Below are 230,686 nucleotides of genomic sequence, written 5' to 3' on the forward strand. Positions count from 1 at the left end.
AACCGCACGAACAGCCGCGTTCATCCCTTGTGAATCACCACCGCTCGTTAAAACTGCGATTTTCTTTACTGCTGTCATGATGTTTCTTCCTCCTCTAGTTTCACTTCAGGCTCCCACCACAATACGCCTGACTTACATATGCTTACGAATCCAGCGGCTAAAGATAAAGAAAAATACTCTTGTCATCGGACTATTCTTCATCAAACGCTTGGAAACGACGCGAACTTCCTGTTGTTCGCTGACTTTGGGATCAGACAGGTAAATGGCAAGCAGTCCTTCGATAATCATCCGGTGAAACGCACTCCCCGGAATTTTCTGCACATCACTGCGGGCCATCTCCACAATAAAAGCAATTCGGTCCAGCATTGTCTCCACATTCTCATAATAATTGCAGAAGTTGAGATCTCCTCCGATACGATCTTCATCCTGATCGATTAAATAATCAAGCATAATGTGCAGTGCGCATACATGAGGAAAATAGGCAGTGTGGATCGAAGCCGCCTGCTCTTCTGTCAGCTGATCATCACTCGCAGCCAGAAACAGCATGAATACGCCCAGCGTAGAGCCGGTAGCGGCGGCAAATTCGTTCCAACGGAACTGAGGTGTACGGTGGCGATGTTCAGACCACCATTCCAGCAATGCTGTTTCTCTCAGTTCCGGCTTGATGTGCTTATATACCTGCAGGTCCGTGTATAGGCCTGCCAGATCCTGAATTTGAGGCTTGGCGGATGCATATCCTGGCAGCTGACGAGTCAGCTCCTGACATGAGGTCACCAGATTCCTTAGGTATCCACCATCATCCTGCTCCTCGCGGAGCGCATAATAATTGACAGGGGTTGCTTCGGGATCTACCGCATCAAGCATAGATTGATGGAGAAGCCGAAAGTCATTCGGGTCCATCGATGTACTGCGATCACAAAGATTGTCCAAATAATCACTAATAGTCTGATATGAAACGATCAGTGGAATCAGAATGTGCCTGTTCGGCAAATCAGGTAAAGCATAAACGGTCCCGCCTTCACAGTGGAACTGCTTGTCCCTGAGACTGGCCAGTGCCTGATTGCGCAATTCCTCATTCGGAATTTTCTCAGCTTGGGCACGCCATCCATCCAATTCCTTTCGCGTTTCCGGAATGGTGTATTTGTACACCCCTCTCATCAATGCCAACGGTCCACGCGGATATTGATGACGATTTCGATTTGATTGGCTCAAAATAAATGTGCCTCCACTTGGTTGAATACGTATTAGAGCGATTTTTAACCAATCCTATTATAATATGATCCCCTTAATTGTACAAATGATCTCCCGCATAATCACGGCAAAAAATCACACCTACGAATGACTTGTTGCAAAATACCCCTTCCATTCACACCACACGTCATTCTATTTTACCAAATCAACAATAAACCTCCATGACTTCGATAAGCACTGTAAAAAAATACAATCGATAATCATGTAAGACCTGGGGATATTAAATTATGCAATGCAAATTACCCACTAGGAGGAATTCAAGTATGAATAAAGCAACCATTGTTTCTCTGTCTGCTTGCCTAATGCTGGCTGTATCCGGTGCTTCTGCATCCGCATCCGCTGCAACTGAACCGATGCACAAAATGGAGAAATCCATGCACAAAGCAGAGCATAAAGCAGAGCACAAAATGCACACGAAATCGCATAAAGGCAAGGAACACAAGCTTCATCAGAAATCCGTCAACAAAGAGCATAAAATCCATGCAAAAAGCGTTACACCAAAAGCCCTTCCTAAAACAGGATATGGCGGCGTAAGCGAGTAAAAAAGTAACAAGAGAAAAGAAAAAGCTTTTTCTTTTCTCTTGTTCTTCAATTTATCATTAAGGATGAGAAACGTATGAAAAACAACACTTCATTCGCCGCAATTGTAATTTTTTTAATCATTGCATGCCTTATCTTATCTCCAGCAAATAGCATGAAGGAACAGACCGCTTTCCAAACATCCGCTCCTAAAGATCAGACTAGTGTTGATCCCGAGATACAGACAAGGATTCCGCAATCCATAGTCATGAAGAAGCCGGTTCGTTTGTGTATTCCATCGGTTCATTTGAGTACTTCAATCATTCCTATTCATCTGTCAGCAGATGGACAATTGCAAGTACCCAAGTCCAGTGAGGTGGCCGGTTTATATGTAGATGGAGTTTTGCCTGGAGAAAACGGAAATGCAATTGTTGCCGGTCATGTAGACAACTATACAGGTCCAGCCATATTTTACCCTCTCAAGCATCTGAAACCGGGTTCTTTTGTTTTGCTGTTTGACCAGAATAACCAATATCTCAAATATGAGGTTCTGGCGGTTCAATCCTATTACACGCAGGAAGCACCTTTAGATAAAATATTCGGTGATACCCCTGAAAAGCAGCTGAATCTGATCACATGCACAGGAAAATACGATCGCAAAAAAAAGGAACACGAAAAACGCCTGATCGTGTATACCCGATTGGTTGAATAACTTTCAAGAGGAGAAGTCATGTATAAGTGGATAACTATGCTCCTGATATGCAGTTTGTTTGTAACTATACATCAAGTGAGCCCAGCAGAAGCATCTTCCATAACAGAATACGAGGTCAAGAAAAATCTGGAAGACCTTTTTTCAGAAAGATCAAATTACTTAGCAGAACGCAATCATCACATGGAACAGTATTATGATATGAAATCTCCTTTGAGCCGTCAGGCTTACACATTGGAAGTCAAACGCAAAACGTATCTTCATACATGGGCCAAATATCGAAACATGAAGATTACCGACTGTAAGTCGAAAATCCATATCTCCAAAATCCATATCAAGGATCAGACAGCCACCGTTTCTTTGGGTCATTCGCAGCAGATCACATACGCCTATAATGATCAAATGTCAGCCAGTCATTCGTTCGGGCTCGGAACATGGCATGCTGTCACGCTGAAAAAAGTCCATGATCAATGGATCGTCTCGAAGGAATGGTACCTGGACCCGCTGGAAGAGAATCCTCGTCTGATTGCCGAAGGAATTCCCTCTCCGCCGCCCGATCGACCGGTGCTGAAGGATGGCAAGAAGTACAAAAGAAAGCAAGCGGTAGCTTATGCAAACAAATATGCCGGAATCGCTTGGAGAACCAATGACAAGGTCAGGTATAATGCCAAATACAAAAATTACAATAATCTCGGGGGCGACTGTACCAATTTTGCTTCCCAGGCGCTTGGCGACCGGGAGGAAGGCGGCGGATTGCCCATGAGCGGTCCGTGGAGATATCATTTCCCCAAGGGCGGCACCAAAACGTGGGTACAGACGGACGCATTCAAAAATTTCCTGATATATTCCGGGTATGGCAAAAGAATCGCCACGGACTCGTTCTCGAAACTGGTCGAAAAAACGGCCGCTCACCCTTATGGGGCGATAGGCAAATTGGAGGCTGGCGATCTGATCGCCCATGTCATGCATAATGATGTGGATCACTTTTCCATCGTGACCGGATTCGATCAACGCGGCTACCCCCTTGTCAATTCTCACACAGCTGACCGCTTTCAGGCTCCGTTTGATCTGGGATGGGACAACAAAACGTCGTATATTCTTATCCATATTCAGGACTGATTACGCCACAACACACATACTTGACACCCTTGGTTCATATAAATGATGGACAAGATGTTTGTGTTGGATGGAGTGAAATGGATGAATATCCCTCCCGGTCTCAAGCAGACGGGTATCCGCATCGGTGCTGTCTCTCTGGTCAAAGCGATGGGTCTGACTGGACGTGTCATACTTACCCGTATGGCGGGCCCTGAAGGTATAGGTTTATTTCAGATCGCCTATTCCTATTTCGGTTTTATGCTTATGTTAATTACGGGAGGGCTCCCTACCTCCCTTGCCATGTATACAGCTAGGAGACCAGCGCTTGGCTGGGTCTGGTTCAAGCGCTTATCTACCTTGCTGATGCTCATTGGCGGAACGATCTGTTTATTTACACTCGCCTACTCTTCAACCATTTCCAAGTGGCTGGGCAACCCTGTTCTGGAGCCATTTATACGCTCTCTGTCCCTGGCCATATTCGTCGTGCCTCTGTTAAGCCTGCTGCGAGGCTATTTGCAAGGTCTTGAACATTATGGTGCAATTGCTATCTCAGAGATAATGGAACAAGCGGTTCGTGTCGGGCTGATGTTAGGCATTACCTGGCTGTGGCTGCCTCAAGGTGTAATGGCGGCGGTCGGAAGAAGTTTGATTGGAACGGCGATGGGCGGAATTGCAGCTTTTGTGATCCTGCTTCTTTTTTTGCGTCATGCCGGGCAACAGAATGAAATACATACTTGTGTCCCCACAGGGAGGGCTGACGGCTTTTGGTTTATCAAAAGCTCCCTGGTTATTTCCCTCACACGGCTGCTGATTCCATTTTCCGATATGCTGGATGCGGTCATTATCCCGTCAAGACTGCAAACGGCAGGTTACACCTCCACACAAGCGACTGCAATGTACGGCCTGCTTATGGGTATGGCCATGCTAGTTGTTTATATGCCAACCATTGTAACTGCGGCCATATCACATACTCTGACCATGAAGCTTGTTCTCTCCTGGCAGGAACAGGCTTATGATTATTTTGCAAAGAAAAGCAGGAAAACCATGGAGATGGTGTGGATTTTGGGAATCGCCTCCAGCTCCTTTTTATGGATTTTCAACCGCGACCTGGCACAGCTCTTTTTCAATTCTGCAGCAACCGCAGAGCTGATTCGCTGGTTAAGCATCATACCGCTGCTTGTCGGCCTGCGTGAGGTATCCACCAGTATATTGTGGTCACAGGATAACAAAAAAATCAGTTTGATCGGAACGGCAATCGGCATTACTGCGGCTACCCTCTGCCATTACTTCCTGATCCCTCTTGATGGATTTCATCTTAAAGGTGCAGTGGCGGGTGTAGTGCTGATGGAATTCATCATCATGTCTGGAAATCTGATTGGATTGAGAAGCTTGCTTAAAGAGATTCGCATCGGCAATCTGACTGTTCATGTCCTGATGGTCGGGGCGATCTCGGCATTTGTGATTTGGGTGAGCGAGTGGAGCAGCCTGACCGTGAACTGGGGAAGCTATGCCATTCTTCCAAACATTTTGCTGTTTTTCTTCTTGAATGGCATTTATCTGATGATCCATTATCGCTTGAGAAGTTGACATTTAATTGTCGATTATCACAATGCCATCTATTTACATCAACTCCCTACAAGAATATAATGTCTTTAATCTTTCAAAAGTATCGGAACCTTTTTGACCCGCTGGCATTCAATTGCTGGCGGGCATCTGTTTTATGTAAGCATTATGTGATACTCACTTTATTTCATCCATTTATTTCATCCATCAAAGGAGTCGTTGACATGACGTCAAGTGAACCACTTTCGTGGAGACGGTTATTTGCATTTTTTGTGCCGCTGGGTATATCCGCCTCTCTCGTTACCATTTCGCACGTAATCATTAACAGCACACTCGCACGTTCCGCTCATCCCGAGACGGTCATTGCCAGCTACGCCATCGCCGGTAGCCTGCTGACCCTCACCGAGCGCCCTTCAACCCTGCTGCGTCAAACCTGTTCAGCGCTGGTTCGGGACCGCCTTTCCTTTCAGGCCCTCACGTTTGTGACCAAAATATTTCTCGCTTGTGTGCTTCTGATCGGATTTCTCATCGTATATTCTCCCATTGGTACAGGTGTATTCAAATATCTGTTTGGCGTAAGCCCGGATCTGTTATCCAAAGTAATTGACGTCTACGAGATTCTTATGTATGTCAGCATCTTTTCGGTCATCCGCAATATCTATCAGGGCATCATTATTACGAATAACCGTACGAAATGGCTGACGATCGGCATGTTATTCCGCCTTGCCGGCATGTATGGCCTTTCCTTGTATTTCATATATACAGACAGCATTGACAGCGGACGTGTAGGCGCTATCATTTTTGCCGCGGGTATGATGATTGAGGCTTTGGTCAGTTTTCTCGAAGGCAACAGCATCAAGCGCAAGATGCCAGCCAAGCTGGAAGATCATCCTGTTGAAAACAAGGCAGACGTCTTTCGCTTTTACAAGCCGCTGTTATTATCCAGTTTCGTGGCCCTCTTTATCGGACCCGTCATTAATATCGTACTTGGCAAAACGACCGGGATTGCTCTGGCCATCTCTTCCTTTGCCGTTGCGAGCAGCCTGATGCAGCTGATGCTAAGCTTCTTTACATACATCCACCAAATCGTACTGAATTTCTATCTTGTTGATGCCAAACTGGTGAAGAAGTTCGCACTGGTCACCGGATTTGTTCCTTTTGCCATGACTGTATCGATTGCCTACACCCCGCTTGGACCGTGGGTATTGGAAAATGTCATGAGCGTTCAGGGTAATCTGCTGCAGCAAAGTTTGTGGACGCTGCGTGCGTTTGTACTGTTTCCGCTGATTTCACCTTTTCTCGACTTCAGCAATGGTTTGATTCTGCTGCGCGGACAGACCAAAACGATGTTTCGCTCCCAGACAGCCAATGCCATATGTACGGTGATCGTCCTGCTCATACTGGTCAGCATATTCCCTGCGTGGAACGGCATGATCGGCGCAGTAGCTCAATCCCTTGGCCTGCTTGCCGAGCTTGTCATTGTCTGGCTTGTCATCCGGCGTACACAGAAGGAACCTACCATGTCTGTACCCTCATCCGGGAAATCAACTTCCCTCAAGGGATAATAAATTTGAACTGTAATTAAGAATGGAGCCTTTCATCATGAAATCAAGTCATACCGCCCGGCCAGATCAAAACTGGCTGCGGGCACTCATGTTCACCATCTTCGGTTCCACCGTTCTGGTGGTATCGTATTTCCAGCTTTATTTCAGTCATCTGGGGTTCAGTCGGGCCGAAATCGGTTATCTGTACGGAATCGGTCCTCTCGTCTCTGTATTCTCCAACATGTTCTGGAGTATGGCGAGTGACCGCTACAAAACGGTACGCAAAGTGATGATCATCCTGCTTGCCGGGCAACTGATCACCGGTGTCATGCTTGCCAATGCCACAACCTTTGGTCAGGTGTTTGTACTGGTCACCCTGTTTTACTTTTTCTACTACCCGGTTTATCCACTTTCGGATACGATGGCGATTACAACCGCGAGCAAGTATGGACGAAATTTCACTTCTATTCGTGTATTTGGCTCGATCGGATATGCGTTCTTTGCGTTAAGTATCGGATATTTTCTCGGATCTTTCGGACCGGGATGGACGATGTGGGTATGTATCGCGCTGGCCGCGACTACACTCCTGATCGGTTTTCGATTAAAAGATCAGCCTTCGGGCAGCAGCACTAAAATGGATCTTTCGGGACTGTGGTCCATCTTGAAACGAAGGGATGTTCTCACCTTTTTCGGCTGCGTTTTCCTGCTCGCTCTGGGTCACCGGATGAATGAAGCTTTTCTTACGATTACGCTGAAAGATCTAGGTGCCAGTGAAGGGCTGATCGGCTGGTCCCTGTTGATCTCTTCGGTCAGTGAGATTCCGGTGTTTCTGCTGTTAAGCAGATATGGCAATCGCTACAAAGAACTTCCTTTGCTCACGCTCGCTGCGCTGATGTATACGATTCGCTTATTTCTGATGTCCATCTCGGATACACCCGCAGCGGTCGTTGCCATTCAGACGATGCACAGCGTAACCTTTGGCATCTTCTACGTGACTGCGGTCCGTTATATCACCCGCCTTGTTCCGGATGGCTATCGCGCCACGGGTATGGCCCTGTTCACCATTGTGTGGTCCAGCGCTTCCGGTCTGCTCAGCGGAACACTGGGAGGATTGCTGCTCGAGCATACCAACAGAAGCACCTTTTATCTCACTGCAATGGCATTCTCCCTGGCCGCACTTGTAGGATTTTGCATGAAGCTTTGGTCAAGCATGACGAGCCGCGCATAAGCGTCCAAAAAGGATTTCCCATATGGAACTCCACTTATCAAATATATCAAAAAAAGCACAGCCTCCCATGGGGGACTGTGCTTGGGTTCTTATATTCAGCTAGAAGCCAATCATTTATAAGAAATCCGTATGACCGGAAATATTCTTACAATTTGTTTACGTTAGCTGCTTGAGGACCACGGTTTCCATCAGTGATTTCGAATTCTACCGCTTGACCTTCTTCCAATGTTTTAAAGCCGTCGCCTTGGATTGCGGAGAAATGTACGAATACGTCCTCGCCGCCTTCAACTGAAATAAAGCCATAGCCTTTTTCTGCGTTAAACCATTTAACTGTACCTTTCAAATGAACAACCTCCTAAAAATATCGCCATCTATGGCGAATACCCTTATTATACTGTATGACCTTCTACATTGCAATTTATCTTTTCCATAAAAGTCGAAAAAATTTGCTTTGAATCCAAGGGTACGGTATCATTTTACCAAAACCGTTAGTTTGGAGACTACCTATGATAAAAAAACATGAAATATACAAAACAGACAAGTGGAATATGATGACCGTAGAAGTTCAAGGCAAATATCTGGTGCTTCGTGAAATCTCGGAAGAATGGGGCGAAGAATGCCATACCTTCCTCAGCCGTCCTGCGTTGATGCACTGGGCTGAACGCCGCTTCCCAAAAGAAGATTTCGAGAACCGCGAGGACGAATGGCGTCAACTGATGGCTGCCTTCAAAGGGGTCTAGCCTATGCAGCTTGACTCAAGCAATGTCGTCATCTTTATTATTCTTGCTTTTTCCCTAGGAATCGTGCTGATTCTGGGACGCAATTCCATCCCGGATCGTCTAAGACGGGGCATGGCACTGATAGCCACCCTTCTGATTTGCTTCGCATTTTTCCTGATCGTTTACTTTTTGGTCAATATGGGAGCCTAGTTTTTTCAAATATTTCAATGCCCCTCAGGTCATACTATACGGGATTATTCGTATAGTGAGGAGGAAGGCCGTTGAAATACCGCAAATCGCTGTTCATTTTGCTGGTACTTAGTCTGATTCCTTCGTCTCTCTCCGCACAAGCGAGTGGGACGAAGGCAGCTTCGTCTATATATTCATCACTTCATCAAAGGAGGATTCCCATGAGTCAACTATTGAAACGTTCCGAGGTACCTACTGAACAAACATGGAAACTGGAAGATCTATTTGCTGATCAGAAAGCTTGGGATCAGGAATATGAAGAAGTATCGTCTTTGACCAAGAAAGCCTCCGAATTCCAGGGCAAACTGAACAAACCTGAGACACTCAAAAGCTGTTTTGAACTCGAAGATGAGATCAGTCTCAAAACCGAACGTCTCTTTGTGTATGCACGGATGCATCAAGATGAAGACACAGCTAACCCTACATATCAAAACCTGTCCCAAAAAGCACAAAAGTTAAGCGTGCAGGTTGGTGAAGCATTATCTTATGTCACACCCGAAATCTTGTCCCTTCCGGATGATCAGTTGGATGCCCTCATCTCCAACGAGAAACTCTCTGCCTATAAGTTCACATTGGAAGAGATGAAACGTGAAAAGGCTCATGTACTGAGCCAAGCCGAGGAAGCATTGCTCGCACAGGTGGGCAACCTGTCTCAGGCACCACAGACCATCTTTAGCATGTTGAACAACGCCGATCTCAAGTTCCCAAAAATCAAGGATGAACATGGAAACGAAGTGGAACTGACGCACGGCAGCTATATTCAGTTCTTGGAAAATCCGAATCGGGAAGTTCGCGAACGCGCCTTCAAAGCGGTGTATGAAACCTATGCCAAGCAAAAGAACACCATTGCTGCAGCTTTGAATGCCAACGTAACCAAAAACATGTTTTATGCCGATGTACGTAAATATCCTTCCGTCATGGAAATGTCCCTTTACGGCGACAACATTCCGAAGGATGTCTATACCAATCTTATAGATACAATTCATGAGAGCCTTCCGCTGTTACACCGTTACATGGATCTGCGCAAAAAATTGCTTGGCGTAGATAAGTTGCATATGTATGATCTTTTCGCCCCACTGGTGGATGAATACAAAATGGACATTACCTACGAAGAAGCAAAACAAACGGTTAAAGATGGACTGAAGCCACTTGGTAAGGATTATGCAGACGCATTGCAGACTGGCTACGATGATCGCTGGATTGATGTATACGAAAATGAGAATAAACGTTCAGGCGCATACAGCTGGGGAGCCTACGGCACCCACCCTTACGTCTTGTTGAATCACAAAGATAACCTGAATAGCATGTTTACACTGGCACATGAAATGGGTCATGCACTGCATTCCCACTATTCGGACACTTCACTTCCGTATCGTGATGCACAGTACACCATTTTCCTGGCTGAAGTTGCATCTACAACGAATGAAGCCTTGCTGATGGATTATCTGCTCCATAAATCAACAGATCCGAAGGAAAAGCTGTACTTACTGACGTATTATGCAGATCAGTTCCGTACCACCGTATTCCGTCAAACTATGTTTGCAGAATTCGAAAAAATGATTCACGAGCGTGCTGAACAGGGTGAAGCTCTCACACCTCAGCTGCTTTCGGAAATTTATTATGACCTTAATGTCAAATACCACGGAAACAGTATGGTTGTGGACAAAGATATTGAAATGGAATGGGCGCGTATTCCCCACTTCTATAACAGCTTCTACGTGTACAAATATGCGACCGGCTTCTCAGCAGCGACCAGTTTCTCCAAGCAAATTCTGGAAGAAGGTCAACCTGCTGTGGACCGCTACCTTGGATTCCTCAAGAGCGGTGGCAGCGACTATTCCATCAACATCCTGAAAAAAGCAGGAGTGGATATGTCAACGCCAGAGCCGATTCGCGAAGCGATGAGTGTGTTCAAGGAACTGATTGAGCAAATGGAACAACTAACGAAATAAGGTTGCTTCTCGTCCATGTGACCTGTCCCTTGCCCGTTCGGGCAAGGGATTTTATAATCAACCAAGATGCAGGATGCATGAATTAGGGTAATTGCTTACATAGTCTTGAAATTCAACAAGGAGGCACCACCATGAAAATGCAATGGGCACTCATCGCAGGTCTCGTTTTTGCATTACTTACCGGAATTTTTGCGGTCATTAATGTGGATTCCGTACAAGTCAACCTGCTATTTAACACGGTTCAAATCCCGCTGATTCTGCTCATTCTTGGCTGCACCCTAATCGGTGGAATCATTGTAGGGTCTTATGGCATCTTCCGCCAATATCGACTGCAACGAGAGAACAAGCAATTGAAGCTGCGTGTATCCGAATTGGAAAGCTCCGCAGCAAGCAGCTCATCCTCTTCTCTGGATTCGTTTAAATCCATGGATACACTCGGAACGATCGATTTGGACAACGCTTCTGTGGAGTCCGATGCCATTCAGAGTCAACGAAAAGGAAATCCTTCGGGTACGCTGTAACACATCAGAGGCAGCCTGCTGGCTATCAAGAATGGGATTGTACATTCTGCCAGACAGGCTGTATTCTGTTTTAAGAACAACTTTCTGCACATTTATTAAACGAGGAGGAAATTTTCATATGAGTTTTACCATTGACGAATCCTATGTCCTGTCTTTTCTGAAAAAGTTACTCGACACTCCCAGCCCTAGTGGCTATACGCACGATATTATTGAGATGATCCGTAAGGAAGCCGACTCACTACATGTTGCTTTTGAATTGAATAACAAAGGCGGAGCTGTGCTCACATTGCCCGGGCAGGACTCTTCCAGAACGATCGGACTGAGCGCCCATGTGGATACACTGGGAGCCATGGTGCGTTCCATCACTTCCTACGGCACACTGAAGCTCACCTCTGTCGGTGGATTCACCATGAACAGTATCGAGAATGAGTATTGCACCATCCATACACGTGATGGAAAGACCTATACAGGCACCATCCTCTCCCTGCACCCTTCTGTGCACGTCTATCCGGATGCACGTACGTTTGAGCGAAGCGAGAGCCATATGGAAGTGCGTATAGATGAAGTGGTTGCTTCCAAGGAAGATGTTCTGGCATTGGGTATCTCTGTCGGCGACTTTATTTCCTTCGATGCCCGTGCGGTCATTACGCCCAGCGGATATATCAAATCGCGTCACCTTGATGATAAAGCCAGCGTAGCTGCCTTGTTCGGTATCCTGGAATCTGCACATCGGGAAAACTGGAAACCACTACATAACGTTTCGCTGCTCATCTCGAACTATGAAGAAGTTGGACACGGTGCATCTTATATTCCTGCAGAAATCAGCGAATTGATTGCTGTAGACATGGGCGCAATGGGCGATGATCTTAGCTGCAAGGAGACGGATGTATCCATCTGTGCCAAGGATTCGTCCGGACCATATGACTACGATATGACCACTCGACTGATCGAGCTGGCCAAACAAGCAGGCCTGGATTATGTCGTTGATATTTATCCACAATACGGCTCCGATGGCAGCGCAGCATTACGTGGAGGAAATAACATACGCGCTGCATTGATTGGTCCGGGCGTTCATGCTTCTCACTCCATGGAACGTACGCATAAAGACGCTGTCCTGAATACTGCGAGACTACTCGCCGCATATATTACGACCAAGTAAATTGTGAACATGGACATGAAAAAGTAGAATGATAATACAGCATTTGAATATATGATCAAAGTCGTGATCTCGATCTTGTCGGGCATGCCGACTTGGATATCTATGATTCACTTTTATCATGTAAAAAAGGACACTTCAACTTCGCCGTTTAGAGGCAAGCCGGAAGTGTCCTTCTTCTTGGAAATGTCTCAGTCCACTCGTTCAATATGTTCACAATACCTTCGTTCCAGAAGCTCCAGCTTCATCTTGTGATCCTGGATCTCATTCTTCAGCACACGCAACGTGCTTCGCACTGCACTCAGTCCATCCTTCACCTGAGTTTCAGCTTTGCGAATTTTGTCTTGTACCATCCAATCCACAAAGAGATTATCGAAGAAATAGTCTGCGAATGAAAGCAGGCCTCCAAGGTGTAATTCCGTGTTTACAGCCATCTTCACATCCTCCAGTTCCTTCTGAAATCGGCGAAGATGTCTTCCGGCATCCATAATGGCAACCTGTGCATCATCCATTCTGCTGCGCTTAATATGGGTCGAGATCACACCCCCACCCATCATGTCGTATACTCCCCAATTTCCCGCAGAGGACAACGCCTTTTCAGCACGTTCCAGTGCAACGAGCAGATACTGCCCTTCTCGATCCGCCTCATTCAGCTCTTGAAGCTCTCCCGAGAGATGTTCCCGATCCTCAGCCATCTGCTGCAATTCTGCATCTTTCTCCAGCAAATCGTTTTCCTTCTTGCCCAGCAACACCTTGTAATCACTTTGCCAGAATTGATATTGCCGCTGTCCATCCAGTTGCTGTTGAGCTTGCGAGCGCCGCTTCTGGATATCCGTTAACATCTGGCATGCTATATCGTACTCTGCCTTACTTTCCATTAACTCCAGTTCTTCTTTTTCCAGTCGATCCTCTTTTTTTCCGATTAAATGATAGAAGAATGCCGATAACGTCATACTGTTGAGTCGATCTACATCGTTTTGTTCCTTCTGCAGGTGCTGCAGACGCTGCTGTACTTTCGTTTTCCATTCCGCTTCCTCCTGATTCAGCTTCTCCAGCCGATCATTCCATTTCTCGTACATTCTTCCCTTTTCCTTGATCACTGCCAATTGTTCATTCAGTTCTCTGTACATGGATGTGGAGTTCTCCCCCTTCTATGGGATTCTTTATTTAATAAACGGTTTGAATATGGTTAACGTTTCATATAAATTCATTTACATCAATGCAAAAAAATCGCCCTCCCCCAAAAGGCGACTGCAAAGTCACTTTTTGAAGAAAGAACGATTCATTGAAATATACTTTAAGACTTGCTGTTTTCAATCTGTTCCGCAAGTTCATTCAGAACGGTCCAGCGTTCCATCAGTTCATCCAGATGACTTTCCGCCTCCGCCTGCTCTGCCATTAACTCCTGCAGACGGGCTGAATCGCTGAACGATTCTTCCATCTCTTTATTAATTCGGGCGAGATTGGCTTCAGCTTTCTCAATATTTTCATCAATTTGGTCATATTCACGCTGTTCCTTGAAGCTGAACTTCAGCTTAGGTTTAGCCGCTGAGGCAGCAGGTTTATTATCCTCCGTTGCCGGTTTCACTTTAGCTGCTGTTCCCGCCCCGCTATCCTGAGAAGATCCAGGGGCATTTTTCAGCATCCATTCTGCATATTCACTATAGTCCCCAACATGCACACGCACAGCACCGCCACCTTCAAAAGACAGTACTTTATCCACCGTCCGATCAAGGAAGTACCGGTCATGGGATACGACAAATACAACACCCGGGAAATCATCCAGGTAATCTTCGAGTACTGCAAGTGTCTGAATGTCCAGGTCATTCGTCGGCTCATCCAGCAGCAGGACATTCGGTGCAGCCATCAGCACACGCAGCAGGTATAGACGTCGCTTTTCTCCGCCGGACAGACGGGAGATGGGTGTCCACTGTGACGCAGGGGTGAAGAGGAAACGTTCCAGCATCTGAGCAGCGGTAATGAGAGATCCATCAGCCGTTTTTATATTCTCGGCCACTTCCTTGATGTACTCAATAACCCGCAGAGATTCATTCATCTCCTGATGCTCCTGAGTGAAGTAGCCCAGATTAACTGTCGGGCCCACAACAACCTCCCCGGCATCGGGCCCGAGCTTACCAGAAATCATTTGCAGCAAGGTTGATTTACCACTACCGTTTGGGCCGACAATACCTACCCGGTCACCTGGTACCGCAATGTAACTGAGGTCGTCAATCAATTTGCGGCCATCCGCCGATTTGGACAAATGCTCAATCTCCAGTATTTTTTTACCCAGACGTGTGGAGCCCACGGATACCTCTAGTGAGCCTGAGCGATTGGGACCCTGTTGATCCTTCAACTGTTCAAATCGATCAATTCTGGCTTTTTGTTTCGTGGTCCGTGCTTTTGCACCGCGACGAATCCAGGCGAGCTCCGTACGCAGCAGATTTTGCCGTTTTTGTTCGGATGCGGATTCACGCTCTTCACGCTCAGCCTTCAGTTCCAGGAAGCGGGTATAGTTGGCTTCATACCGGAATAAACGGCCATGGTCCAGCTCCAGCATCACATTTGCTACTCGATCCAGGAAATACCGATCATGCGTGATCATGAGCAGGGCACCGCGCCGTTTTTGTAAATACTGTTCCAGCCAAACTACGGAATCATTATCAATATGGTTCGTAGGCTCATCCAGAATGAGCAATTCGCAGGGGTGAATCAGTGCAGAGGCAAGCGCTACCCGTTTGCGTTGTCCACCAGACAATGTGCCCATCAGCGCATCGAATTGACGAATGCCCAGTTTGGACAGAATGCTCTTCGCTTCACTTTCCATCTGCCAGACTTGAAGCTGCTCCATCTGCTGGTTCAAGCGCAGCAAACGCTCTTGCAGCGCCGGATCGGAAGGATTAAGCTCCAGCAGCTCCATCGTTTCTGTATACTCACGTACTGTTTTCATCTCCGGGCTGTCGCCCTCGAATACTTGTTGCAAGACTGTATTATCCGGGTTAAACTGCGGATTCTGTGCCAGGAACTGTATACGCACGTCATTACCAATCGAGATCTGTCCCTCATCCGCTGGCTCCATACCTGCAATGACACGCAAAAACGTGGACTTTCCGGTTCCATTGACGCCAACGACACCAATTTTGTCCTGATCACCCATGCCGAATGAGGCGTCTTTAAACAATATTTTCTCACCATAGCTTTTCGCAACTTGCTCAACCGTCATTATGTTCATTGCTCGTAACCTACTTCTCTGTAAAATGTATTCAATATGAGGCTGCACATAAGATGCAACTACGCTCACTCACGCTATACTTGCAAAAAGGAACGACATCCGTCCAGAAACAGAGCTGCTGCAAAGGCAATTCGTTTGTTCAGATGTTCCTCGTTAAACTCCGGATTCAGCATAATATCCATTTTAAGCCGATCAAGAATCCCGATATAAGCTTCTGCGAGAAGCACCGGCTCAGGTACGCCAGCATTCTCTAACACCTCACGCACCATGCTCATATATTCATTCATAAATGCCTTCATGAACTTCATCAGATCCGGATCATTATTCGGTGCCATAAAAAACAGCTTGGTATGATTGCGACGCTCATAATAATACGTGAGGTGAGTCTTGGCGATCGCACCGAGCTTATCCCCCGTACTCTGATGTGAGTTCAACGCATGATCCAGGCGACTGATAAAACTGTCGCAATCCCGCTTGGATACGGCAACAAATAATTGTTCCTTATTTTTAAAATATAAATAAATGGTGCCTTTGGCGATGCCCGCTTCGTCCGCAATATCGGACATTTTCGTCTCATAAAATCCTTTTAAACCGAAAATACCATAAGCTGCATCCAAAATAGCCTCCGATTTGTCTCCTTGCACAGTGCTCAAATGCACTCCCTCCCTACGACGCCAAAATGATACCCAAACCGATCGCCAAACATCCGCCGATCACCGAACTGAGCACGTTCACCAGATCATTACTCATCCAAGACCAGCCACGCGCTCGAACGGTTTTGTGTCCACAATGTTCACTTACCTCGACCTCACGGCCGCACACAGTACAACGATACATATACTGAACCGTCGCGCCCAGATAAGAATCGGCAAAAGCTCCTGCCAATCCGCCTACAAGGCCGACACACGTCCAGCTGAGCAGATTCAAACTTCCGATCCCGGCAATCCAGGAAAAAAAGAATGCTCCTGCCCCGATTAAAGCTCCACCGATGGCGGCAGCCAGTGTCCCTAGTAATGAAACACCTCCAGAGGTACCTGGTGTCAGCACTTTCCACGTCACGACTGAGCGTGGCGGCTTGCGGCTGAGACTTCCCCACTCGGTTGCCCATGTATCTGAAGTAACAGTAGCCATGACACCGATAAAAGCATACATCCATGCCGGGTGTGGGAGAACCCAGTTCCCCAGCACAAGAAACATGCCGATTCCACCGTTAGCCAAGACCTGTCCCGCATCACGATTGCCCGTCTTCGCATACGATTTCTCAAGCTCCTGCTTGCGATCCTTGCGAAATTTGGAGAACAGCGTTGAGGTAATGAAAAACAACAGCAGTGTTCCAAACCAGAACAGGTTGCCCGCTCCGTAATATATCGTCCCCATGATCATAGCCGCCAGGCAGCCGGACAGGGTTAGCGACTTCTTCGCGTAGGCAGCACCCGCCACAATTAAAGCGCATACGGCGCCAATAATCCAGTCCATAAGTTCTCCTGCATGTGGCAGTATCTATGGCCCACATGACGTTTTATATTTTTGAAATTCAATTATACCACGGTTTGATCCCAATGCCGAAACTCCCTGGCCCCGCATACCAAAAACCTGATTCGGCAGCTTTGAAAGCTGTCAAATCAGGTCTAATGATACTGCAATAAAATGATATGCGTGATCCTGCTTCTGATTGACAAAGGGTTCAGATTACCTTACCTCAACTACCAGTTCAGACCCGCTTCGTTCCACCAATGACACCATAACGGTAGAGCACGCTGCGACCAAACCAATTGAACAACCGATCGGTGAGAAAACCCATAAAGCCCAGAGAAATCAGGCCGACAAAGATCCAATCTGTGCGAAAGAATAATCGGGAATTCCAGATCAGATAACCCACGCCTTCATTTGCAGCAATCATCTCTGCTCCGATAATAGCCATATAGGAAGTGCCCATTGCCAGCCGCACCCCCGTGAAAATATACGGAGTCGTCGCCGGAACAACGACATGCAGCAAAATCTGCCATTCGTTTGCTCCCATGCTGCGGGCAGACCGGATCTTGTCTTCTTCAATGGAGAGTACACCTGTCAGCGTGTTTAACACCACAATGAAGAACGTTGCATACATGATGAGTGCAATCTTCGATTGCTCCCCGATCCCGAACCAGACCAGGAATAGGGTAATGAATGCAATCGGCGGAATAAAGCGGATAAAATTAAGAAAAGGTTCGGCAAACAGCCGGATCATATGAACCTTGCCGATGATAAGCCCTACCGGGATCGCTATCACACTGCCAAGCACCCAACCCGCAAGCACACGTGTAAAACTAATTCCGATATACTGCATCAGTGTACCGTCAGCAAGCAGTTCACGGGCACCGAGAATGGTATCCCACGGACCGGGAATCACTTCAGGACCATAGAGCATGGCCCCTAGCTGCCAAATCAGAATTACCGTCACCCATAATAAAGGGATAGATACCCACTTTTTCTCCAACCATCTCATATTACTATCACCTCAATTATTGTTCAAAATGGCTTTGAATCTGGTCATATAGGGTGTTGAACTCGGATGAGGCAATATTCCTTGGATAAGACAGAGCATTGTCGTATATATCCGTTATCTTGGATGAAGGCCCTACGGACATAATGCCTATCCGCTGACCCAGCAAGAGCGCCTCCTGGATATCATGAGTGACAAAAATAACGGTCTTGTGCGTTTCCTGCCAAATATTGACCAGCTCTTTCTGCATCGTACGCCGTGTCATTGCATCCAGCGCTCCAAAAGGTTCATCCATCAACAGAATGGCCGAATCGTTGGCTAACACCCGGGCCAATTGCACCCGCTGCTTCATGCCACCTGACAGTTCCTTGGGAAATTTGGCTTCATGACTACCCAGTCCAACAAGCTCGATGTATCGGTCTGATATCGTACGCCGCTGAGACTTGGGCACCTTGGCCATCCGAAGTCCAAACTCCACATTCTCCCTGACGGTAAGCCATGGAAAGAGAGAAGAATCCGCCTGCTGGAATACCATGGCCCGATCCTTGCCCGGCCTATCGATCTCCTTATTGTCCACCTTGAGCTGACCGCCCGACTTGGAGATAAAGCCTGCAATCATATTTAGAAGCGTGGACTTGCCACATCCACTGGGACCTAGCAGGACAAAGAATTCCCCACCCTTGATGACCAGATCGACATCCTTGATAATATAATGTACATCCCCATGGGTGGGGGCATTGTATGTTTTTCGAAGCTGCTCGATACGAATCGTATGCTGATCTGCAGGTAAGGACATGAGAACACCTCCAACGCAATTTGCGAGTTATTTACTATAAGTCACTTTATCTGGCAGTGCCTGCTTCAGGAGCTCCAGGTTCAGTTTGCTATCGAGATCAAAATTCTGTTCGATGATCCCGTTATCCACCATATACTGCTTCTGCCCTGCCAGACTGTCATAAGCTGCCTGGGTAAATCCAACTTCCCATGGATTGATTGGCAGATCCTTCAAGGTGGCCTCCTTAGGCTGCTTGGTTTCCTTATACATCAGGTCTGCAACCTCTTCAGGATGTGCCTGAGCATATACGGAGGCTTCATTCAGAGCTCCGAGAAAACCACTCACTGTTTCAGGATTCGCCTGGATGAACTCATTGCTTGCTACAAGCCCCATTCCAAGGCGCACAGGGGTTTGGGACATATCCGTGAGCTGATGCACGCCTTCAAGCGCATCAAACTTATCAGTCAAGGCGGAACCAATGACCCAGGTTGCATCTAAATCGCCCTGCTTTAGCGCAATGTACGCTTCGTCAAATGCTCCCTGACCCACCTGGGTTACATCATTTAGCCCCAATCCCACGTCCTTCAAATATTCATCCCACAGGTAAGGAATAAATGTACCGCGGATGAAACTTACTTTTTTACCCTTCAGATCTGCACCACTCTGTATATCGTTCTTGGCATACAACTTCCACGCAGCTGCCGCTTCATTCGTAGCCTGACCTGCGGAAGCAATGACGGAATAATCCCCTTTGGCCAAAGCGTTCAATACAGGAAAGTCAGCTCCGTACGCAATATCCACCTGCTTGATAAATAACGCATTTACACCTTCCGCTGGCGAACCAAACGTAATGCTCTCTGCATCAATACCGTGGCTTGCAAAGAAACCTTTGGCAATGGCTACCCTGAACGTTGGATTTGTACTTGTATCTGCGATTCGAATTTTCACTTTTTGGGCCTCTGTGCCGGAGGCGCCTTTTGCTTCGGATACTGATTCGTTTGCAGAACATCCCGATAATATTAATAAAATAGATAAAAGCATTAATAACGCACCGGTTAAGGTGGATGGTTTTCTCACAATATGCACCCCATTCGCTCTAATCATTGTTCGTCGCTCTTCGCCACCTTACTTGCCTTCATCTGACGTTGCCACACAGGCTGCACCTTCAACAAACGGCAGTGTTACCTCAACACTAACAACGGATGAAGAACCTTTGGACGCTGCTCCCGGCACTCGGTAGGCGGATACATCAATGGCTTCAATAGCAACCTCTTGGGGCTTCTCCAGCTGTGGTACCCAGTGATAAGGCACGCGATACGAACGATAGACCATATTGGTGTTCCGCCCATCCTTATAAGGGGATATATATTCCCAAACCAGCTCATACCCGGATGTAACTTCGAACAGTCTGCCATTGGAACCTTCGGTAATTAGTGTGTTTCCATTAGGCAGGCGCTGTGCGGAGCTAATATATGGGCTATAAAATTTATAGGAATCCGTCGGAACGGAAAATCCCGCTTCTGCGGATGTATATTGCCAAACGATCTCCAGGGTCACCGGATTAATCTCCAGCACGCGTGAATGATCGCGAACAGCGTGTTTCAAGCCGTATGGAGAAGCCGGATTGGGCAGGCCATAACCGGCCCAGCCGCCATTGTCGAACACCAGCAGATTCCCTTCTCCAGGCAAACCTTTAGGAATGATATGAGCATGATGCTGTCCAATAATAGTGCCGATATGCTTCACTTCAGGCAAAGAGTAGTCCGGACCTAATCTCCATACGATCTTTCCACTCTGTCTGTCGGTAATTGCGATAATATTTGCTTCTCTGGCATCCCAGATAATATTGTCAGGATGGAACCGCTCGTCTCCATTTTCATAGAAATGGTTTGGACCCACATAAGAAGCTGAATTAATATGTAGCCAATCACCCACACCACCACCGAGATGTCCGAATGAGCGTGTGTTCGGGTCACGGTACAGAACATTACGGGCGGCCTCATCGAATCCAAGTTCCTCAAAGTGCTCGTTCGGCAGCCATTCCCATAGTACATTCCCTTCCCAATCGACTTCTATAATCGCATCATCAAGCAAAGGTTTATCCGAAATGGACGGGTTATTCACATTTTTGTGAGCAAGAATTAGTGTCTTCCCGCTCTGGGTCTTGGGTGCAAGCCCAGGGGCGTAATAGCCGACCGGATTGCCTTCGCGCTGAAAATCATGGTGCTGACGAGCGTACCACAGCGGTTCATATCCCGGATCTTCAATGTGTTCGTAGCTGTTGTATTTCCATACAATATTGCCTTCCCAATCCACCTGAACCAAATCGACGTTGTCCTGGATACCGAACTTCGGATCTCTTCGCCCCGTGCTGCCCAATACGAAGCCACCGGGGAAGATTTTGGCCGGAAAGCCCAGCAGCCCTTTCCACAGGTGAACCTCCTTACCATTCATATCAATCAGTACAACCCCTTCCTCACCTGCCTGATAGACGGTATAACCGCCCCAAGCCTTATCAGGGTTAAATACAGTTGCCCCGGTTGGATAAATTGTTGAATGCCCCATTGATCATCTCTCCCTTGGATTGTTTGTTTTCACATCGGATCAAACGTTAATAACTGAGATAGTTGCTCTTTCCGGTATTCTCCCTCTGCTTCTGTTCAGGGTCATTTTCGGTGGATGGATCGTCCTGCTTCACGTTGTTCTCTGCCAATTCCAGCAGCGTATCCGAGAACCCCTCCAGATTCGCTATCACCCGCTCATAAAATTGGCTCTGCTGCTCCAGTTCCTCCGTCGTAAATCCCTCAAACAGAAGCGTGATACATCGGGCACCGATATTGCTGTTCCGTGCAAACATCTCCCGTCCACTTGCAGTAATGTCCAGCAGAACCGTCCGGCGGTCATCTTCTTTGCGCCTGCGGATCGTAAGTCCCTTTTTCTCCAACTTGTCTGTTAAAGCTGTTATGGCACCTGAGGTGAAGTCCAATTGTTCAGCCAAATCCCCCAACCGTTGTTCCCCTTCACGAATGATTTTGTGCAGGATGAGCATTCCTGGTAAACTGACCCCCTCTACCGATATACGATCTCGTTCTTTCACGAATCGTCTGACCATTTTACGAAACAACCAATCTGTCTTCTCCAACACTTCCCAGTCGTTATTTTTCATTTCATCCTCCCTGTCTAACTGAAAACGGCAGCAAATACGAAAAAAGGCTCCCGCGGACATTCCATAGTGGAGTAGTCCCGGGAGCCTTTGGTGGTCCAATCAGCTCGCATCCGTTCAATTTATTTCACTGTTCATTTAATTAGTGTTAAAATAATTGAGTTCATCATATAACCCACTAACCCAACCTGTCAAGTGTGAATTTAAATTTGTTTTTTCTTATCTCGATGTCTCTCATATCTAGATTACTTATCCGGTTTTAAGTTTCACTTCAGCTTTCCCGGTTACACTATCCTCAGAGCGTTACATCAAACCAGCTACGATGGAGTTCGTACTTAACCATAGAAATGAGGATGACCCACATGAATATGAAGCGTGTAATCATTGTTGGAACCATGATTGTCACCATGTCTTTTGCCGGAACAGCCTGGGGCAGATCAGCGATATCCCCTATACCTTTGACGAAATGGTCCATCGTTAACATTGATACCAAAGACGAGAGCGAAGATGAGTTGCTGAGTGCTCTGAATCAACCGTCGGAAGATGACTTGGTTCAGAATTTGTACGCGGGTAAATCGCTGAGGATGATTGCAGATGAAAATGATGGTGATTTCAACGAGGTTGTCGCATTGCAAATCAGGCAGCTCAAGGAGCAGTTAGATCAACGACTCGCAAGTGGGAGTATTAGCGCGGAGCAGCACGCAGTGCAAAGCAGTGAACTGGAAGAGTTGGTCACGGAGAGTGCCAATACTGCCTACAGCTTCGCGTAAATGGCGTAATTGAAAAGCCTCCGCTTGCTACGACAGAGAATGAGGGCACGCCAAAAAGGAGCGTCGAAACGCCCCTTTATCTGTTTCATATTTACTCTAAGTAAGCAGATTGATGATCTATGAAACTACTGAACCGCTGCTGCAATCGTGCATTTACCCAAAGATTCGCCGCCCCAGGTCAGTTCAAGCACATCTCCTGCTGCCGTTGGTCCAACCCCTTCTGGTGTACCTGTAAAGATGACATCTCCAGGTCCCAGTCCGTAATGATGACCTACATAATCCACAATATCCTGTAGACTGAAGATCATGTTACGAATATTGCCACGTTGGACCTCGGCACCGTTCTTGGTAAGTGTAAAGTCTTTCTCAAGAAGAGCCTGAGCCCCCGGAAAGGACTGGAATGCAGTAATTGGAGCCGAGTTCTTGAACCCTTTAGCTGCCGTCCACGGATGGCCTTTTTTCTTAATAACCGTCTGTACGTCACGTAATGTAAAATCAATGCCAAACGCATACGCATCAACCAACTCATCCACAGCCATACCCGGCTCATAATCCCGCCCGATTTGGATGACCAGTTCAGCCTCATAATGAACTTCGCCCTTTGTCGCAGGCAATTGCAGCGTTTCACCATTCAAGGGGACAACCGCATGGGAAGGCTTCATAAAGATCATCGGCTCATCCGGAACCGCGTTACCCAATTCTTCTGCATGAAGTTTATAATTACGTCCTACACAATATACATTACGAATATTTGTCAGCATGGATTTACGACCACCTTTATCGGATTCATTAGCGTGTATGGAGCATGTTTATCTTTTTATTATATAAGTACATATCATATTTGCGCTATTCAAAAAATTGGAGCTTACGGCCTGAAAAATCGGCTGCTCGTTTCCTGAAAAGCCTGTTCCCACACATCAGGCCGGTTTGTGCATAACATCAGCTCCGGATCAATCGCCGCAAGCCGCTTCATGATGATTTTGTCATCCACTGTCCAGGCCATGACCTGAATGCCTTCATTTCGCATCTCACGCATCAGTGATTTGTCCACATTGGTGTAACCGATGGAAAGAAAACTGCAATTCATCTGCCGCAGCACTGCGGCCAGATCCCCTGGACGTGCATCAATAATCAACCCCGTTTTGAACTCCGGGGCCCGTTTCTTCACTTCAACCAGAGCCGCAGGCTCAAACGAAGTGATCACCACATCATGCTGCATATGTCTCTTCCTCACCTCATGGATAACCGCTGCCGGCAGACCGGGATACATATTGCCTTGCGTTTTCAGCTCGATATTCAATCGCACTTTGCCACAGGTCCGATCCAGCACTTCGCTAAGCGCAGGAACGCGCTCCCCTTTATAGGCTTTTCCTTTCCATGATCCCGCATCCAGCTGCTGTATATCTGCCCAGTCCTTTTCTCGAACAAACCCTTTTCCATTCGTAGTCCGATCAAAAGTAAAATCATGAATAACCACCGGCACACCATCACGTGATAACTGTACATCCAGCTCCATCCACTGAACTTCCGGCTGTTCCATGGCAAGCAGAAATGCAGCCATCGTATTTTCTGGTGCAATGGACGAAAATCCACGGTGCGCTACACAAAGGTTGTTCATTTCATCCCCTCCTAAATAAATTGAATCTTAATTTACCGATGCGATTCCGTTCGCATCAAAACGAACACCTGGCGAGAGCTGTGTCATCTGCTCCAATAGCAGTTTGTTAGCTTGATCCACCATCGGAATGGCCTGGCCCAACCCTGCCTCATAAGGAATAACCTTCATGCTGCATTTGGCATCCTTACTACAGCTCGCCTGAAAAACCGCTGTTTTCCACGTTTCCTCTGTCGTTGATTTCGAGAAAATAAAGTTGCCTGTACTATATGCAATCCATTTGCCTTTGTAGTACTCCACCCCTTGCAAGACATGGGGATGCCCGCCTATGACCAGATCGGCTCCGGCATCTACAAATTCATGTGCTAATCGAGTCTGATCATTATTTGGTGTGCTGACCCGTTCCTCTCCCCAGTGTGCAACAACAATAACCAAATCAGCCTTTTGACGGGCTTCCTGAATGGCTTTTACCGCCCCAGTAGAATCGTAGGTCTCGGCAACACCTGCCCGATTCCCTTCCGCTTTCCAGCTTGTTTCAGGTACAACCCGGCTGAAGCCAAGCAGTGCAATCTTCATGCCCTTGCGCTCCAGATATGCAGGTGCATAAGCCTCATCCCTGTTCATCCCCGCCCCTGTGTGCGCAATACCATATTGCTCAAGATAAGTTAATGTGTCGACCAAGCCTTCTATACCTTGATCCAGAATATGATTGTTGGCCAGATTCACGGCATCAAATCCTGCTGAAGCCATCGCTTCGAGCGCCTTTGGCGAAGATTTGTATACATAGGTTTTGTCTGCTGCACCAGTTCCACCAAGGGTTACGGGAGTTTCAAGGTTTCCAATGGTCAGATCATCTTCCTTGAACAAGTTGCCGAGCTTTGCAAAGGGATAGTCATAACCATTCTTCTCCAACAATTCAGCCACTTTGCCTGAAAACTGAATATCACCCACAAAGTTAATGGTTACATCCTTCGCCGAATGAGAAGGCTGTGTCGTCCCAGTTCCTGCACCTTCGCTGCCCTTTGAACCGGAAGAACCCGAAGATGCGGGAGTATCCGTCGATTTTTTCGTTCCGGTATCTGTCTTTCCATTTGCCTTGGAGTCTGTAGCATCAGGCTTGCTCTCACCAGACTTACCGCCGGAATTTTCAGTGACCTGTTCATCAGAATCCTCCAATTCTTCATCCGGAGTATGACCTTTCTCCGAATCCGGTTCAGTTGAACTTACCTGATCACCGCCCTGTGGGCCCTCTTCATTGGCAGGTTCCTGCTTCACAGCCGTTTCTGTCACCACCGGGTCTATTTGCTGCTCCTGCATGCCTACTGCGTAATAGATGCCGACGAGTCCAATTGCCGCAATTAATACCAGATTAATGATCCAAATCCGGCGTTTGCGGGCACGTTTCACTTTTTTCTTTTGTACACTTCGTTTTGATCTTGGGGGATACATAGGCAGCTCCTCTTCTTCACAGCAATCCTTATCATATTATATCAGGCATATTCTGGATTTCCATCATTCCTTGGAACTGCAAGTATTGAAAGAGTTCACATCTCTCCCCTTTTCGCTATATGGTGCAAAAAAAAGGCCGTCTCCCCTGTAGAAAAACTCTACGTTCGAGACAGCCATGTACGTTATTATTTTGCAGCAATGAGTTGCGTAGCTTGAACTGACATTTCCTTCGCCTGTCTGATGCAGTCAGGCAAGCCTACCCCTTCATAACCAGCACCCGCAATGTATACCCCCGGCAATTTGCGGCCAAGTTCCTCCCGGAGTGCTGCAATCTGCTGCAGATGGCCTACCGGATACTGTGGCATGGATTTGCGAAGCCGAGTAATTTCCGAGAAGATCGGAACGGCTTCTACACCCATCGTTTCACGCAAGTCCTTGAGAACCAGGTCCGTCAGTGCATCATCCGGGAGTTCCACATTCTGTTCATCTCCAGAACGGCCAACGTAGCAACGAAGCAGTACTTTGTCATCCGGGCTGGTGTGCAGCCACTTGGTTGATGTCCAAGTACATGCTGTAATATTGCGACCTTCCTTACGCGGAACGAGGAAACCAGATCCATCAAATACATGTTCGATATCCTTTTTCTCAAAAGCCAGCACCACATTCGCTACCGAAACGTAATTGATTGCATCCAGAGCCGCTGTATCCACATGTGGTTGCAGCAGTTCGGATGCAACATACGTAGGCACGGTAATGACTACATCATCTGCTTCAAGACGCTCTCCGTTATCCAGTTGAATGTTATATCTAGCCGCATCTCCATTCAGAACCTCCAGGGACTGAACAGAAGTGTTCAGCCGTTGATCCACGTCCTGCAATTCATGTACAAGCGCGTGAACCAGACTCTGCAAACCCTGACGGAAGTTCAGAAAAGCACTTCTCTTCGTTCCCGTATGGGTCTCTGCCGGTTTGCGGCCAGTCATCATTCCCCGGATCAAACTACCATAATCCCGCTCCACTTCGCCGAATTGCGGGAAGGTTGCCTGAAGACTCAATCGCCGCATATCACCTGCATAGATGCCTGCGAGCAATGGCTCAGTGAGGTTTTCCAGCACTTCCGCTCCAAGACGGCGTTCAATCATATAACCAAGCGATTCATCCTCCGTTGTACGACGGGGAGGGATAACAAAATCCATTAATGCACGCAGCTTGCCTGCCGGAGATACAAGACCACTTCTCAGAAACGGTCTTAACTCCGTCGGAATACCGAGAACGAGTCCTGCCGGCATGGGATGCAACTTGCCACGCTGCATGATGTACGTTTTTTTGGATTCCGGATTTTGACTGACCAGTTCATGGTCCATTTCCAGCTCTTTGGCCAAATCAATCATCGCCGTTTTGCGGGCAAGGAAAGAATCCGGCCCCTTCTCAATAACGAACCCATCCCGGTGCAGCGTCTCAATCATGCCACCCATGGAAGAACTTTTCTCAACCAAGGTAATGACAGGTTCAACTCCTGCTTCCCGGTAATGCTTCCGGATATAAAATGCCGCGCTTAGGCCGGTCAGACCTCCGCCGACAACAACGACACGACGTTTATGGTCTTCCATTACTCATCCGTTCCTTGCTGCCATTGGCTAATAATGACGTCACTTAACGTTTCCATGTAAAGCGGGTCACTATTGAGAGAATCGATACGCATGAGGCGCATGTCGATCTCTTTCGCAATCGCTTTGGCCTCAATATCAAGATCATAGAGCACTTCCAGATGATCTGATACGAATCCAATCGGTGCTACAAGCACATCCTCCACCTGTTCACGAGCAAGCTCCTGAAGGGTATCCAGAATATCAGGCCCGAGCCAAGGCTCTGCTGTCCGCCCCGCACTTTGCCACGTGAACTGCCAGTTGGTAATTCCCAAACGGGATGCAATAACTTCCGAAGTCTCCAGCAGTTGCTGCGGATATGGATCACCGATATCTACAATTCGCGCAGGCAGACTGTGTGCACTGAACAGCACTCGTACATCCCCGCGTTTGGCTCCCGCTTCCTCGAAAGCATCCAATTTGGCGCTAACACGTGTGGAGAGAGCTTGAATCAATTTTGGATGCAGGTGATAACTCTCAATAAAGGACATCTGGATACCCAGTTCTTCCGCTTTCTCACGAGCGCGCTTGATGTAGCTTCCTACACTCATCGTGGAGAAATGAGGTGCCAGTACGATGCCTATTGCAGTCTGAATTCCATCCTTCGCCATCTGTTCCACGCCATCCTCAATGAACGGATATGCATGCTTCAACCCTTGATAACAACGGAATTCAACTTCTTCTGAACGGCCATCCTCGTTTAACGTCTCCTGAAGGGCCTTAACCTGATTATCCGTGTTTTCCCGAAGAGGAAATACACCCCCAACGATCGCTTCATAACGGTCGGTCAATTCCTTCAGTTGTTCCGGTTCAGGCGGACGTCCTCTGCGGATATGTGTGTAGTATGCTTCAATACTTTCCATATTCTCAGGTGTGCCATACGACATCACCAGTACACCTACTGTATTAGTCATTAGTTACCGTCACCCCAGTCTTCAAAGCTTCAGCGGAATATTCATGAATATACGCCGTGAGTTCTCTTAATTTATCCAATGATGCCTCAGGAAATAGTCCGTGCCCCAGATTGAAAATATACCCTGGCTCCTTGATGCCTTCATCAATAATCAGTTTGGCATGCTGCTTGATCAGATCCATCGGTGCAGTCAGCACATAAGGGTCCAAATTCCCTTGCACAGCAAATTTCCCGCCCAGTCGTTTACGTCCCTCGGAGATTGATACTCTCCAATCCAGCCCAATCACATCGGCTTGCAGATCATGCAGGGTTGGCAGCAATTCACCAGAAGCCACACCTGGGAAATAAATTTTCGGTACATTCAAATCCGATAATTCGGTAAAGATACGAGTAATCGTCGGCAACACATACGTTCTAAAGTCGTTTGGCGAAAGTGCGCCCACCCAGCTGTCAAACAGTTGGAATGCTTTACCGCCGTTCGCAATGTGTGCACGGACATATGTAATCACCATATCGCCCAGTTTTTGCATCAATTTATGCCACACTTCAGGTTCACTGTACATCATCGTTTTGGTACGTATGTACCCTTTGGAAGGTCGGCCTTCAATCAAATAGCTGGCAATGGTAAACGGTGCACCGGCAAACGTAATCAAGGGTACATCCAGTTCCTTGTCCAGAATGCGAATCGTCTCCAGAATATGAGACAGATCTCCTTCCACATCAATAGGACGCAAACGATCCACATCTGCCGCCGTGCGGATTGGATTGTCTATAACAGGTCCAATATTTTTAACAATATCAAAATCTATACCGAGGGAAGCAACCGGATTCATAATATCGGAATACAAAATAGCCGCATCCACACCGAGTTTACGTACCGGCATGAGTGTAACTTCAGCTGCTAGCTCAGGTTGACGGCAAATTTCGAGCAAAGAATACTTTTCTTTAATCTTGCGATATTCGGGATCATAACGCCCAGCCTGACGCATGTACCACACGGGAACACGGTCCACCTGCTGTTTGAAGCTGGCTTGAATCAGACGATCATTATAGCTCATGTAAGAAGCCTCCAATAGTTTTTGGACTCATAAATAACATTATGCCCTTTTTAAAGAGCAGTAACAACCACGTGTCGATCTGTTCCGATGACAATACTATGACATTCCTTACATCCCCTCACTCATATGCAAATTATGTTATAATGAAAGAATCGTGTTTTTTTGAAACGTTGCAGAAACGATCTGAAAGGAAGTGAAAGCACTTTGAAAACGTGGAAAGTAAACCTCATTGTGCTTTGGTTTGGACAATTTCTGGTCAACTCGGGCATGACCATGATTACCCCGTTTTTGTCCCTTTATCTCGCCAAGGATCTTGGCGTGGTTGGTGAGCATGAGATTGGCATATGGGCGGGATTTATATTTGCTGCCAACTTCCTCACCTCATTTTTGTTCCAGCCCTTGTGGGGCAAATTGTCCGACAAGTACGGCCGGAAAATTATGTTGCTGCGTTCCGGCTTCGGGATGGCGATCGTAATTGCCTTAATGGGTTTTGCACAGAACCCGTGGCAGCTCCTTTTATTACGGTTGCTTAACGGTACGATCTCCGGCTTCAACCCGGCAGCAGTTGCGCTGATCTCGGGTACAACGCCGAAGGATCGCATGGGTTTCGCCATGGGCATCAGCCAGTCCGGTCAGGTGGCCGGTACGATTCTGGGTCCGCTGATCGGCGGTTTGCTCGCTGATGCAGTGGGCTTCCGCCCGATCTTCTATATTACTGGCGGACTGATCTTCGCAGCTTCGATGCTCGCCATGTTCCTGGTCAGAGAGAAGTTTGACCGCAAAGAAGCGGCCAAACTGCCGGAACAATCCGTATTGTCCGGTCTGAAGGAACTGAACAAGTCTCCCCAATTACCTGCCTTGTTCGCTGTAACATTCCTGCTGCAATTTGCCATGATCAGCCCGATGTCACTCTTGCCGCTGTATGTACAGAAACTACACGGTTCGGATGTCAACGTGGCCTTCTGGGCAGGTCTTGTCGGTGCAGTCACGGGACTCTCCAACATGGCCATGTCCCCGATTCTCGGGAAGCTCAGCGACAGGATAGGTTCACACAAAGTACTTACGTTTTCTCTTATAGGAACAGGGCTCATGCTTATACCTCAGGCTTTCGTGCAGACGGTATGGCAGCTCATTCTCGTCCGTTTCATGATGGGTGTGTTCATGGGTGGCCTGCTTCCGAGTGTCAACGCGCTCATTCGCTCCTATACGCCAGATAGCATGATTAGCCGGGCCTTCAGCTTCAATACGAGTACACTCGCGCTCGGTAACATGCTTGGAGCCGTAATCGGCGGCTTTATGGCCGGGTTCATTGGCATCGAAGGACTGTTCATCGTCTCCGGTGGGCTGCTGCTGCTCAACATGATGTGGGTAAGACTCAAGCTGTACCGAAAGCCCCCTCTGATCAGAGAACCATGACGCTTGAATTCAAATGATATTTTGCTCTTAAAAAAAGCCGCTTTCAGCGCCTACTATTAGGCAAGAAAGCGGCTTTTGGCATTGATTTGCTCAAACCTCAACATTGATTCATTGAGCCATCGAGTCAGATGGCTTGTAAATTGAACTTGTGAATTGAATCGGATATTCTTTCACGCCAAATACAAAAGCACTTTGAATCGGCTGCAAAACGGTTTCCGGCACAAGCTGAATGTCTTCCATTTGCCGAAGCATCGTCTGAAGTACAACCCTCGCCTCCAGTCGTGCAAGCGGCGCTCCGAGACAGAAGTGAATACCAAATCCAAAACCCATATGTCTGTTCGGCTTGCGATCGGGCACGAACTTCTCTGCCTGATCGAATTGGGCGATATCCCGGTTGGCCGATCCTACCCAGGATATCACCTGTTCCCCTGCCTGAATTGTTTGTCCGTTCAATTCTACGTTTTCTTTGGCGATACGCCCAATGGCCACAATCGGCGGATAATAACGCAGCGTTTCCTCTACCGCAGTCGGAATAAGCTCAGGGTGTTCTCGCAGCTGCTGTTGAAGCTCAGGCTGCTCTGACAGAATACGAACAGCATTGGTAATCAGATTGGTTGTGGTTTCATTACCGGCAGCAAGTAACAAGATGCAAAATCCGACCACTTCCTCTGCCGTTAGCTTCTCCCCTTCAATCTCTGCAGAAAGCAGTAAAGAGATCAGGTCATCCTCTGGTCGCTGACGTCTTTCTTCCATTATGGCCGTGAAGTAGCTCGCCAGCTCCTGCTGGTTCCGTTTCTTTTCTTCCATCAATTCCTGGAAAGCATCATCACTGTCATCCCGCGCCCCCTTAACGAGTGCATCAGACCAGTCTTTGAACTTCTGGCGATCTGTTGCAGGGACGCCTATCAATTCGGCGATCACGATAACCGGAAGTGGAGTGGCAAGATCATCGATAAGACGCATACGACCTTCTGAAAAATGCGGAGTCAATAATTCATCAGCGATTTCCTGAATCCGCGGAGCTAACGCTTCAATCGCTTTAGGTGTGAACGCCTGATTAACCAGATCCCGCAATTGCTTGTGCTTCGGCGGATCTGTAGTCAGCATGCTGGCGTTAGCGCGATCACGTTCAGAAGAGAACAGTTTAGGGTTTTTTAACACATATTGCACATCTTCATAACGGAAAACATCCCAGCATTCTCGATGGTTGTCATAGCGGACTGGAGTATTGTCACGAAGTTCAGCGTACACCTGGAAGGGAAGTAATTGCTGCTCCACCGCCTCCAGCTCCCGGATCGGAATGTAATTGGCATACTTTCTGGGTGCTCGGTTCATCGTTTCTCCTCCAATCATTAATATATATTTATTTACATATAGAAATCACCTTTTATTATAGACTTAACGCTGTGGGCATACAAATATTTGGCAATAATTGAGCCTCCTTTCCTAGAACGTATTACAAAAATCGTCAAGACCTGCTAATTTATACCCCAGTGCTATTCGTCTTAGATAAGATCACTTCTGCTATGGACGATCCTGCAACACTTCCCCCCAATTTTTTCGATACCCTATCAGGTCAAAAGACTTATATGTAATAAAATATGACACAAAAATTCATATAGTATAATTTCACACTCCTTATTCTCTTTTTCACCTTCTCATATTTATCCATAAAACCTCATAAATACACTGTATACTCTATATATCTATCAATGTAACCGATTACTCTACTCATATCTATAATTGTCATATTATTTAACATGAAATACAATCAATTTGAAATCACTACATATAATCCTCAAAAAACATCACACGAAACTAACCTGAAGGAGAGTGCTTTTCATGAAAAAAACTTCAAATCTTCGTCCTTGGGCTGTATGGAGCACAGCTGCTTTGACAGCTCTGACCATCTCCCTGTCCCCAATTGGAACCTATGCGGCTCATGCGGCTACGGTAGAAGTGAGCGGTACAACCAGTGCAGTTCAGACCGCATCATCCACTCCGGCTCGCAATACAACCATCCCTGTGCTATCGGATTCGTTCAAACAATCCGCTCTGCCTAATGTTCTGGTCATTGGGACGGGTGGTACGATTGCAGGTCAATCCGAGGATGCAACCAGCTTCCAGAACTATAAGGCCGGTACACTCCCGATTGGAGAAATGGTCGACGCCTTACCGGACAAACAGAAGATTGCAGATGTTAGCACACTCCAATTCGGAAATTCAGGCTCAGGCTCTTATACCATGGCTGATCTCTATGACTTGTCTCAGACGGTAGACAAGGCTCTGGCTCAGTATGACAGCGTTGTGGTTACCACAGGTACAGATACCATGGAGGAAATCGCCTACTTCCTCGACATGACCGTACAAAGTGATAAACCCGTCGTCATTACAGGGTCCATGCGCCCTTGGACCGTTATCGGCTCCGATGCACAAGCGAATCTGTACAACGCCATCAAGCTCGCAGGCAGCGGGCGCACCACTTCATTTGGGACCGTGCTGATGTTGAACGATACGATTCAACTGGCGCGCGGCGTGACCAAAACGAATGATTATCGAACTGACACGTTCGAAACCCCGATGCTTGGTGCAGTAGGTTATATTGATGAAGAAAACATTCGAATTTATCGTGCCCCTGCACGTGCCTTGAAGCCTGAAGGTGCATTGAAACCGGCCTTTGACCTGAGCAAAATCACCAAGGCAGATCTCTCCAAGGTGGAAATTGCCATTTCCTATCAGGAAGCTGGCGGCGAGGCTATTGAAGGATTTGTGAAAGGCGGCGCCAAGGGGATCGTAACGTCCGGTACCGGAGCAGGCGGTATCTCCAAAGCAATGGGACAAGCACGCACCAAAGCGGTGGAGGATGGCGTCATCTTCGTAACGACCACTCGGACAGGTTCAGGCAGTGTATATGGCGGAGGGAAAGGTGTTATTGCCGGTGACAACCTCAGTCCTCAGCAAGCACGCATTTTGTTGATGCTCGGACTGTCCTTCAGCGATGATTTTGACACGATTAAAAAATGGTTCGAGACTTATGGAACGCCGGAAGTTTAATAAGGCACTCATCACTTTATATCTTTAAAGAAAACAAGAGACGATTCACTCCCTGCCTCAGGGTTGTGATCGTCTCTTGTTTTTGTAACATTGTCCCTCCATCTCCTGCATTGAAGATTTAGGTGCAACACGGATATCGTTCCATCTATATACTGACTTATTTATTTCAGTGGATGAGCGCAGAAACAGAAAAAACCGCTTGAATGACGTTCCAGCCGAAGCTTTGTCCTGTAAGCTGATATGCTTACTTCACCCAGGCCAGAGCCAGACCATCATAATCCGGCAGCATCGTCGTTACCAGCCGCGGGTCACTGGCCATCTGCTCGTTGAAGCGCCGAACCGCGAGGACAGCCGGACCCTGCTTGTCCGGATTAAGCGTACGGCCGCGCAGGAAACAGTTATCTCCCACAATCACCGCCCCGGGCCGCGCGAGCTTAATGGCGTAATCGAGATAAACGGGATAATTCTCTTTGTCTGCATCAATGAAGAAGAAATCGAAGGTACGTCCTTCCTGTGCCAGCTGCGCCAGACTGTCGGCTGCGGGCCCAATTCGATATTCGACCTTATCCCCAAAGCCTCCTTCCTCCAGATGACCACGAGCCATCGCTGCGTATTCCTCTTTCAGTTCCAGCGAAGTCAGGGTTCCCCCGTCACTTAAACCGCGAGCAAGACAAATTCCGCTGTAACCGCCAAGCACACCGATTTCGAGTACAGCCTCCGCTTTCGATGTCTTCGCAAGAAACGTGAGCAAACGGCCATAGGCCGCTGCAACTGAAACTTCCGGCATGCCGTTCGATCGGATGGCTTCTTTTACCTTTAACAAGAGATCATCCTCTTGAAATAATTGATTTACATATTCGTCAGGGGTCAGATTCACCGCTAAAATCCTCCTTGGACACTTGGACTGCTTTCCATATGGATGCCAATGTTCTATAATAAATGTTTGTTGTCAAACACAGGCGGTTGAACTGCTGCATCAGCTCGAAAGATGAATGCATTAGCGCACCGCATTTCTCATTGTAAGTTTTTTCACGGAAAGCGGCAAGGCCGCACCGTCACTATACAGCTGCGAGAAGCACATTCCTTCTCTGGCTTGAAATGGAGTTGAAATGAATCACATGGCTCAATTGCAATTGATTGCGACCTCGGCGATGGGACTCGAGGCTGTTGTCGCCCGGGAACTGAAGCAGCTGGGGTATGAGGATGTTACGATCGACAATGGCCGGGTTTTCTTCACTGGAGATTATATTGATATTTGCCGATGTAATCTGTGGCTGAGAAGTTCGGATCGCGTATTGGTCAAAATGGGTGAATTCCCAGCGACAACGTTCGATGAATTGTTTGAAGGTACCAAAGCATTACCTTGGGAGGAGTGGATTCCAGCCGATGGCGAATTTCCGGTAGAAGGTCGCTCCCACAAATCTCAGCTAAGCAGCGTGCCTGCATCACAAGGGATCGTGAAGAAAGCAATCGTAGAGAAACTGAAGCTGACTTATGACACGGAGTGGTTCCCAGAGGATGGGTCTCGTTATGTGATTGAGGTCATTCTGCTGAACGATCGCGCCCTGCTTACTTTAGATACGACGGGACCAGGTCTGCATAAACGGGGGTATCGTAAACTCGTAACCGAAGCACCACTCAAAGAAACGCTTGCTGCGGCACTTATTCAGCTCAGCCGCTGGAATGTATCCCGTCCATTCTATGATCCATGTTGTGGATCAGGCACCATGCTGATTGAAGCCGCCATGATCGGCTGGAACATTGCACCAGGACTGCGTCGTACGTTTAACTCCGAGAACTGGGCTGTCATTCCCGAAGAATTGTGGGAACAGGCGCGCGAAGAAGCATTTGACGCGGTTCGCGACGATATTCCATTGCAAATTTCGGGCAGCGACATCGATCCGGAAGCCATCGAAGTTGCACAGGCAGCAATCAAGAGTGCCGGCTTCGCCAACGAGATTGAAGTCAGCGTCCTGCCCGCTCATCGTGCAAGACCACAGGGCGAATATGGTGTCATTATTACCAACCCTCCATATGGTGAACGCTTGAGTGAAGAGAAAGAAGTGCAGAAGCTGCTGCGTTCTTTAGGGCGCAGTTACCTCGATTTGCCGACATGGTCCTTTTTTGCCATCACGTCGACCAAAACTTTCGAGGAAGACTTTGGCCACAAGGCAGACAAGCGCCGTAAGTTGTTCAATGGACGCATTGAAACCCAATATTATCAGTATTTGGGCCCACTGCCTCCACGTAATAAAGCACCGCAACAATAATATTATCGGAATAATCAAGCGTCCCTGCCTTCCACGGCTGGGGCGCTTTTTTGGTATGTATTCCGGGAGAACTATGATTGAACTTAATGGCATGGCTTCCGCATGAAGTATTTCTCCCCTGGGCATAGTTGAAAAGCCGTGACACCACGCTATAATGGATAAAGTCCTATTTTACATTCCGTTAACAAAACCATTCATCAGGGAGGAGACATATATGTTTGTAACTAAGCCAACACGCAGCCTTACGCCGCGCGGGCTTCTGAATCATCCACTTACGTTATATCTTATTTTTCTTGTACTCATGCTGCTCAAATTAATGTGGCTCCACCACAATCTGCACGCCTATAACATTACAATGGGGCTTCTGGACAAAGTGATTGCCATCGGTTCGCTGCTGCTTCTGTCCTTCTGGACCTGGTGGCTGCCTCGCCGGGGCATGATTATATCACTCATTATACTCAATCTGCTGCTCACTGCACTGATCTATGCGGATATGGTTTATTATCGCTACTTTCAGGATTTTTTAACAATCCCTGTGCTGATGCAAGCCAGACAAGTCGACGCTTTGGGAGACAGCATCGCTACGCTCATCTATGCCGGTGATCTGTGGTTCTTCGTCGATTGGCTGGTGGTTATCCCGTATGCAGCGATCCTGCTGTTCAGCAAACGTAACCGTCGTGGACGTTCCAGCGCATATTCGATCGGATTGAACTCTTACTCATCAAACTCCCGCAAATCAACCATGCGTCGTCGACTCACTGCAGGCAGCATTGCCCTGATACTAGGTCTGGGGCTCGCGGTTGGTCCGATTTATTTTTATAGTAAAACCTGGGCAAAAGGGTTGTTTGATAACAACTGGTGGAACGTATCCATGTACAACGTTACCGGACTTCTTGCTTTTCATGGCTATGATCTGTACAACTATGCCAAAGACCAGCTCGGCTCCGGTCCCGAGGTCGATCCTGCCGATCTCGAACAGGCGAAAGCATATTTTGCAAGCAGACAACAGGCTGACCCACTGAAGGATGCGATGTTTGGCAAGTACAAAGACAGCAATGTGATCATTGTTCAAGGTGAAGCCTTCATGAATTTCATGATTGGTCAGAGCATTGGCGGTCAGGAAATTACGCCTCATTTTAACGAGCTGATGAAGGAAAGCCAGTACTACAGTCATTTTTATCACCAGACAGGTCAGGGGCGAACATCGGATGCCGACTTTGGGGCCAATATTTCATTGCATCCACTGTCGGTTGGATCAGCGTTTGTCCGTTACGCAGACCACAGCTATGATTCCCTGCCTTCTATCTTGAAGGATCATGGTTATAGTACAAATGTATTTCACGCCTATGAGAGCGGATTTTGGAATCGCTACACGATGTATCAGAATATGAAGTATGACAAGTTTTACAGTAAAAATGATTTTGAACAGGATGACCCACTTGGCTGGTCGCTGTCGGATGAGTCCTTTTTCCGCCAATCGGTTGAGAAAATGAGCAGTGAGGTTACTGAGCCGTTCTACTCATTCCTCATTACACTCAGCAGTCATCATCCATACGCGTTACCCCAAGATAAACAGCAGCTGGATGTGGGTGAATTCAAAGGAACGATGTTTGGCAACTATCTGCAATCCGTTCATTACGTGGATTCTGCGCTCGGCAAGATGGTGGAAGATCTGAAAAATCGGGGATTGTGGGACAAAACGATCTTCATGTTCTATGGGGATCACGATAACTCCATCAAAGAACAGCCACAATACGAGAAATTTCTCGGACGTTCGCTGAACGATCTGGATATGGAGCAAATTATGAACGAGGTGCCTTTGCTGGTGCATCTGCCGGACGGTGCCGCAGCGGGAACGATTGACGAGCCTGCCGGACAACTGGATATTACACCTTCAGTGCTGCATCTACTTGGTATTTCAGATCAATCCTACTACCACATGGGCAACGATGTGTACGATGGTTCCTCTCGCATGGTGGTATTGCGCAGCGGAGCATTTACAGATGGCTCCCTGTTCTATATTCCTTCGGATGATTACCTCTATGACAGCGGCTCCTGTTACGATCTGTCTACTGGTACCAAAACGGATATTAACGCTTGCCGATCTGGTCATGACGAAGCAACAAAGCGACTACAAGTGTCAGATACGGTTAATACGTTTGACCTGATCTCGCGTTTTCACGAGGAGCAAACGTCTGATTCCGAATCCTAACAAACACTGAGCGGAACGTTGCACCGTCGGAACACTGTATAATTCATTTTCCAAAGGTTAACCCGACACTACAATGAAATGGAGCTAGTGCATGACCATGACGTCACATCCAGATCAATTCAATATCGAACAAAAACTGTTCGAAGAAGCTGCAAACTTTGTCAAACATCGCTATCCTCAAGGGTGGGGCGGGGCAGCTGCCGTTTATACTGAAGCTGGCTCGCTGTTAATCAGCGTAGCTCCAGAAGTGATTAATGACGCCACGCATCTGTGTATGGAAACAGGAGCCTATCTGGAAGCCCACAAATTAAACGAGCGGGTCACCCACTCGATCTGTGTGGCACGTGACGATGAGCACTCGGAATTCAAGGTCCTCACCCCTTGTGGTGTGTGCCAGGAACGACTGTTTTTCTGGGGAGAAGACGTGAAGGCTGCCGTATACGATCCAGATGGAGCTTTGATTTACAAGAGATTGGACGAAATTCAGCCTTATCATTGGACCAAGGCATACCAGGATAAGTAAGAAGTTAAACTAGAAGTGTTGAGGCTGCAGTCCGCTGCATGCTTCAGCACTTCTTTTTTTTTCGAGGCTTGGTAATAACCATAACCTTGCGAATGAAGGAAAGTCGCTATATAATTGTAACTGTATTGGTTTCATTTATAGATGATGGAGGTTTTAATTGATGAATATTGAAATATGGTCCGACTTTATGTGTCCTTTCTGTTATATTGGCAAACGTCGTCTGGAGAATGTATTAGCACAATTCCCACACCGCGATGAAGTGCATTTACAGTTTAAAAGTTTTGAGCTCGATCCAAATGCTGAATTGAATAGTGGCAAAACCAACGCAGAATATCTGGCTGCCAAATACAATATGAGTGTCGAGCAGGCACGCGGCATGAATGCACAGATGAACGCCAATGCTCGTACGGCTGGACTGGAATACAACATTGATGAGATGATTCCTACCAATTCCTTCTCTGCTCACCGCCTGACCCATTGGGCAGAAACACAAGGAAAAATGCTTGAGCTTAGCGAACGACTCTTTCAAGCGATCTTCATTGAAGGTAAACATGTCGGCAATACCGATGTACTGATCGCGTTGGCTGAAGAAGTGGGTCTGGATCGCAGTGCAGCAGCTGAAGTGTTGTCCAGTAATCAATTCGCAGACCAAGTGCGTGCTGACCAGGCCGAAGGCGAACAATTAGGCATCCGGGGTGTACCGTTCTTCGTGTTTGATCGCAAGTTCGCTATATCTGGTGCTCAACCTGATGAGGTGTTCCTTGACGCGATCCAGAAAGCATGGGATGAGCGTTCCCCTTTTACCATGGTAGAGTCCAGCACCACTAACGCAGATGGCAGTGGAGTATGCACCGAAGACGGCTGCGAGGTTCCGCAACCGGATCAATCCAAATAACACAAAAGCAGCAGGATCAAGGGTAATCCCCTGAACCTGCTGCTTTTTTTATAATCTACAACTCAAGCTAATTATAAAGTTTTAGTGTTTGATGAACAGTTGCAGTGGAGGGGATGGAATTGATTCTGAAGAAGCGGAGTGTTCGCCTGAAAGCTTTCTGTAAGAAAGCTGCTTCGGAAGCATAAGCTGTTTCCTAATTTTCACCTTTTGAATATTGAATCAAAAAATTTGGAGACAACAGCGATCGGAAGAACGATCCGTAACCGGAACAACTCCAAGCAGATCATTAAACACTCATTTTGGAATTGAGCTACACACTCAATCCCAAAACAGCTGATCCGGATGTGGCCCCGTCCGTTTATCCGAATCCAGCGCATCAATTAGTTTCAGCTCATCCGGAGTCAATTCAAAATCAAAGATATCTGCATTCTCGCGAATCCGCTCCGGGGTAACCGACTTCGGAATCGTCACAATCTGGTTCTGGATATCCCAACGCAGAATAACCTGTGCTGGTGTTTTCCCATATTTCTGGGCCAGACTTTTCAAAGCCGATTCCTTGTTCAGTTTACCTCTCATAATGGGGCTCCATGCCTCCAGTTGAATGCCCTGCTCCCCGCAGAAATCCTGCAGCTCCTGTTGAATCAGACCCGGATGCAGTTCCACCTGATTCACCGCGGGCACCGTTCCACCTTCATCTATGATATCGCGCAGATGGTGCACTTCGAAATTACTTACACCAATGGCACGTACACTTCCTTCGCTGTATAGACGTTCGAAAGCTCTCCACGTCTCCTTATACTGGTCTCTGCCAGGCCAGTGGATTAAGTATAGATCAATGACATTCAATCCAAGCGCCTTCTGACTTGCCTCAAATGCTCTCAAGGTCGAATCAAAGCCTTGATCCTCATTCCACAGCTTGGTTGTCACAAACAGCTCATTACGGGCAATACCGCTGCTCGCAATGGCTTGTCCCACTTCCTCTTCATTTCCATAAACGGACGCTGTATCAATGCTCCGATATCCGACTTCCAATGCGGTCTCCACCGCTTGTTGTACTTCCTTGCCCTTTGCTCGATAAGTCCCAAATCCCAGCCATGGCATCGTCACGCCGTTGTTCAGAATCGTACAATCTGTAATATGTTTTGTCATTCTGTACCTCCTGTGTGAAATTTGCCTGCTCTTGGTCTATTAACCTTCTCACCAAATTTTAAGCGGCACATTACACACAGTTTGACTAAAATCCACTTCTTGGGTCTATTCAAAATAGACATGAATAACCCGCAAAGCACTGCTGCTCTGCGGGTTCTGGTGTGACAGGAACGCTTATAGATCCCCTTGCCCATTCTGACTCTGGATCGAGTTCAATCTTCTCTTCTCCTCAATGAACATCTCTTCCGCCAGCTCAACGCCCTGACCTCCAAGCGAACGTTCAGCTTGAAGCATAGCTTGCTCGGTATGCGCCAAACGGCGTTCTGCCTGTTCAATGGTCTGTTCTGTTGGATGTGACATTGCCTGTGAAACGGCAAAATGAAGTTTGTTCACTGCATTCTGCGCCTGGGATACGGTCGTATCGGCTTGCAAACTGGAATCATAACGCTTCGGCATGAGTATTCCTCCTTGGGATCATGTTCCTGTTACCCCTTTAGGATGGTTGACATCGGCCTTCCTTATTCTTCTTTCGTTGAAACAATAAAGGATTACTTCAATGTTCCCTATATGAGATCAAGGATGAATATCAATGATGTGTATAACTTTTTCCGTTCTGACTGCGTTTAATTGATAATTACCTTTTCACAAGGAGGTGTATATTTGAAGAACTTTGGGATTGTGTTCATTCTGGTACTTTTATTACTGCTAATCAGTGGCTGCACACCTTCGACGTATGAAATAACGGGATATACAGGCTCCTCTATTAATAACGAGATTCCGGTCCCCGTGAATGCAAAGCAGCTGAGCATAACGACACATTCAGACAATCCAAACATTCTAACAGGCATTAAATATGAATTGAAACATATTGGGGGAGAACAGGGATTATATGTACCATCCGATTATTTTGAGAAGTTATCCGAAGCCGGATGGGTTGAGGTGGAAGAGGAGCGTATGGGACATGTGCATTTTCTAAAAAAAAGTGATACAATCCTCGCCATTGAGATTCAAGAGGATACCTTTGAGATTTTTGAAATGAGGCACGACTTTACGTTCTAATTTCGTACGATTCCTCATCACAACTAAAAAAGAGAGGCCGCAGCCTCTCTTTCCTTTTGTGGACAAGTTTGTCCACTGCATATCCATACAATTACTTCACGAATTTCGCTACTTTTGCAAGCACTTCTTCTTCTGTCGGAGCACTGATGTACCGACCGTTGATGAAGACAAAAGCACGCTTCGCGCAAGGACCGCAATACGATTTGCAACCAATTTTGATCTCCGTATCCGGAGCCATTTTCTCCAACTTGGCCACAATCGATTTGAGTCTGATATGATTACATTTTTCGCATACGCGGATATCGTTAGCCATGAGTTCCCCTTCTTCGCTCCCTTAGTGGTCGCCGTGGTTGCCTTTGGATGGGTTCGTAATAACGAAGCCTTCTTCAGGGAAGTAAAGGTAATCAATTTTAACGCCATCCAGCAAAGGCTGATCATTCTCAAGAATAACGTCAATCTCTTTATCGGTAGATACAACCGTATCATTTTCTTTTGGCGTATCGATATCGAGTCCGTAGTGGGCATGATCTCCATGTGCATGTGTGATCACAACGCGCAGCAATTTACCTTCGTTCTCAGGCTTGTCCAGTTCAAGTTTCAATACTTTCGCGGCATTACGTGTAATTTTGCAGTTCATATCATTCATCTCCTATATTGTAATTGCTGGTCCCAACAATTTTTCATTATTTCTAAACTCCAGCATCTATTGTAAAGAAAATTACTGCGCTTCGCAATAACATTGATGCAAAATCGATGTTAAACCACCCATTTTGTGTCGAATTAAGACGACGCCTCCGCTGTAAGTACCGGATATTTGCGCTCCGCACGACTTACAAACCAGTTCATCAGCAACAACGTAACCCCGATATCATCTATAGGCATAAACGGCATCACGTCAGGAAGTACCCAGTAGAGCAGTGCCGGGATGATGAACAGCAACTTCTCACCCAAGGGGATCTGCGGAGCCCGCAACAGGCGCGGCAGCCGTTTGAATACTTGTGTCCATCGTTTGAATGACAGCAGTCTTCTCCACTTCATGTGAACCCCTCCGTATAATTATTGCACTGAAATAAAACAGCACACGTTATAGTCATTAATAGTTACACCCATCATTACCTGTTCCAGAGCGATCCGGAACGAATGATGCAATATGCAGATTAAAAAACGAACGCCGGTCACAGCGCCCGTTCCTGTTATACGAATGGACAACCCGTAAGTTTCATGTCTTCCCAACCGGATTATGTGAAGTCAGATTTCTTGGATTCCCAATCCTCCCTGTTAGTGCTCTCGATCTGTTAATAATTCAGCCAATAGCATGCCAACCTCTACGCAGATGTCATCGAACTGATCCATGGGCAGCGGGTTGACCCCGAGTCCCACTTCTACTGTGAAGCCAGGCTTCCGAAACTTCTGGATGAACCAGTCTTTGTACCCTGCATCGCTTCCACCCAGCTTAACTGCCTTGTACCCTGAAGCCCTTGCCAGTCTGCGTGACAGCGGTGCACTCTCCTTTGGCTCCAAATCCCGGTAGTTCCAATAAATTTCCTGTCCCTGGCTGTGCAGCGAAACGACAGCATCGAAATGATGCTGCTCGGTCCACTGTGCAAGTGCCCACGCCTCCGGTTCCGATAAGGGAGCGGTTCCTGCATAATCTCTTGGCCCTGGGGACGTTATTCCTCTTCTAGCCGCCTCTTCCTCCCAATAAGCCGGGAATTGGTCGTTAAGGTCTACTCCCCTAATATTGGATTTCCAGTGCGTAAAATGTGAGCGTCCGGCATTCCATTCCAGCAATTCTTCTGCATGGGGATGATCATTGACCACGCCCTCCTGCACCAATTCAACTCCATCCGGATTAACCATAGGGACAGCCCACAGCGTAGTTTCCTGCATCCAGCGTTCCGTCTGAAATTGATGCCACGGCGTAGATGTACTGTAAGCCTTCGCATATTCTTCAATGAATCGCATCAGAACCGCGGTAGTCAGCCACTCATTTGCATGAACAGATGCGTTGACATGAATATGTTTGGGACCTTGACCCAAACGCAGATAAGGCAAAGCCTTGCCCATGACACTGCTGCCAATCGAGCCAATCTCGATAAATGGATATTTCTTTTCCAGCAAACCGATATCACGTTTCATTTCACGGTAACCATACTCTCCCTGCAGCTTGACGATAGTTTTTCCATTTGAATCCGGAATATGAATACATCGCCCGCACCAGTCCGGAATATTCGCTATTTCTGGATTAGCTTCGCGCAATTCTTCTTCAATCAGTCCAAAACGTAATGCGATACCGGCCACTTTCTCTCCCGGTTGCACTGCATACCTGCGCCCCGTTCCCGGCATAATGCGCAGCATCTGTCCTGTCAGCAAATAAGGCTGGGACGCTGCTTCCGGGTTGAGAGCGGCAAGTAACTCCTTCGTCATATGGTTTGCTGCCGCAATACGCGACAAGGTATCTCCCTGATGAACAATAATCCATTGCAGCTCCATGTTGATCTCCTTTCCTATAGAAACTGTGTAATCTCCTGCCCCTTTCTCGCCTGTGTCCTTACTGTATGTAATATGTATGCCGATCTGGTTGTCCGTCATGTGACATGAAACGTGTAAAACCCTCCAACATAAGAACAACGTGATTGTAATCCGAAGCTCTTCTAGTTTCTGATGTGATTAAAAAAATCCCGGAACACGAAGTGTTCCGGGATTCTTATAAGCATAGAAACCAAAAAAAAACGCTATGATAATTGCGTAACCTGCCACACAACTGGCGTTTTGGAGATCTGCTCTCCCAACCATTGGCGGGTAATATTCTGGAACATGCGTGGGTCCCCAGTGCAAAAAAACTGATGGACCGGTGTCTCATCCCCACTGGCCAGCTTTCGTTTATCATACAAAATCGTACTAATTTCCCTCGCCGTTTCATCTGCCGAACTGATCAGCTTCACTTCCTGCCCCATAACCTCCTGAATGGTATCCATGAGAAAAGGATAGTGCGTACAACCCAGAATAAGACAATCAATCGGCTGTTGCTTAATCTGGCCTAAAGACTGCTCCACCGTACTTGTCGTTTGCTCGGAACGGAATTCGCCTTGCTCCACCAGTGGCACAAGTGCCGGACAAGCCTGAGTGACCACATCAATATAGGGGGACAACTGTTTGAGTGCAGACGTATATGCACCACTTCCAATGGTTCCCACGGTGCCAATGACACCGATGCGTCCTGTGCGTGTCGCTGTGATGGCTGCTCGTGCTCCCGGATGAATGACACCAATGACAGGCACATTCACCTTGGCTCGAATATAGTCGAGCGCTGCTGCTGTAGCCGTATTACAGGCGATAACGATAACCTTCGGATTGAACTGGATCAAGAAATCAACGATTTGTTCCGTGAATTGTTTAACTTGTTCGGACGAACGGGGTCCGTACGGTGTCCGGGCAGTATCTCCAAAATATATGATCTTTTCCCGTGGGAGCTGACGCATCACTTCCTTGGCGACGGTCAATCCCCCTACACCGGAGTCTAATATAGCGATTGCTTGCTGCACGAACACACCGCTTCCTTCTTCATTGAATTGGTTCTGTTAACAAATTGGTTCCCAGAGCTTTCTTCCTACCGTATGAATTTTCAGGCAAAAAGGTACCTACATCTTACCCGATTTCATTGCAGGGTTCAAACAAAAATGCGGTATCGTTCAACTCCTGCACGACGAACACACAACAAAGCAGGCTCCCCTACAGATGGAGGAAAGCCTGCTCGCGTTCAAGCTTAGCTTTAGATATTGTCTTTGGAGTCGTCGGCAGGAAGCTTCGCGATGACTTTAATACCTGACTCATTTGCTGCATCTGCATCAACGGAAGACTCAGTATCAGTAATGACGGCGGATACGCGTACTTCTTTACCTTCAGCGCAATTGCGCCAGGACTGGATATCCTGGATAACGACATCTGCCGTTTCTTTTACTTTGGATACGATCTGTGCGCTTTGTTCGCCTACCTTGCTAGCCAGTTCCTGACCTTTCTCACTCACCTGACGTGCACCTTCCGAAATATCTTGACGAAGTTCACGTCCCGATTTTGGCGCCAACAGCAAAGCTGTCACTGAACCTACAACCGAGCCGATTAATGCTCCCCACAACAAACTTTTGTTAGAATCCTTCACGTCGCATCTCTCCCTTTACCTTAAATGAAGTACCGAATAACCAAGCAACAGCCTGTTGCTCGTTAATCCGGGCGAATGCCTACTCTGTTGATGCAGTATAAGCAGCAAGGGCTTGACCTGACACTCGGATACCAAAAAAATTCTGGATGTCGTCTTTCGCACCTTCTGGCGTTATCAAGACATGCCTCAAGTCTGCCGCGCCGGCTCAAGCGGAGCAACGGCATGTTCATCACCCGGGTCCAGATCAATTACATATCGTCCTGGTGCAATTAATGCCGCCTGATGCTCACAACGCCAGCGTCGTCCGCCGGAAGATCCCAGCGTCTGTCCATCCTGTAGAACATCGCCCTGATCAAATATGTAATAGGCGGCCCCCAGCAATGTCTGGGCTACCGTATCTGGATCAAGTCCAATGAAATGACACTGTACATCAGGCACGCCAAGTGCCGACAATCCTACCGTGTCCATAACCAGCTGACGCTGTTCCTCCGTGCCCCCAGCCTGATACATGCGCACATTCATCGCAGCGTAGAGATGCTCCTCACGCTCCTGTGACAGCACATAGGCTTTCGGTTCAACCAATTTGTCACTGCCATACCAGTATAACGCCTCACAAGGCAGCACTTCCATAACAGCCTGAATCGTCTTTTGGAACAATTCGAGTCGCTGTTTGCGCGGCATGGCAGCAGTGAACATATCATGAAGCCGGATGGAATATTGGATCGTTTCCATAGCTTGTCCTGCTTCTGGCCAATGCCAGGCTTGCTGCAAAGCCCCTCCAAAGCGGGCACGATCTACAATTTCAGTAATGGGGAGAATGCACGTCTGTGCTGGAATATTACCTTCCTGAAAAGAAACCTTATGGTCCAGATGGTAGAAAACCAGCATTTCAGGTTCATGCTCCTCATTGCCTTGCTTCACGTCAAGCCGGACTTGTCCGGTATGACGACTTAGTGCCTCCTGCAAACGCCCCCGATCTATAACGGGACGTTCCTGGAATAACAGCTCAATCATATATACCGGATGAAATCCGGAAGGTATGTCATTCGTTTCATTATTTCCTTCTTGATCTTCTTTCCATTCGTTCGTCATGCTGCTTCCCCTCATTCCTTGCTCTGTCCCTCGGCCTGTGCAGTCTGGAAAGGCCCGAGTTCTTTTTCCACATAGGTATTGACCTGATGGGAAAAATGTTCAAGCACGCCCGGCAGGTCACTGCTCAGCGGATGCAGTTCAGATCGCTCCCAGCTGTAATAGTCCTGAACGAGCGGCTTGCGCAACGATACGAGGCGACTCAGCACCTCATAGGTTGCATGATCAAAAACCTTCTCTTCATGGTTAATCTGAATAATATCGTCATAGCTGCTCGCATCACGCATGATGAATCCGTCAATCAGATAACTCCCTACATCCGTAACGATTTCAATTGCGAGATGAAGACAGCGTTCCTGTACCAGACCCAGCATGAGACTGCCATCCCAAGCTTGTGAAGCACGGCGAAGACCTTCGGCCACCTCCGGTACGGCAGCAAGCCGACGTGCAATCTGTTCCCTGTTTACGTAATACAATGTGTTCACTTCCCGTTCAGTGAATTATCGGTTCCTTTTTCCTCTTCGCTTCAGCCAAAATAACATCACAGGACAAGCGATCAGAAACACGACAAAAATATATAAAAATTCCATTACGTCTCTTAAATCGCTCATGCAGAGTCCCCTTTATCCAAAGTAGAATGAAGAACAGATTAGATTTCGTAGTCCACTGCAATCGACTGCTCTCTGACCTCGTTCATATACTTGATGACTTCCTGATGCAGCGGATGTACCTGATATGCCTGAAGATCTTCCAGTGATGCAAACTCTGCCGTGAGTGAGATGTCAAAAGATCTGTCTGAACGGAGCACGTCAATACCTACTTCAAGCGAAACCAGAACATCAATTTTGCCTTGCAGATTGCGAAGAACATTCGCAGCCGCTTCAATACCTTCATTAGAACGATCTTTCATTTTAAACAGAACAATATGTTTAATCATCAGACAAGCACCTCATTTGAGTATAATAATTGGTATGAATGAATTTTCTTGTATCCAAAATATATCATAACGTCCTCTATTACGAAAGGATACTTGGAAACGTTCTCTTAAAAGACAATCTAATCGGGGCTACCTTCATTCGCCTTTGTTTTCTCCTGGGGCACATTATCCGTCTGTTCACTTTGGTTTGTCTGTTTTTCCGGGTCAACTTCTGTTGCCTGTTCATTTGTATCCTTCTTCTCCACATTCGGCTGCGGTATAGGCCATTCCCGGTCAGACAAATCTTCCTGTTTTTTAAGCACCGCTATAGCCTGTCTGAGCTTGTCTGGCAATGGAAGCCCAATGCGGGCATAATTTTCGGTAATGGATATCAGCTCATTCACCAGATAAAAGTAGATGGCTCCCCCTTTAATGATGTCCGTTCCCATGAGCAGGTCAATTCGGTGAGCAAGCAGAATAACCGTCAGCATGAGACCTTTGCGGGCGAGCCCCCAGAATCCAACATTACTATTCAATCCTTTACCCGTTCTTACTGCCGCAGCGAGACCCGTAATGTAATCCACAGCCATTGCAACCGCCAGCAAGCTAAGCAGCTGATCCCATCCACCAAAAGCAAACGTCATGAACGCCCCTGAAATGGCAGCAAAGGTACTTACGGATGGACTCACGTTTCTCACCTCTCCCTCTCACTTGATCTCCATACAAGATATGTAAGAGTAAGAGATTTTGACAGGCCACCTGCCCGGCCGAACACGCGGATTTCTAATTTCAGATTTGTGCACATTGGTAATTGGTTCCTTTAACGAAAATCGAATATTTATGGGTAAATCAGGGAAATAAACCGCATCATATCAACAAAAAATAGATAAAAGTACTATAGTCTCACTAATAGGTAATTAGACTCATTTTATTTTTATTCATTATCTATTTCATCCCTTAAATTTAGTGAAACATTGTAATCTAGGAATATACTAGGATGTGAATTGCGCCTGTTCTAGTTCATAACTCCTCCTTTGTAGAGGATTCACGCATCCCTTCATTTGAAACAGGTGCACCCGGCACTTGAAAGTACCCCCGTACTTATTGTAGTATTTGGTTAAAAAAATCGGAGGAAATATGCCTAATCAACCAGAACAACATTCCATCCAGGCGTGGTCTCTGATCAACCGTAAATATTTGGGAAAAGGCGTCCGTGTTAAACGATTCCGAAAACCGACACGCTGTCAAATCCGCAACCGTGTTCTTCTTGCCGTGCTGATGGCCAATGATATCAAGTTGTCTCAGCTCGCCGAAGATCTATCCATCTCTTCACGCAGCGTCAGCGCGTGGGTGTATGAAGGACGGATACCCGGCAGTACCAATTTGGACAAGGCATGCCAATTGCTCGGCTACCCGCGCCACATTCTTTTTAATGAAGAAGTGGTACGCAAAAGCCCTGTCATTTGTCAGCCCGAGCCTTCCCGCTTCATGAAGCGTACGGTGACCCGTTCTCCGGTTAGCAACCGTATTCTGACAGGCTTGTGCATGGTCCATGATTTGTCGGTGACAGATGTCAGCCACTGGATCGGGGTTCACCCCGGCACTTTCCGCAAATGGCTGCATCAGGGAACGCTGCCTTCTGCTGCGTTTCAGGAACAAGCGGAACAATTTTTCCGCATCCCGAAAACTATTTTGTTCGCAGATGTCATCTTGAAAGATCGCCACAATAACTAAATTAGCGAACAACCAAAAGGCTCTGTCCTCCCCCATGGGAAAGACAGAGCCTTTTTAAATTATTATTTTTATCGTACAGGTTAAATTAGATTATCATTTCTCCAGTCGGGTGTACTCAGGTACTCAGCATCGTCTCTCAGGGGCGATAAGCGGCTCTCTTGTCCTCCAAACAGCTTTGGATGCATCATTCCTTCACTCCCAGTCACTCCTTCACCTGAGCCGGTACAGCGTGCTCTCCGAACGAGGAGATCACTTCCTTATCGAAAGGCGCGGCGACTCATCCCCATATGTACCTCATCGATGCCAACTAACCAACTCCATTAAATCATGGATCATTTAAAGAAATAGAACTTTATCGTTAGCATCATTTCCACAAAATATTTGTACGAACAATTTAATCCAACACTTTATATAGGATACAAAAAAAAGCCTTTCCCCTAAGGGAGCAGGCTTCAATCTACACTCTAATTCAGCTTGTGTAACGTTTGGTCCGCTCTATCCTACCCCCTTATATGACCGTGTTTTTCAAAAATTCATCTGAAAATATTGCTGTTGAATCAAATAACACCATCTCTATTGTAAACAAAGATAGTATCTTGTCTCGTACATTACATTACGCACTCACAATTTGTACGTACAACTAAAGTCATTAGATAACACTTGTTCATACTATTTCTTTCATCCTTATTTCGAACCCACGTTAAGAATTTCATTGATATATTTCAGTCCCGTATATCGATCTCGAAGCAAATGAGCTGTGGTGAACGCATGTTCCACCATCTCCATGGATACACCCAGTTGTTCAGTTGTTGTAGGGCCCCCAACTTGCTCAAGCCAAGCTGTAAGCTGCGATGCATCCGGCAGATTATTGTATACACGGAAAACCGGCTCGTCGGATTGTTGTGCAAGATCTTTGTATTTTACGGTAAGCAGTGCACAGGCCACTCCCACCTTGGCTCCATGCAAAACAGGTTTGTGCCCTGCCTCCATCAGATCCATCTCCCACCGATGGGACACATGATGCTCTCCACCAGATGCCGGACGGGAATGATCAATGATCAGCATGGAAATACCGGAAGCAATCAGCGCATCCATTAATACAGTCACACCATCGGCCCGTCCTTCAGCGATACCTTTGACATTCTCCACACAGGTCGTTAGTGCTTCTTCCGTCATGCGGTAAGCTACGGGGCAGAACGGTTCCCCACCCATATCCCTGGAAACTACCCAGTCCGCCAGTGATGTATATTTACCAAGCATATCTCCGAATCCGGCAGCATTCATCTCTTGGGGAGCTTGCTCCAATATATGAACATCCGCGAAAATAGCTTCTGGCGGCACCGCCTGGAACGTCTGTTTGACGCCGCTGACAATAAGAGGTGCACCTGCTGAAGTAAATCCGTCAACCGAAGCCGCTGTAGGTACGGACAGAAAGGGCTTGTCCATTTTGGAGCAAACAAATCTCACCAGGTCATGAATGGTCCCTGAGCCAGCAGCAATGATCGCCTGACTTTCCTGTTTCACACCCAAAAGTACCTGCACAATTCCACCCTCATCGGCGATCACGTCCCCCGCTTTGTTCTCTGGCATACATATCTCATCCACATGAACGCCTGCTTCACGAATGTTCTTTACCACCTCGTGTCCTGCTGCTGGCCCTGTAAATCGATCATATACCACTGTTACATGTTTGTACCCTTGCTCGGACAAATAGCGAGGTAACCGCTGAATAGCTCCATGCTCCAGATAGACCTGCATTTGCACCAACCGATGATCATGCCCACAATTACAATTCTGCACTTCTTCATTCCATGCAGCAATTCGCTCGTTCATATTCATTTCGCTCTTAACCTCCCTTAAGAAATATCATGCATAATTACATGGGTAAAACCACAAAATGAAAAAAGGAAATAAAATGTGAGTATTTTCCTGATCACACTTTACTTCCTGTTCTAAAAATTTGCAAATCCTAAACTCACATTCCCAAGCAGGTGAACCTATGAAATTAACCAAAGAAATAGGGATTTCTCTCGGATTTCTCGCAGGAACGACGTTGGGCAGCGGCATTGCTTTTCTGTTTCGTTTACAGGCGTATGAGGTCATGGCAAGTGTTGCGCTCTTTGGTATTGCTGGAGCGATTGCAGGCCTGTGTGTGCAGCAATTCATATTCAATAAATAAAAAACAAAAAAGCTCGCGAATTGCCTTTTAGAGCAATTTCGCGAGTTTTTTTTCTTCGATGCGGTCGAGAGGACTCGAACCTCCACGGGGGTTAGCCCACACGGACCTGAACCGTGCGCGTCTGCCAATTCCGCCACGACCGCATAATATGTATCTTCTCATCCTGGATGAAAAGCATTCCGGTCAAGCCATTGCTTGTTTTACCGTAATTAAGAGTATACATGCTCTCAAATAAGTTTGCAACACCTTTTTTACTAGCTGCAATGCATAGGACATATGTCCTTTTTTAACCTCATCAAACTCCCTATCGTAGACATTAAGCAGATCAAGTGTCCTGTTGGACACGCTATACCTTGCATAGAAATGGGGAGTTTTGCATGACGATAAAGAACACTACACAAGAACATATTGAAGAAGGAAAACGCAGCATTCACTGGACGGAAATGCATATGCCCCTGCTGGGCGAATTGAAATCCCAGTTTGCCAAAGAGCTGCCTTTTGCTGGCTTAACCATCAGTATATGTATTCATGTGGAGCCCAAAACAGCTGTGTTATGCCGCACACTTCAAGCAGGCGGAGCCAACGTTGTATTGACTGGCAGCCCGGGCACAACCAAAGATGCCGTCACAGCAGCTCTGCGGGAAGAAGGCATCACGGTATATGGTCAACGTGCGGACAGGCGCAATGAGCACCTGCATAATATACACAGTGTACTTCGTCACCACCCCCATCTCCTCATGGATAATGGAGCCGATCTGGCGCGTACCTTCATTCAGCAGTATGATACTCATTCTCTTATCGGTGGTACGGAGGAAACGACGACCGGTGCCAATCTGCTGCGTGAAGAGACGGGTGAGAACATCCCTTTTCCGATTATTGTTATTAATGATAGTCCACTCAAACGAATCATGGAAAATGAACACGGTGTTGGACAGACCATTATTGAAGGTTTTATGCGTACTACAAACCTGATTCTGCCCACACGTCGTTTCGTCATCGTAGGTTATGGAACCTGCGGACGAGGCATTGCCAGGTATTTGCGGAATCTGGGCAGCCAGGTCGTCGTTGTTGAAACCGATCCGATTGCTGGCCTGGAAGCGGCACTGGATGGATTCAGAGTGGCACGATTGGAGGATACATTTGCGTTTGCTCAAGTGTACATTACTGTCACTGGCCGTCCTAACGCCATTCTGAAGGAACATTTTAATCAAATGAATGACGGAACGATCCTCGCCAATGCCGGGCATTTTTCTTGGGAGATGGATCTGGAAAGTCTCCGTCAGGACGCAGAGCATTCGGAACAACTGACAGCGGATATCGAACAATTTACATTAGCGAACGGACGTCGACTCATGTTACTTACTCAAGGCGAGATGCTGAACCTAGCTGGTGGCAGCGGCAACCCTGCCGAAACGATGGATCTGGGCTTGTCCCTGCAAGCCGCCTCTCTCCACTATCTTGTAAAGCAACGCCAACATCTCACCCTCGGACCACAGCCGGTTCCTCACAGCGTTAACAACACCATTGCCGGACAGATGCTGAAGCATTTAAGCTACAAAATCTAATCCGTGTGATTGGTGATCTGCATTTAAAGGAGAGGTTCACATGAAAAAAGCCAAACTTTGTTTTATCGGTGCAGGATTCCATGCATCCACGAATATATATCCATCTGCTGTTGAAGCAGGAGCAGAAATTCAAGCCGTCGCCACCCGCAGTATTGAAAGGTCCGAGGCGGCTCTGCTTCGTTTTGGGAGCAGCGGGAACGCGTATGACAATACTCAGCTGATGCTGCAGAATGAAGACTGTGACGGCGTGATTGTTGTAGCGCAACCAGAGGATCAGACAGCACTTGCCCTTGAATGCATCCGGGCTGGCAAAAATGTATACGTGGATAAACCCCTCGGATGGAATGCTGCTGAAGCTGCTGCTGTGGCTGAAGCTGCCCAAAAGGCAGGTGTGGTTGTCATGGTTGGATTCATGAAACGATATGCGCCGGTCTACATGAAACTCAAGGAACTGATCGATGGTGGATCATTGGGCAGAGCACGTTCTTTCCAAATGAAATTCGCTGTAGACAGCACACCCTTCTGCAAGGATGAGGAACAATTCATGAAGCTCGCTGCCATTCATATGGTCGATCTGATGCGTTTCCTGTTCGGGGAAGCCGTACAGGTCACAGGCACGTCGGTTAAAGACGGAGAACATATTAACCAGAGCATTTCCCTGAAATTTGATCAAGGTGTGGTGGGCAGTGCCTACTTTGTCGGAATGAGTGCATGGTCACGCGAGAGCGAAAGTGTACTTGTCACCTTTGACGATGGATTTGCGTTAGCAGATGAAATTAACACACTTACGGTTCATCAATCTCGTACAGGGGATACCCTTCCCTGGAAATCCCTTGAGGAGCAGGATACTGTTTTCACCCCTTCTGGCTCTCCCATGTCAGGGGCTTATCGCGATCTCTACTTACGAGGATTTGTAGGGGAGATGGCTCATTTTATGGAATGCTGTCAGAACAAATCTGATCCACGTTCCAGTGGTACGGATAATATTGAAACTATGGCGTTGTGTGATACCATTCTGGCGTCGCTGATCTGAGATTCGTACGATATTCGTTCCATCATTTTATCATTTTATACAACCTGAGAAGAGGAAATAAACATATGTTAGACGCCGGATTACTTATTATTCGACTTGTTATTGGTTTTATTATGATGGGTCATGCATGCAAGAAACTGTTTGGCTGGTTTGGTGGAGAAGGCATATCAGGAACAGCCGCATTTTTCGGGGTGATTGGTCTGAGGCCTGCGAGAGTTATGGCTGTCTGTGGGGGCCTTATTGAATTGATCGGCGGGTTACTGTTTGGGACGGGTCTCTGGACTGGTTTTGCTGCCATATTGCTCATCATCCCTATGCTTGTTGCCATAGCAAAAGTCCATGCAGGTAAAGGGCTTTGGAATCTAAACGGAGGATTTGAGTACAATTTGGTTATGCTCGGATCGCTAATCGGTGTTGCACTAGCGGGTGCAGGGGCGTATTCTCTGGACGCTTTAATCTAATCTAGCTTTCCATTCCTTTCTATTCCTGAGAACCTCGATGTTTCGTGATACGAAACCGGGGTTCCTTTTTGTTTTAACTTCATGTCAATGCATGGGATGGGGTTTATAATCCAAGGGAGAAGTGATATGCTCATAGATGAGTAATATGTACATTTAAGTGCTGTAGTACTGAAATGGATACTATAAATAACCACCACAAACTGGAGGTGCAATTATAATGAAAATGAACGCGAAAGATGTGTGTCCCTCGCCTTATGGCTGTTCCGTTGAAGTCACGCTGAGCGTCATTGGAGGCAAATGGAAAGGTGCGATTCTATATCACCTATTCTCCGGCTCGTTAAGATTCAACGAGATCAGAAAGTTATTCCCTGATATTACTCAGCGGATGTTAACTCTCCAATTAAGAGAGCTGGAAAACAGCGGAATTGTTCACAGGGAAATATATCCTCAGGTTCCACCCAAAGTGGAATATTCGCTTACACCGTTTGGAGAAACGCTCCAGCCGATTATTTACAGCATGCGAGACTGGGGAGAACAGTATACAAATGAAGTCCTGGCCAGATCACAAGAGGTCTAAACAAATGACAAAAAGAAGCTAATCCTTTCTTCGATGGGATCAGCTTCTTTTGTTTTTCAAGATTGAAGGTACGCAAACCTTATTTTATGACCGTCTGAATGGTAATGGTACGATTACGTCCCTCTTCCTTGGCTTGATATAACGCATTGTCAGCCAAATGGAACAACTCTGTTGCCGTTGTGGAATGCAGTGGATATTCGGCAATGCCTGCCGAAATCGTCACAGAACGATCAATGGGCAATATACTTTGTTCCACCGATACACGGATATGCTCGGCAATCTGATACGCTGTTTTGGAATCCGTATGTCGCAATAACACAACAAACTCCTCCCCGCCAAAACGGGAGCCTACATCCTGCGTCCGAACGGACAGTTTAATAATATTCGCGATATGCTGCAGAACCTGATCCCCTGCATGATGCCCATACGTATCATTTATGGATTTGAAGCGGTCAATATCCAGGACCACAATGGAGAAAGGAATTTCTTCATCAATCCAGCGCTGGATGACTTCTTCAAATGTTCTACGATTCGTCATTCCGGTTAATACATCCGTTCTGGCATCATAAGTAAGCTGATCCTTCTGTTTTCGAAAATTCGCCAATGCGGTCAACACGGTGCGTGTTAACAAATCCGCTTCCCTGTTCCAATGCGGCTTCATTACAGGCAGATCTACTTTACCCTGATCCACCTGGTTAACCAAGTCCGCAAGATAAACAAATGGACTGGCCAGCTTGCGCGCTACACGAATAACGATAAGTGTCAGAATGATAAACGGGATTGAAGTGTACAGCAGCAGCATGCGAATATGTTGATTCAGTTGATCGTATACCATCTGGGTTGGAGATACAACGACAACTCCCCAATCTGTTGTGGGAACCTTATAATAACCTGCGAGTGAATCCACACCCGCCAGATTCTTGTATTGTTCTTTGCCTGTCTGGTCGTGAAGCAATTTTTGCACCACTTGATTTTTGCTTAGATTTTCACCAATTCTTTCCGTATCCGGATGAAACAACAACGTCCCTTTGGCATCAACAATAAAAAAATAAGAGCCATTACTGGTCTTCAGCTGACTGCCAAATGACAGGTTCAAGATGTTGTTTTCCTGTAGATAGATGCTCCCACTAATTAAACCATTGAATTTACCTGATGGACTGAAGATCGGTTCACTTATAAATACGATTCTTCGTTCCGAATAAGGCCCGCGGTAGGCTTCGGATATATAGGAAGACCTTGATTTAAACGCCTTTTTGGCTGCATCAGAAGTTATAGGCTGTCCGAGGCTTTTTTCCAAATAAGGAGAGGAACCCCGAATAATTCCCGATGCATCAACCAGAGAAACCGAATTGAAATAATTACTGCTGTTTCGAATCAAATCCAGTGTAGAATCCAGTTTTTTCGCATCTGAGTAGTCTATTTCCGGAAAATAACTCGCTGAATACTTCAAACTGGTCTGCATGGATTGAAACAACGAGTCCAGTGTTTGGCTCATCTGCACGGCACTGGAATAATTAAGTGAGAGTGTACTATCAATCAGCGACTGCTTCTGGGATGTATAAGATGAAATAAACATAATGGTCAGTGTCATCAAAACAGCAATGGTGACCAATCCACTCAATAGAGCGGTAAGGCTGATTTTTTTGATCTTCCTTACTTTTCTTTTTAATCTGGATGTTTTATTCTCTGCGATCATTATTGCTTCCCCCGGTTTTTCATGAAAAGGCATATTCCTTCTATTTTATACGAAAGTTGTTAAGAAGAAATAAATAGTTTATGAAGTTAAGAAAATTAAATCGGAAGATTGACGATTTGATGACATTTGATGACATGGAAGCCGCTTTCTTCGAAATCTACTGGATCTGGATTCAAGATTAAGATTCATATGAATCCACAATTACATATCCCTCGCCAGGCTGTTGTTCTACAAACCCAGCCATATGACGCGTTTGAAATGAAATCGGTCCGTCGCTACCGACCAAAATGCGATTTTGAACTTCATCCGTTGTTTCAGCTGGCAATGCAAATGAGCGCGTATACGCGAAGTGTTCCTGTAACGTGGCATGAATCGCATTCACCAGTCTGTCATTGCCAACACGACCAAATACATTCAGCAATACGATACCACCAGAATGCAATTTGTTTTTTAACATAGTGAAAAATGAGCTTGAAGTAAACTGTGCAGGAGTTCCTGCAGCCGTAAAGGCATCTACAATAATATAATGGTATGAACCTGAGGCCTCCTGCTCCAATAGTTCACGACCGTCACCAACCAGCACATGACCTCCACGATATCCAAAGAAAGTTCTGCTGAGCTCAACGACTTCTGCATCGAGTTCGGCAACTTTTACTTGACGGTTGGACAGGTAGGTTGATAAGGTTCCAATACCATGCCCAATGACAAAAACAGATTCATAATCGGGATTATTTCGTTCCATCAGATGCACCATCGCTCTTGGATACTCCAGCACCATTCGGGATGGCTCGTCCAGATCCATCGCCCCCTGAACTGCTGCATTGGAGAACTCCAGCACACGAAAACGGCCCTTTTCCCCATAAAGCTTGGATGTATCATATATCATCAACTCATGCTGTTCACTCTTATTTCGGTATAAAACTCGCACTGACCGTTCTCCCTTCGTACTTTTACGCAAATGACTATAAGTGTGTTCCTAAAAAAAACCGACTCCGCTGGAACGGAAACGGTTTTCCATGACTATTTACGATTGAATCGCCTCATGCAGAGCCTGGACATACTCCATCCCCAGATTGGAAAGCGAAGCATTTTTGTGGCTGATCCATCCGACATTAATGGTCTCTTCACACTCCAGCGGCACGGGGATGATCTCGTTCCCGTTCAGGTCGGCACTAAGTACACCTGTCGAGATCGTGTATCCGTTCAAACCGATTAGCAGATTAAACAGCGTAGCTCGGTCATTAACCTGTATGCTTTTGGGATGAGAAAGCGTGCTTAGGATCTCCTCTGAAAAATGGAAGGAGTTATATTCCCCCTGGTCAAAGGACAGGTATGGATAATCCTGAAGCTGTTCAATCGCAACCGATTCCTGCTTCGCCAGCGGATTTTGCACACTGATAAAAATATGCGGCTTGGCAACAAACAGACTGTTGAACACCAGCCCCGCATCCTTAAGCAGCTTGTTAATCACCTTGGCATTGAATTCATTCAGATATAGTATGCCAATCTCGCTGCGCAGGCTTTTCACATCCTGGATAATCTCATACGTTTTCGTCTCCCGCAGAGCCAGTTCATATTCATCCTGTCCATACTGCTGCACCAGCTTAACGAAGGCATTTACTGCAAACGCATAGTGCTGTGTGGAGACGGAAAAATGCTGCGGAGACGGCTTCGCGTTCAAATAACGATTCTCCAGCAATTCCGCCTGCTCCACCACTTGGCGCGCATAACTTAGAAATTCCACACCTTCTTTGGACAGCGTAATTCCTTTATTTGTGCGTTCAAAAATGGTAATCCGCAGCTCCTGCTCCAGATCCCGGATGGCATTCGACAGGCTGGGCTGGGAAATAAACAGCCGCTTGGCGGCTTCATTCATCGAGCCACGCGTGGCGACTTCAATCACATATTTTAGCTGTTGCAGCGTCAATGCATTATTCCCCTCTCTCTGGTGCGTTACTTGATCATACTATACCATATTGCAACCCGGACGAGCTCTCTTTCAGGGTACAAAAAGACGCCCTCAACCCGTACATATGGTTGTGGATGTCTTTGGAGTTTTACTTACAGAGAGGTTTAAGCCATACTTGCTGTTGGTCTCACCACGATTTCATTCACATCCACCTCAGCCGGCTGGTTGATCGCGTACAGAATGCTCTGAGCAATCGCCGTGGCCGGAATGGTTATGCGCCGATAGTCTTTCATAAACTCGCGTGCTTCAGCATCCGAGATGGATTCGGCAAGTTCGGATTCAGTCACACCTGGTGATACGAGGGTCACGCGAATATCTGCGCCTACCTCCTGGCGCAAACCCTCCGAGATCGCACGGACAGCGAATTTGGTTGCACAATAAACTGTGGCTGTTGGGGTCACGGCATAGGCACCAATAGAGGCGATATTAATAAACTGGCCGGAACCCTGTTCTTTCATAACCGGCAGCCCCACGGCGATGCCGTGTAGAACACCCCGAATATTAACATCAATCATACGGTTCCATTCGTCGACTTTTCGCGCTTCAAGGCGCGATAACGGCATGACTCCTGCGTTATTAACAATCACATCCAAACGTCCATAACGACTGAGCGCAAGCTCTACGATCGTTTGCATCTCTTCCAGCTGTGTAACATCAAGTGCATGATATTCTACAGAACCACCTTCCGAACGAATGGAGGACGCCAGCGCCTCCAGACGATCCACTCGTCTTGCACCAATGACAACATGTGCACCATGCTCTGCCAACAGACGCGCCGTTGCCTCCCCAATTCCGCTGCTTGCACCCGTAATCACAATGACTTTTCCTTTTACATTAGACATTTTGATTTCTCTCCCCATTCAATATTTTATTGTGCACTTTCTCTGTACAGCACCATGCCCGCATGGTAAAGCACACCGTCCTTAAAATCTCCATCTGCGGTAAAGCCGGTATCATCCACATATTCAATATGGTCTCCATCGACTACGTACCGACCTTGATATGCACTTTGCCTATTTCCCCGCGCTTCATCATAGCGACCGTCAGGGAGAAGTTCGTGCTTGATGTAGCCATCCTTCGTCACCCACATTCCAACATACGGGTGCTTCACTTCTTGTTTTCTCCCGATGTTTTGCCTGCCATATTTCCAGGACACTCCTTTCTGTTTCCAACAGATTCAATTGCTTATCTTCATTATGTAAGGGATCAGTCTATGTGCGATAGAAGAATCCCACAGTATTCTTGCCTATTCGTCCAGCACATTCTAAAATGGTTAAACAAGTACGAGGAAAGGAGGGCCTGCAATCCATGTTTTCGAAATTGGAACAGAATACAGCTATTATTCAGCAGCAGCAGGAATTGGCTCGCTTAATCGGCCGATTCACCCACGAAGACGGGGTTCATCTAACAGCAATTCCTTCGCTTGCTTTGATCCGTGCTTCCCAGATTTCAGAGCCTATTCATACCGTGCACGAACCCGCCCTCTGCATTGTAGCCCAAGGGTCCAAACTGGTTATTCTCGGGCAGGAGAGCTACACCTATGACTCTTCACAGTATTTGGTCGCTTCCATAAATTTGCCTATTTCAGGGCAAGTTGTACAGGCCACGACAGAACATCCCTATCTCTGCCTGCGACTTGATTTCAATTCAGGGCAAGTTTTTGATCTTATTCAAGATTCTCCCTCTACGCAAAATAAACCCGACAATTCAACACGTCGCGGGTTGTTTGTAAGTTCAACCAAGCCTCCACTTCTGGAAGCCGTAATCCGATTGGTCAGATTGCTGGATACAGCTGAAGACATTCCTGTACTTGCACCGCTTATCATCCGCGAGATTCTATATCGCCTGATACAGGATGAACACGGACATTCCATTAGGCAGTTTGCAATTCAGAACAGTCACGCACAGCATATCGCTCAGGTCATTGAAGTGATTCAATCAGAATACGCCCAACCGCTGCGAATCGAGCAATTGGCTTCTATGATCAACATGAGCACATCCTCCTTGCATTATCATTTCAAGGCCATTACCGCCATGAGTCCACTGCAATATCAAAAACAGATTCGATTGCAGGAGGCCCGGCGAATGCTGCTTGCAGGTTCAACCGATGCAGCCGATGCTGCATTCCAGGTTGGTTACGAGAGTCCTTCCCAATTCAGTCGGGAGTACGCCCGCATGTATGGCCTTCCTCCCAAAAGTGATATCAAACGCCTTCGCCAGACACTCCATATCGAGTGCTAACTTTAAGTAAAAATGAAGCTGTCTCAAAAGGAATTCCGCCTTGCTCCAAGCGCTAACGAACCTACTGCACCTTAAAAGGCGGATCATCAATGCTTACAAGATTTAACGAACCTCCGTAACGCTATTTCATCATAAAACGTGTCAAAACCTAAAAAATCGACCGAATCGACGAAATAACGTCTCTGTGATTCCTTAGATCTCAGATCTGGGCATATGGAAGCGAATAGCGTGTCTCAGGTTCATTCAAACAAAATAACACGACCAAGGGATGTTCCTGTCATATTCATGACTTATGGGACATCCCCTTTTGGTTCCGCTGAGCATGCAGCGTTCAAGAGAAGATGTTCTTTTTTTCAAAAACAGACATCTGTTTCTCCCCGGTAATCGGGCACTCATCCGGAAACATGCTTCGCTTCTCCATCTTCTCATCGATAAAATCGACGATCTGCTGCAAGGAGACAATCTGCGCTTCAATCTTCTTCCGATGGTTTAACAGCATATCACGCTCATCCGGGAAATCTTCCAGGTCCGAATCCACCGACATCTGTAGATAAGGCTTCATCTCCTCCAGAGACATACCTGTTTTTTTCAAACAAGTAATAAGCTTCATCGTCTGAATATCCTCCGGACGGTATACCCGATGGCGATTGGCCTTGCGTTCAGCTCGGGGAAGAAGTCCTATCTTCTCATAATAACGAATCGTATCTTCCGATAATCCGGCTTGTTCTGACGTCTCTTTAATAGAGAACACTACAGGATCATTCATCATCGTTGACCTCCTCCGCATTCATTAAATTCTATCTTACAACTTGGAGTCAGCTCCAAGTCAAGGTGTGATGAGTTCCAACATTCCACTACTCAAAAATTAAAATTTAAGCCAACAGTTCGCTTGACTTGGAGTCGACTCCAAATTATAGAATGAGCGCATTAGACAGATTGGCTCTGTCATCCCATTCACTCAGGAGGTATTTATATGAATTCAAACTATATACGTCGTACAGCTTTAATTACAGGATCAACTTCGGGAATCGGTCTTGAACTGACTCGCATCTTGTTAGCCGAAGGCTGGGAAGTTATCGGCCTTAACCGTTCTGCTTTTCCAAAGGAGGACAGTGATATTCAGGACGGACTGCGCTCCGGCCAGCTCCGTTGGGTTCAAGCTAATCTTACTCAGTACGATAGTCTGAGAAAAGCACTCAACCAGATTAAATCCGAAACGGATACCATAGATGTATTGTTTAATAATGCCGGGGGGAGCGGTAACGATCTCCGTTTGTCCGATCAGGGGCATGAAATGCATTTTGAACTGCAGACGGTGGTGCCGTACATCATTTATATGGAACTACAGGATCTTCTTCACAAAAGCACCTTGAAAACCGTTATTAATACATCCACCAGTGCGTTTAATATGGTCAAACAGTTTAACCTGGACATTCTGGAACATCCAGCCGAGTTCAAAAAGCTCTTCGGTCCTTATGCCGTCTCGAAGCTGGCACTGTCCTTGTGGACACGCGAAGCTGCTGCTTCCCCTGCGGCTAAGGGAATCCGGTTACTCAGCGTGGACCCTGGAGGCAACAATACACTCAGAGGTAACAAAACATCCGGACTGCCCTTTTACATCAAACCAATCATGAAGCTGTTCTTCCCACATCCAAGTCACGGAGCTTCTCTGCTTTATAACGCTGCCATTGCGCAAACCAAGCTTACATCCGGTACTTTCTTGATGAAAAACAAACCCACCCATCTTCGTTTTACGGATCAAGGCTCAGCCATTCTGAACAGAGTACATGACATTTATGAGCATGAATTTATGCAGCTTGACTCCAAAACCGATCCAGTAAGCAAAAAAAGGATCTGAGCTTTCTTCTGTATTTATCCAAAAAGACGGGACCGAGCGTATCGGTCACGTCTTTTTGCTGTTCCTTTGAATTCATTTAATCCGTTGATTTATGGTATCCAGCACCATCCCTATTGTATCCTGGCGACCGGAGGTACTTCATACTCCCTTTTCAGCATCGATGGTTTCGGCGCAAACATTCTCAGTACCAAATTGAATTCTCCTGGCGGTGCGGGAAGCCAATTCGACTCTTTCCCTTCAGGAGCAGATGGCTGGATATAAATGTCCAATGAACCGTCAGGGTTGTACAGCAAACCTTTCGTCAAATCCCCAATCGAATATCTGCGAATGGCATTATCGACCAGATAAAAATCCGAGCCATACAGGGTGAGAGACCAAAATCCGGTCACCTGTGGAAGATCATTCGGGTTAAAATGCAACACATAACGCTGCTTGCCTTGCAGCTTTTCCCCATTTTGATCAACAAATGCACGTGCATATAGCTCTTCCTGCGGGACATTGGCGCCCAAACCGGAATACGCAACGACAGCTCGCAGCAGAAATTGGTTGCCATAGGTTCCAATATTATGGCCGATATACCATCCATTGGTGGTCGGGATCGATTGGACTGAATTCGTAATGATACCCTGCGCATCTTTTGCGGCACGCAGTAGTCCGGCTTTCGTGGCAGCATTCAGATCAGCTGGTTCAAACCCCTTGGCAGGATCAATGCCAACTAGCTTGAACTGATCCAGCAGAACTGCATCACAGGCAGGCGGAGGGTTTTGCCGAATCTGCTCCGTCATGATTTTATAAAAAGCTAACGGATCGTTCTTCATGGAAGACATCTGATTCAAAGACGAATCGTCTGTTATGCCACTGGAAGGATTACGGGTTGGTGCTGAGAGGGTGAATTGTTTCTCGAAAGCAGCTGCACGGTTCAGATCCTCTTCTCCATTCACTTGCACACGTCCGAGCAGCCAAACGATTGGCGTTGGCGTTTGGATAGATGTTTTGGTTACATTACTGCTTCCAGCCGGCCCAACGATGGTAAATTGCTCTGCCTTGTTTTTGGTCGTACGATTGGACACATTCCTGAACGTATTGGTGTACGCATCAAGCATTTGGACGGTGTAATAACGGTCATCCGTATTAGCTGGAACGTTCAGGACCACTGAACCTTTGGAGAGATCCAGCCAGGCACTAAAATAAAGCGTATTGCTATTAGGAGTTACAATATCGTGATATTGGGGAGAAGCCAGCTTGCTGGAATAATAAAACTGATTGAGCGGAGCCCTTGTTTTCAGAGCCATCTGTCTCGTTTGTTCCATAACTACCAGCGGATAGCCGTATATGTAAGCCTGAACCCCAAGCGAATAAGCCAACTGCTCCTGAGAAGAAGCTGCTTTGTCTTTCTTTATGTAATCTGGACTGGCCTGAACCTCCATTGACCTCGCGGCGATCGAAGTGGATACAATCCCAACGATGAAACAGATGTAAAGCAATAACCTGAAACGTTTATGCATTCCACTCACCACCTATCATGAATTTTCACGTTATTTTCCACCTCATTACCGCAGATTATTCCAATTCCCCGTCCCTCATAATTGCCAGGCTCTGGTTCATAATCTTTCACTATACCGACATCTGTCATGGGATGAAGTGATGAACTGGAGGAATCCGCATATGAAAAATGAAAACAACACTGGCAAGCCATTAATTATACCGCAGCCAATACGAAAAGACGGTGCCGGAGGACCCGATCTGGGACCTCGGGATGTAATGAGAGATATACAAAATCCGGATATGCTGGTGCCTCCGATAACCGACAACGGTTTATTACCCAACCTAAGAATGTCTTTTTCCGATACACACATGCAGTTAAACCATGGCGGTTGGTCCCGCGAAATTACGGTACGGGATCTGCCCATCGCTACAACACTGGCTGGTGTGAATATGAGTCTTACACCTGGAGGCGTACGGGAGCTGCACTGGCATCAGCAATCGGAATGGGCTTATATGATCTGGGGTACAGCACGGATCACGTCCGTGGATCAGCAAGGTCGTAATTTTATTGCAGATGTTGGACCGGGAGATCTGTGGTTTTTCCCAAAAGGTCTGCCTCATTCCATTCAGGGTTTGGAGGATGGGTGTGAGTTTTTGCTTGTATTTGATGACGGGTCCTTCTCTGATCTGAATACATTATCCATCTCGGATTGGTTTGCGCATACGCCACCAGAAGTGTTATCCGTCAATTTTGGCGTACCTGAATCCGCATTCCACTCCATGCCAACAGAACAGGTTTACATTTTTCAGGATCAGGTCCCTGGTTCCGTCGCAAGCCAGGAAGTGCAGTCCCCCTATGGCACCGTTCCGCTCTCCTTCAAACACCGGCTGTTAGCCCAGAAACCGATCATTACACCAGGAGGCAGTGTGCGCATTGTGGACTCTACCAATTTCCCGATCTCTACAACCGTTGCCGCAGCACTCGTCGAAATCAAGCCTGGAGGCATGCGCGAGCTTCACTGGCATCCCAATGCGGATGAATGGCAATACTATTTGACTGGGCAAGGAAGAATGACGGTATTTGGAGGAAATGGTGTCGCGCGCACTTTTGACTATCGGGCGGGAGATGTTGGATACGTACCTGTAGCCATGGGGCATTATATTCAGAATACGGGCACCGATACGTTATGGTTTTTGGAGATGTTTAGAAGTGATCGCTTTGAGGATATCTCCCTGAATCAATGGATGGCATTAACCCCGGAAGATCTGGTGCGTGACAACCTGAACGCTTCCCCCGAACTGCTTCATGCACTGCGTAAAGAAAAATGGCCTGTCGTTTAGTAAAGCTACATCTCTATCAAATAGAGGCTAATCGGGTAAATGTTAAATAATCCCAATCACGAAGGAGGAATATGAAGATGAAAGCCGTTACTTTTCAGGGAACCAAGGATATTCAAGTCAAAGAGGTGGACGATCCTCGATTGCAGCAAAAGGATGACATCATCGTGCGTATTACTTCTACAGCCATATGTGGATCAGATCTGCATATTTATCAGGGAGCTCTGCCAGCCCAGAAGGATTATGTCATCGGCCATGAGCCGATGGGCATTGTTGAGGAAGTCGGCCCTGAAGTGACGCGAGTAAAAAAAGGAGATCGAGTGGTATTGCCTTTTAACATCTCCTGCGGCGAATGTTTTTATTGCAACCACGACATGGAGAGCCAGTGCGATAACTCGAACCGCAATCCGGAGGTTCATACCGGAGGTTATTTTGGCTTCACGGAGCGATACGGCAATTATCCTGGCGGCCAGGCTGAATTTTTGCGTGTTCCTTATGGGAATTTCATGCCTTTTGTCATTCCCGAATCATGTGAACTGGAGGATGAAGCTCTGTTGTTCCTATCCGATGTGCTTCCTACTGCGTACTGGAGTGTTGAGAATGCCGGGGTGAAGCCGGGAGACACTGTAACTGTGCTTGGCAGCGGGCCGATTGGTCTGATGGCACAAAAATTCGCCTGGATGAAAGGTGCCAAACGAGTCATTGCTGTGGATCGCCTTCCATATCGACTGGACAAAGCCAAACGAATGAATGATTCCGAAGTATTTAATTTTGAAGATTACGATGATATGGGTGAACATATTCGCGAAATCACCCAAGGCGGAGCGGATGTTGTCATCGACTGTGTAGGCATGGATGGCAAGAAATCCACTTTGGAGGAAATTGGACAGAAGCTGAAAATCCAAGGCGGTACATTAAGTGCAATTGAGATCGGTATCAAGGCTGTGCGCAAATTCGGGACGATGCAAGTAACGGGTGTCTATGGCTCAACCTATAACATGTTCCCCCTAGGTAATCTGTTTGAACGAAACATTAACCTGAGAATGGGACAAGCCCCTGTTATTCACTATATGCCGGAGCTTTTCCGCAAAATCACGGCTGACGAATTTGACCCTACCGAGATCATTTCTCACCGCATTGCGCTGGAGAATGCGAAGGAAGCTTATCGGATTTTCTACGAACACGAAGACGAGTGTACCAAAGTTATACTGAAACCTTGAGTATGTGACGACGATTAAAAGGCAGAGGACCCGTGTAAAGAAGGGAAATCTGCCTTTTTTTGATTTTATTATTTGCCCACTTCAACAGATTGGTTAAATGATGATGAAGCCTTATTTCGCCTTTACCGCCTGAATATATACACTTTCTCCTTTGAAGCTAACGAGTCTGCCAGACTGCGCCAGTTCAAAATTGAAATACTTCTTAATCACTGATGGCGCGCTCAGCATACTTGCTTCAAGCTCTTTGCTCTCCGGCTCCGGAAGTCCAGCCCTGTTGCACCAGTCTTCAAATATAAAGTGTTTTTCAAAGGAAACCATCGTTTCCATTCGAAATCCGGCAAGCTCCAACATCCGAATCCATTCCGTCTTACGCCATGCCCGAACATGACTTCCATCACGCCACTTCTCGATTTCATTGTAAAATTGGTCGTTCTCGTCACGTTCAGGTGCCACATTATCAATTAATAACAGTCTGCCACCAGGTTTCATTACTCGAAGCGCCTCTGAGATAAAAGAAGGTACGTCTGGAAAATGGTGTGCAGCAATACGACAGGTCACCAGGTCAAAGAAATCATCCTCAAAAGGAATGTGTTCAGCATCCCCAGCTATAAAATCCACATTCTGATGCCCATTTCCCCGGATAAAGCGCTCAGCCACTTGTAACATCTCATCCGTTAGATCCAATGCGATAACCTGCTCCACAAGCGGAGCTAATGCATTAGCAACATGCCCTCCTCCAGTGGCAATATCCAGCACCTTCATATCAAGGCTCGCTTGAGATGAAGCAACAAGCAAGGCCAGATCATCCCCTTTGGCATGACCGACACTAGTCACGTATTTCTCTGCATTTTTAGCAAATTGTTTGCGCACTTGTCCTTTAATCTGCTCATTAGACACGATATCTCCTCCTTTTCGTTTCATTAGATGAAACTGAGTTTCATTAATTTGTTATTATTTATCTTATCACAGAATGACCTCTAGCGAAATAAAAAAGCATCTCCCCAGTGGATTTCACTGAGAAGATGCCATCTTATTTTAAACAAATTATTAGATAGAGAATGTTTATAATTTTAAAGAAAACTTTACCCTTTGACTTATTTCACAACGGTTGGTGATTTCTTCCACAGTCCTAGGATCAGACCGGAGATCACTGCACCGATTGCTACAGCAAGCAGGAAGAGTAATGCGTGATTCGCCAGTGCCGCAACGAAGATTCCGCCATGCGGAGCAGGTACGTTAATGCTCCACAGTTGAGTCAGTCCACCTGCAACAGCAGAGCCGAGAATACAGGATGTCAGGACACGCAGCGGGTCAGCCGCAGCAAATGGAATAGCACCTTCTGTGATGAAGGAAAATCCGAGCACGTAATTCGTCAAACCTGATTTGCGTTCTTGCTCCGTAAATTTGGATTTGAAGAAAGTCGTAGCCAGTGCAATCGCCAGCGGCGGTACCATACCACCTGCCATAACAGCTGCCATCCAGGCACCATCCGTATTACCGCTGGATGTGAACACACCGATAGCAAACGTATAAGCCGCTTTGTTAAACGGACCACCCATATCGATGGACATCATGCCGCCAAGCAGCAAGCCCAGCAACACAGCATTACCGGTACCCAGGTTTCCAAGTGCATCTACAAGCCATGTGTTAAGGGAGCCGAAGATTGGATCAAAGACATAGAAACTGATTGCACCCACGATAAGCAATCCGAACACTGGATACAGCAGGATTGGTTTTAATCCGTCAATTGCTTTAGGCAGTCCTTTAAACAGCTTGCGCAGACCAATGACAACGTAACCTGCCAGGAAACCGGCAGCCAGACCACCTAGGAAACCGGCGTTTGAATTCACGGCCATCAAGCCACCGACCATACCAGGCATCAGGGCCGGCCGATCACCAATACTCATCGCAATAAATCCGGCCAGGACAGGAATCAGGAAGTGGAACGCACCGGTCCCGCCACCAATCGTTTGCAGCAGTTGTACAATAGGATTGTCCGGACTCGCAATTTGTTCAAACAAGAAGGATATGGCGAGCAAAATACCGCCACCCACGACAAATGGGAGCATATGCGAGATCCCGTTCATTAAATCTTTATAAATCTTGCTGCCCACGCTCACTTTGCCTTGGCTTTCACCTTCACTCTTGCCACCGCTGCCACCCTGGCTTCGGTAGATCGGAGCGTCCCCGTTAACGGCCTTGCGAATCAGTTCTTCGGATTTGCGAATGCCATCACTCACGGGTCTTTGCAATACCGGTTTGCCATCAAAGCGGGCCATTTCCACATTTTTATCCGCCGCAACGATAACCCCTTTGGCACGAGCGATTTCATCAGCTGTCAGTACGTTCTGTGCTCCTTCGGAGCCATTCGTCTCCACTCGGATATTAACGCCCATTTCATGTGCTTTCTTTTTGAGTGCGTCTTCAGCCATGAATGTGTGAGCAATACCTGTTGGACAAGCGGTTACTGCAACGACAAAATCTTCGGATGCCGCATTGCCAACAATAAGGCCTGATGTGTTCTGCTTCTGATCATTCGCACTGCTCGAGCCAGATACAGCGTTTGTTCCATTTGCAGCATTTACTGCTTTCTCCGCTTCAGCTTTTTCTTTGGCAGCTTTTTTCTCCGCTTCCTCCGCCTGTTTGGCATCGAATAATGCAGACACTTCTTCAGGAGTGTCCGTACTCATCAGCTGCGAGATGAAATCGCTATCAATCAACAGCCTGGAAAGAGCCGCAAGCGTACGAAGATGTGTATTGGCCGCTCCTTCTGGAGCTGCAATCATGAAAAATATATGAGCTGGTTCATCATCAAGCGCTTCAAAATCAAGTCCTTTTCGACTCTTGGCAAATACAACTGTAGGTTCATTGACTGCTGTTGTTTTGGCATGAGGCATGGCAATACCGCCACCGATCCCCGTGCTGGATTCAGCTTCACGTTTATAAATCATTTCCTTAAACAGAACCGGATCATTAATCCGTCCGCTACGGTTTAAACTTGCAATGAGTTCATCAATAGCCTCTTCTTTCGTCGTGGCTTGCAGGTCCATGATCATCGTTTCCTGGATCATCAGGTCTGTTATTCTCATTTTGGTACACTCCCTTAGATTCAGTCGGTCTGTGCGATGCAGACCGACTTATAATTGTACTTCTTGCGATGTTATCTGCTATTTACTGAATCCCCTCTTCTAAAAGGGGCTTACATTTCATTCATTTTGTACGGACTATATTTGGGTTATGGTGACTTGAGTCCGCAGCTCTTCAATGAGTTCCCGAGTCGCCAGGTCATCCGAGAAAGCCGTTGCACTACCCGAAGCAACCCCCGTTCGGAACGCTTCAAGCAGGTCTTCGTTTAATCCAAATGTCCCTACGAATCCACCGATCATGGAATCACCAGCACCTACTGAGTTCTTGACGATTCCTTTTGGCACGCTCGCATGGTAGACATCTGTTTGGGTAATCAACAGCGCACCTTCTCCTGCCATGGAGATTAACACGTGCTTGGCACCCGCTTCCAAAAGCTTGCGACCATAGGTCACCAATTCCTCTTGAGTGTTGATGGTTACTCCGAAAAGTTCAGCCAGTTCATGATGGTTCGGCTTCACCAGCAGCGGTTCATGCACCAGAGCATCCATTAAGGCGGGTCCTGTCGTATCGATCACAAATTCGGCACTCGTTTGTTTGCACACGTTGATCAGACGATCGTAGAAATCAGCTCCCAGCGAAGGTGGTACACTTCCCGAAAGAATGACGATATCTCCTTTTTGCAAGGCGGATAGCTTGTTAAGCAACCCCGCCGCTTCCTCTGGTCGAATGGCTGGTCCCAGTCCGTTAATCTCCGTCTCTTCTCCATGCTTCAGCTTGATGTTAATTCGGGTATCATCTGCAATGGTAACGAAGTCCGTCAGAATGTTGTCTTCCTTCAGCTTGTCATTAATGAAACGGCCCGTGAACCCTCCTAGAAATCCGAGTGCGGTGTTTTCGGCTCCCAGTTGATTAAGCACTCGAGATACGTTAATACCTTTGCCTCCAGGAAGTTTCAAGTCCCGATTCATACGGTTCAGATCACCAAGCTTCAGATCATCCACTTCCACGATGTAATCAATGGAAGGATTAAGCGTTACGGTATATATCATGGCTATCCCTCAATTATTTTAGTTTTCTGGGCGATCACAGAGCGCCAGTGTTCAGGCATACGTTCTGTAATCAAGTCTGCCTCCTCAAGGTCAAACAGTTTGGCAAAAGTAATTTCCCCAATTTTGCTGGAATCAGCCAGCACGTAAGATTTCCCGGACAATTGATGTGCACGCCTTTTAATCAAGGCTTCCTCCGGATCAGGAGTTGTATACCCCATTTCGGCGTCCACTCCGTTGGTTCCGATAAAACATTTATCAAAACGGAAGTTGTCCATGTTCTGTAATGCAATACTTCCAATCACGGCTTTAGTGTGAATTTTCATCATTCCGCCAAGCAGATAGCTGCGTATACGCTTACTTACCAGCGCTTCTACATGTGAAAGTCCGTTCGTCACTACCGTAACGTCCTTGGCTTCAATATAGGGAATCATGGCTAATGTCGTCGTCCCCGCATCCAGATAGATACATTCACCATTGTTGATCTCCTGTGCAGCTAAACGAGCAATTACTGTTTTCTGTTGGATGTTTTTGAACGTTTTTTCTTCCATACCAGGTTCCGGCGTCTTTTCATTCACTAGAGCCGCACCACCATGAATGCGTTTCAGCATCTGACGGCTTTCCAGATCAATCAAATCGCGCCGTATCGTTGATTCAGAAGCACCCAGCACATCGACAAGCTCTTGCAGTTTCACAATGCCTCTTTCGTGTAAGCGCTCTATAATTACAGCATATCGTTCTTCAGTTAGCATTTTCATTCCTCCAACTGCTTTTTATAGTATCATAAAATCCGTAAAAAACAATCACTTTCATTCAAATTAATTTAAAAACATTCAAAAACCATCAATATTCGACATATTATAGACATAAACCATCACATTCAACTCTAAATATCGTTCAAAATCGTTCAAAGCTTATTTCTTGTTCAGATTGTCCATGTCCTCTTTCGTCTCCCATGCATTTGATGATATCGAACGAATAATTTCGTCTCTATTCTCACATGGGAGGTAGCCTTATGGCGAATAATCGAAACAAACGCCGAAAACCCTGTATCCCTCCAACAGGCAAAACGAAAACGAATTCTGCATTGCGCTTCGGGTGGATTTCCTCCAACTGGAGCGGTTATGCCCGAGCAGGTGACAAAGCTCAATTCAGACGTATCTCGGCTGAATGGAATGTGCCCTTTGTTTTACCATCGTCCAAGTCCTCATATTCCTCAGCCTGGATCGGAATCGATGGATACGAAAATTCCAATCTCATTCAGACTGGAACAGGCCATGATTGGGTTAACGGTCAAGCGAGTTATTACGCGTGGTGGGAAATTCTGCCTGACGTTGAAACGGTCATTCCTTTTCCTGTATCTCCAGGAGATCGAGTCAGAGCTACCATTTATAAAATCAATCGTACCCGCTGGTGTATCACTCTTCATAATCTGACCCAAAATTGGACTTTCCGCACCGTTCAGCAATATACAGGCCAGCAATCATCCGCAGAATGGATTGTAGAAGCTCCATCCGTAGGAAACTCCATCTCCCGAATGGCCAAAATCACGCCTGTCACTTTCAAGTGTTGTCGCCTGAACGGTCGCTCCCCCGGCTTCATCGCCAAAGAGAAAGGCATCATGATTCAACAAAAACAGGTTGTTTCCATTCCAGGAGAACCGGGACCATGCAGAGACTCTTTCGCCGTAAAACGAAACAGCCGAGGCTATTGTTGACAGATTGGTTGTAGACAGATTCGTTAATGAAAAAAACTGCAATGTGCCGTATTCGGCGTACCATTGCAGAATGGATATTCGGTCATTATGGAATTGACACGATTCTCTTTTTTCATTTATAGGAATAGCTCAACCTTGTCTGGCTTGGGTTTTACCCAATTTCCTTCTTCATTAATAAATGCTCCCTTGAAACGCCCCATTTCCAATTTCTCTATTAGCTTCGTCTCATCCAGCACCAGAATTTCGGACAACTGCTGCAAACTATAATAATCATTTGGATCGTAATCCAACAGGATCGGAACAGCCATGTCGTACAGTTCTTTAATTAGATTCTCCAATGAATGACGGCCGAGATTGTCCATGGTTTGGAAAAACTTCAGGTCATGGGACACCAGATTGCGGAACGATTTATCTTTCAAGTTCATCCACAGCGTATTACATGCCTGAACACTCATATAGTTCTGCTCTACATCATAATATTGGATCTCATCAATCTTCATATACTTTTCCTGAAAAGCCACAATTTTGATCAAGGGTTCATTTCGTTTGCGTGACGCTTTCTTCAAATGGGTTCTGAACCCCTCATAATCCATGATTCTCACAATAATCTATCGCCTGCCTTAACGCTGTATAACGATATTTTACAGCATTATATAAGCACCCGTAAATGTAACTTTAGGAAAAGGAAGACCGTACAGCATCTATCCTGCTGTACGGTCATTTTGAATACTCAGATTCCAACTTCACTTTTCACCCAACTTGCGGTAAATTCCTGTTCGTTATACTTAAAAAATTGCTCCAAGATCTGTTCCCGGTCATCCAGGAAAAGCTGGTCGGCTACAGCTGAAACCAACTTCGGCACAGCATTCCTTGTCCCCGATATTGCTGAGGCAGAAAGGCCGCAGCTTGCAAGTGCAGAATAGTTGAAGACAAACAATCCCCGCAGCTTATCTTCCCCCTCCTCATCTCTGCTGGTCATTGCAAACCCAGGACTAAGGTAGGGATGTGCGTCAAGCAGTGTATTCCTGTGTTCCGTCGGAGCTTGATAACGGTCTGCCCAGCGTGCAATGTGGGCCTCCACCATTCTGAGCTCGGGACGCAGTGCCGGATCACTCACCATCCCCGTACTTATGACCAGAAAATCAAAGGAGTGCTGACCCTGTGGCGTAGTCACTACCGCTTTCCCATCTTTCATCTGTACATCCAGCCAAGGCGCATGAAGATGTAACTGGAAGCCTGGCCATGCAGCGGCCCGGTTGAAGGTATCGTTGGTCGGAGGCTGATTGTATTTGAAAAAATGGGAAATAGTCGCATACTTATCCTCGTCCGACAATACGTGAAACCTTTCGATCATACCGGATTGCTCCATCTGACGAATCGGGTTAATGCTCGGCAATTGTTCCCGTCGTACAAATACATGAACCTCAGCCACGCCTGTGGCTAGTGCAAAGTTGGCATTATCAAAAGCAGACGCCCCTCCGCCAAGTATAGCAATCCGTTTTTCTTGTAACCGTTCAAAATCAATCAACTCCGACGTGTGAGCGTACAAATGTCTAGGTACTTTCTCAGCGATCAGCGGGGGTACATGCCACTCCCCGCCGCCCTGGATGCCCGTAGCCAAGACAACCTTTCGTGCCAGCAACATATTACTTGGAGCCCCTGCACCTGTAATGTGCAGCCGGTGTATGCCTCCATCTGCAGGTTCAATCAGTCTCAGTTTTACTTCATTCACGACAGGCAGATTCAGCACTTCCCTGTACCAACGCAGATAGTTCATCCATTCACTGCGCGGAATTTTATCAACTGCATCCCATCCGGAGGGTCCTGATTGCGCCTCCCACCATGCTCGAAACGTCAGCGAAGGAATTCCTAGATCAATGGAAGTGAGATGTTTCGGTGTACGCAACGTGACCATACGTGCGTAAGTTTCCCAAGGTCCCTCCAACCCTGCAGCATTTTCGTCGATGACCAGAATGTTGGATATCCGCTCACGCAGGAATCCAAAAGCAGCCCCCAAGCCGCTCTGCCCACCACCTACGATAACGACATCATAGATATGGCCTTCGTCATGTTCCCGCGGGCGAATCCAATCCGCACCTCCATATGCGAGATAAGCCAGATCATCTTGTACTCGTTGGTTTAATGTTTCAAGGCTCATCATTCTTCAACCCTTTCAACGCCCACTCGTATACTTCTACGAACCGCTTTTTAATGTTATGTTGGTGTAATAATTTGTTTTGTTAATGAATATTCTGCAAATCCAAAGCAGCCTAAATCTTTTACCATATGGATAAATACAATAATTTCGCCACAATTCCTAACATCATTTTCGTTAGGATTAGCGTTATTATATGAGCTGAGGTCATTTTTTTGAATATCACGATAGATTTCTTGTCATCACACCTAAAAATATCTAACATACTTGTTAACTATAACGAAACCAAATGCTAATGACTTCGTCCTGTATGTAAAAAAGACAGATCAGGTTGGATATTAGCGGTCGATCCAACCCGGATCTGTTTTCGTGTTGTCTTATTTCAATAAGTGAAATGATGAAGAATTACTATCTCATGTCAATTCGTGTACTGACCATACAATACCGTTCGTTGTTCCAATCCCCAAATTCAGTGTGATCGTTAATCCATTTGCTGCGTAAAACAACCCAATTACATCTCCAGCGTTCAACGCCACCTCCGCAGCTAGCGTTACAGCTCCACTACCGAGTATTGCCCGCAATGTGAGTAGCGTCACACTGATATTCAGGATTGGCAATAGTCCATTGACCAAAGTAGTGGTGGTGGGGGATGTTCTTTGCACCAGAAACGCTGGATTGACACCAGCACCCAATGAAATGGAGATCGCGGCAGTTGTAGAAAAATTGATGGTTGCCACAATCGAATAGGTCCCTGTATTGGGCACCGTGTAATTGCCTGTAGTTGCATTAAAATTTGCATTGCCATAGTAAGGACTTGCTGTACCCCAGTTGGTTAACTGTGTACTGGTTGCTGTGGATAGGTTAGCCAAAAATGCAGAAAACCCTTGTGCAGCTAAATTGGGGCCTGATGCACCTGTAGCCCCTGTGGCTCCCGTGGATCCAGTAACTCCAGTCGTCCCGGTAGCGCCAGTTGAGCCAGTTGTACCCGTTCCCGTTGCTCCGGTTACACCTGTTGATCCTGTTGCACCAGTACCTCCAACTGCTCCGATTCCGGTAGCCCCTGTCACACCGGTGGCGCCTGTCACACCAGTGGCACCCGTTGAGCCCGTCGCGCCGGTAGCTCCGGTTGTTCCCGTTCCGGTGGCGCCTGTCACACCAGCGGCACCCGTTGAGCCCGTCGATCCTGTGGCTCCAGTCGTTCCCGTTCCGGTTGCGCCTGTATCACCAGTTACCCCAGTAAGTCCCGTTGCACCAGTAGCCCCCGTTCCGGTAGGACCTGTCGTACCTGTTACACCCGTTGAACCCGTGACTCCGGTAACGCCGTTGGTTCCAGTTACCCCCGTTGATCCTGTCGCGCCGGTGGCTCCAGTAGCCCCGATTCCGGTTGCGCCTGTATCACCAGTTACCCCAGTAAGTCCCGTTGCACCAGTGGCTCCTGTTGCCCCCGCTCCGGTTGTACCTGTCGCACCAGTTTCACCCGTAACTCCCGTTGCTCCAGTTGTTCCCGTTCCCGTTGCTCCTGTATCACCAGTTACACCGGTAGAGCCCGTTGCACCTGTAGTTCCGGTAGCCCCAGTTCCGGTGGCTCCTGTCACACCGGTTACACCCATGGAGCCCGTCGCTCCGGTTATTCCTGTTGCACCTGTATCTCCAGTAATTCCAGTGGCTCCTGTTGCACCAGTCGAACCCGTACCTCCAGTTCCGGTTGCTCCCGTTACGCCTGTCGCACCCGTATCTCCTGTGACTCCGGTCGTTCCTGTTACGCCTGTTGTTCCTGTATCGCCAGTGATTCCGGTCGCTCCCGGTACGCCTGTTGCACCTGTATCTCCAGTGACACCGGTCGCTCCGGTTATTCCTGTTGCACCTGTATCTCCTGTGACTCCAGTCGCTCCCGTTACGCCTGTTGCACCTGCATCGCCAGTAACTCCGGTCGATCCCGGTACGCCTGTTGCACCCGTATCCCCAGTGACTCCAGTCGTTCCCGTTACGCCTGTCGCTCCCGTATTTCCAGTAACTCCGGCCGTGCCCGTTACACCTGTTGCACCCGTATCCCCAGTGACTCCAGTCGTTCCCGTCACGCCTGTCGCACCCGTATCTCCAGTAACTCCGGCCGTGCCCGTTACACCTGTCACACCCGTAACTCCAGTAATTCCGGTCGCGCCTGTTACGCCTGTCGAACCCGAATCCCCAGTAACTCCGGTTGCCCCCGTTACCCCTGTTACTCCTGTATTGCCAGTAACTCCGGGGGCTCCGGTTACACCAGTCGAACCCATTTCTCCAGTGACTCCAGTCGTTCCTGTTACACCCATGGCCCCTGTATCTCCAGTAGCTCCGGTCGTTCCTGTTGCACCAGTTGAACCCGTATCTCCAGTAAATCCGGCCGTGCCCGTTACTCCTGTTGCTCCCGTATCTCCAGTGATTCCGGTCGATCCCGTTACGCCTGTCTCACCTGTATCGCCAGTAATTCCGGTGGCTCCCGTTACGCCCGTCTCACCTGTATCGCCAGTGACTCCGGTTGCTCCCGTTACACCTGTCGCACCCGTATCTCCAGTAATTCCAGTGGCTCCCGTTAAGCCTGTTGCACCCGTATCGCCAGTGATTCCGATGGCTCCCGTTACACCTGTCGCACCCGTACCTCCAGTAATTCCAGTGGCTCCTGTTATACCAGTTGCTCCTGTATCTCCTGTAACTCCAGTAACCCCGATTGCTCCTGTTACGCCTGTTGCTCCCGTATCTCCAGTAACTCCAGTCGTTCCCGTGTCACCAGTAACTCCGGTCGTTCCTGTTACGCCTGTCGCACCAGTATCGCCAGTAATTCCAGTGGCTCCTGTTGCACCAGTCGAACCCGTATCTCCAGTGACTCCAGTCGTGCCCGTTACGCCTGTCGCACCCGTATCTCCAGTGACTCCTGTGGCTCCCGTTACGCCTGTCGCACCCATATCTCCAGTAACTCCGGTGGCTCCCGTTACACCTGTTGCTCCTGTATCGCCAGTAACTCCGGTCGATCCCGTTACACCTGTTGCTCCTGTATCGCCAGTAACTCCGGTCGATCCCGTTACACCTGTTGCTCCTGTATCGCCAGTAACTCCGGTCGATCCCGTTACGCCTGTCGCTCCTGTATCGCCAGTGCTTCCAGTAGTTCCCGTTACACCTGTTGCACCCGTATCGCCAGTGACTCCGGTGGCTCCCGTTACGCCTGTTACACCTGCATCTCCTGTAACTCCGGTTGCTCCCGTTATACCTGTTGCACCTGTATCTCCTGTGACTCCGGTGGCTCCCGTTACACCTGTCGTACCCGTATCTCCAGTAACTCCGGTCGCTCCTGTTAAACCAGTTGAACCCGTATCGCCAGTGACTCCGGTGGCTCCGGTTACACCTGTCGTACCCGTATCTCCAGTAAATCCGGTCGCTCCCGTTACACCTGTTGCTCCCGTGTCACCAGTAACTCCGGTGGCTCCGGTTACGCCTGTCGCACCAGTATCGCCAGTAATTCCAGTGGCTCCTGTTGCACCCGTATCGCCAGTGCTTCCAGTAGTTCCCGTTATACCTGTTGCTCCTGTATCGCCAGTGACTCCAGTCGCTCCCGTTACGCCTGTTGCACCTGCATCGCCAGTAACTCCGGTCGCTCCCGTTACGCCTGTTGCACCCGTATCCCCAGTGACTCCAGTCGTTCCCGTTACACCTGTTGCACCCGTATCTCCAGTGACTCCAGTCGTTCCCGTTACACCTGTTGCACCTGTATCGCCAGTGACTCCGGTCGCTCCCGTTACGCCCGTTGCTCCTGTATCGCCAGTGCTTCCAGTCGTTCCCGTTACACCTGTTGCACCCGTATCGCCAGTGACTCCGGGGGCTCCCGTTACGCCTGTCGCACCCATATCTCCAGTAACTCCAGTTGCTCCCGTCACGCCTGTCGCACCCGTATCCCCAGTAAATCCGATGGCTCCCGTTACACCTGTTGCTCCTGTATCTCCAGTAAATCCGGTCGTTCCTGTTACGCCTGTCGCACCCGTATCTCCAGTGACTCCAGTCGTGCCCGTTACACCCGTTGCACCCGTATCGCCAGTGACTCCGGTGGCTCCCGTTACGCCTGTCGCACCCGTATCGCCAGTAACTCCAGTTGCTCCCGTTACGCCTGTTGCTCCTGTGTCACCAGTAACTCCGGTCGCTCCTGTCGCACCGGTTACTCCAGTGGCGCCCGCAGCCCCAGTGGCTCCTATTCCGGTTGCGCCTGTTGGACCGGTTACCCCAGTTAAGCCCGTCGCACCTGTGGCTCCAGTCGTTCCGGTTCCCGTTGCTCCTGCCACACCAGTTACACCAGTAGGCCCCGTTGTACCAGTAGCTCCTGTAGCTCCGGTTCCGGTTGCGCCTGTTGCACCAGTTACACCCGTAGATCCCGTTGCTCCTGTGGCTCCCGTTATTCCAGGATCGCCCGTGGCCCCTGTATTCCCAGTCACACCTGTGGTACCTCTAGCGCCTGTTACTCCAGTTATACCTGTCGTGCCAGTCACTCCAGTGCTACCTGTGGTTCCAGTTACTCCGGTAGCTCCCGATCCGGTTGCGCCTGTAATCCCTGTTGCACCTGTTATGCCCATTGCTCCCACAACTCCGGTAGCACCGGTCACACCTGTAACTCCTGTTATTCCGTTCACTCCAGGATCGCCCGTCGCTCCAGTTATCCCTGTTGCACCTGTTATTCCTGAGGCTCCCGGTAATCCAGTTGCACCTGTCTTTCCTTGAAACCCTCTATATCCCCTCGGTCCACGAAACACAAGACATCTGGATCTAACAGCTCTTTTCTTTTTTATCTTAAACTTCTTTTTGGATTTATATTTGTGTTTTCTTTTTTTAGATACGCGAGTGCCTGCTTTTTTCAATTTGCGTTTGGTTGTACTGATTGAGGACATTTTGTGCTCCTTTTTGGACGTATAGCTCACAAGAAAATCCTCCCTCCTTGTACACCGTGTCGATTCTCCGCTTTTGCAATACTACACTCTATGTCTAGGACAGGTTTTGTGCACCGCCCATTAATGAAGTCAAAACACCATGCATCATTTTGGTTTAGGTCGTAATCATTAACCGAGTCATAACGGTTTTTAATTATTTATTTATTGATTAATTACAAATCTACACAAGACATTTATTTCTTTTGCAGCTCACCTATCGTCTGTGTAATCCCCTCTTCAAAAGAAGTCATCTTCACTGGCCCAATGCTGGCCTCATATTTCTTTTTACTCAACACCAGCGGTTCTTCTGTCAAATATAACATTTCAACAATTTCTTTCATGACCGGCACGCCCAATCCAAGCAGCGAAAGTCCTGTTTTGCCGAGGGCTATCACCGGTTTCGCTTTACCCGCGGCCTGTTGTGCAATACATACGATTTCCTTACCCGATATTACGCCAGCACCAGGGATATTCCAATTCTGCCGATAGGCATCATCTCTGCTCGCCAACTCCACTACCATGACCGCTGCATCTGGCAAATAGATATACTCTCGTGGCATTTTCATAGTTCCGATAAAAAAAGCCATTTTCCCTTCCGCTATTGCTTCAAGCGTGGACCCCAGGTAAGAAGCCTGATTGGCGGTAGGACCATAATAATCAGGCAAGCGAACAATCATCACTTGCGCTTTGCGCCATTTGCTGCTAAATAACATTTGCTCAAAGGCAAGCCGAGTCTTTCCTTTTCGTGTATGCGGCTGCTTTGGATGTTCTTCGGTCACTTCTTTCATTTGTCTTCTGCCATAAGGATAAATCCCGTCAATGACAACTACCTTCAGTCCCAATTGTTCTGCCGCCTCCATAACCGATTCACCCAGAGGGATCAGCTTGCTTTCCATTTCGTTCTAAGGCACATTCGCACAATGAAACATTACACCAGCCTCTAGTGAAGCAGCTATAATATCATCAGGTCGGAACGCATCTCCCACAGCGATCTGTAGGTGATCAGGAGAACCCAGTTTTACCGCAAGTTGCTCCAGCTTTTGAGGTGAGCGGCCAAAAATAATGGTAGAAATGCCACGTTTGATCAATTCCTCTGTAATTGCTGCGCCCGTTCCACCTGTTGCCCCAACTACGATTGCTCTTTTCATTTCATCTCAACCTCTTTCTCTCGTTTTATTATTGATCAATTACTTACTTAAACATAATTTAACGCATATTTAGTCATTGATCAATAACTGAATTGCAAAAAGGGACTTATCCCTTTCTATCTATCCATAAGCTCTGGCATATCCAATGATTTTGATATATTACATAACATGCCAATTGCCAGGAATATCAACGTTTTTTGCTTGGGATTGGCAATGCCTGCCGCTGTAAAAGCTTCCAATACCATATCTCGCACCTCAGTGAATCCTTTTTGCATTGCTTGACGGATGTCTTCTTCCTTAATGGTCTGCGCCTGCATCTGCAGCAGGATTTCATTTTTGTGAGATTCTAGAATTTCTTCATAGGCTTCAATTAATTCGTTCTCCAATTGATCTGCAGTAGCAGTTTCTACCACAATCCGGAAAGAATCAATCAATCGTGTCCAGGAAACTTCCAGTGCACATAACAATAAAGCTTCCTTCGTTTTGAAAAAACGAAAAATATACGGTTGGGAAATCTGCGCTCTTTCAGCGACTTGAGCTGTCGTTGCACGGTAATAGCCTATTTCCGCAAATACATCAATAGCTGCGGAGATAATATCGTTACGACGATTGACGGAAGCGGATGTATCTTTAGCCATCATAGTACCCTCCATACGATAGTAATTAATTAATCAATAGCTTGAATTATATCGGAAAGCCCGAACGATTGCAAAAACATATGTCACCTCTTATTTCTTGAGCTTGCTTGGGTCGTAACCGAATGTTTGCCTGAATCGGCAGATGAAATAACTTCAATTGGCGTCCCCCACCTGATGCGCAGCTTCCGTTACACTGCATTGCCCATTTTTTAGCATCTCGCGTGATTTCTCCATTCGTTTGTGAATGACAATACCTATTACGTTGCATTGTAGTTTTCATATATCCAGAGAGAGCCTTAAAGCATATCAGGAGTACCTTCGCACACATGTTATTCCGACATACGAAAGTACCATGAGTCAGACCATCGCTGACTATCGCATAAACATCCATAAATTCACGACTGAAAAACAGGGGTATTTCCCGCTGTGGAACAGTTTACACGTAATTCAACTCCAGAATCAGCAATAGGCAAAAGCTTTTATGGCTGAACTGAAGCGACTTCCCCCCCTCAGTCACAACAAACCCGCAAGCGGTGGCTCAAGCCGCTGCAGGTTGTTGAACATGTCAATGTTCATGAGGGTCAGTTGAATGAGTTCCGTAATATCATGATGCACCGAAATGGACCGGCAATGAACTTTGTTTTGAGTGAAAGAAAATGGTGCCACAGTTTTTACGCCCTGGAGACTGAAGAGGTCTGGCTCCATAGCATCCTATTCTTTGGCTTCGACCATGATATTCACAATCGTGTCCAACTGCAATTCCAATGAGAATGGGTCTTCCATTACGAACTCATCCCCTTTGTCTCCAAAGGAACCGTATGGATAGACCTGTCCTTTTTGCACGGCGGGCAAGAGTTTCCATACCTCACTGTTCAACACTTCATTGGCTCCCTCATCCCATGAACCGTACACAAAGATATGATCGCCCATGTACTCAGGCAACACTTCAAGCGAAATATTGACAAATCCCTCTTCCATATTGAGCGCTTGCTCAGTCGGCGGCAGCTTCAGCATCTCATAGATGGTTGAGCTCCCATAGTTCCCCCCTTCAGCAGCCAGTACATACAGAGATTTGTTTGCCACTTGAACAATAGACACAGTCTCTCCTTCTTTTACCACGCCAGCAATCTGTTTCTTGGCTTCTTCTACTTTCTGTTCATAGCTGGAAATCCATTCCTCAGCTTCTTTCTCTTTTCCAAAAACCTCACTGATCCGACGCAGTTTTGCCAAAGGCCCCGAGGTAGATTCCCCTTCCCAATACGGTAAAAATACCGTTGTCGCAATTTTCTCATAATCCTCAATATTTTTATCAATAGAACCAATAATCAGATCCGGCTCAAGCGCAACCAATTTCTCAAGATTCATCGGAAATTCTCCACCTAGGTCTTCGATTCCGGATATGACGTCAGCGGGTATCCCTGACTTCTCGATCCAGGCCTCGTTCAGCATGAAACTTCTCACCCCTACCGGGATAACCCCCAGCTTCAACAGATAGCCCATATACTGATCTGAAGCAACCCGTTGCGGATTGGCTGAAATAACAACGTCTCCTCTTATTGTGGATACCGTTCGAGTCTCTGCTTGTACAGAGGATTTTCCTTCTTCGGTTGTACTGTTACTTGTCTGCACTGCCGCGGGTTTCGTCTCTGATTGTGAACCACTTGTGGATTGTGATGGACTTGAACAAGCCCCTAACAATAGTGATAGACACAGCATCATGGTCAGTGCTGTCATGTTGAATTTTCCTTGCATAAATAATTCCCCTCCATCAACCTTATGATATTGATAATCAATATCATTATATAATTGAGGATATAGTGGTTGAAGGGCAATTTCGCGCGTGAAACCGGGCAAATCTTGATCATGGTTTACACCGGAGGCATATTTTTGTTCTTTCTGGCCTCGGTTCTGGTTTTTTTTGTACCGAATAGGTGAGCATCCCTTTATTTTTTTGAAGCTGCGACTGAGTGAATGTGCATCCGGATAGCCTACCTGTTCCGCGATTTGTTGTAACGTAGCACCCGTGTATATCAGGAGATGTGCAGCCCTCTCAACTCGCCTCTGTCCAAGATATTGGATGGGACTGATGTTCATTTTTTGTTTGAACAATCTGGATATGTGCCCTGCACTACATTCCAATTCCTTTGCCATAACGTCTAGCGCAACGGGCTCATGCAAATGCTTACTCATATACTCGATTGCCCTAGTAACCACATCCGGCTTATACGGCTGAATGGATTGACCGTACAGATCGGATAATAAAGCATACACCCACTGATGGAATAAAGTTTTTGCGTGTAACTTTGCCAGTTTCGTGGACTGCTCCCACTCTCCCTCCAGTGTCCTGATATATTGATACATAACCAATGGGTTGGTCGGTATAAGCGAATATTGATCTTGGAATGGACGTTCATTTTCCATCAAATGCTGAATATCCATCCGACAGGGAAGCGCCAGAATGGCTTTGTACAGAATCATATAATAAACCAAACCCGAATCCGTCTTGATGTTTACGTTAGCCAACTTTCCCCCATGAACAATATGAAACCCTTCTACGATATACCTTTGTTGATCCATACCTACTACAGCAGTTCCATCAACCATATATAGATAGGCACTAGCTGGAAGCAGATAGTTCCTAATCCTTTCACCAGGAGCCAAAGAGTTTTTGCGAACATCCAGTATTTTGATAAAAACATGATTCCATAACAAGATATGATCATTCAAATTCATGATATTTGCACTCATCCTCCAATCTAATCACCGTTTAAAAGCTCTTTTAAAAATCTCTGTTACTACAATTTCGTCCATATGTACATTACCTTTCATTATAGTGATAACCATTCTCAATTACAATATAAATTGATATAACATTACTTGAATGGATAACCTACACCTACGGTCCCAAGAAGACAATCGCTTTGGAATAGTTGGATTTATCTTCTCATGACTATCTTGTTGCAAAATCAAAAAAGGCATGATATATTAATTGAGCCATCAATGATTGATGCATCAAATATTGATACGTCAAATATTAACTTAGCAGATATTACTGACTAAGCAATGGCACTGTATAATGGCAACTTTATGTATTTTGTTCACATAAGCCGTTGTTCATGTCCAGATTCACCCGGGAGGTCTAGTCATGACACGTATTGTTTCCAAAGAAGAACAGATTATCAATCTGCTGAACGTACTGGGGAATAAAATCAGTCCCAAATTCGAACGCTGTACGGGGATCAGTTCCTCTCGCTTTGAGATTTTGCATGAGTTGGATCAGGTGGACGAGATTAATCAGTCCATGCTCCAGAAAATCATCAACATCGATAGTGCTGCAATTACACGCCACTTGAAACAGCTTGAGGCGGACCTGATGGTCACAAGACGTAAAAATCCCGAAGATAACCGGGTAACATTTGTTCGTCTGACGGACCATGGTCGGAAGCAGATTGAAGGCTACAAGGTAGAGAAAACCAATTATATTAACCAGATTTTACAGGGGTTCAACGAAGATGAAGTCTACGCTCTCGCTGATTTCCTGGAACGAATGCAAAACAATTTCTAAACCCATATACAGAGGAGAGAATCCACACATGAGTACATTCCAAAGCACTTTTCAAAAGACAAATGATTTCAACGAGATTACTTACGGCCGCCGGTCTGTAAAACTATACGATCCTGAAGTCAAAATCAGCCGTGAAGAAATGACAGAGATTTTGGCTGAAGCTTCTCGTGCCCCATCGTCCATCAACTTACAACCTTGGCGTTTTCTCGTTGTCGATACGGCTGAAGGTAAAGAAAAGCTTGCTCCTCTCGCCAGATTCAATCAAAATCAGGTCTTGACTTCGGCAGCAGTAATTGGCGTATTTATTGATATGAACAATGTCGAGTACATGGACGAAATTTTTGGTAAAGCTGTCGAACTTGGTTATATGCCACAGGAAGTCAAAGATATGCAGCTCAAAACTGTAATGCCTTATTACGAAAATATGCCCGCTTCCGCTCTTCGTGATGTCAATCTGATTGACGCAGGTCTGGCTTCCATGCAATTGATGCTCGCTGCACGTGCTCATGGGTATGATACCAATCCAATCGGCGGTTATGAGAAAGATCAAATTGCTGAAACATTCGGTATGGATAAAGATCGTTACCAACCCGTTATGCTGATCTCGATCGGTAAATCGGCCAAAGAAGGTCACCCTTCCTACCGCCTTCCTGTTGAGAAAATTACGACTTGGGCATAATATCAAGCAATGTTTTACATGTAAAGCACCGTTAACATTCAGAAACAATAACAACATTCTAACTACACTAATGGAGGTTGAATATTATGATTATCATTCACGCTCACTTGCAAGTTAAACCAGACCAGGAACAAGCTTTCTTGGAAGCAACAAAAGTACTGATCGCTGCAACACGCAATGAAGAAGGCAACATCAGCTATGATCTCGCCAAAAGTACTGAACGCGAACATCATTACACGATGATTGAACTGTGGAAAGACGAAGCCGCTACAGCTTCCCACAACACTAGCGCCCATTTCCAGGCTTTCGTTCAGCAAGCAGCAGCATTCATGGCCGCTCCAATGAACGTTGAAGTATTCGCTGGAGAAGCAGTTAAACACTAAAATATGAGCCCTACATTTATATTCATTAAGCAGACCGACGAAATCGTCGGCTTGTGAACAAGAAGCCGCTCCTCGTCATGCTGACGGGTGAGCGGCTTTTTTGATATACCTTCCAAGTGAAGCTAATTGATCTATATCTGACAGGGTGATTCCACATGCTCTCTTCTAGAATCGTTTTAAACTGTGCCTTTTTATCTTACACACGAATCAAGTCATACTGGCTAACCTAAGCTTTATCTTCTGCCCGTCAAAATTATAAACAGAGGCTATCCCTCGTCTTAACGACAAAAGATAGCCTGTTTAGCTAAGTGTTCAATTCGTCTAAAACTTTTTGGATTATTTCTTCAATAATAAATAGACAAAATAAGGCACACCGATAAGGGATACCATAATTCCTGCGGCAATTCCATCAGGATCAACCAGGTTGCGCCCAACCGTATCGGCAATTAATAGAAGCCAACCTCCAAGCAGAACGGCAACAGGAATAAATAACGAGTTACGTGGACCGACCAGCGCTTTGGCGATGTGTGGAGCCATCAAACCGATAAACGCGATCCCTCCCGTAACCGATACAGCAGATGCGGCTGCTGCAACAGCAATCACCATGAGTACCAAGCGTTCCCGTTCCAGCTTCAACCCCACTCCGATCGCTGTTTCTTCGTTCAGCCCCATCAGATCAAGCCGTCTGGTTCTGAACAACGTAAGCGGGATTAACACAATCAGCCAAGGCAGCAAAGCCCATATGAATGGCCAGTCTGCCCCCCAGATGTTTCCGGATATCCACTTGGCAATAAAGTCGACCTTGGAACGTTCCGCCGAAGATATGATGACGATCATGATGCCTGACAGCGCCATCGAGAATCCAACCCCGACCAGTACCATTTTTATGGGATCAAGTCCCTTGGTCCGGCTATAGGAGAACAGATAGATTAGCGCCGCAGTCAGCAATGCACCGATAAAAGCAGCTAATGGCAGCATATAAACAAACGTGCCCGCTTCAATCGGGAAATACAGAAAGAAGATCGCAACGGCAACACCTGCACCGGAATTGATTCCGATGATGCCTGGATCGGCCAAGTCATTACGCGTAATACTCTGCAAAATGGAGCCTGACAGCGCAAGCGCCATACCAGCGAGTAATGTAATAAAAATCCGAGGTAATCGGACCGAAAACAGAACAAAGTCCTCTTTAAATGTGCCTTGGCCAAATAACACCGGGATTACCCTTTTGAAAGACAACGAGGAATACCCCCAGCTCATACCTACCACAGCCGTAATGAGGATCAGCAGCAAACACACGAGCAGAATCACTCGTTGCTTGCGAATGCGCGAAGACATTGTCATGAGAACGCTTTGCCCCCTCTACGCACAACGAACAGGAAAAAAGGTAAACCAAGCATGGAAGCAATGGCGACAACAGGTGTTTCGTAAGGTGCATTTATCGTTCGACCCAGTGTTTCGGCAAGAAGCATAAACGATGCTCCGGCAAAAATGGATACGGGTATAATATACCGATAGTCCGTGCCTACCAATTTACGGACAATATGGGGGATCATTAAGCCGACAAAAGCCATATTCCCAATTAATGCAACCGACGCTCCGGTAAGCACGATGACCAGCAGGAACAGAACAGTTTTGACGAGTACCAGCTTCTGCCCCAGTCCAGTCGCCACCTCGTCGCTCAGGCTAAGAATGTTGATCTGGTTGGAAAGGAACGGAACTACAGCAAGACCAACCAGTATGACAGGCGCAATCGCTTGAATCTGGCCCCATGTCGTTCCGATGAGTCCTCCCGAAGTCCACATGGATACATCCTTGGAAATTTTAAAAAAGATACTGATGCCATCCGAGATGGCATACATAAAAGCGGATACCGCTGCCCCGGCCAGCACTACCCGGATAGGGGATAAGCTCCCTCTCCGTATCGAGCCAAGCACAATAACCAATGCGGCTCCAAGTGCAGCACCAACAAAACAAGCAACCATAATCCCAAAATATCCGAGTGATGGCATGAAGACAAAAGCCAGGGCCAGTGCCATATTGGCACCTGAAGTCAGACCGAGCAGTCCAGGATCAGCCAGCGGATTGCGAGTAATTCCCTGCATGATGCCACCGGAGACGGCAAGAGCCGCTCCGATCAGCATGGCAGCGAGTTCCCGTGGAAGCCTGATCTCACGCAGAATAAGAATATTATCGTTCTTTGTCGCAGAGGTCAGGGTCAGCCACAGATTCCGGAATGTCGTTTCTTCTGCGCCAAACATCATGGCGATGATGAAGCACACGATAAGTACGAGTACACTACCCAGCAGCTTGGTTGCAAACCGAAAAGGAAGTCGTTTATTTTTCATCGCGCTCAAGGTTTACTTGCCAAGAAAATGTTCGATAAAGAATTCCAGCTGGTATTCCATGCTGAGTGGATCATTGAAGTAAAATGCCTTGGCATCCGCTTCGAATACTCGATTATTTTTCACCGCATCAATATTTTTGTAGGTTTCGGTATTTTGGAACGAATTGTCCTCGTCGGCATTTTTACTGAATATTACATAGTCACCCATGTAGTCTTTCAGTACTTCGTTCGATACAGCAAAGAATCCGTCTTTCTTGGTCGCTTCCTTGACCTTGTCTGGCATACCTAAACCGAATTGATCATACAGTATTTCCGTTCCACGTCCGAATTTCTCGCCATATACATAAAGCTGTTTATTGAACGTTTCAATAACGGATACAGTTGCATTCGCGCCAATTTTGGCTTTGATTTCTTCCCCAACTTTTTTGCTTCGAGCGTCAAAATCGTCAACCCAGGCTTGTGCTTCTTTTTCTTTGTTCACAAGCTTTCCGATCTCCAGTTGCTGCTTGAGAAAGTCTACCTTACCATATGTATAGGTGACTGTTGGCGCAATTTGCTTCAACTTATCGACGTTCTTGATATCAGACAGGCCGATAATCAGATCCGGGTTCAATTCAATAATTTTCTCCAGACTTTCATCGGTAACCGCCTCTGTATTCGCCAGTTTTTCTTTGAAATTCGGGTTCTCTTTGGACATTTCATCCACGCCAACCAGCGGCACATCCAGTGCCATCACGTTTCCTGTCAGGAATCGGGTCAGTACAACCACACGTTGCGGGTGGGAAGGAACTTCCACAGGGCCTGACTCCGATTGATAAGTGAACGTGCCCGATTCTGACTCGGATGAAGCACCTGCTGAATCCGTGTTCGAAGAAGTGGATTCGTTGGATGCCGTTGCATCCCCCGTTGTATCTTTGGTTGAATTGGTTCCACAAGCGCTGAGCAATAAAACCAGAACGAATATAAATGGAACAAAAAGCTTTCTCATGTGATGACTCTCTCCCTTTTCTATTTGAATATGAAAATCATTCTCATTACAATAGCTAATTATAGGCATGCAGGATGAACCTAACCATGCCTTTTTGTTTGAGAAAACCTTTGGATTATTGGATGCCAGTCCATAAGGATACCGCCCGTCCAAGCTGCAAACGAATGGAAACCGGATTGTAGGGTATCCACTCTTCCTGCTCCAGATGATAGATCCGATTTCGCTTCACTGCCTCAAGCCCTTTCCAGTATTCCGAGTTAAATATCATTTCTGAATGAGCCTTTGACCCTTTTTCATCTGGAAAAACAATAACGAGCATACGAGTGCCCTCGTAATCCTGAAGTTCCGACAGCTGGATAGATACCGAATGAAATTGATCGCCAAACCTCTGTATTTCCTGGGCAATCTTGGCCGGAGGACATAACCCGAGCGATTGATACATCACATACCCGACATTTCTGACTCCATATATTTGTAAGGTGTCCGGTTTGATGACGAGAATAGTTAGCGTCTCATTCACGATCTGGCTCGTTTGAATGGCTTCCCGTGCCTGCTGTTCTTCCCTTTCAAAGTCTGCCAGCCATTGTTCTGCCTGCTCCACCCTTTGAGTCGCCTGTGCGATAAACCGCAGATGTTCTTTCCACCCAAGCTCCATCCATGCAATTTCGACAATAGGGGCGATGGATCGCAGACGTTCGGAGCTTAATCCGTTCATGTCTAGATGCTGATTAGCTGCAATGATAAGCTCAATATTAGCATCCAGCAATGCGGACTTTATTTGTTCAGGTGAACTGTCGGAATGGATAAAACGTATCGTTTGAGGTGGGCTAACTCCCTCTGTGCTTACATATTCGCTGCTTTCCGAGATGACGACTGCTGGTTCCAATCCAAGTAACATCAGATGGCTCGCATAAGGCGCACACCACACAGCCACTCGTTGAAAAGGCCTGCGACGCGTGAAACTTGATGGACTCTCTCCTGTCTGCTGCTTGAAGCGGCGGCTAAAATAGAACTCATCCTTATATCCAACCTTCAGCGCGATTTCACGAAGTGAAGCGGAGCCGCCAATTAATAACTCTTTGGCACGGTGAACACGCAAGCGTGAAAGATACTCATTAGGTGAGAATCCAGTAAGCTGTTTGAATAGGATGGAGTAATGAGAGCGACTGACTCCCGCAATTTCGGAAAGGCCTTCGGTTGTTATTTTCTCACTAAAATGGTTCTCCATAAATGCGATGCTGCGTTCCATGGACGGCTGCTCACTCGCGATATATCTTGCTTCCATTCGCTCCAACAGACTCATCAGCACTTGGTGAAACAGAATCTGGTTACGCATATGCCTGACTTCATTGCCAGGTAAACGATGCATATAGATCTCCTCAAGCTGAGCTGCAATCGTTGGTTCATAGAACTCAATATACGTTCCTGCTGCAAGCACACTGGACCGTCCCATGGCTTCCACTGGCCGTGAGCGCTGCTGTTCTTGTGTGCTGATAGAGAGAGTGTATATATGAAGAGGGTGAATCTGATCCCCCTGTATTACAACATCACTCTTCGCCGGAATAAGGATCACCATGCCATCGGTGAGTTCGTATATGTGATCGTCAAGATGAAGTGTACCCTGACCACTTGAAACGGCCAACAGAACGGTCAGGTTCTCATGGATTCTATGTATCGGCATGGTTGACGTACTATACAATGATTGAATGCTATCTGCTGTATATATTGGAAAATAGGACTCTGCCCATTCCGAGTTGTTCATGTTCTTGTCCTCCGTGACTGTTATGCCTGTTAGCGGGTAATAACTCAAATTAAGCTCACCCTATGCGGTTTTATTGGCTATACCTATTTTAGCATTGCTGATTCATCCGGAGTACATTCTTCCCAAAGTAACTATTTATAAAATGGAATAAAAATAAACGACCGTTCCCCGGTAGAAATGGGGAAACGGTCGCAGCTTCAATGTTATCGTGCATGATACACCACTTACTCACGATTCGGATCAATTTTGATGAGCTTGCGCGGTTCCTGTTCTTTTTCACCATACCAGACCAACACATCGGCAAACAAATCCATAATGCGTATAAAGCTTTCCTTGTCAGCCTCTGAAATCGTGCCAGCCAATCGAAAAATATCATCAAAACACAGCTCACGAACAAATTCAGTATATTGGTCGTACACCACACGTCCATTCGCCGAAGGTTTGACATAAATGTCTTTGCGATTACCACTCAAATGGTATTTTTCGAGCAATCCTTTTTCCGTAAGATTCTTCACATTTTTAGAAAACGTACTGCGGCTCACGCCAAGTCGTGCTGCCATTTCCGACATCTTTTCTTCCTTGTCCTCCGCCTCCAGAATGTACTCCAATGTCTGAATCTGTGAAGCAGAGAACATCATATCCGTACCATAACTTCGCTGCAGCTTATAGGTGTTGGAGTACGCATTACCGTACTTGATGATCTTTTCAATCAGTTCCCGATGGTCGCCCATCCATTCTAATTTCATGAATAATCCCTTTCACCTTCAAATTCTCTCTCTATTCCAGAGTACAGAATTTAAATATGTTTTTCAATCCATGTGATGGCTTCCTCGATGACTTCATCTCGATTAGGTTCATTAAATATCTCATGCATGAGATGGGCATATATTTTCAGCGTTTTATCGGTTGAGGCAATATCTCCGTAAAAGTCGCGCGAATCATGTTCACTCACCAGTCCATCGTTTGCCCCATGCAGAACAAGTACAGGATCGACAAACTGCTTCGCATGTGCTTTTAACCAAGTCACTCCGTAACCCAAGCTATTGAACAAATCAACGGATATCTCTTTTTCTACAAGCGGATCATTCACGTATGCAGATACCACTTCCGGATCACTGCATACGCCGCCACCAAGCTCATTCGGAAAATACGTACCCGGGGCAAGATCAAGCGGCAGTTCTCCGGCAACCTTTGTATGGTAACGAGTAAGCGCACCGGATAGAACAATCCCTTTTACTTTGCCTGGGTATTTCGTTCCAAATGAAGAGGATGCAAAGCCACCCATACTATGCCCAATGACAAAAAGAGGAATGTCGCCGCTCTCTTCCAAGGCCGCTTCAACAACCACATTCACATCATCAATAATCTGATGAAAATCACTGTAGAACGTACGCTTCCCTTCTGATCTTGCATGACCACGATGGTCAAAACGGTATACGTCAAAACCACGTTTGTTCAGTTTGTCCGTTAGGTAATCATAGCGGCCAGCATGCTCACACAAACCATGAACGATGACCACGGCTGCCTTGGAATCGCTTACAGTATTTTTACTGAAATAAAGCTGGGTTCCGTCAAAAGATTGAATGGTTGTCTCGATATGGTTCATTCTTCATTACATCCCTTCATTGTGCTCAAGCCTCAACTGGCAGATCCGTCTTGAGCCATTTTGTTGATACATTATCCGTAAAGTAATCATAAGAGTTTATCGTTAATAATTTCTTTTACGAATAATATTGTTTCTTATAGAAACAATATAACATCCGTTTTACGCGCTGTCCAGATTAATCTGAGTGAATCGGAATAAAAACAGGACTGCCCCGTAGTCATGAATATGACGGGGACAGCCCTTGGTTCAAGTTATTCTAATCTGTTTTGGTGTTCTAATGAACCTGACACATTTGGGTGCGGTAGGTTTGTTAGCATCTTACAGCGAAATAATTGACCCATTGAGTCAGCTCTGCTCAAGCGGGTTTTCCATGAATCTTATCTATCGATTGAACCCAGCGTCCGTAGCATCCTGATGAACACTACCGCCGCTTGCGCGCGTGTCGTCTCCCCCTTTGGATCGAACGTGTTTGCGCCCGTGCCTGTCATGATATGAAGCTTGACCATCAGATGAACGTCCTCAATATAGGCTGTATCCGCGTTTCCGATATCCTTGAAGCCATTAAGGCTCACCGGCTCCTTGGATATCGGCAACTGTTCAAGTCTCCCCACTGCCGCCAGCATACTAGCCATTTCCTCTCGTGTAAGCGGCTGATTAGGGGTAAAGCTGTTCCCTTTCACAAAGGTGAGCAGTCCGAGCTCCTTCGCTGTGGATACCTCGCCGGAATACCACGTACCTGGTTTGACATCGTTATAGGGCGCTATGTCCTTATCAGATGCGCCGCGTCCAAGCGCCCGGACTAACATAGCCGTAAACTCTGCTCTGGTTACCGCTTTGTTAGGATCATACAGTCCACCGCCTACGCCTTCAACCAGACCTTTCGCAGCAGCAAGATCGACATCAGATTTGCTCCAATGCTGCTGTACATCAGCAAAACTTACCGTGTTTTGTGCCACAACGTAGACACTGTTTGAATAGGATTTGATCTTCACAACCCATTTGCCGTCAATCTGTTTTTTCTCAGCTGCCACAAACTCCAATTTCTTTGTCGTTACGTTATAGCGGAATGCCCCCCATTGAGCTGGCATGCCGGTCATGCTCTTGGGCATCAGAATCTCTCTTGTAAGTGCCTTGCTGAACTTATCTGCCGTTCCGATTGCTTGTCCCGTCTTGGTGTTGATGATATCGATATGAAAATCTACAATCGCACCCATTGCATGGCCATTCGGCAGGCTGTTTGCAAATGCTGCTCGGAAGTCCTTATCGCCGGACTTGTCGGTTAGCGTGATTTTAAAGCTAATGTCATCGTTATTCACATTATTCTTAGCTAACAAGTCCTTTAGCCCTGGAATGAGCGATGCCAGATTGACCGGCACTTGATAGCTGCCGTAAGGAGTCTTAATCTCGATGAAGAAAGTAGCGTTCTTGCCCTCAATGCTCGTTAAAATGCTTGCCGGTATTCTGACATAGGCAACGCCGTCTTTTGGTGTAATTTCAAGAGTGAAGGACGGCTTACTACTGTCGATTTTAGCCCAGTCAATCATAATGCCGTTTTGGTCAATATCCGAATGGGTTGATGTAACAGGAGTAGTCCCACCACTGCTACTGCCACTACTGCCACTACTATTGTTACTGCTACTATTAACAACCTGCGTTACAGTAAAGGTAACCGGCGTCATGCCCCCGGCCGACACTGTTACCGTAGCCTTATACGTCCCTGCGGCCAGTCCGTCATTCGCTTTTACCGTAAAGGTCGTCGACGGCGTCCCACTATTGAGCGTTGTCACCGTCGGCTGCGTAATTGTAAAGCTGCCGGCGTTCGTTCCGCCGAGCGCTGTCGCCAAGCTCGTCAAGTCGCCGGTTCCCGTTCGTGTCAAGGTGACCGTTTTCGTTGCCTGCGTCCCCGATGCATACCCTGCGGTCAGCGCATTCAGCGTCTCATCCGACAATGGGCTGATCGCATACGTAACAACAAACCACGTAAATTGATTCGCCGCCGATGTCGTTGATGTACCGCCCGGCGTAGTTACTGTTACGTCTACTGTTCCTGCACTACCCGCCGGGGCGATGGCTGTAATTTGTGTCGCCGAGTTCACTGTATAGGACGTCGCCGCCGTTGCACCAAACTTCACCGCCGTTGCATCGGTCAGATTCGTACCGCTCAACGTGACAGTCGTGCCTCCGGTCGTCGGACCCGATACCGGCGACATGCTCGTAATCGTTGGCGCGGCATGGTATGTATATTGATTCGCCGCCGATGTCGTTGATGTACCGCCCGGTGTCGTTACCGTTACGTCTACCGTTCCTGCACTACCCGCCGGGGCGATGGCTGTGATTTGTGTCGCCGAGTTCACTGTATAGGACGTCGCCGCCGTTGCACCAAACATCACTTCCGTTGCATCGGTCAGATTCGTACCGGTCAACGTAACGGCCGTGCCTCCGGTCGTCGGACCCGATGTGGGCGATACGCTCGTAATCGTCGGTTCGGCATGGTATGTATATTGGTCCGCCGCCGATGTCGTTGATGTACCGCCCGGTGTCGTTACCGTTACGTCTACCGTTCCTGCACTACCCGCTGGGGCGATGGCTGTAATTTGTGTCGCCGAGTTTACTGTATAGGACGTCGCCTCCGTTGCACCGAACTTCACCGCCGTTGCATCGGTCAGGTTCGTACCGGTCAACGTGACAGTCGTGCCTCCGGATGTGGAACCCAATGTCGGCGATACGCTTGTGATCGTTGGGGAAATTGCATCTACTAGCACGCCCGCCGTACTACCCACGCTATTAAGCGTTAATACTGCATCGTTACCTGCTTCATCCCTAATTGATCCGCCATTCAGTGACAAGGCTCCTATGGTAATCCCGTTAGTATCAGATTGTCCGGTTTGGATGGTATATCTAAATTGCAACGCGTTTGTCCCCGAACCGCTTACATAGTTAGCATACACAGTCGTTGTTCCTACAATTAACGGGATCGTTGGAATGCCGGTTACGACAACAATCTCGTTCATGTTCACTGTAAAACTCAAGTCTTCTCCTGCACCATAAGTGCCATTGGCAGGAACAGATACACTTGTAACGATAGGCATAACTGTGTCGACATAGTAATGGTTAGATACGGTGGTTCCGCTCCCCACATTGCCTCCAGCAATTATACCTGAATGATTGAGCGAAATATTGAAGGGGCCGCTGTGATTGCTTAGAGGCGGCGTGAGTGTTGCGCTATAAGTGATATTGTCAGAAGTTGTTAATCCACTAAGAATGCCGCTACCTGTTTCCAAATCAGCAAGATCAAATCCAGTCACCGCTTCTGAAAATGTAATCGTTACCATTGACGTTTCTCCGGAAGTCAGAAGTTCGTCAGCTACAACAATGGTGGCTGTTGGAGTGGCAGCAAACGCCTTGTCAAATAAGTACAATGGCAGCAAACTTAAAATAATTACACCCATAAATAACTTTCTTATTATTCTTGTTTTATACATATCCTGTTACCCACTCTCTCTAAGTTAGGATTCACCGCGAATTTCAAGAAAATGCTTGTCCAGTCATGTGCTATTATATAACATTGTGAGTCCTCGTTCAGTAAATTATTGAATAGTATTGCATACGGCACTTTCTTCGTCCTATCAGCGAATGTCCATACAAAAACAAAAAAACGCAGTTCCGAAGAACTGCGCGCATTTACTATTTTGGTGGAGCCTAGGGGGATCGAACCCCTGACCTCATCGCTGCCAGCGATGCGCTCTCCCAGCTGAGCTAAGGCCCCAGAATTATGAGTGAAACAAGTTGTCCAACTCTGCAATGCTCCGCAGGCGACTCCTATATCATATAAAATACAGCTTTTGCTGTCAACCATTTTTTTACCAACCAAAATGATTGGAGAAGAACAACCTTTTACCTGGAACACATGACCGTAACCCAGAATGCTCTTCTCCTTTTCCGCTCCATTACTCCTCGATGTCTTCTTTGGACAAAAGAGATTTCAGTTCTTTCATGAACATATTGATGTCTTTGAATTGACGGTACACTGAAGCGAAGCGAACATAGGCTACTTCATCCACTGGAAACAGCTGTTCCATCAGCAGTTCACCAATCTGACGGCTCTCGACTTCAGCATCGGCTGTATTCCGCAGAGCTTTTTCTGTCTCGGATACCATCATCTCCAGCGTTTCTACCGACACCGGCCGTTTTTCGCAAGCTCGAATCAGACCACGGAGAATCTTGTCTCTGCTGAACTCTTCCCGGCTGCCATCTTTCTTAATAACGATCAACGGTGTTTCTTCAATCATCTCAAAGGTTGTAAATCTTCGGGCACACTGCTCACACTCACGGCGACGACGAATCGATTTCGCTTCGTTGGCCGGACGTGAATCAAGCACTTTGGTACCCATATAACCGCAATAAGGACACTTCAAATCAGATCACTTCCCACGTTTGACTTTTTACCACAAATTCCCTTAAGCATTTAGTTATGAAAATCGTATTGCCGACACATAATACTTTTACCAACCGCGAGGAGGTGAACAGCAATGGCACAAAGCAATGGTAACTCCAACAACCTGGTGGTAACTAAAGCTTCCGCAGCTCTCGAGCAAATGAAATATGAAGTTGCTCAAGAACTCGGAATCAGCATCCCACAAGACGGATACCAAGGTAACATGACTTCTTACGAGAACGGTTCGATCGGTGGATACATCACGAAGCGTCTGGTAACAATTGCAGAACAGCAATTGGCAGGTCAATACCAATAATATCTGCATCGTAATACGGTACACAGAGGAGCATGGAGCGGCCGGTGAATAACCGGTCTGCTCGGTGCTTCTACTTATTTTAGACCACGAATCCAGAGCGTCTTAACTTAGAACGTATTATAGATCTTTACATATTGATTATAATAATAAATGACGCGTTGTACATAGTGCCGGGTTTCACCAAACGGAATATCTTTGACCGTCTCGAAAGAGCCGTCCCATACGCCATCCCTTAGCCATGAGTTCACTTTACCTGGACCTGCATTGTAAGCAGCAATCATAGCCGCTTCATTCCCGTCAAATTGATCGGACAGATTACGTAGATACCAGGTACCCAGCTGGATATTTCTTTCAGGCTCGTGCTTCAATTCTTCCAGTGAGGTGCCCGGAATTTTCGCTTGCTCCATAATCCAGTTTGCGGTGTCTGGCATCAGCTGCATTAACCCGATGGCACCTCTTTTGGATTCCTTGCTTGTCTTAAAATTGGTCTCCACCTTGATGATGGAAGCTATGAGAAACGGATCAACCTCATAACTCTGAGACTGGGCCCTAATCTCTTCCTTATAATGAATCGGATAGAACCATGACATCCAATTGGTATTTAGGAACAGCACCAATACAAAAGACACAAACATCAACAACAATATTCGTTTCTTACGCAGCAATCTCATAATAAGCCCTTACGATGCAAAAATGAAATGATTTGCTGCTCCGTCTCTGACCACAAGCCGCTGTTATCAATAATCACGTCAGCTCGCTGCTTCTTCTCTTCAATATCCATCTGCACGTCTATCCGGCCATCTGCCTGGTCTGCCGTCATTCCATCCCGGCTCATCAGTCGTTCCCGTTGCACAGACCTCGGGACATAGACAACCATCACTTCTTCGAAGCCATCCTCCAGCCCTGACTCGTACAACAATGGAATATCCGATACGACCAGCTTGTCCGGATGTTCAAGCTCATACAGAGCAGCTCGCTCACGCATTTCCTTGCGGATCGCAGGATGTGTAATAGCCTCCAGTGCCTTACGTTCCTCTGGATTCTGAAACACAATACTGCCCAGCTTTTTCCGATCCAGTGTTCCGTCCTCATTCAATATGGCTTGTCCGAACCGCTGAACAGCCGCAGCCAAAACGGGATGCCCGGGCAGCATTACTTCCCGGGCAATAACATCTGCATCAATGAGCAACGCTCCCTTACTGGCGAGAAAGGCGGACACACTGCTTTTGCCTGTCGCGATCCCGCCGGTTAAGCCAATATTCATTTATTTCACCTCACAACAACTTCATTATTCCCATAAACATTAATAAAAGCGCAGGTAATACAGATAATCTTCGCATCCAACGCAGAGCAGCAAAGCGTAATCCAACCTTCATACCTAGTGACAGAAAAGCCCCGCTAAACAATGCAATAACTAATGCTGTCCACAAAGTCGGGAATCCCAATAATGCTGCCCCTAATCCTGCACCAAAAGCATCCAGAGAAAGAGCTATACCAAGCCACATCGCTTCTTGGACGGATATACTGCCCGAGTTATCCATATCCGCCTTCGAGGGGCTACGTAGGATTTGAATAACCACACCCAGCTTCCGCAGTTCAAGTGTAAAGACCATTCGTTCCAGCGATCCTCCAGGAGCAGATGGCTCAAGCTCCAGCGCGAGCACCTGATTTCTGCCCTTCGACTGAACTTCTTGTGAGGCTTGCGTACTACTGCGGATTGTTCCTGCTCCTGTTCCCTCACCCACTCCATTGTCCGTTTCCAGCTGTTCCTTGCCCCGTTTTCGAATAAGTTGCAGTAACGACCATGCGCCAATACCGATCAAAATAACCGCTCCGACAATCGAAGCCACGTCCGGAGATACGACATGTGACAGAAGCACACCTACTTGCATGGATAATGCAATAACCAGACCCGAACAGATGGAAATGACGACAATGGATAACAGCGGAATTTTAGTTCTCCGCAGCCCATATGTAATCCCGACTCCAAAACCATCTAAACTAAGCGCCAAAGCAAGCGCCAGTAATGAAATAAAATGATGCAGCACCCCGGATTCCTCCCCTGTGCGGAACTCGCTCCAACTGGCGACTGCCAGTATGGGTATACGCCCGCTTATTTCTGCCATATCAGTATATGGAGGGAGGAATCCAAGGGTGCTACAATTTGACGATTTCGTTCATGCTGCCAGAGCCATCACCGATTTAGAGCAGCGGTTGACACTTCGGACAGTAATGCGTGCCTCTACCGCCCACTACAATCTTCTCGATTAATGTGCCACAAGTCGCACAGGGTTCAGCTTTGCGTCCATATATTTTCAATTGATGCTGGAACATGCCCATCTCACCCTGTCCATTGACATAGGACTTAATGGACGAACCACCTGCATCCACCGCATCCTGCAGCGTAATCACGATCGCTTCATGTAGCACGGTTAACTGGGTTTCGGTCAATGTCTTGGCAATGGTCTCTGGATGAATGCCAGCGCGGAACAAGGCCTCGTCCACATAAATATTCCCGATGCCGACCACATATGCCTGATTTAACAACACGGCTTTAATTTTGGTTGTCCGTTTGCCAACAGCCTCACGGAATGCAGCTACGGTAAACACTGGATCAAGTGGTTCCAGCCCCAGCTTTAACAAAGGTTTGGATACCAGTTCCTCACCTGCATTAAAGAGATGCATTGTACCGAATTGACGGACATCCTTGTAACGTAATTCTGTACCATCGGTAAAGTGAAAAATGACATGGGTATGCTTCTCCACTTCCTCATGTTGTTGGTACACCCCGTATCTTCCTTCCATCCGCAGATGGGAGACAAGCACCAGCCCGTCCAGCAAAATACGCAAAAACTTGCCCCTGCGCTCTACACCAATCACGGTATGTCCCTTAAGTTCCATTGCAAATGCATCTATGTCGTCCGGCCGCTGAATGATCCGCGGCAAGCTAACGGTAACTGAGTCAATGGTCTTGCCAACAATAAGTTGATTCAATGTTCTTCTGACTGTTTCGACTTCCGGTAATTCCGGCATGATGTTCTCACCTCCCCTATATTATAACGGAAGATGGCGCTCAGCGGGACCCCTTCTTATGTCGAAAACAGTTGAAAAATATTTTGTAAAATAACGGAAAACCCGCTTGGGATCTACTATTTAGCCTCGTACCAGTTTTCTCCGTAGCTGACTTCCGCTTTCAGTGGCACTGACAGCTCCAATGCTTTTTCCATCACCGAAGGAACCAGCTCTTTCATCAGTTCCAGCTCATCCGCAGGCACTTCGAATACAAGTTCATCGTGCACCTGTAGCAGCATGCGGCTCTTCAGCTTGCGTTCACGCAGCGCTTCATCCATTTGTACCATGGCAAGCTTGATGATATCTGCCGCAGTTCCCTGGATCGGTGTATTCATCGCTGTCCGTTCCGCAAAGGAACGCAGGTTAAAGTTGCTGGCATTGATTTCTGGCAGATAACGACGGCGTTCCAGCAGCGTTTTGACATAACCATCCTGACGGGCTTCCTTCACAATATCATCCATATATCGGCGCACACCCTGGAACACTTCAAAATATTGATCGATAAACTGTGCTGCCTCTTTCCGCGTGATGTGCAGGTTCTGCGAAAGACCGTAATCACTGATGCCGTATACAATCCCGAAGTTAACCGCCTTGGCAGAACGACGCATGTCTCCATCCACCTCTTCTGGCTTCACACCAAACACATCGGAGGCCGTCTTTGTATGGATATCCATGTCCTGGACAAAAGCTTCCTTCAGCCGCTCATCATCTGAAATATGGGCAAGGACGCGCAGTTCAATCTGCGAATAGTCTGCTGCCAAAATGGACCATCCCGGTTCAGAAGGAACAAATACTTTCCTGATTTTGCGGCCTTCCTCCATCCGAATCGGAATGTTCTGCAAGTTCGGGAACTGGCTGCTCAGACGTCCGGTTGCTGCGATCGTCTGACGGTAATACGTATGCACTTTGCCATCCTTATCCGAAATCTCTTTGAGCAATCCTTCTACATACGTGGACTGCAGCTTGGCAAGTTGACGATATTGCAGAATGTGCTTGACCACATCATTATAAGGAGCCAGCTTCTCCAATACTTCGGCATCCGTAGAGTATCCTGTTTTTGTTTTCTTCACTACAGGCAGACCGAGTTTATCGAATAAAATCTCGCCCAGTTGCTTCGGTGAATTCAGATTGAATTCCGTACCGGAAAGCTTGTAGATTTCCGCCATCAACCTGCTTATATTTTCTTCGAACTCACTACCCAAAGCCTGCAAATCTGCCGTATTAGCCTTAATGCCCTGTTTCTCCATATCAGCAAGAATACGTGATAACGGCATCTCCAGTTCATGGAAAAGAGCGTTCATCTCATTGCTCTCCAGCGCCTGCTCCTGGAGTGGAATAATGGCTGCTACTGCCGCGGCTTTGCGACACAGAAAATCGCCCAGTACATCCGTCTCTGGCACCCTGTATTTTGCACCTTTGCCCATAACCGTATCATCCTCCACGAGGGAAGGCAGACCATACTTCGTGGTCAGGCCGCTGATCGTCTGATTGGATTCGGTTGGATCAAGCAAATAGGCAGCCAATTGCACATCAAAGGACGCTCCAGCAAACTCAATGCCATGCGCATGCAGTGCGAGATCAACACGGTGCAGATCATAACCACGCTTGGGTTGTTCTGCATTGCCCAGCCACTCTCTTACCGGGGCAGCTGCATCAGACTGAAGCAATTCGGGAGATAAGAATGTATAGGTTCCGCCTGAACCAACAGCAAGTCCAATTAGTTTCGCCTGATGCGGATTATCCCCATGTGTCTCCACATGTAGCACATCAATGGATTCGAGTGAACCAAACAGTTCACTAATCGTTTCTTCTGTTGCTATGGAGGATTCTACCACGGCAGCTGGAACGGCTTCCTGTTCAGAAACTACACTTGCGCGGAATGAAAGGCGCTCCAGCAAAGACTTGAATTCGAGCTTGGCCAAAGCCGGACCTGCAAGTTCCTCTTTTAAGCCAGCAAACTGCATATCTTCCCACGTTTGTTCCAATGGAACTTCACGGTGGATCGTGGCAAGCTGCTTACTCATACGTGCATCTTCGGCGTGAGCCTCAATCTTTTCTTTCATTTTTCCCTTTAGCTCACCTGTGCCATTAAGCACTTCCTCAACCGAACCGAACTGGTGCAGCAGTTTCAAAGCCGTTTTCTCTCCGACGCCAGGAATGCCCGGAATATTGTCGGACGTATCACCCATCAGACCTTTGAGGTCAATGATTTGCAACGGGGTCAGACCATAGCGCTCCTTAATCTGAGCAGGATCGTACAGCTCAATCTCGGTTACCCCTTTGCGCGTAAGCCCGATATGCACATGTTCAGATGCAAGCTGCAGCATATCTTTGTCACCCGACACAACGAGAACCTGTCTTCCGGCTTCATCCGCACGTTTCGTTAATGTTCCGATAATGTCATCCGCTTCAAACCCTGCAAGCTCAAACTGGGCTATCCCGAAGCCCTGAAGCAGTTCTTTCAGCAGCGGAAATTGCTCGGACAACTCCGGTGGTGTTTTCTCCCGACCACCTTTATATTCCTGGTAACCTTCGTGCCGGAACGTAACTTTGCCTGCATCAAATGCTACCATCACATGTGTCGGTTTATGCTCTTCCAGCAAGCGCAGCAGCATCGTGGTGAAGCCGTACACCGCATTGGTATGCAAGCCTTTCGAGTTAGTTAGAGGCGGCATTGCAAAAAACGCCCTGTAAATAATGCTATTTCCATCTATAAGAATAAACTTGTCCATTCCAGCACCTCACGTATCGTATGGTCAATCCTTCAATTACATCTACTCTCATGATACCATACACACCTGTTACAACAAAAAAATTAGTCATCTTTATAGATCATAATCTTCCTGCAAAAAAAGAACTCCCTCCGCGGATGGCCTGTTCACAGGCCGCCCGAGAGAAAGTCCCTTCAATTCGTTACGAATAATACCCCAATCCCACTAAAAGCAGTTACCTATTGATTCAAATCAGGGCGTTTTCCTGTTACCAGATACACCGTGCTCTCACCAATGTTTGTTGCGTGGTCACCAATCCGTTCGATGTAACGTCCTACCAACATCAAGAGCATCGCTTGAGAAGCCTTATTTGGATGGTCTGTCATGAACGAGTAGAGGTCACTGATCATATGACTGTACAATTGGTCAACCTGATCATCGGTCTGAGCCATTTTGTAGGCCAGATCGGTATTTTCTTTCAGGAAGGATTCAATGGACTCTTCAATCATGGCTTTCACGATTTCCGCCATTCTTGGTATATCCACAAGCGGTTTAATGAGCTGCTGTCCATCCATGCGAAGGGTCACTTTGGCCACATCCAGCGCAAGGTCACCCATACGCTCCAGGTCACTTGAGATTTTGAAAGCAACGATAATGCGTCGCAGATCCTTCGCTACCGGCTGTTGTGTAATGATGAGCTTGGAACCCAATTCCATAATCTTGTCTTCCAAGGCATTCAGATTCGCATCATTCTTGATGATGACCTGAGCTTTCTCGGCATCCATCGTCTGTAAACTTTCAATAGCACCATCCAACGCTGTGCCTACATGCTCACCCATTTGCCGAAGCAGTGTGCGCAGTTCCTCAAGCTCCTGATCAAATTCTTTTCTGCGAATCATAGATTCCATGTCCTCCTTATCCATCATCTCCGGACACGCCGGGATCGTTCGAACTCAGCTTGCTTATCCGAACCGTCCGGATATATAATCCTCGGTTCTGGAATCCTGCGGTGTGGAGAACAATGTTTCTGTATCCGCCGCCTCCACCACTTCCCCGTTCAGGAAAAATACCGTACGACCCGATACACGTGCAGCTTGGTGCATGTTATGGGTCACCATTACAATCGTGTATTTGTGGTGCAATTCCTTGACCAGTTCCTCAATTTTGAGCGTTGAGATCGGATCAAGTGCAGACGTTGCTTCATCCATCAGCAGTACGTCAGGCTGCACGGCCAAGGCACGTGCAATACAAAGACGCTGCTGTTGTCCGCCAGAGAGACTGAGTGCCGATTTTTTGAGCACATCCTTTACTTCATCCCACAGTGCAGCATGAACAAGACTCTGCTCAACCAAACGATCCAGTTCGGCTTTTTGCGTTACCCCGTGAAGTCGAGGTCCATAGGCCACGTTATCGTAGATGGATTTTGGAAAAGGGTTAGGCTGCTGAAACACCATTCCGACCCGCTTACGCAGCGTTTCCACTTCGATCTCATTGCTATAAATGTCTGAACCGTCCAACATAACTTGTCCTTCCACACGTACGCCTGGAATCATATCATTCATCCGATTCAATGTACGTAGCAAGGTCGATTTACCACAGCCCGACGGACCGATAAATGCGGTAACTGTCTTCTCCGGCAGGTCCATCGATATATTTTTAAGCGCGTGATGCGTATCATAGTATAAATTAAGTCCTTCAATGTGAATGAGGTCCTTCATGGATGTTCACTTCTCCTTCGCGGCAGGGACAACCAGATTCCCTTACGTAGACCGATGCCAATGATTGAACTTGACTCTCGGTCATCTATAATATCCTACCCTCTCATTGTAAAAACAGTATCACTTTCATGTTAACGGAATGTAAAAAGAGACATCTTTCACACCCATGACCCTTCTATCCGATCATTGCGTATGAATGATGCCTATCCTGCCGTCATTTAGTCATCCGCCTGGACCATATCTTCCAGTCTCTCCCGAATGTGCTCTGCCAATTCTCCGGCCGTTTTGCCTTCTACGGCAATATCCTCCGCAATATGGGACATACCCGCTACAGCCGTGTTCAGCTGTTTGAAAGCAGTCCCTCCTTCGTTTACATGAACGGAGCTGTTGTTAATCTCTGCCGCACTTGCTCTCACCAGTTCCACAGTCTGTCTGGTCAATCCTCCGATATCATCCAGCAAAGAGGACATATTTCCCGCAACCTCACGGGTCTGCTTGGCTAGTGCGCGAATCTCACCAGCGACGACCTGGAAACCTCGTCCGTACTCCCCCGCATGTGCCGCTTCGATGGAAGCATTCATAGCGAGCAGCCCGCTTTGGTCAGCCAATGAACGAATGGAACGTGCCATCCCGGAGCCCATGTCGATAGAGCTCAGCATGTCATCAGCATGCTTCTGCTGACCCTCCATATGCTGATATACACGGTTATAAGAAGCATCAACCTGACTGAGGCTGCTCGCTCCTCGTTCGGACAACTGCATAATTTGAGACGCTTCTTCCCCCGCCTTTCGAGCGGCTTGAACCAGTTTGGTGACGGAGTCGTTGATTCTTGTTATTTCCTGTCTGCTCTGTGTAATAATATGTACACGTTCTTCCGAAGCCACATGCTGCAGCTTACGGGAAAGGGACATCACATCCCTCATCGTCAGCACACCCAGCAATCGGTCTTCTTCCGTAACGATCAAACAATCGTAGAAATATTGCTCACTGCGAGACAAAGCGATGTCAATAATCGCGGTCGCTTCTGCATGCACATCAACAATGACAGGAGAAGAGTCCACTGCGTGTACAACCGGCTTTCGATAGAAAAGATCTGCTGCAAAGCGTCCGTTCAACATCCGGTATAACGTCTCTCGCATCAACAAACCTAATGGCTGCATATGGTCATCACATAATACAATACACGGGTAGTCCTGATCCTGATTGAGCAGGCTTGCCGCTTCCCCACAGGTAGTATGCACGTCAACTACAGGTATTTGACGGCAATAGTTCCGTAAAGAGATTACATTCTCTTTGGTGACCCCAATCTCATCTTCATCTTTTTGTTCTCCCATGGGAGTTACAACTTGTTCCTGTTGCGTATTTATCATTTCTTCGGGCTGGTCGGGCTTCACTTCGAGCAACATGGGCATAAATGCGCAATCTCCTTTACGTATGAGCTCCGTCCTGAGGTGGAATATGTAGGTACAAAGTATCACTCAGACAGCTTCATCCTACTCCCTATACGTAAAGGAAAATATTTGTTTGTGTTAACGGAATGTAAAATAAAACTCCCCGATCATTGTTAACTTGAATGATGGGGAGTTTTTCTTTTTACAACCAATTTATAACCTACACCGCGAATCGAATCAATATGAACTGATTCCGGATCAAGCTCCAACTTTTTCCGCAAGGAACTGACATGAACGTCCACCGTGCGCTGTCCTCCGATATAATCGAAGCCCCAGACCGCATTCATCAGATCATCCCGGGTAAGCACAACACCCGGCTTCTTGGCCAGATAAAGCAGTACTTCAAATTCCTTGGGACGAAGACTGATGGATTGTCCACCCAGTGTCACTTCATATTTCAAAGGATATATCTCAAGCTCTCCCAGAATAATACGGGAACCGTCCTTATCCTCTGGTTGCGGCAAATCTTCACCATTTGAATAACGTCTTAACACCGCATCTACGCGGGCAAGCAATTCGGATACACCAAATGGCTTGGTAATATAATCATCGGCACCTGATTTTAAGCCTTGCACAACTTCGGCTTCACCGTTTTTGGCTGTGAGAATGATGACCGGTGTACTAACACCCTGAATTCGTAACTTGTTCAGAATATCCAGACCATTCATTCCAGGAAGCATCAGATCCAGCAGAATCAGATCAAACTCCTGGGACAACGCCCGATCATAACCTGAAGATCCGTGATCCTCAGCAATAACATCATAGCCCTCTTGTGTCAGGTTGTACGTAAGCAATCTTGATAATGTTGGTTCATCTTCAATAACGAGCAAACGCTGCGCCATGGTACCCCTTCTCTCCTATAGGTTGTCTGTTGCCACAACACTTTCTTTATCATAGCACCTAATTGTTAACTCTGTGTAAAACAGCATATTCCTTTTACATTTCACTTCCATCGCACTAGATTTCTTCATCCTGAATTAATGGAAGGATAACACGAAACGTCGTTCCCATGCCAAGTTCACTCTCTACAGACAGTTTGCCATGATGTAATTCAACCAGATGTTTCACAATTGAAAGCCCAAGTCCAGTGCCTCCCGAATTACGGGATCTGCCCTTGTCCACCCGATAGAAGCGTTCAAAAATCCGTGGCAAATCTTTCTTCGGAATACCAATTCCTGTGTCGGATACCGCAAATACAACTTCTTCTTCGTCCTCATCATGTTCAACCGATACTTGTAATTTTACCCGTCCGCCCTCTGGCGTATAGTTAATGCCGTTGGATAACAGATTAATAAAGATCTGCTTCATTTTATCCTCATCAGCTTCAATATACAATTCTTCAGGAACGTTCATCTCCAGCCGAATTTCTTTCTTCTCCGCCACCTTGGACAAGGTGCCCAGGACCATCTCGAAGAACGAATGCACATGCACTGGTGAACATTGCAGGGGAGCCCGTTTAGACTCAATTTTGGACAACTCCAGAATATCTCCGATCAGTCGGTTCAGTCTGTCGCCTTCATCATATATAATCTGCAAGAATGAACGCTCCGTTTCTTTGTCCTGTACCCCGCCGCTGAGAAGCGTTTCGGCAAAACCTTTGACCGCAGCCACCGGTGTCTTGAGTTCATGAGATACGTTCGCTACGAACTCACTGCGCATCGATTCCAGCCTGCGGATCGCCGTTACATCCTGCAAAAGGAAGAGCATTCCCCGGTAAGCACCATCATCTTCGGACATCGGTACTCCATCAATGCGAATCAATTTTTCCACCGGATTGAACACACTCACTTCTTCATGCATCGGTTCTCGCAAAGCAACGCTCTCTTCAATCGTGCGCGTCAGCTCATAATGCCGCTTCAATTCAGTGTATGGCTTGCCAGTAACCCGCTCTGCCTGAATGCCAAGCATACGCTCTGCTTCCCGATTGACCAGCGCAATAGATTGACCTGCATCAATCATAATAATACCGCCTGTCATGTTGGCAAGCACACTTTGCAGCAGCGCTTCATTATCCCTGATCGTCTTCAATTGCATCTGAAGGCTGTCTGCCATTCCGTTAATGGCAAGTCCCAGTTGACCGATCTCATCATTACGAGTTACATCCACTCTCGCATCATAATCCAGCTTGGTGATCCGGTGAGCCACCTTCGTAATATGCTCAATAGGTGATGTCAGTCCCCGCGCAACCCGATAACTAACCAGAGCCACAATCAGGAACAGTAGGCCCAAGGTGAAAAACATCAGAATCCAGCCCTGCTGAAGACCCTGATCTACAGCTTCAAGACTCATGGATAGTCGAATGTAACCATCAAATTTTCCACTGGGCAACTCAATCATGTCACTTTGATCCGAATTCACAGGCAGCGCCACATACAGCATGTCCTGCCCCAATGTTGCACTATAACGTATCGACTGACCATAGTTTTGCCCAACCGCTTCTTTAATCTCCTGACGGTTCAAGTGGTTGTCCATTGAATTGGGATCGCTCTCCGAGTCGCCAATGACCGTTCCGTCTTTATTGATAAAGGTTACCCGTGAATCTGTCAGTCGATCCAGCTCAACAGCGCGATCTGAATAATATTTCTGTGTCTCTGCATTGGTTGGATCGGATGCATCATGGAACGGGAACGTTGCTTTCAGCAAGTTGATCTCACGCACCATCGTTTGCTCCAGTGCGTTAATGTGAGTAGTCTTAAAAACTCTGCCCATCGTATAACCCGCCACAATGACGGAAATACCGATCAGCACCATCATGATGATGGCAAGGCGAATTCGGAACGGTCTCATCTATCTCTTCCTTTTATATAAAATTAATAATTTAACTACATGTCCATTTCTATTCGATCACCACGAGTGGTGGGCTGTGAAATGACAAGAAACTCTACGTCTGCTTCGCTCCGATTCTGCATCTGATGTGGAATCTCAGGCCCAATCTCTATTCCTTCATGGGGTTTGAGCATGAACTCTTCCCCGTTAAGTTCCATACACGCCTCCCCGCTGAGGATGAAAAAAAACTGACGACTTATTGAATGGTAATGCCGAGTTTCAGATGTTCCTGCAGGCATACGTTCATGAATAACGCTCAGTTCTTCATTTTGAACGAGATGCCAGCCATCGCACTGTCCACCCCATATATAGTGTGCCGCATTTTGTTTGCTAATCTTCATGTGACCGCCTCCGAAGCTTACTTGTTCGGTCTATATCATATCACAGATAGCATGTAGATCCTGCCATTTTTGATTAGCAGCACGTCGCGGAAGTGCTATAACTATCTCCAGGGAAGCCTATTGATAAAGTATCATGGTTGTATCAACGCCAATCCCGACTTTTGTAAAACCGGATCAAAATCATATTTATTCCGCGATATGCTCACAAAAAAAGACGTACCGACCAGTCATGCTGGAATCGATACGCCTTCATTTGCAACACATCATCAATGGATTATCCGTTTACCACTTCGCCGCCATTAACGTGCATCACCTGACCGCTCACGTAGGAAGAATCATCCGAAGCGAGATATACGTAAGCTGGAGCCAGTTCATCCGGTTGCCCTGGACGTTTCATTGGCTGAGTAGCACCAAATTCGCTCACCTTTTTCTCATCAAATGTGGATGGAATGAGCGGGGTCCAAATTGGCCCTGGAGCGACGGCATTCACACGAATTCCCTTCTCCACAACGTTCATCGACAAGGAGCGTGTAAATGAAGTGATGGCTCCTTTCGTCGATGAATAATCAATTAACGTCGGATTTCCGCGATACGCGGTAATAGAGGTTGTATTAATGATTGTGCTGCCTTTCTTGAGATGTGGCAGAGCAGCCTGTGTAATATAAAACATGCCAAAAATATTTGTGCGGAACGTACGCTCCAACTGTTCTGGAGTAATATCCTCCAGCTGCTGCTGGGGATGCTGTTCCGCTGCATTATTCACGACAATATCCAGCTTACCCAGTTGATCCACCGTCTGTTGCACAGATTTCTTGGCAAAGGCATCATCCCCAATATCACCGGGAATCAATATGCATTTGCGTCCTTCCTGTTCGACCTGACGCTTGGTCTCTTCGGCATCCTCATGCTCACTCAGGTATACAATCGCTACATCCGCACCTTCCTTCGCGTATGTAACGGCAACAGCACGTCCAATTCCGCTGTCTCCACCCGTGATCAATGCAACCTTATTCAACAACTTGCCGGCTGCTTTATATTCAGGTTTCTCAAACTCTGGTTTGGGGTGCATCTCCGATTCAATACCCGGACGCTGATCCTGATGTTGGGCAGGCATCGTCTTTTTGTTCTGTGTGTCAGTTGACATCTGGCATTTCTCCTCTCAAAATGGAATGTCTAAATCAAGTCTCATTCTGTAGGATGGCATGAACAATACAAATTATTCCCTTTTTCAACCGTCATGCTCCAAAGTCCCCGTCTGTGGCCTCGATACTTACTTACCACTCCCTTTTAGCGGTCAAACAGAAAAATTTTCAATACTAAAATGGTTATTCTTAATCATTTCTCGCAGACATGTTGTCAATTTAGATATATCCGCATCGAATTCGACCTATTTTGTCAAACATTCGAAATTTTTTTCGAAATTGAACTGTTTCACCGCCCAAATTGTATTCCTATGCTGTATGGGCTGATGTACAATGTACAGTATACATATATGTTTTAAACTACATTAATCTATTTCAATGATGCGGTCATACTGCCAAACTAAACAACTATTCTAATCTAATATGGAGACCAAACCCATGGAATCGCACATTAATTCTTATATAACACTTGTAGCAACTTCAGCCGTGCTGAATGTTTTTCTGTGTTTATATACTTATGTTAGAAGAGCAGAGATCCCCAGTTCGAAAATATTCATTCTCTATACAGCAGCTTTGTCTGTTTACACCTTCGGCTACGCGATTGAACTTGCCAGCAGTACACTGGAGCAGATGAAATTCTGGACGGTTGTAGAATACATTGGTATGCCTTTCTCCGCCTCTCTCGGGCTGATGCTCATGATGCAATACACGGGTAAAAAGTTATCCAAAAAGGCTTCTGCGGCACTCTTTGTAATCCCTTCCATTACCTTGTTCATGGTAGCAACAAATGATTTTCATCATCTTTTCTATAAAAGAGTATGGCTAAGAGAAGACAGTCCCGTCCCGCTGATGGATATTGCTATAGGGCAGTGGTACGTTGTTCATGGTGCATTCACCTTTTCCTGTCTGTTATGTGCCTGCCTTATTCTCATCGGACAATGGCGACATACCAAAAAGATGTATCGTCGTCAGCTGCTCACCCTAATCACTTCACAGATTATTCCCATGGTAGCGGCCTTTCTGTATTTGCTTGGTCTCACCCCAGGTGGAATGGACCCCGTTCCGGTTCTCATGTGCGTTACATCCGCTATGTATATATGGGCTATTCTATCCTCCCGTCTGCTAACCATCGTACCTATTGCCAAGGATAGTATCTTTGAGAGTATGCGTGAAGGCGTTATCGTGCTGGATAGTTCCAATCGTCTCGTCGACTATAACCAATCTCTGCGTGATATGCTGCCAGAGCTTAATTTCAACATGGTGGGTCAACATCTGAACGATATATGGCTTTCGCTTGCTGGCGAGACCTTTCCAGTGGAATACGGCCGAGAAGGTCTGCAAACCGATCTGTACTGGCAATTGAACGGAGAGACCGTCTGTTATCAGGTCAGAACCTCTTATGTCTATAACAAAGAAGGACAAGCCGTTGGCACTCTAATTATGCTAATTGATATTACAGAGCAACGTTTCCTCCAAGAACAGTTAAAGCAACTGGCTTACTTCGATGGTCTCACTAAAATATATAACCGTACGCAGTTCCTGCTCAGAGGTCGAGAGATACTGAGTGAAGCCCAGCTTAATCTGCAACCTGCGGCCTTTATATTATTTGATATTGATCATTTCAAACGAATTAATGACACCTATGGACATGACGTTGGGGATCAGGCTATCATTCATGTGGTCTCCGTATGTAATCGTTATTTGAACTCAGAGATGTTGTTTGCACGGTATGGAGGAGAGGAGTTTGTGATCGCGGTTCCCAATGCCTCCCTCCAAGATGGTGAGCAGCTCGCCGAGAAGTTACGTGTGGCTTTGTTGAATGACCCGCTGGAGGTACAGGGTACTCGTATTCCTCTCACTTCAAGCTTCGGAGTGGCACAATATAATGGAGGGTCCGATTCTCTGGAATCCTTGCTGCGCGATGCCGATACGGCACTATATGAGTCCAAGCGTAATGGTCGTAACACCGTATTTACCCACGCTGTCAGCCTAAGTTAACAGAATGTAATGTATAACGAAGTGCGCCCATATATGCCGTTAGTTCAACACCACACACCTTGCTTCTTGTCAGACATTATGCCAAAACCGTGCGAACAAAAATAGACAGCCTCTGGGCTGTCTATTTCACTACCGTTCAAGACCTTACTTACTTATCCAGCTTGTCCCATACGTTTGAAGTGCAAACGCTTTAAGTTAAGCTGGCCATAAAACTTGTTCGCAGCTGTTATTAGATTACCTGGTTGTTCACCATCAGATATACCATAATGAGCAGGAATACAGCCAGCAATGTGCTGAACGTACGAATCTTGCTCTGCTCTGCACTGACGTCACGATTGCTTTTCACAGCCTCTGATGCCAAACGTAACGGTTTACCCATAATGCCACCAATTGCTGCGATAGCCAGCAACAGTACCACTACTACGCCCATCCACAGGTAGGAATACTCACCCTTGGTCATCAAATAACCACCCGTAAGAAGCTGAATCACAAGTCCGTACTGTGCGATACGGTTCAACGAACGGAGCGATGCAAATGCTCCCTCTTGAGCGGCAGCACTCAAGGTGCGGATTTTGCCAACTACGAATGGCAAGATCAGATAGAAGCCCATCGCCAGTGCTCCAATAATATGGAGCAAATACATAATCATTGTCAAAATGTCCATCCTCCTCAGAAATTTCAATCAGTGTGCTATACATCACATCTCATTATACTGGGGAACTTATCCAAAGAAAAGAAAACCTCCGGATGATCCGAAGGTTTTCTGTCTGTTCCTGTCAAAAAGTTTTCAAACTTTTACAGGTTCACTACTGAAATGACGTTACGAACCGAATCCGCAGATTTGTCGAGTCCTGCTTTTTCCTCAGCAGTCAGTTCCAGTTCAAATATTTTTTCAATTCCGTTACCACCCAAAATGGTTGGCACACCAAGGAACAAGTCATTGTAGCCATATTCCCCTTCAAGGTAAGCAATAACCGGAATGATTCGTTTTTTGTCTTTCAAAATGGCTTCGGTCATTTGCACCAATGAAGCTGCTGGTGCATAATATGCGCTGCCGTTACCGAGCAGGTTCACGATCTCACCGCCGCCAACACGTGTGCGTTGTACGATGGCTTCAATGCGCTCTGCCGGGATGAGGGTATCGATTGGAATACCGCCAACGCTGGAATAACGAACGAGTGGTACCATATCGTCTCCGTGACCGCCAAGAACGAATCCACGGACGTCTTCAACCGATACATTCAGCTCTTGTGCAATGAATGTACAATAACGTGCAGTATCCAGTACACCGGACTGACCGATTACGCGGTTTTTAGGAAAACCAAGCGTCTGATAAGCTGCATATGTCATTGCATCTACCGGGTTGCTTAGAATAATGACGATGGAATCAGGGCAATATTTTTTCACATTTTCACAAACAGACTTTACGATCCCTGCATTCGTGTTGACCAGATCATCACGGCTCATACCCGGTTTACGGGCAATACCTGCCGTAATAATAACAATCTCCGAACCTGCAGTATCCTCGTAGTTGGAAGTACCAACGATATTGCTATCGAAGCCCTGAACAGGACTAGCTTCCCACATGTCGAGCGCTTTACCTTTAGTCGGGTTTTCCAATTGTGGAATATCAACCAGAATAACATCCCCGAGTTCTTTTTGGGCAAGCATCAAAGCCGTTGTAGCTCCGGTAAATCCGGCGCCGACTACTGTGATTTTTTTGCGCTGAATAGTCACGATTCACATCTCCCCTTACAGGTTTTTAATGATTTGATCAGCAAATTCAGAACATTTCACTTCAGTAGCGCCGTCCATCAGACGTGCAAAGTCATAAGTTACTGTTTTATTGTTAATGGATGTTTCCATCCCTTTGTAGATCAGGTTAGCCGCTTCTTGCCAGCCCAAGTGCTCAAGCAACATAACGCCAGACAGAATAACGGAACCAGGGTTCACGACATCTTTGTCAGCATATTTAGGCGCAGTACCGTGAGTAGCTTCGAAGATAGCATGTCCTGTTACATAGTTGATGTTCGCTCCTGGAGCGATACCAATTCCACCAACTTGTGCAGCCAGTGCATCGGACAGATAGTCACCGTTCAGGTTCAACGTTGCGATTACATCGAATTCGCCTGGACGAGTCAGTACTTGTTGCAGAGCGATATCGGCAATAGCATCTTTCACAATGATTTTGCCAGCATCTTCAGCTGCTTTTTGAGCTGCATTAGCTGCATCCGTACCGTCTTTTTCTTTAATAATATCGTATTGTGCCCAAGTGAACACTTTATTAGCGAACTCTTCTTCAGCAACTTCATAACCCCAGTTTTTGAAGGCACCTTCAGTAAATTTCATGATATTGCCTTTGTGTACCAAAGTAACGCTCTTACGGTTGTGATCGATGGCATATTGTACTGCTGCACGTACCAAACGTTTGGAACCTTCAGAGGAAACTGGCTTGATACCGATACCTGAAGTTTCAGGGAAACGGATTTTGTTTACGCCCATTTCCTGTTGCAGGAACTGGATTACTTTTTTCACTTCTTCGGAACCTTCTGCATACTCGATACCCGCATAGATATCTTCCGTATTTTCACGGAAAATGACCATGTCTACCAGCTCAGGACGTTTAACCGGAGAAGGTACACCATCGAAGTAGCGAACAGGACGCAAGCAAGTGTACAGATCCAGTTCTTGACGCAGGGCTACGTTCAGGGAACGAATACCGCCGCCGATTGGCGTAGTCAATGGTCCTTTGATCGCTACGATATACTCACGGATGGCTTCCAGTGTATCATTCGGCAACCACTCACCGTATGTATCGAATGCTTTTTGTCCAGCAAACACTTCATACCATGCGATTTTTTTGTTGCCGTCATATGCTTTTTCAACAGCTGCATCCAATACACGTTTGGAAGCTTTCCAGATGTCGCGGCCTGTACCGTCACCTTCAATAAATGGAATGATCGGGTTATTAGGTACTTGCAGTGTACCGTTATCAATTTGAATTTTTTCGCCTTCAGTTGGGTGAGCAAATTTTTCTAATTTCATTCGTATAATTCCTCCTTGGGTTTCGTAGATGCAGTATGATAACACACCGCTTGTCTTATTGGAGGAAGGGTTATGAACGTGCTGCTAGTATTAGCCAACAGGTTCCCCCCTTCACCCCGTCCTTGTTTATTATACTGGTTTTGATGCCATTAGCGAAGTTCAATTGAAACGTACTTCTGATCTGTTGGGCCTGTGTACTCGGCACGCGGACGAATAATACGGTTATCCGCAAGCTGTTCCAGAATATGAGCAGTCCAACCTGATACCCGGCTAATCGCAAAGATCGGTGTAAACAGTACCTCTTCAATACCCAATTGGGTATATACAGAAGCGGAATAGAAATCTACATTTGGCTTCAGACCTTTTTGTCCTGTCACCAGTTCCTCGATCTTCACTGACATTTCATACAGGCGTGTATCGTTGTTCATTTCGCCCAGTTCCTTGGACATCTTTTGCAGATGTTTCGCACGCGGATCTCCATTTTTGTAGACACGGTGTCCAAAGCCCATGATCTTCTCACGGTTGTTCAATTTTTCTTGAATAGCTGCTTCCAGACGATCAGGTGTACCAATCTCATTCAGCATTTTCATAACGGCTTCGTTCGCACCGCCATGCAATGGTCCCTTCAATGCGCCAATCGCAGAAGTTACTCCCGAATAGATGTCAGACAGCGTAGCTACGGTTACACGTGCTGCAAATGTAGAAGCGTTCAACTCATGATCCGCATGCAGGACAAGCGCTTGATCAAGAGCTTTAACAGCGGTCTCAGCTGGTTGTTCTCCAGTCATCATATATAAAAAGTTTTCTGCGATGGAAGCGCCTTCTTTTGGAGCCACAGGTTCCTTGCCCTGACGGATACGGGCTATGGCTGCCACAATGGTTGGCAACTGCGCTTGCAGCTTAACCGCTTTGTTCTCATTCGCTTCCGCTGTCATCTCGTCAGCCTGCTCATCGTACAGAGCCAGTGCGGATACCGCGGAACGCAGTGCTGCCATGGTACTCATGTTTTTCGGATACAATTGGATTTGTGCAATCAACTCGCTCGGAATCGGCGCGTAATCGCTCAGGCTTTTGCGAAGGGATTTCAGTTCATCCGTAGTTGGCAATTTACCAAACCACAGCAAATACGCAACTTCTTCAAAGCTTGCATGTTCTGCCAGATCGTCAATATCGTAACCACGGTATGTGAGCACACCGTCTACAATGGAGCTGATCGAAGAGGTTGTTGCAACGATGCCTTCCAGACCTTTGGTAGCTGTCATATTACATCTCTCCTTTAATAAACGAAATCAAGAACCCATCCAGAGTGTCATCTACGTGCTTAAAACGCACTCGTCCTTCTTTTGTAACCATTTACATTTTAAAATTAATAAATACCTCAATATCCGGTTTTCATATCTGTCAATCGGTATTTCCTTCTCTCATCATACTGGATTTTGTCGTTTATGTGAACATGATGCGAGGTCATCCGCACATCAAACTTCTTTATCAGACCGATAAAGCATTTTTGAAAACCTTTACAAAAACAAGGTTGACATTTTATTCTTTTTATATAAATCCATGCTATTAATCAAGTTTTTATTGCTATATTTTGTGAATATGAGGCATACTCTAGGCAAAAGAAAAGATATCATTCGACGACATCCTAGCGTTTCAAATCAGTGTATTTGCTCTATATTAACTAGATAGCTTCCTGTGTTTCCTTCATGGTTTATAGGTAGCTTGAAATGGAATAAGGAGAGTTGATGCTTGGATAGAATCATAATAAAACGTCTGCTGCGCGGCTTATGGGTGATTATCGCGACCATACTCATTGCTGTTGCCATATACCTGCTGTTCCCGCTGTTATATCCTTTTGCCATTGCCTGGGTTATCGCCTATGCGATGAATCCTCTGGTAAAGTTGCTTCAATACAAGGCACGATTTCCTCGCTGGCTGGCTGTAACCTTATCACTAATCATTTATTTCGGGGCCATTGTTGTCGTATTGTCCGCTGCGGTAACCCGTATGGTAAAGGAAGTCATTTCACTAACGACGAGCTTCGACCTTCATGTCGATGAGATTAAGGCTACGTTCGTCCGCTGGACCCAGAATGACACGATTCAGAGTTTAATTGGACAGATTAATGAATTTTACAAGGAAAATCCCAACTATCAGGAGACGATTAACAGCAATATTAGCAAAACAACCGAAACGGTAGGTACAGCAGTAACGGATCTGGTCACCGGATTTTTCAACATGATCCTGAATCTGCTCACTTCTCTACCCAACATGGGAGCCGTATTAATCGTGGTTTTGCTCTCCGCTTTTTTTATCAGCAAAAGCTGGAACAGACACAGCATTACTGTATCAGGCTGGGTACCTTCATCCATTCGCAAACCGATTACCGACATATGGAATGATCTCAAAAAAGCACTGTTCGGTTATGCACGAGCCCAGTTGATTATGATCTCCATCACCGCATTATTTGTCATGATTGGATTGCTTGTGCTCCAGGTTAAATCTGCCTTCACGATTGCTTTGCTCATCGGTCTAGTAGATCTGCTCCCTTATCTCGGCGTTGGCCTCGTGATGGTTCCTTGGGCAGCGTACCTGCTTATGAACGGAGAACTGTACCTGGGGATCGGCATCAGTATTGTATATCTGATTGTGCTGATTGCTCGCCAAATCATTGAACCCAAAGTGCTTGCCAGCAGTGTCGGCTTGGACCCTCTCGCCACACTGGTTGGCATGTTTGTGGGATTGAAATTGTTTGGTGTACTCGGTTTGATCATTGGCCCTGTCAGCCTCGTTATCCTTGATGCATTCAATCGAGCGAACGTGTTCCGTGATCTCCGGACATATATTATTAACGGACGCGTCCGATAAAATCATGACTTCTGTTCTCTGTCATGCGCATATAAACAAGTAAAAAAAGGCACCGCTCATCAGACTGAATCTGGTGGAGGTGCCTTTCTTTAACTGATGCTGGTATATCCTATTGTTTCGGGCCACGATAAAACTTAATACTTCCATTTCTCATTTTCTTCTCCAGCCAGCCCAGGAAGAATAGACGGTACACTGAACGTGTTACTGGAAACAACAGTGTAAATCCGATCAGATCTGTAATAAATCCCGGAATCAGCAGGAGGAAACCACCGACAAAAATAAAAAGTCCATCTACCATTTTCCTTCCGGGCACTTTACCGCGCTCCATCTCGGATTTGGCATCGATAAGTACTTTTCGTCCTTCAAACTGCAACATGGCTATACCGATCAAGGACGTGAGAATCATGAGAAGCAAAGTCTTTCCGGCTCCAATCCAGTCACTCATAAGAATGAAACCAAACAGTTCAATCACCGGAATGATTAATAGCAGGGCCCACATCCATCTTCGCATTACGTATTACCCCTTTCCTGAAAGCCACACTTTCTCAAGCGCGCTGTAGAGCTCAGAAGCTGCCTTATCCAGCCTGACTGGCTTCCAGTCCCCATTGACCCATACATGCTGGGTAGAGCCTGTAACCAATCGTTCACCAGGAAGGGACTCCTCAGATAACCATACTCGTTGCCCGTCGCCTATCTGCTCATTAAGGTCTGGAGTCATGCGCCTTATGTCATACTCATAGTTCAGTCGCAGACCACTAAACGCAGCAATACGGGTGAAAATGATGATGTCATCATCATACCGGGCAGGTTTATGATATTTCACATCCAGTCCGGTTACCGGAAGCAGTAACCCCTGTTCCTCCATTTTACGATATGTATACCCCATTTGGCGAATCATCTCGGTTCGACCGATTTCAAACCAATTTAAATAGTTGGCGTGATAGACCACACCCATCTGATCACTTTCCTGATAACGCACGCGAAGGCGTGCCGTGTACCAACTGCCATTGCTTTGTTGCTGCATGTTACCGGCCTCCTTCGATATACCCATTCTTACGTATCCAGCGGCGCTAAAGTGCCATAAAGATGGAAAAAAAGCAACGGGACACAAACGCCCCATTGCTTCATTCCTGTTGCTTCTCGTCCAAACACAATTATGCGTTGTTTGGAATTTGGCTTACTTTGATCAGGTTCGTGGAACCGGAACGACCCAGAGGTACACCCGCTGTAATAACAACAAGGTCTCCTTCTTTTACAAGTCCGGATTTCACGCCGCCTTCAATTGCATTTTCAAACAAAGCGTCAGTGGAATCAACAAGTCTTCCTTTGACTGGTGTTACACCCCAAGCCAGCGCAAGACGACGGGAAGTTCTGTCTTCCGTTGTCACCGCGATGATTGGAGATTCTGGACGATATTTAGAAATCATACGTGCTGTATGACCGGATTCAGTCGAAGTAATGATCGCTTTAGCGTTCAGATCTTGAGCTGACAGGGCAACAGATTGGCTGATTGCTTCAGTAACTGTTGTTTGTTGAGCAACACGTTGTTTCAGATACAGCTCTTGGTAAGGCAGAGCGGATTCTGCTTTTTCGGCAATACGGGACATTGTCAGAACGGATTCAACTGGGTATTTACCCGCAGCTGTCTCACCAGACAACATGATTGCATCTGTACCGTCGAAGATCGCATTAGCCACGTCACTTGCTTCCGCACGTGTTGGACGCGGGTTGCGCTGCATGGAATCCAGCATTTGTGTAGCTGTGATAACCGGTTTGCCTGCAACGTTACATTTTTCGATCATGCGTTTTTGTACCAATGGTACTTCTTCCGCAGGAATCTCTACACCCAGGTCTCCACGAGCAACCATCAGGCCGTCGGACACTTCAAGGATTTCATCGAGGTTGTCCACACCTTGTTGGTTCTCAATTTTGGAGATGATTTGGATATGTCCAGCATTGTGTTTTTCAAGCAATTCACGAATCTCAAGCACGTCGCTTGCTTTACGAACAAAAGAAGCCGCGATGAAATCGACACCTTGTTCGATACCAAATACGATATCGTTGGCATCTTTTTCAGTGATACCCGGCAGAGAAATGGCAACGCCCGGAACGTTAACACCTTTTTTGCTTTTGATCGTACCGCCGTTAACGATACGGCATTTGATCTCGGTGCCTTGCACTTCCACCACAGTCAGTCCGATCAGACCGTCGTCGATCAGAATTGTAGATCCCGGTTCAACATCACTCGGAAGATCTGCATACGTAATGGAGAGACGTTCTTTGGTGCCCAGAATTTCTTCTGTTGTCAAAGTGATGTACTCGTCTTGAACCAATTCGATTGGCTCCACTTCGAGTTTACCTGTCCGAATTTCCGGTCCTTTGGTGTCCAGCAAGATCGCTACTGTCTTGTTCAGCTCTTCGCATGCTTGGCGAATTGCTGTGATCCGTCCGCCGTGCTCATCGAAATCACCGTGGGAGAAGTTCAAACGGGCCACATTCATACCGGCCATAATCAATTTTTTGGTATTCTCCAATGATTCACTGGATGGACCAATCGTACATACAATCTTTGTTTTGCGCATTTTGGGTTTCCTCCGATTTTAAAGGTCTATCTTTTTATCTCTTTTTCTTTTTCCAACTATTAAATTTACTATACTTTGGCTCATTTGTATAGGAAATTCGTCACATCATTCAGCATTTCCCGACAAATTACCCGCTGTATCGACTTCAACAGGCACCTGAGGGACTTCTATCTGCACTTCAGGTTCAAACGTGACTGATCCAATTTTACGGAATTTCTCATACCGATCCTGTTTCAATTGGTCACCAGTCCAGCCTTTCATCTCGTCCAGATGACGAATCAAGGCCTCGCTGATCGCAGCCGCAGATTCTTCATAATCCCGATGAGCGCCGCCGCGTGGCTCAGGGATTATTTCTTCAATGACCTCCATCTCCAGAAGGTCTTTGGCCGTTATTTTCATCGCTTCGGCCGCCTGATCTGCCTTGGATGCATCTTTCCAGAGAATCGATGCAGCTCCGTTCGGAGAGATCGCAGAGTAAATCGCATGCTCCAGCATCAACACACGATTACCCACTGCCATAGCGAGGGCCCCGCCGCTTCCGCCCTCGCCGATGACCACTACAATAACAGGCACCGAGAGCTTCGCCATTTCCAGCAGGTTACGGGCAATAGCTTCCGATTGACCTCTCTCTTCAGCAGTATTACCCGGATACGCCCCTTTAGTATCAACGAATGTAATAATTGGACGACCAAATTTGTTCGCTTGTTTCATCAAACGCAGCCCTTTTCGAAATCCTTCCGGATGTGCGCTCCCAAAAAAGCGGGCGATATTATCCTTCGTATCTTTCCCCCGCTGTTGGCCGATGACCGTTACTGTTTTTCCGTTCAGCTTCGCTAGTCCGCCAACAACCGCCAGATCGTCTCCGAACATGCGGTCGCCGTGCAACTCCATGAAATCGGTAAATATCAATTGAATCAGATCCAGCGCTGTCGGACGCTGCTGATGCCGCGCCAGATGCATTTTCTGTGCAGCCGTTATGCCGGAATAAATCTCTTCTTCAAGTCTATGATAACGTTCTTCCAGGCGGGCAATTTCGTCAGTGAAGTCGATGCCTTTTTCCTGTCCAAACTGTACGAGCTCTTCGATCTTTTTGCGCATCTCAACCAGAGGCGCTTCATATGGCAACTCACCCGCCATTTAGACCCCTCCTTTTTCACTATGCATGTCTAGAAGCTTGCCAAGGGTGGCTCGAAGTTCTTTGCGATGGACCACCATGTCCAGCTGGCCGTGCTGCAAATTAAATTCTGCCGTTTGGAAATCATCAGGCAGTTTCTGACGGATCGTCTGCTCAATAACGATTCGGCCGGCAAAGCCAAATACAGCTCCGGGCTCGGCAATAATGATATCACCAAGACTCGCAAAACTGGCTGAAACTCCACCTGTCGTCGGATCCGTGATGACCGAAATATACAACCCGCCCTGTTCATCTAAACGGGACAAAGCCGCGCTTGTTTTCGCCATTTGCATAAGGCTAAGAATACTCTCTTGCATCCGGGCACCCCCAGATGTCGAGAAAATAATCAAAGGCAAACGTTTCTCTGTGGCATGTTCAATCGCACGGGTAATTTTCTCTCCGACAACCGAACCCATACTGCCTGTAAAGAAGTCGAAGCTCATGACAGCAACAACCACAGGCAAACCTTCTATGGTTCCCTCACCTGTAATAACAGCTTCCTTCAGTCCTGACTTCAGGCGCTGCTGCTCCAGTTTGTTGCTATATCCAGGGAAGTCAAGCGGATTAACCGATACCATATCAGCGTCATACTCCACAAACCCTTGCTCATCTAGAACCATGGCAATACGTTCCATTGCGTTCAAACGCATATGGTAGCCGCAAGCCGGACATACTTTCAGGTTTTTTTCCAATTCCTTGCTATATTGAATCGTGCCGCATTTGCTGCACTTGTTCATAAGCCCTTCAGGTATTTCCCGTTTTGGACGTTCTCCAGCTTCCTGACCTTCGCCACGAAGCGCACGCTCGGAAGGTATGGTGGCGTACTTCCGTTTTTTCTGGAATATATCTTTGAACACAACTACACCTCTCCAGCCGTTGATTTGATGGCCGCAACCTGCAGTCCGTTGCATATAGCAACTTCATCCGCGCGCTGCGGTAAACCGCTTACGACCCATACGCTGCCATGGGCCTTGTCCAGCATTCACAACAAAAAAATCCGCCGGTATAAGGCAAGGATCAGCGGCTTATGTCAGCACGATTGATGTTACCTGCAATAACCGAAAGATTGTTGCGCCGATGTTTGAATCTGTCTTGGTAGGGTCTCTGGGAGCAATCTGGTCAGTCCTTGTCCTAACAAAAAAAGAAGGAAGGACAGCAGCATACAATACATGCAAGTCGATTCCTCTTTCCGCTTACGCGGTCAGTCCCTTATGTACCATTGGTACTTCTTCATCTGCCAAGGCACGTCTGATATCGAATGAATCAGGAATGCAGAATCGAATTCAGCACTTCCTGAACCTCTTCCAATTCCCCTGAAGGGACGCGAATCTCAAATTGCTGCTTGGATAAACTGATGGGACGGGTCTGTACCAGAAAACCTTCTTCCGAAAGCTTGGTCTTGATCTTGTCCGCAACCTTTGCTGTCGGTGCAATGTAAATCACCGTCCACATGCCATGTCCGCCCCCTAAGCTAATGTTCAGAGCCCGTATATTGGACTAATGATAACATACCTCACTTTTTTTCTGCAAGGAAGGGTTCGGGACCTTTGGGGAGAAAACGAGAACTAGAGGGACATTTGTCCCGCGAGGATAACCGATATGGTTGATGCAATGATCCTAGGACTTTCCTTCTCGAAAAAGGAATTCCAGGCCCCTCAGGGCAGCAATAGCCGCCCTGGATGACCTTCCAGTCAACAAACAAAAGATAACAAATGAAGGAAATCAGATATCCGATGGATATTTCTTGGCTTTAATATTTTTGTGAGCAATTCGGGCAGAAGCAGCGGCGGCGAGCCCGGCAACCAGGTCGTCCAGAAAAACATGTATAGCTGGTCCTGCTTCGTTCAGATCATGAATGACGCCAATCTTTTCTTTATCCAGATAACCAAAACTGGTTAAACCGATCATACCATACACATGGGTAATGCCAAGAGCAAGAGTCTCGTCCACTCCATACAGGGATTCATCCGCCTCCATAATCGCCTGCAAAGGTTGCGGCAAAAGGCGTTTCTCAGCAAGCTCGTCAAGGGCTATACCTGTGTACAGCGTATATTGCACCTCACGTTTCTGCAGTACTGATTTTACACTCGTGACACAGTCATCCATAGTCAGTTCCGGGTGGTACCCTTTTTGCAGACGATATACAATTTCCGCGATTGCATCAATCTGTACACCCCGCCGGGCCAGCATGGCTTCTACGATTTCATATGACATATCTCGACCTCCCGCATCGCTCCCCCGAGGACCCCCAGGTCCTTCGGTGTTCTCAAGTGTATGCGGCAAACTCGCAAAATGTTCATAAAAAATGCGGAATGCACATTCGCTTTGGCAGTCTGCTTATCCTATAAATTATGTAAAAAGATTCACATATTACATGGTTGCGTGCATTGAATATCTCCTTCGCCAGCATACCTGATGGAATCGGTAATATAAATACAAAAACCTGCTCGGCCGTTGGCCGAACAGGTTTCATCATTGGGAATACGAGGGGTGTCCCAAAGTCATGAGCATGGCCTGAGACACCTTTTTAGCATTATTCGATTCGGACCTACGAATCCAGCGCACGTTATTAGCTCCAATTCCCACAGGTCTGTAGTTTAATGAATCACAGAGATGTTATTTCGTCATTCTACAATTCGTGACGCAGTTTTATACCGCAATAACGCCACTGACGTTCGCTAAACTTTGCATTTCACAATCATCCGCCTTTTAAGACACGGTAGATTCGTTAGCGCTTTGAATCAAGAATTAATCACTTTAAGAACAGCTTATTTTATTTTGACCGTGCCCTCACCCAGCATCTTCTCCATCTCGGAGAATAAAGAGGGCGAAGGTTTAATCCGGTAGGCATCACTCAATGCGAGCAGCTTCTGCTGCTGTTCATAGAAGAGCACCGTCGCCACCGGACCCGAATGCTGCTGGAGCAACTGCTTGAGTCGGGCCAGAAGCTCCGGTTTCTCCGCCTGCGGGGTGATCTTCACGAACACCCGTTGCTCCACCACTCGCGGCCCACGGCTCTGCTCCGTGCCGCCAGCGGCCTCAGTGGCCCGGCGAGCCACCGAAGCGGCCCCATTTGCATCGGCCGCCCCAGGCCTACCCGCAGCGCTGTGCGACGCTACCGGACCCTGACTTCCGCTGCTGTGCGCAGCTCCAGCATTCACGCCTGCGCTGCTGCGCTGCGCTCCGGCTCCCGCGCCGCCCGCCTGCCGTGGCGGAGCCGCCGGGCGCGAAGCACTGCCGCTGCCGGGCTTGCCGCGCCGTTCGCGGCTGCGCAGCTGCTGTTCCAGTGCCGCCGGTGACAACGGCGCCACTTCCTCAGCCAGCAGCTTGAACCCTTCGTCCTGCTGCTGCACCTTGGCACGCACGACGAGCAGTTCACCTTTCCCGACATACTGCTGGCTGCGCCGCCATACTTCGGGAAAGAGAACCACTTCACAGCGTTCGATCTGGTCTTCCAGCTCCATGAACGCCATAGCCTTGCCCTGTTTCGTCGTAATTGACTTCACAGACACGACCATCCCGGCTGCGACAGCCATCGTATCGTCAGCCGCTTCCGTCAGCTCCATAATGCGATCTGCGCCGCTGGATTCAAGCACATCTTCATAGTCATCCAATGGATGACCAGAGAGATACAAACCTAACAGCTCACGTTCCAGCTCCAACTGCTGACTCCCGGAATAAAGCGGAATTTCGGGGTATTCAATCTCCCAGTTTGGCGTCTCGACAAAATCAAACAATTGAATTTGCAGATCCTCGCGTTCCTTGCGCCATTTCAGAGCCGCTTCCACCGTCTCATCCAGCATCGCCAGCAATTGGGCGCGGTGTCCAGGCAATGTGTCAAAAGCGCCCGCCTGAATAAGCGATTCAATCACACGTTTGTTGCATACCCGCAAATCGACGCGACGACAAAAATCGAGCAAACTGTCGAACGGTCTTTCCTGCCGTACAATCATGATACTCTCCATCGCCTGGGTACCTACATTTTTCACCGCAGCCAGACCAAATCGTATCGCCCCGGTTGCTGTATCTGCATCAGAGTTCTGATCCAACAATCCATCTTTCTCCTGTACAGCGGACATTCCATGCTGTTCGGAATGGGAGGACTCCTCTTCCCCAGTTCCATGCAGACGTTCTGCTGTAGAAACAGTCACTGCGCCAGAATTATTTCGATCCTCGGACTGCCCTGGCACTGTCGTCGCTGCCTGCCACTCGTATGCACTACCGTCTTCTTCTGGAGCGGGGCCCGGATCATCCGGCAGAGGGGCTTCGCCGTATTCCGCTTGTCCGGAATAATGATCATCATGTACCGCATGTTCCACCGTAGAACCTGCTGTACCATCCTCACCCTGCTCTCCCCCTAAACGTTGGGTTTCCGCCGCATGTCCAGCCCTGGTGCTGCGGGATGATGCAAGCACAGGTGTAAACAGAATACCGCTCTCATTTACATCCGGTGGAAGTACTTCAATATCCATGCGACGGCATTCCACAACGTACTCCGCTACTTTGCGGTGACTGCCCATAACGGCGGTTAACATCGAGGCCATAAATTGAATGGGATAATGGGCTTTCAGATACGCCGTCTGGAAAGCTAGCACACCATATGCAGCAGCGTGAGCACGCGGGAAACCATAGTTGGCAAACTTGACGATCATGTCATAGACCAGATCTGCCTCCGCTTCGCTGTATCCTTGCTTCAGACTGCCCTGAACGAAATGCCCACGTTCGAGATCCAGTACTTCCCGTTTCTTCTTGGAAACCGCTCTGCGGAGCAAATCCGCTTCACCGAGAGAGAAGCCCGCCATTCGGGAAGCAATCTGCATAATTTGTTCCTGATATACAATGATGCCGTACGTATCCTTGAGGATGGACTCCAGATCCGCATGGGGGTAGTCCACTTCGATCTGTCCATGTTTGCCCTGAATGTATTTGGAGATGAACTCCATCGGGCCTGGACGATACAAGGCCAGCACGGAAATAATATCTTCAAATACACTTGGCTTTAGCTCCTTCAGAACACGACGTACCCCTGCGGATTCGAGCTGGAATATCCCCATCGTATCGCCTCGACCAAGCATCTCATAGGTGAGTGCATCGTCGTCCGGAATATGACGAAAATCCGGAATTTCGCCATTTTCCCCAATCCAGCGCAGACAGCGTTCAATAATTGAAAGGGTACGCAGACCGAGGAAGTCCATTTTGAGCAGTCCAATGGACTCCAGGTTTTCCATGGAATATTGCGTTAAGGCCGTTCCCTCGCTGCCCTCCTGAAGCGGAACAGCATCCGTTAGCGGATCACGGGAAATGACCACCCCCGCCGCATGTGTGGACGCATGACGAGGCATGCCTTCCACCTTCATGGCCATATCAAGCAATTCACGCGTTTTCGGCTTGGTCTCATACAGAGCCTTCAGTTCAGGGGTAGCTTCCATTGCCCGCTGAATGTTAATGCCAAGCTGTGCAGGAATCAGCTTCGCTGCCTTGTCCACCTCGCCGTAGGGCACGTTCAGTGCACGCCCGACGTCCCGAACGGCTGCACGGGCAGCCATCGTACCAAAGGTAATGATTTGGGCGACATGGGCTTTGCCGTATTTTTTCGCTACATATTCAATGACTTCGTCCCGCCGTTCGTCGCTGAAGTCGATATCAATATCCGGCATGGAGATCCGTTCCGGATTCAAAAACCGCTCGAAGAGCAGATTATACTTCATGGGATCAACGTCTGTAATACGCAAGGTATAGGCGACCAGACTACCTGCCGAGGAGCCACGGCCCGGTCCGGTGACAATTCCCTGCTGGTGAGAATAGGCGATAAAATCCCATACGATCAGAAAATAATCCGAGAATCCCATACTGTCTATAACCTGGAGCTCATAATCCAGCCGCTGTTCAAGTTCGGTTCTAAGTTCCGGGTCCGTCCAACGTGATGATTCACTATAACGCTCTTCCATTCCCTCTTCGCACAGCTGCCGCAGATAGGCAGAAGGACTTTTCCCTTCAGGAAGCGGTCTGTATTCCGGCAAAATCGATTTGCCGAATTCCAGCTGCAACTCACACGACTCCGCGATGCGAACCGTATTCTCCAATGCCTCTGGCACATGGGGGAACAAACGCGCCATTTCTTGTTCACTCTTGAGATAAAGCTGATTGGTTCCGATGCGCAGCCGATTCTCGTCATCTACCGTTTTCCCTGTTCCGATGCAGATCAACACATCCTGAAGCTCAGCGTCCTCTTCTGACAGATAATGCGCATCATTGGTCGCCACCAATGGAATATCCAGTTCTGCTGCCAGACGAATCAGCTGCGGGTTCACTCTTTTTTGCTCAGATAACCCGTGATCCTGCAGTTCCAGATAGAAATCGGGACCAAAAATATGTTTGTAACGCAGCGCTGCACGCTTTGCCTCTTCCTCGCGTCCATGCAGCAGATGCTGGGGAACCTCACCTCCCAAACAAGCACTTAAACAGATGATCCCTTCGTGATGGGCGGCCAGACTCTCCATATCAATACGCGGTTTGTAATGGAAGCCTTCCAAATGACCAATGGAGCATAGTTTCATCAGATTTTGATAACCCGTCATATTTTTGGCCAGTAAAATCAGATGATGGATCGGCTGATCCTTGCGGCTTCCCCGCTCTTTGCGAGACCCGGCAGTCATATAAGCCTCACAACCTATGATCGGCTTAATTCCCCGCTCGACGCATGCTTTATAGAAAGGAATAGCACCATACATTACACCGTGGTCGGTCAATGCCAGCGTAGTAATTCCGAGATCCGCGGCCTTATTCACGAGATCCGGTATACGCGCAGCGCCGTCCAGCAAACTATATTCACTGTGAACGTGCAAATGCACAAAAGAACTCATGTTTTTTTCTTCCTTTCGCAAGGACAGTCGCAGCTCCCGTCTTGAGACAGTTGCTGCACTATCTTCTTCTATCCGTATTTTTCATCCTTCGGTTCAACCGAAAGTCGCTTTCTGTATTCATGTAAAATGCTCTATTAATGAAATGAATGAAATATAAGGATTCATCCGAAAGAAGCGTGTTTTATTATTCTATTTTATCATATCGTTCGGGGGCACGCCCATACAATAGAAGTACAAGCCGCTCCCCCTGTTACGGACCGAAGACAGGAGGTGTGCTGCTGGGTCTGAAAGGGGTGTTGCCGGATGAGCACATTTTTGTCCAAAGCCATTCTTGATTTCTTCATTGCATTTGGGATCGTGCTGGGCGGCGCGATGATTGGAGGTATAGGAGCGGTGGTCTCTCTCCAGCCTCCGACACAGACGATGCTTGATGTCGCTGGGAAAATTAAAATTTGGGCGCTCGCGGCGGCCGTTGGCGGTACAATCGATCCGATGCGGGTAATCGAAAGCAACGTGCTGGACGGAAACCTGTCTCCGGCAGTCAAACAAATTTTGTATCTGATATCCGCATTCATGGGCGCCCACATGGGTACCGAACTGGTAAAATGGGTTTGCGGTGGAGGACGGGGTTAGCATGACTCCAGGACAGCGCCCATGAGAATTCCGCCATTTTCACGTTACCGCCCGCTTATGCGCATGACTGCTGTCTTTGTTCTGGGAATGATCGCCGGTTGTGTCGTGTACAACGGTGTATTTCACTTGAGTTACAACGAGTTGTGGCTCAACAATCAGGAGTTGCAGCTTCAGCTGCATCAGAATGAGGAGGATATTAAAACGCTGAAAAAATACAGTAAACGCCAAACCGTCATCAAGGAAATCAAGGTCCGTGCAGAAGATTCTGACAAAGGTCCGGACGAGGCCTCCCTGAAAGTGATGTTACAGAAACTGGGCGATGAACTTGAGGTGCTCCGGGGCCGCGACGTATTCAACATCGATGAGTACAGCAAAATGACGCGAATCATGCTGAACCAAAAAGTGTACACGGTCAGAGAAAAGGAATATACCGTTCAGGTGAAAACAATGCTGGTGATGGAAGGTGTGCTGCAAGTTTGGGTACAGATTCGGATGCACGTTCCAGCTTAGAAATAGATGACAGCTCCGGAAAAAAACTGCCCTTGCCCTCTGACTGCATGGTACAATAAGGGCAGTAAATGCTTTCCAGAAAAGGAGCTGCGTCTTTGTGTTCATCGATGTACTCAAATATGCCCTGATCGCTATCTTTGCCCTGGCCATGGTCTGTTCAGCTCTGAACAGCATTCGTTCGCGCAGGTCCACTGATCCCATCGCCACAGGTCTTTATCGCTCATGGACCAACGTCTGGATGGGCAGCATGCTGATTATTCTTGCCCTCATCCTGATGTTTGTGTTTACCGGTTCTACGCTATCCGTCGTTGTGGAAGCGCTATTTCTAATTATGGGAGCGTACAATCTGTTCGCCGGTTTACGTAACCGCAGTTACTATGCCCGCCTTCAGCAGCATGCAGAGGGTGGAACTGGCAAGACATCCAGACAATCTGCCTGAAGCATAATAGCAGGATGCCGTTGCAATCTGCCAAAAAGAGAGTACCCTCATCTATCGAACAAGCCTGAACCCCGTTGATTTCGGGGTTCAGGCTTGTTCTCTTTTTTGTAAACTCATGATATTTTCCGAACTCAGAATCTCTCGCCCTTTTAGGCATGGTCAATGGATTGCAGAGTCATCACCGCTTTGCATACCACATTCCCATCACGGGTAATGACAATATCCATTTTGCAGGTCCGACGACTTGTCTCCAAAATAATTGGACGAACCAGAATCTGATCTTCAATCTGTACTGGACGAACAAAATACGTTGTTATATTATCCACCATATGGTCGTTTCCTGTAATGTCCCAGGCAGCACGCCGTCCCGCCTGTGTCATCACATTCAGCAGAACGCCTTCCGAGATCGTACCAAGGTCTGTCGCCATCTGCGGAATGATAAATCCGTGGAAAAACAGTTCGTTCTGCTCTCCGCGCTCTTCCGCAAACCCGTTCCAGATCAGATGATCAAACGTCTCTCCAAGCTGTGGCTGCTTCTGTGCATCACGCATCGCCTGGAGCACTTCCTTACGTGTGACGGAGGCAATCAGTTTACGGTTCCGATCCACAATGGGCAGGAAGTCAATGCCCTCCCACGTCATAATTTGTGCAGCGGAAGCCAGTGAGGTTTGCAGCGAAGCTGTGATTGGACGGCGTACAACACACTTCTCAATACTCTGATCCTCTTTTAACTCACTCACATCTTTGAGACTTACAATACCGATAACCCGGTTCCATTCATCTACTACAGGGAAGCGATGCTCTCCCGTTTCAGAAACCAGCAAGTGAAAATCCGCGGCTGAACTGGTCACCTTAAGCACCTGAAGGCGGGGTTTCTGACCGATGATATCCTCTACCAACATAATTTTTTTCTTAATCAGTCGATCAAAGATCGCACGGTTAATCATTGAAGCCACCGTAAACGTGTCATGTCTGGAGGAAATGATCGGCAGACCCAACTCATCAGCCATCACTCGCACTTCACGGCTTGTACCGAAGCCACCTGTAATTAATACACCTGCGCCCTGTTCGAGGGCGAGGGAATGAGCATTGTCCCGGTTACCGACAATCAGCAGGCTTCCCGCGTCAATGTAACGGGCCATGGCCTGTTCTTTCATCGCACCGATCACGTACTTGTGAAGTGGTTTGGCCAGACCGTCACTTCCACCCAGCACATGACCTTCGACGATGGTCACTACATCGGCAAAAGTCAGCTGCTCGGTCATGCCGCGAGGTCTTTTCTCGATCCGCACCGTTCCAATTCGTTCCTTGGTCACAACCAAGCCGAAGTTCTCTGCCTCTTTTACCGCACGATACGCTGTTCCTTCGCTTACGCCCAGCTCCCGCGCCAGTCCACGCACCGATATTTTGCTGCCTACCTTCAGTTGTTCAATATGTTGAAGCAATTGTTCATGCTTCGTCACGTTTTCTTCCTGCCCGTCCATCTGTACCACCCCCGAAGATGCATCTGTACTATTCTGTATCTATTATAACACGACCTTAGGAAAATAACCCCATTCGACGCACCTTTCTCCTAAAGAATTGCGATACATGGATCTGAATAATCGGAACAGCAAATTACGGGCATAAAAAAAGACCGGGCCCTTTCATACCAAAGGGAATCCGGCCTTACTTAGATAGGTAGAATCATCTCTACCACCATGTTGGATGTGATCCAAACCTTATACTGATTTGCTCTGCTCCTGCTTGTCCACCAGTTTCATCTCCCACTGCCGCAGCTTTGCTCGCCGGACAGCTTCCAGAGCACGCTTCTTCTCTTCATCCACACCAAGAATAAAATGCAGATGTGCACCAATGATTAATAATGAGAACAGCACCCATACGATGCCAAAAATATTAACCCAGTCCATTCCGCCAGCAAAAGAAATCCGCGGCAGCGCAATAACCAGCATCGACAACGCGATAACCAGATAGATCACATGTTTTGCTTTCTTCAACCTTTTCACCATTCACAGCTCCTTCGTTCTTGATCGACTCTATATGTCTAGTCTATGAACGATAAGGAGCTAATATGAGAGGTTCAGGCAAAAAAACGTTACAAGGTTTAGGCTTCAGCGCCACCATACAGATGACCCAGACTGTCTGCAATAATTTTGTTCACGTCTTCAATAATGACACTGAGACGACGTTCAGCGTCAAACAGACGACGGATATTCAGGTTCAAGCTCAATACTTCAAACAGTTTCTCCATTTTCTCCATCTCGTCCGGTGCAGGCATATCCCCACTCATCATACGTTGTTGCAATTCCATCTGTTGATCACGGAAATTATCCAGCATAGCCTTTGCTTCCGGATCTGCTTCGATCAGCTTCATCGCAGAAGTAATTTCTTCCACCTCGCTGCTTTCTCTCAGTGCTTTGGCCAAATCATTCGCTTTGTCATAAATGTTCACTATAATTCCTCCTCTAATTGGGTTGTTCTTCGTTATTCATTTGTACTCATTCATATTCTCATCGCAACGTTCACCCGTTTTAATACACGTATTTCACTTCCGTCAAACAAAGGTTGCGGAAACATACCCAACCATTATCTGCTGAGCATCAAATGCATTTAATCCAAATAGGTCAATCACCAAGGGTTATATGTCCTCATATGATGAAGCACATGCCATGTTCAGATGCCGTTCAACTTCGAGATCAGACATCAAGTTGCCGCCAGGAAGGAGATCCGTGATGTCCACTAAAAAAGTAACGATTCAGGTTACCGGCTCGGGCATCCTACAGGACGACGTCATCATGCTGGGCGAAGGGGTGCTCAAGGCGCTTAAAATCCCTTCTGGCCGACCGCTTCAGCTGCAATTCGGCTCTTTTCGCCGTGAGGTCACCGTCATCCCTGTTCCCAGGTATGACGGTCTGCGCATCAATCAGACGGTAGCCAGTAAAACCGGTCTTGTTCCCCGTTCAGTGCTGCGCATATCTTATCGTTCAGCCAGCCGTACACTGCGCCTTGGACCCTACATCAGTGTTTTAGTTAGCCAGGATTACCCCGATCAGCCAGATCGGCCCTTTGGCTCCATCACGATGTTCTGTCAAGAACTGGTAAACGCCTGCCGGAAGCAGGGCGCCTATGTATCCTTTTTCACACCGGAGGATATTGGAGCGGTAACGGGTTATATGAAAGGCTGGGTGTATGATGACGGCTGGAAAAAGACCGTTCTGCCTATAGCAGACGTCGTCAATAACCGGCTGACGTCCCGTAAGCTTGAGAACAAACCTAGCGTACAGCATTTTATGAAAGAAGTAAAATCGCTCTACGGTACACAAACCTTCAACGAAAAGTTTCTGGACAAAAATGAAGTATTCGATGCCTTGAAGTCCATTTCAACACTGAAGAAAGTGCTACCCGAATCCCATTTGCTCAAAGCTTCAGCCACACTCAAAACGATGTGCAATCGATACCCGGTTGTTTTTCTGAAGCCGGTTCGTGGGTCGCTTGGCAAAGGTATCATCCGGGTCTCCCGTCAAAGCGACGGCAGCTTCCTCACCCTCGCAACAAGCGTTGGGGGGACCCGAAAACAAACGTATACTTCTCTAGATAAACTGTATGCCAGTCTATCTGGGAAAATGAAAACAACGCGATACCAGATCCAACAGGGTCTTTCCCTGATTGATAACAGCGGCAGACCCGTTGATTTCCGTGCGCTGGTGCAAAAAAACCGTACGGGCAAATGGAGTGTCACTTCCATCGTCGCACGTATTGCAGGCGGCAGTCACTATGTATCCAACTTGGCACGAGGTGGAAGTCTCAGCACCGTCAAGGAAGCTGTAGCCAAAACCCAATTGTCCTCATCAGCCAAAGCTTCTGCGTATGCCGGTTTGCATACAGCGGCGCTGGATATCGCCAAAGGCATTGAAGGTCCCATCCCCGCCCATTTCGGTGAACTTGGCATCGACCTTGCCTTGGACACCAGCGGAAAGGTCTGGCTGCTTGAAGTAAACTCCAAACCATCCAAGAACGATAATACGCCACTTAGCGAGAGCAAAATCCGGCCTTCGGTCAAAGCGATGCTGGAATACTCCACCTATCTGGCCGGATTCTGAAGAGTCATCCATTAGAGGAGGTGCAGCGGAATGTTCCTGGAACATCAGACCAACACAGTAGCCATCCTGGTTCGGGCAACAGAAGGCTCGCCTCCTTTCGTGGATGAACTCTTCTGTCGTCGTCTCAGTTTGGAAAGCCACCGTTACGGCCTAAATATCATCGTGCTGGCCGTAGCGAATAAACCCAGTGCATCCCGGCTAACACAGGGTTATGCATTCGATAGAGGAGAATGGAACATCGTTCCTCTTCCTGCTGTGGACCTGATCATGGACCGCTGTCTGCTCCCGCTTCCCAGAACATTCAAGCAGCAGCTTCAGCAGCTGGTTTCAACAGGCAGCGGACACCTGGCCCGTTACTGGTCTGCTTCCTTGCCCGGTAAATGGAAGGTACACCGCGCCTTGTCTGCTGATACAAGATTGCGTAATCTTCTTGCCCCTACTACGCTGCTTCAGTCGGATACCTTATGGGAGCAGTGGCTGGCGCGCTGGCCGAAAGGCATTTTTTTCAAACCTGTATCGGGCACTCATGGTAAAGATACATTTCGCCTTTACCGCGAAGATCAGCAAGCCTCCTGGATCATGGAGGGCAGAAATACTCGCAATGAATTGGTTCACCGTACATTTGAGCGTCGCCAGGATGTCTCTGCCTGGCTGGATTCACAGAAGGCCGGTAAAAAGATGATCTTACAGCCATATCTGGAACTGAGTCATCATGGACGACCGTTCGACGTTAGGGCCTTGGTGCAAAAAAACGGGCAAGGACGCTGGTCTCTAACCGGATGTATGGTACGGGAAGGACCCGCTGGCACACTGACTTCCAATTTGCATGGAGGGGGTAAGGCGTACCCTGTACATCCGTATCTGCTGGACCGATATGGGAGCGAGCAATCCAACGCTCTGCTGGAGACGATCAGGCAGGCTGCTGCCCTCATCCCCCCCCTGTTGGAAAGCCGATTTGGCAGACTGGCCGAACTGGGTCTTGATTTCGGAGCAGATGTTCACGGTCGCCTCTGGCTGATCGAAGTGAATTCGAGACCGGGACGTTCCTCATTCGCAGAGGCGGGTGATCCTCGTATGCACAGACTGACCTACACCCGGCCGCTTGCCTATGCCCGTTATTTGCTGCAACAACATGTTCTCACGGACGTGAAGCGTCCAATGAAAATGCCGAATACATCCAGCACAGCTGGCCTGAAACCCATCCCGATTCACGGCAGTTGAGGCACGCAGCGCGCCGCTTGCCATGGAGCCGAAGGATCTTTTCAGGATAGGAGGATAAATCATGAGTTTGACCTTTTGCAATCTGCATTTCACACAGCAGCCGGATAAAGTGGTTTATGTATCCAACGCGTTAATGAAGAGCCTGAATCTATCCGGCAAAAAAACGATTCATCTGCGGTTTGGCCGTGACCGGGTGCCCGCAACTATCAAACCGATCAAAAAGGCTGGCAAACATCTCTATCTCGCTTCGGGCATACGCAATCTGATGAACGTTCCGAAACGGGGCAGCATCTACCTTCGCAATCTGCAGAATGATGAAGTTCAATTGGGTCCACTGATTGGCGTATTATCTGACGGACCTGCTACGGGTACCAACCCTTTTGGTTCCCGTACGGGTTTCATTAAACAGCTGCTCCGTGAAGGCAGCCGCAAATCCTATATTTATGCGTTTACCCCAAGGGATATTAATTGGCAGAATGAAACAGTTTCTGGTCTTTTCCTTAATGACAACGGAAGCTTCAGTCGCAAAACGGTACCTCTGCCAGATGTCGTGTATAACCGGTTACCCAGCCGCCGCTCTGACTTCTCACCAGCGATCAACCAGCTGCGGGAGCGATTCATTCGGCGCAAAATCCCTTTCTTCAATTGGAGTTTCTTTAACAAATCAGATATCTACAATTTGCTCGAGAATGACCCGGCAGCAGGGAGATATATACCTGAGTCCATCACCAATCCGACTGTCGAACAGATGAGAGAGATGCTTGAGCGCCATCAGTTTGTCTACTATAAGCCTACAGCGGGCAGTCTCGGCAATGGCATCTACCGATTGACCTACTCTCCCAAACGTGGATATTTTGCCCGTTATCGCAAAAAAGGCGGCAACGCCCTGCTGCGTTTTGGTTCATTCAACAGTCTGATGCGCATGCTTCAAGGCAGACACGGTAAACAGCTCCGCGGTTATGTCGTTCAACAAGGTATCCGGCTCATTGAGATTGAGGAATGTCCGATTGATTTCCGCTTTCACATGCATAAAAACGGAAACAATCAATGGGTGGTTGTTGGTATTGGCGCCAAGAAGGCTGGCCGAGGCAGCGTAACCACACATATCAAAAATGGCGGTTCCCTGATGACCCCTGAGCAGGCGCTCAGCCGCAACTTTGGCGACCGAGCGGGTGAAGTGCTTCAGCATGCCAAATCCGTCGCTATTACACTGGCCCAGGCGATTGAAACCCAGCACCAGCATCTAATTGGTGAGATTGGCTTTGATCTGGGCATTGATCAGGAGGAACATGTATGGATGTTCGAAGCGAACGCCAAACCCGGCCGCTCCATTTTCCGTCATCCTTCGCTCCGGCAGGAAGGAAAATCTTCGGTGGAACACATCCTGGAACATTGCCTGTATTTGAGCAAATTCCGGAAGAGAGACAGCATTTGATGAGCCTGCAGGATGAGTTCAAACCCATCATTGCCGTCCTGACCATGCACGATGATCAACGGATGTTCAGAGGAAACCATCAAAATTTCCTGGATATTGTGCAGACAGGCGAAAATATGGGATATGTGGTGTACGTCGTGACTGTACGAGATTTAAATGTGAGCGGCCCCACGGTGAAAGGATACACGTACAACAATGGGATTGGGAGATGGACTTCACAGTTCTTCCCCCTTCCCCATGTACTCTACAATCGGATTCCCAATCGGGAAGATGAACGCAAACCTTCAGTACAGCGAAAAATTGAAGAATGCATGCATTCTGGCATCGAACTGTATAACCCGTTCTTCTTCAATAAATGGAATCTGTTCGAATGGCTCAAGAAATCCAAGTCTACCCAGCAGCTGATTCCCTATACTCGCCGAATGCGAACAGCAACCGCTCTGGGGACGGTGCTTCGATCGTATCCTTACCTGTATCTGAAACCAGAGAGCGGCAAAGCCGGCAAAGGCATCATGATGCTCAAGCTCCAGGAAAGAGAACGTCTTCCTTACCGGCTTAAAATACAGAGTACCCGAAAAAGCACCACGTACAAAGCCGCAACCCTTTCCAAGTTATGGGCAAGAATTCGCAAGGAGACAGGACACACGCCTTATATCATGCAGCAGGGTATTGAGCTGGCTTCGTCCCATAAGCGTCCATTCGATCTACGGGTACTTGTGCAGAAAAACGGCAAAGGACAGTGGAGCGTAACCGGTGTTGGCGCCCGTCTCGCCGGCTCTCGAAGCATTACGACCCACGTTCCGCGTGGAGGTACGGTGGAGGACCCTGAGAAGCTGCTCACTGAACTGTTCGGGGAAGAAATGTCAACTTCACTGATGAAGCGGGTGAAGTCCACTTCATTGTTGATCGCGAGACAAGTGGAACGAGGCTCAGGGCATACGCTTGGTGAGATGTCTATGGATCTGGGCGTTGACGATCTGGGCGAGATCTGGTTCTTCGAAGCGAATGCAAAGCCGATGAAGTTCGATGAACCGCAGATTCGGCGCAGATCATTGGAACGTATTTTTCAGTACAGCGCCTACCTTGCCCGTCAGTCCAAACGATGATGAACAGGAATAACAGCTAAAGAAGGTGATTGTTTGTGTCCTCACCTGTTCTGGGCATTATGACGTTGTACTTAAATGAGCACCGCGCTCTGGAAGAACGGAGCATATACCGCAGAATGATCCTTGAAGGGCGCAAGAGGGGACTCGATATTTATGTGTTCACACCTGCCGATGTACATCCAGGAGGCAAACAGATTGAGGCCATGGTCTTTCGTTCGGGAAAAGGCTGGTCCCGGGAATGGCGTTCATTCCCGGATATCATCTTCGACCGCTGCCGCATACAGCGCAATCGCAGATTTCAGCAGTTGCTTGCCTTTCGGCAAAGGTATGGTCACTTGCTCTTTCTCAACCGCCCGTTGCGTAATAAATGGACCATCCATCAGACGCTCTCCGCGAAGTCAGCCTTTCACGAGCATTTGCCCGACACTCTTCTGTATCAGGATATGTCCGACGTCAATCGAATGCTGAAGGCCAACCCCCTAATTTATTTGAAGCCTATTAATGGAACCGGAGGGCGTGGAATTCTACGCATCGAACGCAATGACAACGAGGCCAATACAGTTCTTGTACAGGGACGGGACCAGAAACGCCGGATCATCACCCCACGCAAAGTCCATCTGTCACGCTTGGGTTCACTTCTCCAGAACTGGAATATGAAAGACAAATACTTGGTTCAACAGGGGATTCAACTCCAGCTTCCGAACGGCCGTGTTCATGATTATCGCATGCTGGTCCAAAAGAACGGTGAAGGACAGTGGGAGTTAACAGGATGTGCCGGACGAATGGGTGCGGAGAAAAGTGTTACCTCCAATCTGCATGGTGGTGGTCAGGCCATAGCGATGCACAAACTGATGAAACAATGGATCACCGATGAGAAACAGCGAGTAGAAATTTATGCAACGGCCGAGAAATTCGGGATTGATGTAGCTACGTTTCTGGAAAACACCTATGGCGACTTGTGTGAATTGGCTCTCGATTTGGCGATTGACAAGAGTGGGCACATCTATCTGATTGAAGTGAATCCGAAGCCTGCACGTGAGGTGTTTGCCCGTATTGGTGAGAATGATATCTATTCCAAAGCGATTACCCAACCATTGGATTACGCCTTGTGGGTGTACCGCAATCATGCCAATGCCATTCGTCCCCCTCGTGGGGTAAAGGTAACCAAACCGGTCAAACGCGTAAAAGGTAAATCGGCGACCCTCAAAAGGACTAGAGGATCGCAGTGAGGATCGGAGAATTCATATGATAGTGAACCGAATCCTCCTTGAACCCAAAAAAACCGACCACTCCAACGTCCGAATGGACTTGGGGTGGTCGGTTTTGTTCTACCGTTTCTACTCGGCTTCCCGATACAAACGAAGCAGTTCCGTAAAATCAGAGATCAGTACATCTGATCCTGCAAGTTCTTCGTCACGTCCGAACCCAGCATAGGCACAGCCGATGACGGTCTGGTTGTTCATTTTGCCTGCCTCCACATCAGAAGAGCGATCCCCAACCATCCATGCGTCCTGAATCCGATGCTTCTCAAGCAGGATCTGAACCAAGTTAACTTTGGAAGGGGTCTTGTACTGTCCTGCACTATACACGCCTTCAAAGAGCGACATGATCTCATGGGCAAAGGCCACGCCTTTAACATAGTCCTCCAGCCCGTTGCTGGCGACAAACAACCGCACACCCTGTTCTTTCAACGCTTTCAGCGTCTCTTTTACTTGTGGGTACAGCTGCGAGCTCCCCCCATCCAGTCCTTCAATCTCCAACTGAAGCAGCAGTTCGTCTGCACGTCGATGGGCCGCAACTGAAGCTTCGGGCATAACCACTTTCCATATATCTTCTAGCAACATTCCCAGGCTTCCCAGCATTCGTTCTTCAGGAGGAGTCTCTCCCTCAAAATGTCCTTCGGCCCGCAATGTATCAAACAGCTGATGATAGGCTGGCAACAACAGGGTTTCCGTCTGAAACAATGTACCATCCATATCAAAAATCATCGCTTCCGGTTTACGCAATACCGTCTCTTTTGTCATGTCCAATGTTCCTTTCGGATTGGGATATGTATTCGGAATCGTTCCCCTTCCATGATAAACATAAACGTTTGGCAGTGTAAACCGCGCAATGTAAAACAACTGTGTCATCTACGTTATACACAGTCCACAAACATTATACTTAAATTAAACAAACTATATACAATTGAACTTCCTTTCAGTATAATACGGAAAATAGTTCTTTAGACACCTAATCTTTAGAACTACAAGACCTATCATTCTAGTTTTTTCGACAAATACATATACCCCAGGGAGAGGAATAACAAACATGAAAAAGCACAGGACCTTCAAAATTTTTTATAAGATTGGTTTGGGCTATTTGCTCGTACTCGCAGTACTTGCTGGCTCTATTTTATTAATTCAGAACAGCATCAGCCAGTTACAACGAGAACTGGACTTTCTGGTGGATCATGATATGAAGGTACATGATCTAACCTATGAGATCGAGAATATTATGGTGAACATGGAGACAGGACAACGAGGCTATGTAATTACAGGACAAGAAAGCTATCTGGACCCTTATAACACAGGCGTTCAACAGAAGAATGTGCTCAAGGATCAACTGGCGGTGCTTGTCTCGGATAACCCTGCACAGCTGGCACTTCTTGAAGAAATTTCAGCCAAAACGAATGACTGGATTCAAGTCGCTGGCGAGCCGGTTATTGCACTTCGAAAAGCGAATGATATAGAGGCGATCCGGCAATTTTTTGTGGAAGATCCTGGCAAGAAGGATATGGATGAAATTCGTGGTCTATTGAATACATTTCGCACCAATGAGCTGACGTTGACTGAAAATCGCACTGAAGCGCTAAGGCAAAAGAACAAAATTTTGAACTGGGAGCTATACGGAGCACTTGTCGTTGTAGCCTTGATCTCGATCTTTGCAGCCTTGATTCTGTCCCGTTCCATTGTAAAAAACATCCGTACAGTAATCCGCGCGCTGAATGACATCGGCTCCTCTAATGGCGATCTAACGCTGCGCATTGCCACGCCGATGAAGGATGAAACGCGGGAACTTGCGGAAGCAGCCAATACGATGCTTTTTGGTTTACAGCAGATGATGTTGGACGTGCAAAGCAACGCTACCACCCTGAACGCCGCATCTGACCGGCTGGATAAAGGCGTGTCGGATAGTCATCTGGCTGGAAAGGAAATTGCCGCAGCCATGGAACGTGTTGCCGAAGGCGCAGATGAGCAGGTTGCTCTTACTCAAACCATGGTCGCTGCGATGGAACAATCCCTAACCGGACTCAACCGAGTTGCTGGCTCCGCATCGGAGGCTGCTGAACGCGCTGTACGCACGGAGACCATTGCACTGGATGGACAACAGCGAATTAATAATGCGGTTGGTAAAATTGGAACTATCGAGCAATCCTTCCTTTCCGTCCAGGGAGCCATTCATGAAATATCGAAAATGTCCGATCAAGTCATCAACATTGCCGAGTCCATGTCAGGTATTGCAAGACAAACGAATTTGCTCGCACTCAATGCCGGAATCGAAGCCGCGCGTGCAGGAGAGCATGGCCGCGGATTCGCTGTAGTCGCTGGCGAAATTCGGAATCTCGCAGATCAAAGCGCCACCTCAGCCACAGAAATTACGAGCATTCTGGAGACGGTCGTAGCTGGTGTACAGAGTACCGTTCATGAAGTCGAAGCCAGTACATCTCATGTCAGCGAAGGCTTGCGAACGATTGAAGATGCAGGCCAAGCCTTTGCGAATATTACGCAGCACATTCAAGACCTCAGTGCTGAAATGCTGGATGTATCCGCTGTGGTTGAAGAGCTTACCTCGGGCAGCGAAGCAGTAATGACATCCATTAACGAAGTATCAGCTGTTGTGGAGGACACCGCATCTGCCACGGAGGAAGTATCCGCTATGACCGAGGAGCAGCTTGCATCGTTACAGGAAATGGCGGATACGTCCAAACAGTTAAACGAAATGTCCGATGCACTCGATCAATTGGTAAATCGATTCAAGCTGTCTTGACCCTATGGATCAAATCCAAATAACACAAAGAAGCAGCCCCTTCTCCATGAGAGGATCTGCTTCTTTTTTTGAAAAGGAAAGAAACTTTAACATGAATCTCTTCTAGCCTTGTACCCTATTGGGATCAAGATTGATCCGGATTACGAAGCGCTTCAAGAACAAGCTGTGCATGATAGCCATCGTTGAAATCGTATATTTGGGCAGGTTGGCCCTGAAGACGGGCAATGACGTGTTTGAGTACAGGAAGCTGGCTTAAGGATTCCTCAACTTCGACGGGGACAAGCGGCTCTCCGATGCGTCCACTCCATAATTGATCCCAGTTTTCCAAAGCAATTGACCCTTCTTTACCGTAAACCACCATGGATACACGCTCTTCACCTGCAAAATGAGCAATCCCATTTAACTGAATTCGGGTTCCATCCTCCAGCTCCATCGCAGCCTGAACTTCATGTTCACATTCACCTGTATTTTGAGGAAATTGAACCTGACTGTTAATCACCCGGATAGCCCCAAACACTTTTTGAATCATATGAATCCAGTGGATTCCCACTTCAAGAATAAATCCACCCTGCTCGCGGCTGGTAATCCAGGCATTTTGCTGCCACGCTCGTGGCCACTGAGGAAATTGCAGAATCAGATCGATTTTGCGAATCTCACCAATCGTTTTCTGCCGGATCAATTTCTGCAGCATCACTACAGATGGTTCATGCGGCATGGAGAAATGGATTGCATGTACTACACCAGCCTTCTCGGCTGCCTCCAGCATTGCTCTGGCTTCCTCCACGCTGTTTGCCAGTGGTTTCTCACAGAATACATGAATCTTGCGCTTCAGTGCCTCCATAACGACGGCATAGTGATATTTAGGCGGGACCGCAATGTACAGCAAATCAACCGCATGTGTTTCGAGTAATTGCATAAAATCCGTGTACATCTTCGTCTCAGGATGAGAGGATGCAAACGAGGTCAAATGTTCCTCACTGGAATCGCATACCGCTACAATCTCTACTTTTTCGGATAGATCTGCCTGTGTTGCCTGATGTATCATATGTAATCCCATTTTGCCTAGTCCAATTACAGCCATTTTTATCATTGTCATTCAACTCACTCCCATCGAATTTCAGTATAACAGAAAGCTTAACATTGCCAATCTTTGCACGGATGTGAAATGGAAAGCACAGGATCTTCATTTGATCTACACAACACAAATTTATCATATTCTATATAAATTTACATTTTATGATACAAATTAAGTTTGTAGGTAATTTGTTGCAGGAATATATAACCAATTTATTTTTACTTATGGGACAAGACATTAAGCGGTTACAACTTAAGAATCAGGAATTTATACTCATAAAATCGGTTGACAAAAAACCACAAAAAAAGCTACTCTTCCTATTAACAAGGATTTATTTCCTTTTACACCTTAGACAACGACATATACTCCAAAAACGGAACTTGACCTATGGGTCCAAAAACCTATTTTGTGAAGCGAGGTGTCCCGCATGAGAACAGTTGCGGACTATTTGGCAGAAGCTCTGCGTAATTTAGGCGTTACTCATGTCTTTGGTATTATCGGAAAATCCATCTGTCCTGCTGTCCTGAAAATGGTCGATTACGGTTTGGAATTCATTCCAGGTCGCCATGAATCCAGTTCAGGCTTTGCCGCATCGGGCTATGCCCTCCAAACAGGAAAACTGGGCGTGGCCTTTGCCACCTCTGGTCCGGGCGGAACCAACTTGCTCACCGCCGCAGCTCATGCCAAGGCCAATAATTTGCCCGTCCTGTTTATTACAGGTCATCAATCCATTCAGGAATTGGGAATTCCGCAATGTCAGGACTCCTCTTCCTACTTGGCTGATCTGGCGGAGATGTTCCGTCCTGCCACACTATTCAGCAAGCTGGTGGAGCGCGGTGATCATTTCAGCACCATATTGAACCATGCCCTTTCCATTGCACTCGGTCCCAACAAAGGTCCGGTCCATCTCTGTCTTCCATTTGATGTACAAACCGAACAGCTCACTGACTTTCGGGTTGTCATCCCCGAGCCAGAACCCCTGATTAGCGTGTCCAACCTGAATCGTATCCTCCCCTTACTTCAACAGTCCAGTCACCCTTTAATAATTGCTGGTAAAGGCGTCACTCGCGCCAGAGCCCATGATGAATTGCTTCATTTGGCCGAACATTTCAATATTCCTGTCATTACTTCTCCTGGAGGCAAAGGCGCCATTGCCTGGGATCATCCCCTTTACCATGGGCCTTGCGGTGTTGGCGGCTTCCCTCATGCAGATGAACTACTGAATCAAAGTGACCTCTACATCGTACTCGGCTCACGTCTGAGTGATATGACGATCTGTAATTTGAAGCCTGAAAACCATCCTGCACACCTGATTCAATTCGATGCTGATCCTACATTCGTTGGTAAAATACTTCACGCACAAACCTTACATATCACCGGCGATTTGAAGGACAATCTGCAGTTTTTGCTCGGTACACTGACAGAACGACCTGTTGTTCCACAAGAAACGACCAATGTGGATTACACCCTACCTCTCCCGGATCTGCCGCGTCTGTCCTTGGCTTCCATCTTGGAAGAAATGAGTGAACTGCTTCCATATGATCATAAGCTGTTTGTGGATGATGGCAGTCATGGGTTTCATGCGGTTCAACGATATAAAGTCAAGAAACCCGGCAGCTTTGTGTTTGACGCCTACTTTGCCTGCATGGGTAATGCCATCGGCATGGCTATTGGGGCCAAGACTGCCGCACCGGAAGAAACCATCGTATGCATTACAGGTGACGGATGCTTCATGATGCTTGGAACCGAGATTAACACCGCTGTGTGCAATAATCTGCCTGTCATCTTCATCGTCGTGAACAATAAACAGCTGGATATGGCACTGAAAGGCATGGAAAAAACGACAGGACGAATCGATGGCACCTTGTACGAGGTTCCCATGGATGCAGCAAAATTTGCGGAGTCTCTCGGTGCGGTTGCTTTCAAGGCGGAAACCCGGGCGGAATTCACCTCTGCTCTCCAGACCGCGCAGAAGCTAAACCAGGTTACTGTCATTGAGCTTCTTACCGATCGGGACGAGATTCCACCCACGGCTCACCGTACCGTGACTTTGAATTAGGAGGAACATAGCATGAGTGAACAAGTGACTCAAGGATTGGAGCGTTTTGCAAAGCTTTCCGGTGAATATGGCGCAAAAGCACTGGCACCCATTAAGGAGCAGTTCCCTGAGCTAGCCGAGTTTATTATGGGAACGGCTTACGGGGATATTTTTCAGCGTACAATCATTACCGATCAATGGAAGGAAGTTGCGATTATCTCCTCACTGATCTCCATGGGACAATATGAGCAGCTGGGAGTTCATTATGCAATGGCACTCAGCGTCGGTGTAACCGTGGATCAGCTCAAAGGAATTCTGCTGCATCTGGCTCCGTGTGTTGGTGCTCCACGGATCATCAGTGCATTTAATGTATTGCTCGCTACACTGGATGAAATCCAATAATTCAATCTTCTACATTTTTATACATGATTCGACTTTTTTATTGATCTTATTACATCTCTACCTTTATAATATGGTTAAATTATCCTTCGAATCCGCCTACATCACAGAAGCAGTCAACGAGGGCCTCAAGGCCTATGTCTTGGGTAGCAGGATAGCCTTAACTCATTTAAAGGAGAGAGAACAATCATGGGAAGTTTTATACTGAAAACTGACGTTCCGAGCAAGGTGCTAAACATTGAACTGGAGGGCTCTTTCTCTCAAGAAGACGGTTTACGCTCCATTTCGGCATATCAGGACACAATCGCTTCGATTAATACCAAGGAGTATCAGCTGAACATCGATTGCAAAAAGTTGAATGTTACCGCTCCGGAAATTGTGCCTCTTCTCGAGGGCTGCCTGCAGATGTTCAAAAAAGATGAATATAAAAAAGTGGTGTTGACACTTGAGAATAATGCCATTCTGAAAATGCAGCTGTCCCGTCTCGGACGGTCTGTCGGACTGGACAATCTTGAAATCATCTCCACAGTTACGACCTAATAAATCAGGCGGACAAGCTGAGGGTTCACCCATCCGCTCAAGAGGAGAATGAAGATGGCTGGAATTCGTATTGTAGATATCGATATCTATCATCCCACGAACAAGGTGGGCAATGACTTTTACATTGAACATTTTGATGCAAGAGGTGTAGATATTCGGGGATTGTTAAAGGCACTTGGACGTGATACACGTTACAAAATTGACAACGATGATGAAAACTCACTAAGCATGGCCTTTGAGGCCGCCAGTAATTTGCTCGAAAAGACCGGACTTACCGGTGCCGATATTGATCTGATTGCTTATGCAAGTCAAACGCCGGAATACATCTTTCCTACGAATTCCTTAATGATTCATCGCCTGATTAACGGGGCATCCCATACGATCTGCATTGACAGCAATGCCAACTGTGCGGGCATGACCGCAGCCTTTGAACAAGTTAGCCGCCAGATGCTGGGCAATCCCAGAATTCGTCGGGCTTTGATTATCGGCTCGGATTACGTCGCTCCTCACGCCAGTCCGGACGATCCAGTATACTTCGCGAACTTCGGAGACGCAGCAGCGGCTGTTATTGTTGAACGGGACGAGCAGGCTGTCGGTTTTATTGACTCGATCTATCAGACCGATACCTGTGTGTACGGCAATTCCCTCTTCCCGGCACAAGGTCTTGCAAAACTGGGCCAAACCGGCGTTGACGCAGGTGCCTTCCATGTCAAATTCATACCGTTTGATGATTCCATCTGTGTAGGTGCAGCTTCTGAATCGATTCGTACTTTGCTGAGTCGTAACGAGATCGGAGCAGACGAAATCAAAGCTGCTTGTTTCTCCCAATTATCCATTGCGAATATACGTGCTGTATCCGAAAACATTGGCATTGGCGAAGATATTGCCGTCTACATTGGAGACGAGTTCGGGTACACCTCAACCAGCAGTCCGTTTATTGCATTGCATCGAGCCATATCATCCGGACAAATTCAGCGTGGTGATAAAGTGCTGTTCTGGACCGTTGGCGCTGGGTGGCAAAATGTTGCCATGGTCGTTGAATACTGAGAGCTTGACACGTAACCCCAAAAAGCAGGGCAGCCTTTTTAAATAAAAAAGGATGGTCCTGTTTTTTATTATTTTATATTTGAAATGATAATTATTACTGGATAGCATCGCATTCCCATTCACTCAAAATTAATGAGGAGCATGCTCTGAACGTGCCTTTCATTGCAAAAACCGTTCCCTTGGCAGAGAACGGCAATGAGAACGATATGTTGTCCTTTTCAGAAAATCTTCTTCGTCTCCCGATCATCCTTCAGAATCTCGACTGCCTCGCGAAAACGCAAGGAATGCACAATCTCCCGTTCCCTCAGAAACTTGAGACTATCCTGCAGATCCACATCATCCGTCAGATCGATCAACCACTGATATGTAGCCCGTGCCTTCTCTTCCGCTGCAATATCCTCGTACAAATCCGCGATAGGATCTCCCTTCGAGGCAATATAGGCTGCTGTAAATGGCACACCCGAAGAATTCGTATAGAACAAAGCAGAATCACGCTGAGCATAGTTTGGCCCAAGCCCCGCTTCTTCCAGCTGCTGCACCGTTGCATCCTTTGTTAGCTTGTAGATCATGGTGGCAATCATCTCAAGGTGAGCAAATTCCTCCGTGCCTATGTCGTTCAACAGCCCGATAATCTTGTCCGGAATTGTATACCGCTGGTTCAAATAACGCAGGGCAGCCGCCAATTCTCCGTCTGCGCCTCCATACTGTTCCGCCAGCAACTTCGCCATATGAGGATCACATTTACTGACCCGAACGGGATATTGCAATTTTTTCTCATACACCCACATGCAGACGCCTCCCTTTTTAAATCAAATCCAACCTGTTACGATCCCTCGAGCTTCCGGCCTGGAATGACTGCAAGGAAACCCGAGGATGTTATCTCACACTTGCCAAGGCCATGGCGTCTGGGACCATTCCCACGGATATTTGGAGAACGCATGCCCAAAGTTCATCAACGGTCCGTACAATTGCTGAAACTCATGTGCCACCCTCATCCGCTCCTGGCTGAATTTGTTGTATTGCTCAATGCTCTGATAGTCACCCGGGTGGGTGTCCAGATACAGATTCAGCTCAACCAATACAAAATCCAGGGCCTGAAGTTCCTCCAGCAGCTCATAGTATTTTGCATCACAGGCTTTGGGTGCTTCAGGTTCCATCTGCTTCCACCTTCCTTCCCTTCGAGCTCGCAGGTGTATACGGACTGTATAAAGCAGGCCACAACGTTCCAATTCTTAAGGCTTCTGCGGGACTGTACTGCGGCCAGCCCATCGGCTGAAATGGGATAAACAATTGCGGAGGAACCAGGTACGTGCGAATCGTCTTCGGTGGACATGGATCAAACGGGCCCACAAAAGGGGCGTAAGCACGAAGCTGCGGATCTGACACAGAACAACGCCTCCTTCATCTTTGATTTGGTACATTTAACATCCCATCATTACAAGCTTTCATTTCCCGTCTCTATAACCATATGTCGCTGTCCCCAAGTTAATCCCATATTTAGCTGAACGCAAAAAAAGACCTTCGAACGACTCACCCCGCTGGGCAGTCTCCGAAGGTCACTTCATTGGATATGGGGACCATATGTATTGATGATTATTTCATCAAAACTCAGTCCATGTTACGTTCACGATCACCATCCTGCGAGGAGGCTGGTTCCTGTTCTCCTAATTCCACCTTATTTTCGTCAGCAGCAGGTCGCTTATATACCTTCACTCGAGTAATTCGGAGACGGGTGGACTCTTCCACTTCAAAGACATAACCGTTTTGCTCCCGTGTTTTACCTTTGACCGCGCTGCCTTCCAATTCCTTGAACAGCCAGCCGCCAATCGTATCGACTTCCTCATCCTCAATGACAGCACCGGTCCATTCATGAACCTCTTCAATCAGGGAACGACCATCGATGGAAAAGGCTTCTCCACTGCGCTCCATATGTGGACGTTCGTCCTCAAATTCATCATACAGATCACCGACGATCTCTTCCAAAATCTCTTCCGCAGTCAGCAAGCCGGCTGTACCGCCGTATTCGTCAACCACCAATGTCATCTGGGAGTGCTTTTTCTGCATCAGACGAAGTACATGACTGATCTCCATCGATTCAGGAACATTCAGAATGGGACGAACAAGCGCAGCCAGATCATGCTGCTGGTCTGGTTCAGCGAGAAGCAAATCGGTAATGTGGATAAATCCGATAATCTCATCCTTATCCTCAACAGCCACAGGGTAACGGGAATGCTTCGTTGCATTAATAATTTTCAGGTTTTCTTCCAGCGACATATGAGTATACAGACAGTCCATATCCGTACGTGGCAGCATAATTTCACGTGCCAGCATGTCCGAGAAATCAAAGATGTTATCCATCAGTTTGATTTCATCCTTGTCGATGACACCACTCTTCGCACTTTGCTTCATCAAAATGCGAAGCTCATCTTCCGAATGAGCCTCCCCTTCGCTGGCGGGTTCAATGCCTGCCAAGCGCAGCAGTGCATTGGCTGAAGCGTTCAGTACCCAGATGAATGGGAAGAAAATTTTATAAAATAACAGCAACGGTGCCGATAGCAGCAAAGCCACTCCGTCTGTTTTTTGAATCGCCAGAGATTTGGGCGCTAGCTCACCCAGCACAATGTGCAAAAACGTAATGATACAGAAACCGATGATGACCGATACCGTGGATATAAGTCCTGTATCCGTTACACCAAGCTTGAACATCAGAGGCTCGACCAGCAATTCGGAAATGGCTGGTTCACCGAGCCAACCAAGCCCCAGTGATGTCAGCGTGATTCCGAACTGGGTTGCCGATAGATAGGCATCCAATTTACCATTCACCTTCAGTGCATAACCAGCCAACTTATTCCCTTCACTCTGTAATTGAGTGAGGCGTGTTTGTCTAACTTTGACCAGAGAAAATTCCGCTGCGACAAATACGCCATTCAAAAATACGAGCAGAAACACACAGACCAGATTAAATACCAACTGCCCGAGATGAAATTCGGTATGAATACCCAAGTCGAAACTCCCCTTTTTGATCTATTTCAGGAATACACCTGGAATATCAACGTGTAATTGCTTTTCTCGATTTGAAATCCACACCTTTATAATACATATCTGCCACCAGCAGATTTGGACCGCAGCAAGAAGCAGCATCACAATGGCAGTTCACTGTCTGATTCAAGGGATGTTCCGCTGACCACTCATGGAATACATCATCCAGCTTCCGGTCACGGATGTTGCCAAACGCCGGGATGTCAGCAAAATCGGTAACATACACGTTCCCGGTGAACATGTTGACGTTGACGCGGTTACGACCGTCGGGATCATTACGAACCGTCACTTTAGGCTCGCTGTATAGTCGGTTAATCAGTTCGCGATCCTGCTCTGCTGCACTGCATGCGAAGAACGGAAGTGTACCAAACAGCATCCACATATCCTTGTCACGCACATCCAACAAACGGTGAATAGCCGTTCTCATATGATCAAGGGAAAGCACTGGCAGCGAAGAAGCAAAATTCGAATTATACATCGGATGCACTTCGTGACGCACACAGCCCATCTCACGGATCAATTGATGAATGCCCTCAAGCTTGTCATGGGTACGGAAATTAATCATGGACTCCGCAGAGATAAACATGCCTGCTTCACTGAGTTTTTGGGAATTTTCAATCATTTTCTCATACATCTTCACCGCGACTTCCCGCTTTACAGGTCTACCACTGTTGGCAAACCCGACTTGGTGAAAGTCATCGGCATTCAAATAATTGAATGAGATATGCATAACGTCCAGATAAGGCAGAAGCTGCTCGTAGCGACGGTAATCCAGGGTCAGATTCGAGTTGATCTGGGAACGAATGCCCCGTTCCTTGGCATATTTGAGGAGCGGAATGATCATCTCATCCACAGTCTTCTGGCTGAAGCTCGGCTCACCGCCCGTCAGACTGATGGTCTGAAGGTGCTCCACCTCATCCAGCCTTTTAAGCATCAAAGGCAGCGGAAGCGCTGGTGCTTCACGCATCGTTAACATATCTCCTACCGCACAATGCTCACAGCGCATATTGCACAGATGAGTCACGGTCATTTCTACACTGGTCAGCACATGGCGTCCATATGTACGCAAAGAGCCGATCGGATCCCAAGGATCATTAGTCGGCGATAAAGGCATCGGCTCTACCGATCCTGAGTTTAGCATGGTCATTGTTCTTCACCTTATTCCTTTTATTAACCTAAAAAGTTTTATTTACAACATACCCCGTCTTCATCTTTTGGAGTTATCTTTAATCATAGCACAATTTCCTGTACTCTGGCATGAGCATGCTCTGTCCATTACATGACAAAAAACGCCCGCGTAATATCGGGCCAGCTCGGCCACGATATTACGATATGAGCGTTGATCTATGCTCCATTAGACGTCAGGATATCAAAATAATTCGCCACGCGCTGAAGCTGGCGTAGCGTCTTCCACTCCTTCAACACCTGTAATCATAACAGACAACGCTGTGGACAGATCGATCTCGTAGGGTGCACTTAATGTCTGGCCGTAAGCATCCTTGAGCACACGAATGCGTGGTCGTTGCGGAACGCGGGGATGGATTTCTGCAACAACGCCGATCTCCCCCGTACTTAGCGTTACGGAAATACCTAAAGGATAAATAGCTACACAGTCACGGAACCTCTCCAGCATTCGCTGTTCATAAAGTGTCCCTGAACCCGTGTATAATACTTCTACAGCTTGATGTGGCAGCAAGGCCTGTTTATACACCCGATTGGTTGTCATCGCATCATACGAATCGGCAAGAGCCAGCCATTTGGCATACTCATGAATCTCTTTGTCTTTCAAGCCAAAAGGATAGCCGCTGCCATCAATCCGTTCATGGTGCTGTAATGCGCAATGGGCAGCAAGGAGCGGTATACCCGGTTCGTCTTTGAGAATACGATGTCCATATGTAGTATGCTGCTGTATGATTTTAAATTCCTCATCGCTTAATTTGGCAGGCTTGTGCAAAATCTCTGGAGCGATCTGCGTTTTACCGATATCATGCAACAGAGCTCCAAGTCCAATCTCCATTAACTGCTGCCGAGTATAGCCCGATGCCACACCAAGAACCAGCGTATACACACATACATTGAGAGAATGATTATATAGGTCAAAATCACTGGCGTTCATATCCATCAGCATAATCATTGCTTCCTTCTGACTGCCAATGTCCTCCAGAATCGTATTCATTATCCCGCTAAGTGCTTTTCCGAAGTGTGGGATCCGGCTTTTGGTTTTGAGACCCGACATACTCTGAAACTGCTGTTTGATCTCTACTAGCGCTCTGCGCCTGGTCTCTTCCTGCAGCATATCCGGAATAATGATATCCTCTGTTGCTGCATCAGATATATACACATATCCAATCCCCAGATCCTTCAGACGTCCAATCAACCGACTGGTCAGCTCTACTCCCTCACTGAGCAGAACCAAACCCTCTTCACTATAAATTCGTTTCCCCAGCTTCATGCCAGGCTGCAATAGGTTTATATGTACTAAACGCACAGCCTATCCTCTCCCGCTCCGTAGATGTAATTTCCACTAGCCGCCGCTTCAGCAGAAGGCAAGTACTTGTTAGATTTCGTGCCAACGGGATCGCAGGCTGTCGTCCAGCGCCCCTGGCCTTTTTAATTCCGTTTCAAGCAGGTCACGTATGAATTCAGGAAGTCGATACGATGTATCCGTTCCAAGAGCAAGAGACGGATAACCTACGTTAAACGTAAACATGTCGAGTGTTCCTACCACATATTCATGTTCATCAAGAATCGGCTCGCCCTCAATATATATGGCACGGATTTTCTCGTATGGAGGCGAATGGGGATCATACTCCACATCCATTCCATCCATGCACAATGTTCCTAAAATATCCCCGCGGAATCCAAACCCGATAATCGGTTTACGCGAAAACTCTGACAACAGGGACTGCTCCAGAGCCTCCCGAATCTGAACTCCATTCAAGCATATTGTACAGGCATTAATGGGAGATGGACATAGGGAATGTAACATTCCCTTTGTAATATTCCCCTGGGGAAGATCTCCAAGAAGCTGCCCGGCGTTAACAAGAGACAACTTTGCCCCAGTGAACTGACGAACAGCCTGGGCAAGCAATGACGCAAACGGAGACTCATGATCGTAATCAATGGTCAGCGTCCTGTCCGTAATCACGGCTGTTTGACCAAGCGCACGCTCAGCTTCAGTCCGGTGTGTGTCTATAGCCAGCGATACGCTCTCTTCGAGCAACATGTTCTGGACTGGAACACAGCCGCTGCTCACTAGTGTAAGTTCGTTCGCTTCATATTCCCACTCCAGTACCACCTTACCAAGCCACTGACCAAACTTGCCTGCCGCTCCAAGCACCGTCTGACCAATGACTAAGGGTTCTTCCAGTACATGATGTGTATGTCCACCCAGAATGACATCGATGCCCTGGATCTGTTCGGCCAATCTGCGATCTGTGGAAAGCCCCAGATGGGACAAGATAACGACTACATCCACCTGAGCACGCAGAGCTTCAACCTGCTCACGCAGCGTCTCTACCGGGTCCAATACATCCCAACCCAGCAATTCATAAAACGCGGTAAAGGGTGCTGTAGCACCAAGCAGACCAATGCGAAATGGCCCCTTCTCCAAAACGAGAGAGGATTTCATCCAGACTGGTGGCAGGCCTGTAGCCTGGTCTACCACATTTCCACATACAACAGGACACAGAAGTCCAGAGTAAGACTGCGCCAGTTGTTCGGGTGTCAAAGTTAGTCCTTCGTTGTTCCCGATCGTTATCGCATCGTAACCGGTCAGGTTAATGACATCCACGTTGGCTGCCCCGAGGGTACCCTCCGTCTCCACAGCCATCCGGTCCATATGATCTCCGATATCCACGACCAGAAATTCCCCAGCCTGTTCCCTCTCATGTCCGATCATGGCGGCGATGGAGCTCATGGAGCCAAAATGACTATGGATGTCATTGGTGTGTAATATCGTTAATGTTTGCGTCTTCTTGGTGCTCATCACACCGCCTCCCTCTTATCGTTTATAACGTACATTCCTCTAATGGACAAGCATAACATTTTCCGCGTCGTTATGATATATTTATAGGGTTTAGAGATTAAAAAGAGGTGAGTTATTCCCATGAAATTAACAATTCAACTATTTGCAGGCATCGCTGAACGTTTGGGCACATCCCTGCTTAAATATGATTACCCCGGAACAGATCCGACTCCAGTGGAATTAAAAGAAAAACTGAGCCTTGCTTACCCTGAAGCGGCTGCTCAAATACGTGTTTCTTTTCTGGCAGTAAACCAGCAGTATGCTTCTGCCGATATTATAATTAAGGCTCAGGATGAACTCGCCTTAATTCCCCCTGTGTCAGGAGGAGAGGGTACCCATTTGAATGGTGACGGACATCGCTCAGCCCATCCTGAGCATCGTACGGATGACGGATTATTCCTGATCACCCAGTCCCCACTGTCCGTGGAAGCTACAACGAAGCTCGTCATCACAGCAAACCATGGAGCAGCACTAACCTTTGTTGGGACCACCCGTGAAATGACCGGACAGCAACGAACGGTTCATCTTGAATATGAGGCCTATGTACCTATGGCACTTTCTCAGATGGCAGCGATCGGTAGGGAAATCAATGAGCGCTGGCCAGGCGTAAAATGTGCGATTAGCCATCGGATTGGGAAGGTCGACGTAGCAGAGATCAGCGTTGTTATTGCTGTTTCCTCTCCCCATCGCAGTGACTGTTACGATGCAAGCCGTTACGCGATCGAAAGACTCAAACAGACTGTCCCCATCTGGAAAAAAGAAATATGGGAAGATGGTTCCGAATGGAAAGGTCATCAACTAGGACCCTGGAACCCCACAGACAACTAAATAACTAGTCATTCGACCTGTTGAACAGGTGACGAAATTAGTAAATAAGTCGTTGTCAACCCATTTTTTTCTTGTTATTATAATGACATGTGTCGATATTAGTCGAGGAAAAGGTGGTTTATACGTGAGAGTGCATGTTACTGATCTTAAAACTGGCGACCTGTTAAAAAATGATGTGTACAACAGTTCGGGTCTCCACATGCTGATGAAAGGTTCCACACTCAGCGACGATGATATTGCCAAGCTGCTGCAGCATGGAATCGATTATGCAGATGTAGAGCATACAACATCTGACCTACACTCTGATGCACAAACCTTACCTTCCGATCAAACCCGTCTGTTAACTAACCTGTTTAACGATACGATCAAAGGTACAGAATCTCTGTTTGAACAAGCGATGGAGAAGGGTTTTATTGATGAGACTCAGGTCGATGAGATTTTGATGACCCTAACAGGACAGCTTGAAAAACAAAAGGACGTTGTCTCCCTGCTGCTGATGCTTGACGGGGATAACGACTACACCTACAACCATTCCTTACAAGTCGGAATGCTCGCTTTTTATATCGCCAGCTGGATGGGATATAACCCTGAGGAATGTCTAACCGTAGCCAAAGCAGGATATCTTCACGATATCGGTAAATCCAAGATTCCTTCTGAAATGTTACATAAGCCGGGCAAGTTAACGCCCGAAGAATTCGAAGAAATGAAGAAACATACGTTATATGGTTATGAGATTGTCAAAGAGTCCACTCAGGACGAGATTCTTGCAACCGTTGCCCTTCAACATCATGAGCGTGAAGATGGAAGTGGCTACCCTTACGGACTGAAAGGTGACGAGATTCATCCATTTGCCCGTATAACGGCTGTAGCCGATGTGTACAGCGCGATGACGACCACGCGGGTGTATCAAACCAAGCAGGAGCTAATCTCCGTGCTATGCGAGTTGTACAGCCTCAGCTTCGGTCAGTTGAATGCTGAAGTTACGCAGGAACTCATTAAACATATGCTACCCAATTTTATTGGCAAAAGGGTTCTGCTCACGACCGGCGAAACCGGTCTGATTGTCCTGAACAACCCTGCGGATTATTTCCGCCCACTCGTTCAGACCTCTACAGCCTTCATCGATTTAGCGAAGGAAAGAGATGTAGCTATCGTTGAAATTTATATCCAGTAAGATTAGCATTCAGTTCAATGCGCAGCAGGCGTTAGAGGAACCATACTCAAGAACACATTTTTACACTTTTACATGGTATGCACGTAAAAAAGGGAAGCCGATAAGGCTTCCCTTTTGGTATTTCATTTCGCTCATATGAGTTTAAACGCAGAAGGCTTTTGTGATGATAACCAACAGAATGAACAGTACCAAGATCGCACCTGTGTTGGTGAACATATTGTATCCGCCTACGCCGCCTACGTTGCCACCACAGCCATATCCAACCTCGCTCATGTGATTGCCTCCTCTTCATCAGGTATACCCTAACATATGATATTTGCGTTTGGTTGAACCGGGCGAACTGGCAACATTCAATAAATGGTTGTCTGCCTGCTTTGCCTGTTAACTTGAGGAACCAGAAGAGACCTTTATGCCCTTCTCCTTGCGATACATGATGACAAGCATTCTCCAAAAATCATAACTGCCCGTATCGTTCATTATATAGGGTTGGTAATAATGATAAGCTTCCTCTGCCCAGGACGGACAAGCCATACTGGAAATGCTTTTCTGCTGCTGTATCCAGGCAGACTGGGATTCCAGTATCTTCTCCATTGCTGTTAACCGCTCTCTTTCCTCCGTCGTCATTGGGGTCCCCTCCTGTTCTTCAACCGTTGAACTATATTCAGATTGCAAGTAGATTCCTGGATCAACAACACCATTCTCACTAGCTGTGTATCCATACGAAGGAGAGCTCGTTTTGCGAACCTCATAATGCACATGCGGACCCGTGCTTTCCCCTGTGCTTCCCTGGTTGCCAAGAAGCTGCCCTTGTTTCACTTGTTGTCCAACTTTTACTGCAATTCGGGAAAGGTGAGCGTAACAATGCAAGTAGCCCCTGTGATCCTGTACCGCTACCGTAAGCCCGTAACCCCCAAATCCTGAGCCTGTAGCCCCTTCTGCGGCAAACCGTACAGTCCCGTCCATAAATGCATGTATGGGCCCATTCCATGGCTCTGTGACGAGATCGATGCCACGATGAAATGTATGTCCGCCAGAAATAGGATGAATTCGGTAGCCAAATGAACTTGTAATCCGATATCCCTTGAACGGATTTATGCTCATGTATTCACATCCTTTTCTATCATTAGATGCTTAAATCTAGTAAATGGCTTGTGCTATTGATCTTATTTTATTACAAAAAAGAACCGCTCAGAATGTTATTGGTCCAAACCCTGCGGTCTTTTCCAATAATGCATATTCCAAGCGGTGCTATAGATTATAGACAAGTTACAATAAATCTGTTCTCTATCGTTCTAAACTCAAAATTAAGGTTGGACACGCTTATAAATAACTCCAAGCTGATCAATCTCCTGGTCGGCTCTTCCATAAAACCCGGCAATATACCATCCCGCAGGCGCGTCCAAAATGATCTGCTCTGAAGTCTTCTGACCCCCTGCAATTTTATTACCCAGATTGGTCATTAATTCAAGGTGAAAGATTCGTTTATCTCCATTTCGTGTCCCCTGACTGATCGTTGCTCGTGTTACATATTCACCATTAGCGAGATTCAGTGTGGAAGTATTGGATTTTCCTCCATGGGTCAGACTCGTTCCATCCCGATACAATGTCGTAATACCGTCAACACGGTTGCCTGTGTCCAGTACAATTGAGTCAGGCTGCACATCAGGGATGCGGTCCAAGTCATTAAACCCAGTCCCGCCTACCCCTCCTATGGTAGAACTGAGTCGATATTCAGGGGAAACATTGTATACAAAATTCGCTGTAATCGGAAAATGATCGGAAAGTTGATTTCCAGACGGATCAACGAATTTTTGATCCTCCACACGATAACTTGCGGCATTCAACGTTAAAGCTCTGCTTCCACGATATAAAATTTTGTCAACAATTTCATAACTGGGGCCATTGACGTTGCCAGCATCCATGAGCGCATCTCCGTCTGCAGGAATGCTTCCACCCCGAACGAGATCAATCCACGGATCATGCAATCCATTATCCGTCAGCAGCATCTCGATGTTGTCCGAAGCGCGGGTATAACGAGTATTCGTATCGCCGAATACAATGACCGCATTACCTTCAGAGTTCTTTTTTATGTAATCGGACAGCTGTTTGATGTTATCACGTCTGGCCTCAAGCGATTTATCATCATCACCTGCATCTGCATGCAGATTATATACATCCACTTTCACGTTAGGTGCAATCTCATAGGTTGCTGCGGTGAAGCCTTTGGGCGTCAGCTCATCACTCCCATTGTCAAACAGGCCGGAGCGCTTATTCCAGGTAACCCTTTTCAAATCACGGAACGGATACCGGGATAAACTGTTCAACCCGCTTCCAAAGCCCGCTACCCCACTAGTTTGAGTCAAATAAGGCAGGGTCACTTGCGAAATTAATTGATTATGGTAATTAAAATCCTCCTGCACATTAATGATATCATAATCGTTCAGCTTGGGGGAAATCTGCTCCGTATACTCTTGGGGCTTGGAACTGGAAACGAAACTGGGGAGACCTCCTACATTATAACTTAGAATATTGAACGAACCAGAGAACACTCCGTCCTCAGCAGCATGTACAGCAGGGGAATACAGGGGTAATATGCTGAATGTAACCAATGCTGACAATAATAAGGCCTTTGTTCTTTTCCCTACTCGTTGTCTCATCAAACTATCCCTCCTCATATTTAATTCCATTTAAATATATGTAATAAGTGTTACGAGAAAATAAATCAAATGTATAATTTTGTATTCTGAATCATTTCATATTCGCATACACGAGCAGCTGTTCCACACAACAAAAAAGACCGAGGGAAAATCCCTCGATCTTTTGTTTTGCAGCGGTATTAACCGATACTGCCTTCCATTTCGAACTTGATCAATCTGTTCATCTCTACCGCATATTCCATCGGCAGTTCCTTCGTGAACGGTTCAATAAAGCCCATGATGATCATCTGTGTTGCTTCTGCATCAGTCAAACCACGGCTCATCAGGTAGAAGAGCTGATCTTCAGACACTTTGGATACTGTAGCTTCATGCTCCAGCATGATGTTATCATTCATGATTTCATTGTAAGGAATCGTATCAGATGTGGACTCATTATCCAAAATGAGCGTATCACATTTGATATTGGATTTTGCACCTTCCGCTTGGCGACCAAAGGAAGCCAGACCACGGTAGGTTACTTTACCACCATGTTTACTGATCGACTTGGATACAATGGTTGATGTTGTATCTGGAGCCAAGTGAATCATTTTCGCGCCTGCATCCTGATGCTGATTTTTACCAGCTACAGCGATGGACAGAACCGAACCTTTAGCTCCGCGGCCTTTCAGTACAACGGCTGGATATTTCATCGTCAGTTTGGAACCGATGTTGCCATCGACCCATTCCATCGTTGCATTTTCTTCAGCAACCGCACGTTTCGTAACCAGGTTGTAGATGTTTGGTGCCCAGTTTTGAATCGTTGTGTAACGAACACGGGCATTTTTCTTACAGATAATCTCAACGACCGCACTGTGCAGTGAGTTCGTGCTGTAGATCGGAGCTGTACAGCCCTCTACATAGTGAACGAAGCTGTCTTCGTCCGCAATGATGAGTGTACGCTCGAATTGTCCCATATTTTCGGAGTTAATCCGGAAATAAGCTTGCAGAGGCACTTCACATTTCACGCCTTTAGGTACGTAGATGAAGCTTCCTCCGGACCATACGGCACTGTTCAAAGCAGCAAATTTGTTATCTGCTGGTGGAATAACCGTTGCGAAATATTCACGCAGGATTTCCGGATGCTCTCTAAGTGCAGTATCCGTATCCATGAAGATTACGCCCTGATCTTCCAATTCTTTTTGCATGTTGTGGTATACAACCTCGGACTCATACTGAGCCGATACACCTGCGAGGAACTTTTGTTCCGCTTCAGGGATACCCAGTTTATCAAAAGTTTCCTTGATTTCGGAAGGAACCTCTTCCCATGTTTTCCCTTGTTTTTCAGAAGGACGAACATAGTACTGAATATCATTGAAATCCAATCCGTCAAGATCTCCGCCCCATTTAGGCATCGGCATTTTTTCGAATTGTTTCAGGGATTTCAAACGGAATTCCAACATCCACTCCGGTTCGTTCTTGATTTTGGAAATTTCGGTAACGACTTCTGCAGTCAGACCTTTACCGGTTTGAAAGATGGATTTGTGTTCATCGCGAAAACCATATTTATACTCTTCCATTTCTGGTGCTTTTTTAGCCATCTTGCTCTACCTCCCTATCGTTATTGTACATTGTCCTCTTCGTCAATTCCTTTGCGTAGTGCATTCCAGGCCAATGTGGCACATTTGATGCGTGCAGGGAACTTGTTCACACCGGATAGGGCTTCGAGATCTTCATAATCGTCGAAATCGACTTCTTCCCCTTTCATCAGTGAGGAAAAACGGTTAGCCATGTCGAGTGCCTGATCCATCGTTTTGCCTTTGACTGCCTCGGTCATCATTGATGCCGAGGACATGCTGATGGAACAACCTTCCCCCGTATACTTGGCCTCCTGAACGATTCCGTCTTTCAGCAAAAGTTGCAGTGAAATCCGGTCGCCGCACGTTGGATTGTTCAAATTCACCGTGACAGCTTCATTATCAAACGTTCCGCGGTTCCGCGGATTTTTGTAGTGGTCCATTATGACACGCCGGTACAGATCATCAAGTTGCATCGCCAAAATACTCCTTTGTCTGGATTAAGGCGCTGACAAGCCGGTCCACATCTTGTTCGTTATTGTATAGATAGAAACTGGCACGAGCTGTTGAACTGACTTCCAGCCAGCGCATCAGCGGTTGGCAGCAGTGGTGTCCTGCACGAATGGCTACGCCACTCGCATCCAGCACAGTTGCCACATCATGCGGGTGTACATCACCGAGGTTAAATGTAACCACTCCGACATGACGCTTGGCTGGTCCATAAATGGTCAGTCCGTCAATCTCGGCCATACGTTCCGTTGCATAAGCTGCCAGCACACTTTCATGATGAGCAATCTCATCCATGCCAATCTGCTCCAGGAAATCGATAGCTGCACCCAATCCTACCGCACCTGCGATAATCGGTGTTCCGCCTTCGAATTTCCAAGGAAGCTCTTTCCAATTGGATTCATAGAGACCAACATCATCAATCATTTCACCGCCGAACTCAACCGGCTCCATGGACTCCAGCAGCGCCTTTTTGCCGTAAAGTGCACCGATCCCGGTTGGTCCGCACATCTTATGGCCGGATAATGCGTAGAAATCACAGTCCAGATCCTGCACATCCACCTTCATATGTGGTGTGCTCTGTGCGCCATCCACAACGATGACAGCACCTTTGCGGTGTGCAATCTCAGCGATTTGTTTTACCGGATGAACAACACCCATAACATTGGATACATAAGCGATTGCTACAATTTTGGTATTGTTCGTAATCGTCTTCTCCACATCAGCCAAATCGATGTTGCCATCCGGCTGAAGCGGAATGTATTTCAATGTTGCTCCTGTTTCCTTGGCGACCTGCTGCCATGGAATCAGATTGCTATGATGTTCCATCTGCGTAATAACAATTTCGTCGCCTTCTTTGCAGACTGCGCGTCCGTAGGACGAAGCCACCAAATTCAAAGCAGTCGTAGTCCCACGGGTGAAAATGATCTCCTGTGTACGCCGGGCGTTGATAAACTTGGCAACCTTCTCGCGTGCGCCTTCATAAGCATCCGTTGCACGGCTTCCAAGCGTATGAACACCACGATGCACATTGGAGTTCTCATATTCATAATAATGTTTAATCGCTTCGATTACAGCCAGCGGCTTCTGGGAAGTCGCTGCGTTATCTAGGTATACAAGCGGGTGTCCGTTGATTTCCTGGTGGAGGATCGGGAACTGCTCGCGGATAGCCGGGTTCATTGTCCCAGTTTCCGTTCGATGAGAGACTGCAATTGGGTACGCAGTGCTTCCAGAGGAATATCCGCCACCACCGGAGCCAGGAAGCCGTAAATGATCAGGCGTTCCGCATCCGTACGGTTAATCCCGCGCGACATCAAGTAATGAATTTGCTCCACATTGACTTGACCTACAGAAGCCGCGTGACCTGCTGTTACATCATCCTCATCAATGAGAAGGATTGGGTTGGCGTCTCCACGCGCTTTCGGGCTCAGCATCAGTACTTTCTCTGTTTGCTGACCGTCCGCTTTGGTAGCGCCTTTCTCAATCTTCGTAATTCCGTTAATAATTGCAGAAGCCTCTTCACGCATAACTGCACGTGTAATCATCTGGCTTGGCGTGTTTTTGCCGAAGTGACGAGCTTCTGTTGTGTAGTTCAGTTTCTGGGAACCGGAACCTACTGCAATCACTTTGGAATCGGAGCTTGAGCCATTTCCTTTAAGAACCGTCATCGTGTTGCTTGCAGTATCACCGTTGTTCATCTCACCAACGATCCACTCGATCGAACCGTCATTCTCCACCACTGCACGGCGGAAAGATACGTCAGTAACATTCGTGCTCAGTTGGTGAACCGAAGCGAAACGAACTTTGGCACCAGCTTTCACGAATACTTCCACAACACCGTTATGGAATACAGGTGAAGACAGTTCGCCAGATACATAGTTATCCACATAAGTAACGGAGCTGTTGGACTCAGCAATGACAAGCACGTGCGGTGCAAACGTTGCAGTAGCATCATCTGTGAGCAGTACCGCTTGCAGCGGAACTTCAATCTCTACGTTTTTCGGAACATAGAGGAATACCCCACCGTTCCAAAGTGCTGCATGCAGTGCAGCAAGGGAATGCTCATCTGCTTTTACAGCTGTATTCAGATAAGGTTTTACCAGATCACTATGTTCGCGAACTGCTGTCGCCAGATCTGTGAAGATAACTCCTTTTGCTGCAAGATCCGCAGACAACTTGGAATATACCGCACCGGAATTACGCTGGATAACCAGACTGCCTTCCGCTTGGTCCTTAACCAGATCTTTAATGGAAGCTGGTACTTCCTCAAGGGAAGCAATCGCTTCACTAGCTTTGTATGTGCCGTACTCGCTGACATTCCAGCGTTCGATTTTTTGTTTTTCCAGTTTGGGAAGCGCAAGCCCACTTGCAAGCTTAAGGGCTTCGAGCCGCTGCTCGGTCAACCAGCCGGGTTCATTGTTGCTCTCCGACAAGGCGCGAAGCGCTTCAGATTCAACCGGAAGAATTGTTTGTGTAGTCATTGATTATCCTCCTCCGTTTTGTCTTTACGCTTCTTGACCTACAGTTTCATCTGTAATTCCCAGCTCTTCCTTAACCCAGTCATATCCTTCAGCTTCCAGACGGTGAGCCAGTTCAGGTCCGCCAGACTTCACGATACGACCTTGCATCATTACGTGTACATAGTCAGGAGTAATGTAGTTCAACAGGCGTTGGTAGTGAGTGATGATCAGGAATCCGCGATCTTCGCTCTTCATTGCGTTTACACCGTTTGCCACGATTTTCAGAGCATCGATATCCAGACCGGAGTCAATTTCATCGAGTACTACAATTTTTGGATCAAGCAGCATCATTTGCAAAATCTCGTTCCGTTTTTTCTCACCACCGGAGAAACCTTCGTTCAGGTAACGGTGAGCAAACTCAGGATTCATGTCGAGTTCTTTCATTTTACCTTCCATTTGGCGAATGAACTTGATCAAAGAGATCTCGTTGCCTTCACCACGACGTGCATTGATTGCGCTGCGCAGGAAGTCAGAATTCGTTACACCAGCAATTTCACTTGGGTATTGCATAGCCAGGAACAGACCTGCACGAGCACGCTCGTCTACAGCCATATCCAGTACATCTTCACCATCAAGTGTAATCGTACCTTCTGTTACTTCATATTTAGGGTGCCCCATAAGTGCAGAAGCCAGAGTTGATTTACCAGTTCCGTTCGGACCCATGATTGCGTGGATTTCTCCACCTTTCATTTCCAGGTTGATGCCTTTTAGGATTTCCTTACCTTCGATCGTCGCTTTCAGACCTTCAATGACGAAATTCGTAGCCATGTGTATTGTTTCCCTCCATTGATTAAATTGATGTTTACTGTCGAAAACGAAAAAGCACCTATTAATATCTGAACAGGGCTTCCCCTGAATTTCTCCTGTACTCCAATCTCCAAAGCAAGAATCACTTTAGAATAATTCTAAACTGATTCTCAATGATTATCAAGTCATTTCCTAAGAACTCTTGTCCCTTACAGGAAACATTATTCTATCTGATTCTATAATAAAAGCAAGATTGAATCAAATGACAAAACTTCTTCGTCATAAATAGACAGTGAGAAAAATCACAGGGATTCAATCTTTTATCCAATCTGCTCCTCTCAACCGAAAAAGGACCTATCCATATCATGGACAAGTCCTTTCGATAAATAACATTACATTTTGAGCGTCTCGTTAATCTTCTGTACCTGTTCGTCAAAATCCGCAACGTCCACCACCGGCGTCATTTCGCACGGCACCGAACCATTCGGAATGGAAATCCATGAACGGCATCCGTTGTATTCAGGTAATACGGGAATCTCCATCGGTTCTTTTAAACGGTACACTCGGAGTATCAATACATGGAGTGGATCTTTGCGTTTCCACTTTAGGCGGTCTTCGGCAAAATCCGCAGTCCACATATGAAAGTCAAGAAGTCGATCCAGCATCTCCTGATCTCTGATCTCCAAATCCTGTGTCACCTCAGCATACGCTGTGAGACGGATCGTCGAAGCTTCAGGCACCCAGTCGGCCAGTGATTCCTCAACATAGAAATGATCAGAGGACTTTATCAGTTCTTTACGCTGATGTTCATAAGTCGGATACAGATAGAACGCTGGACTTTTCAACTCAAAACGTCGGGTTTCCTCCACAATCCCGCCTTTGCGCATCACCATAATCTGGCGACCCGTTTCCAGTGCTTTGATTGCGGAGGCCCATTCTTTTAATGCGGGTACAGTTGTGCCTATCATAAGTTCTCCCCCCGAAGTCAGTCTTGTCAGCAGTATAGACGCTGGGCGCTATCCTGACAACGTGAAAGTTAGGGTGGAGTAAATGTATGTTTATAAGGCAGCAAACTCGGTAAGTGAAGGTGGAATCAGCCCAAGAAAGAGCGAAGCATCCACATATGTTTCTCCAGATCAGCCTTGAAGCCTGTCAGCATATCGGATGTTGGTTGATCTTCCGCAGCTTCTGCCACTTCAATACCTTCTTGGTACTCGTTCGATAATGTAGCAAAATCCTCGATCAGATTCTGTACCATTGTGTTGGCATCTTCGCCACCAGCGGCCTCTTGAATGGAGGACAACTCCAGATATTCTTTCATTGTAGCTGCAGGGCTGCCTTTGAGGGTAAGAATGCGTTCAGCGATTTCATCCATTTGTACAGTCACTTCGTTGTAGAATTCTTCGAATTTCACGTGCAGCGTGAAAAAGTTAGGTCCTTTTACATACCAGTGATAGTTATGGATTTTAACATACAGGACGTTCAGGTTTGCCACCTGACGATTAAGTACTTGTTCCACCGATTTTGCTTGATTTGTTTTGTTTTTTGTAGCCATCTTAATCCCATCCTTTTATTATAAAATTAGTCTGACATTCACTTGATTCAGGTCAACCTGAATGTAAATGACAGAGATTTAACATTTCGGCACCACCAAGTGGTGGGAAGCCTTGTCGGCGGTTTCTGTCAACCGTCCGGCCTATTTGTTTTTACCCGTACACCGGAAGTTCGAAACAAGTTCGGCATAGGCTGTCTCAAAAAAAGGGTACAAAAGCACAGTTATTTCCGATATACTGACATATACCAAGCAAAGAAGTGGGTTTTCCTGTTTCTTCATATATATGGAGGTGGCATTCTTGTCCCAATATCGCCCTTTAACACCCCAAGATGCAATCGAACTGGCCAAAACAATACCGGGTCCGTTTGAGGCAGATGCGAATCTGGAATGTCGTGAGATCGGTGACGGCAATCTGAATTTGGTCTTCCATATCACGGATCAGAACTCCGATAAAAGTATCATTATCAAACAAGCTCTTCCTTATGCGAAAGTGGTCGGAGAATCATGGCCATTGTCTCTGGTACGTGCCAGAATTGAACGGGAAATCCTGCAGGAAGAGCATCGTTTATGTCCGGGAATGGTGCCCGAAGTGTACCATTATGATGATGATCTCGCCTTAACCGTGATGGAGGATTTGAGCGATCATGTGATTATGCGTAAAGGCCTCATCGATGGCGGAACATATCCTCTTTTTGCAGAACATATCGGGGAGTTCATGGCGAGAACATTGTTTTTCACATCAGATCTTGGCATGAACCAGCAATTGAAGAAAGAGAAACAGGGCAGATTCGTCAATCCGGATCAATGTAAAATAACCGAGGATCTGATCTTTGATGAACCGTATCGCATTGCGGAGAAAAATAATTATGAGGCTTCCATTGAAGATGAGGCGGAAGCACTTCGTACAGATGGAGAACTTCATCTTGAAGTAGCTTTGTTGCGTGAGAAATTTCTCACCCATGGACAAGCCCTACTTCATGGTGACTTGCACACAGGCAGTATTTTTGTGACACCTGAATCCACGAAAGTCATTGACCCCGAATTTGCCTATTTCGGTCCAATGGGATTTGATGTAGGAGCCGTGCTTGCCAATCTGCTTCTCCACTACGCCTCGCTGCCAGGTCGAATTCAGGAGCAGAAGGCTCTTCATGAGCGTGAAACGATTTTGCTGGATATGGTTCGTGACGTGTGGACTGAATTCGAATCCCGCTTCCGTGGTTTGTGGACTTCCGACCTGATTGATCCTATGGCTAAGGCGCCTGGATACCAAGATCATTATGTTCAACAATTATTCAGAGATTCTGCTGGCTTTGCTGGCGCGAAAATGGTCCGCCGTATTGTTGGACTTGCGCATGTCGCAGATATCGATACGATTGAAGATGCAACACAACGTGAATGTGCTCAGCGCAAAGCGTTGGCAATCGGTAAAGCACTTATCAAGCGTAATCGCAATCTGAATACCATTGGTGAACTTCTAGATACAGTAGCTACAGCGGTTACTTCTATTAAAGCCTGACTCAAAGAATGATACGGCTTAACTCAAGGAACGGAGGAACATCCATGACAACCCCTGAACATCAGCCTCTGTCCTCTCTTATATGGAAACAGGACAAGCTTGAAATGCTTGACCAGCGTCTGCTGCCTGAAACAATTCTTATGCTGAAACTATACACGCCCGAAGAAGTATGGGAATCCATCCACTCGATGAAAGTACGCGGCGCTCCCGCCATCGGGATTGCTGCTGCATTCGGCGTCGTACTAGGTGCCAAAGCATATGACGGACTTGCCATACAAGGCTGGCTGGATCACGTAAAATCCATCTGTGCTCACCTTGCCACTTCCCGTCCAACGGCTGTTAACCTGTTCTGGGCGCTGGATCGCATGATGCAAAAAGCCAGTGACCTCGCTGAATCCGGTGCAAGCATCGAAGATAGCAATGCTGCTCTCGAAGCGGAAGCTCTCTTGATTCAGAAAGAAGACGAAGAAGTTTGCCGCCTTATCGGTGAAAACGCTCTTCCTTTGTTCGCAGACGGTATGGGTGTACTTACCCACTGTAATGCAGGCGGACTTGCAACCGCAAAATACGGAACGGCGACTGCACCGATGTACCTCGCTCACGAGCGCGGCATCAACCTGAAAGTATTCGCAGACGAAACCCGCCCTGTCCTTCAGGGTGCACGCCTTACGGCCTTCGAGCTCCAGCAAGCTGGTATTGACGTTACCTTGATCTGCGACAACATGGCAGGCATGGTCATGTCCAAAGGCTGGATTCAGGCCGTTATCGTAGGTACAGACCGCGTCGCTGCCAATGGGGATGTAGCTAACAAAATCGGAACTTACAGCGTAGCGGTCCTTGCCAAAGCGCACAATATTCCATTCTATGTAGCCAGCCCGCTGTCCACCATTGACCTGTCTACACCATCCGGAGATCTCATTCCGATTGAGGAACGTGCTGCGGAGGAAATAACCGAAGGATTTGGTAAACGTACAGCACCGCAAGGTGTAAAAGTATTCAACCCGGCGTTTGATGTCACTCCTAATGAATATGTAACGGCCATTATTACGGAAAAAGGCGTTGTTCGTGCTCCTTTCAAAGAGAATCTGTCTGCCTTGTTCGCCAAGGATGAATCTTAAATTAATGGAAGTATGTTTTATCGTTTGTGTAGGATGGTGTACAAAAAAAGGCTTCCCAATGGGGAGCCCTTTTTTTGTAGTTGCAGATGTATTCGACGTTGAGATGAGTACTGGTGTCACAAAAGTCGACTTTGATAAAGGGATTGATCATCCATAATCATCTGTAATCACCCTTGGACTTAGATCATCTTGAGCAATGCTTCTACACCCGTCATGCCAACCGTAATGCCCATAGCTTCGGCTTCCGTGGTCACCGACTCCATAGGTGCATGCAGCAGCTGTTCCAATGTGCGCACGCCAACCGCCCGAGCTGCAATAATTTTGCGATCCCCAAGCTTCTCATTAAGTAATCCCACATCCAGTGCTCCGCACATGATATATCCTTTGGATGTATTAATCGTCAGTAATGTCGTTTTGGGCAGCTTTACCTCTACCCCGACCAGAACATGTTCTCCAACCACAATCGGCTCCATCGTCACCATAATTTCCCGATACACCTCCTCGTTCCGCAGGTCACGATAATTGTATGCCTCATTCTGGATAGCGGTGTGGACACCTGCGGAAAAGGATTGGAAATGCATATGGTTTTACTTGAATTGGCCTAAGGGGTTCCCTCATTTTCTATGTCTCCAGCACTATGATTATTGCCATTTTAATGATATAGTGTATTGAAGCATGTTTTTTGCTGACATATCTTTTAACGGGGCTGGGATGAATGAAAGAAACCTTATCCAACGAAGAAGAAATCGGCTTTTTATTCAATGTCGATATTCTTATTAAGAGCCGCTCGAATGCATTGGCACTGCAGTCCCTGTTGGAGTTCATAAACAAAGAGGAACAAATTGCGGACTTCCGGATTCAATCCGGCATAGAGCTTGGCAAAATTATTGAAGTGACACTGCAGTCCAAAAAGGACTCATTCGCCTTTCTTCATAAAGAAAGAAAAAAATCACAATCCAATGCAAGACAAAAAAGCACATCACCAAATCAAGCGACGGCTTCAACCGTTCCAGTCACACCACAAAGTGAAATCGATACATCTGCTTCCCAGAAAGCTCCTTCAACTGAAGCATCCAACACTACCAACGGAAATTCATTCGATGTATGGATTGATACCCTTATCAAAGAAAACCGTCTTACTCGGATCGTTGTGAACAACAAAAATGGCAGGCATCAGAGCATTCCATGCCGCATTTTGAATTTTGATCGGGATACCAGTGTTGTAAGCGTCTACCATGTGGATGAAAAACAAGTGTATACGTTCCGAACCAATGAAATTGATGAGTTTCTTTAACTCCATGAACATTCAAACGAAAAGCAACTTACGGGGGAATTCCATAACATTTCCCAGGCAAGTTGCTTTTTTAGGTGTTCATTCACGTAACAATGAGTTGGCACATCGTTAGTTATCCTTAATCTATGCCCAAGCATTGTAAATCATCATTAGCGATCTTTTCCACGTTGCCATACGTCTATTGCTAATAACAACCATCCGACAATAAAGGCTACCCCGCCGATTGGCGTGATGGCTCCCCATATTTTAATACCTGAAATACTCAGTACATACAAACTGCCCGAGAATATGATAATTCCGATAAACAGCAGGCGTGCTGCCCACTTGAGCTTGGTAGAAGGTCCAAGTTGACCCGCTGTAAGACCAATAATGAGCAATCCGATTGCATGTATCATGTGGTACTGCACTCCGGTTTCATACACGGCTATGGCATCTGCACCAATTTTTTCCTTGAGCATATGTGCACCAAACGCACCAATAGCTACAGAAAGCATTGTCAGTACAGCACCAAGCATCATCCATTTCCGTTGCATTTGCCTTCTCTCCCTTAATTCATCTCTCAACTATTCATTTTAACGAATCCTTGCAGTGTTTACCAGCCAGCTACGATGTGAAGGCATTTATATGTCTGGTTATATATACTTTGCTTCCCTTTAGCCTCAAAATCGACGAAAACTGGCGTGAAACCTTGATTTTTATCGATTTTTATGGAAAAGTAAAAAGGAATGCCTTCATTCTCTTGATGGGAATCATAATACCCGGATTAGGTTAATTACACTCATGACCACGATTAAGGGAGGGATAAACCATTTATGGATAATCAAAATAACCAGAATCGTCACCATCCTTATCAATCCGGTTCCGCTGCGGATTATTCAGATCCCAATCATGATAATTTGTTTACACCTTACCCCTCCGACCTGAAAGATCCATCCATGGATCGATTGAAACATTCCGGGCCTGGTATTGCAAGTTTTGTGATTGGATTGGTCTCAATCATTGGTTACATGCTGACTTTATTTATTGCTACGATGGCTATCAACAGTGCAGTTCGCGTCGTAACCACACCGATTCAAGTGGAAGAGATTGCATTACATCCAGCAGTTGTTCTGGCTTCTCTGGCTGTTCTTGTTTGTTTGGTTCTTAATCTCGCCGGACTCATTCTCGGTGTGATTGGGCTAATTCTCAAGAATCGAAAAAAAGTCTTTGCTATCATCGGAACCATTCTCAGCGGAGTCATGATTCTGGCGTTTGCAGTACTTATTATTGCTGGTATCTATATGATGTAAAAGCTTATATCCGCTTGACATTCATTCCACAAAAATGATAGTGAAGTAACACTAATCCACCTCAACTGGATTCATATGATCCATTCTATTGCCAAATTTTCGTATCCAAAGGAGATTGACATGTCGCGAATTAAAATTTTCACGGACAGCACAAGTGATCTGGCCCCAGCATGGATCCAGCAGCACGATATCGGTATCATCCCTTTATATGTCGTGTTCGGTGAGGAATCACTGAAGGACGGTGCTGAAATTAAGCCGGAACAGCTCTATGAACGTGTAAGCAGAGATGGGCGTCTGCCCAAAACGGCTGCACCTTCACCTGCTGATTTCATGACGGCATTTCAACCTTACATAGAACAAGGGTATGATATCTTATATATCAGCTTGTCCTCTGAACTTTCGTCAACTTACCAAAATGCAAGATTGGCCAGTTCCGAATTTCCGGAAGGCCGCATCTCTGTCGTGGATTCTCTGAATCTTTCTTCCGGGATTGGCCTAATGGTCATGAAGGCAGTTCATGCAGCAGAAAAAGGGCAGAGCCTGAAGGAGATTACACAACTCGTCGAAGCCATCAAACCGAATGTGCGGACTGAATTTGTTATCGATACGTTGGAGTATTTATACAAAGGTGGACGCTGCTCTGGCATGCAAAACCTGATTGGCAGTCTGCTCAAAATTCGTCCCGTCATTCGTGTAGCCGATGGCAAGATGTCTCCTGCGTACAAAGTCCGTGGCAAACGGGAAAAGGCGCTGGAACAAATGCTGCAAAACACACTTAGCCATAAGGAACAGATTGACCGCGATCTCGTTATCGTTGTGCATACCATGGCCGAGGAAGACGCGCTTGATTTACAGAAGTCTCTGCAGGAGCAAACCGGAGCACGAGTGGAATTGACTACGGCTGGCTGCGTTATATGTAGTCATTGTGGTCCCAAAACGATCGGCATTATTTATAACACAGTTCTATAAAAGTCCTTTCATCACACAACATGTTTCCTTAATAATTAGTATTACGTCCGTTAAAACCATCAAAAATCAAGCCAGAAAGGGCATCCCAAGCTATTTATCCTAGCTCAGGATGCCCTTTTTCGATGGTAACCATGTAACCTTAATAACTTTTTGTTTTCAGGTCATTCAAACTTTTGAACGCATAGCCTTGCTTACGTGCCTCATCAATAATGGAGGCGAGCGCCTCCGTGTTATCCTTCGACACAGAGTGAAGCAGAATGACTGCTCCCGGATGAAGCTGTTTCAGAACTTGCTGACGTGCATAATCTGTCCCACGTTGCACTTTGGTATCCCAATCTTTATAGGCAACGGACCAAAACACATTAACGTAACCTTGGGCGTGGCTCTCTGCAAGCGTCCGATTGTTAAAAATGCCACGTGGTGGCCGCAAGAAGGTCGCTTGCTGTCCAGTCAACCGATTGACCTCAGATCGTACCTGATCAAGTTCTGTTCTTATTTTTTCATTGGAAACTCGGGTCATATCGGGATGGCTCCAGGAGTGGTTACCCACAATATGGCCTTCTGCCGCCATTCGCTTCACGAGCTCAGGCTGGTCTTTCAGATAATGGCCGGTGACAAAAAAAGCAGCTGGCACTTTCTTATCACGCAGAACATCCAATATAGCTGGCGTGAACCCATTTTCATAGCCGTTATCAAACGTTAGATACAGCTCTTTCTGTTTCGTATCCCCCAGGAAAATGGCATCGTTATGCTGCAATATCTCCTTAAATCCTTCCTGATCAATGGAAGGCAACTGTCCGTTTTGGCTTTTTTTGAAGCCAAAATGATAAGCTCCATTTATTGGCGATGCTTCAGTATGTGCCGGTAATATACCGAACGTCAATACAGCCAGCAGCATGTAAAGAACCATTCGCTTCATTGCTATCCGCTCCTGTTCCTGAAAAATTCGGTTTGTCGTTTCCTAGCACGAACACCTTCAGGTAATATGCCACAGGAACAGCTAATGTATGTAAATTTCGATTACAGATCACTTCACATACATACACCAATGGGACCCCACTTCTCATTACTTGATTCAAAACCGTTTATTATCTCGCTCGGGATGATGAAACAATTCAAGTAAAGTCTGAGGTTTCCCACTGGAAGCCAGCCACTCTCTAACCATTTCTATAGCACGTGTCTGACCGTCACCACTATCCCGCCAGGTAAGCAGCTCAATAACTTTAATAATCAGGGCAGACATATTATGGTTATCATGTTCAGAGCGATCTGCCCGCAATTTATGATATAGAGCCTCCTGCTCCCAATCCAGCAAAATCTCGTCACCAATGGTAGGCTTCATCAAGGTGTATGCTCTACCACATCCTGAACAGCGAACCGCACTGACCTGCTCTTGAGCAAAGATTACCTGGATATCCTGATCGCAATCCGCGCACTGGAAATAAACCTTTATGTTGTGTATGTTATTGTTCATGTTGGTGTTCCTCCTGCTATGTATGTACTACATCTATACCCGAATTGTCGTTGCTTCACGCTAAATTCCGCCAAATTCAGAAGGTGCTATAATCTTGTAAATATGTTAAAATATTATACATATCATAAGTAGGAAGAGGCGGATATTCATGTCGAAGGAAGAGCGTAACATTACCTGGCAGCAATCCAGCTTAAACAGGCAGGACAGGGAGAAACATAACGGTCATCGCAGTCGTGCCTTATGGTTTACCGGCTTATCCGGTGCAGGAAAATCATCGCTTGCATTTGCCCTGGAGCAGTACCTGTACGAAAAAGGGGTTCATTGTTACGTACTTGATGGGGATAACGTACGTCATGGACTGAATCGGGATCTTGGATTCACGGCCGAGGATCGGCAAGAAAATCTGCGCCGGATTGGTGAAGTATCCAAGCTGATGGTAGATGCCGGGTTATTTGTTCTTTCCGCCTTTATCTCGCCAGATGCACAAGATCGGAATAAGGTTAAACAGCTCTTTGAAGCTGATGATTTCATTGAAATTTATGTTCGTTGTTCGATTGAAGAATGTGAACGACGTGATCCAAAGGGACTTTACAAAAAGGCGCGCAGCGGTGCCATTCCACATTTCACAGGGATTTCGGCCCCTTATGATATTCCAGAAGATCCTACACTGATTATTGATACCGAAGAGCTGTCCATCGAAGAGGCCGTGCAAGAAATTGTGCAGCATCTGGAACGTGTTGGTGCTTTTCAGCTGCCGAAGCCTGTTAGCAATGCCATCGTTCACTAATTGAAAATGGCAATCATATTGAATTACTTCCCTATTACATATACATCAAAGGCGCTGCCTCAAATGGCGCGCCTTTTTGCTTTGTTCATTTCCGGATTTACCGAGAAACTCATTGCCCCACCACACCCGCCTGCATATTCAACAGTTTGCTGAACGTGCCCACCGGATCAGTAGACAATTGCTGATAACCCCCTTGTTGGATAACCCGGCCCTCATCCAATACAATCACTCGATCCGCTGTTCGAATGGTGGATAAACGGTGGGCGATAACAATAACGGTAACATGCCCTTTCAGGCGCTCAAGGGCCTCATGAATATGCTGTTCGTTCTCACTATCCAACGCACTCGTCGCCTCATCCAATATTAATACAGAAGGGTTCCGAAGCATGGCGCGGGCAAGCACCAAACGCTGACGTTCACCGCCAGATAAACGAATGCCCCGATCTCCAATAATGGTATCCAGTCCTTGCGGAAGTTTGCGGACGAACGTTGCAGACGAAGAAAACTGTAATGCCCGCCACATCTGCTCCTCGCTGGCATTTGGGTCAACCAGGCGCAAATTTTCACGAATGCTCGTATGGAACAGAAAAGGGTCCTGAGAGACATAACCAATTGAACTCCTCCAGGCTAACAATCGATTCTCGGTTAACGGCACCCCATCCACCAAAATCTGACCGCTCTCCGGACGAATGAGGCCCATAATTAGATCAATCATCGTGCTCTTCCCAGCTCCCGACTTGCCTACAATAGCCGTCATGCCTTTCGCAGGGATGGATGCATACGCTTCGAATAATGAGTAGGAATCACTGCCTTCGTAGCGATAATTGACTTGCTGACACTCGATGGACTCCTTAAGCACCAAGGGTTCAATAGGCGGCACATCGCCATATTCCTGCTCATTCGGCTTGACCTGGGCCTTCATTCTAACTGATCGTGGACCGGGAACCGTTAGCTCCTGATCGTATGGTTCACCAGCATTAACCGTTTGCTCGCTAATCTCACGGCTTTTCTCAGTCTCTGTCTGTAACTCTCTCACAATCTGAAACGCGGGCAGCATCGAACTCATATACTCCAGATTGGATTGAATGGATGTGAATCGTGGCCACAACCGTGAAAAGATCAGAATGATGAGCAATAAACTTGCCGGAGGGACAGCGAGCACATGTAGAGATAAATAGATAAAAGCAGCAATAATGACCGCCGCCGATATTCGATGAATCAATTGTGTGCCGCTGTTCAACTGGCTGAATTGAATCACGTTACGTTCAATCCGCCCACACATACGTTCAAACCAGTGAATATGTGATTTTTCGAGCATATTGCTCTTAATATCCTTGATTCCGTTAAAGTGTTCTGTAATACCGTTATAATAGCTCTGGGAATATTCCGACGTCTGATCACCAATCTGTTTTGCCCGTTTCACGAATTTTCTCAAAACAATAAACAATACCAATCCGCACACCAGAACTAGGGTAGTTAACTTGGCAGACAACCAGAAGGCCAGGCCGATTTGAATGCCGGTAAAGATCAAGGAAGCCGCCATTTGCAGCATAATATTCGTTCCTTGACTGACACGGGCAAGTTCGGTCGTTAATATATGATTAAAATCGGATTTTCGTTTTTGGAGAAAAAAAGACCACTGCGCCATAATGATGGCACGATAGGTTTCCATGCGCAGCGTTCGAACAAATTGCTGCTGAATGCGAGTGTTGCGAATCGTCTGAAGACGTTGTAGCCACGCCTGTCCAGAGACAATAAGGACAAAGGTCAGCAGCACCAGCAGCAGACGGCCATTTTCCGGAAAACGATTTAAAAATTCAGATATCCAGGGTAAATTCAGACCTGTTGAACCCATTTCAAAAATACCAATAAGACTTAACATCGGAACGAGCATATATATGCCAATTCCTTCCATCAGACTGATGCAGATCATGCCCAGCAGGTTCCAATACAATACTGGGCCCGTTACACGATGCAGCTTGCGCATAAAAAATTGCAGTTCCGAAATCATACGTTATCCCCTCTCCGTCATCGTGTTCCTTTTGATTCGCCGCCAGAACCAGAGAAACGGACGTAACGGAAAATACAAAAAATGCAGTGAACGCGGAAGCGGTAGTTGGTCGACATCCCAGGTGCTCGGATACAAACGTTCGATGAAGAAAAACAGCTTCTGCCTTGTGCTTCGCAGAGCAAACAGATAAGAACGATAACTCTTTACATCTGCCGGACTCTCAATCATCTCATTCATGAACATTACGCCACGTCTGGCTAACTTCTCACCCGCACGTTCGTGGGAAGACAATAAGGCAAGATAATTGGCATCCAGAGGAGTGTCCATTAATACGGAAGCCAAATGAAGAGCTTGTGCACCGATAGATAATCTGCCTTCTGCTTTTAGGCGTCGCTCCACTTTTTTGACGTCCAGTGGCATATAGCGAATCATCTGGTCGATATCCAGTAACCAGCGCAGTCTGAACCATCCATGTCTTGCGCCGTGCGTCACCAAATATGCCCACAGATCTTCCCTTTCCAGCATACGGACAGGCGTCTGGGTGTAAGTGCTGAATCGACTGCGTTTCCACAGTAATTCAAAATCGGTTTCTCTTCCGGAATCCGGGTTAAGCCGCCAATGAATCTCCACTTGGGTTCTTTTCACCGGGTGTTTGTAACATATATGATGTTCCCGCCATTTCCAGCTGGCAACGGTTGGTGTTCTCTTACCTTCCTTCGATTCATAACCAAGTGATTCAAGGATCTCTTCAGCGGACTCCACGTCATTAAAAGGAATGAGAATATCCAGATCTTTCGATGTCCGCAACGAGATATCCCCGTATAGATCATGAGCCAGTGCAGGCCCTTTGAGCGTAATATTGCGAATGCCTCGTTCACGAAAAGCGCCACATACCTGCTCCATCTCGGCTGTCAGATGTAACATGCGGAACGTATTGGCTGTATATTGCTTTTTCAGGTTTTCCACTACAAAAGCGGGAATAAGCGCTAAGTCCAATTCTTTTATTTTCAAATAGAGAACAGAGTACAGTCGATGATGATGGGCGAGCCGCAAAAAGAGCTGCCAGTCCATACCCTTCGTTCGTATTTGGGCGTCCTCAGAGGTTATTGCTGTTAGATCGCCTTTAATCATGCTCAAAATCAGCTTAAGCTCCTGCGGAAAATCGGCTGTATATTGTTCCCACTCATGTATCGTAGACAATCTCCCCAGCTCCCTTCTCAGGACACCGCTTGCCAAACACGCCGACAACCGTATATTGGTCCATTGTATCTGCTCCGGTCACAATTAATTTCCCACTTCTCAGCCATGCATGAGCCATCATTTGGCCTTGTTCATTCCGTGCAGTACCCATATATAGAGTACTCTCGACTTTACGGCGTTCCAGCATTTTCATCGCTGCAATAGCCATCACCAGACAACGGCTTTCCCATAATGTGTATTTGCTGGCTACCAGTATGGCTTTGGAGATATTTCGTATCGTCTTCACTTCACTTCTTTGAAGTCCACTCATCGGCGTTTCGTACATTGGTGTACCCAAACCTGGAGCAATCTTGGCAAAGGGCATCGCCTTCAGGATTCGTGCCCATCCAAGATGGATGTAAGCCTCCCACACCAATCCACGAATTTCACGTGGCAACGAGAAATAAGCTTTTATTTTACGTAACATGGCTCTATTCTCCGCGGGTAACTTCAATTAAACCTTCTTGTGTCAGATGATCAAGAAATTGCACAACCTGATCTTGGCATAATGCTGGTTCAATATCATATTCAGAGGCTAACACCTCTACCAACGCAGCCAAAGTTTGTTCCTCACTCAGCAGATCCCAGATGCGTCCACCAGTGCTGCCCAGGTTATAGTACTTTCCGGTATGAATGCTCATCATGACTTTCTCTCCGCCCATGTCACTGACTAGGTTGCCTTCCTTTCGCATTACACGATCTTCGCCATTCATTGGTTTAGTTGTAGTCATTGTCCTGTATACACTCCTTTACGTACATGATCGATAATCCGGTCTGCCATCTCAAATGCAGTAAAATCAGGTCCTGATCTTGTGATTCTGAAGACTTCGATACTTGCGGACAAACGTGAAACCGTCGCAAATAGCCACTGCGCCAGACCTTGTCTGGAGACAAGCCCACTCCGGAAGGTATGAGAACAAAGCATATGCAAGCGTTCCAATCCGGCAACTTCCATCAGTTGAACGGGTATTTGTACTTCCTCCGGCTTTGGATCAAGCTCAAATACAGCAGCAAGCGGAACAGATCTATCATGAAAATAGTGCTGGACAGGAATCGCATATTTCGTAATCTCCGCATGCACGGTTGCATAATCCTGTTCCTTCATCCCGAATCCGTCCAGGCTGGGCTGCCACAACTTTTGCTGCGGATACCCGGGCGATACAATCGCTCTACCACCTGCATCCCACGTCAGTGCCACAACATCATCCGTCAAGAGCGGATAACCACGCGAAGCAAGTGCTGCGGACAATGTGGATTTGCCTGCACCGGAATGCCCAACAAATGCATACGCCCAGCCATCAATGACCACTGCACTTCCATGTAGAGGCAAAATGCTGCGTTGCATCATAATGACGGCCATACATGTGCCCAGAATAAATAATCGTACCTTTTTATTGTCAGCTCCCGGTTCAGGAGATACTATGATTCTATTTCCCTGTTCCATAAAAAAAAGACCGATATCCTCAATTCGAAAAAAAAGACTTCCATCCCGGGCAACAAAGTTGTCTCTCCCCACGTCCCACTCGTTCCAACGTGTTTTTAAATCAGCTACCTGGATGTATACATCAACAGTAGAGGTATCTAAATCTGCACCGCCTTGTACGATTTGGAGTTCGGGCAATGGAAATTGGCTCAGCCAACGCAAGCCATAAGCTTCATACTGCACAGGCAACAATGAATGACTCCTCCTTTGCAATTCTTCATGTAAATAAAAAAGCCCTTATATTCATCATGCTCAAATATAAGGGCGGAGGCGAAAAGATGGATTTGTTGCCTTTCCGCCCTTTAAGTATAATGGCACAGGTTAAAGCTTAATAACTTAGGAAGTAGACGGATCGTAAAGGTCAGCATCGTGAACAGTTACCCAGTCAATTTGTCTGTAACCTGTTCCCGCCATGGTTTGGTTCACTTCCAACACTTCCAGTGCTGGTGCTTGCCATTCTTTCTTTTGCATTTGCATTGTATTCACCTCCCTTCATGAGTCAACAGAATAGTGAACCTTTACTCCAGTTCATATCAATCATCCACTGGCAAGATCAAAAATTTTGTATGAATCGATATACGATCAGGCTATGCATCATCAAACGCAAGTCCGGGTGGGAAGCAAGCTCAGGCCGGGGATTAGGAAATTTGGACAGTGCCGATTGGATACGCTCTGTGTTCAATATGCCAGCGACCCGGCTGTCAGAACATAACACACGCAATTCGGCAGTAAAATCGCCCCAATTGGGAATCATGCGGTGCAACCAATCCGCGGGCTGAACACCGCGCACTCGCTGGTTTAACCTCACTTTGTCAGGCAGCTCAGGTGATGTAGCCCGCCGAATCAAAGCACGGTCTGTCCCTTGATTAACATATTGTTCAATCGGTACGGACAGACAGAAACGGATCACTCTGGCGTCACTCGTAGGATCACGCTCCCACGCCCGATAACGAAGAGAGCATTTGGTGGCGACAGCACCATTTTTGTTCGCAATGGCCAGGTTGTTGAATTTCTCTGCCCGTACTTTGAGTGCATCTGCCTGAGCACCGCCTTGCAGAACGATAATTGATTTGAGCCGTTCCAATACCCCTGTTCGCCTAGCAAACTCCGGATGGATTAATTGCACCGATGCGGCTTGGGCAGCTCCCTTTGCCATGGATTTGAATAATTCCGGATACGCTTTACGCCCCGTAATTTTGGCAATTCGTGAGAACTTCATCCCGGTGCGTTCACTGTACTGCTGCATTTCCCGGAGCCAACGGAACCAACGTCCGCTTTTCAGCAAACTGGCGTAATAATCTAGTGCTGGGCCCCAGGAGACCGTGAAGTTGCCCCGCGCTCCCGTCAATAGAATACCTGCATCCTGCTGGCTCGCTTTTTCATAGAAGCCACGAATCCAGAAGGAGTTCTCGAAGTATTTATAAGGCATTTCCATAATATCAAGCCAGGTGTCTACCTCACTAAGTGGGCTTCTCCCCTCAAAATCAAGATAATTCTCCGTGATATTACCAACATGATTAACCGTAGACTGGATAAACGGTCGTTCATCTGCTAGCAGTGTTTTCGATGTATAATCCGTAAAATCAGACACCGGAACATAGCTGTACGCATTTAACGTTTTCCCTTGACTCCGCAGTGTTCCTGATGCATATCCAACCACAGCCCCAGAATCCAGCCCTCCGCTTAAAGCAGCAGCCACCTGTCGATGCGTTCGCAAACGTGATCCAACAGCTTGACCAAATACCTCACGGAATGCTTCTATATATTCCCCGTCGGACTTGAGTTTTAGAGGCTCCACTTCGTCCCAACGATGGTATTGTTTTCGTTCCAGCCTTCCATCCCTGAAGCTGAGCGTATGAGCAGGGGGCAGTTGGCTCACTCCGCGATAGACGGTCGAATGGATATCTGCCGAGTCATGCATATCGGGAATGGCAAGAAATTCGGACAACCAGATTTCATCCAGTTCTTTATGTACACCTTCCAACTGCAGCAATGGATTCATTAAGGTACAGAAGGCAAACCGCTTACCATCATGCCGAAAATAAAAGGATCTCATGCCCGTAATATCTCTGGCAGCGAAGAGTCTGCGTTTGCGATCATCCCAGATTGCGAAGGCAAAATCACCGAGCAGCTTCTCGGCCATATGTTCATCCCACCGCTGATAGGCTCGCAGGATCAGTTCACTATCTGACAATCCAGCTAACTCCGCTCTCGATATGGACAGTTGATCTGCCAGCTGTTCCCGATTATCCAAAATGGCATCCGCTGTGATGGTCAGACCGCTCACTTCATCATACAAAGGCAAGTGCTCGCTGACCGATTCCGGGGTAATCCATTGGGCGTGGCAACTCAGAAAGGCTTCATTGCCTTTCCAGACCCCTGTTGTATCCGCTGGAACGTGGCCCAGACTGGCATATAGGCGCCAACTATCCTCCCATAACGCTTGCTGACCATCGGTATGAACAATTCCTGCTATAGCGCTCATGACTTTCCTCCCCGGAGTATCTTGCGCTGTGATGCCCAGGCGCTTATCTGGTTACCAAACGGAATCAAGGATTTGATACGCTGAATCTTGCTGTGAGCAGAGGCAAGCTGTACCTTCAATCGTTCCCGCTCATTGTACCCACGCTCCAGTCGATTATCGGCTGCACGCAGCGCGGCTTCCAACTGCCTGATCGTGGCCAGAGCGGCCAGTGTCGGGTCAGTCGCAGCCTGTTCATTCGCTGCTTGATTATCCCTGTTTCCATCTGGAGTATTGCTCGCTAGGTCTACAGGCTGCATCCGATAACCTTGCTGCCAGCTGCTGCCCGTTGCTTCGGAGAATTGACGCGTGAGCCTAGATATGACTTCCTCATCCGGGTCAGCTTCGTAACGTACACCCGTCCATTGCTCAGCTTCTTCGAGCTGTTCACTGTAGCCCATCCGATGAAACAGATCTGCGCCCATCACCCGGCAATACAATTCAACTTCCTGTGGATCGAGTATTTTTTTCCAGTTGTTAACAGAATCCTTATGAGCTTCCTGATGCGAAGATAGAAATGGATCGCCGACACCCATACTATAGAACATATTCGACTTTGTGCTATCCACAAAGCGTCCATATTGCTCTATCCCCTCTTCATATCCGATGCCAAGAAAAGCGCAGAGCTTTTCCATTTCGTCCCGAGGGTTGGAGACAAGTTGTTCGTACTGAACTTCATAGGCATTCACGTGTTTGTCCGCAAAATAATCATTCAAACGGAGCACACCCAGCGTGAGATCAACTGCTTTCATATTAAGGTTCGGACTCTGCAAGCTGCCAATCAGTTCGAACCCTTCTCCTGTATGGCGGTTTACCTTTTTGTAGGAAGCAGCTATGGCAAGGGGGTTACGCTGGAGATGAATGCGCTTGGACTGTGGAAACAGGCGATCAAGCCATTCCAGCATATAATAGTAACGAGGAGATTTATCTACGATGAAGTCTGCCCCGCTTCCCTCCAGAAATCCGTTATATATTTCAAGAGCAAAGCTTCTGCACGCCTTCTCAAAACCTTCGTCTGATACCATAGCGCTGTAAAACTGACGGATGATTGCACTTCCGCCATAGGGGCGGGAATCAGCCATCTTTAAATCTACAAGATTCATCAGAAACCACATCTCCTGTGTAGCAAATACACGGCTGTGATTTTGCAGCATCACGGTGGATAGCGAACTTCCACTGCGAGGTACACATAGGAGTAAGACAAGTCCGTTACCATGAACATCTACCAATGGCAGCCTCTCCTCTGTAAAATTAAAATAAGCATGACAGTTGGTATAGGTCTTTATATCAATACTCGCTAATATCCCCATACGAGAATAGGTAAAATGGATGATGTACTTTCGACAATCTTTAGATACGTTATGTATTCATGCCTTTACTCTATGATACAAAATGTATCATGTCAATCTTTTATTTTCACCTTTTCATAATATCTTTCTATCCACTCTATTCTGTTCTCTGTCGTTTAAGCACCTATACATATTCTATGATCGTCACCATTTGTAACTGTTGCATAAACAGGAAAAAGCTCCAGAGCAGTTTATGAATAAACAGGCCCACGGAGCTACTATTATTAATAATGAACATTAGTTATAAAAGTTAATAACCACTCATCCAGTTGATCTTGCCTCTGAGCCTTTCCCCGAAATGGGATGATGCTTCCAGCCCTGCTGCTCTTCTTCCTGATCTACCTGAATCGCATCCGACATGCCCTGCTGCACTTTAACCGTCAATAACACGGCAATCCCGGCTGCAAAAAAGAAAATTAGAGACAGAATTCCCCACCGGGTTGACCCTGTTAATTGGCCCACCCAACCAAATACGAACGGCCCAAAAATGGAAGAAAATTTGCCTGTAATATTCACAAATCCAAAATATTCTCCAGTTCTGCCAGCAGGCATCAAGTTACTGAACAAGGAGCGCGCTGTCGATTGACTTACTCCCTGCACTACGCCAACCAGGCCAGCGAGCAGATAAAAATGGATGGCTGATGTCATAAAATACCCCAAGATGACGATGCATATGTAAATGGACAAGCTTACCATCAACACCTGCTTCGCGCCCCAACGCTGTGCCCATGCCCCCAGCAGCAATGTGCAAGGGAACCCGATAAATTGGGTTAACAACAAGGCCAGCATTAGATCTGCTGTTCCGATCCCAATGCTTGTTCCATAGATCGTCGCCATCAGGATAATCGTGTTAATGCCGTCATTGAAAAACCAGAAAGCAACCAGCATGCGCATCAACTGGGGAAAACGCCGGATCTGGCGAAAGGTTTGGCCAAGTCTGCGTACACCCACACCGGCATATGCTTTCCATGACTTGGGCATATCCGGTGCTGCTGGACGGCGCGGCGCATGGCGAAATAACGGAATGGAGAACAACAGCCACCACAATGCAACGGAGATGAAAGCAAGTCTTGTTCCCGCAAGTGTACTTCCCATCCCAAACCACCCAGGCTGCTGAATCATCAGCATATTGACCGCAAGCAGCAATCCCCCACCAATATAACCATAGGCATAGCCTTTGGAGGAGACCATATCTCTTCGATCAGCTGATACCAGATCAGGCAGCATTGCATCATAGAACGTGTTACCACCCGCAAAACCGATCGTCGAAATAACCAGCAGTGCAGAAGCGAGCAGCCAGTCTCCCTCTCCAATGAAGCTGAATCCGAGTGTTGCAACGATGCCAATGATGGAGAATACTCGCAGAAAATCACCTTTACGTCCCGATAAATCCGCTAATGTCCCCAGCAAAGGAGTCAGCAGCGCTACACATAACATCCCGATGGAATGGGTGTATGCCAGATAGGATGCGGCGGTATCTGTATCCAGTGTAGCTGCAGCAACGGAAGCGTAGAAGACGGGAAGAACGGCTGCAAGTACCGTCGTCGCATAAGCCGAGTTGGCCCAATCATACATAATCCATGCCTTAACTGCCCGTTTATCCAAATGGTATCCTTCCTTTGCACACATCCCTCTCTGAGAGATGCCAAGTAAACACCTTGTCCCTATTGTAAAGGAAGTTCGTCACGCTTGTTCATCGTTTCTGTAAAAAAGTTCCGGACGATCTGTACAATTTTAGTTGATCCCGGAAGGGAAACTCGCGTAATTGTATCATTTTATCTACTCATGCATCACATATCGTCCCCGCCCGTGAATATACTTAATTACCGACAGGCCAAACTGTGCCGCGTAATCAATGGGGGGTGCCTACATGTCAAATTCACACCAGCCTTACTCGTTCGTCGTATCCCGGGAAGATTGGTCGCTTCACCGCAAAGGGTACCAGGACCAGCAACGCCATCAGCAAAAGGTTAAAGATGTCATCAAGCAGAATCTGCCTGATTTGATTACTGAAGAAAACATCATTATGTCCGACGGACAACAAATCATTAAGGTACCAATCCGCAGTCTGGATGAGTACCGTTTTGTGTATAACTACCAAAAGCAAAAACATGTGGGGCAGGGAGACGGTGATAGTCAGGTCGGGGATGTCATCGGTCGTGATCCCGCTTCGAAGAAGCCGGGCAAAGGTGAAAAGGCCGGAGATCAACCAGGGCATGATATTGTTGAAGCCGAGGTGAGCATCGAGGAATTGGAAGATATGCTTTTTGCGGAACTGGAGCTTCCGGATCTCAAGCAAAAAGACAAGGATCAGATTGAGACACATACAGTGGTATTCAACGATATTCGCAAAAAAGGCATGCAATCCAATATTGACAAGAAACGCACCATATTGGAGAACTTGCGCCGCAACGCCACTACCGGCAATCCGGGTATTCACCATATCAGTCCCGATGATCTGCGTTACAAGACGTGGGAAGATAAAATCATTCCACAGTCCAATGCAGTCATTATCGCCATGATGGACACTTCCGGGTCTATGGGCTCCTTTGAGAAATATTGCGCACGCAGCTTTTTCTTCTGGATGACCCGTTTCCTCCGCCGTCAGTATGAGAAGGTCGAGATTGTTTTCCTCGCCCATCATACCGAAGCCAAGGAAGTAACCGAGGAGGAATTCTTCACCCGCGGCGAAAGCGGAGGCACCATCTGCTCCTCTGTATATATGAAGGCACTGGAAATTATCGATAGCCGTTATCCGCCTTCCAGCTACAACATCTACCCTTTCCACTTCTCGGACGGGGATAACCTGACCTCGGATAACGAGCGGTGTGTCAAGCTGATTGGTGAGCTGATGAAGCGCAGCAACATGTTTGGCTATGGCGAGGTGAATCAGTACAACCGCAGCAGCACACTCATGTCCGCCTATCGTCATATCAAGATCGATCAGTTCATGTATTATGTGATCAAAGAAAAAGGCGAAGTGTACAAAGCTTTGCGCAGCTTTTTCCAGAAGCGGGAAGGAGGCATCGTAAGATGACAGATGAAATCCGCGACCTTGAATACGCCATTGCCGAGATTATGGAAGTAGCCGATGGATTCGGCCTGGATTATTATCCGATGCGTTATGAAATATGCCCTGCCGATATCATCTATACCTTTGGCGCGTATGGTATGCCGACCCGGTTCAGCCACTGGAGCTTCGGGAAGACTTTTCATAAAATGAAGATGCAATATGATTTTGGACTCAGTAAAATTTATGAGCTCGTCATCAATTCCAACCCTTGTTACGCCTTCCTGCTGGATGGTAACTCGCTGATCCAGAACAAGCTTATTGTCGCACACGTGCTGGCTCACTGCGATTTTTTCAAAAACAATGCTCGCTTCTCCAAGTCGAATCGCAATATGGTGGAGAGCATGGCAGCCACCGCTGACCGGATCAGCAACTATGAGATGGAATATGGTACAGAGGCCGTTGAAGCATTCATTGATGCCGTTATTGCGATTCAGGAACATGTCGATCCACAGTTGATCAAACCCCGTCATTTGGACAAACAACGTTATATGGAGATGAAAATGCGGGAGCAGCGTGGAGAGAAAACGCCACGGCCGGAAGGTCGCTATGATGACTTGTGGTCTCTTGATGATATCCAGACCGAGGAAACACCTGCGGAGGGAATACAGGTGCATCACTTCCCGCCAGAACCGGAAAAGGATATTATGTGGTTTATCCAGGAATTCTCTGAAGTGTTGACCGATTGGCAGCGGGATATTATGAGTATGATGCGTGAGGAAATGCTCTATTTCTGGCCGCAGATGGAAACGAAGATTATGAATGAAGGCTGGGCTTCCTACTGGCATCAACGTATTATACGGGAGCTGGATCTGAACAGTGAGGATACGATTGAATTTGCCAAACTGAACTCTTCCGTCGTGCAGCCATCCAAGCAAAGTTTGAATCCCTACTATTTAGGGCTGAAAATATTCGAAGATATTGAACGTCGCTGGGATAACCCTTCCCGGGAAGAAAGAGAACGTTTTGGGCGTCAACCTGGGCAGGGTCGTGCCAAAATGTTTGAGGTGCGCGAATTCGATTCTGATACCTCCTTTATCCGCAATTACATGACCAAACAATTAACCGAAGACCTCGACCTCTATGTATTCGAGAAAAAGGGCCCGGACTGGAAAATTACCGACAAGTCCTGGCAAAACATACGGGATCAGCTTGTATTTTCACGCATCAACGGTGGTTCTCCGTACCTCGTCGTTCAGGACGCCGATTACCTGCGCACAGGAGAACTCGTGCTCAAGCATCAATATGAGGGTATCGAGCTGGATCTGAAATATATGGAACGGACCCTTCCTTATCTGTACCGCCTTTGGGGGCGTACCGTTCATGTGGAAACACGGGTGGAAGATAAACCGATCTGGTTCACCTATGATGGCAAGAAGCACCACCGCAAGTTTTTAACCTAAGAATACAAAAAAAGCGGCAAGTCCCTGACATATGGCGGGGACTTGCCGCTTGGCATTTTAGTGAACTTAGAGAATCGACGGAGCTCCATGCAGCCGCAGCGGCACAAAAAAGTCATGCTCCACTTCGCTTGCTGGCAATGGACGGCTGAAATAATATCCCTGAATTTCGTGGCAATCATTTTGCATCAGAATATCCAGCTGCCCTTTCGTCTCAATCCCTTCCGCGATCACTTCCATCTTCAGATTCTGAGCCATCGATATGATCGTGGCCACAATGGCCTGGTCACTTCGGCTCTCCGTAATATCCGTCACGAACGAACGATCAATCTTCAGCTTATGAATTGGAAAATGCTTCAAATAACTCAGCGAGCTATATCCTGTTCCGAAATCATCCAGGCTGATTTTGACCCCAAGCGCTGTAAGTTCATTCAGAATACCTGTGGATACGGATGCATCCATCATCATGCTCTCTGTAATCTCCAATTCAAGATAGCGGGCATCGAGCCCCGTCTCCGTAAGTGCGTTTTTGACCTGCTCCACCAGGTTGGATTGATGAAACTGCTGACTCGACAAGTTCACGGATACCGGAATGAGCGGTCCGCCACTGGCATGCCAAAGCTTCATCTGTCTGCACGCTTCACGCAGTGTCCAGTTCCCGATCTCATAGATCAAGCCTGTCTCCTCAGCTAGTGGAATGAACACATTTGGAGACAGAACACCCTTGTCCGGATGATTCCAGCGAATCAAGGCCTCTACGCCAATCATACGGCTGTCTTCGGTACGTATCTGAGGTTGATAATACAGGACCAGTTCATCCCGTTCCAGTGCTTTGCGCAAATACCCTTCCAGTTCTATTCGTTCATACAGCTCCGAATCCAGTTGGGCCGTAAAAAACTGAAAACCGTTCTTGCCGTTTTTCTTGACTTCATACATGGCCGAATCCGCATGCTTCAACAACGCATCCGCTCCAGTTCCATGGTACGGATACATCGCGATCCCAATACTGGCTGTGACGTAAAAGTCGTTTTCTTTTAACCGATAAGGTAGCTGAATCGCTCGAACAATCCGTTCTGCCAGTTCGGCCACCCGTTCTTCATTCCCCTGCTCATTCGTAACAACCAGTGTGAATTCATCGCCCCCCATACGAGCAAGCATGACATTATCCGTCGCATTTGGGTCTGAATCCTGGATTGCACTCATAATTCTACTGCTCACTTCTCGAAGAAACACATCTCCAATGGAATGTCCCAGGGAGTCATTAATCATTTTGAAACGGTCGATATCCATCACCATAACCGCAAATGAACTTCCTGTTACCCCAGAAGCCGCGATCGTGCTCTCCAGCACATCATCCAGCTTGCGTCGATTGGGAAGCCCGGTCAGCGGATCATGCAGAGCCTGATGGCGGATGCTCTCCTGAGCCTGTTTCTCCTCGGTGACGTCTTTGATCAGAATGTGGCTTCCCTGATGTTTACCATCAATCAGAACAGGTACTACAGAGATACTTAGGTCAAGATGATTACCTTGAACGTTTTTCATTTTGCCCATGAAATGCTGCTGCTCACGGCTATCATCATCCCACACCACATGCTGCATTTCACTTGTCCAATAAATATCAATATGCTGTGAAATCTCATCAATAGAACGATGAATGATCTCTCTTTCCGGGTACCCTGTAATACGTGTGACTGCAGCATTAATTCCCTTGATAGCCCCTTGCTTATCTACCGAAATAATGGCATCTGAATGGTTTTCGTACAGGGCCTGATACCACTGTTCATTTTCATGAATCCGGCGATCCTTCTGAGATAGGCGCTGATTAATAAAGATTCCGAACAAGGTCAACCCCAAGGCAATAAAAGTACCCGCAGCGATCAGATAAGCGAGAAGTGAAGGTTCAATCTGCATCCCCGAACCAGCCATTGCATCATGTGCATGATGAAATTGTGCTGCTGACATCCCTGTATAATGCATGCCCGAGATGCCCAGCCCCATAATGAGTCCGCTGCCCAGCTTGTACACCCATGTATAACGTGACTGATGCTGCCGGAAGAAAAACATGAGCCACAAGGCAGCAAATGAAGCTAAAGCTGCGATCAGGATGGATAAGACCACTATGCCTGGTTCATATGTGATGGTAACCGACATGGCCGCCATTCCGATGTAATGCATACTGCTAATGCCTGCGGTCATGAGAACTCCTGCGATCAGGAGCCTACTTATTTTACCTGACTGCTGACCTGCAAGATTTAACGCCACACCAGATGCAATGATTGCAAGCAGAACGGATAGAAAGACCTCATCTGTGGAGTACGACACATGCATGGGAAGAACAAAGGCCAGCATGCCCACAAAATGCATGGACCAAATTCCCAAACCCATAGAGACTGCGCCGCAGGTAAGCCAGACATTTCGGGACATGCCTTTAGCCAGACTTACCCGGCCCGCAAGGTCAAGCGCTGCATAAGAAGCCAACGCTGCAATAATGTAAGATAAAATAACCAGTTCTAAGTTGTACGTTCCATGTAGGTGATCCACTCACTTTGTCCTTTCAACCGGGAAATGCCTTGTATGTATGCAAAATGTAAAAAAAAGCGAGTGCGCTGTCTGGATGACAGGCACTCCCTCCACATCATTTGTCTGGAGACCACCGACTTGTTATAAAGCCAAAGTCATACATCTTTAACCCGTTAATATGATGTATATAGTCTAAACGTCCCAGGCTTGAAAATCAACACTTTTTTCCAGATAAAACGAATGTTTAAAATCCCCAAATTCCCATTCACTATGCACCTTGGAGGCGTTTATATCCCCCTTCATCCTTTCCTCGAATACCTTATTCGCCTTGAACCAGTTTCGCCTTCTTGCGAACTTCGTTGGTCATCGTCTGCTCATAGCCCTTCACATCGAGCTTATTGAATTCTTCCACATATTCATCCCAGACCTTGTTAAACTCAGTTGGACTGGAGAGGACCAGTTTAGGCATATATTTCTTTTGTAAATCCGTACGTTTCTGCCCATAGATATGGGCTGGGGAACCTTGATCAAAAGCAATGCTCCAAGCCGGGTACCATGGACGTTCATCCGGCGCAGCAAACAGTTGGGAGAACGTCTCTACACCATACTTTTCCAGAATAAGCTTATCTCCATCCGTATAAGAGAATTGGGCAACTTCGGGCTGACGCTCTACACCGACAGAATTACCGTCAGGCAGCGTCGATCCATTACCGTAACGCGGCCAGCTGTACTCAAAATATTTGAATCCGAATGATTGTCGGAACTCATCTGAGTCCGTTTTCCGGATCATTTCTGGTGAGCGCGTAAACCGCCCCTTGTCATCCACTTCGTAGGTTTCTCCTTCGATCCCCCAATTGGACAGAATCTGATTCTCATCCGTTAACAGGTTATCGAAGAATTGAATGATACGGACCGGATCTTCCGCGCTTACGGTAATGCCAACCCCCCTGTTATTAACAAAGCTTGGTGGATCAGTATACTGATCCTTGGTGTTTGCGTTGTATACAATAGGCAGTGCCATATAACGCAAATCGTCGTTGCCCGCTTCCTTCAAATCGTTCATTTCCTGCCCGACCTGCCAGGCATAATCAAAGAATCCAAGCACTTTTCCACTGGTCACTTTCGCAAGATACTGGTCATAGTTGTCGACAAAGGAGGACTTATCGAACAGCCCCAATGAATTCATTTCATTCAGCTTCTGCATCCAGCGTTTGGTCTCTTCGGTCATCCCATAATCCCTGGCTTCCTGTGTCTGCGTATCCACCATAATGGCTCCATCATTCGGATAACCTGCAAGATGCATGGCCGGGTTAGTGATCGTAAAAAATTTATCATCATACGTCAATGACAGAAATCCAGTCAATCCTTCATCGTTGTGTTTGTCAGCGTATTGTTTAATCAGAGCCATGTATTCATCCAGTGTAGTGATCTTTGGATATCCAGCCTCCTTCAATACACGCCGCTGTATCCAGAAGGCCCCTTGATCCACATTGGGATTAGGCAGATAGTCTCCAACTACAGCGCTCATTGGCAGAAAATAAATGTTGCCGTCTTCCTCTTTCATCAGATTGTAGTACGGCTCATACACCCGTTTAATGTTCGGGCCATACTGATCAATCAGATCGTTGAGAGGAATAAATGCACCGGCAGCCACGATTTTGTCAATAGCCCCGTCAGGCACCATCACATCCGGGTATTTATTACTCGCAATCATCGTTCCGATTTTGGTATTAATATCACCCACAAGGTATTCAATTTTGAAATTAACCCCCGTTTGTTCCTCCAGCTTTTTACCGATTGTGGTTTCATTTGTATTGATATCCTTGCCTGAACCCGCTTTAAAATACGAGAATGTTACTTTCTCTGTGCTTACTTTGCCGTCTCCCCGTGCTCCGGCTTCCGGTTTAATCTCACTTCCTCCCCAGGAACAAGCCGTCACCATGGTTAAAGCTAATACTGCCGGCAGCCAGCGCTTCAGCATGTGATTAACCAATATGAACGCACCCTCCTTCTCCCTCCACTAATGTAAGCACTTTCATTATAAGGTGGATGACGAACTTTGTTTACCGGATAAACTATAGGTTTATGCCTTAGAATGTATAATGCATTGGCCATTTGATGAATCTTCAAGGGGTAACCCAATTTCCACACGTGTGCCTGCCCTAGCTGCACTATCGATCTGAATATGGAACCGGCTATCGTAGATCAGCTTCAGACGATAGATGACATTCTGTACACCTACGCGATCACCCATTGAGTCTTCCGTTTCCACGTAAGAGAGTAGCTGATTTCTTTTGTCCTCTGTCATACCCGCCCCGGAATCCTCCACCACACAGATCAGTTCTGTACCGGTTCGCCGAATACAAAGCCGAATTTCCCCACCTTCCTTCAGTGGTTCGATACCATGAATGCTGGCATTTTCAACAAAAGGTAACAATGTCATCTTGGGAATGGAACAATCCGCTGCCTCCGGGTCCAGATCAATTGTATAATTCAGCTTGTGACCGAAACGATATTTCTGGATTTCAAGAAAGCAGGTTACATATTCCAATTCTTCCCTTATGCTGACTTTATCCCGATTCCAGGTTAGGGCATTCCGAAAAATTTTAGCCATATGATAAATAATTCGTGCCGTCTCATCTTCATCTTTCATGAGACTTCGCATGCGGATGGTCTCTAGCGCGTTAAACAAAAAATGCGGATTAATCTGGCTCTGCAATGCGTTTAATTGGGCATGCCGCCGCTGTAACTCCAAATTTTTATGTTGAATGTCTGCTACATAGACGTCGTTAATCAAACGATGGATCGTCATCGTCATGCGATTGAATTCGGCTGTCAGCTGCCCAATCTCGTCCGATGATTCCGGCTGTCTGATCGGTTCAAATCGCTGATGCTTCACTTTTTCCATGTGTTTCAGTATTCGTGCCAGCCTCACGTGGATTGTGCGTGTCATCCAGATAATGATCCAGGTCGGCAGAATCAGATTAATACAGGCCAGTACAACGACGAGGTGACTGGGTTTGCCCAATTCCTTGTAAATCTCGGATTCATCGAACACCCCATTGATGTTCCATCCCTCCATTTCACCGGACAACGGATAAGCCATTTCGAACTCTTTCTTACTTTGTTGTTCCATGACCTCACTATAATTCACGAGTTGACTGGTCCATGGGATACCCGAATCCGTCGAGTAGTCTATTTGTCCAGCCGGATTAATCAGATAGAGGTTGCCCTGTACGTTAAGATTGGTGAAAATCTGGCGAATCGTCGACGGCTTCAGATCCAGTCGTACAAACTTTTCCTTCCACCCGGGCAGAGCTTCATAATAGTTGAGTTTACGTAAAATGCTGAACGTCTGCCGGTTCCCTTCAGGACCGGATCTCATCAGAAGGGGGGCGGAATGTTCACTGTTTGCCAGCAGCCTGTATGGCTCGGACTGTCGAACCTCCTCGGTCAGAAACTCAACTCCCCCGGAAGGCAGTACACTTTTGTTATCCACATATATCGTCAAGCCTTGGAGGGAGCGGTAGCCGGAGTAGTAGGTATTCAGGATTTTGCGAAGATAAGAATCGTAGGCTTCGATATACTGAACCGGATTGGTGTAATTCACATCCAGCATGTCATTTAATATACTGTCTGTATAAAAGCTTGAGGAAAAATCGGCCGCATTGCGAATCTCCCCCATAAATTGACTGCGAATCTGTTCCATTCCTTTGGAGAGATCGGCCATTCGCTGGGATTTTACGTTCGCTATAGTTACCTGATAGAAAATAACATTGGTGAGAATAACGGGTACGAGTACAAAGAAGAGGTATAAAATCAGCATTTTATCCCGTAGCCGAATATTATTAAAAAAGTTGAGCTTCACGCTTTCATCTCCCTATCCTTCATCCATGATGCGATTTCGATATTCTGTAGGAGCGCATGATTCCGTTTTCTCAAATTGAGTTGCAAAATAATCACTGCTTCCGAACCCAACCCTCTCGGCGATTTCATATACTCGCATATCCGTCTGACGCAGCAGCTTCTTGGCTTCCTCCATCCGCAGCTGAAGCAGGAAGTCGTTAAAATACACACCATACACCTTGCGGAAGCGTTGCCCCAAATAGACTGGATTCATGTAAAACTCGGAGGCAATACTTCTCAAACTGATATTGCTTCTGTAGTTGGCTTCAATATAATTTTTGATTTTGGTCATGGCACCCCTGTGATTGTACTGACGCTGTTCTGCCAACTTCCGCGCTGAATCCAGCATGAACACCGTCAACAGCTGCCTGGCCTCAGCCAATGTTCCTCGCTCCGCTTGCCAAGCCAGTATTGGTTTGAACGACGGTATCTCTTTCACATTCGCCTCAGCCGACTTCAGAATCGATAGTACAGCCGAGATGAGTTGATGGATTGCCGACGTCACTGCAACAGGAGCGTAATTGGCAGTTCTCATGCCGGTGAACCATTCACCTACTGCATGCTCCAACGCCTTAACACGTTGTTCCTCCATAAGTGTCAGGAGCTCCTGCTCCTTTTCATGATCGGTATGCACCCACTGTACAGGCTCATGCTGCATGTCATCATACAGGACGATCCCGCTCTTCTCTGAAATAAATTTATAGGAAATAGCATTAAGTGCGGTCTGATAGGCATGTCCAATGAGTAAAGGTTCATAACAAACCTTACCGATATATATGCTTACAAAGTCATGGCTCGTTTCGGCGAAGCAGGATTGCATTTGTGCGGCAATCACATGAAGATTCATTGAATAGGGACGTAGATGTTCCGCAGTTAACAGAACTCCGATACGTCCGCCGTGCTCTTTTACATGCAGATATGCGCGATTTGGATACATCTTTTCAAGAACAGACTGCACAATCCGGCCAAAATTTTCTCCCTTCCCGGCTTCCACGCTCTCCTCTTGAGCATTATCCGAAACCCGGAAATGTGGCGTGTTATTCTCAAACAGCAGATATGCCAGCGGATCGTCAGCACGGGTACCCGTCAGTTCAATCCACTGTTCAACCGTTTCCAAATCCGATTCGCCATAAAGAAACTGATTAAGTAATCTGACGTATTCCTGCTCACGTCGGGTTTGTTCAGCATGCTTGCGCCGATTCAACTCCTCCGCCAGCTTGTGTAAAGTACCCTCCAGTTCAATCTCATCAATTGGCTTCAAAATATAATCCTGTACTCCGTACCTCACAGCCTGCTGGGCGTAAGCAAAATCATTATATCCGCTCACGATGATAAAATACGGCTGTTTGCCCTTGGTTAGAACCTGCCCATCAGGCTCAACCGTACGCCGGATCAATTCCAGTCCATCCGTCTCCGGCATGCGTATATCCGTAATGACAACGTCAGGCTGCAGCTCTTCGATCCGGGTACAAGCCTCATCCCCATCATTCGCCTCTCCAACCACTTCAAAGCCGCATGCTTCCCAGCGGATCAGTTTTCGAAGTCCTTTGCGTGCGTATACTTCATCATCAACCAGCAGTACACGATGCATGCCCATCACCCTTCCGATTGAATTACAATTGCAGTGTCCATATATTCATCGGCAAAAAAAGAAAGCGATTACATAAAATTTTGTATTATTCTGCCTTTATTGTTAAGGTCTGTACTGCAAAAAGTCAACAGCTTTTCCTGCCAGCTATTCACAATAACTTCTGATATCCGTTATTTCTTAAAATGAAATAGCATACCAAAAAAGCACAACCGATAGGCTGTGCTGGTTTGAAGACCTTTACGCTTGCACAGGTGCAGTCGTTTGGCGAATCACCAGATTGGATGGCTCCGTAACGACTGGAGGAGTGTATGCAGGATTCTCAATCATGGCGATCAGATATTCAATGGACTTGATCCCAATGGAATGAATATTTTGATTAATCGTGGTCAAGCCCGGTTTGAACACTTCCGCATAGTACGTGTTATCAAATCCGACAACAGATATATCTTCCGGCACCCGTAAACCATGCTTCTCAATTTCGTGGATTGCTCCAAAGGCAGACATGTCTGAAGCACAGACAATCCCCGTAGGCTGGTCCTTCAATGCAAGCAACCGGCGAGCTGCCTTACTGCCACCATCGAAAGAATAGTCACAGACCTCCAGATAAACCGTTGAATATGGAATGCCGCAGACTCGCAAGCCTTCCCGATATCCATCCAGTCGAAGATTCGCTACAGCAGGCCCAAGTGTACCTGAAATATAAGCAATTTTCTGGTGCCCCAGTTCATGCAAATGCTTCACACTCATGGCAATGGCATTGGCATTGTCCGTCGTTATGTATCCTGCCCGCTTGCCAAACAAGTCGGTGTCAATAAACATCGTCGGAATCTCCGCAGTAACCAATTCCTGAATACTCTTGTTCTCTCTTCCTTCCCCGAATACAACAACGCCATCCACATTTCGGCTGCGGCAATGTTTAATAAAGGAGTATGTTGGATCATCAAAACGTGTAGATAAGCGAACAAGATCGTATCCGCTGTTCTCCAGTGCTGTTTTGATTCCTTCCAGCAGTTCCGATACAAACGGATTGGTAAAAGGCACCGTCAACAATACACCTACCGTCCAGGAACGGCGTTTTACAAGTCCACGTGCAACAACATTCGGTTGATATTTTAATAGTTCGATGGCTATATTGACTTTTTTGCGAGTTTTGTCACTTACATCGGGATAATCGTTCAGCACTTTGGAAACGGTTGCAACAGATACGCCCGCCTCTTTGGCCACATCATGGATAGAAGCCACCTGATCACCTCAACCTCTTTCAAATCCCCTGTCTCCGGCTGCATTCACTATAACATCGGCAGGTTTGTCTACCCATTATAGCTTAAAACAGCCAGAAACGGTATCACAGCTTCCGGCCGATATTACCGCCTATTCTTGATGATCCAATTTCCTTAGATCAAGTGCCAGTTTCTCCATAGTGGTAGCAAAAACCGCAAGCTCTTCTGAACGGGATGCCTGACGCCTTGCTCCCGAAGCCATGTGCTCCGACTCCTGTTGAACACTGCCCAGCTTCTTCATGATCTGTGCCAGATTCGACTGGATTTTGCCTTGGGCCTCACGGGAACTAGCCGCAAGCTTGCGAACCTCACTGGCAACCACCTCAAATCCCCGGCCAAATTCTCCTGCATGTGCAGCTTCAATGGCGGCATTCAGGCCTACGAGATGACTCTGATCCGAGATTTCACGAATGATCTCACCCATTTTGCCAATCTGATGAATTTCCTTCGTCAGCTCTTCCAATAATCCATTTGCCTGATCCTGAGAGGCAGCCGTTTCCCTGGCCACATCCGAGATCGCCTTAGCATTTTCATTCAATTCACTAATCATGCCCGTCAACTGCTGGGTAATCTGCGTGATTGCCAGCAACGTATGCTGCTGATCTTCAGCGAGTTGATTTAGTTTTTCCTTTTCCTTCTTCTCGTAAGCCTCCAATACAAGCTGTGAATCGAGGTTGAACATTTTACTAAGGGCCTGGATGATCAGATGCCAATGTTCAGGAATGACTTGCTGAAATATGCTTGTGGCAATATCGAGGTAAACCATATATGTACCCAGATAATAATCTTCGGACAAACCAATACGGGAATGGACGAGTCCAATCGCAATGCGCTGTTCAATGTATGCATCATCAACTACACCATCGGTCATGGATAACCAGTATTGCTTTTGCGTTTCCTTCAAACGGTCGATGGAGGAGAAGCGGGCAATCAGATCGACCAAATTCGGATAATTTCCCACATGATTGTAGAAGTGGTCCACCACCTCGTCAACGACTTTCTCAAAAGCAGGTCGATGATCAGCAAGCAATTGCAGATCTCCGGCGGTCAATCCAATATAATCAAGTTGTTGTTGTCTTGCTATAGCAATACTCATACCTAGTTCTGTCAGCTCCTTAATAACCACAAAAAATAATAAATTGTAAATATCTGTTTACCGATTATAGACTAAATGACCTAATTTTACATATACCATTAGAACTAATTTGTCATGAAATTGACCTTCTTTGTCAGTTTATTAGTCCTTAATATGCATCTAACGATATAAAAAGGCCCCTGACCCTGCTGTGAAGGAGCCTCACAGCAGGCGTCAGGAGCCTGATCCGGAATGGTTCGTTGCAGATTAGCGATTCAATAGACTGCCCACATAACGGAGCAGTTCATTCGCGCTGGCTGCGGTATAGCCATGTTCTTCGATCAACCGTTTAATTACTTCGTTCATTCGTTTTAGCTGCGTTGCATCTGGTGTCTTGGTTGAAGTAGTAATCTTCACAATATCCTTCAAGTCAGCGAACAATTTCTTTTCAATCGCTTCACGCAAACGATCATGACTGCTGTATTCGAACTTCCGTTCCTTGCGGGAATAAGCCGAGATGCGGATCAATATCTCTTCCCTGAACGCCTTTTTGGCATTCTCGGAAATACCGATCTGCTCCTCAATTGAACGCATCAAGCGCTCATCCGGGTCCATCTCCTCATCCGTCAATGGATCACGAATTTTGGACCAGTTGCAGAATGCCTCGATATTATCGAGGTAATTTTCGAACAGTGTTCTGGCCGACTCTTCAAACGAGTAGACAAATGCTTTCTGCACTTCCTTCTTCGCCAGCTCATCATACTCTTTCCGAGCCAACGCAATAAAATTCAGATAACGCTCGCGTTCCTCTTTTGAAATCGAAGCATGTTGATCCAAACCATCCTTGATCGCCCGGAGAATATCCAACGCGTTAATGCACTGAAGGTTTTGCTTAATCAAAGCACTGGATATCCGGTTGATGACATAACGCGGATCAATGCCCGACATGCCTTCATCCAAATATTCATTTTGCATCTCACGCAGATCGGCTTCTTTGTACCCTTCAACTTCTTCACCGTCATACATCCGCATTTTTTTGACCAGATCCATGCCTTGTTTCTTCGTTTCTTTCAAGCGGGTAAGTATGGAGAAAATGGCTGCAGTCCGCAAGGCATGCGGTGCAATATGGACATGCTTCATATCACTTTGCTGAATGAGCTTGCCGTAAATCTTCTCTTCCTCGGAGACCTTCAGGTTGTAGGGAATCGGCATGACGATCATCCGGGATTGCAAGGCTTCATTCTTTTTGTTGGAAATAAATGATTTGTACTCGGATTCATTCGTATGCGCCACAATCATTTCATCCGCACTGATCAAGGCAAATCGGCCTGCTTTAAAATTACCTTCCTGCGTCAGCGATAACAGGTTCCACAGAAACTTCTCATCACATTTCAGCATCTCCTGAAATTCCATCAATCCACGGTTGGCCTTGTTCAATTCGCCGTCAAAACGATAGGCGCGCGGATCGGATTCGGAGCCGAATTCGGTTATGGTTGAGAAGTCGATACTTCCCGTCAGATCGGCAATATCCTGGGATTTCGGATCAGATGGGCTGAATGTTCCGATTCCCACCCGGTTATCCTCGGAAATAATGACCCGTTCTACCCTCACCTTGCTGATATCACCGCCATATTCGGTCCGAAGACGCATCTGGCAGGATGGGCAAAGATTGCCCTCAATGCGGACACCGATCTCCTTTTCCACTTCGGGACGAAGCTCCAGCGGAATCAGATGCAGGGGCTCCTCATGCATTGGGCATCCTTCAATGGCGTATACAGCACCCTTCTCTGTACGGGAAAATTGCTCAAGGCCACGTTTCAGCAGCGTTACCAGTGTGGATTTACCTCCACTGACCGGACCCATAAGCAGCAGAATCCGTTTACGAACATCCAGACGGCGCGCTGCCGAGTGGAAATATTCTTCCACCAGCTTTTCAATGGACCGATCCAGCCCAAAAATCTCCTGTTCAAAAAACTTGTACCGTTTGTGCCCCCCAACTTCTTCCACGCCAAATGATTCAATCATCTGGTACACTCGTGCGTGAGCCGTCATTGCCGGAGTCGGGTCCTCTCTCAGCAGTGCAATATAATCTTCAAATGTCCCGTTCCATGATAAACGGTCACTTTCTGCCCGATGTTCCGCAACGCGTTCAAAAATATTCATGCTTGGTACCTCCCATGGCTCCTTTAGTGTGATTGTCAACCATTCCGAATGGTATGAAGAAATCAATAGAATTACGGCTTGTGCTTGAATACCAATCTTGCGGTCCGGATTAGTCCCGCCACCCTCTGTCCAAACATCATGTATTGTTGTGAAAAGTGTATTACATACCTATGCGGCAAATCGGATAAGTTGACCTCTTTTTTTTCAATCCGTAGGTCTTAATTTGAGGCCTTCCCTGTTCTATCAGACATCTTGTGCGCTCAGAAAAAAAAGAACGGATATGATATAATGAAGGTTCTAAATCCAGAAAACGGAACAATAGATGGCCAGAGACGAGCCACTTCAGGGAAGGAGCAGAAACGATGGCAGTAAAGTATGAAACCGAGTTATATTCGCCTGTAAAGGCTTTTTTCGAACGACGCGGCTACGACGTGAAAGCTGAAGTCAAAAATTGTGACCTGGTTGGGGTCAGATCGGATCAGAATGAACCACTCATTGTGGAGATGAAAAAAACATTTAATCTGTCTCTGCTGCTGCAGGGAATGCAGCGCCTGAAGCTTAGCCCCTTCGTGTATCTGGCTGTTGAGCGGAATCGCAGCAAGCGTGGTGCGGTGAATCAGCGCTGGGGCGAATTGACCACCCTATGCAGACAGCTTGGACTGGGGCTTATCACCGTCACGTTCTACAAAACCAAATCACCTCTGATTGATGTACTGTGCGAACCTGCTGCCCAAGTTCATATGCCTGGTAACAGCACCGGTGTACGTAAGGGCGGTATCCGGCGGCAACGATTGCTGAAGGAATTTGACGAGCGCAGTGGTGACTACAATACGGGAGGAAGCACACGCAGGCAGCTGGTCACCGCTTACAGGGAAAAAGCATTACGCGTTGCTTCCGCCCTTCGTGCTCAGGGAGAAGCCTCCCCCGCCTCCATCAGTAAACAGACAAGTGTGGGTTCTGCTGCGGCCATTTTACAAAAAAATTATTATGGCTGGTTCGAGCGGTTATCCCGTGGACGATATGTGCTGACGGTTAAGGGCGTGCAGGCACTGACTGAGCATGCTCACATGCTTGAGGATAATGATATGATTGAACGGAGTATAAATGAACTAGAAATGGATTTTTCCCTCATTCAAGATAAAGATATTGAACTGGAGCATATTGCGGAAGTAGCGGAGCCCTACCTGATTCATGCAAAGGATGACTAAGGCAGCAGACAGCTTAACTTTATGTCAAATGCAGATGCACATGTAGAAAAGCCCATCATCTCCATTGGAAATGATGGGCTTTTTCGTGTTTCTATATATTGGCTATTAGAAGCTTGCTGCTACTTCGGAAGCCAATTTCAGACCTGCTGCTACGATCTCTTGGGAACGGTCAGGTGAAGCATTGTGGCCTTCAACGATAACCAGTTCAGGGTTTTGGATACCCCAGAAGTTCAGTACATTTGTTACATATTTCACGGACATTTCAGCGGAAGCCATAGGCTCTACGGAGTAAACTCCGCCACGTGCGTTCAACAATGCCACTTTTTTGTCGCCTACCAGACCTACAGGGCCTTCAGCAGTGTATTTGAACATTTTGCCAGCTTGGCTCAGGTAGGAAATGTAGTTCACCAGTGGTGCTGGAACAGTGAAGTTCCACAGTGGGAATGCAAATACTACTTTGTCTGCTGCCAAGAATTGATCTTGCAATTGTGCCGCAAGTGCTGCTGCTTTTTGCTCTTCTGCAGTTGCTTCGATACCGTTAGCGGCTTTGTATCCACCTGTAATTACAGTGTTGCCGTAGTAAGGAATATCTGTATTGTAGAGATCCAGTTCGGTAACAGTGTCACCAGGGTGGGATTCTTTGTATGCGCTCAAAAATGCATCGTACAATTGTACGCTGACTGCTTGATCTGCAGGACGGTCGTTTGCTTTGACAAATAAAATGTTAGACATGTTCGTTCCCCCGTTAGTTAAAATATATGAGTGCTTCTCCTGAACTTGCAATGAATGCAGCTTATATAAAGAAAACAACAACTCATTAATACATATTATATATAAAAATGTTAGTGGATGCAATAACGTAATTACTTTGGGGGTAACCTATTTGCTTCCAAATCCAATGCCTGGAACTTCTGCTGTCCAATGTTCCAGGCATGAATTTGACTATACATTCTTTCTTTTCTATATCCGGTTTAGCTCCGGGCTGTAAACTCTGTTATGGACTCACTGATCAGATTCATGCCAAGAAGCAACTCATCCCGGCCGGGATGGCTGAAGTTTAATCGAATGTACCGATGATCCTGTTCACCCGTAGAACAGAGGGAACCTGGAAGAAAGGACACCCCTTTTAACAGAGCTGCTTTAAGCAGAGCTCCGCTGTCCAATCCATCCGGCAGCTGTACCCACAGATACATTCCTCCTTCAGGAATGCTGTATTGGCTCCCTTTCCAACCCGGACGCTTCAATAATTCGAGCATAAGCTTGAGCCTGGTCTTATACTCCTTGTTCAGCATGGAGAGGTGATCACTCCACTTAAAAGGAGAATGCGCGAGCAGTTGATACAACAATCGCTGATTCATGGGACTGGACTGTCCATCTGCTATCCGTTTCACTGAAGCCATAGCCTGGATCAAGGCCGGATGTCCGGCAGCCCAACCTGTGCGCAGGGCAGGTGCTACCGTTTTGCTAAACGACCCAATGTAGAGAACATGTCCACCCTGATCCGCTGTATCCAGCGCAAAGAGGGAAGGATACTTCCTGTAGAAGTCCCCCGGCTCCAGTCCATCGAAATGAAGTTCGCCATAGGAGTCATCCTCCACGAGCAGCACTCCGTAGCGTGAACACAAATCAAGCACAGCCTCACGCCGTTCCATACTCCACAACACGCCGGTTGGATTGGAAAAACTGGGTGCAGCAAAAAGCAGCTTCGGTCTAACCTGCTGCATGTGATGCTCCAAAAGGTCGGGCAAAATGCCATCCCCATCGCCTGTGACGGGTACGATTTTGGCGCCTTGCATCTCCAGAACCTCGAGACAGCCTGGAGAGGTAGGATGCTCGACCAGTACGGAATCTCCAGGCTCAAGCAGCAAACGCATCACAAGATCGATGGCCTGCTGGGTCCCTGTGGTCAATAGAATCTGCTCCGGGACTGTACGTATGCCCTTGCGAGCATTCCAATCGTTGTCCAGCCATTCTCTCAACGGTCTGTACCCTGCCGGCTCGCCATACTGCAATGCGGAGGGTCCGGAACTAAATACAGACACCGCTGCTTCTTCCAGCAGTTTGAATGGAAACAGCTCCTCCGCAGGCAGTTCTTCTGCCAGTGAAATGAAATAATCCCGGCCAGACATCTCACGAATGTCCCTCAGCGGTGATGTCAAAAGCCTGTTTGTACGGGAGGCGAAGAAATATTTCATCGGTCCGTTCCCCTTTCATCCCTAATCCGAACTGTGCTCGCAGTCCGTAGCCCCTAAAACCTATTCCTGTTGAACACTGAATATGACCAGACCGGACACATGACAAGTCATCGTACATAGGGATTTATGGAACCATGCTCGTCAGGAAACGGTTTTGGTCTGCCTCGCATATAAAGCGTAACGTTCAATCGCCTGTGCCCTGCTGCTTACATCCAGCTTGACGTATATTTTACGCAGGTAATTATCAATCGAACGTCTGCTAACGTTAATCTCACTGGCTATTTTATCATAGGTTACGCCCTGAACAATTCTTTCCATGATAAAAGTTTCGGTTTCTGTTAATTCAACAATAAGTTCTTCTGCCGGAGATTCGACGGGCTGAGCCCATTCCGAACTGGCTAACCAGGATAGAGGAATGGATACACATCCCTCACGCAGCCCGGATATCAAATGAATCAGCTGGCTAGGGGAAGCCTGTTTGGACAGCATGCCACTTGCACCAAGACTGATTAGATGACGAAATAATTTTACATTGTCCTCGTCCGTTAGAATAATGATGTGACTATGAGCCGACAGATTTTTCATTTGGGATATATACTGATCCGCCTGGCCCTCAGGAAGCCGATAATCCATCAAAATCAGATCGGGCTGGTGAATGTTCACCAGTTCAAGACCTTCGGACCCAGTCGAAGTCATCCCCCGTACCAACAGATCCTGCTGTTCTTCCAAAATCAATTTCGTACCCAGCATGCTGGTGGGGTGGATATCTACGATGACCACCTGCCATACTTTTTTCATTGTTGTTCCCCCTGTTATGTATTGGACAAATTCCTTTTCCACCATCAGCCATGATGATGCCTCTACCCTTGCGACAGTCCGTGTATAGAAGAAGTAAAAGTCGGATAATGTCGAAAAATAGAAAAAACACTTGATGCAGCTGTAAGAACAGCTCTATTACTACTGTATTTTGCTGTCGTCACATCAGGACTTTTGTCTTCCCAAGTGAAGAAAGATCAAAATATAGTATAAATTTCCTGCATTTCTATCTAAAAAAGTCGAAAAACTTGCCCAAAGTTCCTACTTATTGCATCTATAAGAAATTGTATCCTAGGACTTCCTTCCGATGCAATCTCTTTTTATCCTATTACTCAAAGAATTTCATTTTTGCGTAATCAATAGGGGCGTGATAGAATGAGGACTGGAAAATTTTTTGTACCTATAAATAACCAGGAGTGATGATATGAAACCTTCTGTCCAACCTTCTGACATCCATCACACCCGGAGCGCCAAAGGTAAGGCCGGATCTTCAGTCAAGCTGTTTCTGGTCATGTGGATTGTTCTCATTGCACTTGGAGTACTCGGAACCTACTATTATAGTAACCACCTCCAGCAGCAGATGATTAATCAGCTTCAGACCCATAATCAACAGCAGATTGCAGCGCTCAAAGCCGACTACGAAAAGCAGCTAACAACGATATCCAAGGAAGTAGCCGACCTTCAGGGCCAGGTGCAGTCCTTTAATGAATTGCTGACTTTCACCAAGGATAATGCAAACGATAAAACCGACAACAGCAACAAATTGTATACCCAGCTGAGCGAAGTCAAAAAACAACTGGAGACACTCCAGAAAAAGATGGACCTGCTCAAATGATTACACCTGTAAAAAAGGTTAATCGTTTATTTATGCTTGCACTTGCTCCTTTTGTTGGATTGATGTTATGCATGCTGCTGATTCGTCCTCCGCTTGAACCCGGAGATTTCATTGATTCCGGTCTGGCTGAAGAGACCATTACACCCCAGACCCAGGCAATAAGCCAGGAGCTTGCAGGGGCAAAAGAAGCTGCTGTTCAGACTTCTTCTTCTATTAAAAGAACAACACAGCTGTACAAGCAGACAACGAGCACGATGACGACGCTTGTGCAGAAGGCTACGGTTCAAGCCGCTCGCCCGGAAACGATCTATAATCAACGAATCACATCCAAGCTGGGCGTTCCGTTTGAGCGGATAGACAGTGATCGACTTACGCTCGAACTCTATAGGGTTAACCCAGGCACCTACAAGGGCTATGCGATGAAAATCAAGCTAAAAGATCCCACGGCCATGAAGATGGCTCTGGACAGCGAGCTAGGCCGATCTGAGACAACCATGCAGGCGGTTAAGCGCAGCGGTGCCATTGCCGGAATTAACGCAGGAGGATTCGCCGACAGCGGCGGCAAACGGTATCCATTGAGTACAACCGTTATGGACGGCAAATATGTGAATGGTTTTCAGGCCAGCTTTAAGGATCTATTTTTTGTAGGTCTTGATCATGCCGGTAAGCTGGTAGGCGGAAAATTTTTCGACAAAAGTTCCCTGGATCGCTTACAACCACAATTTGGAGCTACATTTGTGCCTGTGCTCTTGCAGAATGGACAAAAAGCGGTCATTCCGGCCAAATGGAAAGTCTCACCCAAGCGGGCTCCACGTACCGTGATCGGCAACTACAAGGACGATCAATTGTTGATTATCGTTGTTGACGGGTATAACGAAGGGGGCAGCTCCGGAGCCACCCTGGAAGAGCTACAAGGAAGGTTGTACAAGCTTGGCGTAGTGGACGCCTATAATCTGGATGGCGGCGGATCGTCCTCACTCATCGTGAACAACCGGGTTGTGAATAACCCTTCAGACGGGAACCTCCGACCGGTTCCTACTCATTTTTTATTTTACAAATGATGGAGAGAAGCATTCCTTTTCTTCTTATAATGGTTATAATAGAAGTAAAGATTGTGCAGGAGGTGCTATGGTATGTCATTTTCACTGACATTTTGGATTATTGCAATTGTATTGGCTCTCTTCCTTACAGGCATTCTCACTTCATCCTACAACAATGACAAAACCAAGGGCCTTTAAGGGCCAAGCCTCTCCTGGTGAGAGGTTTTTTCATTTTATAATGGGTCAAATAAACAAGCTAAACAAGAGACAAGGCTTAAAAGAATGCTTCAATTCTTCTAAGCCTTGTCTCTTGCTGTACAGTCGTCGTTTGACACAACATCCATGGATGAAGAAGGGGCAGTGTCGTCAATAGCTAACCGCCTTTTCACCCTGGGCTTGCGCACTATACTCTGACTGAACCTGACTGTTTACCGACCCGCCCTCTACCAGTGTCACGTAGATGCGTTCATGATCGACAGGCTCTCCGGCAATAATCTTGATTAATTGTTCGGCTGCGAGTGCGCCCCATTTTCGTTTGGAATAATCAATCGTGACCAATCTTGGCTGCACATATTTGCTAAGTTCAATATTGTCGAATCCGATAATATCAATCTCCTGACCAATGTTTAACTCGCTATCAGCGAGCCGGTCACACATCCCAATCGCCATCTCGTCATTGAGGCAAAACACCCCAACCGGTTGGGTATATTCCTGAATAATACGTTCAGCTGCCCGTTCTCCGCCACTCTTTTCGAAATCTCCGGTGATCTCAATCCATTCCACATTCGCTGCCCGCTCCGATACTTGCCTCACAGCCTTCAACCGCTGAGCCGAATCAAATGAGCCTTCCGGACCTGTCACGACATAGATCTTCGTGTGCCCCTGTTCGATCAAATGCTCCATTGCAAGGGTTGCTCCTGCCTTGTTATCCAGCAGAACCTGATTAATATTGGGGTGATCCAGTTCCCGGTCAAGCACAACAATCTTGTGTCCTCTGTCTGCATATTGCAAGAGTTCCTTGCTCGCAAATGTATGATCCAGAATGACAGCACCATCAATCATTCGCTCCGGAAGCATTCGATGAGATTGTTTCCCGCTGCACACAATCAGGTCGTACCCTTGCGCGTTGCATACAGACTTCATGCCACTAAGCAAGTCTCCATATACATCCCCGCTAAAATCCGTCAGAAATACACCCAGAATTTTGGATTCTCTCTTCTTCAATGTTCTGGCAGCAGCATTGGGAACATAGTTCAGCTCTTTGGCGATAGCCAAAATTTTGGAACGGGTCTCATCTGTCACTTTGTTGCTGCCGTTCAGAGCATATGACACGGTAGAGATCGAAACTCCCGCCTGTTTGGCGATATCCTTGATACTGACCACATTCTTCGCTCCCCTGTGATGTTCATCAGGCCCTTCGAAATCGAAGGACCTGACATCTTAGATATTTATACTTGATAAAATGGACTACCGTTTACACGATTAACTGTAAATCTCAATCACGTTATTCTCGCTCAGGCTCTGTTCAAGAGCCGTGCGCGAAATACGCAGTCCACCAAGACGATAAGGTTGTTGCAATCTTGTCGCATCCATCTCCTTGCCATTCAGCACAATACGTTGTACGGCCTCACCGCTGAGATGATAAACGAAGGTTACTTTTTGGCCAGCAAATTGGAAATCAAAATGCAAGCCATCCAAGCTGACTGGCAGCACAGGGTCCAGAACCAGATCTTCTTCCTCCTGACGAATACCCAAGGCGTTCGAAACGAGCTGATTCATGTAGATTCCCGGTCCACTGGAGTAAATTCTCCAGCCGCCCTTCACCTGCACATCTCCGGTGCGAAGCTTATCGAATTGTTCCTGCGCTGCATAACGGTTGTTGAATTTTCCGTCAGAGCTGCTGAAATAGGCATTACTTTGACGCAAATCTGCGTTCGGAACAGCTTCCTGAATACCCACTGGATTGATAATGCCGAGGCCATTCCAGACCTCATCCGGGTTGCCCAGCTTCGCCATGGCTTCAATATAGCGGATGTGAGCATGAACATATTGCAAGCCCACTTCACGTCCAAAGTTGGATGCCTGCTCCGCACGTTTGAAATGCGTGCTGACGCCGCCATCATACTGTGCTGGACGATTCATCAATCGGACACCATCCGGGCAGTACAGCTTTTCCTTGATCAGTTCATAATGGGATTGAGCTTGTTCAGGCTCCAGCAACTCGGCAATCATGCTGCGTGTCATTGGCAGCAAACGGTACTGAATACCTGTCTCGCTGTCATCTGGATGCAGCATGCGCTTCGCTTGTGCCGGATCTTCCATATATACAAAGCCTGGAATCACATCGGTATCCAGCATGTACTTGCTGAAGTCCCTTTTCACACCCGCTGCCATATCGCTTAACTCGGAAGAAAGCTCCGGTTTCACAGGCGCAATCGCTCTGGATAGCTGCTTCAACGTTTGATAGGTGAGCGCCACAGTCCAGCTGCTGACCATATATTGCTTCAATTGAGCATTGGCAGGCTGTAATGTATCGTCCCAGTCCCCGTCACCATATGAAGAGAGGAATGTATCATGCAGGAAATGACTGCGAATATACTCCAGTTCTTTCTGGGCATGCTCCAGCACGCTGGCTGTCTGACCAGTAAAGTCAAAACCATGTTTGACGGTATAAGGCACTTCTTCACTCAGAATCGAATAATCCTTGGTAGCAATCAGATAATCACTTAGCACTTTAAGAGGCCACACAATAATGTCACCATGGCTTTCTTCCTGTTGAACCTTGAAATAACGATCGAACATAAACCATTGCGGCCAGTTGCCGTCATCCTCATACTGATGCGAGTAAACGGTCTTCAGAATGTCGCGAACCTGCTCATACTTTTGAGTAGCCATAAAGTATTCGACCGGACCCTGGCAGACATCACGCGTTCCCCAAGCTGCACCGCCATATTGCTCCAATCCGTGAGGAACGGAGTAATGCACCAGCATATTATGGGTGTACCACCATGCAAGAGCATTCACTTTGAACAGCTCGTCTGCTCCTTGCTTCTGAGGCTGCGATAAATGGAACCCATTCATCACCTGTGCATAGAAGGTACGATAAGCAGTCACTTCCTCTTCGAAGCTGCGTGTCGATGATGCAGTCTGTCCACCTTCCAACAGACCTTGAATGGTCAATGTCCATTCAGCACTGCTGTCCAGCCGTAAAGTGGTTAGCGATGCGTCGCCTGCGTTGACTCCACTAGCCAGTTCAGTCTCATCGCCAACCTTCACTCCTGCTCCGCTGACCCGCATACGGTACTCCAGATTCGGATACACTTCGGCACTGAGGGAGCTGTGATCTGCCTTGAAGCTCAGTTCACCATTCTGCTCGGTAACATGAACAGGCAGTTCATATTCATTCACATTCATCGTAATCTGATTGGTAATCAGGTATCGATAGGCTATTCCTTTTTCCGACTTCACATGAAGATGTACTTCAGGCGTATCCAGCGTTGTATAATTCGTGATGATCAGCGTATCCTCAGCTGTTTTGTAATACCAGCGAACATAGTTGAAGCCCATCTCAAACAAGGAAGGCATCGTGAGCAGGTGGAAGATTCCCTCCATCTCAACGTAGATCCGCTGACCGGATGATTTGGGAATGTTGAGTGCACTACGTGCATTGCTCATCATTTTATTGAAATTCGTATTCCCCACAACCACATGGGAATTGAAAATACCATACATATAGGAAGACGTAGTAATTACGTTCTGACCCAACTTCACATTGTTGCCACTCATCAGGATATGTCCATGTGGACGTTCCACACGCATTTCCTTTTCCTTGAGCACAATATGCTCATACGTATCGGTAAAGAACGCCAGCAATTCGCCATCCGCGCGCTCTTCCTGATGTCTCTTCGAAGCCGGGAAGCGGGAATTCACTTCTTCTTCGGTCATCGATAAAGTAGGCAAGGGTTCACCCACTGCCGGATGATGAGCTACTTTTGGAAATACGTTGGATACTGCCTGTACTGTGCTTGCAGACTCTTGACGCTTCGCTTCATACTCGTCCCAAGCCTGTTGGACAACATCCTGGTATTCGAGTTCCTTCACTGCTTCAGCGTGGTTGGCCTGAAAAAGTCCATAGAACACAAAACGAGCTTCGCCACTCAACACCACTTTTTCGGACTGCAGGGCTGTGTATGCAAATTCATACTGGTACACTTCATTCGCAAGTGTTGGCTTGCCCAGACTTTCAGGGACATTCGTTTCCTTGTAGCTCAAGCCAAAGAATTGAAATCCATCTGTAGAGTAACCTGCTGCACGGGTTAATGAACCCTGTTGAAGATAAGGAAAAGCCCCGCCCTGTGGCTGATTTTGCCGTGAGGTTACGATATATCCCAGCTTCCCATCCTCAAATACGGCATGGTCAATATACTGCGACAAGTAAGCCTCATTGCTGCGTACCGCACCTGGATCCGCATTGCCGACGTCCTGGCCATAGACTACATCAATTTCTTCTCCATTCCCGTTTACGGTTACATCCCAGAACCATACACCTTGTGCTGTTGGAGCAAATATAACCTGATAGCCTACGCCCTCGGCGGTACCTGTCCATTCCATACGACTGCCGTCGGTGCTCACCTGGCTGTCGGATTGAATGCCAAGCATTGGCACAAAACGAATACCGGAATCACTGTGAAACCGCAAGTATAGATTGTTCATGGAGCCGTCCACCGGACTAGCCATCCACTGATTAATCATCGTTGTTCCACTTACGGCCTTGAACAAATCACCGCTTTCCCAGAACGTAAAGCACAGCTCGCCGGATTGTACGTTGATTTGAGATTTATTCATGGTCTTCATATATCTATTCATATCCTCCTATCCCCAATATCCAATTACACCAGTTTGAACGTACTCTCCAATGTATCCCGGCTATTCGGCCCTACAAAAATGTGGAATGTTCCTTTATCACTGCGATGACTCAAATCGGAATGATGATAACGAAGCTGTTCTTCGTTTAATGTAAATGTAGCCGTACCACTTTCACCCGGTGCGAGTGACAACTTGACATAGCCTTTCAGCTCACGCATTGGACGCACAACTTCACCGGTTACGTCACGTACGTACAGCTGAACCGTCTCCACGCCAGCACGCTCGCCAGCATTCGTTACACGCACTTGGATCGTCAGAGGTTGATCAGCAGTCATTTCATTGCTTGATACTTCCAGGTCACCATACTCAAACGAGGTGTATGACAAGCCGTAGCCAAATGGAAGCAGGGGATCATTCGGACTATCAATATATTTGGAGACATAACGCTCTTCCGTCTTTTGCGGATTGAGTGGACGTCCTGTATTAAAATGATTGTAATATACCGGTATCTGTCCTACAGATTGCGGGAAGGACATTGTTAGACGCGCAGATGGATTCACCACACCTGTCAATACATCGGCGATGGCCGCTCCACCCTCACTGCCTGGGAACCACGCTTCAAGCACCGCATCGGATTCTTTAAATACACCATGCAAGTCCAGAGGGCGTCCGTTAAAGATCACGCTGGCGATTGGTTTCCCCGCTGCTTTGAGCTGTTTAACCAATTCCAGTTGAGCTGCCGGCAAACGAATATCCGTACGTGACCCACCTTCACCACTCATTTCGGAATCTTCACCAAGTGCAAGCACGATCAGATCAGCTTTGCTTGCTACTTCAAGCGCTTCAGCAATCTGTTCAGCGGTGATCGTGTGAACGTTGCTGCCTTGAGCCATATGAACTTTCCCGACAGCAAGACGTTCCTGCAAAGCCGTTCCGAGTTTAACGGCATCCTCTTTGACACCTTCACAGGACCACCATCCGAGAATGTCTTCACTTTGGGCAAAAGGTCCAATTAACGCTACATTGGCTTCTGGCTTCAGCGGAAGAACGTTATTATCATTTTTGAGCAATACTGCCGATTTGGTTGCAAGCTCGTACGATACCTGACGATGTTCTTTGGAGAAGACAATCTCCCGCTCACGCTCCGGATCAGCTGCTCGCAGTGGATTGTCGAACAATCCCAGCTTTTCTTTCAGTTGCAGAATACGCAGCACCGCTTCATCAATGAGCTTTTCTTCCACTTCTCCGTTCTTAATCAACTCTGGCAGATGATGGACATAACAAGGTGTCATCATCTCGATATCCACCCCTGCACGAATAGCGCGGTATGCAGCTTCACGGTCATCTTCAGCTGCGCCATGAGCAATCATCTCGCGAATGGAAGCCCAATCCGAGATTAATACACCATCAAAGCCCCACTCATCACGCAAAATGTCACGCATGAGCTTCTCATTTCCGCTCGCTGGAATACCCTCTACAGTATTGAATGAAGCCATTACCATTTCGACGCCTGCATCCAGTGCTGCCTTGTAAGCCGGTAAGTAGTACTCACGCAAGTTGCGTTCAGACATATCGACCGTGTTGTAATCACGACCACCTTCTGCTGCCCCATAGGCTGCAAAGTGTTTTACACAAGCCGCCAGACGATCCGGCTCATCCTTCAAACTGTCGCCCTGATATCCACGTACAAATGCCGCAGAGAACAGACTGTTCAAATAAGGGTCTTCACCTGTCGTCTCCATTACCCGACCCCAGCGCGGATCACGAACGAGATCGACCATCGGTGCAAACGTGACATGGAGGCCAGAGACGGCGGACTCACGAGCTGAAATCTCAGCACTTTTCTCAGCCAGTTCAGTGTCCCATGAACAGCCAATGGCTAGCGGGATGGGGAAAATGGTTTTAAAACCATGCACGACGTCCGCCATGAACAAGAGCGGAATGCCGAGACGGCTTTTTTTCAGGTAAGCTTGCTGTACATCAATAATGGCCTGTGCACCGGACAATCCCAAAATGGAGCCACTGGCCTCTACGGACTGCTCCGTGATTCCCATCTCTTCCATTGGACCTGTGATCTGACCTTCAACATTGGTTCCTTCATAAAAGTTAGCGGTCAGCTGAAGCAGCTGGGCCGTTTTTTCTTCCAAGGTCATTTGGTTTACAAGGTCTAGCAACTGCTCGTTATTCATAGACATTATCCTCCACTGCATGTTGTTGAAATAAAGAACCCGGCTGCGTTCGGGGAGAGACCGCGCACCGGGTTCGATTGGATGGGACCGACAGGACACACCTGTCATATCCCATCTTGCTAATTACTGAATGATTACTTGAATTCTTTGTTCAGTTCATCCAGATAAGGTTGAACCAGGGACATTTTGCTGTTTACCCATTCTTTCCAGTTCGCTTCCAGATCTCCACTTTTGAGGATCAAGTTGGCATATTCATTCTGGTAGTCGAATGAAGCCTGACTTTTAGCTTTGGAATCGTACAGGTTGACATCCCAGTCGTATGTTGCGAGTGATTGACCTTCTGTACCGAGTTTTGCTTTTTCCTCGAACAGCTTCACAGCTCTATCACGATAATCCTTTTTAATTGCAGGGTTTACAACACTGAAGTCGTCACCCAGAAGATACAGACCTTCGAAACGTGCTGGGTATTTATCTTCCAGAACAGTTCCTTCTGGCAGCAAGCTAACGAGTTCGTTGTTTTCGTCATACTTCCAATCTTTTCCTTCGAAGCCCATGTTGATCAGCAGTTGTCCTTCTTTGGTAGTTGAGTAGTCGATCAGATCCATGATCCGTTCGAATTTCTCGTCACTGATGTTCGGATTGAAGATCAATGCAGACCAGAAGTTGGCTTGCTCCATGTTGCGGTATTTCCCGTCATCGCCCAATACGATTGCTGTGTGTACCAGATCATCACTATCTACACCCAGATTCTTTCTCATATCGGAATCCAGACCTTGTCTGTACGAAGCCAGTCCGCCCAGACTTGTTACTGCAGCTGTACCTGTTACTTTAAAGTTGTTTTGACCTTCATTGTTTTTCCATGTGTAGAACTCAGGATTGAGCAAGCCATCTTTGTAGGCTTTTTGCATCAATTTAAGTCCTGTCAAAGTTTCAGGATCTGCTGGTCCCCAGTGGAACTGGCCATCTTCTCCTTTATAGAACGGAGAGTCAGTCATGGCGTGCACACTGTTCGGCATAATGATATTCGTCATAGCATCTGCCGCATTGTAGGACAGAGGCACAAGTTTGTTGCCCACTTTGCCTGGATCTTTTTCTTTTACAAGCTCAGCGTATTCATTCAATTCAGTTGTTGTATATGCATCTTTCAGTTCGAAACCAACGGCTTCAGCCCAGTCTTTACGAAGCGCAATGACACCAATTTGGTTCGTCAATGGGTCAGCAGGTTTGTTCTCGAAATAGATTGGTCTTGGCAGGACGTATGTTCCACCTGTCAGTTCTTCCAGCTTGTCTCCAAGACCGGTCAACTTGTAGGCTGCTGCCACGTTAGGCCAGCGTTCTTTCCAGTCATCCGGGAATTTGTAGAACAGACCTTGATCAATACTGTTCATGGCATCGCCATGCACATAGTTCCATACTGCTACATCAGGCAAATCGCCAGAGTTGATCCACAGACGAAGCTTCTCGCCCCATGAATCCCAATCGATATAGTTGTAATCCCATGTTACATTGAATTTGTCTGTCCAGAACTTGTGGAAGTCATTATCCAAGTTCCCGTTTTTAATTTCAGTCAGGTTAGCTACAGAGATGGTCAGGTTGTCTTTGTAATTTCCCTCTGCATCTTTCTCGTTACCACCTGAAGCTCCTTGACTGGAACAAGCGGTCACCATCAGCATAACTACACTAAGCGTGATGGCAAAGAGAGCTCTTACTGACAACTTTTTGTTCGTTTTCATGTTTTACCCCCATGTTTTTTAGTAGAATTTTAATGCAAAATCCTATACGTATAATCAGGTCTTGATAGCCCCTGTTAATACCCCTTTGGCAAAGTGTTTTTGCAGCATTGGGAAGAAACACATAATTGGTACCATGGTGACAAATACTGCCGCCATCTTCATACCCATGGAGAAATTGCTCGCTTGGGCAGCATCCACACTGGACGCATTGGATGCGTTCGTCTGGGATGTGACTATAATGTTTCTGAGTACATTCTGGAGCGGTAACTGATCCGCTTTTCGAAGGAATATCATCGCATCGTACCAACTGTTCCAGTAAGCCACGCCGTAGAACATCGTGATTGTAGCCATAATTGGTGTAGCCAGCGGAAGAACAACAGAGAACAGAATTCTCCACTCTCCTGCACCATCCAGTCTCGCCGATTCCATCAGCGATTCAGGCAGTGTGTAGAAGTAGTTCATCATCAGAATCATATTAAATGCACTGAAACTTCCCGCCAGGATAACGGACCACAGCGTACCTGTAAGGTGAAGTGATTTCATGATCAGGTACAGCGGTACGATACCACCATTAAAGATCATGGTGAACAGTACTAGGAAAAAGAGAAATTTCTTGAACGGAAATTTATTGCGACTAAGGCCATATGCCATGCTAGTTGTCAGGAACAAGCTGAGTGGCAAGCCGATGACTAGCAAAATAATTGTATTTTTGTACCCCGACAGAATCGTTCCGTCAGCGAACAACGCCTTATAGGAATCGAATGTCCATTCTTTAGGGAACATCAAAAATGGATTGTCAGCATATTCTTTTTGTGTTGCGAACGAGATCATGATGACATTCCAGAACGGAATCAAAATCATCAGGGCAAGCACAAGTAATATGGCGAAAATAATGTAATCGAGAAAAGTCATTTTTTCTGTACCAATTCTCGGTTTTTTGTTAGCTTTCTTGCTCATTTCATTTCTCCTCCTCTCTTATCGGAACAAACCGTCTCCGCCAAGCCACTTGGCAAATCTGTCTGCGAGAAGCAGCAAGACCATATTCACGAGGGAACGGAACAAGCTGACCGCTGTCGAGAATGAGAAGTCCGTTGAAGACTGGAACGTAATCCGATAGATATATACATCCAATACTTCCGATACATTTTTCGTTGCGGCATTTGCCAAGTTGAAGATCTGGTCGAAACCGGAAGACATCAATCCACCAACCGACAGAATGAACATGACGGTGATTGTTGGAAGAATGTTTGGCAATGTAATCTTGAACATCTGCTGCATACGGGAAGCGCCGTCAATCTGCGCCGATTCATACTGATCCTGATCGATACCGGAAATGGCAGCCAGGAAGATAATCGCACCCCATCCACTGGATTTCCAAATATCCGTCAACAGCAGCATCGGTACAAAGTTAGACTCGGAACCCAGGAAGTTAATAGTTGGCAATCCAAGCAAACCAAGTGCGCTGTTTACCAGTCCGTCATAAGCCAGGACGTTGATGACTACCCCGGATACGATGATCCATGAAAGGAAGTGCGGGAACGTAAGAACCGTCTGGAACCACTTTTTCCCTCTGCGCATCCGCAACTCATTCAGCAACAGGGCCAGAATGATTGGGAACGGGAACTGAATAATCAGTTTTAGAATGTTGATGTACAGCGTCCGCCATACGGCGTCAATAAAGGTTGGATCCCGGAAAACGTATTTGAAATTCTCAAATCCGCTCCATGGGCTTCCCCAAATCCCCAAGTTCGCCTTGTAGTCTTTAAACGCAAGAGACAGGCCACCCATCGGCATGTAGGCAAACAAGATCAGCCAGACGAGCCCTGGAATAAGCAGGGTGTACGTCATTCTGTGCTTCCAGATTTCACTCCAGAGCGAATTGCCTTTCAAGTTTCCCTTCAGCTTTTTGCTAGGTCCTTCGGCTGCAGGTTTCAAATTGCATCTCCTCACTCTACTTTGGTCTTGTCGTTATACAGAAAATCAAACATGGTTCGCAGGTGTTGCTCCCAGAATCTCCATTCATGGGTACCCGGTGTCTCCACATACTGAAACTCAAAGTCCGTTTCCTGCATGTATTCCGCGAATTTGCGATTCATCTCCACAAACGGATCGATGTCACCACAACAGCTCAGAATATCCGGTAAATTTCCACCCTGCTTCAACAGCTTTGCAGACAGTGCGTACAGGTCCTGATCGGGTTTTACCTGTAACCGTTCTCCAAAAACCGCTTTCATTTCCTTGATCATACCTGATGGCATCTCAGGATCATGAAGCCGGGTCTGAATATCAGTTACACCTGATAAGGACACCACCTTGCAGTACCTCTCGGGATATGTCAATGCACATTTCAATGCACCGTACCCGCCCATGGATAGACCGGCGACGTAAGTCTGGGCCGGGTCTGTATTCAGATTGAGCTGACGCCTACAGAATTCAGGCAGCTCCTGAGTGATGTAATGGAAGTAATTCAGGCCGTATTCCATATCGGTGTAATAGCTTCGGTTCGCTTCCGGCATAATGATAGTACAGCCATATTGTTGCGCGTACATTTCAATTGTAGTCAAACGTTGCCATGTACTTGCATTATCACCTGCACCATGCAGCAAATATAGCGTACCGCCTGAAGTGTCTCCGGAGTCACTGGACACTACATGTATGCTTGTATTCATGCATAACGTAGGCGATCCGGTTTCGATCGTTATATGCGCCATATGTAACCCCTCTCATCGTCGGCTGCTGTCTGTAAACTTCTGTTTCTCTGCCTTTTTGTTGCAACTTCCAGTGATTCCCCCGTATTTCGCTTGGTTATCGAAACGATTTTCTCGAATCGTTTCAAAACATAGCCAACGTTGATTTACTTGGACTTGATTACAACACTTTTTACGTGGAAGCGATTTCTTCGAATCGTTTCGAATAAATCATAATCCCGAAGTATAAACCCTGTCAATAACCTTTTTACAAATTTCGCGCTTTTTTTCTCGAAAAACTAATTTTTCGTGATTAAATTTGCGTCAAAAGGCACTTTTAATATAAAACAATATCCTGCAAGTAACCGTTTGCACATCTTCATTGACATTAAACCAAGTTTGTAATAACATAAGTTCTAATTTTTGATCCGGATTGCGGAAACGTTTCACCAAAAACAAATTTCTTTTATTTATCTTCTTTTTGAGAAAGGATGTTAAGATGTCGAGTATTATTAATTCTTTTGTTCAACATATAGATGAGCAGCAGTTAAACGTTCATTCTGTTCGGGTATTGCAGAAAGGGGTTACAATCGGAGCTTGGGATCGCACCAGCGATGTGCGCCGCTTGCAGCATTCTGTCAGCAAATCGTTTACCTGCATGGCGGTTGGATTGGCTTTGGATCAAGGTACACTTACACTTGAATCCAGACTCGGTGATTATTTCACATCACCAACACCTTCTTCCCATTTAACGGCTTTCCCTCCTGCTGACCTCACCCTGTATGATTTGCTGCGGATGTCCTCGGGGCATGACGTACCCGTGTTATGGGCAGAAGAGCGAGCCACTCTCCCTGAGAAAGATTGGGCCAAATATTATATGTCTCTTCCATTGGACAGAGTGCCTGGTGAAACGTTTACATACAGCAGTGCAGATACGTTTATGATCTCCGCCATGTTTCAGGCTGCCTCTGGTCAAACCGTGAATGACTATCTGATTCCGCGGCTATTCGAGCCACTGGGCATTTCGAATGTAGAGTGGGAAACTTCTCCCTTGGGCATTACATTGGGCTGTGCGGGCCTGCAGCTGACCAACGAGGAATTAGGCAGATTCGGTCAACTATTGCTTCAGGAGGGCAGCTGGAACGGCAAGCAGCTCATTCCTGCGGAATGGATTCGATTGGCGACAACACAACAGATCCCTACACCAGGAGACGGCGACTGGGGACAAGGTTATGGATATCAATTCTGGAGATGTTCCCATAACGCTTACCGTGCTGATGGCGCCAATGGTCAACTATGCGTTGTCCTGCCGGAGCTGGAGTCCGTCGTTGCCATCAATAGTGATGAACAAAATATGCAAGCCATTCTTGACCATGTATGGTCGGATATACTACCTATTCTGGAGGAGAACATTTGAATATACGAGCAGCCACTCAAGCAGATTATGCGGAGTTAAGAAACATTTATCTCGAGTCACGACGTGCCCGATTCCACTGGGTCAAGCCGGAGGAACTGTCCCTACAGGATTTTGACGCAGATACCGTGGATGAGCATATCATCGTAGCTGAAAATGAAGATGGACAGCTTCTCGGCTTCGCTTCACTGTACCTTCCCGACAACTTTATCCATCTACTGTTTATCCATCCCGGTTTTATCGGCGGGGGTACAGGCTCACGCTTACTTGATGCGTCAATTTCACTCATGCAGCAGCCAGTTCGATTGAAATGTGTGTCTGATAATCATAAAGCCATTGGCTTTTACGAACGACAGGGTTGGAAAAAAGTGATTGAAGAGGGTGCACCCGGGGCGAAATATTGGGTGATGGAGTATGACACTAATAGCTGATCCCATTCGTTTAATCCCGGTAAACTAGAAGTGGACATGGTTTTTCCACACAAAAAAAGTATCATGACCTTCAGAGGCCATGATACTTTTTATTTTACCCGTGCTGTGGAAGCTGGGTCATTTCATCTAAACATTGTGCGCATATGTAACGCTCTTTGAACTCATTGACTTCTTCCATCGATCCACAAAAAATACATTTTGGACGGTATCTCTCCAGAATGATATGGTCCCCTTGTACTAAGATCTCTACAGGATCTCCCTCATTCATTTGATACCTTTTACGCAAAGATTTAGGCAATACGATCCTACCCAATTGGTCAACTTTGCGAACGACTCCAGCTGGCTTCATAGCTACGGCACACCTCTCCTATCTTACTCTAAATTTCTAGGTACATTTGTACTATGTTTATTAATTCGCCAACATTTTGTCGAATCCTGCTGGAAATAAACATTTTTTGTCCTTTTTTTTGAAAAATGTTTTTTTAGCGAATTCTAACCGTCACTTATACGCGAATTGGATTAATCCAGACCCGGGAAATTAAGTTGACGCAATGCCTCATACACAATGATTGCTGCTGAGTTTGACAAGTTCAATGATCTGACATCACCTGACATTGGCATTTTCATACAAGTATCGGGATTGGCCGCAATTAATTCTGGAGGAAGACCTTTTGTCTCCTTACCGAATACCAGAAAATCTCCATCCTGAAACTTAAAATCACTATAACGGTTTTTCGCCTTCGTCGTTGCGTAGAAAAAACGCCCTTCCGGATACTGTTCCTGAACCTCGGCAAACGAATCATGATATTCAATATGAACGGCATGCCAGTAATCCAGACCCGCGCGTTTCAGCGTAGCGTCATCCGTACGGAATCCGAGTGGACGCACGAGATGCAAATGCGTACCGGTAGCCGCACATGTACGAGAAATATTGCCCGTATTTGCAGGAATCTCCGGTTCAACCAGAACGATATGTAAAGCCATATGTGTTCAATCTCCTTTTCAATTCATGTTAACGACAATTCTCTAATCTTAAAGAAAAGCCCTCCACACGTCAACGTGGAAGGCTCTGGTAAAGCACAAGTGTGAATGCTTGAATTCACAACTCGCTGCCAGGTTGTTTATCCATTTGTCTTCTGGAAGTGGCTCATGAAGTCCGTAAGTGCTTTAACACTTTCATATGGAGCAGCATTGTAAATAGACGCACGCAGGCCGCCAACACTCCGATGCCCTTTCAGACCAACAAACCCTTCTTGCTCTGAAGCCTTGATAAACTGTTTCTCCAGCTCCTCGTTAGCCAGGCGGAAGGTCACATTCATCAGGGAACGATCTGCCGGATCTACACAACCACGGTAAAAGTCTCCGGAAGAATCGATCGCATTATAGAGCAAATCTGCTTTCTTCACATTCTTCTGTTCAATTCCAGCCAATCCGCCTTGTTCCTCGATCCACTTCAGAACCTCATTCACCATGTATACAGAGAAGGACGGTGGTGTATTATAGAGAGAATTGTTATCCACATGTGTACTATAACGAAGCATGGTCGGAATCGTTTTAGGAGATTCACTTACCAGCTCTTCGCGAGCAATAACAACCGTAATCCCTGATGGGCCCAGGTTCTTCTGTGCACCTGCATAGATCATGCCGAATTGATTCAGATCAAACGGTTTGCAGAAGATGTCACTCGACATGTCGGCAATAAGTGGAACTGAACCGGTATTCGGGAATGACTTGAATTGTGTTCCCTCAATTGTTTCGTTAGACGTCAAATGAACATAAGCTGTGCGATCCGGGAAGTTAAGATTCGACACGTCCGGCAATTTCATATATTTATCCGCTTCGGAAGATGCAGCGACCTGCGTCTCCCCAATCAGTTTCGCCTCAGACAGTGCCTTCTTGGCCCAGCTGCCTGTCATGACGTAACTGGCTGTCTGCCCTTCCCCGAGCAGGTTCATCGGCAGCATGGCGAACTGAGTGCTGGCTCCGCCCTGCAGGAAGAGGACTTTGTATCCTTTAGGATTGCCTAGCAGAGACAACAAACGCTCCTGAGCTTCATTATGTACAGATTCATACACCGCTCCACGGTGAGACATCTCCATAATCGACATACCCGTGTTCCGAAAATCAACAAATTCTGCCTGAGCACGCTCCAAAACCTCAAGTGGCAACGCCGCAGGTCCTGCATTAAAATTATACGCTCTCTTTGTCACAAAATCCCCCGCCCTTTCCATCCGTAGCTGACATATGAAGTGAATATTATCGCTATGATATCAGTATTCCTTATCTGCTTCAAGGGCAATAAGCACCGAAGCAGCGAATCAGGGTTATCAAATTCCTTTATCACCCTGCAAAGTTAATGCACTACATCGTTCAATTCAAGGAAAAGCCTCCGAGAGCGAGTCCCGGAGGCTTTACATTGGGAACAGTTTCTGTTCCGACTGGATTAGCAGTCGAAGTAGAGGCTGTACTCATGCGGATGAATGCGGATTGCTACTGCTTTCGCTTCGTCACGTTTGAGGTTGATATAGTTTTCGATGAATTCTTTTGTGAAGACGCCGCCTTCAGTCAAGAATTCGTTGTCCGCTGCCAGAGCGTCAAGCGCTTCTTCCAGGGAAGCTGGCACGCTGCGGATATTTTCTTTGTCTGCGTCAGACAAATCATAGATGTTTTTGTCGAGCGGACCATATCCAAGCTCAGTTGGGTTGATTTTGCGTTTGATACCATCCAGACCCGCCATCAGCATTGCAGCGAATGCCAGGTAAGGGTTAGCTGTGGAGTCCGGTGTACGGAACTCGATACGACAACCTTTTGGTGTCACAGCCGCAACCGGAATACGTACTGCTGCCGAACGGTTACCTTTGGAGTAAACCAGGTTAACTGGTGCTTCATAACCAGGTACGAGACGTTTGAATGAGTTCGTACTAGGGTTAGTCAAAGCAATCAGAGCTGGTGCGTGATACAAAATTCCTCCGATGTAGTGCAGAGCCATTTCGCTCAGGTTTGCATACCCCGCTTTGTCATAGAACAATGGGGAATCGCCATCGAAGATGGATTGGTGAACGTGCATTCCGCTACCATTGTCACCAAACAGTGGTTTTGGCATGAATGTTGCTACTTTACCATATTGACGTGCAGTGTTATGCACGATGTATTTGTATACAAGCAGGTTATCTGCTGTTTTCTTCAACGTATCAAAACGGAAGTTGATTTCGGCTTGACCTGCTGTCGCCACTTCGTGGTGGTGACGCTCGATCGAGAGACCCGCCTCTTCCAAAATGCGACACATTTCACTACGAATATCTTGTTGTGTATCCACTGGAGCTACAGGAACATATCCGCCTTTCGTGCGAACTTTGAAGCCCAGGTTACCGCCATCTTCCTTACGGTTGGTGTTCCAAGAAGCTTCTTCGGAATCTACGAAATAGGAAGAGCTGTTCGTGCCGCTCTCATAACGTACATCGTCGAAGATGAAGAATTCGGATTCAGGTGCGAAGAATGCTGCTGTACCTACTCCGCTTTCTTTCAGGAACTCTTCCGCTTTGACTGCGATACCGCGTGGATCACGCTCATAACGCTCGCCATCCGGAGTGAAGATATCACACATAACATTCAAAGTAGGGTGCGCTGTGAACGGATCGACAAAAGTCGCTTCAGGATCTGGAATCATAACCATATCGGACTCTTCAATTCCGCGGAAACCTTGAATAGAAGAACCATCAAAGGCTACTCCATTTACAAAAGTGTCTGCGTCAACTGCCGAAGCTGGTAACGAGATGTGGTGCGCACGACCGGATAAATCTACAAAACGAAAATCTACCCACTCGATGTTGTTCTCTTGAATTGATTTCAATACGTTTTCAACCGACATGTATTCGTCCTCCCAAATATTCCGAACATTAAACAACCCCGCTAAGAAAATGTCCATATTCGAATTTTTTTCTGTCGTCATTATAAAATCTCAAATGTGACATCGTCAATACTTATGTAAGGTATTTTTTGCGACTATGTAAGCTATGCTCACATTTTATAAACCTATTGATTTCATTTAACAACGTAAATAATATATATTTAACTGGTTTAATGCGGTAAAGCGGGGGTATATTTACCCTAAATTATGGAAATAACATTACATCATAAATGTTTCTTATCACCTATGATTAATAAATGCGTTCAAAGCTCCAAATAACACAAAAACCGGACATTTTGTCCTAGCCCCATTCTCATTGAACGGAGCCAGGGCAGATGCCCGGGTGAACTATATTACCTATACTATGAAGATCAGTTATACGCCAACTCGTGCTGGAAAGAACTCCGCCGGTTGTTTGGCTGTGTTGAATGTTTTACCGACGATTGGTGCCAATTTCTCCAGATCCTGAAGCAGGTTGGCAAATTGGTCAGGGAACAATGACTGCACGCCGTCACCCGTCATGGAATTATCCGGGTCCGTATGCATTTCGATAATTAGGCCGTTAGCACCAGCAGCAACAGAAGCCTTCGTCATCGGTTCAACCAATTCACGGCGACCTGTACCATGACTAGGGTCCGAAATGACTGGCAGATGACTGAGAGACTGCAGGACAGGGATAGCTGACAGGTCGAGCGTATTGCGTGTGTAGGATTCGAATGTACGAATACCACGCTCACACAGCATTACGTTCGGGTTGCCACCCGCAAGAATGTATTCCGCCGCATTCAACAGCTCATCATAAGTTGCACTGAATCCACGTTTCAGCAATACTGGTTTGCCACACTCACCCAATTTGCGCAGCAAATCGAAGTTCTGCATGTTACGTGTACCGACTTGCAGAATGTCTGCGTACTCGGCACAGATATCCACATATTCAGGTGTCATGACTTCTGTAATGGTCAACAGGTCATGTTTCTTGCCGGCTTCTGCCATCATGATCAGACCTTCAACACCTGTTCCCTGGAAGCTGTATGGACCTGTACGTGGCTTAAATGCACCACCGCGCAGCACCTGTCCACCAGCAGCCTTAACCAGTCCGGCAATCTCATCAATCTGTGCAGCTGATTCAACCGCACAAGGTCCGCCCATAACGACGAGTTCTTTGCCGCCAATATCTACTCCTTTGATGGAGATCACGGTATCTTGAGGATGGAAGTCACGGCTTGCCAATTTGTAGGACTTCGAAATCTTGACGACATTCTCTACACCTTTCATTTGACGGAGATGCTCAGCCATTTTCGGCTCTACCTTGCCAATTAAACCAATGATGGTGCGGTCCTCTCCACGCGAGATATGAACCTGAAGACCTTCCTTTTCAATTGTAGCGACGATATCCTGAATATGTTCCTCCGGAGTAGCTTTACCTGCAATAACGATCATTATAAATCCCATCCTTCCTTGTATAAGAGCGCCTTATGGGCGTCTGATTTAATCCTCAAAACTCTTCTACACTTAAACGCTTGTTCGCTTTTAAGCTTTTATCCACTAAAGTAAATATAACATATTCCCCCCTTTTCAGTCAAGCCAACTCTTAACCCCTTCAAAAAAAAGAATCCTGCAGTCAGTCACCGGATTTCGGCTCTGTACTGCAAGATTCTGATAATGATGTTCGTTTACGTCGTACGAGTCTTTTCCCTTACAGGTGGTAACAGCTTGCTCATATTCACCGTACGCTTGATTTCCCATGTTTCCGGCTTGTCATGTTCATACTGCTCCAGATACAGGATGACTTCCTTCGTGATCGGTGTTGGCGTAGAAGCACCTGAAGTCACCGCCACCTTATTCACACCTTTCAGCCATTCCTGCTGAATCTCAGCCACATCTGATACCCGATATGCCGTTACACCCGCAATTTCCTCCGATACTTGTGCAAGTCGGTTGGAGTTATTACTGCGAGGATCACCGACAACGATGACCAGATCAGCCTGCCCAGCCTGTTCCGCAACTGCTTCCTGACGAACCTGGGTAGCCAAGCATATCTCATTATGAATCTCTGCACCTGGATACTTCTCCAGAAGGCGGCTCATAATGTGTTTAATGTCCCATTGACTCATCGTTGTCTGATTAGTAATAAGGATTTTGCCCGGAGGTACGTTCAGTCCATCAATTTCCTCTTCCTTCTCAATCAGATGAACATGATCGGGTGCAACACCAACCGCACCTTCAGGCTCTGGATGATTCTTTTTCCCAATATAGATAATGTCATATCCTTCAGCCGTCTTCTCTCGAATAAGGTCATGGGTTTTGGTTACATCCGGACAAGTTGCATCCACGGTAGTCAATCCTTTATCACGTGCCATCTTGCGCACTTCCGGAGATACACCATGGGCCGTAAAGATCACTGTTCCGCTCTCTACCTGGCTCAAAATATCAACCCGGTTCGGTCCGTCCAGTGTAATAATGCCCTCATCTTCAAAAGAGTCCGTCACATGTTGGTTATGCACAATCATACCCAATATATAAATAGGCCGTGGTAGGTCCAGATTGCGTGCCGCCTGGCGCGCGAGCACCATCGCATCCACAACTCCGTAACAATATCCCCGCGGCGAAATTCGCAGTACTTCCACTTGGTTGCCACCCGCTTTCTTTCTCGGCAAAGATAGCCGATGTAATTGCAGTCCTGTCTATTATAACCTTATTCGATAGGCGGAGCAAAGACAACCGGCAACCAAATGATAAAGGTCGTTCCTTCTCCACGTCTGGTTACAACCTCGACAGACCCTTGGTGTTCCTCAATGATCCACTTGGCAATCGACAATCCCAGACCTATACCTGGTGTGGCACCGCGGGACTCATCCGCTCGATAGAACCGGTCAAAGATAAACGGAACTTCATCCCGATCCATTCCGATCCCCGTATCACTGATGCGCAATCCTACCTGCCCTTTATAAAGGATCGCATCAAGCGTAACCGAACCATTCGGAGTGTACTTGAAGGCATTCTCGATAAAAATAAACAGCATCTGCTGCAAATAGTCCTTGCTGCCGTTCACATATATGCCATTCAGAATCGTTAGATCTCCTGGACGCCAGTCTGCCTCATGATCAAGGAATTGTGATCTGCGAGCCACTTCCTGCACCAGAATCTGCAACGGAATCGGATTCAGTTCGATTTTCTGTCCTGTATCCGCTCTCGCCAATGACAGCATGTCACTGATCAGCCTGCTCATCCGTTTACCTTCATCCGCCATATCCTCTATCGCTTCAAGCGACATTTGTTTCACCGTTTCTTCATCCAGATTCGGTCTGTCCGTGCTCTCCTGATCCCAAAGCTTCTTGAGGAAATCGACATTTCCACGAATGGTGGTCAGCGGGGTTCGCAGCTCATGTGAGGCATCAGATACAAACCTGCGCTGGGCCACATTCGTCTCTTCCAACCCTCGGAAGGACAACTCTGTGCGCTCAAGCATGTTATTCACGGTTTCGATCAGACGTCCAATCTCATCCTTCGGCCCGCTATATTGAATCCGCACACTCAGGTCATCCCCGGATTGAATCTGATTGGCGGCATCAATCACATTCACAAGTGGACGCATCGACTTGCGTGCCAAAATCAGACCCGATGTAATGGCGAGTGCCATCGCCACAAGCCAGCCAAACACGAGAATATTGCGCAAAGCCTCCAGCAATCTTTCCTGAGAGCTAACATTGGTTCCAACTTGAAGAAGTCCCCTTATTTCATTGGTCCCCTGCAGAGATAATGGCTGCTGATTGACAAGAAAAGGTGTCCCATTCACATAGATTTTGGATATCCCACGCTCTTTCAGAATCTCATTGGTTTTCACAACAGGAAATTTAATTTGAAACTTCTTCATATTTTCAGAGATTTTGAACGTTCCGCTCTGATAATCCACGAGTTGAATATAGATTTGGGCTTCCCGAAGCTGACTCTCTGTAAAAGAGTCAATATCAAGCGATTGGGAGAGCGGGTTCACACCGATTTGATTTGTAATCCATTCAATTTTGTCCTTCAACTGCTGCTCGACTTCCTGATATGAATTAAAATAAACAAAAGCGTAGATCACAACTCCCCAAAAAATGAGCACGGCTGCCAAGATGCCTGAATACCACGCGGTTAATCTTAACCGAATGGACATGTCAGGAGTCACCTCTCAAAATATAGCCGGCTCCCCGGATGGTCTGGATCAAACGTTTGCCGCCGTATTCTTCGGTTTTTTGTCTGAGCATGGCAATATACACTTCGAGCACATTGGACTCACCACTATAATCATAACCCCAGATTTTATCCATAATCAGATCACGGGACAGCACACGTTTCGGATTTTGCATGAACAGATTCAGCAATTCGAACTCCTTGGCAGTCAGTTCCAGACGCTGACCGTCACGCAACACCTCACGAGAATCATTATCCAGAATAATATCCTCATACATAAGTCGATTATCAGGCGTGTCTGCTATATCCGCTTTACGACGCAATAAGGCACGGACACGAGCCAAAAGTTCTTCAAGTGCAAACGGCTTCACGAGATAATCATCTGCACCTGTATCCAACCCGATTACCCGGCTCTGTACTTCATCTTTGGCAGTGAGCATCAGTACGGGAACCTTGCTCCCCGCTTCTCTGAGTCTGCGGCATACTTCAAACCCGTCTATTTGTGGCATCATGACATCAAGAACCACGATATCAGGCTCTTTATCCATTAGCTTATTGAGGCCCTCCGCCCCATTCGAAGCTGTCTGTACATCATATCCTTCAAAAGCAAGTCCCCGCCGAAGCATGGACACGATTTTTTCATCATCATCGACAATCAGAATAGTTGAGCGCATGGTCTTTCTCCTTTATCCCTTAACGTTTTAATCTTATTGTAACAGCCAAAAGTGCAATCTGCATCTTCTCCAAACACCTTGTTGCTTTTCATGTCCAACTTGATGGATTACAAGCATATATAGTGCAAAAAAAACGGAAGGGCCCTCAAACCCTTCCGCTCTTCTAAACCTTATTCTATAACTCATAATTCGGCATTATGGTTGTTGCTGCTGTTGTTCAGTCGTTTGTGTGGTATCATAATCGTTTTTGTTGCCGATTTTGATTTTCAGATCCATTTTTTTGCCATCCCGAACAACATTCAGAGTCACTTCACTGCCGATTTTCTGTTTCTTGATGAAATCAATCAAATCCTGACTTGTACTGTATGCTGTGCCATTGGCCCCTGTGATGATGTCATAAGCACGCAGGTCTGCTTGGTAAGCAGGGGATTGATAGATCGTGCTGGCTACAACTGAACCTTCAGTGATATCCGTTCCCATCTGTTTAGCCACTTCAGGTGTAAGGGCCATCAGAGATGCACCAATGAACGGTACGGGCTCTTTTGGAACTTCTTTGTTTTCTTTCAGATATTTAACCGCATCCGAGATTACACTCGAAGGAATGGCAAACCCAATGCCCTGTGCATCCGCGCTAACCGCAACGTTCATACCAATGACTTCACCATTGAGGTTAAGCAACGGTCCACCGGAGTTACCAGGATTGATGGAAGCATCCGTTTGTAACAAGTGGCTGTACTCACGAGTTTTGCCTGTTTCTTCGTCCGGAATGCTGATCGTACGTTCTTTCGCACTCAACACACCTGCAGTAACTGTGTGTTCAAATCCTTCCGGGTTACCAATAGCTACAAGCCATTCACCCACTTGTGTGCTGTTGGAATCGCCCAGTGGAGCGACAGGGAAAGCATCATCGCCGCTGTTTTTCTCGATTTTCAATACGGCAAGGTCAAGGTCGAAGCTGCTTCCCAGCAA

At 46.9% G+C, this 230,686-nt stretch carries 205 protein-coding genes, 2 tRNA genes and 2 pseudogenes (2 of these 209 running past the window's edge); 64 read left to right on the top strand and 145 right to left on the bottom strand.

The window, feature by feature from the left end:
- Together pfkA and HW560_RS28035 are read right to left on the bottom strand one after the other, a co-directional pair.
- On the bottom strand, positions 1–78 hold the 5' portion of the coding sequence (pfkA, locus tag HW560_RS28030; RefSeq protein WP_076292040.1) for a 6-phosphofructokinase. 894 nt of this gene lie to the left of the window's left edge; 78 of the gene's 972 nt are visible here — the first part of the coding sequence; it begins with the start codon at positions 76–78; the stop codon falls past the left edge of the window.
- Between the two features lie 54 nt (positions 79–132).
- Positions 133–1,212 (bottom strand): tetraprenyl-beta-curcumene synthase family protein, encoded by a 1,080-nt coding sequence (locus tag HW560_RS28035; protein WP_175480778.1) that lies wholly within the window; start codon positions 1,210–1,212, stop codon positions 133–135.
- Between the two features lie 302 nt (positions 1,213–1,514).
- Between HW560_RS28035 and HW560_RS28040 the strand changes: the two genes are divergently transcribed.
- From HW560_RS28040 to HW560_RS28065, 6 genes are all read left to right on the top strand, one after another.
- Positions 1,515–1,793 (top strand): hypothetical protein, encoded by a 279-nt coding sequence (locus HW560_RS28040; RefSeq protein WP_090895592.1) that lies wholly within the window; start codon positions 1,515–1,517, stop codon positions 1,791–1,793.
- Positions 1,794–1,867: 74 nt separating this feature from the next.
- Positions 1,868–2,482: a class F sortase gene (locus HW560_RS28045; RefSeq protein ID WP_179265243.1), complete on the top strand. Its 615-nt coding sequence runs from the start codon at positions 1,868–1,870 to the stop codon at positions 2,480–2,482.
- Between the two features lie 180 nt (positions 2,483–2,662).
- Positions 2,663–3,598, top strand: coding sequence for an amidase domain-containing protein (locus tag HW560_RS28050; RefSeq protein WP_256221964.1), 936 nt, complete (start codon positions 2,663–2,665; stop codon positions 3,596–3,598).
- 81 nt (positions 3,599–3,679) lie between these two features.
- Positions 3,680–5,164 (top strand): oligosaccharide flippase family protein, encoded by a 1,485-nt coding sequence (locus HW560_RS28055; RefSeq protein ID WP_177185666.1) that lies wholly within the window; start codon positions 3,680–3,682, stop codon positions 5,162–5,164.
- A gap of 200 nt (positions 5,165–5,364) precedes the next feature.
- Positions 5,365–6,705 carry a polysaccharide biosynthesis protein gene (locus tag HW560_RS28060; RefSeq protein ID WP_090895587.1) on the top strand — a complete coding sequence of 447 codons (1,341 nt, stop codon included), beginning with the start codon at positions 5,365–5,367 and terminating at the stop codon, positions 6,703–6,705.
- Positions 6,706–6,742: 37 nt separating this feature from the next.
- Positions 6,743–7,912: an MFS transporter gene (locus HW560_RS28065; protein WP_090895585.1), complete on the top strand. Its 1,170-nt coding sequence runs from the start codon at positions 6,743–6,745 to the stop codon at positions 7,910–7,912.
- 145 nt (positions 7,913–8,057) lie between these two features.
- On the opposite strand, the gene HW560_RS28070 is transcribed toward HW560_RS28065, so the two are convergent.
- Positions 8,058–8,255, bottom strand: coding sequence for a cold shock domain-containing protein (locus HW560_RS28070; RefSeq protein ID WP_017689394.1), 198 nt, complete (start codon positions 8,253–8,255; stop codon positions 8,058–8,060).
- 163 nt (positions 8,256–8,418) lie between these two features.
- Here HW560_RS28070 and HW560_RS28075 point away from each other — a divergent pair, with 163 nt between their 5' ends.
- From HW560_RS28075 to HW560_RS28095, 5 genes are all read left to right on the top strand, one after another.
- The gene (locus HW560_RS28075) at positions 8,419–8,652 is read left to right on the top strand and encodes a hypothetical protein (RefSeq protein ID WP_024629225.1); all 234 of its coding nucleotides are present in this window, start codon (positions 8,419–8,421) and stop codon (positions 8,650–8,652) included.
- Between the two features lie 3 nt (positions 8,653–8,655).
- Positions 8,656–8,841 (top strand): hypothetical protein, encoded by a 186-nt coding sequence (locus HW560_RS28080; protein ID WP_024629224.1) that lies wholly within the window; start codon positions 8,656–8,658, stop codon positions 8,839–8,841.
- Between the two features lie 200 nt (positions 8,842–9,041).
- Positions 9,042–10,832 (top strand): oligoendopeptidase F, encoded by a 1,791-nt coding sequence (gene pepF / locus HW560_RS28085; RefSeq protein ID WP_179265244.1) that lies wholly within the window; start codon positions 9,042–9,044, stop codon positions 10,830–10,832.
- Between the two features lie 131 nt (positions 10,833–10,963).
- Complete coding sequence (locus HW560_RS28090; RefSeq protein WP_179265245.1) at positions 10,964–11,353, top strand: LapA family protein; 390 nt, start codon at positions 10,964–10,966, stop codon at positions 11,351–11,353.
- A 118-nt stretch (positions 11,354–11,471) separates the two neighbouring features.
- On the top strand, positions 11,472–12,512 hold the full coding sequence (locus tag HW560_RS28095) for a M42 family metallopeptidase (protein WP_179265246.1): 1,041 nt from the start codon (positions 11,472–11,474) through the stop codon (positions 12,510–12,512).
- Positions 12,513–12,700: 188 nt separating this feature from the next.
- Here the strand turns inward: HW560_RS28095 and HW560_RS28100 are convergent, their stop codons facing one another.
- The 9 genes from HW560_RS28100 to HW560_RS28140 form a co-directional block, all read right to left on the bottom strand.
- Positions 12,701–13,639, bottom strand: a complete 939-nt coding sequence (locus HW560_RS28100) for a hypothetical protein (RefSeq protein ID WP_179265247.1) — start codon at positions 13,637–13,639, stop codon at positions 12,701–12,703.
- A 167-nt stretch (positions 13,640–13,806) separates the two neighbouring features.
- Entirely contained in the window at positions 13,807–15,741 is a 1,935-nt protein-coding gene (locus HW560_RS28105; protein WP_090895571.1) for an ABC-F family ATP-binding cassette domain-containing protein, read from the bottom strand.
- Between the two features lie 74 nt (positions 15,742–15,815).
- Positions 15,816–16,394, bottom strand: a complete 579-nt coding sequence (locus HW560_RS28110) for a TetR/AcrR family transcriptional regulator (RefSeq protein WP_090895569.1) — start codon at positions 16,392–16,394, stop codon at positions 15,816–15,818.
- A gap of 13 nt (positions 16,395–16,407) precedes the next feature.
- Complete coding sequence (locus HW560_RS28115; RefSeq protein WP_090895567.1) at positions 16,408–17,217, bottom strand: DUF92 domain-containing protein; 810 nt, start codon at positions 17,215–17,217, stop codon at positions 16,408–16,410.
- A 235-nt stretch (positions 17,218–17,452) separates the two neighbouring features.
- On the bottom strand, positions 17,453–18,226 hold the full coding sequence (locus tag HW560_RS28120) for an ABC transporter permease (protein ID WP_076292050.1): 774 nt from the start codon (positions 18,224–18,226) through the stop codon (positions 17,453–17,455).
- Positions 18,227–18,242: 16 nt separating this feature from the next.
- Positions 18,243–19,019, bottom strand: a complete 777-nt coding sequence (locus HW560_RS28125) for an ABC transporter ATP-binding protein (protein WP_179265248.1) — start codon at positions 19,017–19,019, stop codon at positions 18,243–18,245.
- A gap of 27 nt (positions 19,020–19,046) precedes the next feature.
- Positions 19,047–20,102, bottom strand: coding sequence for an ABC transporter substrate-binding protein (locus HW560_RS28130; RefSeq protein WP_179265249.1), 1,056 nt, complete (start codon positions 20,100–20,102; stop codon positions 19,047–19,049).
- Positions 20,103–20,123: 21 nt separating this feature from the next.
- Positions 20,124–21,563 carry an aryl-sulfate sulfotransferase gene (locus HW560_RS28135; RefSeq protein ID WP_179265250.1) on the bottom strand — a complete coding sequence of 480 codons (1,440 nt, stop codon included), beginning with the start codon at positions 21,561–21,563 and terminating at the stop codon, positions 20,124–20,126.
- A 46-nt stretch (positions 21,564–21,609) separates the two neighbouring features.
- Complete coding sequence (locus HW560_RS28140; protein WP_179265251.1) at positions 21,610–22,164, bottom strand: MarR family winged helix-turn-helix transcriptional regulator; 555 nt, start codon at positions 22,162–22,164, stop codon at positions 21,610–21,612.
- 359 nt (positions 22,165–22,523) lie between these two features.
- Between HW560_RS28140 and HW560_RS28145 the strand changes: the two genes are divergently transcribed.
- Positions 22,524–22,931 carry a hypothetical protein gene (locus HW560_RS28145; RefSeq protein WP_179265252.1) on the top strand — a complete coding sequence of 136 codons (408 nt, stop codon included), beginning with the start codon at positions 22,524–22,526 and terminating at the stop codon, positions 22,929–22,931.
- 125 nt (positions 22,932–23,056) lie between these two features.
- On the opposite strand, the gene HW560_RS28150 is transcribed toward HW560_RS28145, so the two are convergent.
- From HW560_RS28150 to hemE, 6 genes are all read right to left on the bottom strand, one after another.
- Complete coding sequence (locus HW560_RS28150) at positions 23,057–23,692, bottom strand: fumarylacetoacetate hydrolase family protein (protein ID WP_090895551.1); 636 nt, start codon at positions 23,690–23,692, stop codon at positions 23,057–23,059.
- Between the two features lie 104 nt (positions 23,693–23,796).
- On the bottom strand, positions 23,797–24,549 hold the full coding sequence (locus HW560_RS28155) for a glycerophosphodiester phosphodiesterase (protein ID WP_179265253.1): 753 nt from the start codon (positions 24,547–24,549) through the stop codon (positions 23,797–23,799).
- Positions 24,550–24,576: 27 nt separating this feature from the next.
- On the bottom strand, positions 24,577–25,995 hold the full coding sequence (locus HW560_RS28160; protein ID WP_179265254.1) for a CapA family protein: 1,419 nt from the start codon (positions 25,993–25,995) through the stop codon (positions 24,577–24,579).
- Positions 25,996–26,180: 185 nt separating this feature from the next.
- Positions 26,181–27,605: a protoporphyrinogen oxidase gene (hemY, locus tag HW560_RS28165; protein ID WP_179265255.1), complete on the bottom strand. Its 1,425-nt coding sequence runs from the start codon at positions 27,603–27,605 to the stop codon at positions 26,181–26,183.
- Positions 27,605–28,555, bottom strand: coding sequence for a ferrochelatase (gene hemH, locus HW560_RS28170; RefSeq protein ID WP_090895541.1), 951 nt, complete (start codon positions 28,553–28,555; stop codon positions 27,605–27,607). The genes hemY and hemH overlap by 1 nt, the downstream gene beginning before the upstream one ends.
- Complete coding sequence (gene hemE / locus HW560_RS28175; RefSeq protein ID WP_063564891.1) at positions 28,548–29,612, bottom strand: uroporphyrinogen decarboxylase; 1,065 nt, start codon at positions 29,610–29,612, stop codon at positions 28,548–28,550. Before hemE ends, hemH begins: the two co-directional genes overlap by 8 nt.
- Positions 29,613–29,816: 204 nt before the next feature.
- On the opposite strand from hemE, the gene HW560_RS28180 reads away from it, so the two are divergent.
- Positions 29,817–31,028, top strand: a complete 1,212-nt coding sequence (locus HW560_RS28180; RefSeq protein ID WP_090895539.1) for an MFS transporter — start codon at positions 29,817–29,819, stop codon at positions 31,026–31,028.
- Between the two features lie 108 nt (positions 31,029–31,136).
- Here the strand turns inward: HW560_RS28180 and HW560_RS28185 are convergent, their stop codons facing one another.
- A complete protein-coding gene (locus HW560_RS28185; protein WP_090895536.1) occupies positions 31,137–32,363 on the bottom strand; it encodes a cytochrome P450 in 1,227 nt (408 codons plus the stop codon).
- Between the two features lie 507 nt (positions 32,364–32,870).
- Here HW560_RS28185 and HW560_RS28190 point away from each other — a divergent pair.
- Positions 32,871–34,082, top strand: a complete 1,212-nt coding sequence (locus tag HW560_RS28190; protein WP_179265256.1) for an asparaginase — start codon at positions 32,871–32,873, stop codon at positions 34,080–34,082.
- Positions 34,083–34,326: 244 nt separating this feature from the next.
- Here HW560_RS28190 and HW560_RS28195 read toward each other — a convergent pair whose 3' ends face one another.
- A complete protein-coding gene (locus HW560_RS28195) occupies positions 34,327–34,959 on the bottom strand; it encodes an O-methyltransferase (RefSeq protein WP_090895532.1) in 633 nt (210 codons plus the stop codon).
- Between the two features lie 241 nt (positions 34,960–35,200).
- Between HW560_RS28195 and HW560_RS28200 the strand changes: the two genes are divergently transcribed.
- The 4 genes from HW560_RS28200 to HW560_RS28215 all read left to right on the top strand — a co-directional run bounded on the left by HW560_RS28200 (position 35,201) and on the right by HW560_RS28215 (position 39,982).
- Positions 35,201–36,352, top strand: a complete 1,152-nt coding sequence (locus HW560_RS28200) for a THUMP domain-containing class I SAM-dependent RNA methyltransferase (protein WP_179265933.1) — start codon at positions 35,201–35,203, stop codon at positions 36,350–36,352.
- A 214-nt stretch (positions 36,353–36,566) separates the two neighbouring features.
- Positions 36,567–38,564: an LTA synthase family protein gene (locus HW560_RS28205; protein ID WP_179265257.1), complete on the top strand. Its 1,998-nt coding sequence runs from the start codon at positions 36,567–36,569 to the stop codon at positions 38,562–38,564.
- A gap of 97 nt (positions 38,565–38,661) precedes the next feature.
- Positions 38,662–39,087, top strand: coding sequence for a cytidine deaminase (locus HW560_RS28210; RefSeq protein ID WP_090902087.1), 426 nt, complete (start codon positions 38,662–38,664; stop codon positions 39,085–39,087).
- Between the two features lie 160 nt (positions 39,088–39,247).
- Positions 39,248–39,982, top strand: a complete 735-nt coding sequence (locus HW560_RS28215) for a DsbA family oxidoreductase (RefSeq protein ID WP_090895523.1) — start codon at positions 39,248–39,250, stop codon at positions 39,980–39,982.
- A gap of 318 nt (positions 39,983–40,300) precedes the next feature.
- Here the strand turns inward: HW560_RS28215 and HW560_RS28220 are convergent, their stop codons facing one another.
- Complete coding sequence (locus HW560_RS28220) at positions 40,301–41,131, bottom strand: aldo/keto reductase (protein ID WP_024629201.1); 831 nt, start codon at positions 41,129–41,131, stop codon at positions 40,301–40,303.
- 174 nt (positions 41,132–41,305) lie between these two features.
- Complete coding sequence (locus HW560_RS28225) at positions 41,306–41,587, bottom strand: hypothetical protein (RefSeq protein WP_076292069.1); 282 nt, start codon at positions 41,585–41,587, stop codon at positions 41,306–41,308.
- Positions 41,588–41,791: 204 nt separating this feature from the next.
- On the opposite strand from HW560_RS28225, the gene HW560_RS28230 reads away from it, so the two are divergent.
- Positions 41,792–42,190 (top strand): hypothetical protein, encoded by a 399-nt coding sequence (locus HW560_RS28230; protein WP_090895520.1) that lies wholly within the window; start codon positions 41,792–41,794, stop codon positions 42,188–42,190.
- 91 nt (positions 42,191–42,281) lie between these two features.
- Here HW560_RS28230 and HW560_RS28235 read toward each other — a convergent pair whose 3' ends face one another.
- The 10 genes and pseudogenes from HW560_RS28235 to HW560_RS28280 form a co-directional block, all read right to left on the bottom strand.
- Complete coding sequence (locus HW560_RS28235) at positions 42,282–42,503, bottom strand: YuzB family protein (protein ID WP_053783596.1); 222 nt, start codon at positions 42,501–42,503, stop codon at positions 42,282–42,284.
- Between the two features lie 21 nt (positions 42,504–42,524).
- Positions 42,525–42,827 carry a heme biosynthesis protein HemY gene (locus HW560_RS28240; protein ID WP_053783595.1) on the bottom strand — a complete coding sequence of 101 codons (303 nt, stop codon included), beginning with the start codon at positions 42,825–42,827 and terminating at the stop codon, positions 42,525–42,527.
- A 143-nt stretch (positions 42,828–42,970) separates the two neighbouring features.
- Entirely contained in the window at positions 42,971–43,228 is a 258-nt protein-coding gene (locus HW560_RS28245) for a hypothetical protein (protein ID WP_090895514.1), read from the bottom strand.
- A gap of 240 nt (positions 43,229–43,468) precedes the next feature.
- Positions 43,469–44,683, bottom strand: coding sequence for a M14 family metallopeptidase (locus HW560_RS28250; protein ID WP_373564965.1), 1,215 nt, complete (start codon positions 44,681–44,683; stop codon positions 43,469–43,471).
- A 242-nt stretch (positions 44,684–44,925) separates the two neighbouring features.
- Positions 44,926–45,735: a glutamate racemase gene (gene racE / locus HW560_RS28255; RefSeq protein ID WP_090902080.1), complete on the bottom strand. Its 810-nt coding sequence runs from the start codon at positions 45,733–45,735 to the stop codon at positions 44,926–44,928.
- A gap of 227 nt (positions 45,736–45,962) precedes the next feature.
- The gene (locus HW560_RS28260; RefSeq protein WP_090895511.1) at positions 45,963–46,349 is read right to left on the bottom strand and encodes a YtxH domain-containing protein; all 387 of its coding nucleotides are present in this window, start codon (positions 46,347–46,349) and stop codon (positions 45,963–45,965) included.
- A 186-nt stretch (positions 46,350–46,535) separates the two neighbouring features.
- The gene (locus HW560_RS28265) at positions 46,536–47,441 is read right to left on the bottom strand and encodes a DUF4261 domain-containing protein (RefSeq protein WP_177185664.1); all 906 of its coding nucleotides are present in this window, start codon (positions 47,439–47,441) and stop codon (positions 46,536–46,538) included.
- Positions 47,442–47,452: 11 nt separating this feature from the next.
- A complete protein-coding gene (locus HW560_RS28270) occupies positions 47,453–47,914 on the bottom strand; it encodes a DUF86 domain-containing protein (RefSeq protein ID WP_090895506.1) in 462 nt (153 codons plus the stop codon).
- Between the two features lie 173 nt (positions 47,915–48,087).
- Entirely contained in the window at positions 48,088–48,375 is a 288-nt protein-coding gene (locus HW560_RS28275; protein ID WP_179265258.1) for a Dabb family protein, read from the bottom strand.
- Positions 48,376–48,659: 284 nt separating this feature from the next.
- Positions 48,660–49,052: pseudogene (locus HW560_RS28280) on the bottom strand (holin family protein); the annotation flags it as partial.
- Positions 49,053–49,491: 439 nt separating this feature from the next.
- On the opposite strand from HW560_RS28280, the gene HW560_RS28285 reads away from it, so the two are divergent.
- Positions 49,492–50,088, top strand: coding sequence for a helix-turn-helix domain-containing protein (locus HW560_RS28285; protein ID WP_024629188.1), 597 nt, complete (start codon positions 49,492–49,494; stop codon positions 50,086–50,088).
- 684 nt (positions 50,089–50,772) lie between these two features.
- On the opposite strand, the gene HW560_RS28290 is transcribed toward HW560_RS28285, so the two are convergent.
- Positions 50,773–51,927: a sn-glycerol-1-phosphate dehydrogenase gene (locus tag HW560_RS28290; protein ID WP_179265259.1), complete on the bottom strand. Its 1,155-nt coding sequence runs from the start codon at positions 51,925–51,927 to the stop codon at positions 50,773–50,775.
- A 160-nt stretch (positions 51,928–52,087) separates the two neighbouring features.
- Between HW560_RS28290 and HW560_RS28295 the strand changes: the two genes are divergently transcribed.
- The gene (locus tag HW560_RS28295) at positions 52,088–52,267 is read left to right on the top strand and encodes a hypothetical protein (RefSeq protein ID WP_090895499.1); all 180 of its coding nucleotides are present in this window, start codon (positions 52,088–52,090) and stop codon (positions 52,265–52,267) included.
- 59 nt (positions 52,268–52,326) lie between these two features.
- Here the strand turns inward: HW560_RS28295 and HW560_RS28300 are convergent.
- A tRNA-Leu gene (locus HW560_RS28300) sits at positions 52,327–52,410 on the bottom strand.
- Positions 52,411–52,644: 234 nt separating this feature from the next.
- On the opposite strand from HW560_RS28300, the gene HW560_RS28305 reads away from it, so the two are divergent.
- From HW560_RS28305 to HW560_RS28320, 4 genes are all read left to right on the top strand, one after another.
- Positions 52,645–53,832, top strand: a complete 1,188-nt coding sequence (locus HW560_RS28305; protein WP_179265260.1) for an adenosylhomocysteinase — start codon at positions 52,645–52,647, stop codon at positions 53,830–53,832.
- Between the two features lie 40 nt (positions 53,833–53,872).
- Positions 53,873–54,865 (top strand): Gfo/Idh/MocA family protein, encoded by a 993-nt coding sequence (locus HW560_RS28310; protein ID WP_090895497.1) that lies wholly within the window; start codon positions 53,873–53,875, stop codon positions 54,863–54,865.
- Between the two features lie 65 nt (positions 54,866–54,930).
- The gene (locus HW560_RS28315) at positions 54,931–55,326 is read left to right on the top strand and encodes a DoxX family protein (RefSeq protein WP_179265261.1); all 396 of its coding nucleotides are present in this window, start codon (positions 54,931–54,933) and stop codon (positions 55,324–55,326) included.
- A 217-nt stretch (positions 55,327–55,543) separates the two neighbouring features.
- Entirely contained in the window at positions 55,544–55,903 is a 360-nt protein-coding gene (locus HW560_RS28320; protein ID WP_090895493.1) for a winged helix-turn-helix transcriptional regulator, read from the top strand.
- Between the two features lie 79 nt (positions 55,904–55,982).
- Here HW560_RS28320 and HW560_RS28325 read toward each other — a convergent pair whose 3' ends face one another.
- The 5 genes from HW560_RS28325 to HW560_RS28345 form a co-directional block, all read right to left on the bottom strand.
- On the bottom strand, positions 55,983–57,599 hold the full coding sequence (locus tag HW560_RS28325) for a sensor domain-containing diguanylate cyclase (RefSeq protein ID WP_090895491.1): 1,617 nt from the start codon (positions 57,597–57,599) through the stop codon (positions 55,983–55,985).
- 178 nt (positions 57,600–57,777) lie between these two features.
- Positions 57,778–58,527 (bottom strand): spermidine synthase, encoded by a 750-nt coding sequence (locus HW560_RS28330; protein WP_257031458.1) that lies wholly within the window; start codon positions 58,525–58,527, stop codon positions 57,778–57,780.
- 96 nt (positions 58,528–58,623) lie between these two features.
- On the bottom strand, positions 58,624–59,526 hold the full coding sequence (locus HW560_RS28335; protein ID WP_090895486.1) for a LysR family transcriptional regulator: 903 nt from the start codon (positions 59,524–59,526) through the stop codon (positions 58,624–58,626).
- A 146-nt stretch (positions 59,527–59,672) separates the two neighbouring features.
- Positions 59,673–60,410, bottom strand: a complete 738-nt coding sequence (locus HW560_RS28340) for an SDR family oxidoreductase (RefSeq protein ID WP_179265262.1) — start codon at positions 60,408–60,410, stop codon at positions 59,673–59,675.
- 26 nt (positions 60,411–60,436) lie between these two features.
- Positions 60,437–60,679, bottom strand: coding sequence for an Atu4866 domain-containing protein (locus HW560_RS28345; RefSeq protein ID WP_256221963.1), 243 nt, complete (start codon positions 60,677–60,679; stop codon positions 60,437–60,439).
- Between the two features lie 197 nt (positions 60,680–60,876).
- On the opposite strand from HW560_RS28345, the gene HW560_RS28350 reads away from it, so the two are divergent.
- Positions 60,877–61,809, top strand: a complete 933-nt coding sequence (locus HW560_RS28350) for an AraC family transcriptional regulator (protein WP_179265263.1) — start codon at positions 60,877–60,879, stop codon at positions 61,807–61,809.
- A gap of 331 nt (positions 61,810–62,140) precedes the next feature.
- Here the strand turns inward: HW560_RS28350 and HW560_RS28355 are convergent, their stop codons facing one another.
- The gene (locus tag HW560_RS28355; RefSeq protein WP_090895480.1) at positions 62,141–62,578 is read right to left on the bottom strand and encodes a MerR family transcriptional regulator; all 438 of its coding nucleotides are present in this window, start codon (positions 62,576–62,578) and stop codon (positions 62,141–62,143) included.
- Between the two features lie 204 nt (positions 62,579–62,782).
- On the opposite strand from HW560_RS28355, the gene HW560_RS28360 reads away from it, so the two are divergent.
- Positions 62,783–63,667, top strand: a complete 885-nt coding sequence (locus tag HW560_RS28360; RefSeq protein WP_179265264.1) for an SDR family NAD(P)-dependent oxidoreductase — start codon at positions 62,783–62,785, stop codon at positions 63,665–63,667.
- Positions 63,668–63,777: 110 nt separating this feature from the next.
- Here the strand turns inward: HW560_RS28360 and HW560_RS28365 are convergent, their stop codons facing one another.
- The gene (locus HW560_RS28365) at positions 63,778–65,172 is read right to left on the bottom strand and encodes a DUF1254 domain-containing protein (protein ID WP_179265265.1); all 1,395 of its coding nucleotides are present in this window, start codon (positions 65,170–65,172) and stop codon (positions 63,778–63,780) included.
- A 160-nt stretch (positions 65,173–65,332) separates the two neighbouring features.
- Between HW560_RS28365 and HW560_RS28370 the strand changes: the two genes are divergently transcribed.
- Entirely contained in the window at positions 65,333–66,493 is a 1,161-nt protein-coding gene (locus HW560_RS28370) for an oxalate decarboxylase family bicupin (protein ID WP_179265266.1), read from the top strand.
- Between the two features lie 77 nt (positions 66,494–66,570).
- Positions 66,571–67,710, top strand: coding sequence for a zinc-dependent alcohol dehydrogenase (locus HW560_RS28375; protein ID WP_090895471.1), 1,140 nt, complete (start codon positions 66,571–66,573; stop codon positions 67,708–67,710).
- Between the two features lie 111 nt (positions 67,711–67,821).
- Here HW560_RS28375 and HW560_RS28380 read toward each other — a convergent pair whose 3' ends face one another.
- The 4 genes from HW560_RS28380 to HW560_RS28395 form a co-directional block, all read right to left on the bottom strand.
- A complete protein-coding gene (locus HW560_RS28380) occupies positions 67,822–68,607 on the bottom strand; it encodes a class I SAM-dependent methyltransferase (RefSeq protein ID WP_257031460.1) in 786 nt (261 codons plus the stop codon).
- A gap of 197 nt (positions 68,608–68,804) precedes the next feature.
- Positions 68,805–70,799 (bottom strand): PTS fructose transporter subunit IIABC, encoded by a 1,995-nt coding sequence (locus HW560_RS28385; protein ID WP_179265268.1) that lies wholly within the window; start codon positions 70,797–70,799, stop codon positions 68,805–68,807.
- 135 nt (positions 70,800–70,934) lie between these two features.
- Positions 70,935–71,846, bottom strand: coding sequence for a 1-phosphofructokinase (gene pfkB / locus HW560_RS28390; RefSeq protein WP_179265269.1), 912 nt, complete (start codon positions 71,844–71,846; stop codon positions 70,935–70,937).
- Between the two features lie 2 nt (positions 71,847–71,848).
- Positions 71,849–72,595, bottom strand: a complete 747-nt coding sequence (locus tag HW560_RS28395) for a DeoR/GlpR family DNA-binding transcription regulator (protein ID WP_090895462.1) — start codon at positions 72,593–72,595, stop codon at positions 71,849–71,851.
- A gap of 263 nt (positions 72,596–72,858) precedes the next feature.
- Here HW560_RS28395 and HW560_RS28400 point away from each other — a divergent pair, with 263 nt between their 5' ends.
- Positions 72,859–73,560, top strand: coding sequence for a G1 family glutamic endopeptidase (locus HW560_RS28400; RefSeq protein WP_179265270.1), 702 nt, complete (start codon positions 72,859–72,861; stop codon positions 73,558–73,560).
- 116 nt (positions 73,561–73,676) lie between these two features.
- Here the strand turns inward: HW560_RS28400 and HW560_RS28405 are convergent, their stop codons facing one another.
- From HW560_RS28405 to HW560_RS28435, 6 genes and pseudogenes are all read right to left on the bottom strand, one after another.
- A complete protein-coding gene (locus HW560_RS28405; protein WP_179265271.1) occupies positions 73,677–74,126 on the bottom strand; it encodes a hypothetical protein in 450 nt (149 codons plus the stop codon).
- Between the two features lie 164 nt (positions 74,127–74,290).
- Positions 74,291–75,718 carry an NAD(P)-binding domain-containing protein gene (locus HW560_RS28410; protein ID WP_179265937.1) on the bottom strand — a complete coding sequence of 476 codons (1,428 nt, stop codon included), beginning with the start codon at positions 75,716–75,718 and terminating at the stop codon, positions 74,291–74,293.
- 410 nt (positions 75,719–76,128) lie between these two features.
- Positions 76,129–80,307, bottom strand: a complete 4,179-nt coding sequence (locus HW560_RS34315) for a beta strand repeat-containing protein (protein ID WP_373565018.1) — start codon at positions 80,305–80,307, stop codon at positions 76,129–76,131.
- 545 nt (positions 80,308–80,852) lie between these two features.
- Positions 80,853–81,806: pseudogene (locus HW560_RS28425) on the bottom strand (SDR family NAD(P)-dependent oxidoreductase).
- 116 nt (positions 81,807–81,922) lie between these two features.
- Entirely contained in the window at positions 81,923–82,444 is a 522-nt protein-coding gene (locus HW560_RS28430; protein WP_090895451.1) for a TetR/AcrR family transcriptional regulator, read from the bottom strand.
- 711 nt (positions 82,445–83,155) lie between these two features.
- The gene (locus tag HW560_RS28435) at positions 83,156–85,177 is read right to left on the bottom strand and encodes an AraC family transcriptional regulator (protein WP_090902069.1); all 2,022 of its coding nucleotides are present in this window, start codon (positions 85,175–85,177) and stop codon (positions 83,156–83,158) included.
- A 412-nt stretch (positions 85,178–85,589) separates the two neighbouring features.
- On the opposite strand from HW560_RS28435, the gene HW560_RS28440 reads away from it, so the two are divergent.
- The 3 genes from HW560_RS28440 (at position 85,590) to HW560_RS28450 (ending at position 87,071) form a co-directional block, all read left to right on the top strand.
- A complete protein-coding gene (locus tag HW560_RS28440) occupies positions 85,590–86,009 on the top strand; it encodes a MarR family winged helix-turn-helix transcriptional regulator (RefSeq protein ID WP_090895446.1) in 420 nt (139 codons plus the stop codon).
- 28 nt (positions 86,010–86,037) lie between these two features.
- A complete protein-coding gene (locus HW560_RS28445) occupies positions 86,038–86,688 on the top strand; it encodes a nitroreductase family protein (RefSeq protein ID WP_090895443.1) in 651 nt (216 codons plus the stop codon).
- Positions 86,689–86,774: 86 nt separating this feature from the next.
- Entirely contained in the window at positions 86,775–87,071 is a 297-nt protein-coding gene (locus tag HW560_RS28450) for a putative quinol monooxygenase (RefSeq protein ID WP_109999638.1), read from the top strand.
- A 336-nt stretch (positions 87,072–87,407) separates the two neighbouring features.
- Here the strand turns inward: HW560_RS28450 and HW560_RS28455 are convergent, their stop codons facing one another.
- The 9 genes from HW560_RS28455 to nrdR all read right to left on the bottom strand — a co-directional run bounded on the left by HW560_RS28455 (position 87,408) and on the right by nrdR (position 98,189).
- Entirely contained in the window at positions 87,408–88,415 is a 1,008-nt protein-coding gene (locus HW560_RS28455) for a FecCD family ABC transporter permease (RefSeq protein WP_179265272.1), read from the bottom strand.
- Positions 88,412–89,419 (bottom strand): FecCD family ABC transporter permease, encoded by a 1,008-nt coding sequence (locus HW560_RS28460; protein ID WP_090902066.1) that lies wholly within the window; start codon positions 89,417–89,419, stop codon positions 88,412–88,414. The genes HW560_RS28455 and HW560_RS28460 overlap by 4 nt, the downstream gene beginning before the upstream one ends.
- Positions 89,420–89,431: 12 nt before the next feature.
- A complete protein-coding gene (locus tag HW560_RS28465; protein WP_090895435.1) occupies positions 89,432–90,406 on the bottom strand; it encodes an iron-hydroxamate ABC transporter substrate-binding protein in 975 nt (324 codons plus the stop codon).
- A 115-nt stretch (positions 90,407–90,521) separates the two neighbouring features.
- Positions 90,522–92,168 (bottom strand): AraC family transcriptional regulator, encoded by a 1,647-nt coding sequence (locus tag HW560_RS28470; RefSeq protein ID WP_179265273.1) that lies wholly within the window; start codon positions 92,166–92,168, stop codon positions 90,522–90,524.
- A gap of 224 nt (positions 92,169–92,392) precedes the next feature.
- Entirely contained in the window at positions 92,393–92,914 is a 522-nt protein-coding gene (locus tag HW560_RS28475; protein ID WP_090895430.1) for a MarR family winged helix-turn-helix transcriptional regulator, read from the bottom strand.
- Between the two features lie 50 nt (positions 92,915–92,964).
- Positions 92,965–93,774 carry an alpha/beta hydrolase gene (locus tag HW560_RS28480; protein ID WP_179265274.1) on the bottom strand — a complete coding sequence of 270 codons (810 nt, stop codon included), beginning with the start codon at positions 93,772–93,774 and terminating at the stop codon, positions 92,965–92,967.
- Between the two features lie 377 nt (positions 93,775–94,151).
- Positions 94,152–97,223, bottom strand: coding sequence for an IPT/TIG domain-containing protein (locus HW560_RS28485; protein ID WP_218834982.1), 3,072 nt, complete (start codon positions 97,221–97,223; stop codon positions 94,152–94,154).
- Positions 97,224–97,464: 241 nt separating this feature from the next.
- Positions 97,465–97,540, bottom strand: a tRNA-Ala gene (locus tag HW560_RS28490).
- Between the two features lie 181 nt (positions 97,541–97,721).
- Positions 97,722–98,189 carry a transcriptional regulator NrdR gene (gene nrdR, locus HW560_RS28495; protein ID WP_090895424.1) on the bottom strand — a complete coding sequence of 156 codons (468 nt, stop codon included), beginning with the start codon at positions 98,187–98,189 and terminating at the stop codon, positions 97,722–97,724.
- 114 nt (positions 98,190–98,303) lie between these two features.
- Here nrdR and HW560_RS28500 point away from each other — a divergent pair, with 114 nt between their 5' ends.
- Positions 98,304–98,525, top strand: coding sequence for an alpha/beta-type small acid-soluble spore protein (locus tag HW560_RS28500; protein WP_017689472.1), 222 nt, complete (start codon positions 98,304–98,306; stop codon positions 98,523–98,525).
- A gap of 107 nt (positions 98,526–98,632) precedes the next feature.
- Here HW560_RS28500 and HW560_RS28505 read toward each other — a convergent pair whose 3' ends face one another.
- The 12 genes from HW560_RS28505 to HW560_RS28560 all read right to left on the bottom strand — a co-directional run bounded on the left by HW560_RS28505 (position 98,633) and on the right by HW560_RS28560 (position 111,788).
- Positions 98,633–99,196 (bottom strand): lytic transglycosylase domain-containing protein, encoded by a 564-nt coding sequence (locus tag HW560_RS28505; protein WP_090895420.1) that lies wholly within the window; start codon positions 99,194–99,196, stop codon positions 98,633–98,635.
- Positions 99,193–99,789: a dephospho-CoA kinase gene (gene coaE / locus HW560_RS28510; RefSeq protein ID WP_090895418.1), complete on the bottom strand. Its 597-nt coding sequence runs from the start codon at positions 99,787–99,789 to the stop codon at positions 99,193–99,195. The genes HW560_RS28505 and coaE overlap by 4 nt, the downstream gene beginning before the upstream one ends.
- Positions 99,790–99,799: 10 nt before the next feature.
- On the bottom strand, positions 99,800–100,573 hold the full coding sequence (locus HW560_RS28515) for a manganese efflux pump (protein WP_177185663.1): 774 nt from the start codon (positions 100,571–100,573) through the stop codon (positions 99,800–99,802).
- Positions 100,574–100,727: 154 nt separating this feature from the next.
- Positions 100,728–101,558: a DNA-formamidopyrimidine glycosylase gene (gene mutM, locus HW560_RS28520; protein WP_090895415.1), complete on the bottom strand. Its 831-nt coding sequence runs from the start codon at positions 101,556–101,558 to the stop codon at positions 100,728–100,730.
- A 116-nt stretch (positions 101,559–101,674) separates the two neighbouring features.
- Positions 101,675–104,329, bottom strand: a complete 2,655-nt coding sequence (polA, locus tag HW560_RS28525; protein WP_090895413.1) for a DNA polymerase I — start codon at positions 104,327–104,329, stop codon at positions 101,675–101,677.
- A gap of 218 nt (positions 104,330–104,547) precedes the next feature.
- On the bottom strand, positions 104,548–105,207 hold the full coding sequence (gene phoU / locus HW560_RS28530) for a phosphate signaling complex protein PhoU (RefSeq protein WP_090895411.1): 660 nt from the start codon (positions 105,205–105,207) through the stop codon (positions 104,548–104,550).
- Between the two features lie 63 nt (positions 105,208–105,270).
- Positions 105,271–106,026: a phosphate ABC transporter ATP-binding protein PstB gene (gene pstB / locus HW560_RS28535; protein ID WP_063568101.1), complete on the bottom strand. Its 756-nt coding sequence runs from the start codon at positions 106,024–106,026 to the stop codon at positions 105,271–105,273.
- A gap of 218 nt (positions 106,027–106,244) precedes the next feature.
- The gene (locus tag HW560_RS28540; protein ID WP_090895410.1) at positions 106,245–107,438 is read right to left on the bottom strand and encodes a methyl-accepting chemotaxis protein; all 1,194 of its coding nucleotides are present in this window, start codon (positions 107,436–107,438) and stop codon (positions 106,245–106,247) included.
- Between the two features lie 152 nt (positions 107,439–107,590).
- Positions 107,591–108,319: a response regulator transcription factor gene (locus HW560_RS28545; RefSeq protein ID WP_053783546.1), complete on the bottom strand. Its 729-nt coding sequence runs from the start codon at positions 108,317–108,319 to the stop codon at positions 107,591–107,593.
- Positions 108,320–108,434: 115 nt separating this feature from the next.
- The gene (gene pnpS, locus HW560_RS28550; RefSeq protein WP_090895407.1) at positions 108,435–110,264 is read right to left on the bottom strand and encodes a two-component system histidine kinase PnpS; all 1,830 of its coding nucleotides are present in this window, start codon (positions 110,262–110,264) and stop codon (positions 108,435–108,437) included.
- Between the two features lie 35 nt (positions 110,265–110,299).
- Positions 110,300–110,644, bottom strand: coding sequence for a cupin domain-containing protein (locus HW560_RS28555; protein ID WP_090895404.1), 345 nt, complete (start codon positions 110,642–110,644; stop codon positions 110,300–110,302).
- Positions 110,645–110,918: 274 nt separating this feature from the next.
- Positions 110,919–111,788, bottom strand: coding sequence for an SDR family oxidoreductase (locus HW560_RS28560; RefSeq protein ID WP_179265276.1), 870 nt, complete (start codon positions 111,786–111,788; stop codon positions 110,919–110,921).
- Between the two features lie 436 nt (positions 111,789–112,224).
- On the opposite strand from HW560_RS28560, the gene HW560_RS28565 reads away from it, so the two are divergent.
- The gene (locus HW560_RS28565; RefSeq protein ID WP_090895400.1) at positions 112,225–113,784 is read left to right on the top strand and encodes a histidine kinase N-terminal 7TM domain-containing diguanylate cyclase; all 1,560 of its coding nucleotides are present in this window, start codon (positions 112,225–112,227) and stop codon (positions 113,782–113,784) included.
- 229 nt (positions 113,785–114,013) lie between these two features.
- Here HW560_RS28565 and HW560_RS28570 read toward each other — a convergent pair whose 3' ends face one another.
- From HW560_RS28570 to citZ, 4 genes are all read right to left on the bottom strand, one after another.
- Positions 114,014–114,439, bottom strand: a complete 426-nt coding sequence (locus tag HW560_RS28570) for a hypothetical protein (RefSeq protein ID WP_090895398.1) — start codon at positions 114,437–114,439, stop codon at positions 114,014–114,016.
- 140 nt (positions 114,440–114,579) lie between these two features.
- Positions 114,580–115,521, bottom strand: a complete 942-nt coding sequence (mdh, locus tag HW560_RS28575; RefSeq protein WP_090895396.1) for a malate dehydrogenase — start codon at positions 115,519–115,521, stop codon at positions 114,580–114,582.
- 15 nt (positions 115,522–115,536) lie between these two features.
- Positions 115,537–116,829, bottom strand: coding sequence for an NADP-dependent isocitrate dehydrogenase (gene icd / locus HW560_RS28580; RefSeq protein WP_179265277.1), 1,293 nt, complete (start codon positions 116,827–116,829; stop codon positions 115,537–115,539).
- 149 nt (positions 116,830–116,978) lie between these two features.
- On the bottom strand, positions 116,979–118,091 hold the full coding sequence (gene citZ, locus HW560_RS28585; RefSeq protein ID WP_076289785.1) for a citrate synthase: 1,113 nt from the start codon (positions 118,089–118,091) through the stop codon (positions 116,979–116,981).
- Between the two features lie 487 nt (positions 118,092–118,578).
- Here citZ and ytvI point away from each other — a divergent pair, with 487 nt between their 5' ends.
- Positions 118,579–119,697 carry a sporulation integral membrane protein YtvI gene (ytvI, locus tag HW560_RS28590; protein WP_179265278.1) on the top strand — a complete coding sequence of 373 codons (1,119 nt, stop codon included), beginning with the start codon at positions 118,579–118,581 and terminating at the stop codon, positions 119,695–119,697.
- A gap of 109 nt (positions 119,698–119,806) precedes the next feature.
- On the opposite strand, the gene HW560_RS28595 is transcribed toward ytvI, so the two are convergent.
- The 8 genes from HW560_RS28595 to HW560_RS28630 form a co-directional block, all read right to left on the bottom strand.
- Entirely contained in the window at positions 119,807–120,208 is a 402-nt protein-coding gene (locus HW560_RS28595) for an FxsA family protein (protein WP_090895391.1), read from the bottom strand.
- Positions 120,209–120,214: 6 nt separating this feature from the next.
- On the bottom strand, positions 120,215–120,721 hold the full coding sequence (locus tag HW560_RS28600; protein WP_090895390.1) for an acyl-CoA thioesterase: 507 nt from the start codon (positions 120,719–120,721) through the stop codon (positions 120,215–120,217).
- A gap of 130 nt (positions 120,722–120,851) precedes the next feature.
- The gene (pyk, locus tag HW560_RS28605; protein ID WP_063568089.1) at positions 120,852–122,279 is read right to left on the bottom strand and encodes a pyruvate kinase; all 1,428 of its coding nucleotides are present in this window, start codon (positions 122,277–122,279) and stop codon (positions 120,852–120,854) included.
- A 105-nt stretch (positions 122,280–122,384) separates the two neighbouring features.
- Complete coding sequence (locus tag HW560_RS28610; RefSeq protein WP_179265279.1) at positions 122,385–123,416, bottom strand: acetyl-CoA carboxylase carboxyltransferase subunit alpha; 1,032 nt, start codon at positions 123,414–123,416, stop codon at positions 122,385–122,387.
- Positions 123,417–124,310, bottom strand: a complete 894-nt coding sequence (accD, locus tag HW560_RS28615) for an acetyl-CoA carboxylase, carboxyltransferase subunit beta (RefSeq protein ID WP_090895386.1) — start codon at positions 124,308–124,310, stop codon at positions 123,417–123,419.
- A 406-nt stretch (positions 124,311–124,716) separates the two neighbouring features.
- Positions 124,717–124,905 carry a hypothetical protein gene (locus HW560_RS28620; protein ID WP_017689496.1) on the bottom strand — a complete coding sequence of 63 codons (189 nt, stop codon included), beginning with the start codon at positions 124,903–124,905 and terminating at the stop codon, positions 124,717–124,719.
- 270 nt (positions 124,906–125,175) lie between these two features.
- On the bottom strand, positions 125,176–125,667 hold the full coding sequence (locus tag HW560_RS28625) for a phosphatidylglycerophosphatase A family protein (protein WP_024629130.1): 492 nt from the start codon (positions 125,665–125,667) through the stop codon (positions 125,176–125,178).
- 554 nt (positions 125,668–126,221) lie between these two features.
- Positions 126,222–130,316 (bottom strand): DNA polymerase III subunit alpha, encoded by a 4,095-nt coding sequence (locus tag HW560_RS28630; protein ID WP_179265280.1) that lies wholly within the window; start codon positions 130,314–130,316, stop codon positions 126,222–126,224.
- A gap of 303 nt (positions 130,317–130,619) precedes the next feature.
- Between HW560_RS28630 and HW560_RS28635 the strand changes: the two genes are divergently transcribed.
- The 3 genes from HW560_RS28635 to HW560_RS28645 all read left to right on the top strand — a co-directional run bounded on the left by HW560_RS28635 (position 130,620) and on the right by HW560_RS28645 (position 131,898).
- Positions 130,620–130,949 (top strand): YtrH family sporulation protein, encoded by a 330-nt coding sequence (locus HW560_RS28635; protein WP_024629128.1) that lies wholly within the window; start codon positions 130,620–130,622, stop codon positions 130,947–130,949.
- 21 nt (positions 130,950–130,970) lie between these two features.
- Positions 130,971–131,459, top strand: coding sequence for a sporulation membrane protein YtrI (locus HW560_RS28640; protein ID WP_063564310.1), 489 nt, complete (start codon positions 130,971–130,973; stop codon positions 131,457–131,459).
- A 97-nt stretch (positions 131,460–131,556) separates the two neighbouring features.
- Positions 131,557–131,898, top strand: a complete 342-nt coding sequence (locus HW560_RS28645) for a YtpI family protein (RefSeq protein WP_179265281.1) — start codon at positions 131,557–131,559, stop codon at positions 131,896–131,898.
- A gap of 149 nt (positions 131,899–132,047) precedes the next feature.
- Here the strand turns inward: HW560_RS28645 and HW560_RS28650 are convergent, their stop codons facing one another.
- From HW560_RS28650 to HW560_RS28660, 3 genes are all read right to left on the bottom strand, one after another.
- Positions 132,048–133,382: a DRTGG domain-containing protein gene (locus tag HW560_RS28650; RefSeq protein WP_090895382.1), complete on the bottom strand. Its 1,335-nt coding sequence runs from the start codon at positions 133,380–133,382 to the stop codon at positions 132,048–132,050.
- Positions 133,383–133,619: 237 nt separating this feature from the next.
- Entirely contained in the window at positions 133,620–133,907 is a 288-nt protein-coding gene (locus tag HW560_RS28655; RefSeq protein ID WP_063564309.1) for a hypothetical protein, read from the bottom strand.
- Positions 133,908–134,002: 95 nt separating this feature from the next.
- Entirely contained in the window at positions 134,003–134,350 is a 348-nt protein-coding gene (locus tag HW560_RS28660) for a YlbF/YmcA family competence regulator (protein ID WP_076289793.1), read from the bottom strand.
- A gap of 280 nt (positions 134,351–134,630) precedes the next feature.
- Here HW560_RS28660 and HW560_RS28665 point away from each other — a divergent pair, with 280 nt between their 5' ends.
- From HW560_RS28665 to HW560_RS28685, 5 genes are all read left to right on the top strand, one after another.
- Complete coding sequence (locus HW560_RS28665) at positions 134,631–135,998, top strand: YheC/YheD family endospore coat-associated protein (RefSeq protein ID WP_179265282.1); 1,368 nt, start codon at positions 134,631–134,633, stop codon at positions 135,996–135,998.
- Between the two features lie 30 nt (positions 135,999–136,028).
- A complete protein-coding gene (locus tag HW560_RS28670; protein ID WP_179265283.1) occupies positions 136,029–137,219 on the top strand; it encodes a YheC/YheD family endospore coat-associated protein in 1,191 nt (396 codons plus the stop codon).
- A gap of 61 nt (positions 137,220–137,280) precedes the next feature.
- Positions 137,281–138,654: a YheC/YheD family endospore coat-associated protein gene (locus HW560_RS28675; RefSeq protein WP_179265284.1), complete on the top strand. Its 1,374-nt coding sequence runs from the start codon at positions 137,281–137,283 to the stop codon at positions 138,652–138,654.
- Positions 138,654–139,760: a YheC/YheD family endospore coat-associated protein gene (locus HW560_RS28680; RefSeq protein WP_090895372.1), complete on the top strand. Its 1,107-nt coding sequence runs from the start codon at positions 138,654–138,656 to the stop codon at positions 139,758–139,760. Before HW560_RS28675 ends, HW560_RS28680 begins: the two co-directional genes overlap by 1 nt.
- A 35-nt stretch (positions 139,761–139,795) precedes the next feature.
- Positions 139,796–140,989, top strand: a complete 1,194-nt coding sequence (locus HW560_RS28685; protein ID WP_090895370.1) for a YheC/YheD family endospore coat-associated protein — start codon at positions 139,796–139,798, stop codon at positions 140,987–140,989.
- A 108-nt stretch (positions 140,990–141,097) separates the two neighbouring features.
- Here the strand turns inward: HW560_RS28685 and HW560_RS28690 are convergent, their stop codons facing one another.
- Positions 141,098–141,784, bottom strand: a complete 687-nt coding sequence (locus HW560_RS28690) for an HAD hydrolase-like protein (RefSeq protein ID WP_179265285.1) — start codon at positions 141,782–141,784, stop codon at positions 141,098–141,100.
- A gap of 286 nt (positions 141,785–142,070) precedes the next feature.
- Between HW560_RS28690 and HW560_RS28695 the strand changes: the two genes are divergently transcribed.
- A complete protein-coding gene (locus HW560_RS28695; protein ID WP_179265286.1) occupies positions 142,071–143,789 on the top strand; it encodes a methyl-accepting chemotaxis protein in 1,719 nt (572 codons plus the stop codon).
- A 124-nt stretch (positions 143,790–143,913) separates the two neighbouring features.
- Here the strand turns inward: HW560_RS28695 and HW560_RS28700 are convergent, their stop codons facing one another.
- Positions 143,914–144,885, bottom strand: coding sequence for a Gfo/Idh/MocA family protein (locus tag HW560_RS28700; protein ID WP_090895365.1), 972 nt, complete (start codon positions 144,883–144,885; stop codon positions 143,914–143,916).
- Between the two features lie 406 nt (positions 144,886–145,291).
- On the opposite strand from HW560_RS28700, the gene HW560_RS28705 reads away from it, so the two are divergent.
- From HW560_RS28705 to HW560_RS28720, 4 genes are all read left to right on the top strand, one after another.
- The gene (locus tag HW560_RS28705; RefSeq protein WP_179265287.1) at positions 145,292–146,923 is read left to right on the top strand and encodes a thiamine pyrophosphate-binding protein; all 1,632 of its coding nucleotides are present in this window, start codon (positions 145,292–145,294) and stop codon (positions 146,921–146,923) included.
- Between the two features lie 12 nt (positions 146,924–146,935).
- Positions 146,936–147,304 (top strand): carboxymuconolactone decarboxylase family protein, encoded by a 369-nt coding sequence (locus tag HW560_RS28710; protein ID WP_090895360.1) that lies wholly within the window; start codon positions 146,936–146,938, stop codon positions 147,302–147,304.
- Positions 147,305–147,490: 186 nt separating this feature from the next.
- Entirely contained in the window at positions 147,491–147,841 is a 351-nt protein-coding gene (locus HW560_RS28715) for a hypothetical protein (RefSeq protein WP_090895358.1), read from the top strand.
- 54 nt (positions 147,842–147,895) lie between these two features.
- Positions 147,896–148,888, top strand: a complete 993-nt coding sequence (locus tag HW560_RS28720) for a 3-oxoacyl-[acyl-carrier-protein] synthase III C-terminal domain-containing protein (protein ID WP_090895356.1) — start codon at positions 147,896–147,898, stop codon at positions 148,886–148,888.
- Between the two features lie 218 nt (positions 148,889–149,106).
- Here HW560_RS28720 and HW560_RS28725 read toward each other — a convergent pair whose 3' ends face one another.
- The 7 genes from HW560_RS28725 to HW560_RS28755 all read right to left on the bottom strand — a co-directional run bounded on the left by HW560_RS28725 (position 149,107) and on the right by HW560_RS28755 (position 155,915).
- A complete protein-coding gene (locus tag HW560_RS28725; protein WP_090895354.1) occupies positions 149,107–149,676 on the bottom strand; it encodes a manganese catalase family protein in 570 nt (189 codons plus the stop codon).
- A gap of 93 nt (positions 149,677–149,769) precedes the next feature.
- Entirely contained in the window at positions 149,770–150,045 is a 276-nt protein-coding gene (locus HW560_RS28730) for a spore coat protein CotJB (RefSeq protein WP_063564297.1), read from the bottom strand.
- Positions 150,035–150,274 (bottom strand): spore coat associated protein CotJA, encoded by a 240-nt coding sequence (locus tag HW560_RS28735; RefSeq protein WP_063564296.1) that lies wholly within the window; start codon positions 150,272–150,274, stop codon positions 150,035–150,037. The genes HW560_RS28730 and HW560_RS28735 overlap by 11 nt, the downstream gene beginning before the upstream one ends.
- Before the next feature lie 222 nt (positions 150,275–150,496).
- Positions 150,497–151,885 (bottom strand): hemolysin family protein, encoded by a 1,389-nt coding sequence (locus HW560_RS28740; RefSeq protein WP_373565019.1) that lies wholly within the window; start codon positions 151,883–151,885, stop codon positions 150,497–150,499.
- Positions 151,886–151,937: 52 nt separating this feature from the next.
- Positions 151,938–153,074, bottom strand: a complete 1,137-nt coding sequence (gene yfkAB / locus HW560_RS28745) for a radical SAM/CxCxxxxC motif protein YfkAB (protein ID WP_090895350.1) — start codon at positions 153,072–153,074, stop codon at positions 151,938–151,940.
- A 222-nt stretch (positions 153,075–153,296) separates the two neighbouring features.
- The gene (locus HW560_RS28750) at positions 153,297–154,415 is read right to left on the bottom strand and encodes an HD-GYP domain-containing protein (protein ID WP_090895348.1); all 1,119 of its coding nucleotides are present in this window, start codon (positions 154,413–154,415) and stop codon (positions 153,297–153,299) included.
- A 69-nt stretch (positions 154,416–154,484) separates the two neighbouring features.
- Positions 154,485–155,915, bottom strand: a complete 1,431-nt coding sequence (locus tag HW560_RS28755; protein WP_179265289.1) for a bifunctional metallophosphatase/5'-nucleotidase — start codon at positions 155,913–155,915, stop codon at positions 154,485–154,487.
- 120 nt (positions 155,916–156,035) lie between these two features.
- On the opposite strand from HW560_RS28755, the gene HW560_RS34320 reads away from it, so the two are divergent.
- The gene (locus HW560_RS34320) at positions 156,036–156,782 is read left to right on the top strand and encodes a molybdenum cofactor biosynthesis protein MoaE (protein WP_090895345.1); all 747 of its coding nucleotides are present in this window, start codon (positions 156,036–156,038) and stop codon (positions 156,780–156,782) included.
- Positions 156,783–156,906: 124 nt separating this feature from the next.
- On the top strand, positions 156,907–157,956 hold the full coding sequence (locus tag HW560_RS28765; RefSeq protein WP_179265290.1) for an HD-GYP domain-containing protein: 1,050 nt from the start codon (positions 156,907–156,909) through the stop codon (positions 157,954–157,956).
- 141 nt (positions 157,957–158,097) lie between these two features.
- On the opposite strand, the gene HW560_RS33560 is transcribed toward HW560_RS28765, so the two are convergent.
- The 10 genes from HW560_RS33560 to HW560_RS28810 all read right to left on the bottom strand — a co-directional run bounded on the left by HW560_RS33560 (position 158,098) and on the right by HW560_RS28810 (position 167,494).
- Positions 158,098–158,229: a YjcZ family sporulation protein gene (locus HW560_RS33560; protein WP_208642727.1), complete on the bottom strand. Its 132-nt coding sequence runs from the start codon at positions 158,227–158,229 to the stop codon at positions 158,098–158,100.
- Positions 158,230–158,337: 108 nt separating this feature from the next.
- Positions 158,338–159,057 (bottom strand): M23 family metallopeptidase, encoded by a 720-nt coding sequence (locus HW560_RS28770; RefSeq protein WP_179265291.1) that lies wholly within the window; start codon positions 159,055–159,057, stop codon positions 158,338–158,340.
- Between the two features lie 203 nt (positions 159,058–159,260).
- Positions 159,261–160,613, bottom strand: coding sequence for a jacalin-like lectin (locus tag HW560_RS28775; protein ID WP_179265292.1), 1,353 nt, complete (start codon positions 160,611–160,613; stop codon positions 159,261–159,263).
- A 179-nt stretch (positions 160,614–160,792) separates the two neighbouring features.
- On the bottom strand, positions 160,793–162,190 hold the full coding sequence (gene sufB, locus HW560_RS28780; protein WP_062319997.1) for a Fe-S cluster assembly protein SufB: 1,398 nt from the start codon (positions 162,188–162,190) through the stop codon (positions 160,793–160,795).
- A gap of 20 nt (positions 162,191–162,210) precedes the next feature.
- Positions 162,211–162,642 carry a Fe-S cluster assembly sulfur transfer protein SufU gene (sufU, locus tag HW560_RS28785; protein WP_063564289.1) on the bottom strand — a complete coding sequence of 144 codons (432 nt, stop codon included), beginning with the start codon at positions 162,640–162,642 and terminating at the stop codon, positions 162,211–162,213.
- On the bottom strand, positions 162,632–163,852 hold the full coding sequence (locus HW560_RS28790; protein ID WP_090895337.1) for a cysteine desulfurase: 1,221 nt from the start codon (positions 163,850–163,852) through the stop codon (positions 162,632–162,634). The genes sufU and HW560_RS28790 overlap by 11 nt, the downstream gene beginning before the upstream one ends.
- Positions 163,849–165,153 carry a Fe-S cluster assembly protein SufD gene (sufD, locus tag HW560_RS28795; protein WP_090895334.1) on the bottom strand — a complete coding sequence of 435 codons (1,305 nt, stop codon included), beginning with the start codon at positions 165,151–165,153 and terminating at the stop codon, positions 163,849–163,851. The genes HW560_RS28790 and sufD overlap by 4 nt, the downstream gene beginning before the upstream one ends.
- A 24-nt stretch (positions 165,154–165,177) precedes the next feature.
- The gene (sufC, locus tag HW560_RS28800) at positions 165,178–165,960 is read right to left on the bottom strand and encodes a Fe-S cluster assembly ATPase SufC (protein ID WP_090895331.1); all 783 of its coding nucleotides are present in this window, start codon (positions 165,958–165,960) and stop codon (positions 165,178–165,180) included.
- A 371-nt stretch (positions 165,961–166,331) separates the two neighbouring features.
- Positions 166,332–166,907, bottom strand: coding sequence for a DUF1802 family protein (locus tag HW560_RS28805; RefSeq protein ID WP_090895329.1), 576 nt, complete (start codon positions 166,905–166,907; stop codon positions 166,332–166,334).
- A gap of 125 nt (positions 166,908–167,032) precedes the next feature.
- Positions 167,033–167,494, bottom strand: coding sequence for a Dps family protein (locus tag HW560_RS28810; RefSeq protein WP_079345979.1), 462 nt, complete (start codon positions 167,492–167,494; stop codon positions 167,033–167,035).
- Between the two features lie 298 nt (positions 167,495–167,792).
- Between HW560_RS28810 and mtnK the strand changes: the two genes are divergently transcribed.
- Positions 167,793–169,010, top strand: a complete 1,218-nt coding sequence (mtnK, locus tag HW560_RS28815; RefSeq protein WP_179265293.1) for an S-methyl-5-thioribose kinase — start codon at positions 167,793–167,795, stop codon at positions 169,008–169,010.
- 44 nt (positions 169,011–169,054) lie between these two features.
- Positions 169,055–170,128, top strand: coding sequence for an S-methyl-5-thioribose-1-phosphate isomerase (gene mtnA / locus HW560_RS28820; protein ID WP_179265294.1), 1,074 nt, complete (start codon positions 169,055–169,057; stop codon positions 170,126–170,128).
- 179 nt (positions 170,129–170,307) lie between these two features.
- Here mtnA and HW560_RS28825 read toward each other — a convergent pair whose 3' ends face one another.
- The gene (locus HW560_RS28825; protein ID WP_017689545.1) at positions 170,308–170,610 is read right to left on the bottom strand and encodes a YunC family protein; all 303 of its coding nucleotides are present in this window, start codon (positions 170,608–170,610) and stop codon (positions 170,308–170,310) included.
- Between the two features lie 233 nt (positions 170,611–170,843).
- On the opposite strand from HW560_RS28825, the gene HW560_RS28830 reads away from it, so the two are divergent.
- Positions 170,844–171,422 (top strand): hypothetical protein, encoded by a 579-nt coding sequence (locus tag HW560_RS28830; RefSeq protein WP_090895321.1) that lies wholly within the window; start codon positions 170,844–170,846, stop codon positions 171,420–171,422.
- A gap of 149 nt (positions 171,423–171,571) precedes the next feature.
- Here the strand turns inward: HW560_RS28830 and HW560_RS28835 are convergent, their stop codons facing one another.
- A complete protein-coding gene (locus tag HW560_RS28835) occupies positions 171,572–171,955 on the bottom strand; it encodes a DUF423 domain-containing protein (protein ID WP_090895318.1) in 384 nt (127 codons plus the stop codon).
- 279 nt (positions 171,956–172,234) lie between these two features.
- On the opposite strand from HW560_RS28835, the gene HW560_RS28840 reads away from it, so the two are divergent.
- On the top strand, positions 172,235–172,711 hold the full coding sequence (locus tag HW560_RS28840; RefSeq protein WP_179265295.1) for a hypothetical protein: 477 nt from the start codon (positions 172,235–172,237) through the stop codon (positions 172,709–172,711).
- Positions 172,712–172,831: 120 nt separating this feature from the next.
- Positions 172,832–173,680, top strand: a complete 849-nt coding sequence (locus tag HW560_RS28845; RefSeq protein WP_179265296.1) for a DegV family protein — start codon at positions 172,832–172,834, stop codon at positions 173,678–173,680.
- Between the two features lie 139 nt (positions 173,681–173,819).
- On the opposite strand, the gene pdaA is transcribed toward HW560_RS28845, so the two are convergent.
- Both pdaA and HW560_RS28855 read right to left on the bottom strand, forming a co-directional pair.
- Positions 173,820–174,599, bottom strand: coding sequence for a delta-lactam-biosynthetic de-N-acetylase (pdaA, locus tag HW560_RS28850; RefSeq protein WP_109999594.1), 780 nt, complete (start codon positions 174,597–174,599; stop codon positions 173,820–173,822).
- Positions 174,600–174,755: 156 nt separating this feature from the next.
- Positions 174,756–175,154 (bottom strand): hypothetical protein, encoded by a 399-nt coding sequence (locus HW560_RS28855; RefSeq protein ID WP_090895309.1) that lies wholly within the window; start codon positions 175,152–175,154, stop codon positions 174,756–174,758.
- Positions 175,155–175,302: 148 nt separating this feature from the next.
- On the opposite strand from HW560_RS28855, the gene cysC reads away from it, so the two are divergent.
- Positions 175,303–175,941, top strand: a complete 639-nt coding sequence (gene cysC, locus HW560_RS28860; RefSeq protein WP_090895306.1) for an adenylyl-sulfate kinase — start codon at positions 175,303–175,305, stop codon at positions 175,939–175,941.
- A gap of 109 nt (positions 175,942–176,050) precedes the next feature.
- Here cysC and HW560_RS28865 read toward each other — a convergent pair whose 3' ends face one another.
- From HW560_RS28865 to HW560_RS28905, 9 genes are all read right to left on the bottom strand, one after another.
- Entirely contained in the window at positions 176,051–177,952 is a 1,902-nt protein-coding gene (locus tag HW560_RS28865) for an ABC transporter ATP-binding protein (RefSeq protein WP_179265297.1), read from the bottom strand.
- Positions 177,953–177,955: 3 nt separating this feature from the next.
- Positions 177,956–179,152 (bottom strand): nucleotidyltransferase domain-containing protein, encoded by a 1,197-nt coding sequence (locus tag HW560_RS28870; protein WP_090895301.1) that lies wholly within the window; start codon positions 179,150–179,152, stop codon positions 177,956–177,958.
- On the bottom strand, positions 179,136–179,618 hold the full coding sequence (locus HW560_RS28875) for a lasso peptide biosynthesis B2 protein (protein ID WP_090895298.1): 483 nt from the start codon (positions 179,616–179,618) through the stop codon (positions 179,136–179,138). The genes HW560_RS28870 and HW560_RS28875 overlap by 17 nt, the downstream gene beginning before the upstream one ends.
- A 4-nt stretch (positions 179,619–179,622) precedes the next feature.
- Complete coding sequence (locus HW560_RS28880) at positions 179,623–179,922, bottom strand: lasso peptide biosynthesis PqqD family chaperone (RefSeq protein WP_090895296.1); 300 nt, start codon at positions 179,920–179,922, stop codon at positions 179,623–179,625.
- Positions 179,919–180,866: a hypothetical protein gene (locus HW560_RS28885; RefSeq protein ID WP_090895294.1), complete on the bottom strand. Its 948-nt coding sequence runs from the start codon at positions 180,864–180,866 to the stop codon at positions 179,919–179,921. The genes HW560_RS28880 and HW560_RS28885 overlap by 4 nt, the downstream gene beginning before the upstream one ends.
- A gap of 144 nt (positions 180,867–181,010) precedes the next feature.
- The gene (locus HW560_RS28890; RefSeq protein ID WP_143067051.1) at positions 181,011–181,145 is read right to left on the bottom strand and encodes a paeninodin family lasso peptide; all 135 of its coding nucleotides are present in this window, start codon (positions 181,143–181,145) and stop codon (positions 181,011–181,013) included.
- Positions 181,146–181,227: 82 nt separating this feature from the next.
- Complete coding sequence (locus HW560_RS28895; protein ID WP_090895292.1) at positions 181,228–183,159, bottom strand: asparagine synthase-related protein; 1,932 nt, start codon at positions 183,157–183,159, stop codon at positions 181,228–181,230.
- Positions 183,156–184,424, bottom strand: a complete 1,269-nt coding sequence (locus HW560_RS28900) for a sulfotransferase family protein (RefSeq protein WP_179265298.1) — start codon at positions 184,422–184,424, stop codon at positions 183,156–183,158. Before HW560_RS28900 ends, HW560_RS28895 begins: the two co-directional genes overlap by 4 nt.
- Positions 184,425–184,805: 381 nt before the next feature.
- On the bottom strand, positions 184,806–186,149 hold the full coding sequence (locus HW560_RS28905; protein WP_090895285.1) for an MFS transporter: 1,344 nt from the start codon (positions 186,147–186,149) through the stop codon (positions 184,806–184,808).
- 265 nt (positions 186,150–186,414) lie between these two features.
- On the opposite strand from HW560_RS28905, the gene yhbH reads away from it, so the two are divergent.
- The gene (gene yhbH, locus HW560_RS28910; protein ID WP_179265299.1) at positions 186,415–187,581 is read left to right on the top strand and encodes a sporulation protein YhbH; all 1,167 of its coding nucleotides are present in this window, start codon (positions 186,415–186,417) and stop codon (positions 187,579–187,581) included.
- Positions 187,578–189,017 (top strand): SpoVR family protein, encoded by a 1,440-nt coding sequence (locus HW560_RS28915; RefSeq protein ID WP_090895280.1) that lies wholly within the window; start codon positions 187,578–187,580, stop codon positions 189,015–189,017. Before yhbH ends, HW560_RS28915 begins: the two co-directional genes overlap by 4 nt.
- A gap of 66 nt (positions 189,018–189,083) precedes the next feature.
- On the opposite strand, the gene HW560_RS28920 is transcribed toward HW560_RS28915, so the two are convergent.
- The 7 genes from HW560_RS28920 to HW560_RS28950 all read right to left on the bottom strand — a co-directional run bounded on the left by HW560_RS28920 (position 189,084) and on the right by HW560_RS28950 (position 201,549).
- A complete protein-coding gene (locus HW560_RS28920; protein WP_179265300.1) occupies positions 189,084–191,555 on the bottom strand; it encodes a bifunctional diguanylate cyclase/phosphodiesterase in 2,472 nt (823 codons plus the stop codon).
- 298 nt (positions 191,556–191,853) lie between these two features.
- Entirely contained in the window at positions 191,854–193,515 is a 1,662-nt protein-coding gene (locus tag HW560_RS28925) for an ABC transporter substrate-binding protein (protein ID WP_179265939.1), read from the bottom strand.
- 102 nt (positions 193,516–193,617) lie between these two features.
- Entirely contained in the window at positions 193,618–195,402 is a 1,785-nt protein-coding gene (locus HW560_RS28930; protein ID WP_306459222.1) for a sensor histidine kinase, read from the bottom strand.
- 12 nt (positions 195,403–195,414) lie between these two features.
- Positions 195,415–197,031: a response regulator gene (locus HW560_RS28935; RefSeq protein WP_179265301.1), complete on the bottom strand. Its 1,617-nt coding sequence runs from the start codon at positions 197,029–197,031 to the stop codon at positions 195,415–195,417.
- Positions 197,032–197,268: 237 nt separating this feature from the next.
- Entirely contained in the window at positions 197,269–198,273 is a 1,005-nt protein-coding gene (locus HW560_RS28940; RefSeq protein WP_090895271.1) for a LacI family DNA-binding transcriptional regulator, read from the bottom strand.
- Positions 198,274–198,402: 129 nt separating this feature from the next.
- Positions 198,403–199,407: a globin-coupled sensor protein gene (locus tag HW560_RS28945; RefSeq protein WP_179265302.1), complete on the bottom strand. Its 1,005-nt coding sequence runs from the start codon at positions 199,405–199,407 to the stop codon at positions 198,403–198,405.
- Positions 199,408–199,653: 246 nt separating this feature from the next.
- Positions 199,654–201,549 (bottom strand): PrkA family serine protein kinase, encoded by a 1,896-nt coding sequence (locus HW560_RS28950; RefSeq protein WP_090895267.1) that lies wholly within the window; start codon positions 201,547–201,549, stop codon positions 199,654–199,656.
- 362 nt (positions 201,550–201,911) lie between these two features.
- Between HW560_RS28950 and HW560_RS28955 the strand changes: the two genes are divergently transcribed.
- On the top strand, positions 201,912–202,757 hold the full coding sequence (locus HW560_RS28955) for a DUF2161 domain-containing phosphodiesterase (protein ID WP_090895265.1): 846 nt from the start codon (positions 201,912–201,914) through the stop codon (positions 202,755–202,757).
- A gap of 105 nt (positions 202,758–202,862) precedes the next feature.
- Here HW560_RS28955 and HW560_RS28960 read toward each other — a convergent pair whose 3' ends face one another.
- From HW560_RS28960 to HW560_RS28970, 3 genes are all read right to left on the bottom strand, one after another.
- Complete coding sequence (locus HW560_RS28960; RefSeq protein ID WP_063564259.1) at positions 202,863–203,489, bottom strand: FMN-dependent NADH-azoreductase; 627 nt, start codon at positions 203,487–203,489, stop codon at positions 202,863–202,865.
- A 239-nt stretch (positions 203,490–203,728) separates the two neighbouring features.
- The gene (locus tag HW560_RS28965) at positions 203,729–204,952 is read right to left on the bottom strand and encodes an aminotransferase-like domain-containing protein (RefSeq protein WP_090895262.1); all 1,224 of its coding nucleotides are present in this window, start codon (positions 204,950–204,952) and stop codon (positions 203,729–203,731) included.
- Positions 204,953–205,093: 141 nt separating this feature from the next.
- Positions 205,094–205,750 carry a response regulator transcription factor gene (locus HW560_RS28970; protein ID WP_090895259.1) on the bottom strand — a complete coding sequence of 219 codons (657 nt, stop codon included), beginning with the start codon at positions 205,748–205,750 and terminating at the stop codon, positions 205,094–205,096.
- 442 nt (positions 205,751–206,192) lie between these two features.
- Between HW560_RS28970 and HW560_RS28975 the strand changes: the two genes are divergently transcribed.
- Positions 206,193–206,603 (top strand): hypothetical protein, encoded by a 411-nt coding sequence (locus HW560_RS28975; protein WP_063564256.1) that lies wholly within the window; start codon positions 206,193–206,195, stop codon positions 206,601–206,603.
- Positions 206,600–207,664, top strand: a complete 1,065-nt coding sequence (locus HW560_RS28980; protein WP_179265303.1) for a phosphodiester glycosidase family protein — start codon at positions 206,600–206,602, stop codon at positions 207,662–207,664. The genes HW560_RS28975 and HW560_RS28980 overlap by 4 nt, the downstream gene beginning before the upstream one ends.
- A gap of 345 nt (positions 207,665–208,009) precedes the next feature.
- Here the strand turns inward: HW560_RS28980 and HW560_RS28985 are convergent, their stop codons facing one another.
- The 7 genes from HW560_RS28985 to HW560_RS29015 all read right to left on the bottom strand — a co-directional run bounded on the left by HW560_RS28985 (position 208,010) and on the right by HW560_RS29015 (position 219,142).
- A complete protein-coding gene (locus tag HW560_RS28985) occupies positions 208,010–209,026 on the bottom strand; it encodes a LacI family DNA-binding transcriptional regulator (RefSeq protein WP_179265304.1) in 1,017 nt (338 codons plus the stop codon).
- Between the two features lie 99 nt (positions 209,027–209,125).
- Complete coding sequence (locus HW560_RS28990) at positions 209,126–212,497, bottom strand: GH36-type glycosyl hydrolase domain-containing protein (protein WP_179265305.1); 3,372 nt, start codon at positions 212,495–212,497, stop codon at positions 209,126–209,128.
- A 35-nt stretch (positions 212,498–212,532) separates the two neighbouring features.
- Positions 212,533–214,698, bottom strand: a complete 2,166-nt coding sequence (gene bglX, locus HW560_RS28995; protein WP_179265306.1) for a beta-glucosidase BglX — start codon at positions 214,696–214,698, stop codon at positions 212,533–212,535.
- A 134-nt stretch (positions 214,699–214,832) separates the two neighbouring features.
- Complete coding sequence (locus tag HW560_RS29000) at positions 214,833–216,431, bottom strand: type 2 periplasmic-binding domain-containing protein (RefSeq protein ID WP_109999571.1); 1,599 nt, start codon at positions 216,429–216,431, stop codon at positions 214,833–214,835.
- A gap of 54 nt (positions 216,432–216,485) precedes the next feature.
- Positions 216,486–217,388: a carbohydrate ABC transporter permease gene (locus tag HW560_RS29005; protein WP_179265307.1), complete on the bottom strand. Its 903-nt coding sequence runs from the start codon at positions 217,386–217,388 to the stop codon at positions 216,486–216,488.
- Between the two features lie 18 nt (positions 217,389–217,406).
- On the bottom strand, positions 217,407–218,366 hold the full coding sequence (locus HW560_RS29010; RefSeq protein ID WP_063564249.1) for an ABC transporter permease: 960 nt from the start codon (positions 218,364–218,366) through the stop codon (positions 217,407–217,409).
- Positions 218,367–218,377: 11 nt separating this feature from the next.
- On the bottom strand, positions 218,378–219,142 hold the full coding sequence (locus tag HW560_RS29015; RefSeq protein WP_109999570.1) for an alpha/beta hydrolase: 765 nt from the start codon (positions 219,140–219,142) through the stop codon (positions 218,378–218,380).
- 475 nt (positions 219,143–219,617) lie between these two features.
- Between HW560_RS29015 and HW560_RS29020 the strand changes: the two genes are divergently transcribed.
- Both HW560_RS29020 and HW560_RS29025 read left to right on the top strand, forming a co-directional pair.
- Complete coding sequence (locus tag HW560_RS29020; protein WP_179265308.1) at positions 219,618–220,535, top strand: serine hydrolase domain-containing protein; 918 nt, start codon at positions 219,618–219,620, stop codon at positions 220,533–220,535.
- Positions 220,532–220,963: a GNAT family N-acetyltransferase gene (locus HW560_RS29025; RefSeq protein WP_109999568.1), complete on the top strand. Its 432-nt coding sequence runs from the start codon at positions 220,532–220,534 to the stop codon at positions 220,961–220,963. The genes HW560_RS29020 and HW560_RS29025 overlap by 4 nt, the downstream gene beginning before the upstream one ends.
- Positions 220,964–221,057: 94 nt before the next feature.
- Here HW560_RS29025 and HW560_RS29030 read toward each other — a convergent pair whose 3' ends face one another.
- The 9 genes from HW560_RS29030 to HW560_RS29070 form a co-directional block, all read right to left on the bottom strand.
- Positions 221,058–221,312, bottom strand: coding sequence for an AbrB/MazE/SpoVT family DNA-binding domain-containing protein (locus tag HW560_RS29030; protein WP_024629045.1), 255 nt, complete (start codon positions 221,310–221,312; stop codon positions 221,058–221,060).
- A 170-nt stretch (positions 221,313–221,482) separates the two neighbouring features.
- The gene (gene trmL, locus HW560_RS29035; protein ID WP_090895234.1) at positions 221,483–221,947 is read right to left on the bottom strand and encodes a tRNA (uridine(34)/cytosine(34)/5-carboxymethylaminomethyluridine(34)-2'-O)-methyltransferase TrmL; all 465 of its coding nucleotides are present in this window, start codon (positions 221,945–221,947) and stop codon (positions 221,483–221,485) included.
- 137 nt (positions 221,948–222,084) lie between these two features.
- Positions 222,085–223,173 carry a 3-phosphoserine/phosphohydroxythreonine transaminase gene (serC, locus tag HW560_RS29040; RefSeq protein WP_257031463.1) on the bottom strand — a complete coding sequence of 363 codons (1,089 nt, stop codon included), beginning with the start codon at positions 223,171–223,173 and terminating at the stop codon, positions 222,085–222,087.
- A 233-nt stretch (positions 223,174–223,406) separates the two neighbouring features.
- Complete coding sequence (glnA, locus tag HW560_RS29045; RefSeq protein WP_063564243.1) at positions 223,407–224,831, bottom strand: type I glutamate--ammonia ligase; 1,425 nt, start codon at positions 224,829–224,831, stop codon at positions 223,407–223,409.
- Between the two features lie 414 nt (positions 224,832–225,245).
- Positions 225,246–226,310 (bottom strand): 3-deoxy-7-phosphoheptulonate synthase, encoded by a 1,065-nt coding sequence (gene aroF / locus HW560_RS29050; protein WP_063564242.1) that lies wholly within the window; start codon positions 226,308–226,310, stop codon positions 225,246–225,248.
- A 233-nt stretch (positions 226,311–226,543) separates the two neighbouring features.
- On the bottom strand, positions 226,544–227,497 hold the full coding sequence (locus tag HW560_RS29055) for a 4-hydroxy-3-methylbut-2-enyl diphosphate reductase (RefSeq protein WP_111619837.1): 954 nt from the start codon (positions 227,495–227,497) through the stop codon (positions 226,544–226,546).
- A 68-nt stretch (positions 227,498–227,565) separates the two neighbouring features.
- A complete protein-coding gene (locus HW560_RS29060; protein WP_090895226.1) occupies positions 227,566–229,026 on the bottom strand; it encodes a sensor histidine kinase in 1,461 nt (486 codons plus the stop codon).
- A gap of 1 nt (position 229,027) precedes the next feature.
- The gene (locus tag HW560_RS29065; RefSeq protein ID WP_090895224.1) at positions 229,028–229,717 is read right to left on the bottom strand and encodes a response regulator transcription factor; all 690 of its coding nucleotides are present in this window, start codon (positions 229,715–229,717) and stop codon (positions 229,028–229,030) included.
- Between the two features lie 195 nt (positions 229,718–229,912).
- A protein-coding gene (locus HW560_RS29070; protein ID WP_090895222.1) for a S1C family serine protease crosses the window boundary here: on the bottom strand, positions 229,913–230,686 show its end. It continues 921 nt past the right edge of the window; the window shows 774 of its 1,695 coding nt (coding positions 922–1,695); its start codon lies beyond the right edge, outside the window — the gene reads right to left on this strand; it ends in the stop codon at positions 229,913–229,915.

It is taken from the genome of Paenibacillus sp. E222 (assembly GCF_013401555.1).
Classification (GTDB): domain Bacteria; phylum Bacillota; class Bacilli; order Paenibacillales; family Paenibacillaceae; genus Paenibacillus.

Bases quoted from the DNA above. Each gene is read 5' to 3' on its own strand.
- HW560_RS28040 (WP_090895592.1), top strand. From the start codon at position 1,515: ATGAATAAAGCAACCATTGTTTCTCTGTCTGCTTGCCTAATGCTGGCT.
- HW560_RS28045 (WP_179265243.1), top strand. From the start codon at position 1,868: ATGAAAAACAACACTTCATTCGCCGCAATTGTAATTTTTTTAATCATT.
- HW560_RS28050 (WP_256221964.1), top strand. From the start codon at position 2,663: ATGGAACAGTATTATGATATGAAATCTCCTTTGAGCCGTCAGGCTTAC.
- HW560_RS28055 (WP_177185666.1), top strand. From the start codon at position 3,680: ATGAATATCCCTCCCGGTCTCAAGCAGACGGGTATCCGCATCGGTGCT.
- HW560_RS28060 (WP_090895587.1), top strand. From the start codon at position 5,365: ATGACGTCAAGTGAACCACTTTCGTGGAGACGGTTATTTGCATTTTTT.
- HW560_RS28065 (WP_090895585.1), top strand. From the start codon at position 6,743: ATGAAATCAAGTCATACCGCCCGGCCAGATCAAAACTGGCTGCGGGCA.
- HW560_RS28075 (WP_024629225.1), top strand. From the start codon at position 8,419: ATGATAAAAAAACATGAAATATACAAAACAGACAAGTGGAATATGATG.
- HW560_RS28080 (WP_024629224.1), top strand. From the start codon at position 8,656: ATGCAGCTTGACTCAAGCAATGTCGTCATCTTTATTATTCTTGCTTTT.
- pepF (WP_179265244.1), top strand. From the start codon at position 9,042: ATGAGTCAACTATTGAAACGTTCCGAGGTACCTACTGAACAAACATGG.
- HW560_RS28090 (WP_179265245.1), top strand. From the start codon at position 10,964: ATGAAAATGCAATGGGCACTCATCGCAGGTCTCGTTTTTGCATTACTT.
- HW560_RS28095 (WP_179265246.1), top strand. From the start codon at position 11,472: ATGAGTTTTACCATTGACGAATCCTATGTCCTGTCTTTTCTGAAAAAG.
- HW560_RS28100 (WP_179265247.1), bottom strand. From the start codon at position 13,639: ATGTACAGAGAACTGAATGAACAATTGGCAGTGATCAAGGAAAAGGGA.
- HW560_RS28105 (WP_090895571.1), bottom strand. From the start codon at position 15,741: ATGAACATAATGACGGTTGAGCAAGTTGCGAAAAGCTATGGTGAGAAA.
- HW560_RS28115 (WP_090895567.1), bottom strand. From the start codon at position 17,217: ATGGACTGGATTATTGGCGCCGTATGCGCTTTAATTGTGGCGGGTGCT.
- HW560_RS28120 (WP_076292050.1), bottom strand. From the start codon at position 18,226: ATGAGATGGTTGGAGAAAAAGTGGGTATCTATCCCTTTATTATGGGTG.
- HW560_RS28125 (WP_179265248.1), bottom strand. From the start codon at position 19,019: ATGTCCTTACCTGCAGATCAGCATACGATTCGTATCGAGCAGCTTCGA.
- HW560_RS28130 (WP_179265249.1), bottom strand. From the start codon at position 20,102: ATGATTAGAGCGAATGGGGTGCATATTGTGAGAAAACCATCCACCTTA.
- HW560_RS28135 (WP_179265250.1), bottom strand. From the start codon at position 21,563: ATGGGGCATTCAACAATTTATCCAACCGGGGCAACTGTATTTAACCCT.
- HW560_RS28140 (WP_179265251.1), bottom strand. From the start codon at position 22,164: ATGAAAAATAACGACTGGGAAGTGTTGGAGAAGACAGATTGGTTGTTT.
- HW560_RS28145 (WP_179265252.1), top strand. From the start codon at position 22,524: ATGAATATGAAGCGTGTAATCATTGTTGGAACCATGATTGTCACCATG.
- HW560_RS28150 (WP_090895551.1), bottom strand. From the start codon at position 23,692: ATGCTGACAAATATTCGTAATGTATATTGTGTAGGACGTAATTATAAA.
- HW560_RS28155 (WP_179265253.1), bottom strand. From the start codon at position 24,549: ATGAACAACCTTTGTGTAGCGCACCGTGGATTTTCGTCCATTGCACCA.
- HW560_RS28160 (WP_179265254.1), bottom strand. From the start codon at position 25,995: ATGTATCCCCCAAGATCAAAACGAAGTGTACAAAAGAAAAAAGTGAAA.
- hemY (WP_179265255.1), bottom strand. From the start codon at position 27,605: ATGGAAGACCATAAACGTCGTGTCGTTGTTGTCGGCGGAGGTCTGACC.
- hemH (WP_090895541.1), bottom strand. From the start codon at position 28,555: ATGACTAATACAGTAGGTGTACTGGTGATGTCGTATGGCACACCTGAG.
- hemE (WP_063564891.1), bottom strand. From the start codon at position 29,612: ATGAGCTATAATGATCGTCTGATTCAAGCCAGCTTCAAACAGCAGGTG.
- HW560_RS28185 (WP_090895536.1), bottom strand. From the start codon at position 32,363: ATGAACCGAGCACCCAGAAAGTATGCCAATTACATTCCGATCCGGGAG.
- HW560_RS28190 (WP_179265256.1), top strand. From the start codon at position 32,871: ATGAAAAAAACTTCAAATCTTCGTCCTTGGGCTGTATGGAGCACAGCT.
- HW560_RS28200 (WP_179265933.1), top strand. From the start codon at position 35,201: ATGGCTCAATTGCAATTGATTGCGACCTCGGCGATGGGACTCGAGGCT.
- HW560_RS28205 (WP_179265257.1), top strand. From the start codon at position 36,567: ATGTTTGTAACTAAGCCAACACGCAGCCTTACGCCGCGCGGGCTTCTG.
- HW560_RS28210 (WP_090902087.1), top strand. From the start codon at position 38,662: ATGACGTCACATCCAGATCAATTCAATATCGAACAAAAACTGTTCGAA.
- HW560_RS28215 (WP_090895523.1), top strand. From the start codon at position 39,248: ATGAATATTGAAATATGGTCCGACTTTATGTGTCCTTTCTGTTATATT.
- HW560_RS28220 (WP_024629201.1), bottom strand. From the start codon at position 41,131: ATGACAAAACATATTACAGATTGTACGATTCTGAACAACGGCGTGACG.
- HW560_RS28225 (WP_076292069.1), bottom strand. From the start codon at position 41,587: ATGCCGAAGCGTTATGATTCCAGTTTGCAAGCCGATACGACCGTATCC.
- HW560_RS28235 (WP_053783596.1), bottom strand. From the start codon at position 42,503: ATGGCTAACGATATCCGCGTATGCGAAAAATGTAATCATATCAGACTC.
- HW560_RS28240 (WP_053783595.1), bottom strand. From the start codon at position 42,827: ATGAACTGCAAAATTACACGTAATGCCGCGAAAGTATTGAAACTTGAA.
- HW560_RS28245 (WP_090895514.1), bottom strand. From the start codon at position 43,228: ATGAAGTGGAGAAGACTGCTGTCATTCAAACGATGGACACAAGTATTC.
- HW560_RS28250 (WP_373564965.1), bottom strand. From the start codon at position 44,683: ATGGAGCTGCAATGGATTATTGTTCATCAGGGAGATACCTTGTCGCGT.
- HW560_RS28265 (WP_177185664.1), bottom strand. From the start codon at position 47,441: ATGACGAACGAATGGAAAGAAGATCAAGAAGGAAATAATGAAACGAAT.
- HW560_RS28275 (WP_179265258.1), bottom strand. From the start codon at position 48,375: ATGATTAAACATATTGTTCTGTTTAAAATGAAAGATCGTTCTAATGAA.
- HW560_RS28285 (WP_024629188.1), top strand. From the start codon at position 49,492: ATGCCTAATCAACCAGAACAACATTCCATCCAGGCGTGGTCTCTGATC.
- HW560_RS28290 (WP_179265259.1), bottom strand. From the start codon at position 51,927: ATGAATATGAACGAGCGAATTGCTGCATGGAATGAAGAAGTGCAGAAT.
- HW560_RS28295 (WP_090895499.1), top strand. From the start codon at position 52,088: ATGAAATTAACCAAAGAAATAGGGATTTCTCTCGGATTTCTCGCAGGA.
- HW560_RS28305 (WP_179265260.1), top strand. From the start codon at position 52,645: ATGACGATAAAGAACACTACACAAGAACATATTGAAGAAGGAAAACGC.
- HW560_RS28310 (WP_090895497.1), top strand. From the start codon at position 53,873: ATGAAAAAAGCCAAACTTTGTTTTATCGGTGCAGGATTCCATGCATCC.
- HW560_RS28315 (WP_179265261.1), top strand. From the start codon at position 54,931: ATGTTAGACGCCGGATTACTTATTATTCGACTTGTTATTGGTTTTATT.
- HW560_RS28320 (WP_090895493.1), top strand. From the start codon at position 55,544: ATGAAAATGAACGCGAAAGATGTGTGTCCCTCGCCTTATGGCTGTTCC.
- HW560_RS28325 (WP_090895491.1), bottom strand. From the start codon at position 57,599: ATGATCGCAGAGAATAAAACATCCAGATTAAAAAGAAAAGTAAGGAAG.
- HW560_RS28340 (WP_179265262.1), bottom strand. From the start codon at position 60,410: ATGTCTAATGTAAAAGGAAAAGTCATTGTGATTACGGGTGCAAGCAGC.
- HW560_RS28350 (WP_179265263.1), top strand. From the start codon at position 60,877: ATGTTTTCGAAATTGGAACAGAATACAGCTATTATTCAGCAGCAGCAG.
- HW560_RS28355 (WP_090895480.1), bottom strand. From the start codon at position 62,578: ATGATGAATGATCCTGTAGTGTTCTCTATTAAAGAGACGTCAGAACAA.
- HW560_RS28360 (WP_179265264.1), top strand. From the start codon at position 62,783: ATGAATTCAAACTATATACGTCGTACAGCTTTAATTACAGGATCAACT.
- HW560_RS28365 (WP_179265265.1), bottom strand. From the start codon at position 65,172: ATGCATAAACGTTTCAGGTTATTGCTTTACATCTGTTTCATCGTTGGG.
- HW560_RS28370 (WP_179265266.1), top strand. From the start codon at position 65,333: ATGAAAAATGAAAACAACACTGGCAAGCCATTAATTATACCGCAGCCA.
- HW560_RS28375 (WP_090895471.1), top strand. From the start codon at position 66,571: ATGAAAGCCGTTACTTTTCAGGGAACCAAGGATATTCAAGTCAAAGAG.
- HW560_RS28385 (WP_179265268.1), bottom strand. From the start codon at position 70,799: ATGAGAATAACAGACCTGATGATCCAGGAAACGATGATCATGGACCTG.
- pfkB (WP_179265269.1), bottom strand. From the start codon at position 71,846: ATGATATATACCGTAACGCTTAATCCTTCCATTGATTACATCGTGGAA.
- HW560_RS28395 (WP_090895462.1), bottom strand. From the start codon at position 72,595: ATGCTAACTGAAGAACGATATGCTGTAATTATAGAGCGCTTACACGAA.
- HW560_RS28400 (WP_179265270.1), top strand. From the start codon at position 72,859: ATGGCGAATAATCGAAACAAACGCCGAAAACCCTGTATCCCTCCAACA.
- HW560_RS28410 (WP_179265937.1), bottom strand. From the start codon at position 75,718: ATGAGCCTTGAAACATTAAACCAACGAGTACAAGATGATCTGGCTTAT.
- HW560_RS34315 (WP_373565018.1), bottom strand. From the start codon at position 80,307: ATGGGCATAACAGGTGCAACAGGGATTACAGGCGCAACCGGATCGGGA.
- HW560_RS28430 (WP_090895451.1), bottom strand. From the start codon at position 82,444: ATGGCTAAAGATACATCCGCTTCCGTCAATCGTCGTAACGATATTATC.
- HW560_RS28435 (WP_090902069.1), bottom strand. From the start codon at position 85,177: ATGAATTTGAATGATCATATCTTGTTATGGAATCATGTTTTTATCAAA.
- HW560_RS28440 (WP_090895446.1), top strand. From the start codon at position 85,590: ATGACACGTATTGTTTCCAAAGAAGAACAGATTATCAATCTGCTGAAC.
- HW560_RS28445 (WP_090895443.1), top strand. From the start codon at position 86,038: ATGAGTACATTCCAAAGCACTTTTCAAAAGACAAATGATTTCAACGAG.
- HW560_RS28450 (WP_109999638.1), top strand. From the start codon at position 86,775: ATGATTATCATTCACGCTCACTTGCAAGTTAAACCAGACCAGGAACAA.
- HW560_RS28455 (WP_179265272.1), bottom strand. From the start codon at position 88,415: ATGACAATGTCTTCGCGCATTCGCAAGCAACGAGTGATTCTGCTCGTG.
- HW560_RS28460 (WP_090902066.1), bottom strand. From the start codon at position 89,419: ATGAAAAATAAACGACTTCCTTTTCGGTTTGCAACCAAGCTGCTGGGT.
- HW560_RS28465 (WP_090895435.1), bottom strand. From the start codon at position 90,406: ATGAGAAAGCTTTTTGTTCCATTTATATTCGTTCTGGTTTTATTGCTC.
- HW560_RS28470 (WP_179265273.1), bottom strand. From the start codon at position 92,168: ATGAACAACTCGGAATGGGCAGAGTCCTATTTTCCAATATATACAGCA.
- HW560_RS28475 (WP_090895430.1), bottom strand. From the start codon at position 92,914: ATGAAATTAGAATGGATGGGCGACCATCGGGAACTGATTGAAAAGATC.
- HW560_RS28480 (WP_179265274.1), bottom strand. From the start codon at position 93,774: ATGAACCATATCGAGACAACCATTCAATCTTTTGACGGAACCCAGCTT.
- HW560_RS28485 (WP_218834982.1), bottom strand. From the start codon at position 97,223: ATGGGTGTAATTATTTTAAGTTTGCTGCCATTGTACTTATTTGACAAG.
- HW560_RS28500 (WP_017689472.1), top strand. From the start codon at position 98,304: ATGGCACAAAGCAATGGTAACTCCAACAACCTGGTGGTAACTAAAGCT.
- HW560_RS28505 (WP_090895420.1), bottom strand. From the start codon at position 99,196: ATGAGATTGCTGCGTAAGAAACGAATATTGTTGTTGATGTTTGTGTCT.
- coaE (WP_090895418.1), bottom strand. From the start codon at position 99,789: ATGAATATTGGCTTAACCGGCGGGATCGCGACAGGCAAAAGCAGTGTG.
- mutM (WP_090895415.1), bottom strand. From the start codon at position 101,558: ATGCCGGAATTACCGGAAGTCGAAACAGTCAGAAGAACATTGAATCAA.
- polA (WP_090895413.1), bottom strand. From the start codon at position 104,329: ATGGACAAGTTTATTCTTATAGATGGAAATAGCATTATTTACAGGGCG.
- phoU (WP_090895411.1), bottom strand. From the start codon at position 105,207: ATGATTCGCAGAAAAGAATTTGATCAGGAGCTTGAGGAACTGCGCACA.
- pstB (WP_063568101.1), bottom strand. From the start codon at position 106,026: ATGAAGGACCTCATTCACATTGAAGGACTTAATTTATACTATGATACG.
- HW560_RS28540 (WP_090895410.1), bottom strand. From the start codon at position 107,438: ATGCCCATGTTGCTCGAAGTGAAGCCCGACCAGCCCGAAGAAATGATA.
- HW560_RS28545 (WP_053783546.1), bottom strand. From the start codon at position 108,319: ATGGCGCAGCGTTTGCTCGTTATTGAAGATGAACCAACATTATCAAGA.
- pnpS (WP_090895407.1), bottom strand. From the start codon at position 110,264: ATGAGACCGTTCCGAATTCGCCTTGCCATCATCATGATGGTGCTGATC.
- HW560_RS28555 (WP_090895404.1), bottom strand. From the start codon at position 110,644: ATGAAGATTAGCAAACAAAATGCGGCACACTATATATGGGGTGGACAG.
- HW560_RS28560 (WP_179265276.1), bottom strand. From the start codon at position 111,788: ATGTCAACTGACACACAGAACAAAAAGACGATGCCTGCCCAACATCAG.
- HW560_RS28565 (WP_090895400.1), top strand. From the start codon at position 112,225: ATGGAATCGCACATTAATTCTTATATAACACTTGTAGCAACTTCAGCC.
- icd (WP_179265277.1), bottom strand. From the start codon at position 116,829: ATGAAATTAGAAAAATTTGCTCACCCAACTGAAGGCGAAAAAATTCAA.
- citZ (WP_076289785.1), bottom strand. From the start codon at position 118,091: ATGACAGCTACCAAAGGTCTGGAAGGCATCGTTGCAACAACCTCTTCG.
- HW560_RS28595 (WP_090895391.1), bottom strand. From the start codon at position 120,208: ATGCGAAGATGGATGTGGGCCCTGCTATTAATCATTCCGGTGATTGAA.
- HW560_RS28600 (WP_090895390.1), bottom strand. From the start codon at position 120,721: ATGCAGCAACAAAGCAATGGCAGTTGGTACACGGCACGCCTTCGCGTG.
- pyk (WP_063568089.1), bottom strand. From the start codon at position 122,279: ATGCGCAAAACAAAGATTGTATGTACGATTGGTCCATCCAGTGAATCA.
- HW560_RS28610 (WP_179265279.1), bottom strand. From the start codon at position 123,416: ATGGCGGGTGAGTTGCCATATGAAGCGCCTCTGGTTGAGATGCGCAAA.
- HW560_RS28620 (WP_017689496.1), bottom strand. From the start codon at position 124,905: ATGTGGACGGTGATTTACATTGCACCGACAGCAAAGGTTGCGGACAAG.
- HW560_RS28625 (WP_024629130.1), bottom strand. From the start codon at position 125,667: ATGTCATATGAAATCGTAGAAGCCATGCTGGCCCGGCGGGGTGTACAG.
- HW560_RS28630 (WP_179265280.1), bottom strand. From the start codon at position 130,316: ATGAGTTCTTTTGTGCATTTGCACGTTCACAGTGAATATAGTTTGCTG.
- HW560_RS28635 (WP_024629128.1), top strand. From the start codon at position 130,620: ATGAGCACATTTTTGTCCAAAGCCATTCTTGATTTCTTCATTGCATTT.
- HW560_RS28640 (WP_063564310.1), top strand. From the start codon at position 130,971: ATGAGAATTCCGCCATTTTCACGTTACCGCCCGCTTATGCGCATGACT.
- HW560_RS28650 (WP_090895382.1), bottom strand. From the start codon at position 133,382: ATGGACGGGCAGGAAGAAAACGTGACGAAGCATGAACAATTGCTTCAA.
- HW560_RS28655 (WP_063564309.1), bottom strand. From the start codon at position 133,907: ATGGTGAAAAGGTTGAAGAAAGCAAAACATGTGATCTATCTGGTTATC.
- HW560_RS28665 (WP_179265282.1), top strand. From the start codon at position 134,631: ATGTCCACTAAAAAAGTAACGATTCAGGTTACCGGCTCGGGCATCCTA.
- HW560_RS28670 (WP_179265283.1), top strand. From the start codon at position 136,029: ATGTTCCTGGAACATCAGACCAACACAGTAGCCATCCTGGTTCGGGCA.
- HW560_RS28675 (WP_179265284.1), top strand. From the start codon at position 137,281: ATGAGTTTGACCTTTTGCAATCTGCATTTCACACAGCAGCCGGATAAA.
- HW560_RS28680 (WP_090895372.1), top strand. From the start codon at position 138,654: ATGAGCCTGCAGGATGAGTTCAAACCCATCATTGCCGTCCTGACCATG.
- HW560_RS28690 (WP_179265285.1), bottom strand. From the start codon at position 141,784: ATGACAAAAGAGACGGTATTGCGTAAACCGGAAGCGATGATTTTTGAT.
- HW560_RS28695 (WP_179265286.1), top strand. From the start codon at position 142,071: ATGAAAAAGCACAGGACCTTCAAAATTTTTTATAAGATTGGTTTGGGC.
- HW560_RS28700 (WP_090895365.1), bottom strand. From the start codon at position 144,885: ATGACAATGATAAAAATGGCTGTAATTGGACTAGGCAAAATGGGATTA.
- HW560_RS28705 (WP_179265287.1), top strand. From the start codon at position 145,292: ATGAGAACAGTTGCGGACTATTTGGCAGAAGCTCTGCGTAATTTAGGC.
- HW560_RS28710 (WP_090895360.1), top strand. From the start codon at position 146,936: ATGAGTGAACAAGTGACTCAAGGATTGGAGCGTTTTGCAAAGCTTTCC.
- HW560_RS28715 (WP_090895358.1), top strand. From the start codon at position 147,491: ATGGGAAGTTTTATACTGAAAACTGACGTTCCGAGCAAGGTGCTAAAC.
- HW560_RS28720 (WP_090895356.1), top strand. From the start codon at position 147,896: ATGGCTGGAATTCGTATTGTAGATATCGATATCTATCATCCCACGAAC.
- HW560_RS28725 (WP_090895354.1), bottom strand. From the start codon at position 149,676: ATGTGGGTGTATGAGAAAAAATTGCAATATCCCGTTCGGGTCAGTAAA.
- HW560_RS28730 (WP_063564297.1), bottom strand. From the start codon at position 150,045: ATGGAACCTGAAGCACCCAAAGCCTGTGATGCAAAATACTATGAGCTG.
- yfkAB (WP_090895350.1), bottom strand. From the start codon at position 153,074: ATGACCATGCTAAACTCAGGATCGGTAGAGCCGATGCCTTTATCGCCG.
- HW560_RS28755 (WP_179265289.1), bottom strand. From the start codon at position 155,915: ATGAGCACCAAGAAGACGCAAACATTAACGATATTACACACCAATGAC.
- HW560_RS34320 (WP_090895345.1), top strand. From the start codon at position 156,036: ATGAAATTAACAATTCAACTATTTGCAGGCATCGCTGAACGTTTGGGC.
- HW560_RS33560 (WP_208642727.1), bottom strand. From the start codon at position 158,229: ATGAGCGAGGTTGGATATGGCTGTGGTGGCAACGTAGGCGGCGTAGGC.
- HW560_RS28770 (WP_179265291.1), bottom strand. From the start codon at position 159,057: ATGAGCATAAATCCGTTCAAGGGATATCGGATTACAAGTTCATTTGGC.
- HW560_RS28775 (WP_179265292.1), bottom strand. From the start codon at position 160,613: ATGAGACAACGAGTAGGGAAAAGAACAAAGGCCTTATTATTGTCAGCA.
- sufB (WP_062319997.1), bottom strand. From the start codon at position 162,190: ATGGCTAAAAAAGCACCAGAAATGGAAGAGTATAAATATGGTTTTCGC.
- sufU (WP_063564289.1), bottom strand. From the start codon at position 162,642: ATGCAACTTGATGATCTGTACCGGCGTGTCATAATGGACCACTACAAA.
- HW560_RS28790 (WP_090895337.1), bottom strand. From the start codon at position 163,852: ATGAACCCGGCTATCCGCGAGCAGTTCCCGATCCTCCACCAGGAAATC.
- sufD (WP_090895334.1), bottom strand. From the start codon at position 165,153: ATGACTACACAAACAATTCTTCCGGTTGAATCTGAAGCGCTTCGCGCC.
- sufC (WP_090895331.1), bottom strand. From the start codon at position 165,960: ATGGCTACGAATTTCGTCATTGAAGGTCTGAAAGCGACGATCGAAGGT.
- HW560_RS28805 (WP_090895329.1), bottom strand. From the start codon at position 166,907: ATGATAGGCACAACTGTACCCGCATTAAAAGAATGGGCCTCCGCAATC.
- HW560_RS28810 (WP_079345979.1), bottom strand. From the start codon at position 167,494: ATGGCTACAAAAAACAAAACAAATCAAGCAAAATCGGTGGAACAAGTA.
- mtnA (WP_179265294.1), top strand. From the start codon at position 169,055: ATGACAACCCCTGAACATCAGCCTCTGTCCTCTCTTATATGGAAACAG.
- HW560_RS28825 (WP_017689545.1), bottom strand. From the start codon at position 170,610: ATGGTGACGATGGAGCCGATTGTGGTTGGAGAACATGTTCTGGTCGGG.
- HW560_RS28830 (WP_090895321.1), top strand. From the start codon at position 170,844: ATGAAAGAAACCTTATCCAACGAAGAAGAAATCGGCTTTTTATTCAAT.
- HW560_RS28835 (WP_090895318.1), bottom strand. From the start codon at position 171,955: ATGCAACGGAAATGGATGATGCTTGGTGCTGTACTGACAATGCTTTCT.
- HW560_RS28840 (WP_179265295.1), top strand. From the start codon at position 172,235: ATGGATAATCAAAATAACCAGAATCGTCACCATCCTTATCAATCCGGT.
- HW560_RS28845 (WP_179265296.1), top strand. From the start codon at position 172,832: ATGTCGCGAATTAAAATTTTCACGGACAGCACAAGTGATCTGGCCCCA.
- pdaA (WP_109999594.1), bottom strand. From the start codon at position 174,599: ATGAAGCGAATGGTTCTTTACATGCTGCTGGCTGTATTGACGTTCGGT.
- HW560_RS28855 (WP_090895309.1), bottom strand. From the start codon at position 175,154: ATGAACAATAACATACACAACATAAAGGTTTATTTCCAGTGCGCGGAT.
- cysC (WP_090895306.1), top strand. From the start codon at position 175,303: ATGTCGAAGGAAGAGCGTAACATTACCTGGCAGCAATCCAGCTTAAAC.
- HW560_RS28865 (WP_179265297.1), bottom strand. From the start codon at position 177,952: ATGATTTCGGAACTGCAATTTTTTATGCGCAAGCTGCATCGTGTAACG.
- HW560_RS28875 (WP_090895298.1), bottom strand. From the start codon at position 179,618: ATGTTACGTAAAATAAAAGCTTATTTCTCGTTGCCACGTGAAATTCGT.
- HW560_RS28880 (WP_090895296.1), bottom strand. From the start codon at position 179,922: ATGACTACAACTAAACCAATGAATGGCGAAGATCGTGTAATGCGAAAG.
- HW560_RS28890 (WP_143067051.1), bottom strand. From the start codon at position 181,145: ATGCAAAAGAAAGAATGGCAAGCACCAGCACTGGAAGTGTTGGAAGTG.
- HW560_RS28895 (WP_090895292.1), bottom strand. From the start codon at position 183,159: ATGAGCGCTATAGCAGGAATTGTTCATACCGATGGTCAGCAAGCGTTA.
- yhbH (WP_179265299.1), top strand. From the start codon at position 186,415: ATGTCAAATTCACACCAGCCTTACTCGTTCGTCGTATCCCGGGAAGAT.
- HW560_RS28915 (WP_090895280.1), top strand. From the start codon at position 187,578: ATGACAGATGAAATCCGCGACCTTGAATACGCCATTGCCGAGATTATG.
- HW560_RS28925 (WP_179265939.1), bottom strand. From the start codon at position 193,515: ATGCTGAAGCGCTGGCTGCCGGCAGTATTAGCTTTAACCATGGTGACG.
- HW560_RS28935 (WP_179265301.1), bottom strand. From the start codon at position 197,031: ATGCATCGTGTACTGCTGGTTGATGATGAAGTATACGCACGCAAAGGA.
- HW560_RS28945 (WP_179265302.1), bottom strand. From the start codon at position 199,407: ATGAGTATTGCTATAGCAAGACAACAACAACTTGATTATATTGGATTG.
- HW560_RS28950 (WP_090895267.1), bottom strand. From the start codon at position 201,549: ATGAATATTTTTGAACGCGTTGCGGAACATCGGGCAGAAAGTGACCGT.
- HW560_RS28955 (WP_090895265.1), top strand. From the start codon at position 201,912: ATGGCAGTAAAGTATGAAACCGAGTTATATTCGCCTGTAAAGGCTTTT.
- HW560_RS28960 (WP_063564259.1), bottom strand. From the start codon at position 203,489: ATGTCTAACATTTTATTTGTCAAAGCAAACGACCGTCCTGCAGATCAA.
- HW560_RS28965 (WP_090895262.1), bottom strand. From the start codon at position 204,952: ATGAAATATTTCTTCGCCTCCCGTACAAACAGGCTTTTGACATCACCG.
- HW560_RS28970 (WP_090895259.1), bottom strand. From the start codon at position 205,750: ATGAAAAAAGTATGGCAGGTGGTCATCGTAGATATCCACCCCACCAGC.
- HW560_RS28975 (WP_063564256.1), top strand. From the start codon at position 206,193: ATGAAACCTTCTGTCCAACCTTCTGACATCCATCACACCCGGAGCGCC.
- HW560_RS28980 (WP_179265303.1), top strand. From the start codon at position 206,600: ATGATTACACCTGTAAAAAAGGTTAATCGTTTATTTATGCTTGCACTT.
- HW560_RS28990 (WP_179265305.1), bottom strand. From the start codon at position 212,497: ATGAAGACCATGAATAAATCTCAAATCAACGTACAATCCGGCGAGCTG.
- bglX (WP_179265306.1), bottom strand. From the start codon at position 214,698: ATGAATAACGAGCAGTTGCTAGACCTTGTAAACCAAATGACCTTGGAA.
- HW560_RS29000 (WP_109999571.1), bottom strand. From the start codon at position 216,431: ATGAAAACGAACAAAAAGTTGTCAGTAAGAGCTCTCTTTGCCATCACG.
- HW560_RS29005 (WP_179265307.1), bottom strand. From the start codon at position 217,388: ATGAGCAAGAAAGCTAACAAAAAACCGAGAATTGGTACAGAAAAAATG.
- HW560_RS29015 (WP_109999570.1), bottom strand. From the start codon at position 219,142: ATGGCGCATATAACGATCGAAACCGGATCGCCTACGTTATGCATGAAT.
- HW560_RS29020 (WP_179265308.1), top strand. From the start codon at position 219,618: ATGTCGAGTATTATTAATTCTTTTGTTCAACATATAGATGAGCAGCAG.
- HW560_RS29030 (WP_024629045.1), bottom strand. From the start codon at position 221,312: ATGAAGCCAGCTGGAGTCGTTCGCAAAGTTGACCAATTGGGTAGGATC.
- trmL (WP_090895234.1), bottom strand. From the start codon at position 221,947: ATGGCTTTACATATCGTTCTGGTTGAACCGGAGATTCCTGCAAATACG.
- glnA (WP_063564243.1), bottom strand. From the start codon at position 224,831: ATGTCGGTTGAAAACGTATTGAAATCAATTCAAGAGAACAACATCGAG.
- aroF (WP_063564242.1), bottom strand. From the start codon at position 226,310: ATGATCGTTATTGCAGGTAAAGCTACTCCGGAGGAACATATTCAGGAT.
- HW560_RS29060 (WP_090895226.1), bottom strand. From the start codon at position 229,026: ATGTCCATTCGGTTAAGATTAACCGCGTGGTATTCAGGCATCTTGGCA.
- HW560_RS29065 (WP_090895224.1), bottom strand. From the start codon at position 229,717: ATGCGCTCAACTATTCTGATTGTCGATGATGATGAAAAAATCGTGTCC.